218 protein-coding genes and 4 pseudogenes (1 of these 222 running past the window's edge) are annotated in these 228,917 nt (G+C 69.1%); 119 read left to right on the forward strand and 103 right to left on the reverse strand.

Features of this window, described 5'->3' with window-relative positions:
• Position 1: 1 nt before the first annotated feature.
• Both RR1_RS05460 and RR1_RS05465 read right to left on the reverse strand, forming a co-directional pair.
• Positions 2-394 carry a carboxymuconolactone decarboxylase family protein gene (locus tag RR1_RS05460; protein WP_010836860.1) on the reverse strand — a complete coding sequence of 131 codons (393 nt, stop codon included), beginning with the start codon at positions 392-394 and terminating at the stop codon, positions 2-4.
• A 25-nt stretch (positions 395-419) separates the two neighbouring features.
• Positions 420-1,757 carry a TIGR01777 family oxidoreductase gene (locus RR1_RS05465; protein ID WP_010836859.1) on the reverse strand — a complete coding sequence of 446 codons (1,338 nt, stop codon included), beginning with the start codon at positions 1,755-1,757 and terminating at the stop codon, positions 420-422.
• A gap of 114 nt (positions 1,758-1,871) precedes the next feature.
• Between RR1_RS05465 and RR1_RS05470 the strand changes: the two genes are divergently transcribed.
• Positions 1,872-3,353, forward strand: coding sequence for an SDR family oxidoreductase (locus tag RR1_RS05470; RefSeq protein ID WP_010836858.1), 1,482 nt, complete (start codon positions 1,872-1,874; stop codon positions 3,351-3,353).
• A gap of 27 nt (positions 3,354-3,380) precedes the next feature.
• Here RR1_RS05470 and RR1_RS05475 read toward each other — a convergent pair whose 3' ends face one another.
• Complete coding sequence (locus RR1_RS05475; RefSeq protein WP_010836857.1) at positions 3,381-4,247, reverse strand: hypothetical protein; 867 nt, start codon at positions 4,245-4,247, stop codon at positions 3,381-3,383.
• Between the two features lie 204 nt (positions 4,248-4,451).
• Between RR1_RS05475 and RR1_RS05480 the strand changes: the two genes are divergently transcribed.
• A complete protein-coding gene (locus tag RR1_RS05480; protein WP_072713606.1) occupies positions 4,452-5,807 on the forward strand; it encodes an HNH endonuclease signature motif containing protein in 1,356 nt (451 codons plus the stop codon).
• Here RR1_RS05480 and RR1_RS05485 read toward each other — a convergent pair.
• Positions 5,757-6,392, reverse strand: a complete 636-nt coding sequence (locus RR1_RS05485; protein WP_051111128.1) for a lipocalin family protein — start codon at positions 6,390-6,392, stop codon at positions 5,757-5,759. The two genes, RR1_RS05480 and RR1_RS05485, sit on opposite strands and share 51 nt — an antisense overlap.
• Positions 6,393-6,598: 206 nt before the next feature.
• On the opposite strand from RR1_RS05485, the gene RR1_RS05490 reads away from it, so the two are divergent.
• From RR1_RS05490 to RR1_RS05530, 9 genes are all read left to right on the forward strand, one after another.
• Positions 6,599-7,297 carry a fasciclin domain-containing protein gene (locus RR1_RS05490; protein ID WP_040772802.1) on the forward strand — a complete coding sequence of 233 codons (699 nt, stop codon included), beginning with the start codon at positions 6,599-6,601 and terminating at the stop codon, positions 7,295-7,297.
• A 162-nt stretch (positions 7,298-7,459) separates the two neighbouring features.
• Positions 7,460-9,613 carry an MMPL family transporter gene (locus RR1_RS05495; protein WP_010837894.1) on the forward strand — a complete coding sequence of 718 codons (2,154 nt, stop codon included), beginning with the start codon at positions 7,460-7,462 and terminating at the stop codon, positions 9,611-9,613.
• Between the two features lie 5 nt (positions 9,614-9,618).
• A complete protein-coding gene (locus tag RR1_RS05500; RefSeq protein ID WP_010837893.1) occupies positions 9,619-10,965 on the forward strand; it encodes an NAD(P)/FAD-dependent oxidoreductase in 1,347 nt (448 codons plus the stop codon).
• Entirely contained in the window at positions 10,962-11,747 is a 786-nt protein-coding gene (locus RR1_RS05505) for a DUF1365 domain-containing protein (RefSeq protein WP_010837892.1), read from the forward strand. The genes RR1_RS05500 and RR1_RS05505 overlap by 4 nt, the downstream gene beginning before the upstream one ends.
• Before the next feature lie 2 nt (positions 11,748-11,749).
• Positions 11,750-13,042 (forward strand): class I SAM-dependent methyltransferase, encoded by a 1,293-nt coding sequence (locus RR1_RS05510; RefSeq protein WP_010837891.1) that lies wholly within the window; start codon positions 11,750-11,752, stop codon positions 13,040-13,042.
• Positions 13,039-14,292 carry an SAM-dependent methyltransferase gene (locus tag RR1_RS05515; protein WP_010837890.1) on the forward strand — a complete coding sequence of 418 codons (1,254 nt, stop codon included), beginning with the start codon at positions 13,039-13,041 and terminating at the stop codon, positions 14,290-14,292. Before RR1_RS05510 ends, RR1_RS05515 begins: the two co-directional genes overlap by 4 nt.
• On the forward strand, positions 14,289-15,095 hold the full coding sequence (locus RR1_RS05520) for a DUF1295 domain-containing protein (protein WP_010837889.1): 807 nt from the start codon (positions 14,289-14,291) through the stop codon (positions 15,093-15,095). Before RR1_RS05515 ends, RR1_RS05520 begins: the two co-directional genes overlap by 4 nt.
• Before the next feature lie 56 nt (positions 15,096-15,151).
• Positions 15,152-15,733, forward strand: a complete 582-nt coding sequence (locus tag RR1_RS05525) for a sigma-70 family RNA polymerase sigma factor (protein WP_010837888.1) — start codon at positions 15,152-15,154, stop codon at positions 15,731-15,733.
• Positions 15,730-16,527: an anti-sigma factor gene (locus tag RR1_RS05530; RefSeq protein ID WP_010837887.1), complete on the forward strand. Its 798-nt coding sequence runs from the start codon at positions 15,730-15,732 to the stop codon at positions 16,525-16,527. Before RR1_RS05525 ends, RR1_RS05530 begins: the two co-directional genes overlap by 4 nt.
• Here the strand turns inward: RR1_RS05530 and RR1_RS05535 are convergent.
• A complete protein-coding gene (locus RR1_RS05535) occupies positions 16,513-17,778 on the reverse strand; it encodes a cation:proton antiporter (RefSeq protein WP_010837886.1) in 1,266 nt (421 codons plus the stop codon). The genes RR1_RS05530 and RR1_RS05535 overlap by 15 nt on opposite strands.
• A gap of 33 nt (positions 17,779-17,811) precedes the next feature.
• The gene (locus RR1_RS05540; RefSeq protein WP_143153723.1) at positions 17,812-19,362 is read right to left on the reverse strand and encodes a tryptophan 7-halogenase; all 1,551 of its coding nucleotides are present in this window, start codon (positions 19,360-19,362) and stop codon (positions 17,812-17,814) included.
• A gap of 255 nt (positions 19,363-19,617) precedes the next feature.
• Between RR1_RS05540 and RR1_RS05545 the strand changes: the two genes are divergently transcribed.
• On the forward strand, positions 19,618-19,878 hold the full coding sequence (locus RR1_RS05545; RefSeq protein ID WP_010837884.1) for a MerR family transcriptional regulator: 261 nt from the start codon (positions 19,618-19,620) through the stop codon (positions 19,876-19,878).
• Between the two features lie 3 nt (positions 19,879-19,881).
• Here the strand turns inward: RR1_RS05545 and RR1_RS21855 are convergent, their stop codons facing one another.
• Positions 19,882-20,145 (reverse strand): hypothetical protein, encoded by a 264-nt coding sequence (locus RR1_RS21855; RefSeq protein WP_143153724.1) that lies wholly within the window; start codon positions 20,143-20,145, stop codon positions 19,882-19,884.
• A gap of 303 nt (positions 20,146-20,448) precedes the next feature.
• On the opposite strand from RR1_RS21855, the gene RR1_RS05555 reads away from it, so the two are divergent.
• Complete coding sequence (locus tag RR1_RS05555; protein ID WP_238558974.1) at positions 20,449-21,690, forward strand: DICT sensory domain-containing protein; 1,242 nt, start codon at positions 20,449-20,451, stop codon at positions 21,688-21,690.
• A 10-nt stretch (positions 21,691-21,700) separates the two neighbouring features.
• Here the strand turns inward: RR1_RS05555 and RR1_RS05560 are convergent, their stop codons facing one another.
• The 3 genes from RR1_RS05560 to RR1_RS05570 all read right to left on the reverse strand — a co-directional run bounded on the left by RR1_RS05560 (position 21,701) and on the right by RR1_RS05570 (position 23,555).
• A complete protein-coding gene (locus RR1_RS05560) occupies positions 21,701-22,003 on the reverse strand; it encodes a DUF4193 domain-containing protein (RefSeq protein ID WP_010837881.1) in 303 nt (100 codons plus the stop codon).
• A gap of 164 nt (positions 22,004-22,167) precedes the next feature.
• Entirely contained in the window at positions 22,168-22,902 is a 735-nt protein-coding gene (locus RR1_RS05565) for an SDR family oxidoreductase (protein ID WP_010837880.1), read from the reverse strand.
• Positions 22,899-23,555, reverse strand: a complete 657-nt coding sequence (locus RR1_RS05570; RefSeq protein ID WP_010837879.1) for a LysE/ArgO family amino acid transporter — start codon at positions 23,553-23,555, stop codon at positions 22,899-22,901. The genes RR1_RS05565 and RR1_RS05570 overlap by 4 nt, the downstream gene beginning before the upstream one ends.
• A 92-nt stretch (positions 23,556-23,647) precedes the next feature.
• On the opposite strand from RR1_RS05570, the gene RR1_RS05575 reads away from it, so the two are divergent.
• The 4 genes from RR1_RS05575 to RR1_RS05590 are packed head-to-tail and all read left to right on the forward strand — an operon-like array spanning position 23,648 to position 26,468.
• Entirely contained in the window at positions 23,648-24,547 is a 900-nt protein-coding gene (locus RR1_RS05575) for a LysR family transcriptional regulator ArgP (RefSeq protein ID WP_010837878.1), read from the forward strand.
• A gap of 51 nt (positions 24,548-24,598) precedes the next feature.
• Entirely contained in the window at positions 24,599-24,973 is a 375-nt protein-coding gene (locus tag RR1_RS05580) for an ArsR/SmtB family transcription factor (RefSeq protein ID WP_010837877.1), read from the forward strand.
• On the forward strand, positions 24,970-26,061 hold the full coding sequence (gene arsB / locus RR1_RS05585; protein ID WP_051111120.1) for an ACR3 family arsenite efflux transporter: 1,092 nt from the start codon (positions 24,970-24,972) through the stop codon (positions 26,059-26,061). The genes RR1_RS05580 and arsB overlap by 4 nt, the downstream gene beginning before the upstream one ends.
• Before the next feature lie 59 nt (positions 26,062-26,120).
• Positions 26,121-26,468 (forward strand): arsenate reductase ArsC, encoded by a 348-nt coding sequence (locus RR1_RS05590; protein WP_051111126.1) that lies wholly within the window; start codon positions 26,121-26,123, stop codon positions 26,466-26,468.
• Between the two features lie 25 nt (positions 26,469-26,493).
• On the opposite strand, the gene RR1_RS05595 is transcribed toward RR1_RS05590, so the two are convergent.
• Positions 26,494-26,901, reverse strand: coding sequence for an ArsI/CadI family heavy metal resistance metalloenzyme (locus RR1_RS05595; protein WP_051111125.1), 408 nt, complete (start codon positions 26,899-26,901; stop codon positions 26,494-26,496).
• Positions 26,902-26,993: 92 nt separating this feature from the next.
• On the opposite strand from RR1_RS05595, the gene RR1_RS05600 reads away from it, so the two are divergent.
• Both RR1_RS05600 and RR1_RS22810 read left to right on the forward strand, forming a co-directional pair.
• Entirely contained in the window at positions 26,994-27,353 is a 360-nt protein-coding gene (locus RR1_RS05600) for an Rv2640c family ArsR-like transcriptional regulator (RefSeq protein WP_010837873.1), read from the forward strand.
• A 505-nt stretch (positions 27,354-27,858) separates the two neighbouring features.
• The gene (locus tag RR1_RS22810; protein ID WP_010837871.1) at positions 27,859-27,990 is read left to right on the forward strand and encodes a hypothetical protein; all 132 of its coding nucleotides are present in this window, start codon (positions 27,859-27,861) and stop codon (positions 27,988-27,990) included.
• Positions 27,991-27,993: 3 nt separating this feature from the next.
• On the opposite strand, the gene RR1_RS05610 is transcribed toward RR1_RS22810, so the two are convergent.
• On the reverse strand, positions 27,994-28,437 hold the full coding sequence (locus RR1_RS05610) for a TIGR03668 family PPOX class F420-dependent oxidoreductase (protein WP_010837870.1): 444 nt from the start codon (positions 28,435-28,437) through the stop codon (positions 27,994-27,996).
• A gap of 48 nt (positions 28,438-28,485) precedes the next feature.
• On the opposite strand from RR1_RS05610, the gene RR1_RS05615 reads away from it, so the two are divergent.
• Together RR1_RS05615 and RR1_RS05620 are read left to right on the forward strand one after the other, a co-directional pair.
• Positions 28,486-29,490 (forward strand): PHP domain-containing protein, encoded by a 1,005-nt coding sequence (locus tag RR1_RS05615; RefSeq protein WP_010837869.1) that lies wholly within the window; start codon positions 28,486-28,488, stop codon positions 29,488-29,490.
• 162 nt (positions 29,491-29,652) lie between these two features.
• Positions 29,653-30,351, forward strand: a complete 699-nt coding sequence (locus RR1_RS05620; protein ID WP_010837868.1) for a YdcF family protein — start codon at positions 29,653-29,655, stop codon at positions 30,349-30,351.
• Positions 30,352-30,360: 9 nt separating this feature from the next.
• Here the strand turns inward: RR1_RS05620 and RR1_RS05625 are convergent, their stop codons facing one another.
• Positions 30,361-31,008 (reverse strand): DUF305 domain-containing protein, encoded by a 648-nt coding sequence (locus RR1_RS05625; protein WP_238558973.1) that lies wholly within the window; start codon positions 31,006-31,008, stop codon positions 30,361-30,363.
• A gap of 109 nt (positions 31,009-31,117) precedes the next feature.
• Here RR1_RS05625 and RR1_RS05630 point away from each other — a divergent pair, with 109 nt between their 5' ends.
• The 3 genes from RR1_RS05630 to RR1_RS05640 all read left to right on the forward strand — a co-directional run bounded on the left by RR1_RS05630 (position 31,118) and on the right by RR1_RS05640 (position 34,081).
• Positions 31,118-31,492, forward strand: a complete 375-nt coding sequence (locus tag RR1_RS05630; protein ID WP_010837866.1) for an ArsR/SmtB family transcription factor — start codon at positions 31,118-31,120, stop codon at positions 31,490-31,492.
• A gap of 206 nt (positions 31,493-31,698) precedes the next feature.
• The gene (locus RR1_RS05635) at positions 31,699-33,081 is read left to right on the forward strand and encodes a hemolysin family protein (protein WP_010837865.1); all 1,383 of its coding nucleotides are present in this window, start codon (positions 31,699-31,701) and stop codon (positions 33,079-33,081) included.
• On the forward strand, positions 33,074-34,081 hold the full coding sequence (locus RR1_RS05640) for a hemolysin family protein (RefSeq protein ID WP_010837864.1): 1,008 nt from the start codon (positions 33,074-33,076) through the stop codon (positions 34,079-34,081). The genes RR1_RS05635 and RR1_RS05640 overlap by 8 nt, the downstream gene beginning before the upstream one ends.
• A 77-nt stretch (positions 34,082-34,158) precedes the next feature.
• Here the strand turns inward: RR1_RS05640 and RR1_RS05645 are convergent, their stop codons facing one another.
• The 5 genes from RR1_RS05645 to RR1_RS05665 form a co-directional block, all read right to left on the reverse strand.
• Positions 34,159-34,524, reverse strand: a complete 366-nt coding sequence (locus RR1_RS05645) for a metal-sensitive transcriptional regulator (RefSeq protein ID WP_010837863.1) — start codon at positions 34,522-34,524, stop codon at positions 34,159-34,161.
• On the reverse strand, positions 34,521-36,782 hold the full coding sequence (locus tag RR1_RS05650) for a heavy metal translocating P-type ATPase (RefSeq protein WP_010837862.1): 2,262 nt from the start codon (positions 36,780-36,782) through the stop codon (positions 34,521-34,523). The genes RR1_RS05645 and RR1_RS05650 overlap by 4 nt, the downstream gene beginning before the upstream one ends.
• Entirely contained in the window at positions 36,779-36,967 is a 189-nt protein-coding gene (locus RR1_RS05655) for a hypothetical protein (protein WP_040772792.1), read from the reverse strand. The genes RR1_RS05650 and RR1_RS05655 overlap by 4 nt, the downstream gene beginning before the upstream one ends.
• A gap of 2 nt (positions 36,968-36,969) precedes the next feature.
• Positions 36,970-37,182, reverse strand: a complete 213-nt coding sequence (locus RR1_RS05660) for a heavy-metal-associated domain-containing protein (protein ID WP_040772847.1) — start codon at positions 37,180-37,182, stop codon at positions 36,970-36,972.
• 88 nt (positions 37,183-37,270) lie between these two features.
• Positions 37,271-37,966, reverse strand: coding sequence for a hypothetical protein (locus tag RR1_RS05665; protein ID WP_010837859.1), 696 nt, complete (start codon positions 37,964-37,966; stop codon positions 37,271-37,273).
• Positions 37,967-38,052: 86 nt separating this feature from the next.
• On the opposite strand from RR1_RS05665, the gene ggh reads away from it, so the two are divergent.
• Positions 38,053-39,390, forward strand: a complete 1,338-nt coding sequence (gene ggh, locus RR1_RS05670; protein WP_010837858.1) for a glucosylglycerate hydrolase — start codon at positions 38,053-38,055, stop codon at positions 39,388-39,390.
• Between the two features lie 42 nt (positions 39,391-39,432).
• Here ggh and RR1_RS05675 read toward each other — a convergent pair whose 3' ends face one another.
• Both RR1_RS05675 and RR1_RS05680 read right to left on the reverse strand, forming a co-directional pair.
• Positions 39,433-41,070 carry a hypothetical protein gene (locus RR1_RS05675; RefSeq protein ID WP_010837857.1) on the reverse strand — a complete coding sequence of 546 codons (1,638 nt, stop codon included), beginning with the start codon at positions 41,068-41,070 and terminating at the stop codon, positions 39,433-39,435.
• 52 nt (positions 41,071-41,122) lie between these two features.
• The gene (locus tag RR1_RS05680; protein ID WP_010837856.1) at positions 41,123-41,617 is read right to left on the reverse strand and encodes an FBP domain-containing protein; all 495 of its coding nucleotides are present in this window, start codon (positions 41,615-41,617) and stop codon (positions 41,123-41,125) included.
• 253 nt (positions 41,618-41,870) lie between these two features.
• Here RR1_RS05680 and RR1_RS05685 point away from each other — a divergent pair, with 253 nt between their 5' ends.
• From RR1_RS05685 to RR1_RS05695, 3 genes are all read left to right on the forward strand, one after another.
• Complete coding sequence (locus RR1_RS05685; protein ID WP_143153726.1) at positions 41,871-42,665, forward strand: Rv1352/Rv1906c domain-containing protein; 795 nt, start codon at positions 41,871-41,873, stop codon at positions 42,663-42,665.
• Positions 42,666-42,736: 71 nt separating this feature from the next.
• Positions 42,737-43,468 (forward strand): glycoside hydrolase family 25 protein, encoded by a 732-nt coding sequence (locus RR1_RS05690; protein ID WP_040772788.1) that lies wholly within the window; start codon positions 42,737-42,739, stop codon positions 43,466-43,468.
• 43 nt (positions 43,469-43,511) lie between these two features.
• A complete protein-coding gene (locus RR1_RS05695) occupies positions 43,512-43,766 on the forward strand; it encodes a hypothetical protein (protein WP_040772786.1) in 255 nt (84 codons plus the stop codon).
• Here RR1_RS05695 and RR1_RS05700 read toward each other — a convergent pair.
• The 3 genes from RR1_RS05700 to RR1_RS05710 form a co-directional block, all read right to left on the reverse strand.
• Entirely contained in the window at positions 43,709-45,775 is a 2,067-nt protein-coding gene (locus RR1_RS05700) for a PhoX family protein (protein WP_040772785.1), read from the reverse strand. The two genes, RR1_RS05695 and RR1_RS05700, sit on opposite strands and share 58 nt — an antisense overlap.
• 129 nt (positions 45,776-45,904) lie before the next feature.
• Positions 45,905-48,244, reverse strand: coding sequence for a transketolase-like TK C-terminal-containing protein (locus RR1_RS05705; RefSeq protein ID WP_010837852.1), 2,340 nt, complete (start codon positions 48,242-48,244; stop codon positions 45,905-45,907).
• Between the two features lie 10 nt (positions 48,245-48,254).
• A complete protein-coding gene (locus tag RR1_RS05710) occupies positions 48,255-48,944 on the reverse strand; it encodes a GntR family transcriptional regulator (protein WP_169847027.1) in 690 nt (229 codons plus the stop codon).
• Between the two features lie 201 nt (positions 48,945-49,145).
• Here RR1_RS05710 and RR1_RS05715 point away from each other — a divergent pair, with 201 nt between their 5' ends.
• Genes RR1_RS05715 through RR1_RS05740 form a run of 6 tightly spaced genes read left to right on the forward strand, consistent with a single transcriptional unit; the run spans position 49,146 to position 55,571 of the window.
• Positions 49,146-49,733 carry a VOC family protein gene (locus tag RR1_RS05715; RefSeq protein WP_010837850.1) on the forward strand — a complete coding sequence of 196 codons (588 nt, stop codon included), beginning with the start codon at positions 49,146-49,148 and terminating at the stop codon, positions 49,731-49,733.
• 22 nt (positions 49,734-49,755) lie between these two features.
• Entirely contained in the window at positions 49,756-51,420 is a 1,665-nt protein-coding gene (locus RR1_RS05720) for an FAD-dependent monooxygenase (protein WP_010837849.1), read from the forward strand.
• The gene (locus RR1_RS05725) at positions 51,417-52,259 is read left to right on the forward strand and encodes an alpha/beta fold hydrolase (RefSeq protein ID WP_010837848.1); all 843 of its coding nucleotides are present in this window, start codon (positions 51,417-51,419) and stop codon (positions 52,257-52,259) included. The genes RR1_RS05720 and RR1_RS05725 overlap by 4 nt, the downstream gene beginning before the upstream one ends.
• Positions 52,256-54,265 carry an acetoacetate--CoA ligase gene (locus RR1_RS05730; protein ID WP_010837847.1) on the forward strand — a complete coding sequence of 670 codons (2,010 nt, stop codon included), beginning with the start codon at positions 52,256-52,258 and terminating at the stop codon, positions 54,263-54,265. The genes RR1_RS05725 and RR1_RS05730 overlap by 4 nt, the downstream gene beginning before the upstream one ends.
• A complete protein-coding gene (locus RR1_RS05735; RefSeq protein ID WP_010837846.1) occupies positions 54,262-55,131 on the forward strand; it encodes a fumarylacetoacetate hydrolase family protein in 870 nt (289 codons plus the stop codon). Before RR1_RS05730 ends, RR1_RS05735 begins: the two co-directional genes overlap by 4 nt.
• Entirely contained in the window at positions 55,128-55,571 is a 444-nt protein-coding gene (locus RR1_RS05740) for a nuclear transport factor 2 family protein (protein WP_010837845.1), read from the forward strand. The genes RR1_RS05735 and RR1_RS05740 overlap by 4 nt, the downstream gene beginning before the upstream one ends.
• Before the next feature lie 7 nt (positions 55,572-55,578).
• Here RR1_RS05740 and RR1_RS05745 read toward each other — a convergent pair whose 3' ends face one another.
• Positions 55,579-56,400 carry a family 1 encapsulin nanocompartment shell protein gene (locus tag RR1_RS05745; RefSeq protein WP_010837844.1) on the reverse strand — a complete coding sequence of 274 codons (822 nt, stop codon included), beginning with the start codon at positions 56,398-56,400 and terminating at the stop codon, positions 55,579-55,581.
• Positions 56,397-57,032, reverse strand: coding sequence for a hemerythrin domain-containing protein (locus tag RR1_RS05750; RefSeq protein WP_010837843.1), 636 nt, complete (start codon positions 57,030-57,032; stop codon positions 56,397-56,399). The genes RR1_RS05745 and RR1_RS05750 overlap by 4 nt, the downstream gene beginning before the upstream one ends.
• Before the next feature lie 81 nt (positions 57,033-57,113).
• Here RR1_RS05750 and RR1_RS05755 point away from each other — a divergent pair, with 81 nt between their 5' ends.
• Positions 57,114-57,827 carry an HAD family hydrolase gene (locus RR1_RS05755; RefSeq protein WP_010837842.1) on the forward strand — a complete coding sequence of 238 codons (714 nt, stop codon included), beginning with the start codon at positions 57,114-57,116 and terminating at the stop codon, positions 57,825-57,827.
• A 2-nt stretch (positions 57,828-57,829) separates the two neighbouring features.
• On the opposite strand, the gene RR1_RS05760 is transcribed toward RR1_RS05755, so the two are convergent.
• Entirely contained in the window at positions 57,830-58,516 is a 687-nt protein-coding gene (locus tag RR1_RS05760) for a helix-turn-helix transcriptional regulator (RefSeq protein ID WP_010837841.1), read from the reverse strand.
• Between the two features lie 70 nt (positions 58,517-58,586).
• Here RR1_RS05760 and RR1_RS05765 point away from each other — a divergent pair, with 70 nt between their 5' ends.
• On the forward strand, positions 58,587-59,315 hold the full coding sequence (locus tag RR1_RS05765) for an alpha/beta fold hydrolase (protein WP_010837840.1): 729 nt from the start codon (positions 58,587-58,589) through the stop codon (positions 59,313-59,315).
• Positions 59,316-59,339: 24 nt separating this feature from the next.
• Here the strand turns inward: RR1_RS05765 and RR1_RS05770 are convergent, their stop codons facing one another.
• From RR1_RS05770 to RR1_RS05790, 5 genes are read right to left on the reverse strand one after another with little or no spacing between them, the layout of a single operon-like run.
• The gene (locus tag RR1_RS05770; RefSeq protein WP_010837839.1) at positions 59,340-60,362 is read right to left on the reverse strand and encodes an acyl-CoA dehydrogenase family protein; all 1,023 of its coding nucleotides are present in this window, start codon (positions 60,360-60,362) and stop codon (positions 59,340-59,342) included.
• On the reverse strand, positions 60,359-61,501 hold the full coding sequence (locus tag RR1_RS05775; RefSeq protein ID WP_010837838.1) for an acyl-CoA dehydrogenase family protein: 1,143 nt from the start codon (positions 61,499-61,501) through the stop codon (positions 60,359-60,361). Before RR1_RS05775 ends, RR1_RS05770 begins: the two co-directional genes overlap by 4 nt.
• Positions 61,498-63,057, reverse strand: coding sequence for an acyl-CoA synthetase (locus RR1_RS05780; RefSeq protein WP_010837837.1), 1,560 nt, complete (start codon positions 63,055-63,057; stop codon positions 61,498-61,500). Before RR1_RS05780 ends, RR1_RS05775 begins: the two co-directional genes overlap by 4 nt.
• Positions 63,058-63,060: 3 nt before the next feature.
• Entirely contained in the window at positions 63,061-64,218 is a 1,158-nt protein-coding gene (locus RR1_RS05785; protein ID WP_010837836.1) for an acyl-CoA dehydrogenase family protein, read from the reverse strand.
• 22 nt (positions 64,219-64,240) lie between these two features.
• A complete protein-coding gene (locus tag RR1_RS05790; RefSeq protein WP_040772831.1) occupies positions 64,241-65,053 on the reverse strand; it encodes a crotonase/enoyl-CoA hydratase family protein in 813 nt (270 codons plus the stop codon).
• A 204-nt stretch (positions 65,054-65,257) separates the two neighbouring features.
• Between RR1_RS05790 and RR1_RS05795 the strand changes: the two genes are divergently transcribed.
• The gene (locus RR1_RS05795) at positions 65,258-65,545 is read left to right on the forward strand and encodes a hypothetical protein (RefSeq protein ID WP_040772784.1); all 288 of its coding nucleotides are present in this window, start codon (positions 65,258-65,260) and stop codon (positions 65,543-65,545) included.
• A 7-nt stretch (positions 65,546-65,552) separates the two neighbouring features.
• Here the strand turns inward: RR1_RS05795 and RR1_RS05800 are convergent, their stop codons facing one another.
• The 4 genes from RR1_RS05800 to RR1_RS05815 form a co-directional block, all read right to left on the reverse strand.
• Entirely contained in the window at positions 65,553-66,434 is an 882-nt protein-coding gene (locus RR1_RS05800; RefSeq protein ID WP_010837834.1) for a polysaccharide deacetylase family protein, read from the reverse strand.
• Positions 66,431-67,417, reverse strand: coding sequence for an asparaginase (locus RR1_RS05805; protein ID WP_010837833.1), 987 nt, complete (start codon positions 67,415-67,417; stop codon positions 66,431-66,433). The genes RR1_RS05800 and RR1_RS05805 overlap by 4 nt, the downstream gene beginning before the upstream one ends.
• A 120-nt stretch (positions 67,418-67,537) precedes the next feature.
• Entirely contained in the window at positions 67,538-68,302 is a 765-nt protein-coding gene (locus RR1_RS05810; protein ID WP_010837832.1) for an amino acid ABC transporter ATP-binding protein, read from the reverse strand.
• A 3-nt stretch (positions 68,303-68,305) separates the two neighbouring features.
• Complete coding sequence (locus tag RR1_RS05815) at positions 68,306-70,138, reverse strand: ABC transporter substrate-binding protein/permease (RefSeq protein WP_010837831.1); 1,833 nt, start codon at positions 70,136-70,138, stop codon at positions 68,306-68,308.
• A gap of 132 nt (positions 70,139-70,270) precedes the next feature.
• Here RR1_RS05815 and RR1_RS05820 point away from each other — a divergent pair, with 132 nt between their 5' ends.
• Positions 70,271-70,909, forward strand: a complete 639-nt coding sequence (locus RR1_RS05820) for a TetR/AcrR family transcriptional regulator C-terminal domain-containing protein (RefSeq protein ID WP_010837830.1) — start codon at positions 70,271-70,273, stop codon at positions 70,907-70,909.
• A complete protein-coding gene (locus tag RR1_RS05825) occupies positions 70,906-72,612 on the forward strand; it encodes an acyl-CoA dehydrogenase family protein (protein ID WP_010837829.1) in 1,707 nt (568 codons plus the stop codon). The genes RR1_RS05820 and RR1_RS05825 overlap by 4 nt, the downstream gene beginning before the upstream one ends.
• On the opposite strand, the gene RR1_RS05830 is transcribed toward RR1_RS05825, so the two are convergent.
• The 4 genes from RR1_RS05830 to RR1_RS05845 all read right to left on the reverse strand — a co-directional run bounded on the left by RR1_RS05830 (position 72,613) and on the right by RR1_RS05845 (position 76,739).
• Positions 72,613-73,383 carry an LLM class F420-dependent oxidoreductase gene (locus RR1_RS05830; RefSeq protein ID WP_010837828.1) on the reverse strand — a complete coding sequence of 257 codons (771 nt, stop codon included), beginning with the start codon at positions 73,381-73,383 and terminating at the stop codon, positions 72,613-72,615.
• 62 nt (positions 73,384-73,445) lie between these two features.
• Entirely contained in the window at positions 73,446-74,837 is a 1,392-nt protein-coding gene (locus RR1_RS05835) for an amino acid permease (protein WP_010837827.1), read from the reverse strand.
• Positions 74,834-76,069, reverse strand: a complete 1,236-nt coding sequence (locus RR1_RS05840) for a Glu/Leu/Phe/Val dehydrogenase dimerization domain-containing protein (RefSeq protein ID WP_010837826.1) — start codon at positions 76,067-76,069, stop codon at positions 74,834-74,836. The genes RR1_RS05835 and RR1_RS05840 overlap by 4 nt, the downstream gene beginning before the upstream one ends.
• A gap of 112 nt (positions 76,070-76,181) precedes the next feature.
• Positions 76,182-76,739 carry an Lrp/AsnC family transcriptional regulator gene (locus tag RR1_RS05845; protein ID WP_010837825.1) on the reverse strand — a complete coding sequence of 186 codons (558 nt, stop codon included), beginning with the start codon at positions 76,737-76,739 and terminating at the stop codon, positions 76,182-76,184.
• Positions 76,740-76,922: 183 nt separating this feature from the next.
• Between RR1_RS05845 and hppD the strand changes: the two genes are divergently transcribed.
• On the forward strand, positions 76,923-78,128 hold the full coding sequence (hppD, locus tag RR1_RS05850) for a 4-hydroxyphenylpyruvate dioxygenase (protein WP_010837824.1): 1,206 nt from the start codon (positions 76,923-76,925) through the stop codon (positions 78,126-78,128).
• A 235-nt stretch (positions 78,129-78,363) separates the two neighbouring features.
• A complete protein-coding gene (locus tag RR1_RS22255; RefSeq protein ID WP_010837822.1) occupies positions 78,364-78,519 on the forward strand; it encodes a DUF6131 family protein in 156 nt (51 codons plus the stop codon).
• An 82-nt stretch (positions 78,520-78,601) separates the two neighbouring features.
• Here the strand turns inward: RR1_RS22255 and RR1_RS05855 are convergent, their stop codons facing one another.
• Together RR1_RS05855 and RR1_RS05860 are read right to left on the reverse strand one after the other, a co-directional pair.
• Positions 78,602-79,117, reverse strand: coding sequence for a TIGR04338 family metallohydrolase (locus tag RR1_RS05855; protein WP_010837821.1), 516 nt, complete (start codon positions 79,115-79,117; stop codon positions 78,602-78,604).
• A complete protein-coding gene (locus tag RR1_RS05860; protein WP_040772820.1) occupies positions 79,114-79,941 on the reverse strand; it encodes a DUF2786 domain-containing protein in 828 nt (275 codons plus the stop codon). Before RR1_RS05860 ends, RR1_RS05855 begins: the two co-directional genes overlap by 4 nt.
• A gap of 148 nt (positions 79,942-80,089) precedes the next feature.
• On the opposite strand from RR1_RS05860, the gene RR1_RS05865 reads away from it, so the two are divergent.
• The 11 genes from RR1_RS05865 (at position 80,090) to RR1_RS05915 (ending at position 91,229) form a co-directional block, all read left to right on the forward strand.
• Positions 80,090-80,869 (forward strand): GntR family transcriptional regulator, encoded by a 780-nt coding sequence (locus tag RR1_RS05865; protein ID WP_040772818.1) that lies wholly within the window; start codon positions 80,090-80,092, stop codon positions 80,867-80,869.
• Positions 80,866-81,300 carry a phosphonate C-P lyase system protein PhnG gene (locus RR1_RS05870; protein WP_010837818.1) on the forward strand — a complete coding sequence of 145 codons (435 nt, stop codon included), beginning with the start codon at positions 80,866-80,868 and terminating at the stop codon, positions 81,298-81,300. Before RR1_RS05865 ends, RR1_RS05870 begins: the two co-directional genes overlap by 4 nt.
• Positions 81,297-81,869, forward strand: a complete 573-nt coding sequence (gene phnH / locus RR1_RS05875) for a phosphonate C-P lyase system protein PhnH (RefSeq protein ID WP_010837817.1) — start codon at positions 81,297-81,299, stop codon at positions 81,867-81,869. Before RR1_RS05870 ends, phnH begins: the two co-directional genes overlap by 4 nt.
• 1 nt (position 81,870) lies before the next feature.
• Positions 81,871-82,974, forward strand: a complete 1,104-nt coding sequence (locus RR1_RS05880; RefSeq protein WP_010837816.1) for a carbon-phosphorus lyase complex subunit PhnI — start codon at positions 81,871-81,873, stop codon at positions 82,972-82,974.
• Positions 82,974-84,803 carry an alpha-D-ribose 1-methylphosphonate 5-phosphate C-P-lyase PhnJ gene (locus RR1_RS05885; protein WP_010837815.1) on the forward strand — a complete coding sequence of 610 codons (1,830 nt, stop codon included), beginning with the start codon at positions 82,974-82,976 and terminating at the stop codon, positions 84,801-84,803. Before RR1_RS05880 ends, RR1_RS05885 begins: the two co-directional genes overlap by 1 nt.
• A 14-nt stretch (positions 84,804-84,817) precedes the next feature.
• Positions 84,818-85,552, forward strand: coding sequence for an ATP-binding cassette domain-containing protein (locus RR1_RS05890; RefSeq protein WP_040772782.1), 735 nt, complete (start codon positions 84,818-84,820; stop codon positions 85,550-85,552).
• Entirely contained in the window at positions 85,549-86,793 is a 1,245-nt protein-coding gene (locus RR1_RS05895) for an alpha-D-ribose 1-methylphosphonate 5-triphosphate diphosphatase (RefSeq protein WP_010837813.1), read from the forward strand. The genes RR1_RS05890 and RR1_RS05895 overlap by 4 nt, the downstream gene beginning before the upstream one ends.
• 188 nt (positions 86,794-86,981) lie before the next feature.
• Entirely contained in the window at positions 86,982-87,941 is a 960-nt protein-coding gene (locus RR1_RS05900) for a phosphate/phosphite/phosphonate ABC transporter substrate-binding protein (protein ID WP_010837812.1), read from the forward strand.
• Positions 87,938-88,744: a phosphonate ABC transporter ATP-binding protein gene (phnC, locus tag RR1_RS05905; RefSeq protein WP_010837811.1), complete on the forward strand. Its 807-nt coding sequence runs from the start codon at positions 87,938-87,940 to the stop codon at positions 88,742-88,744. The genes RR1_RS05900 and phnC overlap by 4 nt, the downstream gene beginning before the upstream one ends.
• A 3-nt stretch (positions 88,745-88,747) precedes the next feature.
• Positions 88,748-90,421, forward strand: a complete 1,674-nt coding sequence (gene phnE, locus RR1_RS05910; RefSeq protein WP_051111118.1) for a phosphonate ABC transporter, permease protein PhnE — start codon at positions 88,748-88,750, stop codon at positions 90,419-90,421.
• Positions 90,422-90,431: 10 nt separating this feature from the next.
• The gene (locus RR1_RS05915; RefSeq protein WP_040772780.1) at positions 90,432-91,229 is read left to right on the forward strand and encodes an inositol monophosphatase family protein; all 798 of its coding nucleotides are present in this window, start codon (positions 90,432-90,434) and stop codon (positions 91,227-91,229) included.
• Between the two features lie 501 nt (positions 91,230-91,730).
• Here RR1_RS05915 and RR1_RS05920 read toward each other — a convergent pair.
• Positions 91,731-93,233, reverse strand: a complete 1,503-nt coding sequence (locus RR1_RS05920; RefSeq protein ID WP_010837806.1) for an exonuclease domain-containing protein — start codon at positions 93,231-93,233, stop codon at positions 91,731-91,733.
• Positions 93,234-93,541: 308 nt separating this feature from the next.
• Positions 93,542-95,656, reverse strand: a complete 2,115-nt coding sequence (locus RR1_RS05925) for an ABC transporter permease (RefSeq protein ID WP_010837804.1) — start codon at positions 95,654-95,656, stop codon at positions 93,542-93,544.
• 202 nt (positions 95,657-95,858) lie between these two features.
• Here RR1_RS05925 and RR1_RS05930 point away from each other — a divergent pair, with 202 nt between their 5' ends.
• Positions 95,859-96,524, forward strand: a complete 666-nt coding sequence (locus RR1_RS05930; protein WP_010837803.1) for a TetR/AcrR family transcriptional regulator — start codon at positions 95,859-95,861, stop codon at positions 96,522-96,524.
• 17 nt (positions 96,525-96,541) lie between these two features.
• Positions 96,542-97,624 (forward strand): ABC transporter ATP-binding protein, encoded by a 1,083-nt coding sequence (locus tag RR1_RS05935; protein WP_010837802.1) that lies wholly within the window; start codon positions 96,542-96,544, stop codon positions 97,622-97,624.
• Positions 97,625-97,636: 12 nt separating this feature from the next.
• Here the strand turns inward: RR1_RS05935 and RR1_RS22815 are convergent.
• Positions 97,637-97,825, reverse strand: a pseudogene (locus tag RR1_RS22815) (GAP family protein); the annotation flags it as partial.
• Between the two features lie 165 nt (positions 97,826-97,990).
• Between RR1_RS22815 and RR1_RS23020 the strand changes: the two are divergent.
• Together RR1_RS23020 and RR1_RS05950 are read left to right on the forward strand one after the other, a co-directional pair.
• Complete coding sequence (locus RR1_RS23020; RefSeq protein ID WP_274518689.1) at positions 97,991-100,426, forward strand: winged helix-turn-helix domain-containing protein; 2,436 nt, start codon at positions 97,991-97,993, stop codon at positions 100,424-100,426.
• Between the two features lie 117 nt (positions 100,427-100,543).
• Positions 100,544-100,768: a DUF8691 family protein gene (locus RR1_RS05950; protein ID WP_040772771.1), complete on the forward strand. Its 225-nt coding sequence runs from the start codon at positions 100,544-100,546 to the stop codon at positions 100,766-100,768.
• A 28-nt stretch (positions 100,769-100,796) separates the two neighbouring features.
• Here RR1_RS05950 and RR1_RS05955 read toward each other — a convergent pair.
• Positions 100,797-102,614 (reverse strand): annotated as a pseudogene (locus RR1_RS05955) (alkyl/aryl-sulfatase).
• Positions 102,615-102,820: 206 nt separating this feature from the next.
• Here RR1_RS05955 and RR1_RS05960 point away from each other — a divergent pair.
• The 4 genes from RR1_RS05960 to RR1_RS05975 all read left to right on the forward strand — a co-directional run bounded on the left by RR1_RS05960 (position 102,821) and on the right by RR1_RS05975 (position 106,233).
• Positions 102,821-104,092, forward strand: a complete 1,272-nt coding sequence (locus RR1_RS05960; protein WP_010837795.1) for an ABC transporter substrate-binding protein — start codon at positions 102,821-102,823, stop codon at positions 104,090-104,092.
• 55 nt (positions 104,093-104,147) lie between these two features.
• Complete coding sequence (locus tag RR1_RS05965; protein ID WP_010837794.1) at positions 104,148-105,125, forward strand: carbohydrate ABC transporter permease; 978 nt, start codon at positions 104,148-104,150, stop codon at positions 105,123-105,125.
• Positions 105,126-105,190: 65 nt separating this feature from the next.
• Positions 105,191-106,036, forward strand: coding sequence for a carbohydrate ABC transporter permease (locus RR1_RS05970; protein ID WP_040772806.1), 846 nt, complete (start codon positions 105,191-105,193; stop codon positions 106,034-106,036).
• Positions 106,036-106,233 (forward strand): hypothetical protein, encoded by a 198-nt coding sequence (locus RR1_RS05975; protein ID WP_010837792.1) that lies wholly within the window; start codon positions 106,036-106,038, stop codon positions 106,231-106,233. The genes RR1_RS05970 and RR1_RS05975 overlap by 1 nt, the downstream gene beginning before the upstream one ends.
• Positions 106,234-106,236: 3 nt before the next feature.
• Here RR1_RS05975 and RR1_RS05980 read toward each other — a convergent pair whose 3' ends face one another.
• Positions 106,237-106,770: a hypothetical protein gene (locus tag RR1_RS05980; protein ID WP_040772768.1), complete on the reverse strand. Its 534-nt coding sequence runs from the start codon at positions 106,768-106,770 to the stop codon at positions 106,237-106,239.
• Positions 106,771-106,981: 211 nt separating this feature from the next.
• Between RR1_RS05980 and RR1_RS05985 the strand changes: the two genes are divergently transcribed.
• On the forward strand, positions 106,982-109,282 hold the full coding sequence (locus RR1_RS05985) for a transglycosylase domain-containing protein (protein ID WP_071990723.1): 2,301 nt from the start codon (positions 106,982-106,984) through the stop codon (positions 109,280-109,282).
• Here RR1_RS05985 and RR1_RS05990 read toward each other — a convergent pair.
• The 5 genes from RR1_RS05990 to RR1_RS22820 all read right to left on the reverse strand — a co-directional run bounded on the left by RR1_RS05990 (position 109,263) and on the right by RR1_RS22820 (position 113,765).
• Positions 109,263-110,966 (reverse strand): ABC-F family ATP-binding cassette domain-containing protein, encoded by a 1,704-nt coding sequence (locus tag RR1_RS05990; RefSeq protein ID WP_143153727.1) that lies wholly within the window; start codon positions 110,964-110,966, stop codon positions 109,263-109,265. The two genes, RR1_RS05985 and RR1_RS05990, sit on opposite strands and share 20 nt — an antisense overlap.
• A 267-nt stretch (positions 110,967-111,233) precedes the next feature.
• A complete protein-coding gene (locus tag RR1_RS05995; protein WP_010837788.1) occupies positions 111,234-112,328 on the reverse strand; it encodes an inositol-3-phosphate synthase in 1,095 nt (364 codons plus the stop codon).
• Positions 112,321-112,878 carry a PadR family transcriptional regulator gene (locus RR1_RS06000; protein WP_040772766.1) on the reverse strand — a complete coding sequence of 186 codons (558 nt, stop codon included), beginning with the start codon at positions 112,876-112,878 and terminating at the stop codon, positions 112,321-112,323. The genes RR1_RS05995 and RR1_RS06000 overlap by 8 nt, the downstream gene beginning before the upstream one ends.
• Before the next feature lie 130 nt (positions 112,879-113,008).
• The gene (locus RR1_RS06005; protein ID WP_010837785.1) at positions 113,009-113,491 is read right to left on the reverse strand and encodes an acyl-CoA thioesterase; all 483 of its coding nucleotides are present in this window, start codon (positions 113,489-113,491) and stop codon (positions 113,009-113,011) included.
• 43 nt (positions 113,492-113,534) lie between these two features.
• Positions 113,535-113,765 carry a hypothetical protein gene (locus RR1_RS22820; RefSeq protein ID WP_143153728.1) on the reverse strand — a complete coding sequence of 77 codons (231 nt, stop codon included), beginning with the start codon at positions 113,763-113,765 and terminating at the stop codon, positions 113,535-113,537.
• A gap of 65 nt (positions 113,766-113,830) precedes the next feature.
• Here RR1_RS22820 and RR1_RS06015 point away from each other — a divergent pair, with 65 nt between their 5' ends.
• From RR1_RS06015 to RR1_RS06025, 3 genes are all read left to right on the forward strand, one after another.
• Positions 113,831-114,250, forward strand: coding sequence for a DUF5318 family protein (locus tag RR1_RS06015; protein WP_010837783.1), 420 nt, complete (start codon positions 113,831-113,833; stop codon positions 114,248-114,250).
• A gap of 574 nt (positions 114,251-114,824) precedes the next feature.
• Positions 114,825-117,050 carry a transglycosylase domain-containing protein gene (locus tag RR1_RS06020; protein WP_010837754.1) on the forward strand — a complete coding sequence of 742 codons (2,226 nt, stop codon included), beginning with the start codon at positions 114,825-114,827 and terminating at the stop codon, positions 117,048-117,050.
• Positions 117,051-117,222: 172 nt separating this feature from the next.
• A complete protein-coding gene (locus tag RR1_RS06025) occupies positions 117,223-118,713 on the forward strand; it encodes a glycosyltransferase family 87 protein (RefSeq protein WP_083581010.1) in 1,491 nt (496 codons plus the stop codon).
• Here the strand turns inward: RR1_RS06025 and RR1_RS21860 are convergent.
• The gene (locus tag RR1_RS21860) at positions 118,700-119,296 is read right to left on the reverse strand and encodes a GNAT family N-acetyltransferase (RefSeq protein ID WP_010837756.1); all 597 of its coding nucleotides are present in this window, start codon (positions 119,294-119,296) and stop codon (positions 118,700-118,702) included. The genes RR1_RS06025 and RR1_RS21860 overlap by 14 nt on opposite strands.
• Positions 119,293-120,651 (reverse strand): glycosyltransferase family protein, encoded by a 1,359-nt coding sequence (locus RR1_RS21865; RefSeq protein ID WP_040772735.1) that lies wholly within the window; start codon positions 120,649-120,651, stop codon positions 119,293-119,295. Before RR1_RS21865 ends, RR1_RS21860 begins: the two co-directional genes overlap by 4 nt.
• Before the next feature lie 171 nt (positions 120,652-120,822).
• Between RR1_RS21865 and rpsF the strand changes: the two genes are divergently transcribed.
• The 5 genes from rpsF (at position 120,823) to dnaB (ending at position 125,678) form a co-directional block, all read left to right on the forward strand.
• Positions 120,823-121,110 carry a 30S ribosomal protein S6 gene (gene rpsF, locus RR1_RS06040; protein ID WP_010837758.1) on the forward strand — a complete coding sequence of 96 codons (288 nt, stop codon included), beginning with the start codon at positions 120,823-120,825 and terminating at the stop codon, positions 121,108-121,110.
• Positions 121,111-121,226: 116 nt separating this feature from the next.
• On the forward strand, positions 121,227-121,754 hold the full coding sequence (locus RR1_RS06045) for a single-stranded DNA-binding protein (RefSeq protein ID WP_010837759.1): 528 nt from the start codon (positions 121,227-121,229) through the stop codon (positions 121,752-121,754).
• A 41-nt stretch (positions 121,755-121,795) separates the two neighbouring features.
• On the forward strand, positions 121,796-122,038 hold the full coding sequence (gene rpsR, locus RR1_RS06050) for a 30S ribosomal protein S18 (protein ID WP_010837760.1): 243 nt from the start codon (positions 121,796-121,798) through the stop codon (positions 122,036-122,038).
• Positions 122,039-122,055: 17 nt separating this feature from the next.
• Positions 122,056-122,508: a 50S ribosomal protein L9 gene (gene rplI, locus RR1_RS06055; RefSeq protein WP_010837761.1), complete on the forward strand. Its 453-nt coding sequence runs from the start codon at positions 122,056-122,058 to the stop codon at positions 122,506-122,508.
• A 536-nt stretch (positions 122,509-123,044) separates the two neighbouring features.
• Complete coding sequence (gene dnaB / locus RR1_RS06060; RefSeq protein WP_040772750.1) at positions 123,045-125,678, forward strand: replicative DNA helicase; 2,634 nt, start codon at positions 123,045-123,047, stop codon at positions 125,676-125,678.
• Between the two features lie 85 nt (positions 125,679-125,763).
• Here the strand turns inward: dnaB and RR1_RS06065 are convergent, their stop codons facing one another.
• The 4 genes from RR1_RS06065 to RR1_RS06080 all read right to left on the reverse strand — a co-directional run bounded on the left by RR1_RS06065 (position 125,764) and on the right by RR1_RS06080 (position 129,529).
• Positions 125,764-126,081: a YciI family protein gene (locus RR1_RS06065; protein ID WP_010837763.1), complete on the reverse strand. Its 318-nt coding sequence runs from the start codon at positions 126,079-126,081 to the stop codon at positions 125,764-125,766.
• Position 126,082: 1 nt separating this feature from the next.
• On the reverse strand, positions 126,083-127,819 hold the full coding sequence (chcC2, locus tag RR1_RS06070) for a 4-oxocyclohex-2-ene-1-carboxylate 5-dehydrogenase (protein ID WP_010837764.1): 1,737 nt from the start codon (positions 127,817-127,819) through the stop codon (positions 126,083-126,085).
• A 79-nt stretch (positions 127,820-127,898) separates the two neighbouring features.
• On the reverse strand, positions 127,899-128,348 hold the full coding sequence (locus RR1_RS06075; protein WP_010837765.1) for a Zn-ribbon domain-containing OB-fold protein: 450 nt from the start codon (positions 128,346-128,348) through the stop codon (positions 127,899-127,901).
• Positions 128,348-129,529, reverse strand: coding sequence for a thiolase family protein (locus tag RR1_RS06080; RefSeq protein ID WP_010837766.1), 1,182 nt, complete (start codon positions 129,527-129,529; stop codon positions 128,348-128,350). Before RR1_RS06080 ends, RR1_RS06075 begins: the two co-directional genes overlap by 1 nt.
• 138 nt (positions 129,530-129,667) lie before the next feature.
• Here RR1_RS06080 and RR1_RS21595 point away from each other — a divergent pair, with 138 nt between their 5' ends.
• The 8 genes from RR1_RS21595 (at position 129,668) to RR1_RS06115 (ending at position 137,839) form a co-directional block, all read left to right on the forward strand.
• Positions 129,668-130,771, forward strand: coding sequence for a CoA-binding protein (locus RR1_RS21595; protein ID WP_169847029.1), 1,104 nt, complete (start codon positions 129,668-129,670; stop codon positions 130,769-130,771).
• Between the two features lie 92 nt (positions 130,772-130,863).
• On the forward strand, positions 130,864-131,847 hold the full coding sequence (locus RR1_RS21600; protein WP_143153729.1) for an acetate--CoA ligase family protein: 984 nt from the start codon (positions 130,864-130,866) through the stop codon (positions 131,845-131,847).
• Positions 131,848-131,856: 9 nt separating this feature from the next.
• Positions 131,857-132,366, forward strand: coding sequence for a MaoC/PaaZ C-terminal domain-containing protein (locus RR1_RS06090; RefSeq protein ID WP_010837769.1), 510 nt, complete (start codon positions 131,857-131,859; stop codon positions 132,364-132,366).
• 4 nt (positions 132,367-132,370) lie between these two features.
• Positions 132,371-133,552 (forward strand): acyl-CoA dehydrogenase family protein, encoded by a 1,182-nt coding sequence (locus tag RR1_RS06095; RefSeq protein ID WP_040772742.1) that lies wholly within the window; start codon positions 132,371-132,373, stop codon positions 133,550-133,552.
• A gap of 180 nt (positions 133,553-133,732) precedes the next feature.
• Entirely contained in the window at positions 133,733-134,833 is a 1,101-nt protein-coding gene (locus RR1_RS06100; RefSeq protein ID WP_010837771.1) for a C4-dicarboxylate TRAP transporter substrate-binding protein, read from the forward strand.
• 124 nt (positions 134,834-134,957) lie between these two features.
• Positions 134,958-135,413, forward strand: a complete 456-nt coding sequence (locus RR1_RS06105; RefSeq protein ID WP_010837772.1) for a TRAP transporter small permease subunit — start codon at positions 134,958-134,960, stop codon at positions 135,411-135,413.
• Entirely contained in the window at positions 135,406-136,920 is a 1,515-nt protein-coding gene (locus tag RR1_RS06110; protein WP_238558972.1) for a TRAP transporter large permease, read from the forward strand. The genes RR1_RS06105 and RR1_RS06110 overlap by 8 nt, the downstream gene beginning before the upstream one ends.
• Positions 136,921-137,125: 205 nt before the next feature.
• Positions 137,126-137,839, forward strand: coding sequence for a FadR/GntR family transcriptional regulator (locus RR1_RS06115; RefSeq protein WP_010837774.1), 714 nt, complete (start codon positions 137,126-137,128; stop codon positions 137,837-137,839).
• A gap of 141 nt (positions 137,840-137,980) precedes the next feature.
• Here RR1_RS06115 and RR1_RS06120 read toward each other — a convergent pair whose 3' ends face one another.
• Genes RR1_RS06120 through pcaH form a run of 5 tightly spaced genes read right to left on the reverse strand, consistent with a single transcriptional unit; the run spans position 137,981 to position 142,679 of the window.
• Positions 137,981-138,799, reverse strand: coding sequence for an IclR family transcriptional regulator domain-containing protein (locus tag RR1_RS06120; RefSeq protein ID WP_010837775.1), 819 nt, complete (start codon positions 138,797-138,799; stop codon positions 137,981-137,983).
• Positions 138,800-138,805: 6 nt separating this feature from the next.
• Positions 138,806-139,993, reverse strand: a complete 1,188-nt coding sequence (gene pcaDC, locus RR1_RS06125; protein ID WP_010837776.1) for a bifunctional 3-oxoadipate enol-lactonase/4-carboxymuconolactone decarboxylase PcaDC — start codon at positions 139,991-139,993, stop codon at positions 138,806-138,808.
• The gene (pcaB, locus tag RR1_RS06130) at positions 139,990-141,321 is read right to left on the reverse strand and encodes a 3-carboxy-cis,cis-muconate cycloisomerase (RefSeq protein ID WP_010837777.1); all 1,332 of its coding nucleotides are present in this window, start codon (positions 141,319-141,321) and stop codon (positions 139,990-139,992) included. The genes pcaDC and pcaB overlap by 4 nt, the downstream gene beginning before the upstream one ends.
• Before the next feature lie 13 nt (positions 141,322-141,334).
• A complete protein-coding gene (pcaG, locus tag RR1_RS06135; protein WP_010837778.1) occupies positions 141,335-141,967 on the reverse strand; it encodes a protocatechuate 3,4-dioxygenase subunit alpha in 633 nt (210 codons plus the stop codon).
• Positions 141,960-142,679: a protocatechuate 3,4-dioxygenase subunit beta gene (gene pcaH / locus RR1_RS06140; protein ID WP_040772746.1), complete on the reverse strand. Its 720-nt coding sequence runs from the start codon at positions 142,677-142,679 to the stop codon at positions 141,960-141,962. The genes pcaG and pcaH overlap by 8 nt, the downstream gene beginning before the upstream one ends.
• A gap of 237 nt (positions 142,680-142,916) precedes the next feature.
• Between pcaH and RR1_RS06145 the strand changes: the two genes are divergently transcribed.
• Both RR1_RS06145 and RR1_RS06150 read left to right on the forward strand, forming a co-directional pair.
• Complete coding sequence (locus RR1_RS06145; protein ID WP_040772757.1) at positions 142,917-143,663, forward strand: CoA transferase subunit A; 747 nt, start codon at positions 142,917-142,919, stop codon at positions 143,661-143,663.
• Positions 143,660-144,307, forward strand: a complete 648-nt coding sequence (locus RR1_RS06150) for a CoA transferase subunit B (RefSeq protein ID WP_040772748.1) — start codon at positions 143,660-143,662, stop codon at positions 144,305-144,307. Before RR1_RS06145 ends, RR1_RS06150 begins: the two co-directional genes overlap by 4 nt.
• Before the next feature lie 80 nt (positions 144,308-144,387).
• Here RR1_RS06150 and RR1_RS06155 read toward each other — a convergent pair whose 3' ends face one another.
• The 3 genes from RR1_RS06155 to RR1_RS06165 form a co-directional block, all read right to left on the reverse strand.
• Positions 144,388-145,584 carry a 4-hydroxybenzoate 3-monooxygenase gene (locus RR1_RS06155; protein WP_072713607.1) on the reverse strand — a complete coding sequence of 399 codons (1,197 nt, stop codon included), beginning with the start codon at positions 145,582-145,584 and terminating at the stop codon, positions 144,388-144,390.
• Positions 145,585-145,652: 68 nt separating this feature from the next.
• Entirely contained in the window at positions 145,653-146,414 is a 762-nt protein-coding gene (locus RR1_RS06160; protein WP_040775047.1) for an IclR family transcriptional regulator, read from the reverse strand.
• A 120-nt stretch (positions 146,415-146,534) separates the two neighbouring features.
• Positions 146,535-147,536 carry an NYN domain-containing protein gene (locus tag RR1_RS06165; RefSeq protein WP_010839918.1) on the reverse strand — a complete coding sequence of 334 codons (1,002 nt, stop codon included), beginning with the start codon at positions 147,534-147,536 and terminating at the stop codon, positions 146,535-146,537.
• A 121-nt stretch (positions 147,537-147,657) separates the two neighbouring features.
• Between RR1_RS06165 and RR1_RS06170 the strand changes: the two are divergent.
• Together RR1_RS06170 and RR1_RS06175 are read left to right on the forward strand one after the other, a co-directional pair.
• Positions 147,658-149,012 (forward strand): annotated as a pseudogene (locus RR1_RS06170) (HNH endonuclease signature motif containing protein).
• Positions 149,013-149,133: 121 nt separating this feature from the next.
• Entirely contained in the window at positions 149,134-149,880 is a 747-nt protein-coding gene (locus RR1_RS06175; RefSeq protein ID WP_040775074.1) for an 8-oxoguanine DNA glycosylase OGG fold protein, read from the forward strand.
• Positions 149,881-149,914: 34 nt separating this feature from the next.
• Here the strand turns inward: RR1_RS06175 and RR1_RS06180 are convergent, their stop codons facing one another.
• A complete protein-coding gene (locus RR1_RS06180; protein ID WP_010839922.1) occupies positions 149,915-151,201 on the reverse strand; it encodes a dicarboxylate/amino acid:cation symporter in 1,287 nt (428 codons plus the stop codon).
• Positions 151,202-151,438: 237 nt separating this feature from the next.
• Here RR1_RS06180 and RR1_RS06185 point away from each other — a divergent pair, with 237 nt between their 5' ends.
• Positions 151,439-151,690, forward strand: a complete 252-nt coding sequence (locus RR1_RS06185; RefSeq protein WP_010839923.1) for a hypothetical protein — start codon at positions 151,439-151,441, stop codon at positions 151,688-151,690.
• Here RR1_RS06185 and RR1_RS06190 read toward each other — a convergent pair.
• The gene (locus RR1_RS06190; protein ID WP_010839924.1) at positions 151,659-152,600 is read right to left on the reverse strand and encodes an NAD-dependent epimerase/dehydratase family protein; all 942 of its coding nucleotides are present in this window, start codon (positions 152,598-152,600) and stop codon (positions 151,659-151,661) included. The genes RR1_RS06185 and RR1_RS06190 overlap by 32 nt on opposite strands.
• Positions 152,601-152,629: 29 nt before the next feature.
• Here RR1_RS06190 and RR1_RS06195 point away from each other — a divergent pair, with 29 nt between their 5' ends.
• Positions 152,630-153,313: a ScbR family autoregulator-binding transcription factor gene (locus RR1_RS06195; protein ID WP_010839925.1), complete on the forward strand. Its 684-nt coding sequence runs from the start codon at positions 152,630-152,632 to the stop codon at positions 153,311-153,313.
• Here the strand turns inward: RR1_RS06195 and RR1_RS06200 are convergent.
• Positions 153,301-154,221, reverse strand: coding sequence for a ScbA/BarX family gamma-butyrolactone biosynthesis protein (locus tag RR1_RS06200; RefSeq protein ID WP_010839926.1), 921 nt, complete (start codon positions 154,219-154,221; stop codon positions 153,301-153,303). The two genes, RR1_RS06195 and RR1_RS06200, sit on opposite strands and share 13 nt — an antisense overlap.
• Before the next feature lie 110 nt (positions 154,222-154,331).
• The gene (locus RR1_RS06205; protein WP_010839927.1) at positions 154,332-154,730 is read right to left on the reverse strand and encodes a nuclear transport factor 2 family protein; all 399 of its coding nucleotides are present in this window, start codon (positions 154,728-154,730) and stop codon (positions 154,332-154,334) included.
• 79 nt (positions 154,731-154,809) lie between these two features.
• Between RR1_RS06205 and RR1_RS06210 the strand changes: the two genes are divergently transcribed.
• The 3 genes from RR1_RS06210 (at position 154,810) to RR1_RS06220 (ending at position 160,828) form a co-directional block, all read left to right on the forward strand.
• On the forward strand, positions 154,810-156,594 hold the full coding sequence (locus RR1_RS06210; protein ID WP_010839928.1) for a pyruvate kinase: 1,785 nt from the start codon (positions 154,810-154,812) through the stop codon (positions 156,592-156,594).
• A 540-nt stretch (positions 156,595-157,134) separates the two neighbouring features.
• On the forward strand, positions 157,135-158,772 hold the full coding sequence (locus tag RR1_RS06215) for a cutinase family protein (RefSeq protein WP_081634254.1): 1,638 nt from the start codon (positions 157,135-157,137) through the stop codon (positions 158,770-158,772).
• Between the two features lie 97 nt (positions 158,773-158,869).
• Complete coding sequence (locus RR1_RS06220; RefSeq protein ID WP_010839931.1) at positions 158,870-160,828, forward strand: amidohydrolase family protein; 1,959 nt, start codon at positions 158,870-158,872, stop codon at positions 160,826-160,828.
• Positions 160,829-160,835: 7 nt separating this feature from the next.
• Here the strand turns inward: RR1_RS06220 and RR1_RS06225 are convergent, their stop codons facing one another.
• From RR1_RS06225 to RR1_RS06240, 4 genes are all read right to left on the reverse strand, one after another.
• Positions 160,836-161,588, reverse strand: a complete 753-nt coding sequence (locus tag RR1_RS06225) for an ANTAR domain-containing protein (RefSeq protein ID WP_169847030.1) — start codon at positions 161,586-161,588, stop codon at positions 160,836-160,838.
• Between the two features lie 133 nt (positions 161,589-161,721).
• Positions 161,722-162,969: an enhanced intracellular survival protein Eis gene (locus tag RR1_RS06230; protein WP_051111308.1), complete on the reverse strand. Its 1,248-nt coding sequence runs from the start codon at positions 162,967-162,969 to the stop codon at positions 161,722-161,724.
• A gap of 31 nt (positions 162,970-163,000) precedes the next feature.
• Complete coding sequence (locus RR1_RS06235) at positions 163,001-163,429, reverse strand: hypothetical protein (protein WP_143153732.1); 429 nt, start codon at positions 163,427-163,429, stop codon at positions 163,001-163,003.
• 118 nt (positions 163,430-163,547) lie between these two features.
• Positions 163,548-164,342, reverse strand: coding sequence for an SDR family oxidoreductase (locus RR1_RS06240; RefSeq protein WP_010839935.1), 795 nt, complete (start codon positions 164,340-164,342; stop codon positions 163,548-163,550).
• A gap of 102 nt (positions 164,343-164,444) precedes the next feature.
• Here RR1_RS06240 and RR1_RS06245 point away from each other — a divergent pair, with 102 nt between their 5' ends.
• The 3 genes from RR1_RS06245 to RR1_RS06255 all read left to right on the forward strand — a co-directional run bounded on the left by RR1_RS06245 (position 164,445) and on the right by RR1_RS06255 (position 167,883).
• Positions 164,445-165,602, forward strand: a complete 1,158-nt coding sequence (locus tag RR1_RS06245) for an alpha/beta hydrolase (protein ID WP_051111310.1) — start codon at positions 164,445-164,447, stop codon at positions 165,600-165,602.
• Positions 165,603-165,648: 46 nt separating this feature from the next.
• On the forward strand, positions 165,649-166,998 hold the full coding sequence (mgtE, locus tag RR1_RS06250) for a magnesium transporter (protein ID WP_010839937.1): 1,350 nt from the start codon (positions 165,649-165,651) through the stop codon (positions 166,996-166,998).
• A 63-nt stretch (positions 166,999-167,061) separates the two neighbouring features.
• Complete coding sequence (locus tag RR1_RS06255) at positions 167,062-167,883, forward strand: siderophore-interacting protein (protein ID WP_051111311.1); 822 nt, start codon at positions 167,062-167,064, stop codon at positions 167,881-167,883.
• 6 nt (positions 167,884-167,889) lie between these two features.
• Here the strand turns inward: RR1_RS06255 and RR1_RS06260 are convergent, their stop codons facing one another.
• Together RR1_RS06260 and RR1_RS06265 are read right to left on the reverse strand one after the other, a co-directional pair.
• Positions 167,890-168,852 (reverse strand): isopenicillin N synthase family dioxygenase, encoded by a 963-nt coding sequence (locus RR1_RS06260; protein WP_010839939.1) that lies wholly within the window; start codon positions 168,850-168,852, stop codon positions 167,890-167,892.
• Complete coding sequence (locus tag RR1_RS06265; protein ID WP_040775091.1) at positions 168,849-170,036, reverse strand: hypothetical protein; 1,188 nt, start codon at positions 170,034-170,036, stop codon at positions 168,849-168,851. Before RR1_RS06265 ends, RR1_RS06260 begins: the two co-directional genes overlap by 4 nt.
• Before the next feature lie 254 nt (positions 170,037-170,290).
• On the opposite strand from RR1_RS06265, the gene RR1_RS06270 reads away from it, so the two are divergent.
• The 4 genes and pseudogenes from RR1_RS06270 (at position 170,291) to RR1_RS06285 (ending at position 173,393) form a co-directional block, all read left to right on the forward strand.
• Positions 170,291-171,097 (forward strand): ABC transporter ATP-binding protein, encoded by an 807-nt coding sequence (locus RR1_RS06270; RefSeq protein ID WP_040775062.1) that lies wholly within the window; start codon positions 170,291-170,293, stop codon positions 171,095-171,097.
• Between the two features lie 83 nt (positions 171,098-171,180).
• On the forward strand, positions 171,181-171,963 hold the full coding sequence (locus RR1_RS06275) for an ABC transporter permease (protein ID WP_040775093.1): 783 nt from the start codon (positions 171,181-171,183) through the stop codon (positions 171,961-171,963).
• Positions 171,964-172,014: 51 nt separating this feature from the next.
• Positions 172,015-172,752: pseudogene (locus RR1_RS06280) on the forward strand (isopenicillin N synthase family dioxygenase); the annotation flags it as partial.
• Positions 172,749-173,393 carry a GntR family transcriptional regulator gene (locus RR1_RS06285; RefSeq protein ID WP_010839944.1) on the forward strand — a complete coding sequence of 215 codons (645 nt, stop codon included), beginning with the start codon at positions 172,749-172,751 and terminating at the stop codon, positions 173,391-173,393. The pseudogene RR1_RS06280 and the gene RR1_RS06285, both read left to right, overlap by 4 nt.
• Before the next feature lie 9 nt (positions 173,394-173,402).
• On the opposite strand, the gene RR1_RS06290 is transcribed toward RR1_RS06285, so the two are convergent.
• On the reverse strand, positions 173,403-174,773 hold the full coding sequence (locus RR1_RS06290) for a DUF2252 domain-containing protein (protein WP_010839945.1): 1,371 nt from the start codon (positions 174,771-174,773) through the stop codon (positions 173,403-173,405).
• A 125-nt stretch (positions 174,774-174,898) separates the two neighbouring features.
• Here RR1_RS06290 and RR1_RS06295 point away from each other — a divergent pair, with 125 nt between their 5' ends.
• Entirely contained in the window at positions 174,899-175,294 is a 396-nt protein-coding gene (locus RR1_RS06295) for a DUF1622 domain-containing protein (RefSeq protein WP_040775065.1), read from the forward strand.
• Here RR1_RS06295 and RR1_RS06300 read toward each other — a convergent pair.
• On the reverse strand, positions 175,203-176,723 hold the full coding sequence (locus tag RR1_RS06300) for a flavin-containing monooxygenase (protein WP_010839947.1): 1,521 nt from the start codon (positions 176,721-176,723) through the stop codon (positions 175,203-175,205). The genes RR1_RS06295 and RR1_RS06300 overlap by 92 nt on opposite strands.
• An 83-nt stretch (positions 176,724-176,806) precedes the next feature.
• Here RR1_RS06300 and RR1_RS06305 point away from each other — a divergent pair, with 83 nt between their 5' ends.
• The 3 genes from RR1_RS06305 (at position 176,807) to RR1_RS06315 (ending at position 178,223) form a co-directional block, all read left to right on the forward strand.
• The gene (locus tag RR1_RS06305) at positions 176,807-177,076 is read left to right on the forward strand and encodes a metal-sensitive transcriptional regulator (RefSeq protein WP_040775103.1); all 270 of its coding nucleotides are present in this window, start codon (positions 176,807-176,809) and stop codon (positions 177,074-177,076) included.
• Positions 177,077-177,120: 44 nt separating this feature from the next.
• Positions 177,121-177,522 (forward strand): DUF302 domain-containing protein, encoded by a 402-nt coding sequence (locus RR1_RS06310; RefSeq protein ID WP_010839949.1) that lies wholly within the window; start codon positions 177,121-177,123, stop codon positions 177,520-177,522.
• Between the two features lie 101 nt (positions 177,523-177,623).
• Entirely contained in the window at positions 177,624-178,223 is a 600-nt protein-coding gene (locus tag RR1_RS06315) for a helix-turn-helix domain-containing protein (protein ID WP_010839950.1), read from the forward strand.
• 13 nt (positions 178,224-178,236) lie between these two features.
• On the opposite strand, the gene RR1_RS06320 is transcribed toward RR1_RS06315, so the two are convergent.
• Positions 178,237-179,232 (reverse strand): PDR/VanB family oxidoreductase, encoded by a 996-nt coding sequence (locus tag RR1_RS06320; protein ID WP_040775105.1) that lies wholly within the window; start codon positions 179,230-179,232, stop codon positions 178,237-178,239.
• Between the two features lie 408 nt (positions 179,233-179,640).
• On the opposite strand from RR1_RS06320, the gene RR1_RS06325 reads away from it, so the two are divergent.
• From RR1_RS06325 to RR1_RS06350, 6 genes are all read left to right on the forward strand, one after another.
• Positions 179,641-180,399: an ABC transporter ATP-binding protein gene (locus RR1_RS06325; protein WP_010839952.1), complete on the forward strand. Its 759-nt coding sequence runs from the start codon at positions 179,641-179,643 to the stop codon at positions 180,397-180,399.
• Positions 180,396-181,271 (forward strand): ABC transporter permease, encoded by an 876-nt coding sequence (locus RR1_RS06330; protein ID WP_010839953.1) that lies wholly within the window; start codon positions 180,396-180,398, stop codon positions 181,269-181,271. The genes RR1_RS06325 and RR1_RS06330 overlap by 4 nt, the downstream gene beginning before the upstream one ends.
• A 62-nt stretch (positions 181,272-181,333) precedes the next feature.
• Entirely contained in the window at positions 181,334-182,533 is a 1,200-nt protein-coding gene (locus RR1_RS06335) for a substrate-binding domain-containing protein (protein ID WP_238559083.1), read from the forward strand.
• A gap of 17 nt (positions 182,534-182,550) precedes the next feature.
• Positions 182,551-183,873, forward strand: coding sequence for an FAD-binding oxidoreductase (locus tag RR1_RS06340; protein WP_040775107.1), 1,323 nt, complete (start codon positions 182,551-182,553; stop codon positions 183,871-183,873).
• Positions 183,874-183,886: 13 nt separating this feature from the next.
• Positions 183,887-184,681 (forward strand): creatininase family protein, encoded by a 795-nt coding sequence (locus tag RR1_RS06345; RefSeq protein WP_010839956.1) that lies wholly within the window; start codon positions 183,887-183,889, stop codon positions 184,679-184,681.
• 25 nt (positions 184,682-184,706) lie between these two features.
• The gene (locus tag RR1_RS06350; protein ID WP_010839957.1) at positions 184,707-185,738 is read left to right on the forward strand and encodes a bile acid:sodium symporter family protein; all 1,032 of its coding nucleotides are present in this window, start codon (positions 184,707-184,709) and stop codon (positions 185,736-185,738) included.
• Here the strand turns inward: RR1_RS06350 and RR1_RS06355 are convergent.
• Positions 185,680-186,930, reverse strand: coding sequence for an amidohydrolase family protein (locus RR1_RS06355; protein ID WP_040775067.1), 1,251 nt, complete (start codon positions 186,928-186,930; stop codon positions 185,680-185,682). The two genes, RR1_RS06350 and RR1_RS06355, sit on opposite strands and share 59 nt — an antisense overlap.
• Positions 186,931-187,002: 72 nt before the next feature.
• Positions 187,003-187,644 carry an NAD(P)-dependent oxidoreductase gene (locus RR1_RS06360; RefSeq protein ID WP_010839958.1) on the reverse strand — a complete coding sequence of 214 codons (642 nt, stop codon included), beginning with the start codon at positions 187,642-187,644 and terminating at the stop codon, positions 187,003-187,005.
• Between the two features lie 54 nt (positions 187,645-187,698).
• Here RR1_RS06360 and RR1_RS06365 point away from each other — a divergent pair, with 54 nt between their 5' ends.
• The 4 genes from RR1_RS06365 to RR1_RS06380 all read left to right on the forward strand — a co-directional run bounded on the left by RR1_RS06365 (position 187,699) and on the right by RR1_RS06380 (position 190,865).
• Positions 187,699-188,577, forward strand: coding sequence for a helix-turn-helix domain-containing protein (locus RR1_RS06365; protein ID WP_010839959.1), 879 nt, complete (start codon positions 187,699-187,701; stop codon positions 188,575-188,577).
• 10 nt (positions 188,578-188,587) lie between these two features.
• A complete protein-coding gene (locus RR1_RS06370) occupies positions 188,588-189,175 on the forward strand; it encodes a flavin reductase family protein (RefSeq protein WP_010839960.1) in 588 nt (195 codons plus the stop codon).
• 75 nt (positions 189,176-189,250) lie between these two features.
• Positions 189,251-190,102: an NmrA/HSCARG family protein gene (locus RR1_RS06375; RefSeq protein WP_010839961.1), complete on the forward strand. Its 852-nt coding sequence runs from the start codon at positions 189,251-189,253 to the stop codon at positions 190,100-190,102.
• Positions 190,103-190,115: 13 nt separating this feature from the next.
• Positions 190,116-190,865 (forward strand): pirin family protein, encoded by a 750-nt coding sequence (locus RR1_RS06380; protein WP_010839962.1) that lies wholly within the window; start codon positions 190,116-190,118, stop codon positions 190,863-190,865.
• Between the two features lie 26 nt (positions 190,866-190,891).
• On the opposite strand, the gene RR1_RS06385 is transcribed toward RR1_RS06380, so the two are convergent.
• From RR1_RS06385 to RR1_RS06410, 6 genes are all read right to left on the reverse strand, one after another.
• The gene (locus RR1_RS06385) at positions 190,892-192,085 is read right to left on the reverse strand and encodes a PucR family transcriptional regulator (RefSeq protein WP_010839963.1); all 1,194 of its coding nucleotides are present in this window, start codon (positions 192,083-192,085) and stop codon (positions 190,892-190,894) included.
• Positions 192,086-192,263: 178 nt separating this feature from the next.
• On the reverse strand, positions 192,264-194,741 hold the full coding sequence (locus tag RR1_RS06390; protein ID WP_040775115.1) for an ATP-dependent Clp protease ATP-binding subunit: 2,478 nt from the start codon (positions 194,739-194,741) through the stop codon (positions 192,264-192,266).
• A gap of 153 nt (positions 194,742-194,894) precedes the next feature.
• A complete protein-coding gene (locus RR1_RS06395; protein WP_040775117.1) occupies positions 194,895-195,881 on the reverse strand; it encodes a pirin family protein in 987 nt (328 codons plus the stop codon).
• Complete coding sequence (wrbA, locus tag RR1_RS06400) at positions 195,878-196,477, reverse strand: NAD(P)H:quinone oxidoreductase (RefSeq protein ID WP_040775119.1); 600 nt, start codon at positions 196,475-196,477, stop codon at positions 195,878-195,880. Before wrbA ends, RR1_RS06395 begins: the two co-directional genes overlap by 4 nt.
• A gap of 92 nt (positions 196,478-196,569) precedes the next feature.
• Positions 196,570-197,568, reverse strand: a complete 999-nt coding sequence (locus tag RR1_RS06405; RefSeq protein ID WP_010839967.1) for a carbohydrate kinase family protein — start codon at positions 197,566-197,568, stop codon at positions 196,570-196,572.
• Positions 197,569-197,631: 63 nt separating this feature from the next.
• The gene (locus tag RR1_RS06410) at positions 197,632-198,381 is read right to left on the reverse strand and encodes an ANTAR domain-containing response regulator (RefSeq protein ID WP_010839968.1); all 750 of its coding nucleotides are present in this window, start codon (positions 198,379-198,381) and stop codon (positions 197,632-197,634) included.
• A gap of 199 nt (positions 198,382-198,580) precedes the next feature.
• On the opposite strand from RR1_RS06410, the gene RR1_RS06415 reads away from it, so the two are divergent.
• Positions 198,581-200,806 carry an acyltransferase family protein gene (locus RR1_RS06415; protein ID WP_081634251.1) on the forward strand — a complete coding sequence of 742 codons (2,226 nt, stop codon included), beginning with the start codon at positions 198,581-198,583 and terminating at the stop codon, positions 200,804-200,806.
• On the opposite strand, the gene RR1_RS06420 is transcribed toward RR1_RS06415, so the two are convergent.
• The 3 genes from RR1_RS06420 to RR1_RS06430 all read right to left on the reverse strand — a co-directional run bounded on the left by RR1_RS06420 (position 200,787) and on the right by RR1_RS06430 (position 202,902).
• Positions 200,787-201,410 (reverse strand): TetR family transcriptional regulator, encoded by a 624-nt coding sequence (locus RR1_RS06420; protein WP_081634252.1) that lies wholly within the window; start codon positions 201,408-201,410, stop codon positions 200,787-200,789. The two genes, RR1_RS06415 and RR1_RS06420, sit on opposite strands and share 20 nt — an antisense overlap.
• Before the next feature lie 74 nt (positions 201,411-201,484).
• Positions 201,485-201,814: a TraR/DksA family transcriptional regulator gene (locus RR1_RS06425; protein ID WP_040775126.1), complete on the reverse strand. Its 330-nt coding sequence runs from the start codon at positions 201,812-201,814 to the stop codon at positions 201,485-201,487.
• A 35-nt stretch (positions 201,815-201,849) separates the two neighbouring features.
• Positions 201,850-202,902, reverse strand: coding sequence for an LLM class flavin-dependent oxidoreductase (locus RR1_RS06430; RefSeq protein ID WP_010839973.1), 1,053 nt, complete (start codon positions 202,900-202,902; stop codon positions 201,850-201,852).
• A gap of 181 nt (positions 202,903-203,083) precedes the next feature.
• On the opposite strand from RR1_RS06430, the gene RR1_RS06435 reads away from it, so the two are divergent.
• Positions 203,084-204,640: an FAD-binding protein gene (locus tag RR1_RS06435; RefSeq protein ID WP_040775132.1), complete on the forward strand. Its 1,557-nt coding sequence runs from the start codon at positions 203,084-203,086 to the stop codon at positions 204,638-204,640.
• 44 nt (positions 204,641-204,684) lie between these two features.
• Positions 204,685-205,164: a phosphoribosyltransferase gene (locus tag RR1_RS06440; RefSeq protein WP_010839975.1), complete on the forward strand. Its 480-nt coding sequence runs from the start codon at positions 204,685-204,687 to the stop codon at positions 205,162-205,164.
• On the opposite strand, the gene RR1_RS06445 is transcribed toward RR1_RS06440, so the two are convergent.
• The 3 genes from RR1_RS06445 to RR1_RS06455 all read right to left on the reverse strand — a co-directional run bounded on the left by RR1_RS06445 (position 205,109) and on the right by RR1_RS06455 (position 207,817).
• Entirely contained in the window at positions 205,109-206,428 is a 1,320-nt protein-coding gene (locus RR1_RS06445; RefSeq protein WP_072713608.1) for an HNH endonuclease signature motif containing protein, read from the reverse strand. The two genes, RR1_RS06440 and RR1_RS06445, sit on opposite strands and share 56 nt — an antisense overlap.
• A 225-nt stretch (positions 206,429-206,653) precedes the next feature.
• The gene (locus RR1_RS06450; RefSeq protein ID WP_238558967.1) at positions 206,654-207,469 is read right to left on the reverse strand and encodes an arylamine N-acetyltransferase family protein; all 816 of its coding nucleotides are present in this window, start codon (positions 207,467-207,469) and stop codon (positions 206,654-206,656) included.
• 21 nt (positions 207,470-207,490) lie between these two features.
• A complete protein-coding gene (locus tag RR1_RS06455) occupies positions 207,491-207,817 on the reverse strand; it encodes a hypothetical protein (RefSeq protein WP_081634124.1) in 327 nt (108 codons plus the stop codon).
• Between the two features lie 20 nt (positions 207,818-207,837).
• Between RR1_RS06455 and RR1_RS06460 the strand changes: the two genes are divergently transcribed.
• Positions 207,838-208,707, forward strand: a complete 870-nt coding sequence (locus RR1_RS06460; RefSeq protein WP_040772664.1) for a spermidine synthase — start codon at positions 207,838-207,840, stop codon at positions 208,705-208,707.
• On the opposite strand, the gene RR1_RS06465 is transcribed toward RR1_RS06460, so the two are convergent.
• The gene (locus RR1_RS06465; protein WP_040772662.1) at positions 208,696-210,096 is read right to left on the reverse strand and encodes an ABC1 kinase family protein; all 1,401 of its coding nucleotides are present in this window, start codon (positions 210,094-210,096) and stop codon (positions 208,696-208,698) included. The two genes, RR1_RS06460 and RR1_RS06465, sit on opposite strands and share 12 nt — an antisense overlap.
• 69 nt (positions 210,097-210,165) lie before the next feature.
• Here RR1_RS06465 and RR1_RS06470 point away from each other — a divergent pair, with 69 nt between their 5' ends.
• The 4 genes from RR1_RS06470 to RR1_RS06485 all read left to right on the forward strand — a co-directional run bounded on the left by RR1_RS06470 (position 210,166) and on the right by RR1_RS06485 (position 215,374).
• A complete protein-coding gene (locus tag RR1_RS06470; protein ID WP_010837736.1) occupies positions 210,166-211,098 on the forward strand; it encodes a LysR family transcriptional regulator in 933 nt (310 codons plus the stop codon).
• A gap of 178 nt (positions 211,099-211,276) precedes the next feature.
• Positions 211,277-212,635: an MFS transporter gene (locus tag RR1_RS06475; protein WP_081634121.1), complete on the forward strand. Its 1,359-nt coding sequence runs from the start codon at positions 211,277-211,279 to the stop codon at positions 212,633-212,635.
• A 28-nt stretch (positions 212,636-212,663) separates the two neighbouring features.
• Positions 212,664-213,926, forward strand: a complete 1,263-nt coding sequence (locus RR1_RS06480) for a M20 family metallo-hydrolase (RefSeq protein ID WP_010837734.1) — start codon at positions 212,664-212,666, stop codon at positions 213,924-213,926.
• Positions 213,923-215,374, forward strand: a complete 1,452-nt coding sequence (locus RR1_RS06485; RefSeq protein ID WP_010837733.1) for an amidase — start codon at positions 213,923-213,925, stop codon at positions 215,372-215,374. The genes RR1_RS06480 and RR1_RS06485 overlap by 4 nt, the downstream gene beginning before the upstream one ends.
• Here the strand turns inward: RR1_RS06485 and mmsB are convergent.
• The 3 genes from mmsB to RR1_RS06500 all read right to left on the reverse strand — a co-directional run bounded on the left by mmsB (position 215,357) and on the right by RR1_RS06500 (position 218,743).
• Positions 215,357-216,241, reverse strand: a complete 885-nt coding sequence (gene mmsB, locus RR1_RS06490) for a 3-hydroxyisobutyrate dehydrogenase (protein ID WP_010837732.1) — start codon at positions 216,239-216,241, stop codon at positions 215,357-215,359. The two genes, RR1_RS06485 and mmsB, sit on opposite strands and share 18 nt — an antisense overlap.
• A 19-nt stretch (positions 216,242-216,260) precedes the next feature.
• Entirely contained in the window at positions 216,261-217,784 is a 1,524-nt protein-coding gene (locus RR1_RS06495) for a CoA-acylating methylmalonate-semialdehyde dehydrogenase (RefSeq protein WP_010837731.1), read from the reverse strand.
• 89 nt (positions 217,785-217,873) lie between these two features.
• On the reverse strand, positions 217,874-218,743 hold the full coding sequence (locus RR1_RS06500) for an LLM class F420-dependent oxidoreductase (RefSeq protein WP_040772659.1): 870 nt from the start codon (positions 218,741-218,743) through the stop codon (positions 217,874-217,876).
• Between the two features lie 103 nt (positions 218,744-218,846).
• Between RR1_RS06500 and RR1_RS06505 the strand changes: the two genes are divergently transcribed.
• Together RR1_RS06505 and RR1_RS06510 are read left to right on the forward strand one after the other, a co-directional pair.
• On the forward strand, positions 218,847-219,665 hold the full coding sequence (locus tag RR1_RS06505) for a DUF72 domain-containing protein (RefSeq protein ID WP_010837729.1): 819 nt from the start codon (positions 218,847-218,849) through the stop codon (positions 219,663-219,665).
• A 30-nt stretch (positions 219,666-219,695) separates the two neighbouring features.
• The gene (locus RR1_RS06510; RefSeq protein WP_040772695.1) at positions 219,696-220,184 is read left to right on the forward strand and encodes a hypothetical protein; all 489 of its coding nucleotides are present in this window, start codon (positions 219,696-219,698) and stop codon (positions 220,182-220,184) included.
• A gap of 18 nt (positions 220,185-220,202) precedes the next feature.
• Here RR1_RS06510 and RR1_RS06515 read toward each other — a convergent pair whose 3' ends face one another.
• From RR1_RS06515 to RR1_RS06525, 3 genes are read right to left on the reverse strand one after another with little or no spacing between them, the layout of a single operon-like run.
• Positions 220,203-220,757, reverse strand: a complete 555-nt coding sequence (locus tag RR1_RS06515) for a MarR family winged helix-turn-helix transcriptional regulator (protein WP_010837727.1) — start codon at positions 220,755-220,757, stop codon at positions 220,203-220,205.
• 34 nt (positions 220,758-220,791) lie between these two features.
• The gene (locus tag RR1_RS06520; protein WP_010837726.1) at positions 220,792-221,235 is read right to left on the reverse strand and encodes a VOC family protein; all 444 of its coding nucleotides are present in this window, start codon (positions 221,233-221,235) and stop codon (positions 220,792-220,794) included.
• A 30-nt stretch (positions 221,236-221,265) separates the two neighbouring features.
• Entirely contained in the window at positions 221,266-221,679 is a 414-nt protein-coding gene (locus tag RR1_RS06525; RefSeq protein WP_010837725.1) for a VOC family protein, read from the reverse strand.
• A gap of 103 nt (positions 221,680-221,782) precedes the next feature.
• Here RR1_RS06525 and RR1_RS06530 point away from each other — a divergent pair, with 103 nt between their 5' ends.
• The gene (locus tag RR1_RS06530; RefSeq protein WP_051111113.1) at positions 221,783-223,213 is read left to right on the forward strand and encodes an FUSC family protein; all 1,431 of its coding nucleotides are present in this window, start codon (positions 221,783-221,785) and stop codon (positions 223,211-223,213) included.
• 74 nt (positions 223,214-223,287) lie between these two features.
• A complete protein-coding gene (locus RR1_RS06535) occupies positions 223,288-224,775 on the forward strand; it encodes a glycoside hydrolase family 183 protein (protein ID WP_040772693.1) in 1,488 nt (495 codons plus the stop codon).
• On the opposite strand, the gene RR1_RS06540 is transcribed toward RR1_RS06535, so the two are convergent.
• From RR1_RS06540 to RR1_RS06555, 4 genes are all read right to left on the reverse strand, one after another.
• Positions 224,736-225,659 carry a bile acid:sodium symporter family protein gene (locus RR1_RS06540; RefSeq protein ID WP_010837721.1) on the reverse strand — a complete coding sequence of 308 codons (924 nt, stop codon included), beginning with the start codon at positions 225,657-225,659 and terminating at the stop codon, positions 224,736-224,738. The two genes, RR1_RS06535 and RR1_RS06540, sit on opposite strands and share 40 nt — an antisense overlap.
• Positions 225,660-225,762: 103 nt before the next feature.
• Positions 225,763-227,415 (reverse strand): FAD-binding dehydrogenase, encoded by a 1,653-nt coding sequence (locus RR1_RS06545; RefSeq protein WP_010837720.1) that lies wholly within the window; start codon positions 227,413-227,415, stop codon positions 225,763-225,765.
• Positions 227,416-227,428: 13 nt separating this feature from the next.
• The gene (locus RR1_RS06550) at positions 227,429-228,058 is read right to left on the reverse strand and encodes a TetR/AcrR family transcriptional regulator (RefSeq protein WP_010837719.1); all 630 of its coding nucleotides are present in this window, start codon (positions 228,056-228,058) and stop codon (positions 227,429-227,431) included.
• A gap of 52 nt (positions 228,059-228,110) precedes the next feature.
• Positions 228,111-228,917, reverse strand: the 3' portion of a protein-coding gene (locus tag RR1_RS06555) for an MFS transporter (protein ID WP_010837718.1). Its footprint extends 528 nt past the window's final position; only the last 807 of its 1,335 coding nucleotides appear in the window; its start codon lies beyond the right edge, outside the window; its stop codon occupies positions 228,111-228,113.

Raw genomic sequence — 228,917 nt, forward strand, 5'->3', positions numbered from 1 at the left:
GTCAGTCGGTCTCGTCGAACACTTCCTGGACGACGGTCATCGCCGAGAGGCCGGCCGGTGCGCCGCAGTAGGCCGTTGCCTGCACGACGACCTCGACGATCTCCTCGCGAGTGAGGCCGTTGCGCAGTGCGCCACGGACGTGACCACGCAGTTCGCCGTGCGCACGCAGCGCGATGAGCATGCCGAGGTTCACGAGGCTGCGGCTACGGCGGTCCAGGCCGGGACGGTTCCACACGGCGTCCCACGCGTGTTCCGTCACGAACTCCTGCATCACCTGGCTCGCGGTCCCCTCGGTGCGGGCGAGTGCCCGATCGACGAACTCGTCGCCCATCACCTCCCGGCGCACCCGGAGTCCTGCCTGCACGGCGTCGCCGAATCTGCTGTCGTCGCTCATGGCTCCAGGGTACGAACCGCGCAGCTCACTCCTCCAGTCGGCCGCACTGGTGCCGCAGACACTCCTCGAGTTCGGGGAAGCGGAAGCGGTGGTCCACCTCGGTCAGTCGCGCGGGCACCACACGCTGGCTCGCGAGGGCGAGTTCGTCGGCACCGCGACGTCCCAGCAGGATTCGCGGCCCGAGCGCGGGTACCGGGACGAGCGACGGACGTCGCAGCACGCGCGCGAGGACCCGCGCGTACTCGTTGCCGCGCACCGGCTCCGGCGCGACCGCGTTGACGGGACCGATGAGCGAATCGTCGACGAGGGCACGGTGATAGACGTCGACGAGATCGTCGAGATCGATCCACGACAACCACTGCTCGCCGTTGCCGAGTCTGCCGCCGACACCCGCCTCGAAGATCGGGCGCTGCAGCCGCAACACGCCGCCGCGCGTCGACTGGACGATGCCCGTCCGCACGTTCACGACGCGCACGCCGGCGGTCTCGGCGACAGCGGTATCCGCTTCCCAGTCGGTGACGACGTCGGCGAGGAAGCCGTCGCCGGGATCAGCGTCCTCGTCGAGGATCGCGTCGCCGCGGTCGGCGCCGTAGAATCCGACGGCCGACGCCGACACGAACGTCCCCACACCCGAACGGGCCGCGAGTTCGGCGAGGCGTCGCGTCGGCCCGATCCTGCTCTCACGGACCTTCTTTCGATGCTCGTCGCCGAATCGGCCGAGGATCGACGACCCCGCGAGATGCACGACGGCGTCGACACCGGTGAGCAGGCCCTCGTCGGGATCGTCGGGCCGCCAACGACGTTCGTCCGGTGACGAGGGTTCGCCACGGACGAGCCGGACGACGCGATGCCCACCCGAGGTGAGGAAGGCCGTGAGCGCCGTCCCCACGAGTCCCGAGGAGCCCGACACCGCGACGGTCAGCGGCCGTTCGAGATAGCCGCGCGCCCACCGGTGTGCCGCGAGATCCTCGCTCAGCTGGAGGTGCCGATACCGGAACACCGGGCGCAGCACGAACGCCGGAATGCGGGTCTCGACGCGGTCGTGCACCTCGGTGCGCTCCGTATCGACCTCGGTGAACGTGTGCGTGTGACGCCACGGCACGAGCGTCGACAGCGGTGCCGCGGCGGAGTAGTCGGCGAAGCGTTCGGGCGGATCGTAGGCGTCGGGGTCGTGCTGGGCGACCCACGTGAGGCCGGGAGCGACAGAGAGTTCGGCGCGGCCGTCCGCCAACGACGCGGCCTCCGCGACGGGCCGCATCGGCAGCCACGGTGGTGAGAGCCGCGTCAATGCTCCTGGACGAGCGTGCCACTCGAACACGTCCTGCCGCGGGTGCTGCACCGTCCGCACGAAATCCAGGCCCATTCCTCGACGGTAACGGTTCGGCGAGGCCGCAGGGGGTGGTCCGCGAGGCGCATTCTGTCGCAACGTCTGCAGCGTTCGCCCCGGCAGCCCGCGACCGGCGGTTAGCGTCGAGAGATGAACGGGCAGCGAGTCCTCGTGACCGGTGCGACCGGCTACATCGGCGGCCGGCTCGTCCCGCGGTTGCTCGCCGCCGGGCACACCGTGCGCGTCCTCGCGCGCACCCCAACCAAGCTGCAGGATGTGCCGTGGGCAGGCGAGGTCGAGATCGTGCAGGGCGATCTCGGTGACGTCGCGTCGCTGCACCCCGCGCTGCGCGGCATCGATGTCGCGTACTACCTCGTGCACTCCATGTCGGGTGGCGACGATTTCGAGCGACAGGAAGCCGAGGACGCAGAGAACGTCGCCGCCGTCGCGTCGGCCGAGCACGTCGGCCGCATCGTCTACCTGGGCGGACTCCATGCCGACGGCGAAGCGCTCTCACCACATCTGCGCTCGCGGACGCGTGTCGGCGAGATCCTCACGGCATCGGGAGTCCCGACGATCGTGCTGCAGGCGGGCGTCGTGATCGGTTCGGGCTCGGCGTCGTTCGAGATGATGCGGCACCTCTCCAACCGATTACCGGTGATGACGACGCCGAAATGGGTGAACAAACACATCCAGCCGATCGCGGTGCGCGACGTCCTCCATTACCTCGTCGCGGCGGCGGATGCGCCGTTCACCGAGAGCCGCGCATACGACATCGGTGGCCCCGACGTGCTGCGCTACGGCGAGATGATGCAGATCTACGCCGACACGGCGGGGCTCATGACCCGGCGGATCGTGGTGCTGCCCGTCCTCACGCCCCGCCTGGCGGGGCTGTGGATCGGTCTGGTCACGCCGATTCCCCGGTCGATCGGCCGCGCACTCATCGAGTCCCTGCGGAGCGACGCCGTGATGCACGAGCACGACATCGACGATGTCGTCCCGCCGCCCGACGGCGGACTCACGCCGTACCGCAGCGCCGTGTCGCTCGCGTTGCGCAGGATCGATGCGGGCGAGGTCGAGACGACGTGGGCGGGCGCCTCGCCGGACGGAGCGCCGTCCGATCCGCTGCCCTCCGACCCGCAGTGGGCGGGCGAATCCGTCTACACCGACGAGCGGTCGGCGGAGTGCGACGCCGACGCCGCCGTGCTGTGGGATGTCGTCGAGAGCATCGGCGGCGAGAACGGCTGGTACTCCTTTCCGCTCGCGTGGTCGGTGCGCGGCTGGCTCGACCGGATCGTCGGCGGTGTGGGGCTCACGCGCGGACGCCGCAACCCGCATCGGCTGAACGTCGGTGACCCGCTGGACTTCTGGCGAGTCGAAGCGATCGAGCGTGGCTCGCTGCTCCGGTTGCGGGCCGAGATGCGCGCACCCGGCGGTGCGTGGCTCGAATGGCGAGTCGGCGAACTCGGCGACGGACGCTCGCGGCTGGACCAACGTGCGATCTTCTTCCCCCGGGGCATTGCAGGCCGTGCCTACTGGTACGGCATTCTCCCGTTCCACGGCGTCATCTTTCGCGGCATGATCACCAATATCACCGGTGCGGCCGAACGGATTGCGAACGAGGAGCCGTGAGCGGGTTGTCCGCCGGACTCGAGCCGGTCACTTGCATTCGGTGCCCAACAGCGACTCCGAAAACGACGAGCGTTCGGCCAGCATCGAGACTAGACCGGCCGCGAACTGCGAGGGGTCCCGAATCTGCACGATGCCTCCGGGAAGGAGGAACCGTCCGGCCATCATGTCGTCGTCGGTGGGGAACTCGAAATCCAGTCGATAGCAGCAACCGTTGCGGATCAATTGGAAGGTGAGCGTGACAGTCTTGCCGCCCACCCATTCGAGGGTGAGCGGCCGGATGTTGTTTCTGATCGCCGCCTTCCTCGATACGCCACCCAAGACGGCGTCGAACGAGTCTCTGAGCCCGGAGCCGACCGGTGGTGGCGTAGCTCGTACCGGCCAATAGGCGCCCCGACGGTCCATGAAGGGCAGGTAGAACGGCCGGTTCAGTGAGCGATACACCACGATGGGGCGGGGGTCGTCGGGGCCGGTCCGTACGACCGAGTAGAACTCGTGCCGCGGCGAGTAGGCGTGCCAATCGAAATCGCCAGGTGCCTCGATCTGGTCCCGTGATTGTGAGAAGAACACTGCGGCAGCGACGACCGTGCTCGGTGTCGCTGGGTGGGCATAGGAGTAGATCGGGCCTTCCCCGATCGGCGCAGCATGACGGAGCGCCTCGATCGCGACACTCGCCTCCTGCGAGCCCGATCGAACCCAGAACCTGAGTACTGCATTCCCCTGGGCGGGAACGAACGTGCCGTCGTCGTCGACGGACTGCTTGTTCAACTTGATGATGGTGGACGCGCCGCCGAACTCGATCGAGTATCCGCTGATGTGGGTCGGCGCATCCCCCAGGATGGCGTCGATGTCGAGTCCATGCGTGCTGATTGGGACTGGATGCCGGCGGTCAGACATGCTGTGGCCGGGGATCCGGGGTCGGCCTTGTTAGGGATTCACGGTGCGTCGTCATGTGGTCAGCGCTTCCTTGGACTCCGCACGTGGCGAAGACGCCGACTTTACGCCCATGTCGCAGGTGCCAGCCTGTCCACAGGTCTGTGGTTATCCCCAACTGCAGAAATAGGTCTTGTGTCGAACGGGCATTCGAACTAGGTTTGTCGCATGGAGTCGGGGGATTCACACACAGCACACGGCGTAGACGCGGTCTGCGTCGAGCCGTGGCAGCTCGGTGACGCCGAACTGTCCGCCGCGGTGCTCGATGTGTCGCGGCAGATCGAAGTGTTGCAGGCGCGGCGCATCACGCTGATGGGTGAGGTCGCCGATCGTGGTCTCGCGACCGGGGCGGGCTACCGGGATGCCGGGTCGTGGCTCGCGGCCCACTCGATGCTCGAGATCGGTGAGGCACGCGACGTCACAGCGCTGGGAACGAGCCTACGGACGCAGCCCGAGATCGCTGCCGCCGTCGCCGAACAGCGCATCTCGCCGCGACACGCAAGCATGCTGTGCGGATTCTTCGACACGCCGCCGTCGCTGCTCGCAGCACTGGCCGACACCGACCCGGACGAGCACGCGGCAGTGATCGCCGCATGCCGCGACGCGCTGCTGGCGGCCGCAGTGCCGGGCCCGGAGACCGCGACGAAGTCGGTGCGCACCGCGATCGAGACGCTGCGGGTGCGCCTCGACATCGACACCGACGGCCCGACCACTCGCGAACGCGACGACCTCAACACGCTCACCGTCTCGAACACCCTGAACGGCAGGGTCGTGCTGCACGGCGACCTCGACGCCCTGTCCGGTGAGATTCTGTCGACTGCGCTGTCGAAGTTGTCGGCACCTCGGCCCGCAGCGGACGGGACCCGTGATCCCCGCTCCGCCGGGCAACGCCGCGCGGACGGACTCATCGAGATCTGCCGACGCCACCTCGACACCGGCGACAACGGACACGAAGCCGCCGAGAAACCCCACGTCACCGTCCTCATCCACCAGCGCGACCTGAAAGCACAGCCGCAAGGCCGTGACGAACGGGCCACCGTGTCCGTCACCGCACTACTCGACGGCATCGGTCTGCCGTGGATGCCGTGGGGAGGCACACTTACGCCCGAGACGGCGCGTGCGGTGGCGTGCGATGCGCAGGTGACGCCGATCGTGATCGACGACCACGGCGTCCCACTGAACATGGGCCGCACCACGCGGCTCGTCACCTCCGCACAACGCCGCGCGTTGACTGTCCGGGATCGTGGCTGTGCCTTCCCGAACTGCACCGCACCCGTGAGCTGGTGCGAAGCACACCACATCACGCACTGGGCCGACGGCGGAGCAACCGACCTCGACAACATGGTGCTGCTCTGCGGTCGGCACCATCGCCACATCCACCACAGCAACTGGCGGATCTTCCCGACACCGCGAGGGCGGCCACGCTTCGAACCTCCCGGCTTCGCGCCGCCTCCCGCGGTCGGGCTGCCGGAATCAGACCGTGCAGAGCGGCCGAATGTCGTCGCGCCCGCCGGTCACGGGTGAGGTGAGGACGAGACACGCGTTGTAGCCGCGTGATTCGACGACCTGGCGAATCTCCCGCCAGCCGGCGTCGTCGACGGCGGGGGTGCGCGACAGCACGAATCCGGAGGTGCGCAGCGGGTCGCCGACGAGCGCCCACGAGTAGTCGTCCGTGATGTACGTGACGATGTAGTTGGGTGGCCCGTCGAGCGAATCCTGGAACGGGACGCCCGGGAAGCTCACGTGCAGCTGCGCGCTCGTCACCGGATCCACGACGCGCGCGTTGCCCTCGATCCCGCGCTCGCTGCCGTCCCACGACGTGCACCGGTTGGACACCCCGATGTTCGTGGCGTCGATCTCGGTGTACGTGGCGACGGTGTCGCGCGCGCACTGGAGATTGAACGGCTGCGGTACCGCCGCGAGCTGGTACCACGATCCGAGGTACCGCGCGGCGTCGAGCGACCGCACCGGTTCGAGCGGACCGGGGAGAACCGACGATCCCTGTGCGGCCGCCGGGGCGGCGGTCGCGAGCGCCGCGACGGCAGCCACGGCCGCGCCGATCCCGGCGATCCGCGTCCGGAAAGTTCCGCGTGCTGTTCTCCTGCGCATGACGTACCCCATCTCGTTGTGGTCGTGCCCATCCAGTGGTGGTGCTGCAGTCGTCGCGGCGTGGTTCCACACGTCACTTGTTCGTCATTCGGGGCCGGATGGTGCGTGGATTGGCCGCAATTGCCGAGTTCTCCGAATCACGCCCATCCGGGTGGCGACTCGGCCGCGAAGCCCACACGACCGTGACAGTTCGATCCATAGAGGTGATGGCAGTGACCACGATCCACATCCGCAGGACCACACGAGTTCTCGCCGCAGCGGCGGGCGCATCGGTGCTGATGCTCGGCGCCGCCTGTACGTCCGACGACGGCGGCGACACGGCGACCACGACCGGTGCCATGACGGGCACCGAGACGGCGGAGACGTCCGCACCGATGGAGACGTCCGACGCGGAGGGCACGGGCGCGATGGGCGCGGCGAACCTCGTCGGCCCCGGCTGTGCCCAGTACGCCGGGATGGTTCCCGACGGCCCGGGTTCGGTCGATGGCATGGCCGAGGACCCCGTCGCCACGGCGGCGTCGAACAACCCGATGCTCACGCAGCTCACCGCAGCGGTGTCGGGCCAGCTCAACCCGAACGTGAATCTCGTCGACACGCTCAACGGCGGCGAGTTCACCGTGTTCGCACCGGTCGACTCTGCGTTCGGGGAACTCGACCCCGCCACGGTCGAGACACTGAAGACCGACTCCGACCTGCTCACCCAGATCCTGACGTACCACGTGGTCCCGGGCGAGCTCGCTCCCGACCAGATCGACGGAACCCACACCACCGTCGAGGGCGGCGACGTCACGGTGACGGGCTCGGGCGACGACATCATGGTCGACGACGCGTCGGTCGTGTGTGGCGGCGTGCAGACCGCGAACGCCACCGTCTACCTCATCGATTCGGTCCTCATGCCGCAGTGATCGTGGCGTGACACGCCGACGGAGCGGGGCGTTCGCACTTTGTGAGTAAGCCCGCGATCGTCCCACGGAACCCGGCGGGAGCAGTAGCGTCTGCTTCGCCGGGTTCCGTCGTGTCCGGTGCGCGGCAGTGGCCGTCGTACCACGCGCAGTCGAGAGGTCTCCATGAATTCGCGTGTTGCAGAAGGTGATCGCTCGTCACGTGTCGCGACGTCGAAGTGGCGCTGGATCGTTCCGGCGGTGCTGCTCGTGGTGTGGCTTGCGATCGCGGGTATCGGCGGGCCCTTCGCGGGCCAGCTCACGTCGGTGCAGTCCAACGACAACACGTCGTTCCTTCCCGAGAGCGCCGAGGCGACGCAGGTCGCCGAGCTCTCCCGCGAGTTCGACGATTCGGAGGAGATTCCCGCACTGATCGTCGCCGAACGCGACGGGCCCGTCACCGGTGAGGATCTCGCCTATCTCGCCGAGCTGGCCGAACGGGTGGCCGGTTCCGGTGGCGTGACGGAGACGGCGTCGCCGCCGATCGAGTCGGACGACGGGCAGGCCGCTCAGATCGTCGTCACCGTCGACGGCACCGAGCCCGGCGACGCCGTCGAGGCGATCCGCGACATGATCGGTGAGGGAACTCCCGACGGGCTCTCGGTGTATGTGGCGGGGCCCGCGGGGCAGGCCGCGGACCTGTCGGCGGCGTTCGCGGGAATCGACGGCATGCTGCTGCTCGTCACCGGCATCGTCGTCATGATCATCCTGGTCATCGTCTACCGCAGCCCGATCCTGCCGCTCATCGTCGTGCTGTCGTCGCTGTTCGCGCTCGCACTGGCCAGCGCCCTCGTCTACGCGCTGGCGAACGCCGGTGCGATCGTCCTCAACGGGCAGAGCCAGGGAATCCTCTTCATCCTCGTGTTCGGCGCCTCGACCGACTACGCGCTGCTGCTCGTCGCGCGATTCCGGGAGGAGCTGCGGGACACCGAGAACAAGTTCGTCGCGATGGCGCGGGCGTGGAAGGGCGTGCTCGAGCCCGTCTCGGCGTCGGCCGGCACCGTGATTCTCGGTGTGCTGTGCTTGCTGTTCTCCGAGCTCAACTCGAATCGCGGCCTCGGACCCGTCGCGGCGCTCGGCATCGCCGCCGCATACCTCGTGTCGCTGAGCTTCCTGCCCGCGGCGCTCGTGCTCGTGGGGCGTGTCGCGTTCTGGCCGCGCAGCCCGAAGGCCGAACCGCATTCCCAGGACGGGCTGTGGTGGCGGCTGTCCGGAAAGGTCGCGGGCAACTATCGCCGCGTGTGGATCGTGACGGGCATCGCGCTCGTCGTCATGGCGGCGTTCCTGCCGACGCTGAAGTCGAGCGGTGTGCCGCAGACGTCGCTGTTTCTCGGTGAGACCGAGTCCGTCACCGGCCAGGAGGTCCTGGCAGAGCACTTCCCCGGTGGTACCGGGTCGCCCACGATCGTCATCGCGAACGCCGACGCGGCGGAGGACGTCGCGCATGCGGTCGAGTCGGTGGAGGGAACGGCCTCGGAGGTCACGCCTGTGACGGAGACGGGTGCGCCGGACGCGCCGCCCGTCGTCGTCGACGGCCGCGTCCAGCTGCAGGTGACGCTCGCGGACTCCCCCGACTCGGACGCCGCCGAGCAGACGGTCGTCCGTATCCGCGACGCGGTGGGCGACGTCTCGGGTGCCGACGCCCTGGTCGGTGGCCCGACGGCGACGCAGCTCGACACCAACACGACCGCTGCGCGCGACCGCGCCGTCATCATCCCGATCGTCCTGGTCGTGGTGTTCGTGATCCTCGCGTTCCTGATGCGCGCGCTCGTGGCCCCGCTCGTGCTCCTCGCGACGACGGTGCTGTCGTTCGCATCGGCGCTGGGAGTGTCCGCGATCGTGTTCAACCACGTGATCGGATTCGACGGCTCCGATCCCGTCGTGCCGCTGTTCGCGTTCGTGTTCCTCGTCGCGCTCGGGATCGACTACAACATCTTCCTCATGACGCGCGTCCGGGAGGAGACGATCCGGCACGGCACCGCCGAGGGGGTCCGGCGTGGTCTCGCGATCACGGGCGGGGTCATCACGTCCGCGGGTGTCGTGCTCGCCGCGACGTTCGGCGCGCTCGCGGTGATCCCGTTGCAGTTCATGGCGCAGATCGCGTTCATCGTCGCGTTCGGTGTGCTGCTCGACACGATCGTGGTGCGCTCGCTGCTCGTGCCGGCGATGACGCTCGACATCGGATCCCGGATCTGGTGGCCGTCGCGGCTCGCTCGCAGCGACCCACCCGCCCCCGAGACCCGTCAGCGGGCCATCCCCGAGGGCCGCGGCTCCGAATAGGGGGCATGGGGAGACACGAGAAAGACGACAGCGACGGCGATCCCGGCCTGCGGCGGATCGCCGTGGTCGGGAGCGGCGCCGCCGGGCTGGTCGCGGCCCACGAGCTCGCGCGGGCCGATCACGTCACGCTCTACGAGGCCGACGACCGGCTCGGCGGCCACGCCCACACCCACCGGTTCGAGTTCGACGGCCGTGCGGTGCACGTGGATTCGGGCTTCATCGTCCACAACGACCGCACCTATCCCACGCTGCTGCGGCTGTTCGACGAACTCGGCGTCGCGACGCAGGAATCCGACATGTCGATGTCGATCCGCGACGAGGAGACCGGGCTCGAGTACGCGGGGGCGCGGGGCTGGCGCGGGCTGTTCCCGACGTCGGCGAATCTGCGGCGGCCGCGATTCTGGAAGATGCTGGTCGACGTCACGCGGTTCCACCGCGCCGCCCGCGCAGCGCTGGCCTCCGGTGACGGCGACGAGACGCTCGGCGACTTCCTCGATCGGCACGGTTTCGACGGATACTTCCGCTCCTGCTTCGTGACGCCGCTGGTCGCGGCGGTGTGGTCGTGCGACGCGCAGCTCGCGATCCGCTATCCCGCGCGCTACCTGTTCGCGTTCCTGAGCCATCACGGGATGCTCACCGTGTTCGGTTCGCCGACGTGGCGCACCGTCACGGGTGGCTCCGCGCGCTACGTCGAGGCGATCGAGGCCCGGCTCCAGACCGTCCTCACGGGCACTCCCGTCACCGAGATCCATCGGCTTCCCGACGGCGTGCGCATCGTCGACGGCGCGGGCGGCGACCGGATCTTCGACGGCGTCGTCGTGGCGGCGCATCCGCGGCAGGCGCTCGCAATGCTTGCCGCCCCCACCGATGCGGAGCGCGAGATTCTCGGCGCGATGCCGTACTCGCGCAATCACGCGCAGGTGCACACCGACGAGTCGCTGCTTCCCCGTGCCGAGCGTGCGCGTGCGTCGTGGAACCACGTCACCCCGCGCGGCGGCGATGCGGGTTCGGTCGTCGTCACGTACGACCTCACGAGGCTCATGCGGCTCGATCACCCCCGTGACCGGCGGATCCTCGTCACGCTCGGCGGCGGCGACTACGTCGATCCCGCGACGGTGCTCGCGGAGACGACCTACGAGCATCCGCAGTACACGCCCGACTCGGTCGCGGCGCAGGCGCGGCTCCCGGAACTCGCGTCCGATCGGCTCGTGTTCGCGGGGGCGTATCACGGGTGGGGATTCCACGAGGACGCCGCGCTCTCGGGGCTCCGCGCGGCCGAGCGGCTCTGTGCGAATCGGGCCCCGGCATCGCACCGAGAACCCGAACCCGAACCCGCACAGGAGCCGGCATGACTTTCGGTGGCGCGGCGCTGTACTCGACCCGCATCCGGCATGCGCGAACCGGCCCGGTGCGCAACGTCTTCGCGTACCGGAGCCTGTCGTGGCTCGTCGACGTCGACGAACTGCCGCGCGCGCCCTGGTATCTGCGGCCCGTCGTCGGGTTCCGGGCGGCCGATCACCTCGAACCGCCCGCGCCCGGGGAGCCGGACACCCTGCGCAGCCGCGCCGAGTCGGTGCTCCGCGGCGAGGGCATCGAGATCGGCGGCGGCAGCATCCGGGCGTTGCTGAACTCCCGGACGCTCGGGTACGTCTTCGATCCGCTCTCGCTGTTCTGGTGCCACGACCGCGGCGGCGCCCTCGTCGCCGTGATCGCCGAGGTGCACAACACCTACGGCGGACGGCACGCCTACGTCGTCCGGGCCGGGAGCGACGTCGGGTCCGGGAGCGACACCGCCGCGGCGCACACCGTGCGCAAGAGTTTTCCCGTCTCGCCGTTCAACGACGTCTCGGGCCACTACACGCTGCGCGTGCCCGAGCCGGGCGAGCGGCTGGCGGTCGACGTCGTGCTGCGCCGGGACGGGCAGCCGCCGTTCACCGCGACGATGCGCGGCACGCGACGAGCGGCGTCGCGACGCGCGGTGATCGCGGCGGCGGTGAGCACACCGCTGGCCCCGATCGTCGTCGCGGCCCGCATCAGGATCCAGGGAATCGGTCTGTGGGCGCGCGGACTTCCGATCACGCGCGGCGCCACCACCGACGGAAACCTCCGTGTCGAGAAGGAGACGGTCTCGTGACAGTGAACGAAACCCGTACGGAGAGCGGGCACGACACCCGCCCGGCGCCGGACGAGAACGTCTGGCCGGGGCTCTCGGCGCCGCCGGCGGGATTGCGAGCCACGGTCTCGGCGCGCGTCGTCGACCGGCTGCTTCGCCGGGCGGCCGGGACGCTCGCCGTCCGGATCGAGTATCCCGACGGAACGCTCGTGGGCGGCGCCGTGGACGATCCCGCCGCGCCGCGCATGATCCTGCGCGACCCGCAGGCGTTCGCGCGCCGTGTCGGCCGCTCGGGGCTCATCGGCTTCGGCGAGTCGTACATGGCGGGCGACTGGACGTCGCCGGACCTGTCGGCGGTGCTCACGGTGTTCGCGCAGCAGATGGCGAGCCTCGTTCCGAAACCGTTGCAGTGGCTGCGCGCCCTGGTGCTGGCGAGCCGGCCGTCGTCCGAGAACGGCACGGCGGAGAACGCGCGTACGAACGTCTCCCGCCACTACGACCTCTCCAACGAGCTGTTCGCGGCTTTCCTCGACGACACGATGACGTACTCGTCGGCGGTGTTCGGCGAACTCGATCCGCCGCCGCGCTTCGACGACCTCGCCGCAGCGCAGCGCGCCAAGATCGACCGGCTGCTCGACGCCGCGCGCGTCGGACCGGGCAGCAGGGTCCTCGAGATCGGGACCGGATGGGGCGAGCTGTGCATCCGCGCGGCGGAACGGGGAGCGACCGTCCGCTCGATCACGCTGTCGAGCGAACAGCGCGAGCTGGCCCGCGAGCGCGTCGCCGCGGCCGGCTACGCCGACAGCGTGCAGATCGACCTGCTCGACTACCGCAGTCTCGACGGCAGCTACGACGCCGTCGTGTCGGTCGAGATGATCGAGGCCGTCGGCGAGCGCTACTGGCGCGACTACTTCCGTGTGATCGACGACGTGCTCGCGCCGGGCGGTGCCGTCGCGATCCAGGCGATCACGATGCCGCACGACCGGATGCTCGCGACGCGCCGCACGTACACGTGGGTGCACAAATACATCTTTCCCGGCGGGATGCTGCCGTCCCATCGCGCGCTGGACGACGTCACGCGGCAGCACACGTCGTTGCGCATCGTCGACACCGCCTCGCTCGGTCCGCACTACGCCGAGACGCTGCGACTGTGGAAGACGCGGTTCGCGGCGGCGGCCGACCGGGTCGCGGCCCTCGGCTTCGACGACACGTTCCGGCGGATGTGGCACTTCTATCTCTCGTACTCGGAGGCGGGATTCCGCTCGGGGTACATCGACGTCGAGCAGATCACCTTCGCGAGGACGGAGTCGGAATGAGTGTCGCGACGGAACTGGAACGAGCGCTGGCACCGTTCGCGGGAGGCGCACTGCCGGTGCGGCTGACGGCCTGGGACGGCAGCGTCGCGGGCCCGCGGGACGCTCCCCGTGTCACGGTCTCGAGCCCGAACGCGCTCGCGCGGCTGTTGTGGAACCCGGGGGAACTCGGTGCGGCACAGGCGTACGTGAGCGAGGAGATCGACGTCGACGGCGATCTCGGCGAGGCGCTGGAGCACGTGTGGGAGGTCGCTGCGCAGCGTGGGCTGCGGGGTGTGCGGCCCGGACCGAAGGCGATTCTCGCGGCGGCGCGGGTTGCGATCGCGGCGGGAGTTCTCGGCCGCCGGCCATCGAATCCGGCGAGCCAGGCGAAGGTTCGCGGCAGGCTGCACAGCCTTCGGCGTGATCGCGCCGTGATCGGGCATCACTACGACCTCTCCAACGATTTCTACTCGCTGATACTCGATTCCCGGATGGCCTACTCCAGTGCGTATTTCGGGATCGATCCCCAGGTTTGTGCACAGGTTGGGGATGAAACCGCGCTCGAAGCGGCACAACTCGCGAAACTCGACCTCGTCTGCGACAAGGTCGGGCTGCGCCCGGGCGCGCGCTTCCTCGACGTCGGGTGCGGGTGGGGCGCGCTCGCGATCCACGCGGCGCACACCCGTGGCGCGCGGGTTCTCGGAATCACGCTCTCGCGGGAACAGAAATCGTTCGCGGACAAGCGGATCGCAGACCTCGGTCTCGAGGAGCGCGTCGAGATCCGGTTGCAGGACTACCGCGAGACTCCGGAACGCGGCTTCGATGCCGCGGCGTCGCTCGAGATGGGAGAGCACGTCGGGGACGCGAACTATCCGTCCTACGCGCGGATGCTGCACGACGCCGTCCGGCCCGGCGGGAAGGTTCTCGTGCAGCAGATGTCCCGAGACGGCCGCCATCCGGGCGGGGGTCCGTTCATCGAATCGTTCATCGCGCCGGACATGTCGATGCGGCCCGTCGCGCGGACCGTCGCCGCCCTCACGGCCACCGGGCTCGACTTCGTCGAGTCGCAGTCGTTGCGCCGTGACTACGTGTGGACGGTCGACGGCTGGCTCGCGAACTTCCGCCGCAATCGGCGCGAGATCGAAGCGATGGTGGGGCTCGAGGTGGCGCGCGTGTGGGAGCTGTACCTCGTGGGCGGCCGGATGAGTTTCGACAGCGGCCGCATGGGGGTCGACCAGATTCTGCTGCGACGACCGGGAGGTGACGCATGAACGGGTTCTCGCTCGGCGGCTTCGCGATCGTCTCGATCGCGTCGCTCGCCGCGCTCGCCGTCGTACAGGCGGTGACGTTCGTGATCGGGCGCCGCGTCGGCCGCTGGGCCGTCGTCGACGTCGCGTGGGGTCCGGGATTCGCGGTGGTCGCCGCCGTCGGACTGCTCGTCGGCAACGGCGACACCGCGCGGGCGCTGCTGCTGTTCGTCCTGACCTCGGTGTGGGGGCTGCGGCTCGGCCTGCACATCGCGCGCGAGTCGCGGGGCAAGGGAGAAGACCCTCGCTACGAGGACATGCTGGAGCGTGCGGGCGGCGGCACGACGGCGACGGTGATCCGGAAGATCTTCCTGACGCAGGGCGCGGCGCAGTGGTTCGTCTCACTGCCGCTCCAGGTGTCGGCCGCTGCGGGCCCGACGACGGGCCTCGGGACGGTCGTGGCGGCCCTCGGTGTCGCGGCGTGGCTCGTCGGCTTCGTGTTCGAGGCAGTCGGCGATCTGCAGCTGTCCCGGTTCAAGGCGGATCCCGGCAATCGCGGAAAGATCATGGACCGCGGGCTGTGGGCGTGGACGCGGCACCCGAACTACTTCGGCGACGCCGCCGTCTGGTGGGGACTGTGGGCGATCGCGGCGAGTGCGTGGCCCGGTGTGCTCACCGTCGTCTCGCCCCTCGTCATGACGTACTTCCTCGTGTTCGCGACGGGCGCACGGCTGCTCGAGCGTTCGATGGAGAAGCGTCCCGGCTATCGCGACTACCAGCAGCGCACGAGCTTCTTCGTGCCGCTGCCACCACGCCGAGGGGAGTAGTCCGGATGACGGGGCTCGCTACGGCTACGCTCGGCGTCGATGAGCGGATACAGCCGATGAAGAGCGCCGGGCCGGCCGACCACGCCCGCGAGAGCGAGCGTCTCGCCGAGCTTCTCGGCCGGGTCGCCGGTGGCGACAGCGCGGCGTTCGGGGATTTCTACTCCCACACGAGCGCCCGGGTGTACGGCATGGTGCTGCGCGTACTGCGCGATCCCGGCTACAGCGAGGAGACGACCCAGGAGGTCTACCTCCAGGTCTGGCAGAACGCCGGATCGTTCGACGCGAAGCAGGGTTCGGCGATGTCGTGGGTCGTCATGCTCGCGCATCGGCGCGCCGTCGACCGCGTCCGTTCCGAACAGGCGGGCACCGAACGCGACGCGGTGTACGGCGCCGCGACCTGGGCGGGTGCGTTCGACACCGTCGCCGAGGAGGTCATGGTGCGCGCCGAGAGCAACGAGGTCGGCGACTGTCTCGGTTCGCTGACCGAGGTGCAGAAGAGGTCCGTCGTGCTCGCCTACTACGGCGGTCTCACCTACCGCGAGGTCGCCGAGCGGCTCGCCGTCGCGCTGCCCACCGTCAAGACACGAATCCGCGACGGCCTGATCCGGCTGCGTCGCTGCCTGGGGGTGGCGGCGTGACCGAACTCCACGACACCGCACCGGGCGAGCCCACCGACCTGCAGGAGCTTGCTCCGCTCTACGCACTCGACGCCGTCGACGACGCCGAACGCCGCGAGATCGACACGCTCGTTGCACGGGCGCCCCGTGAGGAGCGCGAACGGTTCGAGGCGATCGTCCGGGACACCCGCGAGACGATGGCGGCGCAGTCCGCCGCGACCGCGCAGACCCCGCCCCGGCACGTGTTCGAGCGGGTTCTCGCGGGAATCGCAGCCGCGGGCTCCCCCACCCCTCCCATCGAGTCCGGCCACTCCGACACCGAGTCGCCGCCGCCGACCGACCTCGCGGCCCGCCGCCGGACGAGGTTCGCGCTCGCGATCGCAGCTGCGGCGGCGGTCGTCGTCGTCGCGATCGGGGCGGTGTCCGTCGTCCTCGGCAGCGACCCCGATCCCGGGCCCGCACCGGCGCCCAGCGTCACCGAACAGGTGCTCGCGGCGCCCGACATGCGCATGGTGTCGGTCCCCGTCGAGGGTGGTACGGCGGTCGTCGTGTCGTCGGCGCAGCACGACGCGGGCGTGCTCATGATGAACGACGTCCCGCCGCCGCCCGACGGCTCGGCCTATCAGCTGTGGCTGCTCGGCGAGGGCCACTCGCCGCGGTCCGCGGGCGTCATGGAGCCGGGCGACGTCGGGCCGGCGACGACGGCCGTCGTCGAGGGCATCGAGGGATCGAACGCGCTCGCGTTCACCGTGGAACCGCCCGGTGGTTCGCCGCAGCCCACGAGCGATCCGTTCGCCTACCTACGCTTCGGCTGATCTCGCGCGCTGCGTCTCGGCGTCGGTGACCGGCGAGCGGCGCATCGTCCACATGAGCAGCGGGCCGGCCATGATCGACGTCGAGATGGCGACGAGCACGACGATCGCGTACGACTCCGCGGTGAGGATGCCGAGGCCGACGCCGATCATGGCGATCACGATCTCGACGGCGCCGCGCGCGTTGAGTCCGGCGCCGAGCGCGAGCGAGTCCCAGTGCCCGATCCTGGCCGCCCGCGCACCCGCGTAGGCGCCGGCGAACTTCGCGGCGACGGCCACCGCGAGCACGGCGAGCCCCGCGACGAGGACGTCCGGCTGCGCGAAGACGCCGAGATCCACGCGCAGCCCGGCTGTCGCGAGGAACAGCGGTGCGAAGACGGCCGCCGTCACCGTGCGCAGCGGCGCGAGCAGCGCCGGGGAGATACGGCGGAGCGCGAATCCGGCCGCGAACGCGCCCAATACCGCCTCGAGATGCATCGCCTGCGTGACGGCGCCGCCCGCGAGGATCAGCACGACGGCACAGGGCAGCACGAGCGAGGGCGAGCGCGACGCGACCGTCGCGACGGGCCGCCGCGCGAGAAGAGCCACGACGACGACGGCGAGCACGGCACCCAGCGAACCCGCGACGACACCGACCTCGACCCCCGACGTGACCATCGCCGCGGTCACCGCGAGCAGGATCCAGCCGAGCGCGTCGTCGATCGTGCCGGAGACGAGCGTGAGCTGTCCGACGTCGCGGTGCAGCAGACCGAGGTCGGCGAGTGTCTTCGCGATGACGGGCACGGCGCTCACGGCGAGGACGATCCCGAAGAACAGCGCGAACGACAGGTCGTCGGCGTCGTCTCCCGCGAGCGACGACGGCAGCAGGTAGCCGAGGGCGATTCCCGCCGCGAGCGGAATCGCGAACGCGCCGAGGCTCACCGACGCGACCGCGCCGCGTCGTGCGCGCAGGAACCCGACGTCGAGGCTCGCGGCCGCGAGCCCGACGAGCAGCAGCAGCCCGAGGTGGGCCGCGGCGTCGAGCAGATGCCACTGCACCGGATCGGCCGGGAACAGCCGCGCGTGCATGCCCGGGGCGACGGTCCCGAGCAGCGACGGGCCGACGACGATGCCCGCGAGCAGTTCACCCGTCACGGGCGGCAGCCCGATCCGGGCCGCGAGTCTGCCCAGCGCCAGGGCCGCGGCCACGAGCACGGCGACCTGCGTGATGAACGGCAGCAGGACGTGCGGGTCGAGCGGCGGCGCGAACGTCACGACGCCGTGCCGGTCACGAGGCCGCCGCGTCGGTCACGAGACGGCCCGGACTGCGGGTTCGGCCCACGACAGACCGTCGGCGGACGGGACGAGGCCGCCGTCGAGCAGTGGGGCCTCGACGGTGCGCGATCCCATCGCGCCGCGAGCCTGGAGTGCGTTCATCTCCTCCATCACATCACGCACGACGGGTGCCTTGAACAGGTGGTTCATCCGCTGGCCCGAATCGGTGTCCATGCCACCGGTCCTCGCGGCCGCCTCGGTGAGTTCGGCCGTGGATTCCCGGAACCGGATGACGACGGCGTCGGCGTCGGTCAGTGCGTCCTCGCCCGAGTACGCACCGGCGACGAGCGAGACGAACGCCGTCATGTCGGTGCGGTCGAAGCCCGTCACCTTGCGGGCACGCCAGAAGTACGAGTCCTCGCTCTGCTCCATGTCGTAGAACGCCGACAGGAACTCGTAGAAGACCGCGTACTCGCGGCGGTAGCGGCCCTCGAATTCGCCGAACGCGCGCTCCTCGGTGAGCTCGCCCGCGAGGACACTGTTGATCGACCGTGCCGCGAGCACACCCGAATACGTCGACAGGTGCACGCCCGTCGAGAACACCGGGTCGATGAAGCACGCGGCGTCGCCGACGAGGACCATCCCGTTGCCCCAGAAGCGGGTGTTGGCGTACGAGTAGTCCTTTCGCGTCCGGAGCTCGCCGTAGACCCCGTCGGTCACGCGTTCGGCGTCGGACAGCATGTCGCGCACGATGTCGCAGCGGTCGACGAAGCGCATCAGTGCCGCCTCGCGGTCGCCCTGCACCTTCGCGGCGTGCTCCTTCGCGATGACGGCGCCGACGCTCGTCAGCTCGTCGGAGAGCGGGATGTACCAGATCCAGCCCTCGTCGAACGCCGCGCACAGGATGTTGCCGGAGTCGGGTGCGGGGAAACGCTCACCGCCGGTGAAATATCCGAAGAGCGCGACGTTCTGGAAGAACTCGGAGTAGACGCGCTGTGCGCCCGCGTGCCGAGTGAGCCGGGTCTTGTTGCCCGAGGCGTCGACGACGTACCGTGCCTCGATCTCGTGGACGGCGCCGTCGCGGCCGGAGTACCGGACGCCCACGACGCGTCCGGTGTCGTCGGTGAGCACGTCGGTGACGTCGCACTCCTCGCGCACGTCGGTGCCCGAGCGCGCCGAGTTGCGCAGCAGGATGTCGTCGAACTTCATCCGCTCGACCTGATACGCGAACGACTGCGGGCCCGCGAATTCCGGTGTGACGGCGAACAGGAAGTTCCAGGGCACGGGGTTGGTGCCCCACCGGAAGCTGCCGCCGCGCTTGTGCATGAACCCGGCGTTCGCGATCTCCTCCTCGACGCCGAGCAGCCGGCAGACGCCGTGCACCGTCGACGGCAGCAGCGATTCGCCGATCTGGTAGCGCGGGAACCGTTCCTTCTCGAGCTGGACGACGGTGTGCCCGCTCTTCGCCAGCAGTGTCGCGACGGTCGAGCCGCCGGGGCCGCCTCCCACGACGACGACGTCGGCACGCTCTCGGACGGGGGCGCTCACACGCCGTTCGGGGGTGGGGTCGACGGGAAGGCTCATCCGGGCTCCTGGGGACAGCAGACAGTCAGGTGTGGCTATCCTTACCCGTCGGAGCCGGATCGACAAGATCGTCGATCCCGCCACCGGACCGCAGTCCACCCCAGCGGTAGCTCGCGCGCTGCTAGCTTTCGAGAACAGCGGTCGCCCGATCGGAGAGCGAGGGGACCAGTCGAGCGGAAGGGCCGAGGAGCCCCACAGGCACCGGCAGAGGACACGAGGCCGACGAGTCGCAGGACCAGAGAAAGGGTTGAGGTCGTGGGAGACGAACACGAACCGATCGATATCGGGGCGGTCACGGCGACGGGACGCACCGTCTCTCCCGTGGGACCGCAGACGATGCGCGTGTTCGAGCGGTACGGCGTCGTGGTGCCGTACCTCGACAGCAGGGGACGCGCCGTCCACACCGAGGAGTCGTACGAGCGTGCCGCGCTCGCACTCGCGTACGTCGAAGCGGGCTATCCGCTGAGCAGTGTGCGCGAGTTCCTGGACGACGACGTCCAGCAACGCCCGGTGTGACGTTCAGACGCTGCGCAGCGACCGCGGTTCGTCCGGCGGGCTGAGCCAGCTGCCCTGGACCTGAGCGACGGCCGCCGAGTAGGCGTCCGCGATCCAGCGGTGCGAGGCGCTCGCGAGGACCGTGGTCCCGGTACGCGAGCGCGCCGCGAGTTGGACCCGCCAGTGCGGGCCACGTGATTCGGTGCTCGTCGTCGCGTCGAATGCGGTGGGAGCGGGAGGTTCGCGGTCGACTTCGGCGAGAAGATAGCGGTCGTGATCGAATTCCACGCGCCACCAGCGGCGGGCATTGCCGTGCACCTCGAATGCGGGTCGATCACACATCAACGAGAGTGCGAGCCCGACGTCGTGGAACTGTACGTCGGAAAGATGTGCCTGAGCGGATGCCGATTCCTCGAAGGTCGGCGTTGGGCAGGCGGGGTTCGGGTCGGGCACGAGGGGCCCGACGGCCCCGGTGGGTTCCTTCATCCGGTCCTCATTGTGAGCCACCCTAGCAGCACCCGCCGACCACGCCACTACCTGCGACAATGCGCGAGCGCGGCCCGTTCGGGGCGGTGCTGACACACTGGGGACGTGTTCACTCTGACCGGACCGCTGTCCCAGACCGTACGAGCCGAGACGACGGGCGGGCTCGCGGTTCGGCCGTGGTACGCGCCGATGCGCCGCCTGGACGACGACCGGCTCGCCGCCGTCGACGTCCAGCTGCGCGCCGACGACGGCGCCACCACCGCCGCTCTCCGCGCCGCGGCGGGAGCGATGAGTCAGCGTCGCGAATTCGATCGGCTGTCGTGGTCGGTCGCGGCGGCGAGTCCCGTCGCCGACGTGCCCGCGCTCGTGTCGGTCGATCTGGAATCGCTTCGCGCACTGGGCGAGTGCGGCGACGCACCCGCCGACGCGACCGGCCGGCGCGCGATCGTCGTCATCACCGAGGAGTCGTTGTCCGCCGATCCCGCGCGGACGCTGCGCGAGGTGTCACTCGCCCGCGCCGCGGGGCATGCGATTGCGGTCGACGGCGTGGGCGAACGCCCGCGCGCCGTCGCATTGCTGCCCGTCGTGCGGCCGGATCTCGTCCTGCTCGCGCCCCGCATGGTCGCCGAGCGTGCCGACTCCCGTACCGCCTCGGCGGCGCACGCCGTCGCGGCGCACGTCGAACGCACCGGCGCGCTCGTCGTCGCAACGGGCGTCGACACGCCGTTGCATCGGCGCCGCGCGCTGGGGCTCGGTGCGACGTACGGCACAGGTGAGCTGTATCCCGCCGCCGCCGATCCGGCACTGCTCGGTGCCTCGGCGACCGATCCGTTCCCGGTGGCTGCCGCCCCGGGGGCGACGGAGTCCGGGACGTCGCCGTGGCGGATCGCATCCGTCGGCAAGCAGCCGGTGCGGAGCCTCAAGCGGCTGCTCGTCACGATGAGCACCACGCTCGAGGTCCAGGCGGCGGCGTCCGGACCCGAGACGCTCGTGCTCGGCACCTTTCAGCGTGCCGAGCACTTCACCCCCGCGGCGTGCACGCGCTGGCAGGTGATGGCCGATCGCGTCGCCTACTGCGGGATCTACGGAGTGGGGATGGAGCCGAACGTCCTCGACGGCATCCATCGGGCACCGATCGACGAGAGCGACGATCTCGTGGAGGAATGGAACGTGGTCGTGCTGGGCCCGCACTTCGCGTGCGTGCTGTCGGCCCGTGACCTGCACAGCGGATCCGGCGATGCCGACCGCGAATTCGATTACGTCGTCTCGTACGACCGTGACGTCGTCGAACGATGTGCGCGTTCGGTGCTCGATCGCTTCGGCAGCGCGGAGGCTGCCGAAGCGTGACGGCGGGAGGTCAGCCCGCGCAGTCCTCGCAGACCATCTCGCCGCCTGCGTTGCTCGCGAGGTTCGAGCGGTGGTGGACGAGGAAACACCTCGAGCACGTGAATTCGTCACGCTGCTTGGGAACGACCTTCACGCTGAGCTCTTCGCCCGAGAGGTCCGCGCCGGGCAGCTCGAAGGACTCGACGGTTTCGCCCTCGTCGACGTCTGCGGCAGACGTCTGCGACTCGTTCCGCTTGACCTTGAGTGCCTCCAGCGAATCGGCGCCGATCTCGTCGTCGACGGTGGTGCGCGGGGCGTCGTAGTCGGTGGGCATGGCTTCCTCCTGGCAGGTCTTCGTGGGCCTTCCGGCACTTTCTACCAACGAGCGAGACGTCGATGGGCCGAACCGGGTGACTCGACAACGCTCGGGGTTCCCATTTTGTGCCCGAGAAGAACCATGTTCGACGAGTTTTTCTCGGACGGAGCCTGGGATCGAGGTCAGCGTACGCGCAGGGCGACCTCGACGGGGTGTGCATCGGCGGGCGTCTCGACGGCGTTACGCACCGCTGCCGCTACGGTTTTCGGGTCGAGGAAGGCGTCGGGGCGGTAGTCGCCACCCTCGTGGGCGACGATGGCTCGTTGCATTTCGGTATCGATCCGTCCCGGGTGTATCGATGTGACACGAATCTCCGGCTCCTCGCCCCGAAGTGCGTCGGCGAACGCCTTCAGCGCGAACTTGCTCGCGGCGTACGCGCCCCATCCGGGATTCGCGCGCAGTCCCGCGCCGGAGTTCACGAACACGACGTGACCTCCGGTGCGCCGCAACGCAGGAAGTGCGAGCCGCGTCAGTTCGACGACGGCGAAGAGGTTGATGTCGAAGGTGCGCTCCCACTGCTCCGGGGTGCTCTCCTCGGTGGTGCCGAGTTCGGCGATCCCGGCGTTGTGTACGAGGACGTTCAACGGTTCGCCGTCCGAGAGTCCCGCCGCCGCGCACGCGTCGGCGAGTCGCTGCGAATCGGTCAGATCGGCCACGAAAGCCTCGGCCCGGCCGGGCAACTCGGCGGCGAGCGACTGCGCGTCGTCGGCAGTGCGGGCACCGAGCAGCAGGTCGTGAGTGGGTGCGAGCTCGCGCGCGATCGCGGCGCCGAGGCCACGGGTGCTTCCGGTGACGAGTGCGCGGGGCCTGGCGGGGGTACGGGATTCGGGGGCGGCGTGCGGTGCTGCGGACGTCATGGCGCCAGGCTAGCGACGGCCGCGCCGCCGCCGGGCGTGCTCGCGACGAGTCCGACCGCGAGCACGATCATGAGGGTGGCGACGGCGGCGTCGAGCACCCGCCATGCGCGCGGCGTCGCGAGGACGGCGCCGAGGCGTCGCGCACCGAAGCCGAGCACCGTGAACCACACGATGCTCGCGACGATCGCACCCGCCGCGAACAGCCACCGGCCGTCGCCGTGCCGTGTGCCGATCGAGCCGAGCATGACGATGTCGAGATAGGTGTGCGGGTTGAGCCACGTCAGGGCGAGGCACGTCGCGAGCACCGCCCACCCGGAACGCGCGGACGAATCCGAGGGTGTGAGGGCGTCGCCGGACGGCCACAGCGCGCGCCGGGCGGCGAACAGGCCGTACGCGAGCAGGAACGCCGCCCCCGCGAACCGGACGACGTCGATCGCCCCCGGGGCGCGGGAGAGCAGGGCCGAGATGCCGGCGACGCCCGCGACGATGAGGACGAGGTCGGACACGACGCACACCGCGACGACCGTCCCGACGTTGCGACGCAGTACCCCTTGCCGCAGGACGAACGCGTTCTGTGCGCCGATGGCGGCGATGAGCGAGATTCCGGTGCCGAAACCGGCGGCGAGCAGCGATGCGGACGAGAGCAGGGGCATTGGCTCGACGCTAGAAGCTGCGAAGCCTGCAGTACAGCTAGAGTTTCTGTGGATACTGAAGGAACGCTTCATATGCCCGAGTGGAGGTGCCCGTGGACATCGAGTTCTCTCAACTTCGGACGTTCGCCGCGGTCGTCGACGAGGGGACCTTCGACGCCGCGGCGCGGATCCTGCACGTCACGCCGTCGGCGGTGAGCCAGCGGATCAAGGCGCTCGAGCAGCAGGTCGGCCGGGTGCTCGTGCAGCGGGGAAAGCCGGTACGGCCGACCGAGTCGGGCGAGATCGTGTTGCGGATGGCGCGGCAGGTCGCGCGCGTCGAGGCCGACGCGATGGACGCACTCGTGCCCGACGGCGGCGGGGCGGCCACCGTGAGTGTCGTCGTCAACGCGGATTCGCTGACGACGTGGATGATCCCGGCGCTCGCGCGGGTGTCGAGCGAGGCGAACGCGACCTTCGAGCTGCACCGCGCCGACGAATACCATTCGACCGAACTGCTCCGGGACGGCACCGCGATGGCCGCCGTCACCTCGGAACCCGAACCGGTACAGGGCTGTTCGGTGTCACCGCTCGGCAGCATGCGGTATCGCGCGATCTGCAGTGCCGAGTTCGCGCGGCGGTGGTTCGAGCGCGGTGCCGACGCCGGGCTCGCAGCCGCGCCGATGCTCGTCTTCGATCGCAAGGACGACCTGCAGGCGCGCTTTCTGCGCAGCAGGCCGGGTGCGCGCGACGCCGATCCCCCGCGCCACTACATCCCCGGCTCGACGGCGTTCGTGACGGCGCTGCGGCTCGGCCTCGGGTGGGGCATGGTCCCGGACCTGCAGGCGGAGGCGGATCTGCGCACCGCGGCCCTCGTCGAGGTCGTGCGCGACGCCGTGATCGACGTCCCGCTCTACTGGCAGCGGTGGAAGCTGGATTCGCCGATCCTCGCCGCCGTCACCGCTGCGGTGGAGGCCGGAGCGCGCGAGGCGCTCGAGCCGTTGCAGCCCGCCTGACGTAGCCGGGGCGGGGGCAAGTCCTGATTCGACAAGTGTCAGTATAGACACATGTCGAATCACGAGGCAGTGCGCGAACGGCCCGTCGGCGATCGGGCGGGCGATCCCGCGCAGACGGCCGCTCTCGCCCGGAGGTTCAAGGCGCTCGGGGACCCGGTGCGTGTGCGCTTGCTGTCGCTGATCGCGTCGCACGCAGGCGGTGAGGCGTGCGTGTGCGACATCTCCGGCTCCTTCGACCTCTCCCAGCCGACGATCTCCCATCACCTGAAGGTGCTGCGGGAGGCGGGGCTGCTCGAGTCCGAACGTCGGGGAACCTGGGTGCACTACCGCATCGTTCCGAGTGCGCTGCACGGGCTCTCGGCGTTCCTGGCGTTCGAGCCCGGCCCCGATCAGCCGACCTCGAGCTGCGACGAGGACGCGCCGTGAGCGCCGCGAGCCCGGTGAAGCAGGGCGTCGTCGGCGGCCTGCCTGCACTCGATCGGTTCCTGCCGGTGTGGATCGGTGGGGCGATGGTCGCGGGTCTGGTGATCGGGCGGGTCGTACCCGGGATCGGCGACGTTCTGGCGGCGGTCGAGATCGACGGCATCTCGCTGCCGATCGCGCTGGGCCTGCTGATCATGATGTATCCGGTGCTGGCGAAGGTTCGGTACGACCGCGTCGGTGCCGTCGCCGGAGACCGCAGGCTCCTCGTCGGGTCGCTGGTACTGAACTGGATCGTCGGTCCCGCCCTGATGTTCGCGTTGGCGTGGCTGTTTCTCGCGGACCTCCCGGAGTACCGGACCGGACTGATCATCGTCGGGCTCGCACGCTGTATCGCGATGGTGATCATCTGGAACGACCTCGCGTGCGGCGACCGCGAGGCGGCCGCGGTGCTCGTGGCCGTCAACTCGGTGTTCCAGGTGCTGATGTTCGCGGTGCTGGGGTGGTTCTATCTCGCCGTCCTCCCCGGATGGCTGGGCCTCGAACAGGCGACGATCGACACCTCGCCGTGGCGGATCGCGGGATCGGTGCTGGTCTTCCTCGGGATTCCGTTGCTCGCGGGGTTCCTCACCCGTCGCTACGGCGAGAAGGTGCGCGGTCGCGAGTGGTACGAGTCGAGGTTCCTCCCGCGGATCGGGCCGTGGGCGCTGTACGGACTGCTCTTCACGATCGTGCTCCTGTTCGCCCTCCAGGGAGACCGGATCGTCTCGAATCCGGTGGACGTCGTCCGAATCGCGGTGCCGTTGCTGGTCTACTTCGTCCTCATGTGGGGCGGCGGCTTCCTGCTCGGTGCGATGATCGGCCTCGGCTACGCGCGCACCACGACGCTCGCGTTCACCGCCGCCGGCAACAACTTCGAGCTCGCGATCGCCGTCGCGATCGCCACGTACGGCGCGGGTTCCGGCCAGGCGCTGGCGGGTGTGGTCGGGCCGTTGATCGAGGTTCCGGTTCTCGTCGGGCTGGTGTACGTCTCGCTCGCGCTGCGCACGAGATTCGATCGCGCGGCACCCGCCGTCGCCGCGAGGGAGTCGTGAACCACGTGTCCGTTCCCAGTGTTCTGTTCGTGTGCGTCCACAATGCGGGGCGCTCCCAGATGGCGGCAGGATTCCTGGCCGCGATGGCGGGCGATCGCATCGAGGTGCGCTCGGCGGGAAGCGCTCCCGCCGAGGAGGTGAATCCGGTTGCCGTTCGCGCGATGGCGGAGGTCGGGATCGACATCTCCGGTCGTTCGCCGAAGGTCCTCACCGCCGGTGCCGTCGAAGCGTCGACCGTCGTGATCACCATGGGGTGTGGTGACGCCTGTCCGGTCTTTCCCGGAAAGTCCTACCGGGACTGGGTTCTGGACGATCCCGCCGGCGGCGGTATCGAGACCGTCCGACCGATCCGGGACGAGATCCGAGCCAGGGTCGAGGCGCTCGTCGCCGAGTTGACCGGCGGCTGACGCCTCGCCCGCAGGGCACACCGACTCACGATGCGTCGCAGCACGGTGCGTCCTCACCACCGAACGTCTCGGAATCGGCGAGGACGGTGTAGACCTCCCAGCGCTCTCCGGCGGGTCCCGTCACCCACACCTTGTCCTGCTGGGCGAAGCAGCAGGTCGTGCCGATCTCCTCGTCGGTGAACAGGCCGGCGTCCGTCAGCCTTTCGATCTCCGAGCGGACCTTCTCCGGTGAGTCCACCTCGACCCCGAGGTGGTCGATCGTGCCGCCCCGGCCGGGGTTCTCGAGCAGCACCAGCTTCAGCGGTGGTTCGGCGATCGCGAAGTTCGCGTAGCCGGGTTTCACCTTCGCGGGCTCGGTACCGAACAGCCTCGAGTAGAACGCGATGGACTCCTGTAGGTCGTCGACGTTGAGGGCGAGCTGAGCGCGTGACATGGCGGCCTCCACCTGTGAGATATATGTCGAATTGTTCGAGGTCGAGAATCTCACCTTTTCGACATAAGTCAAGTACTCGGTACGATCGGCACATGCCCAAGGCACTTCCGGTCGTCGACGTCTCCGCACCGATCTGCTGCGATCCCGTGTCCGCGGCACCGATGGCCGACGCCGATGCCCTCGAACTGGCGCTGCGACTCAAGGCACTCGCCGACCCGGTGCGCATCAAACTGATGTCGCTGCTGCTCACCAGTGAGGACGGTGCGGTCTGTACGTGCGATCTCGCTGCGGCGGTCGGCCTCGCCGAATCCACGGTGAGTCACCACCTCACGCAGCTGCGTAAGGCGGGAATGGCCGAATCGCAGCGCCGCGGCATGAACGTCTATCACCGCGCCCGCACCGATGCCCTCGACGCGCTACGCGTCGTACTCGACCCGAACTGCTGCCGGTGAGGTCTCCACCTCGACGAGAACCCCGATCTGGCGGATCCACGGTCCCGTCCTCGGCGGACCCACCGCGACCCACCCGCTCCGAAAGTCAGGCGGAGGTGGCTCTTCGGGCACCAGGCCGTTGGTGAAACCGGTCTGTCCCGGCCTCACCGGTGCGAGTTCGTCCGAGTAACCCTGATCGTGCCGACCGTCGTCGCCGGGACGACTCGTGCGAGTGATCAGGCGACACTCGGTCACCGTTCCGGCGATCATCGAGTTCTCGGGGACCAGGCCGGGCCAGTCCGCCTCGAAATGCCCGACGAGTTCTGTCGTGCCTCGGCGGAGCCGGGGCGAACGGAACAGCGCCGACCACGTGTCCCCGTGCAGCGTCATCGCGTACGTGGCCGGATACCAGTTGCCGTCCGGCTGCGTTACGGCGCTGCGGCCCAGCAGAATGTAACTACATGCCCTCTGCGAACGACTTCTCCCATGTGGGCCGTGCGGCCCCGCTTTCCGAGAGGGGTACGACATGGGTTCTGCAGACGTGCTGCAGTGGATCACCGACGGCTATCTCGCGGGAGATCCCATCGCGACGGGCGCGTTCATCGCGGTCTTCTTCGTGAGCGGGGTCTGGCAGCTGATCACCGGCGGGCCGTTCTGACGCTCACCCCAGCGAGTCGTCGGCCGACCACCACCGCCACGTCAGTGCGGTGACGGCGACGGCGGGTCCTTCGGGGCGCGCGTCGTCGTACTGGGAGTACTTGTCGCAGAGCAGATCCCGCGCCGTTTCGGCCGCCTCGCCGTCGACGATGCGCGCGTGGCCGTCGACGCGGATCCACCACAACCGGTCCCAGTCCTCGTCGTAGTGGTCGACGAGGACGCTCACGCGCGGCTCGTGCGCGATCGCGCGGAGCCGCGCGAGATCGTGGGTGCGTTTGGGTTTGTGGTCGACGGCCGTCACGATCGCGGGGTCCGCGCTCTCGTCGACACCCGCCGCCGCGTACGCGAACACGACGGGAACGATGTGCGGCGCACCGGTGTCGCGGACCGTCGCGAGACGCGCGATCGGCGCGTCGGCGACACGGCGGAGCACCTCGGCTGACGTCATCGTCCGATTGTGGCGTGTCGGCGCCCCGAACGCGGCAGCATGCGAGATGTGGACCCGGTCGCGGCGTTGCGGGAGACCGCCTTCTGGCTCGAGCGCGGACGCGCGGAGACGCACCGCGTGCGTGCGTATCGCCGTGCCGCGGACGTCGTCGCGGAGCTCGGTGACGACGAGCGAGCCGCGCGGCGCGATGCCGATTCGTGGACGCAACTCGCGGGGATCGGCCCGAAGACCGCGGCGGTGATCCGCGAGTCGTACGGCGGCGTGCCGTCGTATCTCGCAGGACTGCGGCGCGACGCGAAGCCGATCGGTGGCGGCACGCTGCGCGGCGCACTGCGCGGCGATCTGCACGTGCACTCCGACTGGTCCGACGGCGGCAGCAGCATCGAGGAGATGATGACGGTCGCGGCGGCGCTCGGCCACGAGTACTGCGCGCTCACCGATCACTCGCCGCGCCTCACCGTCGCGAACGGCCTGTCCGCGGAGCGGCTTCGGCAGCAGCTGGCGGTGATCGAGGAGCTGCGCCCGCGGGTCGCTCCGATGCGCATCCTCACCGGCATCGAGGTGGACATCCTCGAGGACGGCACGCTCGATCAGGATCGCGGCCTGCTCGCGGAGCTCGACGTCGTCGTCGCGAGCGTCCACTCGAAGCTTCGCGCCGAGCGGGGCGCGATGACCCGGCGCATGCTCGCTGCCGTCGAGGATCCGCTCGTGGACGTGCTGGGGCATCCGACGGGCCGGCTGGTCGAGGGGGCGCGCGGGACGCGGCCCGAATCGCAGTTCGACGCCGAGGCGGTGTTCACGGCGTGCCGGGACGCAGGGACGGCCGTCGAGATCAACTCGCGGCCGGAACGACGCGACCCTCCGATGCGTCTTCTGGAGCTCGCGCGCGACATCGGCTGTCTGTTCGCTGTGGACACGGATGCTCACGCGCCTGGGCAGCTCGCGTGGCAGGGCTACGGCTGTGAACGCGCGATGACCTGCGGTATAGACGAGGATCGCGTGATCGATACCTGGCCGCTGGAGCGGCTTCTCGGGTGGCTCGGCGATAGCTGAAACGAACGGCCGGTGACATGCAGGGAACCGGCAGGAAACGATTTCCTGGAATATCCGTACGTATGTACCGCCCATCGTTACAGTGCGAAGCGCATCATCCGCCACACCGGCACCAGGCGTGAAATCCGCGATATCCGGGGTGGGGGGACATCACGGAAGGGGATGCGGATGACTCGCTCATGGACGCTCGACGACGGGCGGACGGCCGGCGGCACGACCGGAGGGAAGGCCCGCGCCCGGGTGGGCCGCGGACTCGCCGCGACGGCGGCCGCGGCGGCGGTGGCCCTCGGCCTCGGTGCGGCACCCGCGGCCGCGACACCCAATCCCGTCACGATCGTCAACGGGATCCTCTCGGTCACGCCGCTCTGTCAAGGGCTCTCACGCGATCTCATCGTCGAGTGCACGGGCTTCGAGACGCTGACCCCCGATTTCCCGGTCATGCTCGACCTCAATCCGTTCGGTACCCACATCGTCGTGCTGGGGGCGGGCCTGCACGCCGACGGGACGCTGCCGCCCGTCCTCCACAACCGCCTGCAGGCGGCGCTGCGGGTCGCGCAGCGCTACCCGACGGCGCCGATCGTCGTGACGGGCGGCGTCCCGCGCAACGGGGTCACCGAGGCGCTCGCGATGCGGAATTGGCTGGTCGCCAACGGAATACCCGACTTCCGGATCACCCAGGAGGACCGCTCGCGCAGCACGATCGAGAACGCGCAGAACACCAACGGCATCCTGCTCGGACGTGGCGCGACGGGCGCCGTCGTCGTCACGAGCCCGGATCACCTGCAGCGGGCGATGATCGACTTCCGCTCGGCGGTCGACGCCCGGATCCCGATCGCGGGCGTCGTCGCACCGTATCTGTGAGCGAGGCCGTCAGAGTTCGCCCTCGAGGCTCCGCATCTCGTCGATCTCCTGCTGCTGGGTAGCGACGATCTCGCGCGCCATCGCGACGGCACCCTCGTGCTCGCCGTTCTCGATCTCGGTCTGCGCCATCTCGACGGCACCCTCGTGGTGCTCGATCATCTGGGTGAGGAAGAGCCTCGACGCCGTGGCGCCGTCCGCGGCGTCGAGGTCGCGCAGGTCGTCGTCGGAGAGCATGCCGGCCATGTCGTGCCCGCCGTGCTGGTCTCCCCCGTGCGCGCCGTGCTCGTCACCGCCGGCGACGCCCCACTCGGTGAGCCAGGCGTCGAGCTGCTCGATCTCGGGTGCCTGTGCTGCCCGGATCTGCTCGGCGAGCGCGCGCACGCGCGGGTCGAGGTCGGGCTTCGCGAGCACGATGTCGCTCATCTCGATCGCCTGCCGGTGGTGCGGCAGCATTCCCTGCGCGAACGTCACGTCGGCGTCGTTGTGGGCCGCGGCATCCTGCTGCTCGTGGTCCTGGCCGTGGCCCTCGTGCTGCGCGGTGGTCTCGGTCGTGGTCGCGGCGTCGTCGTCCGAGCAGGCCGTGAGCCCCGCTGCGAGTGCTGCGGCCGCAGCCGCGGCCACGGCGGCGCGCCGAATGTGGGAGGTGCGAGTCGTCACGGTGTGCCCTTCGTCGTCCGTCGATTCGATGCCGACGATACCCGTACGTGTTTACGGGTATTGCCGGTTCGTGATGACGTGAGATCGGGATCTGCGGGATCATCGAGGAATGACCACCACCCAGCCGCGACCGCTCGACCCCGACGCGGTGGCACACGCCCGGGGCCGGCTCATCAGCAAGGACGAGGCGGAGCGTCTCGGCGCGGTCCTGAGCCTGCTCGCCGACCCGACGCGCACGCGTGTGCTCTACGCACTCGACGTCGCCGAGGAACTGTGTGTCGGTGACATCGCCCTCACCCTCGATCTCGGCGAGGACGCCGTCGGCTACGCGCTGCGGATCCTCCGCACCGCGGGCATGGTCACGCGCCGCAAACAGGGCCGCGTCGTGTACTACCGGCTGGCCGAGGGCTTCCCCGAACCGCTTCGGATGCACTGCATGCGGCGGCTCGTCGCCCTCTCGGACACCCCCGACGACGACGAGTGACCGGCCGCAGGATGTGACACTCCGCACGCCGTTGGAACCACCCTCGTGCCCGGAACGTTCCGGTTATGGCAATCTGCATGCCACGGCGGATACCTCCCGCGACGCAGCATGCTGCACCTACCCACAGAGAGAGCGATGAAGAGCGCACAGCGCACATCACCCGAACCCGTGCCCAGATCTGAGCCGAGGGTGGAGGTGAGGCCGTCGTGACGGTCCTCAGCATCGCCCTCGGCGTATTCGTGGTCGCCGTCATCACCGCGTTCACCGGCTACTTCGTGGCCCAGGAGTTCGCGTACATGTCGGTGGACCGTTCCCGTCTGCAGGCCCGCGCGGCCGCAGGCGACAGTGGAGCGAAGCGTGCCCTCGGTATCACCCGGCGCACGTCGTTCATGCTGTCGGGCGCCCAGCTCGGCATCACCGTCACCGGCCTGCTGGTCGGCTACGTCGCCGAACCGCTCATCGGCCAGGCCTTCGGCGAGATACTCGGCGGCGTCGGGGTGCCCGTCGCGGTCGGCATCGCCATCGGCGCGATCCTCGCGGTCGCGCTGTCGACCGTCATCCAGATGGTCTTCGGCGAGCTGTTCCCGAAGAACCTCGCGATCGCACGGCCCGAACCGCTCGCGCGGGCACTGGCGCTGTCCACCTCGATCTACCTCAAGCTGTTCGGCTGGCTCATCAGCCTGTTCGACAAGTCGTCGAACCTGCTGCTGCGCGCCGTCAAGATCGAGCCGGTGCACGACGTCGAGCACTCGGCGACGGCACGCGATCTCGAGCACATCGTCGCCGAGTCGCGTGACGCAGGCGATCTGCCGCGCGACCTGTCGACGCTGCTCGACCGCGTCATCGACTTCCCCGAGCGCACCGCCGAACACGCGATGGTCTCGCGGTCGCGTGCGGACGTCGTGGAGGCGAAGGAGCCGATCGACGCGGTGCTCGCGAGGATGGCGACGGGCCACACCCGGTACCCCGTCATCGGAGAATCGGTCGACGACCTCGTCGGAGTCGTGCATCTGCACGATCTGCTCGGCGAGAACGTCACCGGGACCGCAGGCGATCACGCCAAGCACGCGATCGTGGTCGCGGAGTCGCAGCCGCTCGCTGACGTGCTCGACGAGCTGTCGAGTGCGCGCGAGGAGATGGCGCTCGTCGTCGACGAGTACGGCGGCTTCGCCGGCATCGTCACGATCGAGGACATGGCGGAGGAACTGGTCGGCGAGATCGAGGACGAGCACGACCCCGACGGGGCCCCGGACGTGAGCGGCGACGCCGAGCACGGCTGGACGATGTCGGGCGAACTGCACCTCGACGAGGTCGAGCGGATGATCGAGCACGATCTGCCCGAGACGGACAACGAGACGATCGCGGGTCTCGTGATCGAGACGCACGGCAGCCTGCCCGACGTGGGCGACTCCGTCGAGATCGATCTCGAGCTCGACCCGGGCGATCTCGTCGCCGACGAGGAGCCGCCGCGACGTTTCCTGCGGGCGACGGTCGACGACATCGAGAAGTACGTTCCGTCGCAGCTCACCGTGACGCTGCACGAGGAGGAGCGCACGAGCGAGAACGCCAAGGAGAACGGTCATGAGTAATCCCTGGGTCGTCGTTCTCGTCACCGCGGTCCTCATCGCGTCGAGTGCGTTCTTCGTCGCGATCGAGTTCGCGCTCATCGGCGCGCGCCGTCACCGGCTCGAGGACGCCGCGCCGAACAGCCGTTCGGCACGCGCCGCCCTGCGCAGCGCGTCGGAGCTGTCGGTGCTGCTCGCGGGCTCTCAGCTCGGCATCACGGTCTGTACGCTCGCGCTCGGCGCGACGACCAAGCCGGCGGTGCACTACTGGCTGACCCCGATCTTCCAGGACTGGGGCATGCCCTACTGGGTGTCGGACGTGCTGGGCTTCGTTCTGGCGCTGATCATCGTGACGTTCCTGCATCTGGTCGTCGGCGAGATGGCGCCGAAGTCGTGGGCGATCGCGCATCCGGAGAAGTCGGCGACGCTGCTTGCGCTGCCGATGCGTGGCTTCATGTGGGTCACGCGCCCGCTCATCGTCGTGCTCAACAACATGGCGAACTGGTGCCTGCGGAAGGTGGGTGTCGAGCCGGTCGACCAGAAGTCGTCGCACTCGGACACCGACACGCTGCGTCACCTCGTCGAGCATTCGGCGACGGTGGGCACGCTCGACGAACGGCACGGCGACTACCTGACCGCCGCGCTCGAACTCGAGCAGGTGACGGTCCGGGAGATGATGCGGCCCGGCGCCGATCCGAGCAGTGTCCCGGCGTCGGCGGACTGCGACACGATCCGCCGGACCGCCGATCGCAGTGGTCATCTGCGGCTCGTGGTGCGCGACGACACCGGCATCGTCGGCGTCGTGCACGTGCGTGACGCGCTCGCCGCACCCGAGGGTGCGACGGCGGGCGAGCTGATGCGTCCGTCGCTCACGGTGTCGGCGTCCGACCCCGTGTACGCGGCGCTGGGGCGGATGAAGGACACCCGCACGCATCTCGCGGTGGTCGCGGACGAGGGCAGGGTCGTCGGCGTCGTGACGCTGAGCGACGTCCTCGAGCGACTGCTGCCGATGGCGCGGACGTAGGGCCGTAGGCGCCTGCGCGCTCGTGCGTGACTTTCCGGTCCCTGGGCCGGTAAGTCACGCACGAGCGGCTTCGCCGCCTACTTGAGCAGACGCGCGATCGCGTCGCTCACCTCTTTGATCTTCTCGTCGGCGTCGGGCCCGCCCTTGGCGGCGGCGTCGACGACGCAGTGCGCGATGTGGTCTTCGAGCAGGCCGATCGAGACGGCGTGCAACGCCTTCGTCATCGCGGACACCTGCGTCAGGATGTCGATGCAGTACTTGTCCTCTTCGACCATCCGTTGCAGGCCACGGGCCTGCCCCTCGATGCGGCGCAACCGCTTGAGGTAGGCGTCCTTCGAGCTGATGTACCCGTGGTGATGCGGCGTCTCGGTGGCGCCGGAATCGGTGGCGCCGGAATCGGTTGCCTGGGAATCGGTCGTGGTGTCGAGGTCACCGGCAGTCATCGTGTGGTCCTTTCGTCGGTGAGCGAGCGGAAGCGGCGCAGTCGCAGGCTGTTGCTCACGACGAACACCGAGGAGAACGCCATCGCGGCGCCGGCGATCATCGGATTGAGCAGCCCGGCCGCCGCGAGCGGCAGTGCCACGACGTTGTAGGCGAAGGCCCAGAACAGGTTTCCCTTGATCGTCGCGAGGGTACGTCGCGACAGCCGGATCGCGTCGACCGCGACCAGGAGGTCGCCGCGGACGAGCGTGAGGTCGCTCGCCTCGATCGCGACGTCGGTTCCGGTACCGATCGCGAGCCCGAGATCGCTGCGGGCGAGGGCGGCGGCGTCGTTGACGCCGTCACCGACCATCGCGACGACGTGGCCATCGTCCTGCAGCCGGGCGACGGTGTCGACCTTCTCGTGCGGGAGCACTCCCGCGACGACGTCGTCGATGCCGACCTGCGCCGCGACGGTGCGGGCCGCGCGTTCGTTGTCGCCCGTGAGCATCACGGGGCGGAGCCCGAGTTCGCGGAGTTGCGAGATCGCCTGTGCCGAGGTCGGTTTCAGCGTGTCGGCGACGACGAGCAGGCCGCGGGCGCGGCCGTCCCATCCTGCGGCGACGACGGTGGCGCCGGCGTTCTCGGCCTCGTGTGCGGCGCGGGTGAGGTCGTCGGGGACGGTGAGTCCCGAGTCCGCGAGCAGCCGGGGACGGCCCACGACGACGGTGGTTCCGGCCACGTCGCCGCGCACACCGAGCCCCGGGACGTTCTCGAATCCTGTGACGACGGGCAGGTTCTCGGTCGTCGCGGTGACGATCGCGCGGGCGACCGGGTGTTCGGAGGCGTCCTCGACCGCCGCGGCGCGACGCAGGACGTCGTCGGCGTCCTCGCCGTCGGCGGCGACGACCCGGCTCAGGCTCATGTCGCCGGTCGTGATCGTGCCCGTCTTGTCGAGGACGATCGTGTCGACGGTGCGGGTCGATTCGAGGACCTCGGGTCCCTTGATGAGGATGCCGAGTTGCGCGCCGCGTCCGGTGCCGACCATGAGCGCCATGGGTGTGGCGAGGCCGAGGGCGCACGGGCACGCGATGATGAGCACCGCCACCGCCGCAGTGAAGGCTGCCTGCACGGAACCGCCCGTGCCGAGCCAGAAGCCGAGGGTGCCCGCGGCGAGGACGATGACGATCGGCACGAAGACGCCCGAGATCCGGTCCGCGAGGCGCTGCACGCGGGCCTTGCCGGTCTGCGCCTGCTCGACGAGGAGCGCCATCTGTGCGAGCTGCGTGTCCGAGCCGACGCGGTCGGCCCGCACCCGGATGCGGCCGCCGGAGACGACGGTCGCGCCGATGACGCGGTCGCCCGGGGCCACCTCGACGGGTACCGATTCGCCGGTGACCATCGACGCGTCGACGGCGGAGTGCCCGTCGACGACGACGCCGTCGGTCGCGATCTTCTCCCCCGGCCGGACGACGAACTCGTCGCCGACGGCGAGATCGTCGATCGGGATGCGCATCTCGCGGCCGTCCCGGACGATCGCGACGTCTTTAGCGCCGAGTTCGAGCAGTGCGCGCAGCGCGGCTCCCGCGCGGCGCTTCGACCTCGCCTCGAACCATCTGCCCGCGAGGATGAACGTCGTGACGCCCGCGGCGGCTTCGAGGTAGATGTTGGCCGAGCCGTCCATCCGGGCGATCGTGAACTCGAACGGGTGCGTCATGCCCGGGACGCCGGCGGTGCCCCAGAACAGCGCGTAGATCGACCACGTGAACGCGGCGAGCGTGCCGACGGACACGAGGGTGTCCATCGTCGCGGAGCCCTGCCGCAGGTTGAGCCAGGCTGCGCGGTGGAACGGCAGTCCGCCCCACACGACGACGGGCGCGGCGAGGGTGAGCGAGAGCCACTGCCAGTACGTGAACTGCAGTGCCGGGATCATCGCCATCGCGACGACGGGGACCGACAGCACGGCGGAGACGACGAAGCGCGTCCGGAGTGCCGTGACGGCGTCGGGTTCGGCGGCGACCTCGTTCTCGCCGGTGGGCGGCGCGGGTTCGGTCGCCGAGTAGCCGGCGCCGCGGACGGTGTCGAGGAGGCGGTCGACGGTGACGTCACCGTCGACGTCGACGTGTGCCTTCTCGGTCGCGTAGTTGACGGACGCCGTGACGCCGTCGAGCTTGTTGAGTTTGCGTTCGATGCGATTCGCGCAGGACGCGCACGTCATACCCTGGATGTCGAGTTCGACGACGTGCGTCGTCGACGATCGGGTCGTGCTGGACGTGGTCATGGGTGCTCACCGGTGTGTTGCGGGTGGGTGGTGGTCTCCGTCGTCGCGGGGTGCCCGGTGCCGTGCTCGGGTTCGCCGCCGACGGGGCCGGACGCCGAGCCGATCGCGTACGTCACGGCGAACACGACGGCGAGGACGACCGCGAACAGTGCGATTGTGGTCGCAGGCGACAGGTCGCGGCGCATGGTCACTCCGCCAGTGCGTAACCGGCTTCGTCGACGGCGGCCGCGATCTCGGCGAGGGGCACCTCGCGGTCTGCGGCGACGACGACGGCGCCGGTGTCGAGGTCGACGTCCACGCCGGTGACGCCGGTGAGTTCCTCGATCTCTTCGCGGACGGACGCGACGCAGTGCTGGCACGTCATGCCGACGACGGTGACGCGGGTCTCGTTGCTGGGCATGGTGGATTCCTTTCCCGGCGCGGTGGACGCCGTGCGATCCACTATACCCCCCAGGAGTATGTTGTCGAGGTCGGCGCCCCGGCGGCCGTCACCCGATGAGGTACTGCCCGCCGGTCACGACGTACGCGATGGCATCCGCGAGCAGGACGAGCCCCGCGAGGCCGAGGACCAGCGTCAGCACACGCGAGGCGCCGTCGCCGAAGCGCGTCCGCATCCGGTTGATCCACGCGATCGCCCGCTCGTGCCTGCCGAACGCGACCGCGATCGCGATTCCCACGAGCGGCAGCTGCGAGAGCACCGACCACACGATGTGCGCCGCGACGAGCAGCCACAGCGGCTCGCGACCCGCGACGACGACGACGCCGAGGAACGTCGGATCGACGAGCACACTCGCGCTGAGCAGGGCCGCGGCCGTGGCGAGCGCACCCGCGCTCACGGCGCCGCTGCGCGTGACCTTCGCCGCGCGGTCGCGGCTCCGGCGCGGCGGGCGGGTGTGCCGCACGACCGCCCACCACAGCAGTACGCCGCCGAGCGTCGCCTCGGCGACGGCCCACCACGGCGACGTCCAGTCGATCCCGGAGAGGTCGACGTTCTCGATGCTCGCGCCGACCAGGAGCGACGCCGCGATGCCGATCGCCGCCGGGACGGCCAGCGCGACGACGGTGAACGCGCCGATCGCGCGTCTGCTCGCGCCCGCGGTGAGTGCCGCGATCGCGAGGATCGCGCCGAACGGATCGACTCCGGCGAGCGCGAGCGCGAGGATCGTGAGCGCGAAACCGGCCACGCGAACCACTGTGACACGTGGCGCGAAGCGGGCCGTGTCGAACTCCCGAACGCGCGATCGCGGCCGATCGCGCGGACAATGACGTCATGGCCGATCGTGGATTCACCGACACCCAGCTCGCGGCGCGTGCCGCGTATCTTCTGCGTGGCAACGACCTCGGCACGATGACCAGCGCGGCCCCCAAGCTGTATCCGCACATGTGGAGCTGGGATGCGGCCTTCGTCGCCGTCGGGCTCGCGCCGCTGAGCGTCGAGCGCGCCGTCGTCGAACTCGACACGCTGCTGTCGGCGCAGTGGAAGAACGGGATGATCCCGCACATCGTGTTCGCGAACGGGGTCGACGGCTATTTTCCGGGCCCGGCGCGCTGGGAGACCGCGACGCTTGCAGCGCACGCGCCCGCGCACACCCAGACGTCCGGCATCACGCAGCCGCCCGTCCACGCGATCGCGGTGCAGCGGATCCTCGATCACTCGCGCCGTCACGCCCGGACGACGCGGGCCGTCGCGGAGGAGTTCCTCGATCGCCGCTGGCCGGATCTCGTGCGCTGGCACCGTTGGCTCGCCGCGGCCCGCGACGTCTCCGGCAACGGACGCATCGCCCTGTTCCACGGCTGGGAGTCGGGCATGGACAACTCGCCCCGCTGGGATCACCCGTACGAGAACGTGCTGGCCGGCGAGTTGCCGCCGTACCTGCGTGAGGACGTCACGATCGTCACCGACGCGTCGCAACGGCCGTCGGACGGCGAGTACGACCGCTATCTCTGGCTGCTCGAGGAGATGAAGTCGGTGCACTACGACGACGACGCCCTCGCGACGGCGATGAGCTTCGCCGTCGAGGACGTCTTCGTCACCGCGGTCTTCGCGACGGCGTGCTCGGTGCTCGCGACGATCGGCGAAGAGCATTCGATGCCGAAGTCGGACGTGCGCGAGCTGTTCGGGTGGGCCGAGCACTTCCGCAAGGGTGTCGTCGCGACGACGGATCCGCGCACGGGCGCGGCGAAGGACTTCGACCTGCGCAGCGGCCGGTGGATCGCGACCGAGACGCTCGCGATGTTCGCGCCGCTGCTGTGCGGCGGGCTCGATCGCGACGTCGAGCGCGCGTTGCTGCGGACGTTCGAGGGCCCGAAGTTCTGCGGTCATCCGGATCTGCGGTACTCCGTCCCGCCGTCGACGTCGCCGGTCTCGCGGGACTTCCGGGCACGTGAGTACTGGCGCGGGCCGGTATGGCCCGTCATGACGTGGCTGTTCTCGTGGGCGTTCGCGCGGCGCGGCTGGGCCGAGCGTTCGGCGATGCTGCGCGCCGAGGGCCTGCGGCAGGCCAGCGACGGCAGCTTCGCCGAGTACTACGAGACGTTCACGGGCGAGCCGCTCGGCTCGATGCAGCAGTCGTGGACAGCGGCGTCCGTGCTCGACTGGCTGGGCTGACTCGACCTGCTGGGCTGACTCGACCGGCTACGACGAGCCGGCTCAGCGCACGACGACGCCGTGCGCCGTGGCGTCGAGCGTGATCGCGACGATCGGCTGCCCGAACATCCATTCGTGCCGGAATCGTTCCGCAGCGGGGTCCGCTGCGTCGTCGGTGAGTTCGATCGCGCCGACGAGGTGACGGGGATCGTCGTCGAGCCCGGGTGCGCGCGGTGACAGCCGCATCCCGTCGGCGGTGTGCAGCAGGACGGGGATCCGGGTCCCGTCCCCCGCCACGACGGTGGCCGGGCGCGTCGTCGCGGCGGGATCGAAGTGCTCCACCTCGATGCGGTACTCGGACGGGCGTGCGTCGAGCCCGACGGCGTCGAGCATCCCGGGGTCGACGAGCGAGTACGGGAACGACAGGTCGTTGATCAGTCGCCCGTCGACGGCTCCGTCGCGCAGTGGCAGTGTGCCGGACAGGTTCCACGGTGCGAGCGGGGCGAGTGTGTCGCCCGAGCGGTCGTGCGGCGAGTTGTCCACCGGGGAGCCGAGTTTCGGGGCGTCCGTCGGGGTGAACTGCCATGCCGGGTCGTCGAGCATCTTGTGCCAGTATCCGGTCCGCCCCTCTCGGTGGCCCTCGACCCGCAGCTCGCGCATTCCCGGGCCGACACCGGTCGAGTGAACGCTGAGGGCAGAAGTGATCTCGCCGTGAATCTTCGGCTGATGTACCCAGTCGGGCGCGGGCAGCTCGATCGCGGCGTAGCGGCGGTCGAGGGTCTCGCTCACGATGTCGGGTGCGGTGGGCCTGCCGTCCTGCGACTCCCAGCTGTACCGGAAGAACACCGAGTCGGAGCCGGACGAGTCGTAGTCGAAGTGCCGGGTGTACATGTCGCCGTACTCGTTCATCACGAACGTCGTCGACCCCGCCGCCGAGAGGGACGACGACCGGAACCGGCCGCCGAGCGGTCCGCCGATCTCGGTGCTGTCGTCGTTCGGCAGCCACGGGTCGGCGTACGTGATGCGGCTGCCGTCGCCGGTCAGCGCGGGAAGCATCGTCATCTTGGCCAGGCCGACGTAGTGGATCCGGCCGGCGACGTCGGTGTACGTCCGGTTGTCGAACGGCGAGGACACGCTCAGCGACCACGCGCCGGGCGCGCCGTTCGGGATGGTGCGCCCGGAGTCGAACCAGAACGGCGAACCGAATGCGGACGTCCAGTTCCAGGTGATCGGTGTCTGCGAGGCCTGGTCCATCGTGTAGATCCAGCCGTCACGGTCGATCGCGACGAGTTCGTCGTCGTCGGCCGAGATGCCGGTCAGGGTCCCGCGCAGACACTCGGGCATCGGCACGTAACGCCACGGGAACGTGCTGGGCACGCCGTCCGCCCGGGGGCGGGCCAGCAGGTCCGGGCCGACGAGCGCGAACTCCCAGAATCGGTTGTACGACGTCGTCTGGGTACGCAGGTCGATGCGTGGTGGTGGCCTCTCGGCACCCTGGTACTCGGGAAGCAGATCGAATCCCGCGAGTCCTCCGGCCGACGGAAGCCCGGGCGGGAGCTGCGCGGTCCCGAACGGGATGCACGCGGCCGGCCCCGGCTGGGCGCCGGCCACGGCCGGTGATCCGGCGAGGACGAACGCCGCGACGGCGACACCCGCCAGAAGGCGTTGGGCGAGAATCGAATCACGGCCACCGGCTCCCATGATCGGACCGTAACACCGTCCGCGTCCTGAATCGGGCAGGTCGGACTGTGAGCTACCGATCGTTTCCGAGCACGGCGGCGACGAACCGGCGTACGCGCTCGGTGAGCCCCTCGATGCGCTGGGCGCGCACGGCGTCGGCGTCGGTTCCCGCGTAGCGCTTCGGCGGCCGCCGGTGCGCGTTGGCGGAGCACTCGAAGCCCTCGCACACCAGCGTGCCGAGGGTGTCGCCCCTACGGCCCGCGTCGCCGGCCCGGCGCGCGCTGTAGAAGCGCACGTCGACGGGAAGATCCACGGTCTCGCACCACGTGCACTGCGCGCGGGCGCGGGGCCTCGTGCCGGACTGTTTCAGCATGATGCCGACGGCGCGTCCGTCGAGTTCGGCGACGACGTAGCCGACGCCGGCGAGCGTGCGGTCGCGCCACGCGAGGAAATCGAGGTCGTCCCAGGTGAGGTCCGGGAAGCCGTCGGGAAGGGAGAGTGCCTTGCGTTCGCGCAGCGAGGCGTTGACGAAGGAGGAGCGGAGTTCTTTCTCGGTGAGTGCATGCATGACGAAGCCCTGTCGGTGTCGGGGTCGGTCGGTGCCGGGGCGCGGATTCGGGCGCGCGCGAAGAGAACGCGTTCGGCGGTGAGCCGAGAACGTGAGCGAGGACCGGGACTAGCCGAGGCCGGCGCGGTGAGCGCCGGCGACCCCCTGACGCCCGACGGGCAGAGCACTCCCGCGCGAGCGGCGCAGGAGTCGGGTGGTCACGAAGCCCGACGATACACCTCGGTGACGAGGGCCCGAGAGTTACGCTCGAGGCGTGGCACAGGAGCCTTCCACGGGCATGCGGCCCTGGATGATCGTGGTCACGACGGCAGCCGTCGTGATCGTGATCGGTGTAGCCGCGGTGCTGGTGTTCCGCGCGTTCTCGGGTGGCGACGGCGAGCCGACCGCCGCGCAGGAGTCCACCTCGCCCGCGCCCGCCGCGGCTCCGGCGCCCTCGCAGGCCGCACCGCGAGAACTACCGACCAACGGAATCCTGAAGGTCGGATCGGACATCACGCCGGGCGAGTACGCGACGACGCCGACCGGATCGGCTCCAGGCTATTGGGAGCGGTTGTCGTGTCTCAGTGGTGATTTCGAATGCGTCATCACGAACGATCTCGTCGAGGGGCAGGGCTATCTCACCGTCGCCCCCACCGATCTCGCGGTCCGCGTGAGCGATCTGCGACTGGAGAAAACCTCCGACGCCGTCGTCACCGCGTCCGGCCGCGCGCCGGCGCCGGCGCCAGACGTGCCCGGATCATCGCCCGACACACAGGGATTCGCGACATCGCCGCGCTGCAACTCCGACGATCCCGCCGTCGTGACAGCCGAGACGACGCAGTCGCGCGTCGTCATCTGCGAGACGGGAGCCGGGCGCCTCTACTACAAGGGCGCCCGCATCTCGGACGGTGCCGCGATCGAGATCGACGACCCGACCCCGTCCGGCAGTGGCTACGAGGCGAGCGGCGAGGCCGGCACCGTCTACCGGATCGGCCCCGACGCCCTCGTCATCACGCAGGGCGGGCAGCAGATCGCACAGGAGCCGACACTCTCGTATCGCACGAGGTGACACACGTGAGGTGACGAGCGAGACACGGGAATTCGCCACGGAGCTGCGGCGTGCTCGTTACCCTCACGGCCATGCGCCGCAGCGGAATCGCCTCGTCCGTCACCCGTTTCGCCCCGATCCTCCTCGCGGGGACGGTCCTGCTCGGCTCGGGGGTGGCGGCGGCAGAGCCCGCACGTGGGCCCGACGTCGCATCGTGGCAGCACCCGAACGGGGCGTCGATCGACTGGTTCTCGGTGCGCGGCGCCGGCCAGGACTTCGCGATGGTCAAGGCCACCGAGGGACTGAACTACGTGAACCCGTTCTTCGTGCCCGACTGCATCGCGATGCGTGTCGCGCACCTCGCGCGCGGTGCCTATCACTACGCCGACCCGTCGCAGTCGCCCGAGGCGCAGGCCGCGTTCTACGCGACCGTCGTGCTCGGGATCAACGGACCGGGCGATCTTCCGCCGGTACTCGATCTCGAGCACAGCGGCGGGCTGGCGCCCGCCCAGCTCATCGACTGGACCCATCGCTACCTGAACGCCGTTCAGGCGCTGACAGGGCGGCAGCCGATCATCTACACGTACCCGCACTTCTGGCGGACGGCGATGGCCGACACCCACGAGTTCTCGCACTACCCGCTGTGGATCGCGGACTACAACGGCGGCGCCGCGCCGGGGCCGCTGCCCGGCGGGTGGGACACGTGGACGTTCTGGCAGTACACGGATTCGGGTCGGCTCCCCGGCATCCCCGCCGCCGTCGATCTCAACGTCTACAGCGGCGCGCAGGGCGACTTCACCCGCTACTCGAACGGCCCCGTCTGAGCCGTCGCCGCAGGCCGCACGGGCGTTTCGATACCCTCGACGTGTGCCTGAGAACCGTCCCGGACCGCGGAAGTCGCTTCCGTGGCTGCTCCCGATCGTCGTCGTGGTGGCCGTCGCGCTCGTCGCCGTCGTCGCCGTCCTGCTGATCCGCGCCTTCGTGCCCGAACCCGACGCCGAGTCGGCCGCTGCGCCGGCCACCGGGATCGGGATGGTCGACGCCACCCCGATCCCGCTGCCGCATCACGCGCCGATCGTCGCTCCCGGCTTCCACGAGACGACGACCGCCGGCCTCGGCTGAGAGTCGCCACCGTCGGGCCAGTGCGAGCCCGGTGCGTCGGCGCTCGCGTCGTCGAGCTCGCCCGGATGCTGCACGCACACGATCACGCGGTCCTCGGTGACGATCGGACCGCACGTCTCGGCGCCCTTGGGGACGGTGAGGAACTGCTTCGTCTCGCCGCGGTTCGGTCCGTCGAGCACGACGCTGAACAGCCCGTCGTTCGAGTCGAGGGCGTTGCCGTCGGTCGAGATCCACAGGTTGCCGTGCGGATCGAACGCGAGATTGTCGGGGCACGAGATCGGGCTGACGGCGTCCTTGTCGAATCCGCCGAAGTAGGTGTCGGCCGTCGCCGGATCACCGCACACCAGCAGCAGGTTCCACGTGAACGACGTCCCGGCGTGGTCGTCGACGAGTTCGAGGACCTGGCCGTTCTTGTTGTTCTTGCGCGGGTTGGCCTCGTCCGGAGCGGCCTTGCCGTCCGCGCCGCGGTTGGTGTTGTTGGTGAGGGCGACGTAGAGCTTGCCGGTCCGCGGGTTCGGCTCGAAGTCCTCGGGACGGTCCATCTTGGTCGCGCCCACGGCGTCGCCCGCGAACCGCGTGAACACCGCGACCTCCTCGGCGCTCATGCCGTCGACGAGCGATTCGCCGCGGCCGTCCTCGCCGGTGCGCAGGATCGGGAGCCACTCGCCCGTGCCGTCGAAGGCGCCGTCGGACGGCACGGTGCCCGAGCCGTCGATCTCGCTCTCCGAGTTACCGCTGAGCTTCGCGACGTAGAGCGTGCCCGCGTCGAGCAGCGTGAGGTTGTGCCGCATCGCCGACGCGCCCGCGCCAGTGTCCATCTTCCGGCTCGAGACGAACTTGTACATGTAGTCGAAGCGCTCGTCGTCACCGCTGTACGCGACGACGGTGCCGTCGTCGGTGACGTGGATCGTGGCGGCCTCGTGCTTGAACCGGCCGAGCGCCGTGTGCTTGATCGGCGTCGACGACGGATCCCACGGGTCGACCTCGACGACCCAGCCGAACCGGTGCGGCTCGTTGGGTTCCTGCGCGATGTCGAAGCGCGGGTCGAAGCGCTCCCACTTGCGCTCGGAGGCCGCGCCCTCGATGCCGTAGCGCGAGAGCCGCTTCGCGGCCCGCTCGTCGGTGACGGATTCGGCGTTCGCGAAGTACTGGTTGAAGTTCTCCTCGCCCGACAGGACGGTGCCCCACGGCGTGACGCCGCCCGAGCAGTTGTTGAGCGTGCCCAGCACTCGGGTCCCGGTGGGGTCCGCACCGGTGCGCAGCAGGTCGCTGCCCGCGGCGGGTCCGGTGACGACGAATTCGGTGTCGGCGGTGATGCGGCGGTTGTTCGGGCCGAACTCGGGGACGAGCCGTCCGCCGTCGCCACGCACCTGGACGACGGACAGGCCGTGCGAGGCGATGCCGACCGCGAACTGCTCGGGGGTCGGGTTCTCGGCGTCGTATCCGGTGAACATGAACGGTTCGGTCGAATACTCGTGGTTCACGACCAGCAGGTACGTGTTCGGGGTTCCCTCGACCGGGAGCAGGCCGGCGAAGTCGTTGTTGAAGCCGAACTGCTTGGCCTGCGCGGCGCCGGTCTGATTCGCGAAGTCGAAGGCGGGAGCGTCGGGCAGGACGGCGTCGCCCCAGCGGATCACGACGGCCTGCTCGTACCCCGCCGGGACGACGACGGCGTCCTCGGTGTTCGGGGCGACCGCCTCGAAGTCGGTCCCCCGCGGTGCGCCACCGTCGCCCGTCGTGGTGTTCGCGTCGGCCGTTCCGGCGGCGCCCGAGTCGTCGGAGCACGCCACGAGCGCGGAGCCCGCGCCCACCGCGAGGACGGCCATCGCGCTGCCGCGCAGTAGGGCGCGGCGGTCGATCGCGGCACGCGCGACGTCGCGGAAGTACTCGCCGCCCGAGGTGTTGGGCACGTGCTGCGAGCACGCGTCACCACACTTGTAGCGGCACGTGACGGCCTGGCGAGAGGAGGTGCCGTCGTGTGAAACGGACAGTGGTAGGCGAAGTTTCAACGTAACGCTCCCGACGGTTTTCGCGGATCGTGGCTATCGACCCGCGAACCATAGGGAGCGAAAGCGCCGCCGGAGTGACCGCTGGGTGAACGAGGGGGAAGCGGTCGGTGACCGACGCGCGGCGGCCGGTCACCTCATGTCGAGGGCAGCCTCCACGATCGCGTCGGCGTCGATGCGGTGGTATCGATAGACGGCGTCGAGCGAGCCCGACTGACCGAACGAGGTGACACCGAGGGCAGTGTGCCGAACACGCCGCACGTTCGCGAGGAACGCGAGGGTGTGAGGGTGACCGTCGAGCACCGTCACCATCGGCGCCGCACGGTCGGCCGGCAAAACCCGGTCGAGAATCCACGACGGCCCTTCGGAGCGTCCGGCGCGCGCCTGCACTGCGTCGAACAGCAGGCCGGGGCTCGTCACGCACACGACGTCGGCGCCGATCCCCTGTTCCGCCAGACGATCTGCCGCAGCGAGAGTCTCGGGCATCATCGCGCCCATGCCGACCAGCGTCACGTCTGGCGTACCTTCCGTGGAGCGGAGGAGGTATCCACCCGAGACGGCGTGCTTGCGGCGCCGTTCGCGTGCCGCGGGGTCGGCCGGGACGTCGGCGAGAGTCTGATCCACCGGACGAGTGGAGAGGCGAAGATAGAACGACGAGCCACCGGCCCTACCCATCCGGGCGAGGCAGGACAGCAGGGTCCATTCGACGTCGATGGCGAACGCAGGCTCGTAGGTGATGCACCCCGGCTGCTCCATTCCGAGCGACGGCGTCGTGATCGACTGGTGTGCACCGCCTTCGGGAGCGAGAGTGACCCCGGACGGCGTCCCCACGAGGATCGACTGGCCGCCCGCGTAGATTCCGAACGACCAGGGCTCGAGCGCGCGTTCCACGAACGGGTCGTACATGACCCCGATCGGGAAGAGCGGTTCTCCCCACCTGCTCCAGGTCGCACCGAGTTCGCCCATCAGCCCGACGAGGTTGGTCTCGGCGATGCCGAGTTCCATGTGCTGGCCTGTCGGCTTCTCGCGCCAGTGCATCATCGTCTCTTTGTCGTCGTCGAACCAGTTCTTGCGTTCGGCGGGCGACCAGACCCCGACCTTGTTCAACCATCCGGCGAGATTGGTGGTGGAACTGACGTCGGGGCTGACGGTGACGACGCGACGCGCGGCCTCGGGAGCCTCTCGCGTCAGATCGAGCAGGGCCCGTCCCAGTGCCGCCTGTGTCGTGGAGGTCCCGGAGGGGGTGCGTCCGATGTCCGCCGGAACAGCAGGGGGCTCCGTCGGGTCGCGACGTTCGCGGGCCAGTCGCTCGGCGACGGAGCGGCACAGCCGTCCTTCGGGAGAGTCGTCGCCGAACCGCGTCCAGGGTCGGCCGGCGTCCATCCCCGACGCCTGCGCCAACTCGGCGAACTGCGCGTCGGTGAGGAGCGACGAATGATTCTGCGGGTGGCCCTGAGTGGGAAGGCCGTAGCCCTTCACGGTGTAGGCGAGGACGACGGTCGGGCGCGTGTCGTCGATCGATGCGTAGGCACGTCGCAGCGCCCCGAGGTCGTGACCGCCGAGATTGCGGATGGCGTCCACGAGCGTGGCATCGTCGAGTGTCGCGACCAGTGCCGCGACGGCATCGGACTCCGGGCCGCCGGGCAGTCGAGTGCGGAGTTCCTCGGCGGGGCACCGGAGAAGCCGCTGATACTCGGGATTGGGCATGTCCTCGATCCGGCGACGCAACGCGTCTCCGCCGGGGCGAGTGAACAATTCGGAGAGAAGGGCGCCCCATTTGACGGTGAGCACCTGCCACCCGGCGGCGGCGAACATCGACTCGATACGGTGCGCGGCGATGTTCGGCACGACGCGGTCGAGGGACTGCCGATTGAGGTCGACGATCCAGACGATCTCGCCCAGGTCGGCCACGGACGGATCGAGTACCGCCTCCCAGACGGCGCCCTCGTCCAGTTCGGCGTCGCCGACCAGTGAGTACTGCCGGCCCTTGCCCGCTCCGCCGATGACCGTGTCGACGTACCGCCGCGCGAAGGCTCCCCAGATCGGCGCTGTCGCACCGATCCCCACGGACCCGGTGGAGTAGTCCACCGGATCGGGATCCTTGATCCTGCTCGGGTAGCTCTGGAGCCCGCCGAACTCGCGGAGCGTCGGCAGGTACTTCTCGTCGAGTTCTCCGATGAGGTAGTTGATGGCGTGCAGAACCGGCGATGCATGTGGTTTGACGGAGACCCGGTCGCCCGGCTGGAGCTGTTCGAACCACAGCGACGTCATGATCGTGGCCATGGAGGCGCACGACGCCTGATGGCCACCGACTTTGAGTCCGGTCGGATTCGGACGAACCCGATTGGCGTGGTGGACTATTGCAGTCGAGAGCCAGCGCACCCGCGCCTCGATCGCGGCGAGGCGGTCGTCGGAGCGCGTCGGAGTGCTCGCAGGTGCCGGCTCGGTGGAATGGGTCGTCGCCTCGGTCATGGAGTCGTCCTCACATCGGGGTGGTCGGAGTCGTGTTCGGGTCGAGTGCCACGGCGCGAAGGCGCGTGGCGACGGTCTCGAGATTGCCGGTGAGGTGGGAGTGCATCTCGGCATTCATCCGCTCGGGATCGCGGCTCCGCGCGGCGTCGACGAGGGCGAGGTGCCGGCGGCGTCCCTCTTCGACGTCGTCGGGCTCCTGGCCGACGGTGTCGAAGGTGATCCGTGTGTAGCGCTCGGCGGCGTCCCACAGCACCCGGGCGACACGCAGCCCCCACACTCCCGCGGCGGGCTGGATCAGCCCCGCATGGAATTCGCGGTGGAGGTCCCAGGTGGACTCGGAACCGTGCCCGAGCGTCATGAGTTCGACGATCTCGGCGAGTCGATCGAGCTCCGCGGGCGACCGAAGCGAGACGGACTGCGCAGAAAGCGTCGGCTCGGTGCACAGACGCATCCGATAGATGTTCTGCAGGTCGTCGAGGTCGAGCGGGGTGACCACGGCACTCCGGGAACGCTTGAGCTCGATGAGTCCCTGGGCCTCCAGTTGGCGAAGGGCTTCGCGAACCGGAACGTGACTGACGCCCAGTTGTGCGGTGAGCGTCTGTACGACGAACGGCTCGCCGGGAGCCAGTGCCCCGTTCATGATCGAGCGCCGTATCTCGTGCAGGACGAGGTCGACCGTCGACGATGCCCGGGTCGTCACCGGCCGAACCATATTCTCGCTGCTCATCGTGCCCCCTTCTCGTTCGGACGTCGGGTCATTCTGCCCGTCGCTCCGAGCCCCGCGCACTGAATCGGCTATTAGATAGTTGACAGGTTATAAGATATATTTGTAGCGTACATCACATGGCATCGACAAAGCGATGCCGATCACTCGCCTACATCACCGGCTTCGGGAGTATCGATGGCAACCACATCCCCCCGCCTCGCACACGTCGTCCTTCAGACCGGCCGACCCGACGAGATGACGGACTTCTACACCACCCTTCTCGACGGTCACGTCGTGTTCGCGGGCCACAACCTCACGTTCATCACGTGCGACGAGGAGCATCACCGGATCGCATTCGTCGCACCGCCCGAGGGCCTCGCGAACAAGGACATGGGCGCCGCCGGAATGCACCACGTCGCCTTCACTTTCGAGGAGCTCGACGATCTGCTCGCGCGGTACGAGTTCCTCGCCGAGCGCGGAATCCAGCCGGCGACCCCCGTGCAGCACGGCGTCACGACGTCGCTGTACTACCGCGATCCCGACGGCAACTTCGTCGAGCTCCAGATCGACAATTTCGCCGACCCGGACGAGGCCACCGCCTACATGAACGGTCCCGACTACGAAGAGGACGGCGTCGGTCCCGCGTTCGACGTCGTCCGGATGATAGAGGCCCGCCGGGCAGGTGCGTCCGTCGCAGAACTCACCACCCGGTCCTGGGCGAAGTCCGGTCCCGCGCTGCCCGACCCGATGATCGCCCTCACCGCTCCCGTCGTATCCGCTTGAGCCGCGCCGAAAGGGTCTTCCGATGTCCGACAGCATCGCTCTCCCCAACACCATGCACCCGGTGATCGTCGCCGGTGGCGGCCCCGTCGGGATCTGCACCGCGCTCGAACTCGCACACAACGGCGTTCGCTCCGTCGTCCTCGAGAAGCGCCGTCACGGCGAGTGTTTCGACGCTCGAACCAATCTCACCAACCTTCGCTCCATGGAGCACTTCCGGCGATGGGGAATCTCGGAGGCGCTGCGCGCCAACGATCCCGTCGGTGACGACTTCGTTCGCAGTATCACCTATGTCACCTCCCTCGACGGGCACGTCGTCGCCGACCTCACCGAGATCTTCGTCTTCGACGAGAACCTCCCCTTCGCATCCGATCGAGCCGAGTTCGCTCCGAATGCGGGCATCGAGAAGACGGTGCAGGACGCCGCTGTCGCGAACCCGTTGATCGATATCCGATTCGGCTGTGAGGTACTCGGATTCGAGCACGACGAGTCCGGTGTGAGCGTTCGGTACCGTGACGACTCGGGCGAACACGAGGAGCAGGCTCAGTATCTCGTCGGCGCCGACGGCAGCCGCAGCGAGATCAGGCACGAGCTCGGCGTCCGGATGGAAGGTGTGCCGGATCTCGTGCAGGCGAGTATCTGGTACATCCACGCCCCGGGTCTCAAGGATCGGATGACGGTGGGCCGGTCCTCGTTCTTCTTCTTCATCAACGAGCATCGAGACAACATGATGCTCATCGCACAGGACAGCGACGATCGGTACATGTTCGGCATGCTTCCCGTCGGCGACGGACTGGACCCGGACAGCTGGGAGGACGCCCGGGCGGCGCTGATTCGCAACATCGGCTTCGACATCGACGTCACCCCGATCCAGGGAGGCCGGGTACGAATCCATTCGTTGCTCTCGCCGACGTTCCGGGAGGGCAGGGTCTTCCTGGCCGGCGATGCGGCGCACCTCATCTCGCCGATGGGCGGCTTCGGCATGAATCTCGGAATCGGCGATGCGGCCGATCTCGGATGGAAGCTCGCAGCGGCGATCGACGGCTGGGGTGGCGACGCGCTGCTCGATTCGTACGGACACGAGCGGAGTGCGGTGATTCGCTGGATCCAGGAGGCGTGCGTCGGAAACACCAATCGCAACGCCGCGTCCTTCACGACCGAGGGTCTGTCCGCCGATACGCCGGAGGGGGCAGCACTGCGTCTCGAGGTGGGCACCGTCATCGCCACGTCGAAGGTGGAGGAGTTCAAGAGTTTCGGCGCGCAGTTGGGAACGCACTATCACGGTTCGCCTGTGGTCCGATCCGACGGCTCCGTGCCGCCCGAGCTCGACCAGGGAACCTATGTGCCCTGCGCATCCCCGGGGTGCCGGGCGCCGCACGTCTGGCTGGACGAGACGACGTCGCTCTACGACCGCTTCGGAGTCGGTTTCACGCTCCTCGTCACGGCGGGCAGTGATCCGGAGACCGAGGCGTTCGAGGCCGCCGCGCGCGAACGCGGGATTCCGCTGACGGTCCTCGTGCCGGAGCGACCCGACCTTCTCGACCTGTACGGGGCGACGTTCGTGCTGATCCGGCCCGATCAGCACATCGCGTGGCGTGGCGATGTACTTCCCGACGACGTCGGCGACGTCCTCGACGTAGTTCGCGGCGTGGGGAATCTGGACGGTGTCGCGTCGGAAGCGGTCGTATGACGAGGGCAGAGGACGCGACGATGCACACCGCCGACATCGACGGCGTGACGTGGTCGTATCGCGACGTCGGTGCCGGGCCGCTCGTGGTCCTCACCCACGGAACCCTGTCCTCGCACGTGATGTTCGACAGCCTCGTCGACGAGCTCTCGACTCGCTTCCGGTGCGTGGTTCCGGATTGGCCCGGCCACGGGAGCAGTGGATGGAACTCGGCGGGCTGGGGTGCGCCCGAACTCGTCGAGGGCCTCGCGGCTTTGATCGACGTGATCGATGCGGGACCGGCTGTGCTCGTCGGGCTCTCGCAGGGCGGCGCAGTCTCCATCCGGGTGGCGCTCGAGCATCCCGATCGGGTGGCGGCACTCGTGACCCTCTCGGCAGGGCCGGACGGTCCTGCTGCCGCTGCGCTCGACGCGATGGCGCGCCTCGGTGACGCACTCGCACGGGAGAACGACGCGGAGCGCCGGAGGCTCCTCGCGGCTCAGCAGCCGGTCTTCCACGCGAAGGGCTGGGTGGAGGCGAATCCCGGCGACGCGACGAACGAACTCGACGTCATGCTGTCGCATCCGCGCGCTGCGATGCCGCACGCCACCCGCGTCCCGGCGAGCTACGAGTCGGTCGAGGCGCGGCTACCGGAGATCGCCTGCCGGACGCTGGTCGTGTGGGGTGCCGAGGACGTCCGTGCGGGGTGGGGCGATGCCATGGTGGCGGCGATCCCGGGTGCGCGCCTGCTGACGGTCGACGGGGCCGGCCATCATGTCCTGCACGATCAGGGGCGCGTCGTCGTCGATGCCGTGGCCGCCTTCCTCGACGAGGTCTCTGCGCGGGACGGGAGCCGGGCGTGACCGCCGACGGCGACGATCGGGTCGTGCTGTGGAGTGCTACGGACACCGAGCCCGACGCGAACTCGGCGTTCGCTCGCTTCCGCTCCTTCGCCGAATCGAGATGCGGCACAGAGTTTCCCGACTACCGCGCAGTGCACGCATGGTCGGTTGCGGATCCGGAGCACTTCTGGGAAGCGGTGCGTCGCTTCTTCGAGATCGGAACTCCGTCCGACGGCCGCATCCTCGACGGAGAGATGCCCGCCACTCGGTGGTTCGCGGGTGCAACCGCGAACTTCGCGGCGCAGGCTCTCTCCGTCGGCGCCGACAACGACTGCGCGCTGGTCGTGGTGTCCGACGACCTCTCCAGCGACACCTACTCCCGTGCCCGGCTTCGATCCGAGGTCGCCGCGCTCGCCGGAGCGCTGCGTGCGTGGGGAGTCGAATCGGGCGACGTCATCGCCGGATATCTGCCGAACTCGGCCGAAGCGATCGTCGGACTGCTCGCGGCGGCGAGCATCGGGGCGGTGTGGTCGTCGGTCGGGCAGGACTACGCGGCCTCGGCGGTCGTGACACGCATGGCGCAACTGGAACCAGTCGTCCTGGTGTCGGCGGACGGCTACACCTTCGCCGGAACACGACACGATCGAGTGGCGGCGATACGTGAGATCGAGGCGTCCCTGCCGTCGCTCCGCCGCATCGTCGTGTCGGCCCGCCTCGGAGCGGAACCGGAACGCGGTTCGGATCTCTGGATCGGTTGGAAGGACGCACTGCAGTGCGCCGGCCCGGTTGCACCGGAGCCGGTGCCGTTCGACCACCCACTGTGGGCGCTGTTCTCGTCCGGTACGACAGGGACGCCGAAGGCGCTCGTTCACGGTCACGGCGGGATCTGTCTCGAGATGCATACGATGCTCGAGCTCAACATGGACATCGGCCCGGCGGACCGCTTCTTCTGGTACACCTCGCCCAGCTGGATGATGTGGAACGTACTTGCCGCATCACTCGTCACCGGTTGCAGCGCAGTGTGTTACGAAGGGTCGGCCGATCCGGCCAAGGTCTGGAGCCTCGTGGCACGCGAGGAGGCGACGTTCTTCGGTACGAGCCCGGGCTTCCTGCGCGCCACCGCCGACGCGGGAATCGAGCCGGCGCGCGACCACGATCTCCACGCGCTCTCCTCGATGGGATCGACCGGATCTCCGCTTCCCGCGTCGCTCCATCGCTGGACGCGCGACGCCATCGGCGTGCCGGTGCATTCGTCGAGCGGTGGTACGGACATCGCCGGAGCCTTCCTCGCCGGAGCGCCGGGCGTACCGGTGTGGGCGGGCGAACTGTCGGCACCGGCGTTGGGCGTGGCGGTCTCGGCCTGGGGGCACGACGGCACGCCGGTGACGACCGGCGATGTCGGCGAACTCGTCGTCACCCGGCCGTTGCCGAGTATGCCGCTGCGCCTGTGGGACGACCACGATGGTTCGCGGTACCGCGCCTCGTACTTCGACGCATGGCCCACGGTCTGGCGGCACGGTGACTGGGTGTCGTTCACGCCGGACGGGTCGGCACGACTCCACGGCCGGTCCGACGCCACTCTCAACCGGCGCGGCGTCCGCATGGGCAGCGGCGACATCTACGCCGTGATCGAGGCGCTGCCCGAGGTCGGGGAAGCGCTGGTCGTCGGTGTCGAGGAGACCGACGGCGAGTACTGGATGCCGATGTTCGTCACGATGGCCGAGGGGCACGTGCTCGACGACGCTATGCGAACGAAGCTCTGCGAGCGGATCCGGCGGGACGTCTCCCCTCGTCATGTTCCCGACGACGTGATCGAGGTGGCGGCGTTGCCGCACACTCGGACCGGGAAGAAACTCGAGGTGCCGGTCAAGCGCATCCTCCAAGGCGCCGAGGTCTCCGCGGTGCTGGCGCTCGATGCGGTCGATCGCGCCGACATCCTCGACGTCTTCAGCTCACTGGCTGCGTCCCGACGTTCGCGAACGAGTGGACAGGTGAGCACGTCCCAAGCGAAAGGTGCACTGCTGTGAGAGTTCTCGTGTCGTCCGGAAGGGCGGCCCTCGCCGTCGGTGGCGGTGCCGTCGACATCGCTGCGGCGAGCGGGGGACGCTTCTCCTCCGATGTCCAGGACATCTACGGGGTGTGGGGCGAGTTCTGCGACTGGGCTCGCGGATTCGCCGGGCCCGCCGACCTCGACGTCCGACCGGGGAATGTCGGCTGTCCGGTACCCAGGCCGCCTCAGGTGTTCGCCGTCGGCTTGAACTATCGCGCGCATGCGGTCGAATCGGGGCTCCCGATCCCGGAGATCCCGGTGGTGTTCACCAAGTTTCCCGCCGCTGTCACGGGACCGTACGACCGCGTCGTACTGCCCACGGGGCCGGTCGACTTCGAAGCCGAGGTCGTTGCCGTCCTCGGAACGCGCGCCGAGAACGTTGCGGCTCGGGACGCGTGGTCGCACGTCGCCGGCCTGACGGTCGGCCAGGACCTGTCCCAGCGAGCGGTCCAGTGGGCCGGCGACGCGCCGCAGCAGTTCTCGCTCGGCAAGTCGTTCGCCGGGTTCGCGCCGATCGGCCCCGTCGTCGTCACGCCGGACGAATTCGACAACCCGGACGACGTGGAGATCGCGTGTTCGCTCAACGGCGAGCAGATGCAGAAGTCGCGGACGAGTGATCTCGTGTTCTCGATTCCGGAACTGATCGCGTACATCTCGGCGATCGTCCCCATGATGCCGGGGGATCTCCTGTTCACCGGTACCCCCAGCGGAGTGGGGTTCTCGCGCGATCCGAAGATCGTGCTGCAGCCCGGCGACGAACTCACGACGTCGATCGACGGCGTCGGTTCGATGATCACGACGTTCGCGGCGCGCGCCGCCGGTGCCACGGGGAGCCCGACATGACGGTCGACGCGCTGCCGGACTCGACGGCAGCGGAACGGGGGCCACGGGTCGCCGACGAATGGGACTGCGTGCAGACGACGCTGCGTTTCACCGCGGCCCTCGACGAGGGTGACACCGAGACGATGAAATCGCTCTTCGTCGCCGACGGTCGCTGGCGGCGTCCGTCGGGGGCGGTGGAGGGGCACGACGGGATCGACGGATTCGTGGCGTCGATCCCCGCCGGAACGCTGATGCGACACATCGTGACCAACGCGCGAGCGGAGGTCACCGGTGACTGCGCGCGCGTGCGCTCCTACTTCACGGTGTATCTCTCCGCGCCGGACACTCGGAGCGACGCGGCGATCCCCACGGCGATCGGCCGGTACGACGATCGGCTCGTGCGCGGCGTCGACGGATGGCTCATCGCCGAGCGCGACGTCGTGTTCGACTTCGCAGGGTGAGTCCGGCTCACACCAGTTCGATCGCTGCGTCTTCTTCGTGGACGCGGAAGGTGAACGACTCCTCGATGTAGAGGTGGATCGCGTCGTAGTCGTGGTGGGTGTAGCCGACCGACAGGTCCTGGCCGACGTCGAGGGTGAAGTCGCCGCCGCGTTCGGAGACGACGACGCCGCCGTGCACGCCGGGCACGCGCAGGATCTGCCCGCCGAGGATGTGCTGCAGGTGCTGGAACAGCGGGTAGCCGCCGTGCTCGGTGGTCTCGACGATGCGCGTGTATCCCTCGACGGAGATCGCGAGCGTGTAGGGGCCACCGATGCCGTTGTTGCGCAACACGTTCACGGCGTGGGCGATGATCGGCGGGAACTTGGTGCAGTCGTCGCCGAGTTCGATCGGCTCGTACGGGGACGCCTCGGTGAGCCCGGCGATGCCGGCCGCCGGCCAGCCGTGGAAGACGGCGCCGTTCTCGATCTCGGCGGCCTGGCGCGCGGCGCGGGCGAGGTCGTCGAAGTCGGGATTGGTGGCGCCGCGCTGGACGTCGCCGATCTCGTCGCGGTCGACGGTGAACGGGACGCGCACCTCGACGAGCGGCTGCACCCGGCGCTGCTTGACGCGGACGTCGGTGTTCGTGATGCCGATGGGCAGTGACTCGACGATCGACGTGCGCCCGAGGTCGATGGCGCTGCTCCGCCACCCACCCGTGCTGTTCCATTCGGCGAGCTTGCGGGCCGCGAGGATCGGCGTGAGCCGTTCGCGGGCCTCGTCGTCGATCGCCTCCCACGCGAGTTCGGGGATGGGGGCGTGTTCGCGGAGGAGGTGGTTCGAGGGAGTCACTGCGGTCCCGGTCCTTTCGTGTTTCCTGCCGATTCGAGCGAGTCGGTGTCGCGGAACCCGCCGACGGCTCTGAGGCTACCGATACCGAGCGACGGGTCCTCGGTGGTGCGGTCGAGTGCGTTCTCCACGGTGTCGACGTACGTCTCGGGGTCGAGATCGCGGCGCACCGTCTCGGCGTGAGGGTGCTGTTCGAAGTAGGTGGTGAACCGCCGGCCGAGCGACTCGCGGAGCCCGGCCGCGGCGGTGCGCCGGAAATCGGCGAGCCCTTCGCGCTCCTCCTCCGCCATGTGCTCGTCGTTCGCGAGGCGCGTGCGGGTGACGCCGTCCCACCATGCGTCGCCGCCGATCGGGGCCGCGTCGGCGTCGCGCACCCCGTCGCGGATGTCGTTGTGGTCGCCGATCGCATCGAGCGTCTCGGCCGCGGGGTCCTCCTCGCCGACCCGCAGCAGCTGCGGGTAGAAGATCTCCTCTTCGGCCGCGGCGTGCAGGTCGAGCCGATCGGCGAGCGGACGCCAGACGGTGTGCAGCGCCTCGGCGTCGGACGCGGCGTCGCCCCGGAGCAGATCCAGCCGGGCGAACTGCTCACGGAACCACGCGTGGTCCTCCATGATCAGGTCGGTGATGTCGGCCATGCCCCGACGTTATCGCGGCACGGCCGACGCGGGGGACGAACGCGACTCTCGTCGAGCGCCACCAGCCCCTACTCTCGGGGCATGGGCACCGCACCGCTGCACGCCGTCCTGTTCGACTTCTCGGGGACGCTCTTCCGGCTCGAGGCGAAGCCGTCGTGGAGCCGGTTGTTCGTCGACGCCGACGGCACACCGATGGACGACGCACATCGTGCCGAGATCATGCGGCGCGTCACGGCGCCGGTCGGCCGCAGCGTGCCGATGGAGGGCGACGACGCGTACGCGTGGGAGAACCGCGACCTCGATCCGGCGCTGCACCGCCGCGCCTACCAGCACGTGCTCGCGCATTCGGGGATCGCCGACGCCACCGCGCGCGACGAGTTGTACGGGCTGCTCGTCGACCCCGACGGCTGGACGCCGTACCCCGACACTGGCGACGTGCTGCGGGAGGTGCACGAGAAGGGCATGCGGACGGCGGTGCTGAGCAACATCGCGTTCGATCCGCGGCCGGCGTTCGCCGAACGGGGCTGGGACCGGTGGGTCGACACCTTCGTGCTGTCCTTCCAGGTCGGTGCCGTGAAGCCCGACCTGCGGATCTTCGAGATCGCGCTCGACCGGCTCGGCGCCGATCCGCAGCGCACCCTCATGGTCGGTGACAGCGAGGAGGCGGACGGCGCGGCCGCCGCGCTCGGCGTCACCGTCACCCTCGTGGAGCCGCTGCCGACGGCGGAGCGGCCGCACGCCCTCGTCGACGCCGTTCGGCCGTATCTGCAGAACGCGTCCGCATCGCCGGACTGAACTCAGCCGTTGACGGGTTTCGCTGTGGTTGGGGGCGCGCCGATCTCGTCGATGCCGTGGCCGCTGCAGGCCATCGTCGTCGCCCTGGCGTACTCGATCCGGGACACGACGAACCACCGTACGGCGTCGCGCAGCCTGCACCAGCCGACCAGGTACCACCGGCCGTTCGTGGCGGCGAACATCATCGGCTCGACGTCACGGGTCGTGTCGTCACCGTCACGGGAGACGTAGCGGATACGGACGACACGTTGCTCGGCCATGGCGTCCTCCAGCGCAGACCTGATTCTGCGCGGAGTGGCGGGCGCGTCCACCCAGATACGAGCGGCCAACTCGTCGGCCTTCGCGCGGGTCGGCGGATCGAGGACGTCCATGATCTTCCGGACACCCGCCGAAGCGAGATCGGCGTAGGGGGCGTCGGTCGCGGCGGAGACCGCCGCGAGGAGCGCCACCGCCTGCACCGGGGTCAGGCTCACCGGCGGCAGGGTGCCGCGCGCGACCAGCCCGTAGCCCCCGCCCGGGCCCGGACGCGACCAGAGCGGCGCACCGCTGTTCTCGAGTGCCGTGAGGTCTCGCTTGACCGTCCGAACCGACACGCCGAACTCGTCGGCCAGGCGCTCGGCGGTACATCCGCGCGGCCCGCTGCGGCGCAGCATCTCCGACAGGGCGTGAAGCCGTTCCGCGCGCTTCATGTCGGCCGCCGAGAAAACATGTCAGAAATAGTGACATGCCGCTGTCCGGGGGGATTGCGAGTATCGGAACATGACGACGAACACGAACACCCCCACCATCATCCTGATCCCCGGCCATTGGCTGGGCGCATGGGCATGGGACGAGGTGCGCGACCGGCTGACCACCGACGGATGGCGTGCCGTCCCGATGACGCTTCCCGGCCTCGACGCCGATGATCCCGAGCGGGCGTCCCGGACGCTCGACGACCAGAAGGCCGCGATCGAGCAGACCATGACCGACGCCGGCGCTTCCGAGGCCGAGCCGGTGGTCCTCGTGGCCCACAGCGGCGCCAACGCCCCGGTGAGCATCGTGCTCGACCGGCATCCGAAGCTCGTCCGCCGCGTGGTGTGGGTCGACAGCGGGCCCGCCGCGTCCGGCAGCGTCTTCGCCCAGGACGCGGACGTGGACGAGTTACCCCTGCCGTCCTTCGACGAACTCGGCGAGCAGGTGAGCCTCGAGGGCCTGAGCGCCGACGCACTCGAACGCTTCCGTGCAAGGGCCGTTCCGGAACCCGGTCCCGTGGTGCGCGGGCAGGTGACACTCACCGACGATGCACGCCTGGCGGTCCCGGCCACGCTCGTGTGCTGTTCGATCCCGAGCTCTCGGGTGAAGGAATCGGCAGCTTCGGGCCATCCCATGTTCGCCGAGGTGGCGAACCTCGAGCAGGTCGAGTTCGTCGACCTCCCGACCGGGCACTGGCCCATGTGGAGCCGTCCCCGCGAACTGGCCGCGGCCCTCGCTGCGGCAGCGGCGTCCTGATCCCCTGCCGATCGGGCCGGCGGATCACGTCGCGGTCAGCAGCCCCCACAGCCCGGTGCGTCCCGCCTCGACGGCGCGGGCCGTGACCTCGTCGTCCCAGCTGCGGACCGACCCGAAGTCGCTGCGCCATGCAAGCGCGCGCGTCGTGTAGCGGTGGACGCTGTGCTCCTGGGTGAAGCCGATCGCCCCGAACGCCTGATGCGCCGTGCGCGCCACGAGCGACGCCGCGTGGCCCGTGACGGAGGCCGCGGACGCGATCGCGAACGTCGTGCGGTCGTCGCTCACGCCGTGACGGCTCGCCGCGTCGATCGCGGCCTCGGCGCTCGCGCGGGCGAGCGCGGCCTCGGCGGCGATGTCGGCGGCCATGAACTGCACCGCCTGGAAGCGGGCGATCGGCCTGCCGAACTGCGTTCGCGTCGTGGTGTGTTCGACGACGAGGTGAGTGATCGCATCGAGCGCCCCGGCGATCTGCACCGTCCGCGCGAGGGCGCCGCTGTAGCGCAGGGCCCGCACGGCGGCCGTGTCGACGGCGTGCCAGGCGTCGGACGAGACGGTGGTGGGCACGACGACCCGATCACTCGGCTCACCGGCGTGGTCGCGGCCCGGCGTGACGTCGACGTCGCCACGCTCGAGATCGGCGACGGCGTACCCGCTGCCGGTCTCGCGGACCGCGACGATCCGCTCGGCGTCGCGCGCGAACGCGACGGCCGGCGCCGTACCCGTGGCGTCGAGCAGTGCGACGGTGCGGACGGCCGGGGTCGACGGCATCCCCGCGGCGGCGAGCAGCGGCGACGCGAGCAGATCGTTCTCGACGATCGGCAGCGACACGGCGTGCTCGCCGACCGCCCACAGCAGGACGGCGGCGTCGTGCCACGTTCCGCCGCTGCCGCCTTCCGACTCGGGCGTCGTGAGCCGGGTGAGTCCGAGTTCGTCGAGGGTCTTCCACAGTGCCTCGGGCTCGGCGGCTTCCGCTCGGGCGAACAGTTCGCCGAGCATGGCGCGGAGTTCGCGCTGCTCGTCGTGTCGCGACTCGACCTGGACCGTCACCGCATCCCCAATCCCCGCGCGAGCACCCCGCGCAGAATCTCGCTCGTCCCGCCGCGCAACGTGAATCCGGGACGCTGCATGACGCCGGCACGCACGAGCGCACCGAACTCGTCGGAATCGTCTGCGCCGGGCCGTACGTCGTCGGCCAGCTCGGCGATGTCACCCTCGGTCCCGGTACCGAGGATCTTCACGACGGACGCCGCGAGATCGGCGTTCTCACCGCGAGCGAGCGCGCCCGCGACACCGAACGACATCCGTCGCAGCGCGTGCACGCGTGCCGTCTCCCGGCCGAGCCGGGAGTCGGTGGGCACGGTGCCGAGCCGCATCTCCTCGGCCGTCGCCGCGAGCAGCGCGAACGTCGAGAGCACGCGTTCGGGTCCGCTGCGTTCGTAGCCGAGTTCCGAGGTGACCTGATGCCAGCCGTCGCCGATCGTGCCGAGGACGAGGTCGTCCGGCACGAACACGCCGTCCAGGTGCACTTCGTTGAAGTGATGATCGCCCGACATCGTGAGGATCGGCCGGATCGTCACGCCGGGCGAATCGAGCAGCACGACGAACTGGCTCAGCCCGTCGTGGCGATGCGCCGGGTCGAGCGGCGCGGTGCGGGCGAGCGCGAAGAACGCGTCGGCGTGGTGTGCCCCGGACGTCCAGAGTTTCGTGCCGTCGACCCGCCAGCCGCCGTCGACGCGCGTCGCCTTCGTCCGCACCGACGCGAGGTCGGAGCCGGAGTCGGGCTCGGACATGCCGATGGCCCAGGAGATCTCGCCGCGCGCGATGCCGGGCAGGAACCGCTGTTTCTGCGCCTCGGTGCCGAACTTCAGCAGCGACGGTGCCGCCTGCCGGTCGGCGACCCACTGCGCCGCGACAGGCGCACCGACCGCGAGCAGCTCCTCGGTCACGACGTAGCGTTCGAGGAACGTCCGGCCGTGCCCCCCGTACTCGGTGGGGATCGTCATGCCGATCCAGCCCCGCTCGGCGAGGGCCCGTGTGAACTCCGGATCCCACTGCGTCAGCCAGGTGTCGACGCCGGGTGTGAAGGTGCCGCGCGCGATCTCGGCGGTGAGGAAATCCCTGACCTCGTGACGCAGTGTGGTGAGAGCCTCGCTCTCGGGAAGTGCCGCGGGGACCGTTCTCGTCACGAGACTCCCTCCTTGCGTGCGTAGAGCTCCGCGAGTGCGCCCTTGACGAGCTTGCCGGTGGGCGTGCGCGGGAGCGAATCGACGAACTCGACGGCGCGGGGCGCCTTGAACCGCGCGAGCGACGCGCGGCAGTACTCGATCAGTTCGTGTTCGAGTTCCGGTCCTGCGGAATCGTTCTCGCGCGGCGCAACGAACGCGACGACGCGCTGGCCCATCTCGTCGTCGGGAACGCCGACCACCGCGACGTCGTCGACGCGGGGATGGAAGGTCAGGACGTTCTCGATCTCCTGCGGGTAGATGTTGACGCCGCCCGAGATGATCGTGAACTTCGCGCGATCGGTGAGGAAGAGATAGCCGTCCTCGTCGACGTAACCGATGTCGCCGTTCGTGCGCCACGTCGGACGATCCGGGTGATGCGCCTCCGCCGTCTTCACCGGATCGCCGTGATATTCGAAGGTGTAGTCGTTGCGCTCGAAGTAGATCAGCCCGATCTCGCCGGCGGGCAGCTCGGCCCCGTCCTCGCCGCACACGTGCAGGATTCCGGTGCCGTACGGTGCGCCACGCCCGACGCTGCCGGGTTTGGCGCGCCACTCCTCCGGCGAGATGACGGTGATGCCGATCGATTCCGTCGACGAGTAGTACTCGTGGATCACCTCGCCCCACCAGTCGAGCATCGCGCGTTTGACGTCGACCGGGCACGGCGCGGCGGCGTGGATCGCGACTCGCAGCGTGGCGACGTCGTAGTGTGCGCGTACGTCGTCGGGCAGGCGCAGCATCCGGACGAAATGCGTGGGCATCCACTGACTGTGGGTGACGCCGTACCGCTCGATCACGTCGAGGCACTGCTCAGCGTCGAAGCGCTTCGCCATGACGACGGTGCCGCCGAGCGCGAGCGCGCCCGCGCCGTACCGCAGCGGTGCTGCGTGATAGACGGGCGACGGAGCGAAATAAACGCTGTCGGAATCGAATCCGAAGCGCCGTCGCATCATCTCGGTGACGTGCGGGCCCGGTTCGTCGCCCACCTGTCGTCCGGTCAGTGCGGGCGTGATGCCCTTGGGCCTGCCGGTCGTGCCCGACGAGTAGAGCATGTCGGTGCCGCGCGGCTGGTCGTCCGCTGCGATTGCGGGGAAGCGCCCGATCACGTCCTCGTAGCGCGCGAAGCCGGGGAGCGTGCCGCCGATCGCGACGCGCTCGCGCACTCCGGTAGCACGGTTCGCGACCTCGGTGGCGAGGTCGACGAGTGCGGCAGAGGCGACGAACACCGCTGCGCCGCAGTCGTCGACGATGTACGCGGCCTCGTCGGCGCCGAGGTGTGTGTTGACGAAGGTGATGTACATGCCGCTGCGGATCGCGCCCCAGTACAGCTCGTACGCACGGGCGTCGTTCACGGCCAGCACCGCGATGTGATCGCCGACGCCGAGGCCGCGATCACGCAGCCAGTGGCCGAACCGGATCGAGCCGTCCTCGAGTTCGCGGTAGGTGACGACCCGTCCGGTGTCGGCCTCGACGACGGCGGGCTTGTCGGGTGTGCGGGCGGCGTGGACTCCGGGGTACACGGCTCACAGCCCCGCGTTCTTGGCGACGATCGTCTTCATGACCTCGCTGGTGCCGCCGTAGATGCGGGTCACGCGGGTGTCGGCGTAGAGCCGGGCGATCGGGTATTCGGTGATGTAGCCGTAGCCGCCGTGCAATTGGAGGCACTTGTCGATCACCCGAGCCGCCGTCTCGGTGCAGTGCAGTTTCGCCATCGCGGCCTCGGCGACGGTGAGCTCACCCGCGTCGAGCAGGCCGAGGCAGTGATCGGCGAACACGCGTGCCGCCGTGGTCTCGGTGATGCACTCGGCGATCACGAACTTCGAGTTCTGGAACGACGCGACGGGCTTGCCGAAGACGGTGCGCTCCTTGACGTATGCGGTCGCGTGCTCGATCGCGGCCTCGGCCTGGGCGACGGCGTTGAGCGCGATGCTGAGCCGCTCCTGCGGCAGATTGTGGGTGAGATACGAGAAGCCACTGCCCTCCTCGCCCAGGAGGTTGTCGACGGGAACCCGGACATCGTTGTACGACAGCTCCGCGGTGTCCTGCTGGTGCAGACCGAGCTTGTCGAGCGTGCGGCCGACGCCGAAGCCCGGGCTGTCGGTGGGCACGGCGATGATCGACAGGCCCGCGCGGCGGTTCTCCGGGTCGTACGGCGCAGTCCGGCACACCGTGAGGATCAGGTCGGCGGTGACGCCGCCGGTGATGAACGTCTTGGCGCCGTTGACGATCCATTCGCTGCCGTCCTCGGAGAGCTTCGCGGACGTCGTGATGCCCGCGAGGTCCGAGCCGGCGCCGGGCTCGGTCATCGCGATGGCCGTCATCAGATCGCCCGACGCGAACGTGGGAAGCCAGCGCGTCTTCTGCTCCTCGGTCCCGTACTCGAGCAGGTACGGCAGGATCAGGCAGCAGTGCACCGTGTAGGAGCCGAACGAGACGCCCGCGCGAGCGACCTCCTCGAACACGATCGCCGAGTACGCGAAGCTGGCCTCGCCGCCGCCACCGTACTCCTCCGGCACCTGGATACCGAGGATGCCGAGTTCGCCGAGCCGACGGAAGAAGTCGCGGTCGGGACGGCCGAGGTCGTCCCATTTCTCGCGTTGCGGGACGACCTCACGGGCGATGAAGTCCCGGACCATGCTGCGGAATTCGTCGTGCTCGTCTCGAAAGAGGGTGCGCTTCAAGGCGTTCTCCTGTCGGTGTCGGTCAGCGGCCGATGAACGTCGCTGCGCGCTTGCCCAGCATCGCTGCGAGCGCTTCGCGGTGATCGTCGGTGTGATGCGAGATGGCCTGCAGCGCCGCGGCGAGTTCGAGCGCGCTCGCGAGGTCCTGCTTCTCGGATTCGCGGAGCAGCTTCTTCGTCATCCGCAGCGTGTGGGGCGGGTTGACGGCGACGCGGGCGGCGAGGGCGTACGCGGCATCCATGAGGTCGTCGGGCTCGGTGACCTGCGAGACGAGCCCCCACTCGAGCGCGGTGTGGGCGTCGACGCGATCGCCGGTGAACGCCATCTCGGCGGCCCGCGCGGGCCCGACGGCGCGCGGCAGCAGCCATGCGCCGCCGTCGCCCGGGACGATGCCGAGCTTGACGAAGCTCTCGGCGAAGAACGCCGAGGTGGATGCGATGCGCATGTCGCACATCAGCGTCAGATCGCAGCCCGCGCCGACGGCGGCCCCGTTGACTGCCGCGATCGCGGGCACCTCGAGTTTCGCCATCGCGAGCGGGATGCGCTGGATGCCGCCGCGGTAGCCGTCGCGGAGTTCACGCGGCGTACCGCCGAACATGCCGGCGCGGTCGGCCATGTCCTTGACGTTGCCGCCCGCCGAGAACGCGCTGCCCGCGCCGGTGAGGACGACGACGCGGGTGTTCACGTCGGCGTTCGCCGCGTCGACGAGTTCCACGAGCCGCGAGACGACGGCCTCGCCGGAGATCGGGTTGCGCGTCTCGGGCAGGTCGATCGTCCACGTCGTGACGTGCCCGTCGGTGCTCGCGCGCACGACGTCGTCGGGGCCGGTGTCCATCGGCGGTGTCTCCTCGCGGTCGTGTTGTGCGGTCGTGTGGGGCGACCCCGCGAACACGGCACGTGTTGCGTGGGTCACGTCCTCACGATCGTCAAGGTAGCGACCGGTGGTGGACGGCGTCCAAGACGTGCGGGCAATCGCACCGATAGCCCGAACCGATGGTCCGAGCCGATACGATCGCGGCGAGCCACCGAGGGGAGCGACATGGACGACACCGCCGATCGCGTCGCGGCCGCGGTGCTCGCCGTGGGTTCCGTCGCGGCGCTCCACGGCGGGAAGTTCGGCGAGGTCGCCACCTACCTGCCGGGCCGTCGCGTGGAGGGCGTCCGGCTCTCGTATCCCGGTGCCCAGGTGCACGTCACGGCGTATCCCGACGGCCCGCTCCACGACGTCGCCGAGCAGATCCGTGCCGCGGTCGCCCCGCTCGTCGGCGAGCCGGTCGACGTCACGATCGAGGACGTCGTCGCCCGCGGGCCGTTGCTGTCGCCCTGATCGGCGCTCAGGTGCGCGGGAACCGCTCGGTGAAGTCGCGTGCGACGTCCTTCATGAACGCGAACTCGACGCCGTCGTGCGAGGACATGTGCTCGATGAACCTTTCGAGCATGAGCAGGTTCTGCGGGCGACCCGAGACGTCGGGATGGATCGTGATCGGGAAGACGGCGTAGTCCATCTCGCGGTGCACCCAGTCGAACTGGTCGCGCCACAGTTGCTCGATGACCTGGGGCGAGACGAACCCGTGGCTGTTGGGGCTCGACTTGATGTACAGCATCGGCGGAAGGTCGTCGAGATACCACGATGCGGGAATCTCGACGAGCTCCGTTTCCTCGCCGCGGACGAGTGGTTTCATCCACTCGCGGGCCGACTGCGCGTCGTAGTCGATCTTGGTCCAGCTGTCGCCGACCCTGACGTAGTACGGCGTGTGATCGTCGTGCATGAGCGAATGGTCGTACAGGTAGCCACGTTCGAGCAGGATCTCGTTGGTCACCGGTGAGAACTCCCACCACGGCGCGACGTACCCCACGGGCTCGGTCCCGGTGCGCCGCGTGACGAGATCGGTGCAGTAGTCGAGGATCTCGGTCTCCTGCTCCCGCGTCATCGAGATCGGATTCTCGTGGCTGTAGCCGTGGGTGCCGATCTCGTGGCCCGCGGCGACGGTCGCGTCGAACTCGTCGGGGAACGTCTCGATGGAGTGGCCGGGCCAGAACCATGTGACGGGGATGTCGAAACGCTGTGCGAGCGTGAGCAACCGGGGCACGCCCACCTCGCCCGCGAACATCCCTCGCGAGATGTCGCCCGGCGAGTCCTCGCCGCCGTACGAACCGAGCCAGCCGCCGACGGCATCGACGTCGATACCGATCGAGACGTAGATCTTCTTGCTCATGCTGTTCCTCCTCGGGAGGGTGAGATGCCGAATGCGTCACGCAGCGCGGCGTGACCGGGTGTGGTGGACAGGACCAGGGCGGCGAGGATGCGCGACTGGAACGCGCCGAGGTCGCCGGACGCGATCGCGCCCGCGGCGACGAGGTCGACACCGCCGCCGTTGCCGTAGGTGGGGACGACAGGCCCCGACGAGACGCGGGTCGAGAGGACGACCGGCGTGCCGCGTGCGGTCAGGTCGGCCACGGCCTCGACGAAACCCGGTCCGGCGTTGCCGGTACCCGTGCCGGCGAGCACGACGGCCTCGGCCCCCGCCTCGACCGCCGCGTGCAGCAGATCGGGCCGGGCACCGGGGTAGGCGGTGACGATGTCGACTCGGGTGCCGTCGAAGCGGGGGCCCGGTCCGGGAAGCGGCGGCCGGCGCACCGGCAGTGCGGCGACGCGGACGGCCTCGCCCTCGAGGTGCGCGACGACGGTCCCGCCGTCGAACGGATCGCTCGCGATCGTGTGCGCCTTGCGGACGCCGCGCGCCGAGCGGACGACGCCGTCGAACACGATCGCCGCACCCAGGCCGCGGAGCTGTGGGGTCGCGGCGACGGCGACGGCGTCGCGGACGTTGCGCGGCCCGTCGGAGTCCGCGGCGTCGGCGGGTCGCTGCGCGCCGGTGAGCACGACGGGAATCGGGCTCTCGTGCACGAGATCGAGGAGGAACGCCGTCTCCTCCATCGTGTCGGTACCGTGCGTGACGACGATCCCGACGACGTCCGGATCCGCGGCGGCCTCGGCGACGGCGTCCGCGATCGCGCGCAGGTCCGCGAGGTCGAGCCGGTAGCTCCCGGTCGTCAGGACGTTGCGGGCACGCACGTCGACGCCGTCCGGCGCGGCCGAGACGAAGTCGTCGACCGACACGCTCGCGACGCTGCCCCGCTCGCCGGAGCCGCGCGACGCGATCGTCCCGCCGGTGCCGAGCAACTGGATGTGGGTCATGGCGCCCCTCGGACCTGGTGGCGAAGGTTCCATGTCCGAGTCTAGGTTTCGGGCCGCGGCCCGCGCGGGACTATGCGCAGGCCGCTCGAACTCACCGAGCCCGGCGGCCTGCGCCGCCCGTCACAACACTTCCGACAGGAACTGTTGCAGCCGTGCGGTTTCCGGTGCCTCGAAGAGGGTGGCCGGTTCGCCGGTTTCGACGACGGCGCCGTGGTCCATGAACAGCACGGTGTCGGAGACCTGCTTCGCGAAGCCCATCTCGTGCGTGACGACGACCATCGTCATGCCGCCGCGTGCCAGATCGGCCATGACGGCGAGGATTCCCTTGACGAGCTCAGGATCGAGCGCGGAGGTCGCTTCGTCGAAGAACATGACCTGCGGCTTCATCGCGAGGGCGCGGGCGATCGCGACGCGCTGCTGCTGACCGCCCGAGAGGTTGCCGGGCCGCGAATCGGCCTTCGCGGTGAGCCCGACGAGCTCGAGCTGTTCGAGCGCGAGCGCCCGCGACTGCTCCTTGGACATGTTCTTGAGCTTGCGCGGCGCGAGCGCGACGTTGTCGGCGACCGTCATGTGCGGAAACAGGTTGAAATGCTGGAACACCATGCCGATGCGCTGACGCAGTGCGTCCGGATCGTCCTTCAGCACCGAGCGTCCGTCGAGCGCGATGTCGCCCTGGTCCGGCTCGTGCAGCCGGTTGAGGACGCGCAGCAGCGTCGACTTGCCCGAGCCCGACGGCCCGATGACAGTGACGGCGTGCCCGGCGTCGACGTGGATGTCGACGCCGCGCAGCACCTTGTTGCGTCCGAACGCGAGGTGCAGGTCGGTGCCGGTCAGCGACACCGAGTCGACGTCGGGTGCTGCCGGGGTCTTGTCGGTTGCGTTCATTGGTCAGCCCCTCTCGACCGCGATGTTCTGTTCGACCGGGTCGGCACCCGAGCGATCTTCGCGGCCGGTGCGCAGTCGGTTGTCGATGTAGTTGACGAGGTGGGTGAGCGGCACCGTCATCACGAGGTAGAACAGGCCCGCCGCGACGAGCGGCGACAGGTTGCCGGTCTGGGCGTTGAGGTCGCGGCCGACGGCGAACAGCTCACGCTGGCTCGCGAGCAGACCCAGGAAGTAGATGAGTGACGAGTCCTTGATGAGCGAGATGAACTGATTCATCAGCGCCGGTAGGACGCGCCGCACACCCTGCGGGATGACGACGAGCGCCATCGAGCGGCGATAGCTGAAGCCGAGCGCGCGCGCCGCCTCGAGCTGTCCGGCCTCGACGCTCTGGATGCCGGATCGGAAGATCTCGCCGATGTACGCGGACGCGAGGAGCGAGAGCGCGGCGGCACCGAGCCAGTACGGGTTGTTGCCCGTCAGGCCCTGCACGACCGGGCCGATGCCGAGGCCGACGAGCAGGATGATGACGACGGCGGGCAGGCCGCGGAAGATGTCGGTGTAGATGCGGGCGGGCCAGCGCAGCCAACGGGTTCGGGAGATGCCCGCGACGGCGAGCAGCATGCCGATGATCGTGCCGGCGATGCCCGAGGTGAGCGCGAGGATCAGCGTGTTGGGCAGACCGGTTTTGATCAGATCCGGGAACGCCTGCTTGTAGAGCTCCCAGTCGAAGAACGTGTCGCGCAGCTGCTCGAGTGTCGACTTCGGTGCCACGGCCGTGGGGGTGCCCTCGGCGCTCGCGTTCTCCTCGGCGATCGCGCCGAAGTCCGGGAGCTCGGGTTCGGGGGCTGCCTTGCTGCCGGGCTTCCAGCCCTCGGGCAGCTCGCGCGGCACCCAGTCGGTGTAGAGCTGCGACCACGTGCCGTCCTCGACGACGGCGTCGAGGCCGGAGTTGAGGGCGTCGGCGAGCGGCTGGTTCTCGCGCGCGACGGCCCACCCGACGTAGTTGTTGACGCTGAACGTGTTCTCGACGATCGACGCGGGGTCGCCGGGTGCGATGGCGCCCTCGGCCTGCTGCGACGGGGCGACCCACGCGGCGATCTGGCCGGTCTTGAGGTTCGCGTAGGCCGTCGCGTAGTCGGGGAACTTCACGGCGTCCAGGCCCAGCGTGTTGCTGACGTACTCGTCCTGGACCGTGCCCTGCACGACGCCGATGCGGCTGCCTTCGGACAGATCGGCGAAGCCCTGGATGGGGCTGCCGTTCGGGACGACGAGCGAGAAGTAGCCGAAGTCGTAGCCGTTGGTGAAGCCGACCGTGTTGCGGCGCTCGTCGGTCGTGGTGATGGACGACGAGCCGGCGTCGAAGCGGCCGCCGGCGACCTGCGCGAGCAGGCCGGCGAACTCGGTGCCGACGAAGTTCACCTGCAGGCCGAGCTTCTCACCGACGGCGCGCAGCAGTTCGTTGTCGAAGCCGGTGAACGTGCCGGAGGAGTCGACGCAGATGCTCGGCGGTGCGTCGGAGAGGGTGCCGACGGTGAGGACGCCCGGCGTCGCGAGTCCGAGGTTCGCCGTGTCGATCTGGTCGAGCGGCGTGACGTCGGGCGTCGTGTAGCGGTCTTCCTGCTGTTGGGCTGCGCCCTCGTCCAGGTTCGGCGGTAGGCCCTGCGCCGAGGCGAGTCCGGGTGGCGCACAGAGGTCGGTCGGTGCCGGGGCGGCCGTGGACGTGTCGTCGTCCGACGAGCCACCACACGCCGCGAGCGTCAGCGCGAGCAGCGCGGTGATTGCGAGCGCGACGAGAATCCTGAGGCGTGATCGTGGCGCCCCGGTGGTTGGAGACATGACGAGAAGCGTAACGCCGCGACCTGGAGGCGCTTCGCGCTTGTGAGTGAGTTTCCGGCCGCTGGACCGGAAACTCGCGCGCGAGCGGCTTGCCGCCTATTGTTGTTTGTCATACAACAAACTGGAGGCGTGATGGCGACCCGCGGCAGCCGTGACGGCGGCAAGCAGACTCGCAGGACGCTGCTCGACGCCGCGACGACGCTGTTTCTCGCGCAGGGGTCGACAGTGTCGGTCGCACAGATCTGCGCCGCCGCCGACGCGTACCCGAACCAGGTGACGTACTACTTCGGGTCCAAGGAGTCGCTGTTCGTCGAGGCCGCGTGCGGCGCCGTGCTCCGGGCGGGCAGCGCCGCCGAGAAGGCCGCGGCCGACGCCGAGACCGTGCGCGAGTACACAGAGCGGCTCGTCGGGACGCTGCTCGGGACGTCGGCGCCCAGCGTCGAACTGTTCACCACCGCGATGCTCATGGCAGGCCGCCGCCCAGAGTTGCGCGAACGGATCACCGGCACCCTCCACACCCTGCACGAGCGCGGCGAGCAGGCGCTGTTGCGCACCCTCGTCCGCACGGGGTGGCGGCTGCGCACCGAGATCGACGTCGAAGCCAAGGCGTTCTGGTCCGCGGTCTTCGGCGTCGTGATCCAGAAATCCGCGACGGGCGAATCCTTCGGCTACTCGCTGGGCGACGCCGTCGCCGTCATCTTCGCGGGACTGCAGATCCCCGACGCCGTACTCGACACCGCACTCGACCCCGCCGGTCTCACCACCGGATGACCGAAAGGCACACCGTGACCGACACATTCGACACCGTGACCCGCCCCGCGCCGCATCGCACGCACGACGTCCTCAACCAGTCGGCGCCCCGCGTCGACGTCGACGAGTACGCGCTCAACCCCGTGCTGCGCGAGGCCGTCGAACGTCACGACGGCGCGTGGGGCCACGGCGAACTGAGCGAGATCGGTGCGCTCGTGGGCACCGCGCAGTTCCAGCACGACGCCGACCTCGCGAACGTCGTCACGCCCGAACTCCATGCGTTCGACCGGTGGGGGAATCGGATCGACGAGGTCGAGTACCACCCGGCGTATCACCGGATCATGGCCGCGGCGATCGGGCACGGGGCGCACACGCGGTCGTGGGCCGACCCACGTCCGGGGTCGAATGTCGTTCGCGCAGCGGCGTTCATGATGTTCGGTCAGGTCGAGGCCGGGCACGCGTGCCCGGTGTCCATGACGCACGCCGTGATTCCGTCGCTCGAACTGCAGCCGGACGTCGCCGCCCGGTGGGTGCCGCGCGCGCTCTCGCGCACGTACGAGCCCGACCTCGGCACACCGGACAAGCCGTCCGCGATCTTCGGCATGTCGATGACCGAGAAGCAGGGCGGCTCGGACGTCCGCGCGAACACGACGGTCGCGGTGCCGGCGGGACGTGGCGGGCCGGGGCAGGACTACCTGCTCACCGGCCACAAGTGGTTCTGCTCGGCGCCCATGTCCGACGCGTTCCTCGTCCTCGCGCAGGCGACAGGTGCTGCCGGTGAAGGACTTTCGTGCTTCCTGGTGCCGCGCGTGCTGCCCGACGGCACGCGCAACGTCTTCCGCATCCAGCGGCTCAAGGACAAGCTCGGCAACAAGTCGAACGCGTCGAGCGAGATCGAACTCGACGGCACCGTCGCGACGATGGTCGGCGAGCCCGGTCGCGGCGTGCGCACGATCATCGAGATGGTCGCGCGCACTCGCCTCGACTGCATCCTCGGCAGCGCGGCCGGGATGCGGCAGTCGATCGCCGAGGCCGTGTGGCACGCGCGTCATCGCAGCGCATTCGGCGGTGTCCTCGTCGACCAGCCCGCCATGACGGGTGTGCTCGCCGACCTCGCGCTCGAGTCCGAGGCCGCCACCGTCACAGCGATCCGGCTCGCCCGCGCCCACGACGAGGATGCGTCCGATCAGGACAAGGCGTTCCGGCGGCTCGCGACGGCCGTCGCGAAGTACTGGATCTGCAAGCGCGGCCCGCATCACGCGTACGAGGCGCTCGAATGCCTCGGCGGCAACGGCTACACCGAGGCGTTCCCGCTCGCGCGCCGCTACCGCGAGCAGCCCGTCATGGCCGTCTGGGAGGGCTCGGGCAACGTCATCGCGCTCGACGTCCTGCGCGCGATGGTCCGCGAGCCCGAGTCGGTCGCGGCGTTCGACGCCGAGGTGGACCTCGCGCGGGGCAGCAATGCGACGCTCGATGCCCACCTCGACGCCGTCCGCCGGTTGCTCGGCGAGGTCGCGACGCTGGACGCGGCGGGAGCCCAGGCACGGGCGCGGGTCGTCGTCGAGGCGATGGCGCTCGCGCTCGAGGCGTCCCTGCTCGTGCGCTACTCCCCCGCAGCCGTGTCCGACGCCTTCGTCGCGGCCCGTCTCGGCCCGGACCGCGGCGTCGAATACGGCGCCCTGCCCACCGGCCTGGACCTGGGCGCCGTCCTCGCCCGCGCCTGATCAGGCGCGTGCGTCGCGCCACGCGATGGCGTCGCGCAGTTCGGTGAGGTCGTACTCGGGCCCACCGGTGCCGACGGTGAACAGGGTGACGCCCTGATCGACGAGCGCCTGTGCGCCGTCGGCGCCGGGCCACGACGTCGAGTGCGCGATGGCGCTCGGGTCGCGGCCGGCATCGCGGCAGCGGTCGGCGAGAATCCCCTTCTTGCGTTCGTGCGTCTCGAGATCGCTGAAGCTGTGCCAGATGTCGCCGTACTGGGCGACGAGCGGCAGCGTCTTCTTCTCGCATCCACCTCCGATGAGGATCGGAATATGGCGGGTGGGGGCGGGATTCAGCTTCTCCAGCCGGGCGGTGATGCGCGGCAGGTACTCGCCGAGCAGATCCAGCCGCGAGCCTTTCGTCCCGAAGTCGTAGCCGTACTCGTCGTAGTCCTTCTCGAACCAGCCCGAACCGATGCCGAGGATCAGCCGCCCGCCGCTCATGTGATCGACGGTGCGTGCCATGTCGGCCAGCAGATCCGGGTTGCGGTAGCCGCCGCCCGTGACGAGCGCGCCGATCTCGACGTTCGACGTCTGCTCGGCCCATGCGCCGAGCATCGTCCAGCACTCGAAGTGGGCGCCGTCCGGATCGCCGTAGAGCGGATAGAAGTGATCCCAGTTGAAGACGACGTCCACGCCGAGATCCTCGGCGCGCAGGACGGCGTCGCGGATCAGGCCGTAGTCGGGGGCGTGCTGGGGCTGGAGCTGAACGCCGATGCGGATCGGGTCGGTCATGCCGTTCTCCTCGTACGCGGGTGCGGGTCCGCTCCATCGTGCGCCCGGCGCCGCCCCCGCCGCTACCGGGCCGGCGTGTCGGCAGTCTTGCGGTCGTGTAGCCAGCACGCGAACGCGATGGCCGCGGTGAAGGTGGTCGTTGCGATCAGCTGTCCCCGCGCGGCGGTGTCGAACAGCGCGAGGACGACGACGAGCCCGAGCAGCCCGAGCGCGACGTACGAGAGGTACGGGAACGCCCACATCCGCAGCGGCAGTTCGCGGCCCTCGCGCTCGTAGCGGCGGCGCAGGATCAGATGCGAGACCGTCACGAACGTCCAGAGCACGAGAATCGTCGATCCGACGGCGTTGAGCAGCAGCGGCAGAACGCGATCGGGAGCCAGGTAGTTCAGCGCGACCGTCACGAAGCCGAAGGTCACCGAGGCGAGGACGGCCGAGCCGGGTACGCCGTTTCGGGCGAGCTTCGCGAATCGGGCGGGCGCAGCGCCACGTTCGGCGAGCGAGAAGATCATGCGCGAACCGCTGAAGAGCATCGCGTTGAGCGACGACAGCAGCGCGATCACGATGACGATCGTCATCGCGGCGGCGGCACCCGGCACGTGCGCGGCGTCGAGCACCGCGACGAACGGTCCCGACGCGAGTCCCTCCGCCGTCCACGGCAGCACGGTGACCATGACGAACACCGAGCCGATGTAGAAGAACAGGATGCGCCACACGATCGACCGGACCGCCTTGCCGACGCTGCGGCTCGGGTCGCGCGACTCCGCGGCGGCGATCGCGACGACCTCGGTGCCGCCGAACGCGAACACGACGACGAGCAGGCCCGCCGCGATGCCGGTGAGACCGGTCGGCGCGAAGCCGCCGTGGGCCGTGAGATTCGACAGGCCGGGCGAGGTGAACGACGGGAACCAGCCCGCGATCATCGCGACACCGATCGCGAGGAACACGACGATCGCGACGATCTTCAGTGCGGCGAACCAGAATTCGAACTCGCCGAAGCGCGCGACGGCGGTGAGATTGACGAGCGTCAGCGCGCTCATGAACACCAGTGCCGCCGTCCACTGCGGGATCTCGGGGAAGGCGGCACTCGTGATCGCCGCTGCCGCAGTCGCTTCGGCGGCGATCACGATGACGACCTGGACCCAGTAGAGCCAGCCGATGGTCCGGCCCGCCGTGCGGCCGAGTGCCTTCTCGGCGTGCATCGAGAACGCGCCGCTGTCGGGATCGGCGGCGACCATCTCGCCCATCATCCGCATCACGAGGACGACGAGGAAGCCGGCGACGAGGAAGGACACGAGCACCGCGGGCCCCGCGACGCCGATTCCGGCGCCGGATCCGACGAACAGTCCCGCGCCGATCGCACCGCCGAGGCTCATCATGACGAGCTGGCGGGGTTTCATCGCCCGGCGCAGCTCCGGCGCGGTCGTCGTCTGCTCGGTGCTCGCCGTCGTGCTCATCGGTCGCCCGCCAGCGGCGCGAGAGCGATACCGAACGCGGTCTCCGCGACACCCGTGGCGAGCGGTGCCACGGCGTGGGTCCGCTCGAGCGCTTCGCGAATGGTGCGCGAAACATCCGCGAACACAGCATGATCGCTCGCGGCGGCGTCACCGCCCATGAGTGCGGCGAAGGCGCGCGCCATGCCGCAGTTCGCGATGAAGTCCGGGACGACGGTGACGCACTTGTCGGCGTACTCGTAGGTCGGACCGTAGAAGATCTCGTCGTCGGCGAACGGCACGTTCGCGCCGCACGCGATCACCTCGAGACCGCCGTCCACGAGCAGATCGAGGTGCTCGCGGGTCACGAGGCGCGACGCCGCGCACGGCAGGAAGACGTCGGCGCCGATGCTCAGGGCCGCGGCCGTCGCAGTGGGGCCGGACGCGATCGCGTCGTCGGCGCGAAGTGCGTTGCCGTCCTTGGTGAGCAGCAGCTCGCGGACGCGCTCGAAGGGAAGCCCCTTCGGTGCGAGCAGCGTCCGGTCGCGGTCGAGGATCGCGACGATCTCGGCACCCGCGCGGGCGAGGTAGTACGCCGCGGATGCGCCGACGTTGCCCCAGCCCTGGATCACGACGCGCTTGCCCGTGAGATCGCCCGCGCCGTACACGTCGTAGGCGTGGCGCACCGACTCGGCTACTCCCCAGCCGGTGACGAGATCCGAAACAGTGTGGGGTGACGCAGGATTCGGAGCAAGGTCCGGATGGGTCACGGGGCGGGCGATGCCGCTGCGCAACCGGTCGATGCGGTCGCCGTGGCCGTCCGCGCCGAAGTGCCCGTTCACGACGCCGTGCTGCGGGTGGCCGATGCCGAGCGCCTCGAGCGCCGGGACGACGTCGGCGCGCTCGTCGATGTTCAGGTCGCCGCCCGTGCCGTAGTAGGTCCGCAGCAGCGGTGCGACGGCGGCGAACCAGCGGCGCAGCACGCCGTCGCGGCGCGGATCGCGGGGATCGAAGTCGATGCCGGACTTCGCACCGCCGATGGGCGGGCCCGACACCGTGAACTTGATCTCCATCGTCTTCGCGAGCGACTCGACCTCGCGACGATCGAGACCGGCGCGCATCCGGGTGCCGCCGCCCGCGGCACCGCCACGCAGCGAGTTGACGACGGTCCAGCCGCGCGCCTCGGTCTCGCTGTCGTGCCACTCGAAGACGATCTCGGGCGCGGATTCCTCGAACTTCTGCAGCAGGTGTCTCATGGCTTCTTCCGGGGAGCAGGTTCCCGGCCGGACCGCCGGGCTGTTACCTGGCTCACTGTGAGCTGCACCACGAATGCGTCGCAAGCGGCGGCATCGGACCTGGTCGCCGCGCTCAGCGTCGCGACGGCGGGGGAGACACCTGCTGTACTCCCTGCACAGCTTCCGGTCGGTACGCCGGTGCCTTGGACGTCTGTGGGCGTTCGAGGGTGTGCAGAAGCGGCAGTGTCCGGAACGGAACGATCACCGACAGCACCATGACGCTGGTCGACCGCGCGACGTGCGCGCACGTGCTGACGCGGATGAGCGTCTCCTGCAGATCGAGGTGAGAACGCGCCGCGACCCGGCACAGCACGTCGCCGGAACCGGTCGTGGTGAACGCCTCGAGGATGCCCGGGATCGCGGTGAGCTCGCGGGTGACGGCGTCGAGCGCGCCCTGTGACGTCTCGAGCGTCACGAACGCCTGGACGCCGAAACCCGCGGCATCGAGCCCGATGTGCGGCGCGTGGCTCGCGATCACGCCGCCTTCCTCGAGCTTGCGCAGGTGCGCCTGGACCGTTCCCCGGGCGACGCGCAACCGGCGCGACAGTTCGAGTGCTCCGGCACGCGGGTCCGAGTGGAGGGCGTCGAGCAGCGCGAAATCGAGGTCGTCGAGCGTCACCGCGTCGGGCATCTGGTCACCGTCTCCTCACGGGTCGTACGCGAATCTGCTGTGCAGTCTGTCCAGCGTCCGAGCGGTTACGCAGTGCCAGGTGGGCAGTGGGGTCATCGCTTCGGACGTCGATTGCACAGCGTCGCGCGGTCGGGTTTCGTGAGTGACGTACGTTACACCCCGAGTGGAGAACAGGACCGCGCGATGACGATTCACGAGACCCTCACCGACGAAGAGCGGCTCGCCGACCTCGACCTCGACCAGCTGCATCGTCTCGTCGGGCTCGTCGAGTACGACGCCGCGCGCGACCCCTTCCCCGTCTCCGGCTGGGACGCGATCGTGTGGGCCGTCGGCAACGCGACGCAGTCGGCCCACTACTTCCAGTCGGTGTGGGGGATGAACCTCGTCGCCTACTCGGGGCCGACGACCGGCAACCGCGATCACCACTCGTACGTCCTCTCGAGCGGCGGCGTGCGGTTCGTGCTCCAGGGCGCGGTCGATCCCGACAGCGCGATCGCGGAGCACCACCGCCGGCACGGCGACGGCGTCACCGACATAGCGCTCGCAGTCCCCGACGTCGATCGGGCGATCGCTCACGCCCGCGCCCAGGGCGCGCGAGTGATCAGCGAACCGCACGACGTCACCGACGAGCACGGCACGGTGCGGCTCGCGGCGATCGCGACCTACGGCGACACGCGGCACACCCTCGTCGACCGCTCCCGCTACACCGGCCCGTATCTGCCCGGCTACGTGGCGAAGGCATCGACCTTCGTGCCGCGCGAGGGCGCACCGAAGCGGATCTTCCAGGCCCTCGACCACGTCGTCGGCAACGTCGAACTCGGCCACATGGACGAGTGGGTCGACTTCTACCGGCGCGTCATGGGATTCACGAACATGGCGGAGTTCGTGGGCGACGACATCGCGACCGACTACTCGGCCCTCATGAGCAAGGTCGTCTCGAACGGAAACCACCGCGTGAAGTTCCCGCTCAACGAGCCGGCCCTCGCGAAGAAGCGCTCGCAGATCGACGAGTACCTCGACTTCTACCGTGGCCCGGGCGCACAGCATCTCGCGCTCGCGACGGGTGACATCCTGCGTGCCGTCGACGTGCTGCGCGCCGAGGGCGTCGAGTTCCTCGCGACTCCCGCCGCGTACTACGAGGATCCGGAGCTGCGGGCGCGCATCGGCGAGGTGCGTGTCCCGATCGAGGAGCTGCAGAGCCGCGGCATCCTCGTCGACCGCGACGAGGACGGCTACCTCCTGCAGATCTTCACCAAGCCGATCGTCGACCGGCCGACGGTCTTCTTCGAACTGATCGAGCGGCACGGGTCGCTCGGCTTCGGGAAGGGGAACTTCAAGGCCCTCTTCGAGGCGATCGAGCGCGAGCAGGAAGCGCGCGGCAACTTCTGAATCGTCCCTGTACGGGGGATCGTGTTGCCGCACAGCAACTCCTCGGCGATCGATCGTTCGGGTCCGCAGAATTATCTGTTGTGCGCGCGGCAGATTTTCTTGTTACGGTCTGCGTGTCAAAACTTCACGGACCACGTGAACATTATTGGACCCACCGCTTCATGTCGGTATGCGTCGCGCCGTCGTCGCCACTCGACGTCGTCGTGGTGCCGCTACAACTTCGAGGAGTACTTCGATGATCGTTCTCGGAATCATCCTGCTCGTGCTCGGCTTCCTGCTGAACGTCCCGATCCTCTGGACGCTCGGCATCATCGCGCTGGTCGCGGGGCTCGTCCTCACGCTGCTGGGTATGGCCGGGCGCGCCGTGGGCGGCCGCAAGACCTGGTATTGATCGACCCGCTCGTCACGCTCGGCCGCACGTCGGCCGAAACGCGAGGCCCCGGAGCACCTGTGCTCCGGAGCCTCGCGCCGCGTCACCCGACCCGGACGCCGTTCTCCGCGTACATCGCCCGTAGTACGAAACCCGCTTCGTGTCCGATGATCTCGGCGACGAGCTCGAGCACGATCGCCGTGAATCCCGGCCCGTGCGCCTCGCCGGCATCCGGTGCGGGATCGAGATGGTGCGCGAGCTCGTGCAGCACGACGAGTTCGCGCATCGCCCATGCGGTGCCCCCGCTGTAGCCGGGCACCGCGATCACCCCGCCGTCGCGCTCGTAGTGCGCGGCGGCAGCGCCCTTCCTCGCGCGTACCCGCACCGGATCGGACGCGCGCGGCCACCGGGCTCGGATCCACCGCAGCCCGAGCACGGCGTCGGCGTACGCCTGGACCGAGTCGATCGACCCGAAGCGCCGCTCGATCGGCAGCGTCAGCGTCGAGCCCAGCATCTCGACCGTGCGCATCCCTCGCTGATCCGCGCGATCGAACATCGTGCGGACGAGTTCTTCGGCGTCGTAGACGAGCGAACGCTGCCGGTCACGGACGCGCGTCATGGCGCCTGCGTGCCGCCGCGCAACTGTGGGCGGGCGCCGGGAAGCTCCTCGGCTGTGCCGAGCCGGGCGTTGCGTCCGGCCCGGTCGCCTGCCCGCCGTGCGTGCGACGAATGACCGGCGCTCGCGCGGGTGGCGCGCCAGGAACCGCGGGCGTCGGAGTTCTCGCGATAGTAGTCGCGCAGCTCGAGGTCCTTGTCGCGCAGCGCCAGAGCGGTCTCCTGTGACGTCTCCGGAGCGGACGTCGCCTCCTCGCGCGCCTGCGTGCGCGCTTCGTCGAGCCGCTGCCCGATGCGCGCGGCGAAGGCCGTCTGGAAGTTCAGCCGTGCCGTGACGGCCGCGACGGGACGATGCTCGATCCGCAGCGTCCGCCCCGCGCGATCGACGATGCGGCGCGCCGTCGTCTCCTCCCGGTAGCGGCCGGACTTCACGTACACGTCGGACGCGCGCACCATCTGCACGAGCAGGCTCGTGTACAGCTGCTCGCACACGTCGAGGTCGGCGGCGAAGCCGTACGCGAAGATCGTCGTCGACGTGTGCGTGATGTCGCACTGCACGTCGTTCGCCGCGGCGATCGCGACGAACAGATGCGCGTACGTGCGCAGGCCCTTCTTGCCGGCCTCCCCGATTCGGATGACGCGCTGCGTGGGCGTCGGCCGCGCCTCGCGCCCACGAGTGTGCGACCGGGCCACCGCGAGATCGATGGACGAGGCCGTCGCGAGCCGCTGCGCGGCGGCCATGAAGGCCTCCGCCTCGTGCGCGTTGTCGGTGGACTCCGCCTGCCTGAGCAGGCCACCGATGCGGGTGAGCAGCTTGTCCGAATCCACGCCCGCGAGGGTACGCGCCACGTCCGACACGTCCCCGGCCACGGACTTCTCGCATCCGCACAACACACCCACCTGTTCGGATATCGTTCGCCGGAGCGTCACCCGCGTGCCGGTTGTCCGTACAACTGGGAGCGCCACAGTGATGGCCATGACGCAGCAGCGCTACCGGCAGATCGCCGACCAGCTCGAACAGGAGATCGCGCTGATGTCGCCGGGCGACCGGCTTCCCGGCGAACACGAGATCGCGACCCGATTCGGTGTCGGCCGGGCGGCCGCGAGAGCGGCGGTCCAGGAACTCGAACGTAAACAACTCGTGCGCCGCATCCGCGGGGCCGGGACGTTCGTCGGGCGCCGGATCGACTACCTCATCTCCCGCGACCGCCGCCCGTCGTGGCACCGCACCGTGACCGAGGCGGGTGCGACGGCGCGGTCGGTCGTGCTCGGTCACGCCGCCGTGCCCGTCGACGGCGAGATCGCGTCGTTCCTCGCGTTGCCGGAGGGGACCCTCGTCCACCGCATGGAGCGGCAGAGCTACATCGACGAGCTCGTGTCGGGCTACTCGGTGGAGTGGGTGGTCCTCGACGCCGTCCCGCATCTCGCGGACGGTATGCGCGTCGAGGAGTCGCTCGACGAGGTGCTGCGTCAGATGGGTTCGGTGCGCTCGGAGCGGTCGTGGTGCCGCACGGCGTCCGACGTTCCCCCCGCCGACATCGCCGAGCGGCTGCAGCTCGTCACCGCCGCGGCCGTCTGGGTGGTCGAGAGCCTCAACTGCGACAGCGAGAGCCGCCGTCCGCTCACCTACAGCAAGGCCTGGATGCGTGGCGACGCCGTGCGCGTCGTCATGGAGATCGGCGATCGCCCCGCGTCCACCCCCGACCCCGCTCGCGACAGAGCTACCACGAACGTGAAAGAGGTTGCCCACTCATGACATCCGAAGTCCTCTCGCGTGAGCGGATCACCGAACTGCTCGCCGCGGCGACCGAGGACGAACTCGTCGCGCTCGCGGACGAGTGTCTGTCCGACGGAGCCGAGTTCACCGTCCTGACCGCCCCCGAGGTCGGCTCGATCGCCGCACGGGTGCGCGAACCGATCTGCCACGACCACTTCTTCCTCGGCGACGTGCTCGCGTGCCGCGCCGAGGTGACGCTGGCCGGAGTCCGCGGCTGGGCGATGCGGCTCGGCGACGAGAAGGCCGCGACCCTCGCCGCCGCGATCTGCGATGCCGAGGTCCAGGGCGGCCGCGGCGCCGAGCCGAGCATCCGTGAGCTGTGCGAGCGCGTCGCACAGCGGCTCGCCGCGTCCGAGCGGGCCGAATGGGCCCAGCTCGAACCCACCGTCGTTCGATTCGAGGAGCTATGACGACAACTCTCGCCGCACTGGGATCGGGACTCGAACCCACTGTCGCGCAACAGGTGTACCGCGCCGTCCTCGACGCGTTCTCGCGTCCGGGCCTGGAGGTCGCACTTCCGGCCGCGGAGCATCCCGCGGCGTTGCTGCCGGTCCTCGCGCTCGCCGACCTCGAGACGCCGATCCATCTCGTCGACGACTCCGGTACGTGGCGCGACATCGTCGCCGTCGCGACGGGTGCACCCGAGATCGATCCCGGCGGAGCACGTTTCGTCACGACGCTCGTACCGCTGATCCCCGAACTCGTCGCCGAGTCGGCTCCCGGCAGTGCCGGCGCACCGGAGAAGGGCGCGACGCTGATCGCGCTCGTCCCGTCGCTCACCGGCGGCACTCCGCTGACGCTCACCGGTCCGGGGGTGAACGGAACGGTCGACATCGCACCAGACGTCGACCCCGACGTCTGGCAGGCCCGCGAGCAGGCGGCGACCTTCCCCGCCGGCATCGACCTGCTGCTCGTCACCGACAGCGGAACCGCGATCGGGATTCCGCGCACCACGCGCGTCGCCCGAAAGGAGCAGTGACATGGGATATTCCGGAGCACGTTGCGGACTGGACGCGATCCTCGCCGCCGAGGCGCTCGTCCGTGGCGCCCGCGACAGCGACCCCGCCCCCGCCGTCACGACGCAGCAGATCACGGGCCGGATGCGCCTCGCGGTCGACCGCGTCATGGGCGAGGGGAGCCTCTACCACGAGCCGACCGCAGCCGATGCGCTGCGCCAGGCCGAGGGCGACGTCATCGAGGCGACGCACCTCGTGCGCGCCCACCAGTCGACGTTGCCGCGACTCGCGGTGAGCGACCCGATCGACCCCGACGAGCTCGTCGTCCTGCGCCGCGTCGTGCCCGCGCACCGCACGCCCGACGGCCCGCAGCTGCTCGGCCGCACGTCCGACTACACGGGCCGCATGCTGGACCGCGCCGGCGCGGCGGTCACGCCGCCCCCGCTCGGCGAAGCGCGCGAACGTGAAGTGTCGGAACGGCATCCGCGCCGCTTCTCCGACATGCTGCGCGAGATGGACCTGCTCGTCGAGAATCGGCCCGCGCCCTCCGAGCCGCAGCGCGAGCCGTTCGACCTCGCCCGCCATCCCGCCCGCCCGCCGGCCCCGCGGTCGGCCGTGCTCGCGAGCATGGCGCGCGCCGAGACCGGCGCCCTCATCGGGACGTGGTACCGCTCGATCCGCGGTACCGACGGCAACATCCACGAGGTCACCCTCGGTGAGGTCCGTCACGGCCGAGTCCCGTTGCGGGTCGGTCATCCTCACACCGGAGTGGCCGTGCAGCTCGGCACCGTCAGGGTCACCGAGTGCGAGGCGATCGAGGACCTCGACGGGCCCGACGAAGAGCGCGACCGCTTCGACGTCGGCTACGGGCTGTGCTTCGGCCACAACGAGCGCAAGGCGATCGCGATGGCGAACCTCGACATCGCGTGCCGCCGATTCGGCGACCGCGACGGGCTCGAGCAGGTGCTGCTGCTCACGACCGACGGCCTCGACTCGTGTGGCTTCCTCGAACACCTCAAGCTTCCGCACTACGTCACCTTCCGCTCGATGATCGACCGCAAGCGCGCGGTCCGCAGCGAGGGCCCGGACGCCGTGCGTGTCGCCGAATCCCTCGGAAGGACCTGCTGATGACCGCCGTGCTCGAAAGCCGTACCGTCGCCGGACTCGTCGACGCGCTCGAGGGCCCCGAGCGGGGAATCCTCGACGAGGGTTCCAAGCGGGAGATCCGTCGCGCGAGCCTCACGGCCGTGTGCGTTCCGGGCTACCAGGTGCCGTTCGGTTCCCGCGAGATGCCGGTCGCCCGTGGCTGGGGTTCGGGTGGCCTGCAGGTCACTCTGGGTCTGCTCGGCGACGAGGACGTCGTCAAGGTCATCGATCAGGGTGACGACGACGGCGTCAACGCCACCAACCTGCGCCGGCTCATCGTCGAGAGCGAGCGGTGCGAGGAGACGCAGGACACTCGCGAGTGCTCCGTCGTGCAGAGCCGCCACCGCATCCCGGAGCAGCCGCTGCGCGAGGGGCAGACCCTCGTGCTCCAGGTTCCCGTCGCGGAACCGCTTCGGGGCGTGGAGAAGTCGGTGAGCGAGTGTGCGCGCATGCACGCCGAGGCCGACTACTCGATGATGTGGGTGAGCCTCTACGAGGATCTCGTGCGCAACGGCGTCATCACCAAGACGACGGGGTACCCCGTGCTGGTCGACGACCGCTACGTCATGGTCACGACGCCCATTCCGCGCTGGGACGTTCCGCGACTGAACGATTCGCCGCACCTGACACTCTTCGGCGCCGGTCGCGAGAAGCGAATCTTCGCGGTCCCGCCCTACACCGACGTCGAGCCGCTCACGTTCGACGACGTGCGGTACGAGGTCGAGGGGTCGGAGCAGCAGCGCTGTGTGCGGTGCGGGTCGAGCGACACCTTCCTCGTCGAGTCCACGGGCGGCGAGTTCGCGTGCAGCGACATCGAATGGTGCACCCGCGTGCGTGACGAGGACGTCGACGCGCGACTGCACACCGACAACGCTCCGCTGCGTTTCCTGCCCGATCCGTCGGCGCGCGTGCGCGGCGGGGTGTTCACCGGTGCGCGCCGTGAGCCCGAGGTACGGCCCGTGCCGCAGACTGCGGACGGCTGGACGCTCGCGGCGCGCGGCGTCGGCAAGGTCCACGGACCGGGCGGCGCGGAGGCCGTACCGGGGACGGGGCCCGACGCGGGTACCGCGATCAGCCCGCTGACCGGCGCCGTCGTCGCTGCATGGGACGTCGACTTCGACGTCGCGCTCGGTGAGGCGCTCGGCGTCATCGGCGAATCCGGCTCGGGCAAGTCGACGGTGCTGCGCTGCCTCGTCGGCGACGAGCGGGCGACAGCGGGCTCGATGTACCTCGCGGGTGTCGACGGCGGAACGCGGAACATCTTCGAGTTCGACGACGCCGAGCGCCGCGCGCTGCGCATCGACACCCTCGGCCTCGTCCACCAGAACCCCGTCGACGGACTCACCATGACGGTCTCCGCGGGCGGCAACATCGCCGAGCGGCTGACCGCGGCCGGGTGGCGCAACTATCACGAGATCCGTGACCGCGCAGCATGGTTGCTCGAACAGGTCGAGGTCCCGCTCGACCGCATGGACGATCCCGTGCAGACCTTCTCGGGCGGGATGCGGCAGCGCGTGCAGATCGCGAAGGCCCTCGCGACGGACCCGGGCGTGCTGCTGCTCGACGAGCCGACGACGGGCCTCGACGCGTCCGTCGCCGCCGGCGTGCTCGATCTGCTGCGCACGCTGCTCGCCGAACGCGACACGGCCGCAGTCGTCGTCAGCCACGACTTCTCGGTCATCGAGGCGCTCACCGATCGCACGATCGTCATGAACGTCGGCCGCGTCGTCGAGGCCGGTCTCACCGATCAGCTGTTCCAGGATCCGCATCACCCCTACACGCAGCGGCTCGTGGCCGCTGCCCGCCGATGACGGCAGGAGCGAACATGACCACCGTTCTGTCCGTGCGTGAGCTCCGCAAGAGCTTCACGCTCCACACGATCGACGGACGCACGACGACGTCGCTGCGGGGCATCGATCTCGATGTCACCGCGGGCGAGCACGTCGCGCTCGCCGGACCCTCGGGCGCCGGCAAGTCGAGCCTGCTGCGCTGCATCCACCGCAGCTACCTGCCGGATTCGGGGACCGTCACGCTCACGACGGAGCACGGCCCGGTCGAGCTGACGAGCCTGCCGGACCGCGAGATGGCGCGAGTGCGCGGCCGCGAACTCGGGTACGTCTCGCAGTTCCTCACCGCGCCCCCGCGGACGGGGCCGTGGGAGGTCGTCGCGGCCGCGGGACGCCGCCGGGGGATGTCGCGTGCCGACGCCCGGGACGCCGCGGCCGAGTCGCTGCGGCGCCTCTCGCTCGACGAGGCGCTGTGGGACGTCGACTGCGGCGTCCTGTCCGGTGGCGAGCGGCAGCGCGTGAACATCGCTGCGGGAACGGTCAATCCGCCCCGCCTGCTGCTGCTCGACGAGCCCGTCTCGGCGCTCGATCCGGTCAACCGCGAGCGGGCACTCGAACTCATCGCGTCGTTGTCGGCGTCCGGCGTCGCCGTCCTCGCGGTCTTCCACGACCTCGAGGCCATGCACCGGCTCGCGTCGCGGGTACTGCGGTTCTCCGACGGCGTCATCGCCCACGAGGGCACTCCCGCCGAGGTGCTGGGGGTGGCGGCATGACCGCACCCACCACGGCGCAGGCCGGTTCGGTGCGCAGCGGCTGGGCGCTCGACTGCCCGCCCGACGACTACGTGCTCGGCGGGGTCCGGGCGATCACCCCCGACGGCATCCTCGACGGTGCCCGAGTCGTGGTGCGCGGCGGCAGGATCGCCGCCGTCGACACCGGCAGGGGAGCAGTGGACGTCGACGGTGGCGGTGCGTACTGCCTGCCCGGGCTCGTCGACGTGCACTCCGACGGCCTCGAGAAGGAGCGCATGCCTCGTCCCGGCGCGGAGCTGCCGTGGGAGTTCGCGGTCATGTCCTTCGAGGGCAAGCTGCGGGCGGCGGGCATCACGACGGTCTTCCACGGCGCGTCGTTCTCCGACCGCGAGACGGCGACGACGGGGCGCAGCGTGCATGCGGCGCTCGAACTGTGCGAGGCCGTCGAGAACTGGAGTGAGCGCCCGGAGACGGTGCGCCTCGTCGATCACCGGATTCTGCACCGGCTCGACGTGCGTTCGCGGTCGGGGCTCGACGCACTCGAGGGGCACATGACCGCCCGGATCGACGCCGGCGTCTTCACTTCCCGGACGCCCGCCGTGATCTCGCACGAGGATCACACGCCCGGCATCGGGCAGTACGCCGACCGCGCGTTCTACGAGCGCTACGTGGCCGGGCTGCGGGGCATCAGCGCCGAGCAGGCGCGCGAGGTCGTCGACGAGGTCGCCCGCACGCGTGAGGGGAACATCGGCATCCGCGACGAGGCGATGGACTGGCTCGCTCAGCACTCGGGCACCGGCATCGCGCGGGTCTTCGGCCACGATCCCGAATCCGCCGTCGAGATCGCCGATCTCGCACGTCGCGGCGGCGGTGTCGCCGAGTTCCCGACGACGCTCGAGGCCGCGCGCGAGGCGCGGGCGCGCGGAATGTCCGTCGTCATGGGCGGGCCCAACGTGCTGCGTGGCGGTTCGCACTCGGGCAATGTGTCGGCCGGTGAGCTGGCCGCAGAGGGGCTCGTGACGGCGCTCGCGTCCGACTATCTGCCGTCGTCGCTGCTCGGTGCCGTGTTCACGCTGGCGAGATCCGAGGTGCTGCCGCTGCACCGTGCCGTCTCGCTCGTGACGGCGGGCGCGGCCGAGGCCGTCGGGCTGCACGATCGCGGTGCGCTCGCGGAAGGGCAGCGAGCCGATCTCGTGCTCGTCTCGCCGCGCCACGACAGCCCCGTCGTCCGCGCCGTCCTGCGCGCAGCCGACACCCGATAGTCCCGGGCGGTCCCGAACGTGCACCGGGCACGTTCGGGACCGCCTGCTGCCGCCGCACAACACCGTCCTGTCGCCGTAAGCCGTTCGCCCGGAGTTCACGTCGGGTTGACCGACGATTCGTCCGGACTCGGCAGTCTCATCCGCGACACGACAGTCGAGAACCGCCTTCTCCGAGAACGAGGACGACCATGTTCAGCTCTTCGAATTCGATCCGCGCGCGCCGCGTCGCGGGTACCGCAGCACTCGGCTTCGCGGCTGTGCTCGGCCTCGCCGCGTGCGGGTCGAGCGCCGCCGACGACGCAGCCGGCTCGGGCAACCCCGACACGCTCGTCTTCGCCTCCATCCCGTCGGAGGAGTCGCAGAGCCTCCAGCAGGAGTACAAGCTGGTCACGGACGTGATCGAGAAGGAGACCGGGAAGACGGTCGAGTTCCTCAACGCCTCCGACTACGCGGCCGTCATCGAGGCGCAGCGTGCCGGCAAGGTGCAGATCGCCGCATACGGGCCGTTCTCGTACGTCACCGCGAAGGACTCCGGCGTGGGCACGATCGCCGCCGCGGCGGCCGTCGACGAAGAGGGCACCGACCCCGGCTACCAGTCCTACGCGATCGTCAACCCCGACTCGGGCATCACGAGCCTCGCCGACATGCGCGGCAAGACGATCTGTTTCGTCGATCCCACGTCGACGTCCGGCTACCTCTACCCGTCGGCCGGTCTCCTCGAGGCCGGTATCGATCCCGCGAAGGACATCACTCCGGTCTTCGCGGGCGGCCACGACGCGTCGGCTCTCGCAGTGGCGAGCGGCCAGTGCGACGGCGGCTTCGCGTACGACACGATGGTCGACGTCGCGCTGCCCTCGAAGGGCGAGCTCGCCCCCGGTGCCGTGAACGTCATCTGGAAGTCGGAGGAGATCGCCGGCAGCCCGATCACCGTCAGCGACGACCTCGATCCCGCGCTGCGCGACCAGATCGTCGAGATCCTGCAGACGAAGATCACCGTCCCCCAGCTCATCGCGGGTGGCTACTGCACGAGCGCCGACGACTGCACGCTGCCCGAGGACAAGAAGTTCGGTTACGTGCCCGTCGACGACGCATCCTTCGACGGCGTCCGCAAGGTCTGCGAGACCACGAAGGCCGAGGCGTGCCAGTGACGGCGCCGCGCAGCGACCGCACGGGCGCCCCGCCGACCCCGAGCATCCGGCTCGCGGGAGTCGACAAGATCTTCGACCGCACCCATGCGCTCGCCGACGTGAGCATGGACGTCTTCCCGGGCGAGGTCGTCGCGCTGCTGGGATTGTCGGGCTCGGGCAAGTCGACGCTCTTGCGGCTGCTCGACGGGCTGCATCTGCCGACGTCCGGTGTCGTCGAGGTGCTCGGCGTCGACGTCACGTCGGCGCGCGGGCGCGAACTGCGCGCGCTGCGTCGCGACGTCGGATTCGTCTTCCAGCAGTTCCATCTGGTGCCCTCGATGTCGGCGCTCGAGAACGTCTGCACGGGTGCGCTCGGGTCGCTGCGCGGACCGCGATTCGGGCTCGCGACGTATCCGCGTGCCGTCCGGCTGCGGGCGATGGAGCAGCTCGATCGAGTGGGTCTGGCGGACAAGGCGTTCGAGCGTGCCGACACCCTCTCGGGTGGACAGCAGCAACGCGTCGCCGTGGCACGTGCCCTCGTGCAGCAGCCGCGCATCCTGCTCGCCGACGAGCCCGTCGCATCGCTCGATCCCGAATCGTCCGCTCAGGTCATGGATCTCATCACGCGGATCGCGCGCGAGGACGACCTGACGGTGGTGTGCAGCCTGCATCAGGTGGAGCTCGCGCTGTCGTTCGGGCACCGCCTCGTCGGGCTGCGGTCGGGCCGGGTCGTCCTCGACAAGCCGGTTCCGAGCATCGATCGCGCCGACGCCATGCAGATCTACTCCTCGGTGGCGGCGCCCGCGGCCCCCGAACTGGTCTGACACATGGCAGTTCTCACCCCGCAGCGGCGGCCGGAGCCCCCCGTGCGCACCGTGCCGCCGCCGCGTCCCGCCGCGATCCGTGTCGCGCTCGTCCTCGTGGCGTTCCTCGTCGCCGGGATCTGGTCGATCGTCGACCTGCGCATCAACCTCGCGTCGATGGCCGACAGCGCGCGCAACGCGTCGGACTTCCTGTCGCGGGTGTTCCCGCTCGACTTCCCGCCCGTCGGCGAGATCGTGGCGATGACGGCGCTGACGCTCGCGATCGTGCTGCTCGCCACCGTCCTCTCGGTGGTGCTCAGCACGCCCATCGCGCTGCTCGCCGCGCGCAACACGACACCGGGCAGCCCCGCCCGCTGGGGTGCACGGGCGCTCATCGTCATCGCCCGAGCCATCCCCGAACTCGTTCTCGCCGTGGTGTTCCTGCGCATGTTCGGGCTGGGCGCCCTCGCCGGCATCCTCGCGCTCGGCATCCACTCCGTCGGCATGATCGGCAAGATGTACGCCGATGCGATCGAGGACACCGACGAGGGGCCGCGCGACGCGCTGCGCGCCGCGGGCGGAACGTGGTGGCAGCAGATCAGCGGAGCCGTGCTGCCGCAGGCGATGCCGGCCTTCGTCGCGACGGCGCTGCACCGGTTCGACATCAATCTCCGTGCGTCGGTCATTCTCGGGTACGTCGGTGTCGCCGGTATCGGTATGGAACTGGCCGGTTCGCTGCGGACGCTGAACTATCAGCGCGGCATGGCACTCGCGCTGTTCGTCGTCGTGCTGTGCATTCTCGTCGAACTCGTGTCGGGCGCGATCCGGTCGAGTCTGCTCGGACGCCGCCGCACCCTGTTCGCGTGGGTCCGCGCGGCGCGGCCCGCACCGTCGCCGCGGCTGCGCAGCGGCTGCTACCGGGTGAGCCCGCCCTGGACGCCGGCGCGCATCCGTACGACCACCTTCGTCGCAGGTTTCCTGGTGGTGCTCGCCGCCGCGTTCGTCTACGCCCGCATCGACTTCACGCGGGTGGCGGACGGCATCGTGTCGTCCCCGGACACGCTCGCGCTGTTCTTCCCGCCCGGAACGGGCGGGATCTGGGGCGAGCTCGTCCGGGAACTGATCGTGACGGTCCAGATCGCGCTCGCCGCAACAGTGCTCGGCGCGATCCTCGCACTTCCCGTCGGAGCGCTCGCGGCGCGCAACGTCTCGCCGTCGCCCGCGATCGCCACGGCGTGCCGGGTGTTCATCGTCTGTGTGCGCGGTCTCCCCGAACTCATCGTCGCGATCCTCTTCATCGTCATCACCGGGCTCGGTGCCACGGCGGGTGCGTTTGCTCTCGCGATCGGCGTCATCGGCCTGCTGGGCAAGCTCGTCGCCGATTCGCTCGAGGAGACCGACGTCCGGGTGCAGGACGCCGTCCGTGCGTCGGGGGCGTCGCGGCTCCAGGTGTTCGTGGCCGCGACGATGCGCCAGGCCGCGCCCGCCGTCGTCGCGCACCTCTTCTATCAGCTCGACGTCAACATTCGTGCCGCGACGCTGCTCGGCGTCGTGGGAGCGGGCGGCATCGGCTTCTACCTCATGAACGCCGCGCGGGTACTGCAGTTCGACGTCGTGACGACGATCGTGCTCATGGTCTTCGCGGTCGTGATGATGCTCGAGGCGATCGCCCTCTGGATCCGCAAGTCGTTCGTCTGAAAGGAATCTCGTGACTCCCCCGGTTGCCTCCGCGCTCGTGTCCGCGCATCCTGCCCTCACCGCGGCGTCCGACGCGGCGCTCGCCGCCTATCGTGACGCCGTCTCCCGCTACACGCGCGAGCAACTCCGGGCGGTCGAGATGGTGGGTGCGGACGGCACCGACACGATGTTCGTCGACGTCGTCGTGGAGGACGCCGTCATCTCCGCGGCGACGAAGGCCGGCGTCAACGTCCTCACGGAGGAGAGGGGATTCGTCGACATCGGTTCGGCGGTCACGCTCGTCGTCGATCCCGTCGACGGATCGGCGAACGCTGCTGCAGGCGTGCCACTCTCGTGCTTCAGCGCGACCGTCGCGGTCGACGGCGAGTTCACCGAGTCGATCACCACCTGGCTGCACACCGGCCTGGTCTGGTGGGCGTCGCGGACGGAGTCGACGTTCCGGACGAGCGGATGCACCGACCTCGCATCCGCCGCGGTGTCGGTCTTGCGGCCCCACGAACGCAACTGGGATGCGTGGAGCCGCGTCGCGCGCGAGGCGAAGCGCATCAGGATTCTGAGCTGCAGCACGCTCGACGCCGCATTCGTGGCGACGGGCGCGGTCGATGCGTTCCTCGACGCCGGCAGCGACACGCATCGCCTCATGGACATCGCGGCTGCCGTCGTGCTCGTCGGTGCGTCCGGGGGTGTCGTCGTCGATGCGTACGACAGGCCCATCGAGTTCGACACGGACCTCACCAGGCGGTGGAGCGGAATCGTCGCCGCTACACCGGAACTCGCTGCCTCGTTGCAGGAGAAGGTAGCAGGCTGATCTGCTCGGTCGCGTACCGCCCGGATGCGTTCCGGGCGGCACGCGCGCGTGTGCCTGGCGCCGTTGCCAGGCTGCGGCCCGAGACGGCCGCCGGCTCAGGCGCTGAGATGGATGACGGGTGACCAGTAGATGATCACGTCCTCCAGCACGATCGGGAACTGGATCCCGAGCCACTGCGAGAGTGCGTCCCACAGCATGTGTCGCTCCTCAGTAGATGTAGATCGGGGCGTACTGGAAGACGAAGTCACCGAAGGTGACGAGGCTTCCGAACGAGAACAGGTGATTGAACAGCTCGAGGCTGATGACCTCCATGGCGATCCTCCTGTGTGGGTTGTGGATGCGCGGGCCCGAACACTGCAGCGCCCGCACTTCGGAAGCTATCCAAACCCGGAAGTGCCGTGCTGAATGATTCAGCGACTGTGTTGTAGGTCAAAATCATACAAAGCATGTCAGTGATCGCCGTGCCCCGGCTGGGTTGGCTCTCATCCGGCAGCCGCCAACTCATCCCCGCGACTGCATCGCCTCCAGCAGGGCCCCGAACGTCTCTTCGTGGACGACGGGAATGCTGTACTCGCGAGCCTTCCGTGCTTTCGTGCCGAGTGAATCGGGATCGGCGGCAACGAGCAGCACGGTCCGCCTCGTCACGGCCGACCCCACGACGAGGCCCGCTTCGGCGGCCCGCGCCATCCACTCGGAGCGGGACAGCCTCATCTCCCCTGTCAGGGAGATTCGGTCGTCCACTCTGAGCTCGAAGCCCCGGCGCGGGGGCGTGCGGTCGGTGGGCGGCCGTGAGACGAGCCGGTCGACCGTCCGCGCAGACACCCCGAGATGTTCTGCGACGTCCTGAATGTCGATCCGTTCGGCCTCGGTGACGATGCCGTCCTCCCATGCCGCGGCGGCGAGGGACACGAGGTAGGCGACGTGGAGTGCATCGCCGTCGGCGCGCTCGATCCCGAACGTCTCCGCGAGCTCGAAGAGCTGATCGTGTTCGGCGAGTGAAAGATCGCGGTCGATCAGGGCACGATCGAGCATCGCCAGGTACTCGTCGCCGTGCGGATGCCGTTGCTGCGGTGCCGGAGCCCGGTCGGCGATCCGCGACAGCCACGTCCCCGGCGTGGCGGTGGCCGTCTCACGCCGGTGCGTCGGTGCCGCGACGGCACGGCCCGGAACGCCTGCGAGCGGTCGCGCGGTGGACATGTCGGGATGGTCGTGACGATGCAGCTCCCGAAACAGCGCTGCGGAGGCCTGGGCGTCGCCCAGCGCCGAGTGTGCGTGGTCGTTGTGGATGCCGAGTGTCGCGCAGCACTCCGCGAGGCTGCGTGATGCCGTACCGAGCACGCTGCGTGCCAGCCGCATCGTGCACAGACCGTGTTCGTCCTGCAGTCCGATGTCTTGCCCGATCCGGGCGAATGCCGCTGCGAGAAAACGGATATCGAAGCGGGCGTTGTGCGCGACGACGATCCGGCCCGCGACGAGCGAGTGCACCGCATCCGCGATCTCGTCGAACGTCGGCGCCGACGCGACGTCGCGTGCGGTGATGCCGTGGATGCTCGTCGGCCCGACATCCCGCCGCGGGTTCACGAGCGTCGTCCACCGATCCTCGACCTCGGCCGCCGCATCGAGTTGCACGACGGCGATTTCGAGGATCCTGTCGTGTCGCGCGCAGGCGAACCCGGTCGTCTCGAGGTCGATCACCGCGAACGAGCGATCCGGCACGGCCGTGGCACGATGTACGGCGGCGTTGATCTCCACGACCGCGAGCAGCCACCGGTGCAGTGCGTAGAAGCGCGAGCTCAGTCGCTGATCGAAATGCACTGCGGCAGGGGCGGCGTGATCGCTGACGTCGATCTCGACCACTCCCGGGCCGTCGGCGCGCACCGGCGTCAGGCGAACTCCCGTCACGAATTCGAGGCGAGTCGCCACCACCGGGCCGCCCGCCGAATGCATCCGCAGTGCCGTGCCGTCGACCTCGACCCCACCGAACAGTCCCTCGTAGTACTGCATTCGAGTCTCCTCCTCGCCCGTCCGCTCAGTTCACCGGCGTCCGTGCGCCGGAGCGCGCACGGGTCGTGGCGGGATCGCCGGTTGCTGCGGCGGCGAAAGCCGAGGTGGGGTCGAACTGCGTCATGGCCCGTAACTCCTGGGGGGAGGCGTGCGCCGCGAGCGGCGCGTCTCGCACTCGCGAGAGCCGCACAGACTGACAGACGCCACCGACAACGCACCGCGCCGTGACGGTGGAGGCCGGATCGAGGCACGACGAAAACCGGCGGCGAGCAGGTGATCGCTCGCCGCCGGTGGCGCAGTGGGTCCGGTCAGGGAACGGGATCGAACTCCTGTTGTGGGGTGTCGATCTCGAGTTCCGGCTCCTTCTCGCCGCGATCACGGCGTGACCGGTACAGCTCGATCGCGGCTGCGCCCACGATGCCGACGACGCCCCAGATCAGGAACGTCACGAGATGACCGCCGACGCCCGTTCCGTCGAAATACAGGACGGCTCGCGCCGATTCGACGGCTGCGGGCATCGGCAGCACGGCGTGGAGCGCGCGGAAGAGCTCGGGGATCATGTAGACGGACACGCCGCCGCCCGATGCGGGAACGCCCAGGAACATCAGCACGGTGATGATCGGGATCACCGCGATGATGCCGAGCAGCCGCACGAACACCGAGCTGAACAGCGCGACCGCGGCGATCGCGAGTGCACCGATACCCCACAGCGCGAGGAAGTGCCCGGAGACGGCTCCGACGATCGGCCCCGCGATGAGCCAGACGACGGCCGACATCACGATTCCCCACGCCACGGCGATCGGGGCGAAACGACGCAACCGGATCAGGTCGGGCGCCGCGTTGCCGAGCACCATCGCGAGCAGGAATCCGGCCATGATCCAGCCCATCCCGAGGTACATCGCGACGGTGCCCATCGAGTCCTCGCCCGACAGCGGCGCGACGTCGCTGGTGACGAGCGGAACCCCCTGACTCTGCGCGACCTGGTCGAACGTGCGAGCCACGAGTTGCTGCTGGCTCATGCCGGCGGCACCCGCGGTGACGAGTTCCGCGCTCGGCGATTCGGCACTCGGGAGGACGTACGCGGCGACGACGTCGCGCCCCGCGACCGCCGCTCGCGCCTGATCCACCGACGTCGTCGCACTGAACTCGAACATGCCCGACATCGACTCGTCGAGGCCCGACGCCGCCGCCTCGGCCTGCGCCTGGTCGGTGGCGACGACGGCGACCGGAACTTCGCGCGGCATCGGCTTGTACATGCCCGCCGTCATGAGCGCGACCATGAGCGCGACCATCGTGAGCGGGAACATGCCGAGCACCGCGTAGCGCACGGCGGGGCGCGGCGCCGTCGCGGAGCCGGTGAGCGAGGGCATCGTGACCTGCGGTGGCGCGGCGTCGGGCTTGCGACGCTTGCGCAGTGCGTCGACGGCCGCCGTGCCCGCGAGGCCGACGAGCGCGCCGACGGCGAGAACGACGAGGTGCCCGCCCACGCCGACACTGCCGAAGTACAGCACCGACCGCAGCGCCTCACCTGTGGCGGGCGTCGGCAGAATCCCGTGCAGGAAGCCGAAGAACGACGGCATCGTGTGGATCGACATCGCGAGGTTCGACGCCGGGACGCCGAGCACCATGAGCAGCAGCATGCCGAGCAGGACGGCGAGCGGGCCGAGGAAGCGTGTGAAGAGCAGCTGCACCATGCCGACCGCGAACACGGCGAGCCAGCCGATGCCGAACACCGCTGCGCCGTGGCCTTCGATGCCACCGAGGACGGGGCCCGCGATGAGCCACACGACGCCGCTGCACACGGCAGCCCATCCGGCGAGGACGGGCACGAATCGGCGCAGTCGCAACAGGTCCGGGCTGTTGGAGAGGGCGAGGCTCAGCGGCATGTAGCCGGCGAGGATCAGCCCCGTCGTCATGAACATCGCGGCGAGGCCGGCGGGATCGTGCTGCGGCAGCGGCGCGAGATCCTCGGCCGCGATGTCGACACCCTCGGCGACCAGGGGCGGTACGACGAGCGAGGTGACGGTCGACGCCTGCGACGCACCCGCCGCGGACGCGGTGTAGACGGTCGCGGATGCGCCGTCCGGTGCGAGTGCCACCGCACCCGCGACGTCGCGGGCGTCGACGGCGGCACGGGCCTCGTCGACGTCACCGACGATCCGCACGTCGACGGCGTCCGGGTCGGCGGCGTCGATGGCGCCGGCGACCTGCTGCGCGGTGGCGGCAGGCCCGGTGACGGCGATCGGCATGTCCTTCGGGCTCGGGGCGTGCATCGCGCCGAGATATCCGCCGACCATCATCACCGTCATCACGAACGGGAACAGGAACGCGAAGACGTAGCGGCCGATCTTCTCCTTGCGAGCACGCGCCGCCGCGGCGTCCGTATCCTCCGCGCCGTCGGCGTCTGTCGTGGGCTCGGCCACGGGTACCTCCTGAAGTGCTGAGAGCGACCCAGCCAAATTACGCCACATGTCTTAAAAATGCTCGTGCGGCCTCGGTGAGATGACTCTCAGCACCGTCGGGGCAGCGGCGACGGGCCCGCCGCCTACCCTTGACGTCGAGGCGAGTGACGCAAACGCCTCGAAACGGACCGTCGCGACTGCAGCGGGGATCGAGGGACTACCGGTGGCCAAGCACGGCGAGCGCGCCAGGACCGCGCTGCTCGACTCCGCGGAGGAACTGTTCGCGCTCAACGGCATCGGCTCGGTGTCCAACCGCCGCATCGCCGAACATGCGGGCAACTCCAACCATTCGGCGGTCTCGTATCACTTCGGCGGCCGCGACGAACTGCTCGACGCGCTCGTCGCACGGCACACCAGCGAGACCCGGCGGCTGCGCGCAGACCGCGTCGCGGCGATGCCCGCCGAGCCGGAACTGGTGGACGTGCTGCGCGCGCTGGTGCTCCCGACGACCGACACCTTCGGGGGGCTGCCCGTACCGAGCTGGCGGGCGGGTCTGCTCCAGCAGCTCCGCAACACGCCGTCGACGGCGGCGATCGTCGCCGCCGCGAGTTCGGCGGATCCCCGCATCGCCGCCCTCGCCGACCGCATGCGCGTGTTCACTGCCCACGTCCCCGAAGGGATTCTGTCGGGGCGCGGGCGAATTCTCGGCACCATGATCAGCGACGTCTGCGCCGAATACGAGGCGGGAATCCGTGAGGGTTCCTACGAGCCGAACTGGATCGGCGTCGGCCACTTCCTCACCGACTCGGCCGCAGGGCTGCTGGCGGCGCCGGTCACCCATCCCGCCGATTTCCACACCGGCACCGCAGCGTACGCGGCGATTCTCTGACCTGTACTCTGCGCGCCATGGCGACAGTCACGTACGACGGCACATCGTGTGTGTTTCCGGGGACGACCACACCTGCGGTCGACGAACTCGATCTCCACATCGAGGACGGTGAGTTCCTCGTCCTCGTCGGTCCGTCGGGGTGCGGGAAGTCGACGTCGTTGCGCATGCTCGCCGGCCTCGAACCCGTCGCCGGTGGCCGCATCCTCATCGGCGACAAGGACGTCACCGCCGCGGACCCCAAGGACCGCGACATCGCGATGGTCTTCCAGAACTACGCGCTGTACCCGCACATGTCGGTCGCCGAGAACATGGGCTTCGCACTGAAACTCGCCAAGAAGAGCAAGGCGGAGATACGGCAGCGCGTCGAGGAGGCGGCCCGGCTGCTCGACCTCGAGCCCTTCCTCGACCGCAAACCCAAGGCCCTGTCGGGTGGGCAGCGGCAGCGAGTCGCGATGGGGCGGGCCATCGTTCGGCAGCCGCAGGTCTTCCTCATGGACGAACCGCTGTCGAATCTCGATGCCAAGCTGCGCGTCCAGACTCGCACCCAGATCGCGCAATTGCAGCGGCGGCTCGGCACCACCACCGTCTACGTCACGCACGATCAGGTCGAGGCGATGACGATGGGCGACCGCGTCGCCGTCCTCGAGAGCGGCGTACTGCAGCAGTGTGCGTCGCCGCGCGAACTCTACGACCGCCCCGCGAACGTGTTCGTCGCCGGCTTCATGGGATCGCCGTCGATGAACCTCTACACCGTCCCGATCACCGACGACGGCATCGAGATCGGTGGCGCGCAGATCGCGGTTCCGCGGCAGTTGCGCGGCGAGAACGCCGACCGCGAGGTGACCGTCGGGATCCGTCCCGAGCACCTCGAACCGGTGGCGACGGAGGCTCCCGGACTGCGCGTCGAGGTCGACGTCGTCGAGGAACTCGGCTCGGACGCCTTCGTCTACGGCGACACCGAGGTGAACGGCGAGCGCAGGCCCGTCGTCGCGCGCGTCGACTGGCGGCGTCCGCCCAGCAAGGGCGATGTCGTCACGTTCGGCGTCGATCCCGCTCGACTGCACGTCTTCTCCACCGGCGACGGCACCCGCCTGTCCTGACGGCGAGCAGCCTCACGCGGTGCCGATGCCCTTCCCGAGGACGACGACGCCCATGACCAGCAGAACGACCGCGAGGACGGTGTGGTTGTTCGCCTGCAGCCAGCGCTCGGCGCTGTCGAGGACACCGCGAAGCCTGTCGGCCGCGACCGCGTAGCCGATCACGGGGTGATGCACGACCGCAACTCCCGAACCCGCCCGGACGTCTCGGCGCTCGCGGTACGTTCCGAACGGAAGGAGATGGCGGAGTCCGGCCACCGAACGCGGGAGCGGGTGGTGGGAACTGTCGAATTTCGGGGTGTGGGGGGTGGCGACGCGCGCGCTGCGTCGGTCCCGCGTCTGCCCGCGGCACCCATCCACCGTCACGCGGTGTGCGAGCGGCTGAACCGGGCGCGCGACATCGGGGGCGGTACCGCGCTTCTGTCGAGTGTCGCGGGCAGCGGCAAGACGGTGGCCGTGGTGAGCTGGCTGGAATGCATCGGCACGCGCGGCCGGACGGTGGCGTGGACGACGCTCGGCGAACAGCACAACGATCCGGTCCTGTTCTGGGACACCGTCGCGGCGTCGGTGGGTGCGCCGACGGCGACACCCGATCCGTCGCCGCGTGCTGCCGCGGCGGCGCTGCTGCGGTGGCTCGACGCTACGCCGGGCGAGGTCGTGATCGTGCTCGACGACGCGCACGTCCTCCACGACCCGATCACGTTGTCCGCCTTGTCGTTCTTCCTGTCCCGCCTGCCCAAGCCCGTCACGATCGTGGTCGCGGCGCGATTCGACCCGCCGGTGGCGTGGCCGCAGCTCGACGCGAGCGGCGTGCTGGTCCGAGTGGGCGGCGACAGCCTGCGTTTCACGCGCGACGAGACGCGAGAGTTGTTCGAGGGTGAGCGAGTTCGCGTGTCGGAGTCCGACGTCGACGAGATCGTCGGTACCACACGCGGCTGGGCCGCGATGGTGCGTTTCGTCCTGTTGCTCTTCGCCGAGACCGGAACGCGTCCGGCGGCACTCGATTCGCTCACCGCGTCACGCCGGCCCGTCGCCGCCGACCGCATCGTGGACGAGTTGCTCGCGTCGATGAGTCCGCGTACGCGCCGATTCCTCGCTGCGACAGCGGTTCCCGACGACTTCACCACCGACTTGGCGGCCGCGCTCGCGGGCCCTCGCGCCGAGCACACCCTCGCCAGGCTGCTGGCGACGAACTTCCCCATCAGCCGGACCGGAAGCGGGCGGTCCGAGGTGTACCGCTACCACCCGATGATGCGGGCATATCTCCTCGCCGAGTTGACCCGCACGATGGGACACGAACGCAGGGCCGCGCTCGACGCGCAGGTCGGCCGGTGGTTCGAGCGCGAGCGGCAGCCCGATCGCGCGCTCGGACACCTCGTGGCGAGCGGTGATCACGGCGAGATCGCCCGCTGTGTCGCCGAATCGGGCCCGCGTGCCGTGTGGAGCGGGTCGGGCACCGCGTGGCTCCGGGCGCTCGACGACGCTCCCGCCGACATCGGCGGAGATCCCTTCGTCCATCTGCTGCGGGCGATGCACGCCGTGCGGCACCGGGAGTTCGGCGGTGCTCGCGCCTTCGTCGACATCGCGAACGCCGCGGTCGGATCCGACCTCTGCCCGCCGCACGTCTTCGCGCGGCTGCGGGTGGCGGTGACGCGCGATGTCGAAGGGGCTCTCGGCATCCTCGACGCCGGTGACGTGCCGCCCACCGATCGTCCCGACGTCGAGTGCTACGTCGCGCTCGTCGAGGCGAGGACGGATCCGGCCGCCGCGGCGCCGCTGCTTCACCGTGCTCTCGCGCTGGCGGAACACGTGCGGATCCCGGAGCTCGAACTCGCCGCGCGAGCGCTGCTCGCTGCCGATGCCGGCGCGCACGGCTCGCTCACCGTCATGGCCGGACGCGCCGAGGCAGCACTGGCCTTCGCAGCGGGAGCCGGGCTCCGGCAGTCCGTCGACGCCGCGCGATCCGGGGCGCTGCTCGCGCTGCAGCGGTACCTGACGGCAGAGGTGCCCGTACGAGGTGCGGATCCGGCGGCGGACCCCGTCGCGTACGCGCTGGCCGAGCTGGACGGTCTCGCCGACAGCGACGACAGAGCCGTTGCGGCGCAGACCATCGCGCGTGCTGCGCGCCGGTCGGCGGAGGGGCCACCCGTGCCCGTGGCGGGGCCGATGCTCGCGCTCGCGACCACCTGGATGCTGCTGGAGTTGCACGAGCCGGAGCATGCTCGCAGCGTCGTCCGCGCGGCCCACGACCTGTACGGGGACGTCGCCGAGTGCGAGATCGGCCGTGCGGCGATCGATGTCGCGTGCGGTCACGCCGGAGACGCCCGCGTGCGTCTCGACTCGGTGCTGACCCGCACCGACCCGTCGCCCTCCCGCGTGGACGCCCTGGTGCTGCGCGCCGTCGTGCGCGCGGAGGCGGGCGACCGGGTCGGCAGCGACGCGGACATCGAGGCGGCGCTGCTGGCGGCGGAGCCGGAGCGGCTCGTGCGCCCCTTTCTCGCGGTGAGGGGGGCGATGGCGTTGCTCGACGCCGGCGCGGGTCGCTTCGGGTGTCTCGACGAGTTCGCCGAGACCATCCGGCATCGTCCCGACGCCGTGCACGCGCGCTCGGCGGTCATCCTCACCGCCGCGGAGACGCGGGTGCTGCGGCAGTTGCCGTCGCCGTGCACCGCGGGCGAGATCGCCGCCGTTCTGGGCGTGTCGGTCAACACCGTCAAGACGCATCTGCGCGGAATCTACGGCAAGCTCGGCGCGTCGACGCGGACCGAGGCGGTCGGGGCTGCACGCGCGATCGGGCTCCTCTGATCGTGCACGGGCACCGCAGGTGTGCCGCAGTCGTCGCGAAGCGCCGGTTCACCACGAACGGGTGAAGTGTGGGAGCGCAGGCCGATGCGACGATCGATGAGACGGAAGGAGGACGCGATGCCCGAAACGTGGCCGCAGCGCGTCCGGTACGCGTTCTCGATCTCGGGAGACCTCTCCGAGCGCGCGCTCTCGGTGTTCCCCGAACTGAGCGTCTCGGACGTCCCCGGGCCCTACACGATGCTGTACGGGCCGGTGGCAGGGCCCTCCGAACTCCGTGGGCTGCTCGCTCGATTCGACAGTCTCGGGCTCGTCGTCGTCGAGATGCGGCGGCTCCCCGACTGACCCGTCTCGCCGGGCCCCGGCAGGAGCATCACGGTGTGACGATGGCGAACCGGGGATCGGGAGTGACGAGCAGCGCGAGCAGCCTGCCGAAGACGTCCTCGTCGCCCGCGACGGTGATGTCGCCGAGTCCCTGGCCCGAGAGGGCGCCGAGCAGTTGCCGTTTCGACAGCGTGAGCGTCGCGTCGGAGGTTCCCGTGATCGGGGCCTCGGGCCGGTCGGTGCGGTGCGTGAGTGCCCCGTTCGACAGCGTCAGCCGGACCCGCGAGTCGTCGTCGGTGACGTTCCAGTCCATCGTGAAGTCCGACTCGGCGGCCTTCGGGCCGTCCACCTGCACGGCCAGCGAGTCGATGATCATGTCGACGGTGAGGGCCGTGACGATTCCGGAGCCCGCCGTGTCGATGTCGGTCGGTGTGGGCCCGCCGCGCAGTTCCTGGGCACCGACGAGGAAGAAGTTGCGTCACGGGCCGTTCTCGGCGCCGTGCCCGAGCCGGGTGTAGACCTCCGCGAGCGCCGACTTCGCCTCGGTGTGGGCAGGATCGGCGAAGACGGCGTGATCGAGCAGTGTCGCAGCGAAGCGCAGATCCCCCGCCGCCGCGTACTCGCGTGCCTTCGCGACGAGCGCGTCGACACCGCCGTAGTCGGCGGCGTACCGCTTCGCCCGCTCGACGGGCGGATGCTCCCACAGGTGCGCGGGATTGCCGTCGAACCAGCCCATGTACCGCTGGTAGACCGCCTTGACGTTGTGGCTCAGCGAGCCGTAGTAGCCGCGATTCGCCCAGACGTCGTCGAGGCTCGGGTGCAGTGTCAGCCGCTCCGCGATCTCCGGTCCCGTCCACCCTTCGTTGATCATCCGCAGCGTCTGATCGTGAAGGTACGCGTACATGTCTCGCTGACTCGTGAGCCAGCCCGTCCACTCGTCGCGGCCCCACGTCGGCCAGTGATGCGACGCGAACGCGACGTCGGCGTCACCCGCGAACATCGCGACCGCCTCGTCGAGATAGCGTGCCCACACCCGGGTGTCGCGTACGAGCGCGCCCCGCAGCGTGAGGACGTTGTGCATGTTGTGAGTCGCGTTCTCCGCCATGCAGAGTGCGCGCCGATCCGGGAACAGGAAGTTCATCTCGGCGGGTGCCTCGGTGCCCGGCGTGAGCTGGAAGACGATGCGGACGCCGTCGATCACCTCCTCCTGCCCCGTGTGCGTGACGTCGAGCGTCGGCGGCACGAGCGAGACGGTGCCGACCGACGTCGTCATGCCGAGCCCGCAGCCGATCTGCCCCGCCGGACCCTTCTCGAGCCCCGCGCCGTACATGAAGATCGAGCGTCGCGTCATCGCGTTGCCCGCGTAGACGTTCTCGCTCACGGCATGTTCGAGGAAGCCCACCGGCGCCACGATGGGGACGCCGTCCCCCTCGGGCAGGACGCCGCGCGCACCACCGAAATGGTCGACGTGCGAGTGCGTGTAGATCAGCCCGGTGACCGGCCGCTCGCCGCGGTGGCGCCGGTAGAGCGCGAGAGCCGCCGCGGCGGTCTCGGTCGAGATGAGCGGATCGATCACGATCACGCCCTCGGTGCCCTCGACGAGGGGCATGTTGGACAGGTCGAGGCCCCGCACCTGAAAGATTCCGTCGGTGACCTCGAACAACCCCTGCTCCGAGCACAGCTGCCCCTGCCGCCACAGGCTCGGATTCGCGGTGGGCGGGCACTGCCCGGCCATGAAGCCGTAGGCGTCGGCATCCCACACGGTGCGTCCGCCGGCACCCGTCACGACGGGCGGATCGAGCGCGGCGACGAAACCGCGTTTCGCGTCGTCGAAGTCGGTCGTGTCGTCGAAATCGAGTTGCGTCATGATGCTCCTCGTCGGTTGTGTCGGCTCCAGGAGCCATCCTCGCCGGGGAGCGATCGGTACGTGCGGCGAATCGCGCGGAACGGCACCGCACGCCGCCACCGGGCGGCCCCAAAATCGCATGTGTCGTGCGCCACAGTATGCTCCTGTCGACACGACGGGGGTGAGTTCTCGAGTTCGGAGAGCCCACCAGTGCATACGGAGGGTTCATGGTGCAGATTTCCACATTCGCGCGGCGTGCCGCGGTCGTCGCGACGGCGGCGTCGATGGTCACGCTCGCTGCGTGCTCGAACGGCGGTGACTCCGGCGACGCGGCCGGCGAGAACGTCGACGGACGCGGCCCCATCACGTTCGCGATGGGCAAGAACGACACCGACAAGCTCCTGCCCGTCATCGAGGCGTGGAACGCGGAGCATCCGGACGAGCAGGTCGAGCTCTCGGAGCTGCCCGGTGAGGCGGACGACCAGCGCGAGCGCCTCGTGCAGTCGCTGCAGGCCGGCAACACCGACTACGACGTCATGGCGCTCGACGTCACGTGGACGGCGGAGTTCGCGGCGAACGGCTGGCTCCAGCCGCTCGACGGCGACCTCGCGATCGACACCTCCGGGCTGCTCCCGGCGACCGTCGAGAGCGCGACCTACCGCGACGTCCTCTACGCGGGCCCGCAGAACACCAACGCCCAGTTGCTGTACTACCGCACGGATCTGCTGCCCGAGGCGCCCGCCGACTGGGCCGCACTCACCGGCGCGTGCCAGACGGCGACCGAACGGAACGTCGACTGCCTCGCGACGCAGCTCAAGCAGTACGAGGGCCTGACGGTCGCGACGACGCAGTTCGTCAACTCGTGGGGCGGCGAGGTCGTCGGCTCCGACGGCTCGACCCCGGAGATCGACTCCGACCAGGCGAAGGCCGGACTGCAGGCGCTCGTCGACGCGTACGAGGGCGGCCAGATCCCGGCCCGCGCGACCGGATTCACCGAAGAGGAGACGAACTTCGCGTTCGTCGGCGGTGAGACGCTGTTCGCCTACAACTGGCCCTACATGTACTCGAACGCAGAGGACGAGGGCTCGGAGGTCGCGGGCAATGTCGCCGTCGCACCGATCGTCGGACCGAACGGACCGGGCGCGTCGACGCTCGGCGGCTACAACAACGGCATCAACGTGAACTCCGAGTTCAAGGCGACCGCACGCGACTTCATCGAGTTCGTCCAGAACCCGGAGAACCAGGCGTCGTTCGCGGAGGCGTCGTTCCCGCCCGTCCTCGCCTCGGTCTACGACGATCCCGCACTCGTCGAGGCCCAGCCCTACCTGCCGGCACTGAAGACGGCGCTCGAGAACGCCGTTCCGCGGCCGGTGACGCCGTACTACGCTGCCGTGAGCAAGGCGATCCAGGACAACGCCTATGCTGCGATCACCGGTGGCAAGTCCGTCGATCAGGCGGTCGCCGACATGTCGGCTGCGATCACGTCGGCCGCCGGCTGAATTTCGCAGTCCGCATGACGGTCTCGTGACCACGAGGCGCAGTAGGGGGTAGTCGATGGAGGATCGGGCCGGCTCCGGCCGTTCCCGGGTGCTCGCGGTGAAAAGCAACCGCAGGGCCTTCTGGCTCGTGGCACCCACGATGGCGATTCTCGCCGTCGTCATCGGCTACCCCGTCCTGCGGGCCGTCTATCTGTCGTTCCAGGCGGAACGCGGGATCAACGAGGACACGGGGCGTTTCGAGGCCGGGGGCTTCGCGGGCTTCGATCACTACCTCATGTGGCTCACGCAGCGATGCGGCGACGTCACGTGCCCGCCCGGCACGCTGGGCGCCGACTTCTGGCCCGCGGTCGGCACGACGTTCTTCTTCGCGGTCGTCACCGTCTCCATCGAGGCGTGCCTCGGGCTGTGGATGGCGATCGTCATGAGCCGCAGCTTCTTCGGCCGCTCGATGCTCCGGGCGAGTGTGCTCATCCCGTGGGCGATCCCCACCGCGGTGACGGCGAAACTGTGGTTCTTCATCTTCTCCGAGAACGGCATCGCCAACAAGATGCTCGGCACCGACATCGCGTGGACGACGGACCCGTGGGCGTCGCGATTCGCAGTGATCATCGCGGACGTGTGGAAGACGGCGCCGTTCATGGCGCTGCTCATCCTCGCGGGCCTGCAGATGATCCCGAAGGACACCTACGAGGCCGCGCGCGTCGACGGCGCGTCCGCGTGGCAGCGATTCACCCAGATCACGCTGCCGCTCGTGAAACCCGCACTCATGGTGGCGATTCTGTTCCGGACGCTCGACGTCCTCCGGATGTACGACCTCCCCGCGATCCTCAGCGGCACCAGCGGCTCGACGCCCACGACGACCGTCTCGATCCTCGTCGTCGCCGACATGCGGGCCGGCAACTTCAACAGCGCGTCCGCCCTCTCGACGCTCGTGTTCCTCATGATCTTCGCCGTCGCGTTCGTGATGGTGAAGTTCCTGGGCGCCAACGCCGTCCGGACCCAGGAGAACCAGCGGAAGGGAGCGAGCCTGTGACCGTCACCGGCCGTCACCGCGCGCCCGAGGCGCCCGGCGCCGACGAGCAGAGCCCGCGCCGTCCGTTGCGCGCACCGCGTCCGCGACTCGGCCCCACCGTTCGCACGTACATCGGTGTCGTCGTGATCCTCGTGTGGGGGCTCGCGCCGTTCTACTGGATGGTCGTCACGGCGTTCCGCGACATCGCCCACACCTTCGACACGACTCCGTGGCCGACGCACGTCACGCTCGACAACTTCCGTGAGGCGCTCGCGACCGACAAGGGCAACGACTTCCTCGGCGCCATCGTCAACAGCCTCGTGATCGGCGCCGTCACGACGTTCGTGGCGCTGCTGCTGGGCATCTTCACGTCGTATGCGCTCGCGCGCATCGACTTCCGCGGCAAGTACGTCGTGACGGGTGTCGTCCTCGCCGCGTCGATGTTCCCGGGCGTCGCGCTCGTGACGCCGCTGTTCCAGCTGTTCGGCGACCTGAACTGGATCGGGCAGTACCAGGCCCTGATCATCCCGAACATCTCGTTCGTGCTGCCGCTGACGATCTACACGCTGACGGCGTTCATGGCCGATCTGCCGTGGGAACTCGAGGAGGCGGCACGTGTCGACGGCGCGACCCGCGCGCAGGCGTTCCGGCTCGTGATCCTGCCGCTCGCGGCGCCCGCCCTGTTCACGACGGCGATCCTCGCGTTCATCGCGACGTGGAACGAGTTCATGCTGGCGAGTCAGCTGTCGAACCGCGCGACCGAGCCCGTCACCGTCGCGATCGCGCGGTTCACGGGCGTCGACGCGTACTCGCAGCCCTACACCGCGATCATGGCGGCGGGCACGATCGTCACGATCCCGCTCGTCATCATGGTGCTCGTGTTCCAGCGCCGGATCGTCTCGGGTCTCACGGCCGGCGGAGTCAAGAGCTGATGCCCGAGCCGGGACAGCAGCGCGTCCGCCACCACCTCGAACTGCTCATCGGGCTGTTCGGCTTCTTCTCGGTGATCGCGTTCGTCGCCGCCGTCGCGGAACTGCTGCGCGACGATCCGGGCGTCGGGCCCGCGCTCGTCCTCGCGGCGTTCCTGCTGGCGACGGCACTCGCGGTGCGGGCCCGCGCCCGACGCTGATCGTCAGCCGCGTCCCGGCACGATCTCGACGGTGCCGGTGCACACGGCGTTCTGCGGATTGAACCACCACCATCCCGCACCGGTCTGCACCGTGACGGTGACGTCTACGCTGCCTGTCCCGGTCCACGCGCGGTTCACGGGAATGCCCGGCTTCTGCTTCCACGCCTCCTCGTCGCTGAAACTCTGGCCCGACGCGCCCGTCGTGGTGTTGTGCCAGTCGACGATCACGCGCGTGCCGTACCAGTCCGGCCCGAGGTGCGGGAACAGCCCGGCGGGCGGGTTGGGCAGCGTGTTGTCGCCGCTGAGCAGCAGCGACGGTTCGAGCCCGTCGCCGCCCGGAGGCAGCGACTCGCCGGACGAGGCCGTCACGGTCCAGGTGAACTGCGGCGCCCAGAACAGTGGGTTCGCGCTGCCGCACGTCATGGTGGTGGACGTCGGCTGGGCGTGGGCGGTGCCGGCGCCGACGAGGGCGGCGGTACCCATCGCGGCTGCGGCGAGGGTGGCGACGAGGCCACGCCGGATCGCTGCGGTGCTCATGGTGGCTCCTGTCGATTGCGGTGTCACGTTCTGTATCGGCCGGTGTGCCACGAGTGTCACACGTCACCGTTGCGTGTCACCGCACGCGAAAGTTGTACTGCCGTACCGCTCTTCCGGTCCTGTGACCTTTGGGTCACGGGGCGGGCAATTCCCCCTGCCGGGGGTGGGGTCGGTGTCATGATCGTCGGCGAGCCGACCGGACGGGCATCCGATGCCCGAGTGGGGAGCGACCTTCTTGACAGAGCCCGACCGACGCCGTGCCCGCGGGAGCGCATCCTCCGCACCGCGTACGGCACGCCGAGGATGGCGGCGCACCCGACGCATCGTCGCGGTGGCCGTCGTCGTCTTCCTGGTGGCACCGATCATGCTGTTCCTCCTCGCATACGTCCGCACGAGTGTTCCGGGGCCGACCGAGCTGAAGACGAATCAGGTCGCCTCGGTGCTGGCGAACGACGGCAGCGAGATCACGCGGATCGTGCCACCCGAGGGGAACCGCATCGAGGTACCGCTCAGCGACATTCCGGACTACGTGCGCGACGCCGTGCTCTCCGCCGAGGACCGCGACTTCTACGACAATCCCGGCTTCTCGGTGTCGGGATTCGCCCGCGCGGCCCGTGACAACGCCCTGGGACGCGACAGCGCGGGCGGCGGCTCCACGATCACGCAGCAGTACGTCAAGAACGTGCTGGTCGGGACCGAACGCAATGTCTGGCGCAAGACGCGCGAGCTGGTGGCGTCGGCCAAGATGGCGCGGCAGTGGAGCAAGAGCGAGATCCTCGACGCGTATCTCAACACGATCTACTTCGGCCGCGGCGCGTACGGGATCGAGGCGGCGTCGCGAACCTTCTTCGGCAAGCACGTCGGCGAGCTCAGCGTCAGCGAGGCGGCAATGCTCGCCGGGATGATCCAGAGCCCCACGACGCTCGACCCGGCCACCGCGGGCGACCGCCTGCAGGAGCGCTGGAACTACGTGCTCGACGGCATGGCGACGATGGGCGTTCTCTCGCCGGCGGAGCGCACCCAGGTGGAGTTCCCGGCGCCGCTGCCCGACGACCCGCCCGACACCGCACCGCCGGGGCCGGAAGGGCTCGTTCAGCGTCAGGTCGTCGGCGAGATGCGTGCCGCCGGGATCGATCAGCAGCAGATCGACACGGGTGGTCTGCAGATCACGACGACGATCGATCCCCGCGCGCAGCAGGCGGCCGTCGACGCCGCACGCAGCACCCTCGAGGGCCGGCCCGACGACCTGCGCACGGCGTCGGTCAGCATCGATCCGCGGACGGGTGCGGTCCGCGCCTACTACGGCGGCGACGACGGTTCGGGCTTCGATTTCGCGCAGGCGCCGTTGCAGAACGGGTCGTCGTTCAAGCCGTTCGCACTGGCCGCGGGCCTCGAACAGGGAATCGGGCTCGGTGCGACGTTCTCGAGCGATCCGATCACCGTCGCCGGCCTCACCGTCACCAACGTCGAAGGCGAATCGTGCGGGGTGTGCTCGATCGCCGAGGCGACGAAGCGCTCGCTCAACACGAGCTACTACCGGCTCATGATGACGATGGCCGACGGGCCGCAGGCGATCGCCGACGAAGCCCATCGCGCGGGCATCCCCGAGGAGATCCCGGGACTCGACGGCCGCTCGCTCAGCCACGAGGGCGGCGAACCCGAAGGAGGAATCGTGCTCGGGCAGTACCAGACCCGGCCGCTCGACATGGCCTCCGCATACGCGACGTTCGCGGCGTCGGGGACCTACCACTCGCCGTACTTCGTCCAGAAGGTCACGACGGCGGACGGCGAGGTACTCCTCGATCGCGGCGACCCCGAGGGCGAGCAGCGGATCGACCCCGCGATCGCCGACAGCGTCACGCAGGCGCTGCGTCCGGTCGCGGGGTATTCGCGCGGCCACGATCTCGCCGCCGGCAGGCCGTCGGCCGCGAAGACGGGGACCGCGCAGCTCGGGGAGACCGGGCAGAACAAGGACGCGTGGATGGTCGGATACACGCCGTCGCTGTCGACGGCGGTATGGGTCGGCACGCCCGAGGGCGGCCCGATCACCGCCGACGGTGGGCCGATCTACGGTTCCGGTCTTCCGTCGGACATCTGGAAGCGGACGATGGACGGCGCGCTCGGTGATTCGCCGAGCGAGAGTTTCCCGACGCCCGGACCGCTTCCGCCGCCGAAGTCGCGGGGCGACGCCCCGGTCCCCTCGCCCGAAACGGTGGTGACGCAGGAACGGACGTCCGCTCGCGCGCCCGCCCCGGCGCCGGAACCCGAGCCCGTGCAACAGGCTCCGGTACAGCAGCAGGCGCCCGTCCAACAGCAGGCGCCGGTGCAGCAGGCGCCCGTCCAGCAGCAGCCGCCGGTGCAGCAGGCACCCGTCCAGCAGGCGCCGCCGCCCGTGCAGCAGGCCCCGCCCCCGGCGCCGGCCCCTGTCGAGATCCCGCCTCCCGCACCGGCACCGCCGCCCGCGCGTCAGGTCGAGATCCTGCCCGGAGTCGTCATCCCACTCCCCGGGTGAGGGCGGAGACGAGCGCGACGTGCTTACCGCGCAGCCGCGCTCGCATCCGGCGATCGTGCGTCACGATCACGACGGCGCCGGGGAACACGTCGAGCGCCGCCTCGAGGTCCTCGATCACGGCGGGCGACAGGTGATTCGTCGGCTCGTCGAACAGGAGCAGATCGGCACCGGACGTCACCACGACAGCGAGGTCGAGGCGGCGGCGCTGACCGTACGACAGGGACGTCTCCGGTCGGTCCAGGCCCCGGTCCTCGAACAGCCCGAGCGCCAGCAGGGTCGGCCGCGCATCGTCGAGATGGAGTTCCGCGCGCGCCGCGAACGCCTCCGCGAGCGTCCGGCCCGAGGCGGACGGCAGGACGTGCTGACGCAGGTAGGCGACTCGTCCCCGTACGTGAACGTCGCCGGCGTCCGGCTCCACCTCGCCCGCGAGCACGTCGAGCAGGGTCGTCTTGCCCGCCCCGTTGCGCCCCGTCACGACGACGCGGCCGTCGCGCGGAACGTCGAACGCATCGAGTGTGAGCCGTCCGCCGACGCGGAGCCCACACACCCGCACCGCACCGTCACCGCTGGTCGAGGGCAGGTCACGGCCGTCGAACGACGGCGTGAACCGTAGCGGATCGGGCGGCGGTGCAACGGGATCCGAGGTCAGCCGCTCGAGGCGTTCCTTGGCGTTCGCGATCCTGCTCCGAGCGCCGTGATCCCGCCCGCGGGCACGGAAGGCGCCGTGCCCGAACCCGGACTTCGGAGCCTTGCGCGGAATCGCGTCGAGCCGTGCGGCGTTCGACTCCACCAGGGTCGCACTCCGTTCGAGTTCTGCTCGCCAGTCCTCGTACTGCTGGAGCCGCCGTCGACGCTCGGTCGCTTTCGCGGCGAGGTAGCCGTCGTATCCGTCGCCGTAGCGGCGGACCGAGCCTTCGGCGACCTCGAGCACGACCGAGGTGAGTCGCGCCAGGAACTCGCGGTCGTGCGTCACGGCGAGGACGGTTCCCGTGTGACCCGCGAGCCGCCGCTCGAGCCAGTGCACCGCATCGTCGTCGAGATCGTTGGTGGGCTCGTCGAGGAGAAGGAGCTCCGCGTGGGAGGCCAGCGCGGCGGCGAGCGCGACTCGCGCTCGCTCACCACCGGAGAGCGTCGCGAACCCGCTCGACAGGTCGAGGCCGGGAAGGCCCAGTGCAGCAAGTCCTTCGGCGACACGACGATCGGCGGTGTATCCGTCGCGAGCGTCGAGTTCGTCCGTCGCGGCGCGATACTCGCACAGCAGCAGGTCGAGATCGGTCGGCGCGCTGGCCGCGATCTGCTCCTCGAGTGACCGCAGTCGCCGTTCGAGGGCGCGAAGATCGGCCAGCACATGATCGATCGCATCCTGCACGGTCGATCCGGGCGGTAGCTCCAGTGATTGAGCGGCGTGGGCGATTCCACCGGGAGCGACGACGCGGACATCGCCGCTGCCGGGACGGATCGCACCGGCGATCAGGCCCAGCAGAGTGGATTTGCCGGCGCCGTTCTCACCGATGACGCCCACCGTCTCGCCGGGGGTGACGGAGAAGGACACGTCCCGCAGGACGACGCGGTCGGGGTAGCGCAGGGTGACGCCGTCGAGAACGAGTTGCGACGGCGACGCAGTGCGTGCAGAGACAGTGGGCGCAGAAACAGTGGTTGCAGAAACAGAGGGTGCAGGATGCATCGCGTACTCCGGAGCACAGGCGGCCGAGATCGATTCGGCCGAGATCGGGAAGGGGTCGCCCACGCACATCCCCGGAGGATGTGCGCGCTCAGGACCCGCCGCAGCCTGCGGCGTCCCGATCTAGCTGTTCAAAGTGCCCATGTGCAGCAACGTAACACCGCTGCTCCCCGGTGTCACCCGATTTTCCCGCCCCGAGACGCGCAATGCGCCCGGCGAGTCGTGAGACTCACCGGGCGCATTGTGGAAAACACTTCACCCGAAGGTGACTCACTCGCCGGAGATGAACACCTCGAGCTCGGCGCGTGCCTTGTCGTCCGCCATCTGGACCGGCGGGGACTTCATGAGGTACGACGACGCGGGCAGGATCGGTCCGCCGATGCCGCGGTCCTTCGCGATCTTCGCGGCGCGGATCGCGTCGATGATGATGCCCGCCGAGTTCGGCGAGTCCCACACCTCGAGCTTGTACTCCAGGTTGAGCGGGGCGTCACCGAAGGCGCGGCCCTCGAGGCGCACGTACGCCCACTTGCGGTCGTCGAGCCACTCGACGTAGTCCGACGGGCCGATGTGGACGTTGCGGTCGTGGATCTTGCCCGCGAGCGAACCGGTGAGGTTCGACGTCACGGCCTGCGTCTTGGAGACCTTCTTCGACTCGAGGCGCTCGCGCTCGAGCATGTTCTTGAAGTCCATGTTGCCGCCGACGTTCAGCTGGTACGTGCGGTCGAGCACGACACCGCGATCCTCGAACAGCTTCGCCATGACGCGGTGCGTGATGGTCGCGCCGACCTGCGACTTGATGTCGTCGCCGACGATCGGGACACCGGCATCCTCGAACTTCTTCGCCCACTCGGGATCCGAGGCGATGAAGACGGGCAGGGCGTTGACGAACGCGACACCCGCGTCGATCGCGCACTGCGCGTAGAACTTGTCGGCCTCTTCGGATCCGACGGGCAGGTACGACACGAGGACGTCGACCTCGGCGTCCTTCAGTGCCTTCACGACGTCGACCGGCTCGGCGTCGGAGACCTCGATGGTCTGCGAGTAGTACTTGCCGATGCCGTCGAGCGTCGGGCCACGCTGGACGACGACGTCGCTCGGCGGGACGTCGGCGATCTTGATGGTGTTGTTCTCGCTCGCGTTGATGGCCTCGGCGAGGTCGAACCCGACCTTCTTCGCGTCGACGTCGAACGCGGCGACGAACTGGACGTCGCGGACGTGGTAGCGACCGAACTTGACGTGCATGAGGCCGGGGACGATGGCGTTCTCGTCCGCATCCTTGTAGTACTGCACGCCCTGGACCAGGGACGAGGCACAGTTCCCCACGCCCACAATGGCTACGCGCACCGCGGTGCTGTTCTCACCCATGGTCGGGTTCTCCTTCTTTCTTGGGTGCTGGTGTCGACTGCTCGGCGGCGATGAGTTCGTTGAGCCAGCGCACTTCGCGCTCGCTCGACTCGAGGCCGAGCTGATGGAGCTGACGCGTGTAGCGATCGAGGGAACCGCTCGCCCGTGAGACCGCGTCGCGGAGCCCCTCACGGCGCTCCTCGACCTGCCGGCGACGGCCTTCGAGGATGCGCATCCGCGCCTCGGCCGGCGTGCGGCTGAAGAACGCGAGGTGCACACCGAATCCGTCGTCGGTGTAGTTCTGCGGTCCCGTGTCGGCGACGAGCTCGGAAAAACGCTTCTCGCCGAGTGCGGTGAGCTGGTAGACGCGGCGTGCTCGGCGCTTCGTCGCGCCGGACGCGTCCGCGTCCTCCTCGATCAGTCCGTCCGCTTGCATGCGTCGCAGCGTCGGGTACAGCGACCCGTAGGAGAACGCACGGAACGCTCCCAACAGGCCGGTCAATCGCTTGCGCAGCTCGTAGCCGTGCATGGGCGACTGGAGGAGGAGCCCGAGAATGGCCAGTTCGAGCATCCGTCACCTCCTGAACACCCAGATCGAACCGATCGTGAATCGTCGATGCGAACGCACAATGTATCGCACCGATATATACGAACATAGACTACACCGATAGGTGTGACAAACAGTCCGGGGTATCGGGGTGTCAGCCTGCGGTGGTGCGCAACGCCGGCGGAGGGCCTGCGTATGCGGCCAGCAGCTGCCGTGTCGCGTCGTCGATCGGCCACGGCTGCCCCGTCGCCCGCGTCGCGAGGACGACCGTCGAGTCGAAGATCGCGGCCGGTTCGTCCGAGCTGCGGCCGTACGCGTGTGCGGCCACCGAGAAGCTCGTCCGGCCGATCCGCGGCACCCACAGGTCGAGCCGCACGGGCTCCTCGTCGGGGAAGATCTCGCGGCGGTACTCGACGACGTTGCGCGCGACGAGCGTCGTCACGACGTCGAGAACGGGACGCAGCACGCCGCCTCGGCCGGGGCGTCCGGCGAGGAACGCCGTGCGCGCCTCGTCGAGATAGCGGAGGAACGACACGTTGTTGACGTGCCCGGACGGGCTGCGATCGGAGAGCCGGATGCGGAACTCCTCCGTGTAGCGGGAGCGCACCGTCTCGGGGTCGGGGGTGGGAGCGTTCACGTCGTCACTCTGTCACTGCCACCCGCGGTCGTTGCTGCCGCGGTCATTGCTGGTCGGCAGGGTCGTCGGCCGCCTCGCCGTGGGTCACGATCCGGGAGAGCTCGCGCAGTGTCGATGCCGCGGCGATACGGTCGCGCCGCTCCGCGTACTCCGCTTCACCCAGTTCGTCGCGGATCTCGTCGAGCCTGGCGTGCGCTGCGGCGCGATCGCCGGGCCGTGCCGTCATCGGCGCGCGAGCGGCCCGCCGGGCGAACGGGCGGAAGCGAGGTGACACGAAAAACGATCGTAGTCGGGTGCGCCCCGGGGCCGGAATGTCGCCGACTTCCGTACTCTGGTCACGTGCGTTCAGAGCGGCAGATCGTGGACTATGCGCTTCAGCGGCGATCGCTGCTGGCCGCAGTCCGTGCGGGCCGCGTCCGGGTCGCGCAGGTGTGCGACGCCGACCCCTATCTGTTGCGCGCCGCGAAGTTCCACGGCCGCGCCACCGACGTCGCGTGCCCGGTGTGTCGTAAAGAACAGCTGACCCACGTCTCCTGGGTTTTCGGAGAGAAGTTGGGTAGCGTCTCTGGCTCGGCTCGCACGCCCGACGAGATCACTCGCATGTCCGGAACCGAAGAAGAGTTCACGGTGCACGTCGTCGAGGTGTGCCGGACGTGCCGCTGGAACCATCTGGTGCAGTCGTACGCCCTCGGCAGGCCGCCGCAACCCAAGCGCACGCGCGGTTCGAGGCCACCGGACCGGCGCACCGCGATCGAATAGCACCCCGGAGCCGACGCAACCGGCGCCGGGACAACTGCGTTCACCCAGGTAACGATTCGGCCACATCAGGCGAAAACGGCACACGAGACGATCAGGCAGGACTGCGCAACAGCCCGACTGGACTGGAGACAGGTACGTGAGTTCCCCGCACAACCCATACGGAGATGCCCCCCGCGGGCGTGACGGTGCGCCGCGGCCGATGCCGCCGCGCCAGGGCGCGCCCGGACCGCAGCGGCCCATGCCGCCTCGGCAGGGCGGGTATCCGGGAGGACCACGCCCCCAGGGGCCGGCAGGGCCGCCGCCGGGACGACAGGGCCCCCCGCCCGGTCGCCCGATCCCGCGCGACGCGCAGGGCCGCCCGCTCCCGCCGCGACCGAACGGGCCCGGCCCGCAAGGTCCGCAGGGCCCGCCGCCGCAGGGCAGGCCCGCGCCTGCCGGACGGCGTCCCGAGGCCGCGGCCGGTGGCGGCGGTCGTCCGCCGGGAGGACGTCCCCCCGGCCCGCCGCCGACCGGCGGCTCCGGCGGTGGTGGCAACGGAACGGGAGGTGGACGGCCTCCCTCGGGGCCGGGCGACATGGCTGGAAAGAAACCTGCGAAGAAGAAATCGCGCTGGCGTACCGTCCGCCGCGCCGGGTACGTCGTCGTCGCACTCGCGCTCGTCGTCCCCATTCTCGGATTCATGGCCGCGTACGTCGTGCAGGACGTCCCGCGTCCCGGCGACCTCGAGACGAACCAGGTCGCGACGATCTACGCCGCCGACGGCACGTCCGAGATCGCGCGCGTCGTCCCGCCCGAGGGCAACCGGCAGGAAGTCGACATCAGCCAGATCCCCGAGCACGTGCGCAACGCCGTGCTCGCCGCCGAGGACCGCGAGTTCTACTCCAATCCCGGCTTCTCCGTGACGGGCTTCGCACGCGCCGCACGCGACAACGTGCTGGGCCGCGAGAGCGCGGGCGGTGGCTCGACGATCACGCAGCAGTACGTGAAGAACACGCTCGTCGGCGACGAGCGGAGCATGACCCGCAAGCTCAAGGAGCTCGTCATCTCGTCGAAGATGGCGCGCGAGTGGAGCAAGGACGACATCCTCGCGGCGTACCTGAACACGATCTACTTCGGTCGCGGTGCGTACGGCATCTCGGCGGCTGCGAACGCGTACTTCGACAAGCCGGTCGAAGAGCTCACAGTCGAGGAGGGTGCGGTTCTCGCCGCGTCCATCCAGCTGCCGTCGGTCCTCGACCCCGAGGTCAACCCCGATCGCGCGCAGCAGCGCTGGAACTACGTGCTCGACGGCATGGTCGCGTCGGGTTGGGTCGACGAAGCGACCCGCGCGACGATGCAGTACCCGCCGTACCGCGCGCTCGCCGATCTCGACGCCGCGTCGCAGCAGAGCACGGGTCCCGAGGGGCACGTGAAGAATCAGGTGCTCGGCGAGCTGTCGGCCGCCGGCATCAGCGAGAACCAGCTCAACACCGAGGGCCTGCAGATCACGACGACGATCGACCCGAAGGCACAGCAGGCCGCGGTCGACGGCGCACGGAACAACCTCGACGGCGAGCCGGACAACCTCCGCACCGCGGTCGTCTCGGTCGATCCACGCACCGGTGGCGTCGTCGCGTACTACGGCGGCGAGGACGGCAACGGCTACGACTTCGCGAACGCGGGTCTGCAGACCGGCTCGTCGTTCAAGGTCTTCGGGCTCGCCGCGGGTCTCGACCAGGGCATCCCGCTGTCGGCGATGTACGACTCGAGCCCGCTCACCGTCAACGGCATCTCGATCGGCAACGTCGAGGGCGAGAGCTGCGGCACGTGCACGATCGCCGAGGCTCTCAAGCGCTCGCTCAACACGAGCTTCTACCGGCTGCAGGCGGATCTCGACGGCGGCCCGCAGGCCGTCGCCGACATGGCGCACCTCGCAGGCATTCCGGAGGAGATCCCCGGCGTCGGACCGTCGCTCACCGAGCCGAACGGTGCGGGCCCGAACAACGGCGTGATCCTCGGCCAGTACCAGTCGCGCCCGCTCGACATGGCGTCCGCGTACGCGACGCTCGCCGCGTCGGGCACCTACCGCGCGCCGCACTTCATCGAGAAGGTCGTGACGGCGGACGGCAACGTCCTGCTCGACCGCTCGCAGGAGCAGGAGCAGATCCAGGGCGAGCAGCGGATCGACGAAGCGGTCGCGGACAACACGACCGCCGCGATGGCGCCGATCGCCGCGTACTCGCGGGGCCACGCCCTCGCGGGCGGGCGTCCGTCGGCCTCGAAGACCGGCACCGCACAGCTCGGCGACACGGGCATGAACAAGGACGCGTGGATGGTCGGCTACACCCCGTCGATGTCGACGGCCGTGTGGGTCGGCACTCCCGACGGTGAACCGCTCGTCAACTCGTACGGCGGCAGCATCTACGGATCGGGGCTGCCGTCCGACATCTGGAAGTCGGCGATGGACGCGTCGCTCCGCGGCACCGACGTCGAGAGCTTCCCGAGGCCGGGGTCGATCGGCGGTCAGGCGGGTGTGCCGCAGTACACCGGCCCTGCGCCGTCGACGACGACCGAGGCGCCGCGCAGCACCCTGCAGCTACCCACCGAGATTCCCGATCTCGAGATCACGCAGCGGCCCGTCGAGATCCTGCCCGGCGTGACCATCCCGATCCCGGGTCTGCAGCAGCGGCCGGAGCCCGAGCAGCCGCCGCAGACGCAGCAACCGCCCGGTGCGGGTGCCGACCCGGGTGGTCAGGGAGGCCAGAACGGGGGCGAGAACGGGGCACCCCAGGACGGCGACCTCGTGATGCCGGGAGGCTGACCCCGACCGGTAGCCTCTGGTGAATGGAGCCGAAGCTGTGACGGCGGATTCCGCCGGTCCCGACGACACGGGCGACGCTTCGGATCCGCACCGGCGGACTCTCGTCTCCCCCGGCCCGGTGGCGCCCGATCGTTCGAGCGTCGACCGAGACCTCCCGAGCCGGACCGACCCGATGGTCCGCGAACTGTCGCGGACCATCGGGGGCCCGATCGGTGCGCACGCCGTCGTCGGACGCGCGCGATTCTTCACTCCGGTGCGCGCCATGCTGCTCATGGCGGTCGTGTTTCTCGCGCTCGGCTGGTTCGCGAAAGCGCCGTGCCTGCAGCAGGGTCCGGTGGGCGAGGACGGCGGCATCGGACTCGACTGGAGCGGGCAGCGGCAGTACGTCGCGATGTGTTATTCGGACACGGTCCCGCTGTACGGCGCCGAACGGCTCGATCGCGGCGAGTTCCCGTACAAGGCGTCCTGGGAAGAGGAGCGCGCCGACGGCTCGACGCAGGTCCGGTACATGGAGTATCCGGTCCTCTCCGGGATTTACCAGTACGTCTCGATGGTGATCGCGAAGGCGTGGCACGGCGTTCCGTGGCTGCCGTCGGCCCTGCAGGTCGTCGTGTACTTCAACGTCGTCGCGCTGGGACTGGCGGTCGCGTGGCTCGTGACGGTGTGGGCGAGTGCGTCGCTCGCCGGCCGCCGCCGGGTGTGGGATGCCGCGCTCGTGGCGTGCTCGCCGCTCGTGGCGGTCCACGCGTTCACCAATTTCGACGCGCTCGCGACGGCGTTCGCCGCGACGGGGCTCCTCGCGTGGGCGCGCCGCCGGCCCGTCCTGGCAGGGGTGCTGCTCGGGCTCGGCGGGGCGGCGAAGCTCTATCCGCTCATGCTGCTGGGGCCGTTGCTCGTGTTGTGTCTGCGCAGTGCGCGGATGCGCGAGTTCGGGCGAACCACTGCCGCTGCCGCCGCGACGTGGGTCGCGGTGAATCTGCCGATCGCCGTGCTGTTTCCGAACGGCTGGGCCGAGTTCTTCCGGCTCAACTCCGAGCGGCCCGCCGATCCGGACTCGATCTACAACGTCGTCATGTCGTTCACGGGATGGACGGGCTTCGACGGCCCGCTGGCCCCCGGGGAGACGCCGAGCACCCTCAACGCCGTCTCGCTCGCGGCGTTCGTCGCGGTGTGCGTCGGTATCGCGTGGCTCGCGCTCCGTGCGCCGGTGCGACCCCGCGTCGCCCAGCTGTGCTTCCTGCTCGTCGCCGGATTCCTGCTCACCAACAAGGTCTGGAGTCCGCAGTACTCGCTGTGGCTCGTCCCGCTCGCCGTGCTCGCGCTGCCCCATCGCCGGATCCTGCTGGCGTGGATGGCGCTCGACGCGTTCGTGTGGGTGCCGCGGATGTTCTACTACCTCGGCGTGTCGAACAAGGGACTGCCCGAGCAGTGGTTCACGGGCACCGTCCTGCTGCGCGATCTCGCGGTGATCGCACTGTGCGTCCTCGTCGTTCGGCAGATCCTGCGGCCGGGTGAGGATCTCGTGCGGGCGCGCGGCGTCGACGACCCGGTCGGCGGGCCGCTCGACGGCGCACCCGACGCACCGCCGCGGTGGCTGCCACGGTTCCTGACGCCCCGCGGGAGGCCGCGCGAACGCGAACCGGAACCGGCTACGAGCGGCTGAGCGTGTTCTCGACGCGGGCGGCGAGCGCGCGGCGCACGGTAGGCCAGTCGTCGTCCGTCATCGAGTAGAGCGCCGTCGTGCGCCACGAGCCGTCGCGGCGCCTGCGGTGCTTCGGCAGCAGGCCGTCGAGCCGGGCACCGAGCTTCTCGACGGCACGCCGCGAATGCGTGTTCCGTTCGTCCACATGCCATTCGACGCGGACGCAGCCGAGGACGTCGAACGCGTGCGTGAGCAGCAACTGCTTCGAGTCGGGATTGATCGCGGTCCCCTGCACCGACCGCGAGAGCCATGTGTAGCCGATCGCGAGCGAGCGGTGTCGGGGATCGATCGCGTACAGCGACGTCGTACCGACGACGGTGCCGCTCGCGCCGTCGATCACCACGAACGGCACGCGCAGCGGATCGCGGAGCGACTCGTCGACGAGGGCCGCGGCGTCGTCGCGGGTCGTGAGCTGCGACGACGACCACGTGAACAGCGAGGCATCGTCGGCGGCGGCGAGCAGCGCGTCGACGTGGGAGCTCGACAGCGGTTCGAGGCGGACGGCGGCGCCGCGCAGTACCGGCCGGCCGAACCAGTCCGTCACGACGGCCGCCGGCCCGCGACCGCGGCATGGCGGGTCGGCGGCCCGGAATCCGCGTCGTCGCGACTGCCCCGCAGCGGTGCGCGCGCGAACACCACGAACAGCACGACGAGCAGCACCGCCCGGCCCCAGACGCCGACGTCGACGACGAACTGCCAGGTCGCGGCGTCGTCGCCCTCGGACAGTGCGCCGAAGTACGAGAAGACGCCGATCCCCATCGCGAGATCCGCGACGAGATAGGCGGCCACCAGGCCCCACGGGACGCGCAGCAGCACGAAGAACGGCAGCAGCCACAGCGTGTACTGCGGTGAATGCACCTTGTGCAGCAACAGGAATCCGCACAGCATCATCGCGCTCACGGCGATCCACGGATAGTGACCGCCCGAGTGCTCCATCCGCCGCCACCCCAGGTGCACGGCGAGCGCGAACGCCGCGAGCACGAGCAACGGCGACAGGATTCCCACGACGGTGTGATAGGCGTCCGGGGCCGTCTCGTCGATCGAGACCCCGAACATGGGCCGCAGTCCCCAGAACCAGATCGAGTTGGTCGTGATGTCGGCGGTGCGGTTCTCCTGGAACGCGAACGACGCCCGCCACCCCTCGTACCCGGCGATCGCGAACGGCAGGTTGATCGCCACGACGGTGACGACTGCGGCGCCGATCGTCGCGAGCGCGCCGCGCACGTCGTACCCGCGACCGCGACTGCGTCCGTAGGTGAGGACGTAGACGGCGAGCGGCAGCACGAACAGGCCCGGATAGATCTTGAGACAGAACCCGATCGCGAGGAGCACCGCCGCGAGGACTGCACGAACGCGGATCGGGATGCGGTCGGTCGCCATCACGAAGACCGCGGCGACGGCCGTCGCGACGACGGGCAGCTCCCAGTTGTGGAAGGCGTACAGCACGAGTGGCGGCGTCAGCGACCACAGCAGCGCCCACTTGCCGGCGAGCCGGCCGAGCATCCATGCGGTGAGCAGCCCGAACGGGGCGAGCAGCAGCGCGGAATGCGCGAGGAACTCGGCGTCGGTGTGCGCACCGAGCGCGCCGAGCCACATGAGCAGGCCGCTGAGGACGGGATACTCGACGGTGCCGCCGAACAGCATGCCGTCGGCGTCGATGCCGCCCGACACGTACGGGAACACGTGCCGATCGATGTCGCGCCCGATCCACAGCAGCTGGATGTCGGAGTAGCAGACGCGCGTGTCCTTGATCGAGTCGAAGATCAGGCTGCGGCCCCACTCGTCGAACGGTGGGCCGGCGCAGCGCGCCTTGTTGAGGTAGCCGAGAACGAGCCACAGCCCGCACGTCCCGACGACGAGCGCCGTCGTCAGGGCGCTCGATCGACGGGTCGCGGGCATGTGCCCCAGCCTAGTTCGCGCGTTGTTCGCTGCGGACCGCTGGCGGTCGTATCCACCGATTTCGCTGGTCACGGGGCACCCGTGTACCCTTGAACGGTTGCCGACGCAGGCGACCCTCCTGCCACGGACCGTCCGTGGCCGTCACTAGTCCACAGGAGGTGAAGAGGTCTCATGCGTCATTACGAACTCATGGTCATCCTGGACCCCAGCCTGGATGAGCGCACTGTTGCTCCTTCCCTGGATACGTTCCTCAACGTCGTTCGCCAGGACGGCGGCAAGGTCTCCAACGTCGATGTCTGGGGCAAGCGCCGTCTCGCCTACGAGATCGCGAAGCACTCCGAGGGCATCTACGCCGTCGTCGACATCGACGCCGAGCCCGCGACCGTCAACGAGCTGGATCGTCAGCTCGGTCTGAACGAGTCGGTGCTTCGCACCAAGGTGCTGCGCCACGACAAGTGATTCGTGAGCACTCGGGCGTGTGAGCCTGTGGACAACTCGGTCGCGTCGCGGCCTCGTGTCCCCCGGACCCTCTACGCTCGGTGCCAATCGAACTCCACTACTGCAGGAGGAATCACATGGCTCAAGGCGATACCGTCATCACCGTCGTGGGCAACCTGACGGCTGATCCGGAACTCCGCTTCACTCCCGCTGGTGCGGCGGTCGCCAACTTCACGGTGGCGTCCACCCCGCGCATCTTCGATCGTCAGACGAACGAGTGGAAGGACGGCGAAGCGCTGTTCCTCCGCTGCAACATCTGGCGCGAAGCGGCGGAGAACGTCGCCGAGAGCTTGAATCGCGGCTCGCGCGTCATCGTGCAGGGACGACTCAAGCAGCGCTCGTTCGAAACCCGTGAGGGTGAGAAGCGCACTGTCGTCGAGCTCGAAGTCGACGAGATCGGCCCCTCGCTGAAGTTCGCCACGGCCAAGGTCACTCGGGCCGGCCGCGGCGGAGGCGGCGGCGGAGGCGGATTCGGTGGTTCCTCCGGCGGGTCAGGCGGAGGCTCACAGCAGTCCGGTGGCTACGGCGGAGACGACCCGTGGGGCAACGCCCCGCAGGCGTCGGGCTCCTTCGGTGGCTCCGGCGGCGACGAGCCCCCGTTCTGATCCGTACCACGATCGGAACATCCAGAAAGAAGCAATACGACATGGCCAAGCCGCAGGCACGCGACAAGGTGATGAAGAAGAAGCCGTGCATCTTCTGCAAGGAGAAGGGCACGAGCATCGATTACAAGGACACGGCGCTGCTGCGCAAGTACGTCAGCGATCGCGGCAAGATCCGCGCGCGTCGTGTCACCGGCAACTGCGTCCAGCATCAGCGGGACGTCGCCGTGGCCGTCAAGAACTCTCGTGAGGTGGCTCTGCTGCCTTACGCCGCATCGGCTCGCTGAGGGAAAGGAACAAGGACATGAAGCTCATCCTCACCGCCGACGTCGAGAACCTCGGCGCCCCCGGCGATGTCGTCGAGGTCAAGGACGGCTACGGCCGCAACTTCCTGCTGCCGCGTGATCTGGCCATCCCGGCCACGCGTGGTGCGCTCAAGCAGGTCGAGGGCATCAAGCGCGCCCAGCAGGCGCGTGCGATCCGTGGTCTCGATCATGCGAACGAGGTCAAGCAGGCGATCGAGGGTCTCGACAACGTGACCGTCGCTCGCAAGACGTCGGACGCCGGAAAGCTGTTCGGCTCGATCACCGCCGCCGATGTCGCCGACGCCGTCAAGGCTGCCGGTGGACCGGTGCTCGACAAGCGCAACATCGTGCTTCCGAAGTCGCACATCAAGGCGCTCGGCAAGTACGAGCTGTCGGTGGAGCTGCACGACGACGTCGTCGCCAAGCTGGCGCTGACCGTCGCTGCCGCCTGACACGCGATCAGCCGCCTCGGCCCCCGCACCACGGTGCGGGGGCCGAGGTGTTTCCGGGGGCTGCGTGACCTTCTCTACTGCATCGGCGAGGTGCCGTGAGGGGCTTTCGCGGAGACGTCATCGATGTCACTGAGAGTTAACGACGGCCACCCTCGAAGGTGACCAGTACCACAGCTTGATTTGCCCACGGTTCGCCGAACACGCCCGAGTGTGGAAAACCGTGCGACACGCCGAGTTCGCGGAATCCCCAGTTCGTGAATCGTGCGCATGGCTCTCGAGCTGGGATTTCTGCGGTGTGATCTCGGTTGTTCCCCAGGTTGTCCACAAGGGGTGCACATGCCGCTCCTGCACTTTCCACAATCGCTCCACAGGGCGGTGCACAGTGCGATTTGAGCGAACCCCAGCTAATCCATACCGTGATCCGAGCGTGGTAGCGGAGCCGAGTGTGTCGGTGTCGGCGCGTACAACGGTGGGGCATCACATCCGTGTAGTTAAAGTGGTGGAGAGCGGGCCGAGTACCCGTGATGGAGGGCGACATGGCGGTAGTGGACGACAGAGGACACTCCGACTACTCCGACTCCGACGTCGGGGAGGAGTTCGGGCGGCAGCCACCCCACGACATGGCCGCGGAGCAGTCCGTGCTCGGCGGCATGCTGCTGTCGAAGGACGCCGTCGCCGACGTCCTCGAGGTGCTACGCCCGGGCGACTTCTACCGCCCCGCGCACCAGAGCATCTACGACGCGATCCTCGATCTCTACAGCAAGGGTGAGCCCGCGGACCCCGTCACGGTGTCCGCCGAACTCGACCGCAAGGGCGAGCTGCGTCGCGTCGGCGGTGCGCCGTACCTCGTGACCCTCACGCAGACCGTCCCCACGGCGGCGAACGCCGGCTACTACGCCGAGATCGTCGCGGAGAAGTCGATCCTGCGGCGCCTCGTGGACGCGGGCACGCGCATCGTCCAGTACGGCTACACGGGCGCCGACGGCCAGGACGTCGCGGAGGTCGTCGATCGCGCGCAGGCCGAGATCTTCGAGGTCACCGAGCGGCGGACCACCGAGGACTTCGTGCCCCTCGAAGAGCTGCTGCAGCCGACGATGGACGAGATCGACTCGATCGCGTCGCGCGGCGGTATCTCGCTCGGCGTCCCCACCGGCTTCGCCGAACTCGACGAGGTCACCAACGGGCTGCATCCCGGGCAGATGATCATCGTCGCGGCCCGGCCTGGCGTCGGCAAGGCTCTGGCGCTGGACACTCCGCTCGCAACTCCCGAGGGCTGGACGACGATGGGCGACGTTCGGGTGGGCGACCTGCTCATCGGGGCGGACGGCGCACCGACGCGGGTCGTCGCGGCCACGGACGTCATGACGGATCGGCCGTGTTACGAGGTCGAATTCTCGGACGGAACCGTGATCGTCGCCGACGAGCAGCATCAGTGGCTCACGGACACGCGGGCATCTCGGAAGTCCGCCCAGGCGGCTGCTGCCGGATACAACCGCTCCAAGAATCAGCGGACGTTCGCCGAGATCCGGACGACCGGCGAGATCGCAGAGACGCTGCGGTGCCCGACTGCCGATGCGCGGCTCAATCACTCGGTTCGCAACGCGAAGGCGCTGGAGCTGCCCGAGCAGGAACTACTGGTGCCGCCGTACACGCTGGGGGCGTGGCTCGGTGACGGCAGCAGCGCGTGTGCGCAGTTCACCACGGCCGATCCCGAGATCATCATGCATATGGAGGCCGAGGGGATCCATGCGGTTCCGTCGGCCGCCGCGGCGCTTCGATACACGTTGAAGCTTCCCGAGGCGCCGGCAAAGCCCACTCGTGACTGTGTCGTGTGTGGGAAGTCGTTCGTGCCGTTCACCAGCGAGGTCCGCACGTGTGGGCGTTCCTGCGGCGGCAAGGCCCGCTTCCTTTCGGATCCGGTGCCTGCTCCCACGTGCGGTCGCTGTGGTGGACCGTCGATCGGTCTGCGGATGTGCCAGAAGTGCCGGAACGAGGTGGGGACGCTGCAGGCGTGCCTCCGCACCATCGGTGTTCTCGGCGACAAGCACATTCCTGCTCGATACCTGCGTGCCTCGGAGTCGCAGCGGCGTTCACTGCTGGCGGGTCTGCTCGACACCGATGGAACGGTGACCGCCGGTGGTTCGGCGCAGTTCAGTGTCACGAGCGAGCGGTTGGCGAACGACGTCGCCGAACTCGTGGTGAGCCTCGGATATCGCTGCCAGATGTCGCGTAAGCGGGTGCGTGGCCGCAGCGAGGAGTCGTCGACGGCGTACACCCTCACCTTCTCGACCGACGACACGGTCTTCCGGTTGAGCCGAAAGGTTCTCACGCACAAGCAACGTCGTGCCGCTGTCAACACGGCGCGTTCGGACTCACGCTTCGTCGTCGACGTACGCAAGGTCGATTCGATTCCGGTTCGGTGCGTCGAGGTCGACAACGCCGACCACATGTACGTGGCGGGGCGTGCGATGGTGCCGACCCACAACTCCACACTCGGCATGGACTTCCTGCGGTCCTGCTCCATCAAGCACGGAATGTCTTCGGTGATGTTCTCGTTGGAGATGAGCAAGTCCGAGATCGTCATGCGTCTGCTGTCGGCGGAAGCGAAGATCAAGCTCGGCGACATGCGCTCGGGCAAGATGAACGACGACGACTGGACGCGGCTCGCGCGGCGCATGAGCGAGATCAGCGAGGCGCCGCTGTACATCGACGATTCGCCGAACCTCACGATGATGGAGATCCGTGCGAAGGCACGGCGGCTCAAGCAGAAGCACGACATCAAACTCGTCGTCGTCGACTACCTGCAGCTGATGACGTCCGGCAAGAAGGTCGAGTCACGCCAGCAGGAGGTCTCGGAGTTCTCGCGAAGCCTCAAGCTGCTCGCGAAGGAACTCGAGGTTCCCGTCGTCGCGATCTGTCAGCTCAACCGTGGGCCCGAGCAGCGCACCGACAAGAAGCCGATGGTCTCGGACCTTCGTGAGTCCGGTTCGCTCGAGCAGGACGCCGACATGGTCATCCTGCTGCACCGCCCCGACGCGTTCGAGCGTGACGACCCGCGCGCCGGCGAAGCCGACCTCATCCTCGGCAAGCACCGCAACGGCCCGACCGCCACGATCACCGTCGCGCACCAGCTTCACCTGTCCAAGTTCGTCGACATGGCCAGGGGCTGACGGGCCTTCAACTGCCGCCCGGTCTGCACGCCCTACTGTGTCGGCCGTGCAGACCGGTCCGGGTCTCCTCATCGGAGGTGGTCGTTCACGCGGGAGTTGCGGCCCGCCTCTGAGCATCGGCCGCCCAGGGGCCGATCATCGGAATCCATTCGGTGACTTCGTAGGAAGCGACGTAGCCACGGCAGCGGAAGGGGTCGCCCTCGACGACTTCGACGACATCTGCCTTGCATGACGCTCGATAGATCATTGCCGCGCCGGCTTCCTCGTCGGCGGCGAACGGGCCGGATCCGAGAATCATGCCTCGTTCTGCCGCTTCGGAGAGGTAGTCCTTGTGTCGTGCCCTGTGAGCATCGCGGCCTGCGGTGTCGTCGGTGTAGCAGTAGCGGACGAGGAAAAAGGCCATCTCACACTCCTTTGAGAGCGGCTTCCCGGGCCGGTGCGTTCCGACGCAGGTCGGCCAGTCGGGCGGCGTCGCGACCGATCGTGTAGCCGAAGACGAGCGCGGGACCGATGTTCGCACCGTAGCCCGGATATCCGCCGCCGAAGATGCTCACTGCTGCGGAACCAGCGGCGAACAGGCCGGGGATGGGCTGCTTGTCCTCGTCGAGGACCTGGCTGTGCCTATCGACTGCCAGCCCGGAATACGCGCCGAGATCACCCATCTCGATCCTGGCCGCGTAGTACGGGCCCTTGTCGAGCGGTGCAAGGTTGGGGTTCGGCTTGTGTTCCATATCGCCCTTGAAGTGATGGAACCAGTTGGAACCGCGGCGGAACTTCGGGTCTTCCCCCTTCGCCGCACCCGAATTGAACTCGGACAAAGTATTTTTCAGCCCGGTATGGTCGACGCCGATTTTTCGTGCCAGTTCTTCGACCGTCGCTGCCTTGTGGAGGAACCCGGTCCGCTTGAAGTAGGTCTGCGGTATCGGCCACGGCTTGGCGTACCCGATGCCGTACTTCCGCATCGCTTTCGAATCGGCGACGATGTACCCGATCGTTCTGTCCTCACCGACGTTGTCATCGATCATCGCCATTCCGAAGTCGTGGTACGAACTCGACTCGTTGGCGAAACGTTCGCCCCTGCGGTTGACGGCGATCAACCCCGGGAGGCCGAACGCCCTCAGGTGGGGAAAGACCCGCGTCTTTCCGCGAAGACCGGTGAACACGGTGACAGGTGCCCATGCGGCGGGTTCGTGCACCCTCGTATCGACATGTCCGCCGAATGGCGCTGCGAGTCGCACGTTGTCGCCATCGTGTCCGACCGTCGGTGTGAAGTGATTGTCTCCGCCCGGATCGTGGCGCCAGTACTGGGCACGCAGGGAGGGATCTGACGAATACCCTCCCGCTGCGATGACGACGCCGAGTCGCGCTTCGACTGTGCACGCGTGGTCTCCGCCGAGCACGGCACCGCTGACGACTCCGTCGTCATCCTGCAGGATCTTCGTCACGGGGGTCCCTGTCCACAGACGGATACCGAGCTTCGCGGCGGAGGAGACCATCCGGACCATAAGCGAATTACCGTTTGTGCGGTCGAACGAACGCCGGAACGCCACCGTTTCGACCCACGTCTTGAGTAGCTTCTTCGACACGTAGACGAAGGACCTCAACGACTGCTTCGCATGAAGGAACTGCGCGATGTCGGGTCCGACCTCCGGCATGTAGCCGAAGACTGTGTACGTATCGAGATAGGGGCGCAACCGTAGCCGGTTCGCGCCGAGCGTGCGAGCATCGACGGCTTTGCCGGAGATCGCGCGCCCGGACGCCTTCGCGCCAGGGGCGTCCATCTGATAGTCGGGAGCCATTTCGGGATAGACGAACTCGACGTCGGTCTCCCGTTCGAGCCAGCTGATGGCTTCGGGTACTTCGTCGAGGAAGGTCTCCACCATCTCGGCCTTGAAGCAGTCCTTGGACAGTGCCTTGATGTACGTTTCGACCTCTTGGCGGGTATCGCCCTCCGCAACGCCCTGCTTGTTCCCCGGGACCCACGCCCACCCCCCGGAGATCGCGGTGGTTCCGCCGAGCCATTCGGACTTCTCCGCGACGATCACACTGTGACCCTCGCTTGCTGCTTTCACTGCCGCGGCCATACCGGCGGCGCCGGATCCGATGACGAGCAGATCACATTTTGCAGTCTTCGAGTTCATCTTTGGTTCCTTTGCAGTGGAGTGCAATTCAGCTTGCTCGCTTTCTGGCTGTGCACATGCTCGGTGGGGCGGACGAAGATCAGGCGTGGTCGAGTGATCGACACGGATCGATTCCGTCGAGCGGACGGGCGGCGTAGGAGATGTGATCGGTGTACCTCACCACGATGAGTTCGATCCTGTCCTCGGTCCGGACCTCACGGTCGCCCCACAGGCGAGTGGCGAGGCGCAGCCCCTCGTCGAGATCGACGACGCACACTCGATAGGGCACGTCCCGAACGAAGGCGCTCGGGGCGGCGTGGATAGTGGTGAACGAGTAGAGCGTGCCCCTGCCGCTCAATTCGACCCAGACGACCTCGTGATCCCAGGTGTGTGGATCGATAGGCTTCGGGGGAAAGGTGGGCCGACCGGTCGTGGCGCTCGCGGTGGTGATCAGTCGTCCTGCTCCGAGCGCGTCCCAGAACGGCTTGGTCGCCTCGGTTACTCGCTGAGGATACGGATGCCGAGCGTCGACATCGATGATCGGAATCATCAGTGCACTCCTTCCAGGATATGTACCAGAGCGGCGTTGTAGTTTCCGAGTTCGGCGCTGGTCAATGCCAGTTCGGCACCGTGGACCTGGCGCTGGCCAGCGGTTCCGCGCAACTGGTCGAATACTTCGACGAAGCTGTAAAGCGGAGTGACGTATGCGGGATGTCCCCGAGATGTGAGGCCACCAGAAGTGCAGATCGGGATATCGCCGCCGAGGCTCGTACGGCCCTCGGCTGCGAAACGAGCCCCCTCGCCCCGCGGAGTCAATCCCAGGGCCTCCGCCGCCAAGACCTCGACGATGGTGCACGGTGCGTAGATCTCTGCGAGATCGAGGTCGCCCGGTGCGATCCCGGCCCGAGCGAACGCCTGCCGACCTGCGGCCTGCGCAGCTTCGAGCGCGATCATGTCGTTGGGCACTTCGCTGATCTGATGGGCCCCCTCGTGATGAAAACCGCGGGAGCGGACTTTCACGTACGGCCGACGAAGAGACTTTGCGACATCTTCCTCGGCCAGTACCAAGCACACGGCGCCGTCGCTACGGGGCGGCACCTCGTAGAGCCCGAGCGGCTCGACGATCATCGGCTGAGCCAGCACATCGTCGAGGGTGATCGATGTGCGAAATTGGGCAAGCGGATTCAGTGCCGCGTGACGGCGGTTCTTCACGGCCACGGCAGCGAGCTCATCCCGTGAGGAACCGTACTCGTGCATGTAGCGAGTGGCGTCCATTGCGTACCACGCGATGGGGGTGATACCGAACGGAGCCTGGAAGTCCACATCGCCCACCGCGCGCATCGAGCTCATCATGTGTTCGCGCGCCGGGATCGCTGTTTCGAAGTTGATGCCAAGTGCCAGAGACACCTTCGACCGACCGAGCAGTATGTCGTTTGCGGCCTGCTCGAAGGCGAATCCGCCTGTCATGCCGTTGCCCAGGACCTCCGAGACGTTCCCCGAGCAGGGAAGACGTAGATAGTCGGCCATGAAGGTGGCGAAGTACTTCTGGGCGGTGTAAGGCCGGGGCTGCGCGAAAGTCATGCCTTGAATATCGGATTTATCGACCCCCGCTTCCGTGACGGCTCGAACGACGAGGCGAGCCAGCACCTCATGCTCGAGTACCTGGACAGCTGCGTCGGCGGCGCTCTGCCACTTGCCGACAGGCAGTGCGGCGGCACCGATGATGGTCACGGTTTTTCCCACGTGCGAACCCTTCTCCCGGCTCGGTCGACGACGGACGCGAAGTGATCCAACCCCTTGACAGACCGCATTGTGAGCTAGACCATATCAATGGATGGGCCAATGCGCCGGATGGCCGAAGGAGGATTTGTGACCCATACGATCGAGAGAGACGTGTTCTCTCATCAGGACCTCGACGGTCTGATCAACCCGCAGGTGATCGCCGTGGTCGGCGCTTCTGCCACGCCGGGTGGATTCGGGCAGCGGACGATGGAGAACCTCAGGCACTTCACCGGCCGGGTGTACGGGGTCAATCCACGTTATGACGCGGTGGAAGGCCGGCCGTGCTTTCCGTCTCTGGACGAACTCCCCGAGGTCCCCGACTGCGTAATTGTCTGTGTAGCAAAGCCGCTCGTGCTTCGGACGCTCGAGGACGCCGCCCGAGTCGGGGCCCGAGGGGCTGTTGTCTACGCGTCGGGATTCAGCGAGACGGGATCGGACGGTGGTGTCGTCGACCAGGAAGCGATCGCGGAACTGTCGCAGCGGACCGGACTGCGGGTTGCGGGGCCGAACTGTGTCGGTCTGACCAACGTCGCCTCCGGCGGCGCCATGAACTTCATGACAGACGCGGGCGCCGTCATCGAGGGCGCTGCCGGGGACATCGCCATCGTGTCGCAGAGCGGTGCATTGGGTTACACGGTCCTGCAGGGCGTTCAGCGTGGGATCGGGTTCAGCCACTATCTGGCCTCGGGGAACTCTGCTGACGTCGATGTGTGCGATTTCATCGCCTACCTGGCCGAGGAGCCCACCGCCAAGGTGATCATCTGTCTGATGGAGGGGGTCAAGAGCGGCGCACGATTCCTGCAGGCGGCCCAACGAGCCGAGGCGGCAGGCAAGCCACTGATCGTCTACAAGGCCGGAAACGGGGAAAAGAGCGGACTTGCCGCGATGTCGCACACCGGTACCCTCGCCGGCACTACGGCTGCGTACGCTGCTGCGTGCGAACGCGCTGGCGCAGTCTGGGTCGACAACCTCGAATCCTTGACCGAAGTTGCATCGTTCTTCGCCAAGAATCCCGGCGGCCCCATCGCGCCCGGCGTCGGGATCATGTCGACATCCGGTGGTGCCGGGGTGATCAACGCGGACAAGGCCGAATACCACGATCTCGACCTCTCGCCGCTCGATCCTTCCACCAGTCGGGCACTGAGCGAGGTCGTGCCGGCGTTCGGGCGATCGGCAACCCAGCGGACCTGACAGCCGAGGTGCTCAAGGACGTCGCGACATTCTCGCACTGTCTGGACGCCTTCACGTCGGATCCCGGTCTCGGGGCGGTCGTGGTCCCACTGGTGTTCGCGCACGAGACGACGACAGGCGTACGAGCATCACTGCTCAGTGAGGTGAGCGCCCGCACTGGAACGGCAGTCGCCGCCGTCTGGATGAACGAATGGCTCGAAGGGCCGGGTAGCCGAGCCCTCGACAGCGATCCCTGCGTGACTCTGTTCCGGTCTGCCGCACGGTGCATGCAGACTATTTCGCTCTGGCAGAACTGGCACCACCGACGACGAATCCTCGACGGCCTCGCTCTCCCGGAACGAATCTCGGATTCCGGTGCCGAGGCGGTCGCCCGAGCTGTCCTCGCGGCCACCGATGCCGAGTCGCCACCTCCAACCGAGCAGCAGGCCAAGGCCCTCCTTTCCGCCTACGGCATCACCGTGCCCCGCGAGTCGGTCGCGACCACACCGAGCCAGGCTGTGAGCCTGGCCGAACGCTTCGGTTATCCCGTCGTCCTCAAGGTCTCCTCACCGGACATTCAGCACAAGACCGAGGTGGGTGGTGTCAGGCTGAATCTAGCTACTGCGGAGGAGGTTCGGCTAGCAGCGGCCGAAATACTGGACAACGCAAGAATTCTCGAGCCGACGGCGCGCATAGATGGTGTCAGTGTGCAGACCATGATCGGCGCCGGCGTCGAAGTACTGCTCGGAGCTCGGATCGATCCACAGTTCGGCCCGATGATCACCGTGGGCGCCGGAGGCATCTTCGTCGAGCTGCTCCGTGACGTCTCGACGCAGTTGGCGCCGGTGACACCCGAGATCGCACGCCGCGCCATCGAATCGCTCCGCCTGCACAAGATCCTCACCGGACTGCGCGGGGATACCGGCTACGACATCGAGGCCCTCGTCGATACGGTCGTCCGATTCTCGGAAATGGTGAGTGACCTCGCGGACGAACTCAGCGAGGTCGATGTCAATCCGCTCATCGTCGGACGCGCAGGGGCGATCGCCGCCGACGCACTCATCGTGCCCAGCCATTCGGCAGCGCTCACCGTCTAGGAGAAGATCATGGGCAAATGCGTCGAAGAATTCGTCGTCGGGGAGGTGTCATCCAGTCCCGGGCGCACAGTTACCGAAACCGATATCGTGCAGTACTCCTGGGTGTCCGGCGACACCAATCCCATGCATACCGATGCCGAATACAGCGCCCGCTCACCCCTGGGAAGGCGTATCGCGCACGGAACACTGGGGATGTCGATCTGTACCGGTCTCAGCGCCCGAATGGGTCAATTCGACGGTACTGCCATAGCCGCACTCGGTGTCGACGAGTGGCGGTTCCTCGCGCCCATCTTCATCGGCGACACCGTATACCTGCGAACCACGGTTCTTTCGGCTCGAATCAGCGCCTCCAAGCCGGACCGCGGAGTGGTGACCCGGCAGATGGAGCTACTCAACCAGCACGGCGACGTCACTCAGCGAGGCCTGATGAGAACGATGGTCTACAGCAAAGAGGGTTTGGCGGCCGTCACGTCTGATGAACAGCACAACTCCGCAACAGCATTCGCCACAGAAGGATGACACGATGACCACCGCAACCATCCCGCAGCGTGCGGGCCTGATCAACACCGCCGGACTCTCCGACGAGCAACTCATGATCCGTTCCAGCGTGCTGGACATCCTTCGGGCGACTCTGCCGCTGGACAGCATCGGCCAACTCGACGATCAGCGCCGGTTTCCGGAAGAGGCATATCAAGCTCTCGCCTCGTCTGGCTACCTCGCCATCCCGTTCGAGGAAGAATTCGGTGGTGCCGGGGGAAACTACAAGGACCTGACCGTTCTCATGGAAACCCTCGGCTATCACTATTCCGGCATCGGCCAGGGTGTGATGACCACCTTGATCTACGCAGGTGGCCACGTTGCCAAGTTCGGTTCGGAGGAGCTCAAGCGGCGGATTCTTCCGCAGATCATCGAGGGCAAAGTCAAGCTCGCACTGGCGATGTCAGAGCCGGGTACCGGTTCGGATGTCGCCGGCCTCGAGACCAAGGCGGTGCGGCAGGGTTCCGGGTACGTCCTTTCCGGCACCAAAGTGTGGATCACGTGCGCTCACGTGGCCGACTACATCGTCGTCATCGCCAAGACGGATCCCACCGCACCCCGGCACCAAGGATTGAGCACTTTTCTCGTCGACGCGAAGGCTGCCGGGGTGACGATCAGTCCGCTGTCGATGCTCGGCCGCCGCACGACTCATGCCAACGAAGTCGTTCTGGACAACGTCTTCGTTCCTGAGGAGAACCTCATCGGCGAGGAGAATCAGACATGGAAGAACATGATGAAGTGCTTGGCCGTGGAGCGTCTGGCACTGGCGGCGATCTCGGCCGGTCACTGCTTCCGGATCACCGAGTACGCCCAGGACTACGCCAAGAGCCGTGCCCAGTTCGGCCGCCCGATCTCGGACTTTCAGGTCACTCAGCACAAGCTGGTGGACATGCGCATCATGGCGGAGACTGCGCGTCAGTCGGTGTACCGAGTCGCGGAACTCCTCGACGCGGGCCACGACGCCATCGAAGAAACCTCGATCGCCAAGATCGTGTGTACCGAGAACAACTTCAAGTGCGCCGATATGGGCCTGCAGATTCTCGGCGGTGCCGGTTACTCCATGGAGTACGACATGCAGATGTTCTTCCGCGATTCCCGCGTCGGCCCTATCGGCGGCGGCACCAACGAGATTCAGCGAAACGTGATCGCCAAGCGGATGGGGCTTTGAGTCTTCGGATCGACAGTTCGCCACAAGCAATGGGTCGGAGCGACCCGAATCCGGTCGACTCGAGAGAAAGGCGAGAAAGCGATGAGGCGAACGACACGCGCCACCCGAGTACGGGGGCGCTTTCGAGTCGGCGCAGTCGCCTTGGCGGCACTGGCACTCCTACCTGCGTGCGGCACCGCGATGGGAAGAGACACCGATGCAGGAGCGCCACTGGTTCTTCGCTACGCGGACTACACCAATGCCCATTCGGGTGACGGCTTTCGGGCCTTCGCAGCGGAGGTCGCCGATCGTTCGGATGGACGGATTGCGTTCGACGAGTACTGGGGTGGCAGCCTGCTCAAAGGCAACGACATGGCTTCGGGCGTGCGCGGTGGCGTGGCAGACATTGGAATGTTCACCGCTACTTACTATCCCAGTGAATTCCCTCTCACCGAGTGGCTGACACGGCTCGGAAACTTGGCGGACACCAGCTTCCCGAACGGTGTGATGCAAGCCAACGCCGCCCAGGCGGACTTCGCGCTGTCCAGTGAGGCCGTCAACAACCAGTTCGACGGTCGCGGAATGAAGCTCTTGTTCTCGGCTCATCCGATCACCAAGTACGACATCCTCTGCACCACACCGGTGACCACGCTGGCGGACGCGGCCGGCAAACGTATCCGATCCGGTGGTGGGTTGTGGGACGACGAGGCTCGTGCGCTGGGGATGACCCCCGTGAACATGTCGATCGGCGAGACGTACGAGGGGCTGGAGCGCGGTGTCATCGACTGCACACTCGCCTCCCCGAAGACCGTGACTTCCTACGGTTTCTGGGAGGTGGCCAAGCATCACACCAGCCTTCCCTTGACCGGCATCAATGCCCAGTACGCCGTCATGAACAAGCAAGTGTGGGAGGCGCTCCCGGTCGAGGATCAGCGTCTGATCTGGGATGCCACCTACCAATGGTTCGAGGGGTACCTCGAGTACGAAGGGCTCGGGTTGGAGAAGGTGCTCGTCGAGACCGGAACCGATAAGCACGGGTTGGCGTTCCATGACCCGGATGACGATCTGCTTCGCGCTGTACAGACGCAGCAGTCCGAGGTGCGTGAGTCGATGCCGTCGACCGCACCGGATTCCGCCGGGCCCCCGGACGACATCATTCGGAACTACAAGGACACCATGGCCCTGTGGCATGAGCGCCTGTCGGCGATGGATCTGACCCGCACCACCCAGGACGGCCGAATGGATCTCACTCGGTACGCCGCCGAGGTCCGCAGCGAGGTCTTCGATCGACATCGGCCCTAGCCTGCCCGGCAGTCACCACCTGTCCCCCGCAACAACGCGGATGGAGTCCGTCATGGAATCTTCCCCCACAACACCTCGAGCGCCGATCTCCGTAATACACAGGCTGTCCACATTTTCGGGCGCTGTGGCCGGAGTCATCGTCCTGGTTCTGACAATCCAGATCGCAGCAGACGTTCTGTCTCGCAACGTTTTCAACCAGCCGATCCCCGGTACCCTCGAACTCACCGCAAATCTGTTCATGCCGCTGATCGTCTTCCTGTCTCTCGCCTATGCCGAGTATGCGGGCGAGCATATCCGCGCGACGATCATCGTCGGCAGTCTGACCGGGCGCACAGCGCTCGCGACGGAGTTGATCGGACGGATCGTCACGCTACTGGTCGTTCTCGCGCTGACCTACTACGCGGTGATCGGGGCGATCTACGCCACCGAACTTCGGTTGGAGGTGCTCGGTGCGATCACCTTGCCCGTGTGGCCGGTGCGCATCCTCGCTGCAGTCGGCTTGATGCTCTTCGCAATTCAGCTGACTGCCTCGATCGTCATCGTCGGTGCCCAATCGACCCAGAGGAAAGTCCATGACTGAGAGCCTTGCCGCAGAACACACTTCAGCTCTGAAACGGGATGAGAAGGTGGTCCGGGGTCGACCTCCTCGCCGCGCCGGTGGGCGCGCGAACCGGCTCATGTTCGTCGTCGCCGCTATCTCGTGCCTCTCGATGGCTGCTCTCTTCCTGGTAGAGATGTCCGATCCCGTGGTCGGAATAGTCGTGATCGCGGCGACCATCCTGCTGATGCTCACCGGCGTCCCAGTGGGCATCGCAATCCTGGCGGCGGGCGGGCTGGGTATGTGGCGACTCGCCGGATTCGACGCGATGGCCGTCACTTTCGAGGATGTGCCGTTCGCTACGGCGGCTAGCTGGAGTTTGAGCGTCATACCACTGTTCATCTTCATGGGCATCGCGATGGGCAAATTCAATCTGACGACTCCCCTGTTCGATGCGGCGCGGCAGTGGTTGGGAAAACTGCCAGGTGGGCTGGCGATCGCGACGAACTTCGCAGGTGCGGGGTTGGCCGCAGCCAGTGGCAGCTCCATCGCAATCTCGTACGCACTCGGCCGCGTCGCCATCCCGGAAATGCTGCGGGCGAACTACCGGCCGTCCCTGGCTGTCGGCGTCGTCGCCATGGCGGGCACCCTCGGCATGCTCATACCACCGAGCGTCGTCCTCGTTGTCTATGCGGGCGCGGCGGGCACGCCGATCGGGCCCCAACTACTGGCTGCGTTGATTCCAGGATTGGTGCTGGCGACGGCATTCGCCGTTCTGATTCTGATTCGCTCGATCCTCGACCCCACGCTCGCCCCACGAGAAGACACGGGCGACATCACGTTGCGGTCGCGCGTCACATCACTGGCGGGCGTCGCGCCGGTGACGACAATCGTCGTCGTCATGGTCGGCGGAATGTACATGGGGTTCTTCACGCCGACAGAGGCCGGCGCGTTCGGTGCACTGCTCGCTGTGATCCTGGGCTGGTTGTTCGGTGGTGATCGGAACGTACACAGGCTCGGAAAGACGCTCGTGGCCTGCCTGCGTGAAACTGTTGCCGGCGTAGCGGCGATCTTCCTGCTGCTGATGGGCGTGCATGTCCTGACCCGCGTCGTAGCGTTGTCGGGCCTGGCCGACATCATGGCAGATGCGGTGACCAGTATCGGTTTGTCGCGCATTGCTTTTCTCTTCGTTCTGGTTGTCGTCTTCTTGATCTTGGGGATGTTCATGGACAGCCTGGCGATGATCTTGTTGACGGTCCCGGTTCTGCTACCAGTGCTGACCGCACTGGACATCGATATGATCTGGTACGGCGTCTTCATGGTGATCCTGGTCGAGATCGGAATGGTGACACCGCCTATCGGAATGCTGAGTTACATCGTGCATCGACTCGCCCAGAATCCCGAGGTCAGTCTCGGCCGCACCGTCCGGTTGACAGAAGTGTTCAAGGGAACCGCATGGTTCGTCATCGCCGGACTAGTAGTCCTGACGGCGCTCATATTCTGGCCCGAGATCGCGTTGTGGCTGCCGGGCCAGTCCAACGCCGGGTAGTCACGCTGTAATCGTGTCGCACGGATCGGGGTCGTGGAGATCGGCAGAGGGCCACTGAAGTGCCGCTCCGAAGTCGGACCGACTGTTGGGATCGCCCTGCGATCGTGGCGAACCGCTAGGGTGGCACAGCAATGGTTGAACCGCCCGTCCGACTTCCCGCGAGCCTCGGCGTCGAGCGGGAGGCCATTCTGGCAGGAGGACTTCAGTGGCTGCAGAGCTGACATTCGAGCCCGCGAAGACGCGGCGCGCCTTCGACGACATCATCGACCAAGTTCGTGATCGGCTCCCGTCGGGTCAGCTTCGGCCCGGCGACAAGCTGCCCAGCGAACGCGAGTTCGCCGAGCAGCTCGGTGTGAGTCGGAACACTGTTCGAGAAGCTCTTCGAATGCTCGAGATCTCCGGGTTGATCGTCCTGAAGAAGGGACATACCGGCGGGGCTTTCGTGGTGGATACCACGTCGCATGTGGTGGCCCAAGGAATTCTGGACGGGATGACTCTGACGCGATACTCGCTCTCGGATCTCACCGAGGCGAGGATCGGGCTCGAGAGCTTGATCCTCGCGAGGGTGTGCGAGCGCGCAACTCGGTCAGAATTCGACTCTCTTGAAGAGATTGTCGAACGCACCGTGGCTATCGATGCGGACACTCGATGGCGTGACAAGATGAAGGTCCATCTCGAATTCCATCAGAAACTGACCGAAGCCGCCCACAATCCGATCCTGACAATCCTCATCCAGCCGCTTCTGGAAATCACTCACGAGTTGACACTCCGGGTCGGTCCATCAGCGGAGGATTACATAATCGAGTCGCGATATCGACTTCTCGATGCTCTTCGCAGACGAGATTCGGATGCCGCAATATCGGAACTAGAGTGGTATCTCGCGAAGCTGCAGCAACGGTGGATGGGAGGAACGGACTAACGGGTTGACAGATCCCTGCGCCGTGCTGTTCGAGGCGCCCATGCATCGAGGCGTCGGGGCGTTCTGACTGATTGTCGGGGAATGTCACCATGGCCGGGTAATCGTTGCGATGGCGCGTATCCGGTCAGGTATGACTACCGGTTACCCGTCATGTCGAGGCGTGCGAGGCTGAATGCGGGCGAGATCGGCCGAAATGTCCGCTGCAGCCGCGACGACGGCCGGTACGAGTGAGTCGTGTACCGCGTCGAGCGTGTACCGCGCTGCTTGAGTGGAGATGTTGACGGCTGCGACGACGGCTCCGTCGCGGTCGCGAATCGGCGCGGCGAGCGACCGCAGGCCTTCTTCGAGTTCTTCGTCGACGATCGAGAAGCCGTCCGATCTCACGTTCGCGAGTTCGTTTCGGAGTGCGGTCGGGGACGCGAGCGTGCGCCCGGTGAGCGGAGTGAGTTCCACCGCGCCGAGGTAGGCGTCCAGTTCGACGTCGCCGAGTCCGGCGAGCAGCACCCTGCCCATGGACGTGGCGAACGCGGGAAACCGCGTACCGATCGTGATCGAGACCGTCATGATGCGTCGGACCGGGACACGTGCGACGTAGACGACGTCGCCATCGTCGAGGATCGAGACCGAGGTCGATTCGTGGACACTTTCGGAGAGCGCCTCGAGGTGAGGTCCGGCGATATCGGGCAACGACAGACTCGACAGATAGCTGTAGCCCAGGTCGAGCACCCGTGGAGTGAGCCAGAACGCGGAACCGTCGCAGCGCACGTACCCCAACTCGGTGAGCGTGAGCAGGAAGCGCCGAGCCGTCGCTCGGGTCAGACCGGTGGCGCGTGCTACCTCGCTCAGTGTTCGACGCGGGTGCTCGGCGTCGAACGCCTTGACGACCGACAACCCGCGCGCCAGAGACTGCACGTAGTCGGTAGAGGAGCTTGTCGGTTCGGGCGGGCTGGTCTCCGTCACTGGCTTCTATCCGTCACGTTCGGACGCTCCTCTGGTCTCGCTCGCCAGGTCGGCGAGCGCCTCCTTGCCGAGCGCGAAGGCTCGGTTGCTGTTCGGTACACCCGCGTACACCGCGGTGTGAAGGAATACTTCCATGAGCAGTTCTGGTGCAGTCCCTGCGCGTAGTGCTGCCCGTATGTGCATGTCGAGTTCGTGCTCGTTGCCGACCGCGGTGAGGATCGCCATCGTGAGCAATCGCCTGGTGGTGTGATCCAGTCCGTCCCGAGCCCAGATGTCACCCCACGCAGTGCGCGTGATGAAGTCCTGGAACGGCTCCGTGAACGGTGTGCTGCCTGCGGTTGTCCGCTCGACGTGCGGGGCACCGAGTACGGAGCGGCGTACCGTGGAACCGACGTCGCGAAGGACGCGTCGGGACATCTCGACCGAACCCACGGCGGCGATGTGACGCTCGATCAGCTGGGTGACGGCCCCGGCCTGCTCGACGCTGGCCAGATGTGCGCCGGGGGAGAGGATGTGCAGTTCGGCGCCCGCGATTCCGTCGGCGATCGCGCGCAGTTCCGGCACCGGTGTCGCCCCGTCCTGCTCGGCTGCGATCACCAGGGTCGGAGCGACGATGCGGGAGAGGTCGGCGCGGCCGTCCCATCGAGCCAGGGCCTCGCAGCATGCGGCGTAGCCCTCGTCGTTCGTCCCGCGCACCATGTCGACGTGGTGTGCAACGAGCTGGGAATCGCGTTGTGCGAGTTCGGGAGTGAACCAACGTTCGACGACGGAGTTCGCGACCGTTGCGATGCCGCCGCCGCGAACGGTCGCAGCGCGGTCGAGCCATGGTTGCGCGGGCGTGAACCGTGCCGACGTGCAGAGCAGGGTGAGCGCCCGCACACGTAACGGATGGTGCGCGGCGAGCCATTGTCCGACCGCGCCGCCGAGCGAGAGCCCGACGACGTGCACCTCGTCCAGCCCGAGTGTGTCGAGTGTTGCGAGCATGTCGCCACCGAGATCGGAGACCGTGTAAGGCCCGGCGGGGGCGGGGGAACCCCCGTGACCGCGGTGATCGACGGCTATCACGTGGGCGCGGGAAGAAAGTGCGCTGATCTGCGGATCCCACATGTGCGCATTCGACCCCAACGACCCGAGCAGGACGATCGGCGGAGCCGCGGGGTCTCCGTGTGTTTCGTGATGTAGTCGGACCGTCATCGATGTCCTCCGGTCGTGCGGGCGTCGAGGGCGCGGTCGACGAGCTCGGTGGCGTGTCCGAGATACTGGGTTGGATCGAGCAGATTCCGCAGTTCGTCGGCCGTCAGATGCTCGGTGATCGCGGGATGGCGGTCGAGTGGCACACCGGATGTTGCTGCGGCGGTGACGATGTCCCGAGCCGCGTCGGTGTGTTCGGCGAGTGCGGTGGCGACGCGTTCGGCGAGAATCAGGCCGCCGGTGATGTCGAGATTCCGCGACATCACCTCGGGATGGACGCGAAGACCCCCGAGGCTCGTCGCGAGCCGGTCTGCGGCGCCGGCGCTCAGCCGCATCAGGTCGGTCGTCGTCTCCCATTCCGCGTGCCATGCACCGGCTGCTCTGGAGAACTCGTGGTCCATCGTGGAGAGGATGGTCGCTACCAGACTCGGTACTCGGCGGGCCGCCGCGCGTGCTGCGATCGCGGCGACGGGATTCTGTTTGTGGGGCATCGCCGACGAACCACCGGGCGTATCCTCCGCCACCTCGCCGAATTCGGTCGATGCCATCAGTACCACGTCGGTGGCGGGCTTCGAGACGGATCCTGCGACGACACCGAGCGCGGCCGCGAAAGTCGCGAGGGGCGTGCGAGTTGTGTGCCACGGGACGCTCTGCCGAGCCAGGGCGAGTTCGTCGGCGAGCGCGTCGGCGAGCGCCATCCCATGCGGGTACACGGCAGCGAGAGTTCCTGCCGCACCACCGAACTGGACGGGCAACATCGACACCGCCCGCTCGAGTTGCGAACGGGCGCCGTCGAGTCCCGTGAACCACGACACCGCCAGTACCCCGAACGTCGTCGGTAGCGCCTGCTGGCCGAGCGTGCGCGCAGCCATCGGGGTGTTTCGGTGGAGTCGAGCGAGATCGGCTGCAGCGTCGGCTGCTGCCTGCAGATCTGCCAGAACGCGGTGCCCGGCCCTGGCGGACAACAACATCAGAGCCGAATCCATCACGTCCTGGCTCGTGGCACCGACATGAACGGCGGACGACGGGACGCCGTGCCCGGCAACCGCGGTGCGCAGGGTCTTCACGAGGGGAATCACGGGGTTGCCCCCGGCTTTCGACTGTTGGCCGAGGTCGGCCACGTCGAGGCCTCCGGGAAGGGAGAGACGGCCGGCGACCTGTGTCACGGTCGCCGCGTGAACGGCGTCGGTGAGCCCGACCGTCGAGGCTGCGCGACTGAGCGCGGCCTCGACCTCCAGGAGTGCAGACACCCAGGCTTGATCGGAGAGGTGCTCGGTGACGTTCGACTCGCCGAACAGGGGATCGAACAGTTCGCCGCGCGTGTTCGTCACGAGAGGCTCCTGGTCACAATTCGAAGAACGGCGTCTCGACGCCGTCGGGATCGTTGTCTTGAACGTAGACGGTGAGGCTGTAGCCGTCGTCCGTCTTCGTTGCTACCAGTTTGGTGCGCTGCGAATCGGGCAGCGAGGCCAGTACCGGATCGGTAGCGTGTGCGGCGGTGTCCTCTGGGAAATACATGCGCGTGAACAGGCGGTCGAGCATTCCACGAGCGAAGATCCCGAGGTTGACGTGAGGTGCCTCGACGGTGTCGTCCTCGGCGGGGAGCTCGCCCGGCTTCACGGTGTGGATCGCAGCAGTGCCGGTCGCATCGGTGCCGGCGCGAGCGAATCCGCGGAATCCGGCCGGGGTCGGTGTCGCCGAGCCCCTCGGGTCGTCCGGGTGCGCGAACCGGCCCGCGGCATCCGCTTGCCACGTCTCGACCATCGCATCGGCGATGGGTACTTTTTCGCCGTCGATCATTGTGATGAGCAACGTGATCCGACCCGGCACTCCCTCGGGGACCGCGTCCGGCCCGTCCTTCCAGGGGAGTCCGATGTGCCAGTACGGGCCGACCGTCTGTGATGGCGTGACGCCGTACTCGGCGGTGGTGAAGTCGCCCGGTGTGACCGGGTATCGGGGGGCGGCCTTGTCACTCATCGTGGTCCTCGTCCTCGAACGGTGTGGAATCACGTCCACGTAGGACGATGTCGAAACGAAATCCCAGAGCCCAGTCGGCAACTGTGGCGTCGTAGTCGAAGACGCTCACCATCCGGTGCCGGGCTTGCGCGGGAACTGCGTTGTAGATCGGATCCTGGAAGAACAGTGGATCGTCGGGGAAGTACATCTGAGTTACGAGGCGTTGTGTGAACGCGGTGCCGAACAGGGAGAAGTGGATGTGCGCCGGGCGCCACGCGTTGTCGTGATTTCGCCACGGATAGGCGCCGGGTTTGACTGTCGTGAACGTGTAGTTGCCGTCGCGGTCGGTCACGCAGCGCCCGACGCCGTCGAAGTGCGGATCGAGTGGCGCGGGCCAGTTGTCTCCGGTGTGGCGGTACCGGCCACCGGCATTCGCCTGCCACACCTCGAGAAGTGCGCCCGGAACAGGCGTCCCGCCGGCATCGAGTACTCGGCCGTGCACGATGATTCGCTGGCCCTGTGCCTCACCGCCGTTCGCCTTCGTGAGATCGGCATCGCCAGGGAGCACTCGCTCCTCTCCGAACACGGGTCCGGTGAGTTCGCCGAGTCGCTGCGGCATCAGCACCAGGGGCCGACGCGGGCTGCGGAGTCCCGTGGTCCTGTAGTCCGCGAAGTTCGGCGGCGCGTTCACCTGAGTGCCGAGTGGCGGGTACTGCGGGGGTAGTCGAAACATGTATGCACCTCGGGCGGTTGGTGGGCATGGTCGGCGAAGGCGCCCGAACGGAGGAGCCCGACGGCGGGTTGCCGTATCCGCGGTCTTCCCCGGAACACGCTGTTCGCAATGTGGACGATGTGCCGTTATGTGAACAAGGTAGAGCCTCTCAGGCCCCGAATCAACGCCGGAGGCGTCGTGTTCACTATGCGGACGAGGGTTCACAATACGCACAGTGGGTCGTATGCTGACCGCATGATGGACAAAGTCAGCGCCACACCGGCCGAAGCAGTCGCCGACATCTCCGATGGCTCGACCGTCGCGGTCGGGGGATTCGGCCTGGTCGGAGTGCCCGAGATTCTCATCGGCGCCCTGTTGCAGCAGGGCGCGAAGGAGCTCGAGACGGTGAGCAACAACTGCGGCACTGATGGTTTCGGGCTCGGCGTCCTGCTGGCGAAGGGCCGCATCCGTCGAACGATCAGCTCGTACGTCGGCGACAACAAGGAGTTCGCGCGTCAGTATCTCGCTGGTGAACTGGAGGTGGAGTTGACGCCGCAGGGCACACTCGCAGAACGACTTCGCGCCGGTGGGGCTGGCATACCCGCGTTCTTCACCCCAGCAGGGGTCGGTACCCAGGTCGCCGAGGGTGGCCTCCCCCGTCGCTACGACTCGCGCGGCGGCGTCGCTATCGCGAGTCCACCGAAAGAGACCCGTGTGTTCGACGGCGTCGCCTACGTCATGGAGCGTGGGATAGCGGCGGACTTCGCGCTGGTCCACGCCTGGAAGGGGGATCGTCATGGCAACCTCGTGTATCGGCGAAGCGCGCGCAACTTCAACCCCGTGGCGGCGGCCTCGGGGCGCATCACCATCGCGCAGGTCGAGCATCTCGTCGACCCGGGTGAGTTGGATCCGGATGCTGTCCACACTCCTGGGATCCAGGTTCAACGCGTCGTCCCGGTCGGAAGAGTCACGGTAGGAATCGAGAAGAGAACGGTGCGAGCATGACTCGGGTAGCGCCCCACAAACTGACCCGCGAGCAGATGGCCGCGCGCGTCGCACAGGAACTGACCGACGGCCAGTACGTCAACCTCGGTATCGGCATGCCTACTCTGGTGCCCAATTACATTCCCCGTGACGTCACCGTCGTTCTGCACTCGGAGAACGGCGTGCTCGGGGTCGGGCCGTATCCGACCGAGGACGAACTGGATCCCGAGTTGATCAATGCCGGCAAGGAAACTGTCACGACGTTGCCGGGCGCTTCGTTCTTCGACTCTTCGCAGTCGTTCGGGATGATCCGTGGCGGCCAGGTCGACGTCGCAGTTCTGGGAGCGATGCAGGTGAGTGCCACCGGTGACCTGGCCAACTGGATGATTCCCGGCCACATGGTCAAAGGAATGGGCGGCGCGATGGACCTCGTGCACGGAGCCGAGCGCGTCATCGTGATGATGGAGCACGTCTCGAAGCGGGGTGAGCCCAAGATCCTCGACGAGTGCACACTGCCGCTCACCGGTCGGTCCTGCGTGCAGCGAATCGTCACCGACATGGCTGTTCTCGACGTCGTCGACGGCGGTCTTCGACTGGTGGAGACGGCCCCCGGAATCAGCGTCGACGAGGTCCTCGCCGCGACCGGGGCACCGATTCTCCGCTGACAGGTCGTCCGAGCGGCAGCATCCCCGAATGCGTTGCCGTACGCGCGGTGTCGGCCACCTGGCACCGCGCGTACGACGGGCTAGGCGTGCGGCCATCCGGTGTAGCTCTCGGCAAGATGCTGCTGCGCGTAGCGGGAGTTCGCGACAGTTGCCAACTCACCGAGGGCGCGTTTGCGCTCGAACGGGGAGGCGTCCTGGCGGCTGTGGAGGATGTTGGTCATCCAGTACGAGAAGCTCTGGGCGCGCCACACTCGTCGAAGCGCGGTGTCGCTGTAGGAGTCGAGGAGGGCGCGCGAGCCGGTGCGGTGGAACGAATCGATGGCCTCGAACAGTATCCGCACGTCGGCGAGTGCGAGGTTGAGTCCCTTCGCCCCCGTCGGGGGTACGGTGTGTCCTGCATCGCCGGCCAGGAACATGTTGCCGTATCGCATCGGCTCGCACACGTACGAACGGAACGGGAGCACCATCTGCTCGAAGATCGGGCCGCGCTGGAGCCGGAGTCCATCGGGACCGTCGACGCGACGCTGGAGCTCGGCCCAGATCTCATCCGCTGTCCACGCCGACGCGTCGGCGGCCGGATCGCACTGGAAGTACATGCGCTGCACCGTTTCACTGCGCTGGCTGATGAGTGCGAAACCGTGCTCGGAGTTGGTGTAGATCAACTCCGGAGCGCTGGGTGGCGCTTGTGCGAGGATCCCGAACCATGCGAACGGGTACTCGATGAAGTCGTCGCTTCGTTCGCCCGCGGGGATGGATCTGCGGCAGATGCTCTGTGACCCATCGGCTCCCACCAGAATCTCGCAACGGATCTCGGCGGGGCTTCCGTCGGACTCGGTGAAGCGGATCTTCGGCGTACGTGTCGTATGGTCGTGCACCACGGTGTCGGTGGCACCGAAACGGACGTCGCCACCGTCCCGTTCGCGCGCGTCTGCGAGGTCGATGAAGACCTCGTTCTGTGGGTAGAGCCAGACCGATTCGCCGACGAGATCGAGGAAATCGATACGGTGGCTCTCGCCTCCGAATCTGAGGTCGATACCGTCGTGCCGATGCCCCTCAGAGAGGACGCGCCCGTTCACGCCGCTGTCGGACAGTAGCTTGACGGATCCGTGTTCGAGGATGCCGGCGCGATGCGTGCGCGCAATCGCGTCGCGATCGCGGTTGTCGACGACGATGTTGTCGATACCGGACTTGGAGAGCAAATGCGAGAGCATCAGGCCCGCGGGGCCGGCGCCGACGATGCCGACTCGGGTGGTATCGATCCGATGGGCTGAACTCATGCGTCCTCCGCGTTCGTACTGTGGCGTGTGACACATCAGTCTGGAAGATGAGGCGGCTCGGTCCATCATCAATTCTCATTGAATGAGGAAGCGGAGTCCTCGTCGGTAGCGCGTGCAATTCCGCGGGCGGCGGCCCTGAGCACCGCGATGATCGCGTGCGGAGTCGTGCCCGTCGGCACGACCACTCCGATCGCCGCGACCGCGTGCTTCGTTCGGCCGAGTACAGGAACTGCGATGCCGGTGGTTCCCGCGTCTTGGAAGCCGTCGAGGCTTGCATAGCCGCGGGCGCGGACCTCCGCGAGCGCACGGCGCAGACCACCTGGGAAGAGTGCATCGGCATCCTTGTGTTCGCTCAGGTAGCGCTCCTGCGCTTCTTGGGATGACAGTGCGAGCATCGCCATCCCCATCGATGTCTCGTGAACGCCCATCCGGAACGCGACCGACGCCTGATTGACCACCGAATGCGGCGACGAGAGGCGTTCCAGAACCAGAACCTCGCCGTCACGAAGGACGGCGAGCTGGGTGTGCTGTTCGACTACGGACTGCACATCCTGCAAGAAGGGCAATGCCGCGTCGTGGAGGTCCCGCGCCGGGTAGCAGCGGGTGACGAGCTCCCACAGTCGAAGGCCGGGTCGTATCCGACCGTCGAAACTCCTGTCGAGAAAGCCGTGCCGCACCATCGTGTCGACCAAGCGGTACGCGGTCGCCTGCGGCAGATCCGCCCGCCTGGCCAGCGCACCTACCGTCAGCGACGGAGCGGAAGTGTCGAATGCCTCGAGGATTCGCAGCACGCGTTCGAGCACCGAGTCACCGGAGCGAGAGTTGGCCATTCGACGATTGTGCGTGACCACTGAGTCGCTCGTAGCCGGGCAGGACAGGGAGATCCGTGGGAGCGGTGGCCGAACGTCCTGTCCGGCTGCACGCCGACGACGGTCTGGCGGTCGCCTCGCTCACCGGGCGACGTGAATCTCCCAAAAGCGTGAACGGAGTCGGTAGCGGATGCCTTCGTCGAGGTCGTACTTCTCGGTCGCCTCCGACGCGTCGAGCAGGAGGGCGCGGTCGATGGCCGGGGGAATGTACGGGCGGGCGCGGCGGAGATCCAGCAGTTCGTCCGCGGTAGCGCTCTCCCGGAACGACGCGAGCACCCGAGCCACGACGTCGTCGATCACCCGATCCTGCTCGCTCGGAACATCGGTATCCGTGTCGATGTACTCGGGCGGCGCCTGGGCCGGCGCGCCCGACGAGACGCTGTACACAGGAACGCTTTGTGGGCGGGGTGGTTCTTGAATACGCTGTCGCCCAGCGAGATCCAGTGGAGTACGGACCGCGGGGCGCGGACTCTCCACTGTGGGAACGGGTGCCGCCGGCGGAGCTGTGAGTGCCGGCGGGGCAGGCGGTGCCGGTCGGTCGACCTTCACGACCGCCACATCGACGCACGCGCCGTCGATCGTGTCGAGATCGTCGGCCGCACGAATCAGATGCCGGCTCACACCGTGCGGCCTCCCGGCGCTGTTCGGCACCCCGAGAACGACGACCTGTACACCGTGCATCTGCGCTTCCTCGACGGCCTCGGTCAGGTCGTCGTCGCCCGAGACGAGGAAGAAAACGTCGGACGCTCCGTTGCGGGCGTGCGCGACGAGATCGAGCCCGATACGGAGATCGACGCCCTTCTGTTCTCCGTTGACCCCGAACCGGCCGAGCCGAAGCTTGACCTTGGGGAGCTCGCCGATGCGCTCCTGCTGCCGATCCGCGACGCCGTCCCTGGCGGAGTCGTACCAATGGACGCGAAGAATCGGTAGCCCGCATCGTGCCTCGGCCGCTGCCACCAACGATCGGATCAGTGCCGCGTAGTCGACGTTGATTCCGCTGCGAAGGGAGGTGCCGGTGACGCGCGTGGCGACGGACGCGAGCAGGTAGCCGGTGTCGATGTAGAGCGCGCACGTCGATCGCATGGGCAACTATCGCACGTCACACCGACAGCCCGTGCTCGCACGGCCGCCTCTCCCGAACCACTGTGATGCCCGTGCGATTCGACGACGAAGTGTGTCGGTGGGTGGTTGTAGTGTCGTACTCATGTTCGATTCGGGTGGGGGCGGCTCGGGAAACGGGCTGGTAGACGTGGCGGGACTGGTCGAGTCCAAACGTGCGCTCGCGTGTGCGGAGTATCGGCAGGTTCGGGCGATCGGGGCGTTTCATGCAGCGCGCGTGGCGGCGGAAGCGTCCGGATCGGTGGGGATTCCAGGCGAGTCGGCAGCGAACGAGGTCGCGCTCGCACTCGGGATGAGCGAGGCCGGGTGTGGTTCGCGATCACGCTGTGCGAGGACCTCGAAAACCGGCTGCCGTTGACCGATGCGGCGTTCTCGGTGGGTGAGTTGGATCTGGCGCAGGTCCGCACGATCCACAACCTGCTGCAGAACCTCTCCGACCAGAAAGCTCGCATCGTGGAAGCGACCTTGTTCGCTCGCGGGCCGATCGACCGGCTACCACCAGCCCGGCTGAGCGGGCGGCTCCGTCGTTTGGTGGCGCGCTACGACCGGGACGGGTTCGCGGAACGCTCGGCGCGGGCGAAGGAGCAGCGGTACATCTCGGTCAAGCAGTGCGACGACGGGATGGGGTTCCTCTCGGGCGAACTCCCCTCGCTCGATGCGGCGACGATCTGGAACCGGCTGAAGGAGATGGCCATCGGCGACGGGTGCGCCGGTGACGAGCGGTCGATGCCGCAGCGTCATGCCGATGCACTTGTCGCTCTGGCCGATGGGAGTGGGCGGCTCACGTGCGGGTGCGGGCGTGACGACTGCGCGACCGCTGTCCCGGCTGCGGGCAAGCGTGGCCCGTTGGCGCAGATCGTCGTGAGCGACGGCTCGATCGGTTTCGGGTCGTTCCGCGGTGGCTCGGTCGGTGGTGGGTCGTTCGGTGGTGGAGCGACGGGCACCGACGCCGAGGGCGTTCCCGGCGGCGGTTCGGCAGCGATCCCGAGCATCGGTTTCCTGCCTGGTGTGGGTCCGCTCGATCCCGAGACGGTGCGCGCAGCGATTGCGCACTCGGCGACGCAGCGGATCCACGTCAGTGCAGTCGATCCGGTCGAGTCGGCACCGGACATCGCGGCGTTGCGATACCGCATCCCGCGTGCCCTCGCGGACCGGATCCGCGCCCGTGACGGGGTGTGCCGGTTCCCGCACTGCCCGGTCCCGGCCTCGAGCTGCGACATCGACCACACGGTCCCGTTCGACCACGAGAACCCCGAGCAGGGCGGCAGGACCGAGGAAGCGAACCTCGCCTGCCTCTGCCGACGGCACCACCGCTGAAAAACCCAGGGCCGCATGACCGTACAGCAACTCGGCGACGGGCTGCTGCGCTGGACCATGTCCGACGGGCAGGTCTACGACACCGAACCCGACTCGCCCGTGTTCTGGGCAGCGGGAGCGTGACACCACAGACCGCCCTGAAACTGCGCGCCCCGAACTGCGCGACCGCGAGCACTGCGCGTCGCGGGACCTCGTGCTCGTCGAACGGGGTGCCGGTGTCGGTGGAGGCTGCCATGATTCGTTCATGGATCTCCGCGACGAGGTGCTGACGGTGCCGGACGAGTGCGTGCAGTGGTGTGCCACCGAACCGCACGACGTCGCGGTGCTCGACGACACCGTTGCGATCGACCTCGACTGGTGGAACCGCCGACTGGAACGCGACGAGATCCCGGTGCAGTTGCGTGGCCGCGACGAGGACGGCCGCGTCGTCGAGTCCGGTCAGGCGTTCGTCCGTCGAGACGAGCTCGCGCCAGGCCCGCTCGCCCCGACCGACCTCGAGTCGCTGTATCTGTGTGCGGCCTGGCTGTACTCGCATCGCGACCGCAGCCGAGCGCGCCGCTTCGTCGACGTCCGCAGCTGGCGGACGCCCGACAAGCCGTTCGACGTCATCACGGCGGCCTTCGAGACCTGCCGCACGCGCCCGTCGCTCCTCGACGGCGGACCCTTCCGCGAGTGGTCCGGCTGGCCGAAGGCGCCCGGCGTCGGCCGTCCGCTGCTGTCGCTCTTCTGCTGGGCGACGTACGACGCCGGCGGCGAACGTCCGCAGCTCCTCGACCAGCAGGCGGTGGCGAGCCTGATCCGGCACGGCTGGATCGGCAACCCCGTCGCGGGCAACTTCACCGTCAAGCAGTACGTCCGCTACACCGACCTGCTCCACGACTGGGCGCGGCGAGCGCGCACGACTCCCGAACTCGTCGAGATGTGGCTGACCCGCGACTGGCGCCGGCGCGTCGCCGAGGCCGACGATCGCCGACGCCACCACCGGCATTGAACGCTCCCGGCACCTCCCACCGGCCAGCCGCTGCTCACTCCACCTTGGTGAGTGCATCCCGCTCGTCGTCGGGGTCCGGGTTCGGCGACGGCGCCTTCTCGTCGTTGTAGATCTCGCGGTCGATCTCGTCGTCGGCATCGGCCACGAGCATCGCGACGAAGGTGTCGCCGTTGACGTTGAGGAAGGTGCGGAAGATGCCGGTGAACCAGTCGACGGCGATGAGCAGCCCGACGGCCTCGATGGGCAGGTCGAGTGTCGTTGCGAGAAACAGTGCGACGACGGGGAATCCGCCGGGGACGGTGATGGTGCCGAGGTTGAGCAGGATCGCGAGCGCCATGCCGAGTGCGACCTGGCCGATGCTCAGCTCGATGTTCCCGGCCTGGGCCAGGAACATCACGACGATCATGTAGTTGAGGACGGCGCCGTACGATCCCATCGTGAGTCCCACGGACAGCGTGAAATTGGCGATGCGCGGGCTGACGCCGATGCGATCGATCGCGGTCTCGAGCACGGTCGGGAACGTGACTGCCGAACTGGTCGTCGTGACGGCGATGGCGGTCTGCCGCGCCAGCTTGGCGGGAAGCTTCGCCGGAGAGAGCCGAGTGCGCACGGCGACCACGACGACGAACAGTGCGAACAGGATGAGGACGCCGAGGAGCGTGGTCCCGAGGTACTGCAGGCCGGTCGTGACGACGGAGATTCCCGCGTCTCCCGCGAGCGCGGCGAGCAGCGCGAACACGCCGATCGGCGCGATGTACATGACGAGCCGGATCATGGTGAGCACGATCTGCTGCACCTGCTCGACGAACGAGAGCACGCGATCGTCTCCGGTCTTGCCGACCTGGATGCGCAGCGCGATCCCGAAGAGCAGCGAGAACACGATGATCGGAACCATGGTCGCCGTCGACATGGCGTCGAAGATGTTGGTGGACACGAAGTTTCGCAGTGTGTCCTGCCAGCCGAGCGATTCCTGGGCGCTCTCTTCGAGCGTCGGGTCGAGTTCGCCGGTGAAGGTCATGCCGTCGCCGGGGCGGATCACCGTCGCCAGCACCCACGCGAGCGCGGCCGCGATCGCGGAGAAGCCCAGCATCCACGCGAAGGTGCGAGCGGCGATGCGCCCCGTGCCGGCGCCGGTCATCGAGCCGGTCGCGACGATGACGGAAGACATCACGAGCGGAACGATCGCCATCTGGATCAGGCGGATGAAGATGTCGCCGACGAACTGGAGGTTTGTCGCCCACTCGCCGACCGCGAGCCCGAAACAGATGCCCGCGATCGCCGCGATGCCGATCTGCACCGCGGTGTTCTTCAGAGCTCGCATGTGTCCGTGTCCCCTTCGTGGTGGTGTCGTCTGCGCGGGATGCTAGGGCCGTCGTGTTGTGTCCGTGTTGCACGGTGATTGCCGTCGGTGTGCCCATACCCTGCGGGCGAAGGTTCGGGGTCTTGCGAGGTACCCGCGATGTCGTTTATGGTCGCTTCGAAACCAAGCCGGTCGACCGGTTATGTTTGGAGGCAGTGGTGAGAACCGACCGAGACGACGGCAACGGGCGGTAGCACCGTGTACGCGTCGAGGGCGCAGCCGAACGACACCACTTCCGGCAACTGGAAGGTGGAGTCGAGGCCCTACGGCTGCGACATCGTGGTCCTACCCGGAGAAGAGGTGTGGGTCCTCGGTGATGTCGGCATGGTGGTGGTTCTCGGCGGCCGCGCCGTCGTCGAGGGCGACGTCGGAGAGGTCGTGTGGCTGGCCGACGGTGACGTCGTCGTCACCGGCACCGTCACGAAGGGCGCCGGATGCCGGTCGGATTGATCGAGGGGTTCGATCCGGCCGCGCGCACACCGACCGCGCGCACGCCGACCGCGCGCATGATGGCCGTGGCGTCGTACGTGTGCTCCCGCCCCAGCAGATCGATGCTCCGCTCGGGCACCGCCCGCTCGGCGGCGATCGCGAGTGCGCGATCGAGCGTCACACTCCGCTCCGGAATCGTGAACGACGGATCCTCCGCCGCGGCGCGTTCGAGCAACGTCCTGATGCGCAGCGGCTCGGGGTCGGCCGCATGAAACACAGCGGCGGCGGGCCAGTCGGGCGTGAGGGCGAGTCGGACGACGAGTTCTGCGAGACGGGTCGCCGAGATCGTCGACACCGGGACGTCGCCGTCGTCGATCACAGCGCCGAGCGCACCGACGAGGCGCTTGAGTCCCGGCAGCAGCCACCGATCCTGCTCACCCGTGACGAAGGCCGCACGCACGACGGTCCCGCCCGCCGCGAGCACGGTGTCCTCGGCTTCGGCCCGGCTGGCGCTCACGGGGCTCACGGGGTCGCGCACCGCGTCCGATTCGTGGAGCATGGAGTGAGGACCGAGGCCGTACACGCCGATGGTGCTGAGATAGAGGAGCCGCGGCGGGTGTGCGAGAGTGCTCAGGGCCTCGACGAGGTTGCGGGTTCCCTCGGCGTTCACTCGTTGTGCGAGAGTGGGGTCAGGCCCCGTGTAGGAGACGGCGTGCACCACGACGTGTGCTCCGTCTCCGACACCGCGCAGTGTCGCGGGGTCGGTGACGTCGAGACGCGGAGTCGTGGACCGTGCGCGGCCGTCGACGCGAATCCCGGCACCACGGAACTGCTCGGTAATGTGCGTGCCGAGAAAACCGGTCGCGCCCGCGACTGTGGCATGAAGCTCATCGACGGTGGTGAGGCTGTCGTTCAACGGAATCGGTGACACGATCTTCCTTCGGTACGAGGGGGCTGGCAGTGGCGGTACAGGCTCGAGGCAAGTTCACCCGCGCGCAGATCGTTCGCGCTGCCGCGGCGATGTTCGACAACCGCGGGTACGACGGCGCGAGCCTCTCGGACGTCGTCGACGAGGCGGGCATCACGAAGGGCGCGCTCTACTTCCATTTCAAGTCGAAGTCCGAGCTCGCGAGCGTCGTCATCGACGCGCAGCGCCGGATCTCGATGGCGGCGCTCGATCAGATCGTCGAGGAGCACGAGATCAGCCCGATCGGGCAGATCGTGATGATGTCGCAGGAGCTCGGCCGGCAGATCCGCTGGGAGCCGATCGTCCGGGCAGGCATCCGGCTGACCCTCGAACTCAGCGCGACGTCCGGGCCGCAGGAGCCCTACGACGACTGGCTCGAGCGGTGCACCGAACTGCTCGGCGCCGCCGAACGCATCGGTCAGCTCGTTCCCGGGATCGATCACGCGCGCACCGCGCGTTTCGTGATCGGTGCCTACACGGGCGTGCAACTCGTGTCGAACGTCTACACCGGCCGCACCGACCTCGAGGGGCGCATCGACGACATGTGGGCGATCGTCCTGCCGTCCTTCCTCCCCGAGGATCAGCACGACACCATCCCCTCCCTCATCTCGTGCCGGTGGCGGCCGTCCACCGGCGAATCCCTGCTCAGCGACGACTTCCTGGATCAGTCGAGCTGAACCCTGCCCGACGCGCACACGGCGCCGTCCTGCTCGACCCTCGCGCGCAGGACGCCGGGCTCGCCGGTCGGCCGAACGCTCACGAACGCGGCGGCGTCGAGTTCGACGAAGCGGTGGAACGAGATGTCGAACGACTGGATCAGCGCGTGGGGCCGGCCCTCGTGCATGCGGCAGGCCTGACGGATCGCTTCGAGCGTGACCATTCCGGGCAGGTGATCGCTCGGGTGGTCGAACAGCACCGGGTGCGTGATGTCGACGCGGATCGGCCACTCGTCGCCGCGCCGCGGACCCACCACGACGTCGGCGGGGCGCGCGACGCCGACGTCGGCTGCCGGTGCGGGGTCGATCCGGATCGCGATGCGCGGCGTGCTCGTCCGGCCGCCGCGCATCCGTGAATACGCCTCGGGGTTCATCACCGCGCAGTAGCCGCCCGCGGAGCCGGCGGGGCGGTCGTCGAGAAACAGGTCCGCGGCGAGGGCGAACCCCGCGACGGTGCCGCCGCGCTGGGCGACGTCGGAGAAGGTGGCGCGCATCGCGAGTCGCGCCGGGACATCACGCATTCGGAGCGCTGCGGCCTCGCACGTGAAGCGCAGCGCGGAGATGACGAACGCGTGGCCGGACGGCACGTCGTGGACGCGGTGGCCGAGCATCGACGCGGACTGCCGGAACGCCTCGACGAGAAGCATCGGATCGTGCACGCCGGCGACGGGACGATAGAAGCCGTGCAGGCGCGGTAATTGTGCTGCGACCCAATGGGTGTCGGTGTCGTCGGTGGGGCCGGAATCGGTCAGCAGCACCTCGGCCACCGCGGCACGGTGCACGAGCGAACGCTCCACCGTGCGCTCCCACGACAACCATTCGGGCGCGCGCCCCACCGGTGTCGAACTGTCGACGGTCTCCACCACCATGTGTCCCCCTCGTCGCCAATTGCGCATCACAGTTGCACATAAGAACCGACGCCGCATCTGCACACCGGGCCCTCGTCGCGAGGTGGGTGGCGGGCACGAGAGTCCGCCCGTCAGGCCTCGGCGACGGGGGTCGTGTGCGACGCGACGCATCGCCACCCGGTGCCGGTACGGATGTAGACGTCGGTGGTCCATTCGTCCGCGTCGAAGCGCCGGCCACCGAATTCGGCGGTGTTGGTGACCCGCGCGGTACGCACGGCGGTGTCGCCGTGGATGCGGATACGTTCGGTTCCCTCGACGGTCGCCATGGCGTTGTGGACGAGATCGCCGGACGCGACCAGATCGAGGAACGTTCCTCTGCCTCCCACGCCGTCGCCGTCGACGAGTACCCAGTCCGGGGTCACGAGCGCCGAGATCGCGTCGGCGTCGTTCGCGACTACCGCCCGTTCGAACTCCTCGGCGGCGGCGTGGACGTCCGCGACGTCGTCGCCGGGGACCGGGGGCTCGGACATGCAGACATGCTCGCACCCGGCATCATCCGGCGTCCGCGAAATCGTGCAATCTGTGCGGTGTGTGGTGGACCATGGCGGAATGACGTCGGGACGAGTACTGCCACAGCAGCTCGAGGCGCTGCGGGGCGAGATCGCGGACTTGCGGGAGGTCGCGCTCGCGGCGGAGTCGGAGGCCGCCGAGGCGATCGCGGCCGTTCACCCGGATCACCGCGCCGCGGCGGCGAATCTGGTGCGCTACCGGGCACTGCGCAACCGCGATCTACGTGATCTGCAGGTGCGGCTCTCGCGGGCGGGGCTCTCGTCGCTGGGCCGCATGGAGTCGGACGTGATGCGCAATCTCGACGCCGTGCTCACGATGCTCGACCTCGTGGCCGGCAGGCCGGGCCCAGGCGACGACGAGACGCCCGAGCCGGGCGTCGAGCTGTTCCACAATGCCGCCGCACTGCTCGGTGGGACGCCCGACGATCGCAGTACGCGGATCATGGTGACGATGCCGAGCGACGCCGCGTCCGACGCTGCGCTCGTGAAGTCGTTCGTGACGGCCGGGATGGACCTCGCGCGCATCAACTGTGCGCACGACGGCCCCGACGAGTGGGCGGCGATGGCCGTCCACGTGCGGTCGGCGGGCGAGAACGTGCGGATCGCGATGGACCTCGGCGGTCCGAAGCTTCGCACCGGTCCGATCGAGCCGGGGCCCGAGGTCGTGAAGATCAAGCCGGGCCGCGACGCCGCGGGGCGCGTGCTGACGCCGTCGAGCGTGTGGCTGGGGCGTGCCCCGCTGCACGCGCACGACCGGGCCGTGCCCGTCGTCGACGAGGGCTGGGTGGCACGTCGCGTCGTGGGCGAATCGGTCGAGTTCCGCGAGGCGCGGGGCCGGCGCCGCGCGATGTCGGTCGTCGAGGCGACGGGCACGGGCGTGCGGATCGTCGGCGATCGCACGAGCTACCTGATCCCCGGCACGGCACTGGCGGTCGGTGACGACACGACCGTCGTCGGGGCGTTGCCCGCGACGGAGCAGGCGCTGCGGATCAACAGGGGCGATTCGATGGTGCTCACGGCGTCGCAGGTCCCGACGAAGCCCACGACGGACGGTCGTCACCGGATCGGCTGCACGCTCCCCGAGGCCTTCGGCGCCGTGCACGAAGGTCACCGCGTGCTGTTCGACGACGGCAAGATCGGTGGCGTCGTGACGTCCGCGTCGGCCGAGGAGATCCACGTCGGGATCACCGCCGCGCCGATGGGCGGCACGAAACTCAAGGCCGAGAAGGGCATCAACTTCCCCGACTCGTCGCTGCCGATCGCGGCGCTCACCGACGAGGACAAGGAGGATCTGCGCTCCGTCGTCGCTCTCGCCGACATCGTGGAGATCTCGTTCGTGCGGTCGGCCGACGACGTGCGCGAGTTGTTCGACCTGCTGGAACAACACGGGGGTACCGAGTTGGGCGTCGTCGTGAAACTCGAGACGGTCGCGGGTTTCGACGCACTGCCCGACGTCCTGCTCGAGCTCATGCGGTGGGAACGCATCGGCGTGATGATCGCCCGCGGCGACCTCGCGGTCGAGGCCGGTTTCGAGCGGCTGGCCGAGGTGCAGGAGGAGACGCTGTGGCTGTGTCAGGCGGCGCGCGTCCCGGTGATCTGGGCGACGCAGGTCCTCGATTCGCTCGCGGACGCGGGCGTGCCGACGCGCGCGGAGGTCACCGACGCGGCCCAGGGCGAGCGTGCGGAATGCGTGATGCTCAACAAGGGGCCGTACATCGAGCAGGCGATCGGTGCGCTCGACGACATCCTGCGGCGGATGCAGAGCCACGTCTACAAGAAGAATCCGTTGCTGCGCCGGCTCGGCGCGTGGCAGATCGGGAGCTGAACGCCGCACGCGCCCGAAGACCGAGGTCTTCGGGCGCGTGCGCGGCGAAAGCTGTGGTCAGAGACCCCCGAGCAGCAGGTGCAGCAGATCCCCGACGATTCCGATCAGTCCTGCGACGAGTCCCATGTGACGTTCCTTTCGAGTGAATTGCCTTGCCACCCCGCGGTTTCGGGGACGAGGAGAACGTTATGCGGCGACGGTTGCGTGGCGGTTTCGCGTTGTTACCCGCGTGTGCGGTCCCCGCCCCCGCAGATCACGTATCTGTGACGCCACGACACACTTGTCGCAGCCGATTCGGGCGATTCGTGCAGAACCGATACAGAACCATCCGACCGGTATCTCCGATTCCGGACGGTGGGTATGCACGCCTTCGTCGTGACCGGATCGTGACATTCGGGCGCGTGACGTCCTGCTCGATCTGTAACGCGACGTGCGGCGCGGGCGACTATCGATCGACAGCGCGTGCCGCTCCACGCGGCGCCGTCGTACGGCCCCACCAGGAGCCGATACTCAGGAGCCGACAGCTATGAGGCCGAGATCATGAGTTCGCATCGACCAGCCCATGCCCGCACAGCACCCGACGGCGGGACCGGCTCCAGACGGTTGCTGCGCACCGCCGCACTTCCCGCCGCGCTGGGCCTGGCCGTGATGCTCCTCGCCTACTGGGCGATCGCCCCGCAGGAACCGACCCGCCGGGACACCCAGCTCACGTCGTCGGTCACCGAGTGCCGCGAGATGGTCACCATCTCGATCGCGGGACGCGGCGACGCGCCGACCGATCACACCAAGATGCTGGTGGACGCCGCGGGCAACCCGCTCCCTGCAACGCTGTCCGACGACTATTCGAGCGAGTGGCTCGATCCCGTCGTCAACGCTCCCCGCGACGCCGGTGCCGACGCCGCCGCCGTCTACATCGCGTACCCCGCGAACATGAACTCCTACGACACCGCCGTGCAGCAGGGCGTCGAGAACGCGTCCGCCGTCATCCGCTCGATCAGCCAGGCGTGCCCGGGCACCCGATTCGCCATCACCGGCTACAGCGAGGGCGCCGACGTCGCGCGCCGCGTCGCGATGGACATCGGCAACGCGCAGCCCGCCGCCGACGGCCGGTACGCGATCGTCGATCCTGCCTCCGTCGTGGGTGTCGTCATTCTCTCCGACACGGGACGCGCGGTCGGCGACGGCCCGTTCCCCGGCGCCGAGAATCCGTTCGGGAATCCCGACGGCTTCGATCGCGAGTACCAGCGCCACACCAATCCCGCGGGCGGGCAGGGCGCGATGCCGGACTCGGCCGGTGGCTTCGGAGCGCTCGACGGCAGGGTCGCGTCGTTCTGCTCGGACGGCGACCTGTTCTGTGCTGCGCCGCAGAACATCTCGCTGCTGCAGCTCGCCGTCAACGTCGGCCGGCAGCTCGACGTCGACGGACTCGAGCAGCAGGGCCTGACCGAGGCGACCGGCGGCGGCGTCGCGCTCGTCGTCGGGCGAATCGCGCTCGACGCACTCGCCCGGATCGGATCCGATCCGAACTGGATGGCGAGCGACGAGACGTTCCTCGACGTCCTGCTCGAGGTCTCGACGCCCGGGTACGACGGCAGCGCCGTCACCCCCGTCGCGCGCGACACGATCGAGGCGGGCGAGATGGCCGGGCTGTCCAATCTGCCGCGCAAGCTGATGAACGAGATCGTGAATCTCGTCGTCACCAACCAGAACACGATTCCCGTCGTCATGAGCGACCCGTACCAGCTGACCCTCGGCTGGAAGGACGGACACCACTTCGACTACTGGCGTGACGCGAACGACGACCGCCCGCTGTCGTCCGCCGACTACGCGGCGCAGTGGCTGACCTACCTCGCGCAGCAGCCGCCCGCCGAGCGCGCGACGCTCGTCGCCGCGACGAGTGCCGCCGACGCGACGTCGACCACGACCGCACCCACCACGACGACCACGACCACGACCACGACGACCACCACGGTGCCGCCGTCCTCGACGCCGCTTCCCGGCGACGTCGTGCCGCCCACCGAGACGGTGCCCCCGGTCGACGGCGTGCCGACCGAGATCATCCTGCCGACGATCACGGACGTCCCCACGAGCCCGACGACGCCGGTGCCGCCGAGCGGCACGCCGTCCCCGACGACTCCCCCGACGACCACGACCACGACTCCGGTTCCGTCGCGCTGACGGAACCGGTTGACATCAGCCTGCGCGGAAACGCTGTGCCCACGCCCGCCGAGTGTCACACTCTCGCGATCACCGGATAGAGGGAGCGGGGAGGCTCATGCGGCGTCGTGGGATCGGTGGCGTACGAGCGGGACTCGTGCTCGCGCTGGCGTGGGCGAGTGCCGGGGTGTGGTCGCCGGCGGCGGTCGCGCAGCCCGTCGGCGACCCGGCGCATCACCTCGCGGGTAGTTGCGTCACGGTCACGGGTGCCGACGGGACTCAGGGGATCGACGGGATCCGGGGGACCGACGGCCTCGAGGGGGTAGGCCCCTTCGCCGCCAAGGCATCCGGGCTCGGCCGCTTCCTGTTCGCCGCCGCCACGGGCGAGCTGATCGTCGCTACCGCCGAAGGCGCCGCGCTCGGCGGCCTCGCGCCCGCCGCGGAGTGGACGGTGACGACGCAGCCCGGAGGTGCGTACACCCTCGCGTCGACGCTCCCGGACGGCCCAGTGCTGGCCGGCGTCCGGCTCGAGCCCACCGTGGGATGCACGCCCTTCCCCGAGGCCGAGATCGGTGTCGAGGGTGAGCCGTTCACGGGGACGAGCGCCGACGGCAGCGTGCGCGGATTCGCGGATTCGCACGCCCACCTCACGGCGCACCTGTTCCTCGGGGGCGCACTGCACTGCGGCACACCGTATTCGCCGCTGGGGGTGACGGTGGCCCTGCAGGACTGCCCGGACCACGGCGACGACGGGTGGCCCGCCGTCGCCGAGCACGCCCTGTCGCGTCCCGGGCCCCACGACACCACCGGGTGGCCGGATTTCCCGGACTGGCCGGCCGCGCACTCGCTCACCCACGAGCAGAGCTACCACCGCTGGATCGAGCGGGCGTGGCGCGCGGGATTGCGCACCGTCACCACCTACTACGTCCAGAATCGTGTTCTGTGCGAGCTGTATCCGCTGGGCGACGGCACGTGCGACGAGATGGAGTCGGTGCGGATCCAGCACCGTGAGCTGCTCGCGATGCGCGACTACATCGACGCCCAGGCAGGCGGTCCCGGCCGCGGCTTCCTGCAGATCGTGGACTCGGCGGCGCAGGCCCGCGAGGTCGTCGCCGCCGGAAAGCTCGCCGTCTTCCTCGGGATCGAGGTCTCCGAGCCGTTCGGGTGCGCGCAGCGCGGCGATGTTCCCGCGTGCACCGAGGCGGACATCGATGCGGGCCTGGACGAGTTGCAGGACATGGGAATTCGTCAGGTCGTCCTCACGCACAAGTTCGACAACGCCCTCGGCGGAACACGTTTCGACCAGGGGGCGACGGGCGGCGCGGTCGAACTGGGCCAGGTGATCGCGACCGGGCACGGCTGGCAGACGGAGCCGTGCGACGGCGAGCAGCAGGACAATCCGACGCTCTCGGCGGGCGGCGACGCGGCATGCAACGTGCGCGGCCTGACCGCGCTCGGGGAGCACGCCGTCACCGCGATGATGGACCGCCGGATGGTCGTCGATCTCGATCATCTCGGGGTGAAGACGGCGCGCCGCGTCGTCGAACTCGTGAACGAGCGGGGGTATCCCGGCATCGTGTCGTCACACACGTGGACCGATCACGCGAACTACCGGAGCATCCTCGACCTCGGTGGTGCGGTCGGGCTGTTCGCGACGACGGCGGAGGCGGAACCGGGCGAGCGTGGCCGTCACGGCGACATGCCGCCCGACTTCGTCTCGGCGTGGCGGATCCTGCGCGAGCACGCCGACCCGGATCGGTTCTTCGGACTCGGTTTCGGGCCCGACATGGGCGGTCTCGGAGCGCAGGCACCCGCGCGGCCGTCCGCCGCGTCGAATCCCGTGGTCTATCCGTTCACCGCGGCCGACGGCGTGACCGTCGTGGATAGGCAGATCACGGGAAACCGCGTCTTCGACGTGAACGTCGACGGCACAGCGCATTACGGCCTGCTGCCGGACTGGATCGAGAGCGTGCGCGTGCAGGCGGGCCCCGACGGCGACGCGATCGTTGCCGATCTGTTCCGCGGCGCGGAGGCCTACCTTCGGATGTGGGACGCGGTCGACGCGCCGGTGCGGTGACGCGCCGTCACGGCCGGGGATGCTGCGGCGCGACCTCGGCGACGAGATCGTGCGCGACGTCGGCGAGTTTGCGGTTCGTGTGCTGCGACAGGTCGACGAGCCGTGCGAACGCCTCGTCCGGGCCGCACGTGTGGCGAGTCATGAGGATGCCCTTGGCCTGCTCGATCGAGGCGCGGGTCTCGAGCGCCCGGCGCAGGTGCGCGTTCTCGTGGAGGGCGTCGCGCCGCGACAGCGCGATCCCGGGCATCACCGACACGACGCGCGCGAGCGTGTCGGAGTCGATCGCGAGCGAGTCGGCGTCCTCCGCGGACTCGACGGCGGCCGCGAGATCACCGACGAGTTCCTCGTGTGCGGTGATGTCCTGCGCCTGCTTCCGCACACCGACGACGGTGCCGCCGCCGTCCACGACCGGCGTGTTCACGATGTTCCACACCTTGCGGACGAAGGCGTCGCCGTCCGGGGTGGGCACGTCGTAGCGCAGCGCCCACAACCGATCGGCCCGGCCGCGCTGGAAGACACGCTCGAACGATTCGCGCTGGCGCGCGGGCCCGACCCACCCGCCGCCGGGCGCGGCCGGGAACGCGACGAACGCGTCGACACCCACGAGCGAGTGCGACGTGCGGTGCGTCGCCGCCTCGAACTCGGGATTGACCCCTGCAATCCGGAACTCCGGGTCGACCACCATGTGGGCCGAATACACCGGGGCGGTGAACGCTGCCGCTCGACGTGCGGCGGCAGCCGCGGTTGGAGCAGAGGCCATACCCATCACTCCTCGGGTCGGGGGAGCGGCGCGTACGTGCCGACGTTACGCGCCCGCCCCGGCCCGTGCACCGCGATGGGCGAACGGACACCGAGGTATTCGTGGACACCGAGGGATTCGTGGGCGTGCTCGCTCAGAACCCCCAGCCGAGGACGGCCGGGCGGTCGGAGCAGAAGGCGTTGTCGAGCGCGGTCAGCTCGGCGGGATCCGCCGCCCACAGCCGGTTCGCCGCTGCGTATCCCCGTGCGCGGTGCGCGCCGAGATACATGCCCGCGAGGACATCGATCCGCATCCGGAAGCGGGCGGGCGCGTCGGTGCGTTCGCACGACGCGCGCCCGCCGCTGATCTCGAGCGCGAAACGGCCACCCGCGTCCAGAAACGGATCCTCGACCTCGACGACCGTCGACAGATCGACCGCGTAGCGCCGCAGCCGCAGCGCCGCCGGAACGTTCATGATGCGCAGCCACAGGTCGTCGGTACGCGAGACGGTGCGCGGCAGGCGGTAGTCGGTGAGCAGCAGCCGCAGCGGGTCGTCGGGATGTCCGTGAGCCTCGATGCGGTCGGTGAGATCGAGCCCGCACAGCGTCCGCCACAGTGCGGCGTGCGCGTCGTTCGTGACCGTCACGAAGTCGGTGACGAGCGCGACGAGCGCGTCGTCCTCGCCCGGCCTGCGCGTGTTCTTGTAGCGGTAGGCGGCGTAGCCGTCGGGATGGACGAAGAAGAACAGCGCCGTCGCGCCGCCGCGCGTCTCCTGGGAGTCGGCGAACATCCGCTCCCAGTACTGCTCGGGCCGCGCCTGCGCACCCGGGGTCACGAGCCGCCAGCGCTCGTAGATCTCGGGCAGCAGCGTGCGGGCCGTCTCGGCGTCGACGATGCGGACGCCGCCGGGATCGGGCGTCGTGTCGAGGAAGCGCGCGAACCGCCGATCGAGCGAGACGCCCGCCGAGACCGTCGCGGGGCCGTAGCCGAAGCGGCTGTAGATGCCGCCCTCGCTCGCGGTCAGCGCCGAGATCGGGGCGCCCGTCGCCGAGATCCCCTCGTGCAGGGCGGTGAACATCGTGCGGAGGATGCCGCGGCGGCGGTGGGTCGGGGCCACCGACACCCACGTGATGCCCCGGGCCGCCACCTGCTCGCCGCCGGGCACCGTGAACTCGAGCGGAAGATGCATCGCGACACCGACCGGGGTGTCGCCCTCGCGCGCGAGGAGAAGGTCGGCGGGATCGACGAGCGATCGCCAGAACGCGCTGTGCTCGGCGGCCGGGTAGTGGCCGAAGGCGACGGCGTCGAGTTGCTCGACCGTCGGCCAGTCCGCCTCGGTCGAGGTGTGGACCGTGATCTCGGTCTTTCCGGCGGTGTCGCTCGAGCTCGACGGATCTGTCATGTGACGATGGTTCCACACCGCCCGGTCTCGGTCACACGGTCCGTGGGTCCGTGCCGCCCGGGGTGTCGAGCGCGGTGTAGGCGGCGTCGAACGCGTCGACGAGCCAGGGCGCCGTCGCACTCGCGAGTTCGATGTCGGACGTCCGTCCCGAGACTGCGCGGAAGACCCGCACGAGCCACGGCCGGCCGGCGTCGGCCGCGGACGACTCCTCGTGATCGACCTCGCGGGCGAGGACGTACCGCGAGAACTCGAAGTCGACGCGCACCTCACCGGACGGTGTGATGCGGGCGGGCCGCTCCGACGCGACGGTGAGGGCACGCACGGCGTCGCTCAGTGCGTCCTGCGCAGGGGTTTCGCGCGGTGCGGGGGTTTCGTGCGGGGTCGGCTCGTGCAGAGCCGGGTCGTGAAGGGCGAGGTCTCGAAAGGCCAGGTCTTGAAGGGCGAGGTCTCGAAGGGCCACGGTGCGGTCCTTTCTCGGCGGCGACGGCACCTACTTTCTCGCCCGGACATGTCACGTTCGGCGCATGAAGATCACGAAAACATAACGTCGCATCACGAATGTATAACGGCGTTCCTGGTCAGGTGCCGGACAACTGCTTGTTGACGAGGCGCACGGCCCACGCCGGCCCGAACCGCGAGCTCGCGAGCATGAGCCTGGCCTGCCGCCCCACCGCGAAATGCACCTGATGCGTCAGCCGCGCGAGCAGCGACGGCGCGACGGTGGCACGCACGAGCGTGTCGGCGACGTCGTCCACCGTGAGCCGGACGCCGAGCGATCGCGTCGTACCGGTGTCGAGCGACGTCGTCATCGCGGTGTCGACGAACAGCGGCCACAGTGCGATGACCCGGATGTCGTGCCGGCGCCACTCGAGGTCGAGGGCCTCCGTCAGCCCCCGGACCGCGAACTTGGTGGCGCTGTACGTCGCGAGTTCGGGCTGGCCGTAGATCGCCGACGCCGAACACAGGTTGACGACGGTCGCCCCCGGCGTGCGGCGGAGCGCGTCGAACGCGGCGTGCGTCCCGACCACGACGCCGCCGACGTTGACGTCGACCTCGCGGAGCGACGCCGCGAGCGGCACGTCCTCGAAGGCGCCACCCTCGAGGATCCCCGCGTTGTTGACGAGGACGTCGAGCCGGCCGAACCGGTCGGTGAAGGCGGCGATCGCCGCGGCGAACCCGTCGGGGTCGCGGACGTCGAGCACGCCGGTCAGTGTCTGCGCGCCCAGTGCCGTGATCTCGGCGCCCAGCCGTTCCAGTGCGTCCGCGTCGACGTCGTAGCCGCCGACACCCCATCCGCGCCGCGCGAACGCGAGTGCCGTCGCGCGCCCGATTCCCGAGCCCGCCCCCGTCACGAACACCGCACGATCGGCCATGGCGGTCAGGCTAGTCGCGGATGCGGATATCGTGTGATCCCCGGCACCCGGCGCGGCGCGACCAGGGGCGGGCCGCCGGGGCGTCGGTACCCTCGACGGGGCATGATTCCGCCACGCCTCCCCTCCACGCGCGCCGACTGGGACGATTCCCGTCGGCACGCCAGGCTCCGCGAAACCGGTTTCGTGTCGTCCCAGCGCGGTGCCACGCGCCGTGCTCTGGCCGTGCTCGCCGCCGTTCTCGTACCGCTCACGGCCGTCGCCGCCCTCTACTGGACGTTCGACGTCGCACCCGAACGCGATCGGCTGGCGCACACTCATCCGCAGATCGTCGAGGTGCATCGGGCCGCCGACGTCCGCCGCGACACGACCGCCGTCGTCGACCTCGTCGGCCTGGGCAATCTCGACGCCGCACCGACGGCGTACACGCTCGATTCCCTCGCCGGACTCGGCCGGGTCTGGGCGGTCCAGTACGACAACTCGGGCCTCGACACCCGCGTGGTGAGCGATCTGGTGCGGGACCGCGCGGAACGTGAAGGCATCCGCGACGTCGTCCTCGTCGGGCACAGCATGGGCGGTGTGATCGCGCTCGAGGTCGCGCGCCACCTCTACACGGAGTCGTCGCTCGGGGTTCCCGGCGTCGTGCTCGACTCGACGCCGATCGATCTCCACGCGGTGCGCAGCAGCAGCCGCGACGCCGGGGAGGAGATGCTGCGGTGGATCGGCTGGCTGCCGGGCGCACGCGAGAGCCGGCTCGTGCGGATGAGCGTCGAGATCACGGCGCGCCACGACCGCTTCGTGACGGCGGACGTCGAGCGCACCGTCGGGTTCCGGCCGGGCGCCTTCGTCGACGTCGTGGAAGAGGTGCTCGGCGAGAAGATCTACACGCCCGCCGCCGCGAGCAACGCGCTCATCGAGAGCCAGTTCACGGCGATCGTCGCGTCGGGTGCCGCGAGCGATGTGGAGGCGCTGCGCGAGGACGTCGACGGCAAGGTCGCCCCGGGGATCGTGTTCCTGCGGCCGCAGCAGGGCGCGGCCGACACCGTCGTCGACGTCGACTACACCCAGCGGGTGCTGTTCGATCTCGCCGGCGGGCCCGACGGGGCGCTGCGGGTCGTTCGGATGGCGGGCACCGGACACGCGAATCCGAACCAGCAACCGGTCGCGTACAACGCGGCGATCGCCGGTCACGCCGTCCCGTTCCTCGAACAGCGCGTGGTGGTCGGCCCGCCCGTGACGCTGCTCGCCGGTCCGGAGCGTTGACCTCGCCCGTCCCGAACCGCGAGCTCCGGGCGCTAACCTCACCTCTGTGATCGAGAAGGAGCAGGTCGAGCGGGAAGCGGGCGACGGGCACGGTGACGACGCCCGCGAGCTCGCACGCCTCCAGCAGCGGATGGCGTCGCTCGACACTCCCGGAGTCGTGGACCTGCTCGGGCGGATGAGCCGCGACGACCGCGCGGTGGCGTTCCGGTTGCTGCCCAAGGACCGCGCCGTCGAGGTCTTCGAGGACCTCGATCCGGCGCTGCAGGGCGAGCTCATCTCCGGGCTGCGGGCCGACACCACGTCGGAGCTGTTCCGCGAGCTCGACCCCGACGATCGCGCGCCGCTGCTCGACGAGTTGCCCGCGGGCGTCGCGTCGCGGCTGCTGTCGGGGCTCTCGCGCACCGAACGCGACTACACCACGGCGCTGCTGGGCTACCCCGCCGACAGTGCGGGACGGCGCATGTCGCCCGAGGTCGCATACGTACGTACGGGGACGACGGCGGCCGATGCGCTGCACCGGCTGCGGATGATCGGCGATCATGTCGAGACGATCTACACCGTGCCCGTCCTGGGTCCGGGGCGATGCGTCGAGGGTGTCGTCTCGTTGCGGCGTCTGATGGTCTCCGATCCCGACACCCCCGTCGAGGACCTGATGTCGGAGGCGACGACGGTCCGCGCGACCGACGACCGCGAGCGCGCGGCCCAGACGGTCCGCGACGGCGGCTACGTGGCCGTTCCCGTCGTCGACGCCGAGAATCGGCTGCTCGGGATCTTCACCGTCGACGACGCGATGCGCGTGCTCGAGGCCGAGGACGACGAGGACTCGGCCCGCGTCGGCGGCGCCGAACCGTTGCGCCGGCCGTATCTGTCCGTGCCGATCGTGCGGCTCGTCCGCGCCCGGATCGTGTGGCTGCTCGTGCTCATCGTCGCCGCGACGCTCACCGTCGGAGTGCAGTCGTACTTCGAGGCCGAGCTCGATCAGGTCGTCGCGCTCGCCCTGTTCATCCCGCTGCTCATCGGCACGGGCGGCAACGCGGGATCGCAGGCCGCGACGACCGTCGTGCGTGCGATGGCGGTCGGCGACGTGCGGCCCAAGGACCTCGCCCGCGTCGTCGGGCGCGAGATCACGACGGGCTTCCTGCTCGGCGGTGCGCTCGGCATCGTCGGTGTGCTGCCGGCGATGGCGGTGGCCGGGCGCGACGTCGGCCTCGTTCTGGCACTGACCGTGGTCTGCGTGTGCACGCTCGCGACGACGGTGGGCGCCGCGATCCCGATGATCGCCAAACGGATCGGGATCGACCCCGCGATCGTGTCGGCACCGTTCATCTCGACCTTCGTCGACACGACGGGCCTGATCCTCTACTTCTCGATCGCGAAGGTCGTGCTGGGCATCTGACCTGCCGCCGCCGCTACCCTGGCGGCGTGATGGAGAAGGCGGCGTGATGGAGAAGGCGGCGTGATGGAGAACTTCGGGTGCACCGTGACGGGGCGCGAGCGGATCGCGTCGAACCTGCTGCGCGTGCGCTTCGAGGTGGGGCCGGGCGACGGCGTGGGGTACGTGCCGATCGTGCCCGGTGACGAGGCCGTCGTGTTCGCCTTCCCCGGCGGCGAACCGGGTGCGGACGCCGCGCCCCGCAACTACACCGTCCGGTCGTACGATCCGCGCGCGAACGAGATGGTCGTGGACATCGCCGAGCACCCGCACGGGCCCGCCGTCGACTGGTTCCGTACCGCCGAGCCCGGCACGCGGGTCCCGGCGTCGGGGCCGCGCTCGTGGTACTCGCCGCCGGCGGCCGGCCATCACGTCCTCGCGGGGGATCTCGCGGCACTTCCGGCGCTCGCCCGCATCCTCGAGCAGACACCGTCCGGAGTCGAGGTGACGGTGCTCGCCGAGGTGCTCGCGGCGGACGAGTTGGACTACCTTCCGGCGCGCGCGAACACCGTCGTCGTTCCGCTCGTCGGTTCGGGCAACGGCGTCTCGCCCACCCGCCTCGCCGACGCACTCGCCGACCTCGAGTTCGGCGACGACGCGTACTGCTGGTTCTCCGGCGAAGCAGCCGCGACGCGCGCCGCCAAGAAGCAGCTGCGCGGCCGGGGCTGGTCGCGCGACCGCTACGACGTAGTCGGCTACTGGCGCGAGGACGCCGAGCGGTGGAGCGCGCGATTCGAGCAGCGGAGCGACGAGTTGCTCGCGGTGTACACCGGAGCCCTCGCGGACGGACGCAGTGCCGAGGAAGCGACCGATCTCTACGAGGAAGCGCTCGAACGAGCGGGGCTGTGACGGGCGTCAGAAGTTCGCCGAGATGCGTTGCTGCAGATAGTCCTCCGCGGTGATCGGCGGGTACGTGCCGGCGGCGCTCTCGATGAGGATCTCCTTGTTCGCCTGCGCGAAGAACGCGATGCTGTAGCGCGCTCCCCGGTGTTCGCCCGGGCCGGGGCTGGTGACGCGGTGGAAGTTCGACGGCAACCGGTCGTCGCTCCATCGCATCAGCATGTCCCCGATGTTGCACGTGATCGCCTCGTCGGCGGGCTCGATGGGAGTCCACGCCTCCGACCGTGCCTCCTTGCCCGGCAGCACCTGGAGTCCGCCCTGCCCCGCCCGCTGGAACAGCAAGGTGAGGCAGTCGAAGTCGGTGTGCGCTCCTGCCCGCCACATGCCCGACAGGTCGGCGTCCTCCGGAACCGCGAAGTAGTGCAGCAGCCGCAGCGTGCTCTGGTAGGTGGGCGACTCGGGATCGTGTGCTCGCGTGAAGAACTCGCGATCGAATCCGAGTCGGTCCGCGAACAGCGACAGAATCTCCATCGCGAGCAGCCGGCACTTGCGCTCGAAATCCTCGATCACGGTGCGGAACCCGGCGACCTCGTCGTCGGTGGGCCACAGCCCCGACATGTTCGAGAGCGTGACCTGATACGACTCCTTCTGGTCCGGGGTGCCGATCGACGGGCGGACCTGCGTCATGGACTCCCATCCGGAGTTGAATCGCTTGGGATACCGTGCCTTCACGTCCTCGGGAAGCGCGAAGAATCGTTCGGCGGCGTCGAAGGCCCGTCGCACGTCGGCGAGGTCGATGCCGTGATCGACGACCTGGAAGAATCCCGTGTCGGTTGCGGCGGACCAGAGTTCGCCGGCGATGCGGTCGCGTTCCGTCCCGAGCGCGGCGAGCGAGATGCGCCGGACCTCACGGTCGCTGACGGTGCCGGTACCGCCCATCGCACGTTCGCGGTCGAGTTCGGTGAGGTTCTGATTCATGGCTCCGGTCTCCTGGGGCACTCGGTGATCGTGGTGTCGGTGAAGCGGTTCGTGAACAGGTCCGGGCCGGTGAGCTCCGGAGCGACGCGGTTTCCGCCGTCGGTGAGGATGGGGCGCAGCTCGTCGAGGTTGCGCTGCGTGCGCGCGTCGTCGTACGTGCCGAACGTCCCGTCGTCCTCGTGCCCGAGCAGTCCGAGGTCGACGAGCACGTCGGTGCCGGCTTCTGCCTGCTCCATCGTGTACGGGTTGTAGGAGACGTCCTGCGCGACGATGTCCACGATCTTCTCGTTGGTCGCGTGGGGGTCGTCCGCGAAGCCGGCGCCGGCGCGCTGCACGATCGGGACGAGCTTGTCGAGGCATGCCGAGTGCGACTCGAGGCGGTCGGCACGGACCGCGACGTTCGACGCGTAGATGTCGTACCCGGAGTTCGCGACGAGGTCGAAGGCGACCGGTTCGCCCCACGTAGGGACGGCGTGCTCGTACCGGTAGGGCTCGGAGTTCGCGAATCCCTGCTGTGCGATGGACGGGTCGCCCACGGACCGGGCCGGGGCGCTGTCGTAGCTCGTGTCGATCTGGCCGGGCTGCAGGATCCCCTTGCCGACGAGCCACTGCGGGAAGATCTGGTCCTTCGACACGACGACGGTCGCGGCGGACTCGCCGATGTCGGCGATCGAGTCCCAGTCCGGGTGGGTCTGCGGATCCCACATGAGGATCGCGGGACTCCGGGTGAGCAACGGCGTGACGCCGACGACCGGCTGATCGGTGGACGCGGCGATCAGCTGGTCGCCGTGGACGACGCCGAGCATCACCGAATCGTCCACGTACATCTGGGATGTCACCGACTGGAAGCCGATCGCGGGACCACCCGCCTTCAGTGTGATGTCGACGCCGGTGTCCTTGCCGCTCGCGACGAGCGGCCCGGTGATCGACTTCTGCTCGGTGTCGACGGTGTATCCCGGGCCGAGCAACTCGAACAGGCCGCCCATGTCGGATTGCGGCTGCCATTGCAGCTGGACGCCGACGGTCTCGGGGCACACGCCGGCGAGGTTCTCCTCGTCGGGTGCGGACTCGATGTCGGTGGGGGCGGCATCGGTGGACTCGGCGTAGGCGCAGGACGAGAGCCCGAGCGTGGTGGCCACGAGGGCGCCGACGACACCGACGAGGCGGGTGCGGGACTGGGTCATGACGACCACAGTGCCGCAGCGTTATTACATGCAATCGAGTCGGTGTAAAGGGAGTGTTAAACGCGCCGACGCGGCGAGTCGATGCAGACAGATCATTATTCGTGCCGTTCGATGGCGTGACGTCACGCGGAGTTTACTTCGAGAAACCCGTACGAGATACATGTAATGAATCGTGTCTACCTGACAGGAAAGCCGACGGATGCATGCATAACGCAGATCTGGACGGTCACGGGTTCGATCAGTGGAGGGACACGATGGAACTTGCCGATCTCACCCACGGCACCGATGCACGCAGACTCACCCGCGGACTCGAGGTGGTGTTCGACGGAGTGAGCCGACGGTTCGACACCGGGACGCTCGCCCTCGACACCGTCGATCTCGAGGTTCGCCGCGGCGACTTCGTGGCGGTGGTCGGGCCGTCCGGCTGCGGGAAGTCGACGTTGCTCCGCATGGCCGCAGGCCTCGATCGCCCGACGAGCGGCAGCGTCTCCACAGCCGCGGGATCGACGGGATTCATCTTCCAGGAGCCGACGTTGCTGCCGTGGCGGTCGGTCCGCGCCAACGTCGAACTGTCCGCGAGGCTGCGGCGCCGAGACCGCGGAGACCGTGCGGCGGTGCGCGCCCGCGCAGCGGAGGCGATTGCGGCCGTCGGGCTGGAGGACTTCGCCGATCAACTCCCGCGCGCGCTGTCGGGCGGAATGAAGATGCGCGTATCGCTCGCCCGCGCACTCACGCTGGCACCTGATCTGCTGTTGCTCGACGAGCCGTTCGGGGCGCTCGACGAGATGACCCGGCTCGACATGCAGAACGAGTTGCAGCGGCTGTACGCGGAGCGGCGGTTCTCGGCGCTGTTCATCACCCACTCGGTTTCCGAGGCGGTGTATCTCGCCGATCGCGTCGTGGTGATGACGGCCCGGCCGGGCAGGATCGCGAAGATCGTCGACATCGGCGGTGGGGCAGAGGAATTCGCGCATCCCCGAGACCCGGACATTCGTTACGACCGCCGTTTCACCGACCACGTCGCCGAGATCTCGGCGCTGCTCCACGGAGGCGCGTCGTGACCGAGGTGATCTCGCCCGCGATCGGACACCGCGATCGGACCGCGACAGCGCGGCGACGGAGTCGAGCGAGGCCGAGCTGGTCGCTGCGAAGACTCGGCGAACTCGTTCTGTGGCCGACGATCTCGCTGATCGGTGGGCTCGCAGCATGGTCGGCCGTCAGCTACGGGGTGCTCGATCCCGATCGCAGATTCCTGCTGCCGCCGCCGATCGAGGTGCTCCGTTACTCGCTGCTCGACTGGAGCCGGCTCGCCCCGATGCTCGAGGCGCTTGCCGTGACGGCGCAGGTGGCGTTCGTCGGTTTCGGCGTCGCCGTCGTGGTCGGTGTCGGCACCGGGGTGCTGATGAGCCGGGCCAAGTGGATCGAGCGCATCGTGTACCCGTATGCGGTGGTGATCCAGGTGATTCCGATCCTCGCGATCGTCCCGCTGATCGGTTTGTGGTTCGGGTACGGGATGACGGCGCGCACCCTCGTGTGCGTGCTCATCGCGGTCTTTCCCATCGTCACCACCACGCATTTCGGTATCCGCTCGGTCGATCGCGGGCTGCACGAGTTGTTCACGCTGTCCGAGGCGTCCCGCTGGGATCGGCTCGTCGCCCTCGAACTTCGTGCGGCGATGCCGGCGATCATGACCGGTGTCCGGACCGCGTCGGGCCTCGTCGTGGTCGGCGCGATCATCGGCGACATGTTCTTCGTCAGGGGGCAGGCCGGCATCGGAACACTGCTCGACGTGTACCGAAGCCAGTTGCAGTCCCACGATCTCATCGCCGCGATCGTGCTGGCGTCCGTGTTCGGCGTGGCGGTGTTCGCGTTGTTCGGAGCCGTCCAGAAGCTGCTCGTGGGTTCGTGGCACGAGTCGGGCGCATGACCCGAGAAACAGTGCGGGCGCTCGATGCAGCCTGCAGCGAGGTGGGTTTGCGGTTCCGAAGCGTCGTGGTTTCCCGACGTCGCCGTCCCCGAGGCGAGCTACCCGCACAACACCTGGCCGCCGGACGTCCCGGAGTTCCGTGGTGCGATCGAACGGTATTTCGCGTCGTCGCAGATGCTCGCGCGGGCCCTGCTCCGCGCGTTCACCGATGCGCTGGGACTCCCGCCGGATCATTTCGACGGGATGATCGACCATTCCATCGACGTGCTGAAGATGAACAACTACGCGCTCCCCGAGGGTGAGATCGCCTTCGCTCCCGGGATGCAGGGAATGGGTGCGCACACCGACTTCGGGATCCTCACGATCCTGTGGGCCGATCGGGTGCCCGGACTCCAGGTGCTCGCCACCGACGGCACCTGGCACGACGTCGAGCCCGCCCCGGGTGCGCTGCTCGTGAATCTCGGCGACGCGATGGCGCGCTGGACGAACGACCGGTGGCTCTCGACGGTGCACCGCGTCGATCCGCCGATCGTGGACGGCCGGATCCGGCGCCGCAGGTCGGCGGCGTTCTTCTTCGACGGGAACCACGACGCCGTCATCGAAGCACTGCCCGGGACGGTGAGCGACGAGGCGCCGGGCTACCCGCCGATTACGATCGCGGAGAACATCGCGATGAAGGTCGCAGGAATGCGCACGGGAACCGCGCCTGCACTCACGCTGCGCGAGACGGCTCGCGTGGCGGCGGCACGCAGCCACGAGAGCGAGGAAAGGACGGCCGATCTGCCATGACCGCGGCGGAACGCGCACTGCTCACGGATTCGGTGCACGAGCAGTTGCGTGAGCTCGTCTTCTCGGGCGAACTCGGGCCGGGAGCGCCGCTGAGCGTTCCCGCCCTCGCGGCCCGGCTCGGTGTCAGCCGGACGCCGGTCCGCGAGGCGGTGCAGCAGCTCATCTACGAGGGCCTCGCCGTCCACACGCGTAACGCGGGGGCCCGGGTCGCGTCGCTCGACGCCGAGTCGGTGCGCTCGGTGTTCCGGGTGCGGGAGGTGCTCGACGGACTCGCCGCGTACGAGGCGACGTCCTCCGCGTCGCACGAGGTGGTAGCCCGGCTGCGCACGATGGTCGAGGACCAGCGGGCGCTGCTGGCCACCGAGGCGGATCAGCGCCGCGATGCCGGGCTCGACCTGGAGTTCCACACTCTCGTCCGCGAGACGGCACGGAACCGTCCGCTGAGCGAGGCACTCGAGCGGCTCGACGGCCAGTCGCATCTGTATCGCTCCGACATGTGGACGTCGCAGCTCAATCGCCGGCTCGCGGTGGACGAACACGAGCGCATCGTCGCGGCGATCGAGGCCGGCGACGCGGACGGCGCGCGCGTCGCTGCGTCCGCGCACGTCGCGGGTCTGCTCGTGCGGACGACCCGGACCTGAACGTCGGCGTCAGCGTGCCGTGAACCGCGCGTGGTCGCGTTCGGTGAGGTCGGCGTAGCCCATCGCGAAGCGCGTGATCGCGTCCACGAACGCCGACCCCTTGCCGACGTACCCCGCGATCGCGAACCGGTCGCCGGCGCGGGCGTGGGCGATCGCGAGGGTCCGCCCGCACAGGCCCGCGTACAGCTCGAGGCCGTCGGGCTCGAGCGCTTCGACGACGACCGATCCCTTGCCGTCGCGGAGCTGCCGGACGTAGAAGTCGCGGGATCCGCCGTCGAGGTCGGGGCCCGACTGCCAGCCGAGGAAGATGTCGCTGCTCGCCTGGAGCAACCGCTGGCCGGTGACGACGCGCTTGCCCTGGTTCCGGTGGATGGGGCCCTTCACGTACCGGGAGAGCACTGAGCGATCGGCCTCCTTGATCTGCAGGACGAGGGGATCGCCGAGCTGCGTCCCGGTGAACAGAGCGACGAAGCAGCGCGTGCCGACACTGCCGACGCCGACCACCTTGCGGGCGACCTCGACGAGCTCGAACGAGTCGAACAGGGCGCGCTTGTCGTTGTCGAGGGTGCGGCGGTAGTCGGCGAATCGCCGCTGGATGTCGCGGTGGATCTCGGCTGCGCGGTCGGGAGCGACGAGGTCGTCGATCGGCTCGAGCAGCGGCGGGTCGCTGCGGAAGCGTGCACGCGTCCCGTCGGAGACCGTGAGCTTGCGCAGCGCCTGGGCGCTGTTGCGATCGCGCGCCTTGCGCAGCGCCGCGACCGTCGACTTCGCGCGCGAGGTGTCGAGCTTCTCGCCGATCTCGCTCAGCACCTCGCCGATCGGAATCCGCATGTACCAGGTGTCGAGATTGCTGCGGGTCGCCGCGGTACGCATCTCGGTCCGATAGCTCCGTGCCGCCGCGGCAGCGGCGGCAGCGCACCGCTCGTCGTCGATTCCGTTGCACCGCCCCGCCACGACGACGGACGCCGCGAGCCGCTTGACGTCCCACTCGAACGAGGCGAGATGCACCTCGTCGAAGTCGTTCAGGTCGAATGCGGTGTTGCGCTCCGGTGTGCTGTAGACGCCGAAGTTGCTCAGATGCGCGTCCCCGCACGCGTGGACGAGGATTCCGCTGTCGGGAGTGCGGGAGAGGTCGTCCGCCATGACGAGTGCGGCGCCCCGATAGAACGAGAACGGGGAGGCCGCCATCCGTTCGCGGCGGAGCGGGACGAGCTCGGGAAGCCGCTGCTCGTCCTGCGACGCGAGGAGGGCGAGGGGATCGGACCTGTCGGTGGGCAGCCGCGCGAGCTGTGATCGCTCGACCCGCTTGCGCGTACTCCTGCCGCGCGCTGCGCTGCGGCGGGCACCGTCCGCGGGGCCGTCGGCGGGGCGTCGTGACATGGCCGATCACCTCGATTCCGATTCGGCGCTCCGGAGGTTCGCTGTGCTCCTAGTCTGAATCGAGCGCGCATGGCGCGTGCCCGAATCGCGCGCCGTGGCTGCCCGAGTCGGCGAGAGGTGGATCCGTGGAGTTCGTCCGAGCTGTCGAGACGGTCGCCGACGCGATCGATGCGGCCGGTGTCGTCGTCATCGCGGTGGGCGCCGTCGTGGCGCTCGCGCGCGCCGGGTTGCGCGCCGGCCGCCGTGATCCACGGACCTATCCGCGGTTGCGGGTCGAGCTGGGGCGCTCGATCCTGCTGGGGCTCGAACTGCTCGTCGCGGGCGACATCATCCGCACCGTCGCGGTCACGCCCACGGTGCAGAGCGTGGGCGTGCTCGCGATGATCGTCGCGGTCCGGACCTTCCTGAGCTGGTCGCTCGAACTCGAGATCAGCGGCCGCTGGCCGTGGCAACGGACGCCGGGCGACGACGCCGGGAGAACTGCAGTGCCGGATCGTCCACCCGAGCGAAACGGAACGTGAGCAGATCCCGGAAGTAGTTCGTCCGAAGCCGCCACGGCGCGCGTGAGCCCTGCTTGGGCAGCGAATCCAGTGCGCGCAGAACGTAACCGGCGTCGAAATCGAGGAACGGCTCCTCGCCGACCGACGGATCGCGCACCGGGACGACGGTGTCGAGTCCGCGAGCGGCCATGTGCGCGAGCAGCCGGCAGAAATGCTCGGAGACGAGATCCGCCTTGAGCGTCCACGACGCATTGGTGTACCCGATGACGTACGCGAAATTCGGTACGCCGCTGAGCATCATGCCGCGGTAGGCCATCGTGGTGGTGACGTCGACGGGCTCGCCGTTCACCGTGAGTTCGATTCCGCCGAACGCGAGCAGTTCGAGCCCCGTCGCCGTGACGACGAGGTCGGCCGGCAGTTCCCGGCCGGACTCGAGCTCGATCCCGTCGGGCGTGAACGTCGCGATCCGGTCGGTGACGATGTCGAGTTCGCCGCGGCGGATGCTGCGGAACAGTTCCGCGTCGGGGGTGACGCACAACCGCTGGTCCCACGGGTCGTATCGGGGCGTGAAATGCGTGTCGAGGTCGTAACCCTCGGGGAGTCGCGCCCGTTGCGTCGTGCGGATCAGCCGCCGGGCGGCATTCGGGAATCGTTGGCACAGTTGATACGTCGCGACGTGGACGACCGCGTTCTTGAGCCGGGTCGCACGGTACGCGAGGCGTTCGGGCAGGAACCGCCGCAGCCTGTCGGCGACGGCGTCGCGCGCAGCGAGCGGGACGATGTACGTGGGTGAGCGCTGCAGCATCGTGACGGACGCCGCCGCGCCGCCCATCGCCGGCGCGAGGGTCACTGCGGTCGCGCCGCTGCCGACGACGACGACACGCCGTCCGGTGTGATCGAGGTCGGCCGGCCAGTGCTGCGGGTGCACGACGGTGCCGCCGAACCGCTCGATGCCCGGCAGATCCGGGGTGTGCCCGCGGTCGTAGCGGTAGTAGCCGCTCGCGCACAGGACGGCCGACGCGGTGACGACGACGTTGCGCCCGGCCACCGAGCACGTCGCGGTCCATCGCGCGTCGTCGTCGGACCACGAGAGCCCGGTGACGCGGTGGCCGTAGCGGATGTGCCGTTCGACGTCGTACTCGGCCGCGGTCTCGCGGATGTAGTCGAGGATCGAGCCGCCGTCGGTGATGGACTTCTCGCCCCGCCACGGCCGGAACCGGTAGCCGAGCGTGTACATGTCCGAATCCGACCTGATGCCCGGATACCGGAAGAGATCCCACGTCCCGCCCATCGTGTCGCGCGCCTCGAGGATCGCGTACGAGCGACCGGGGAGGGTTCGCTGCAGGTGGCACGCTGCGCCGATGCCCGAGAGTCCCGCGCCGACGACGAGCACGTCGACGTGCTCGGGTGCCGGGCCGGGTGTGCCGTGTTCGGTCGTCGCTGCCGCCATACCGGTCGATTGTGCCCTCCCTGCACCGGACGGGGGCGCGTACACTCGACAGGGATACCCCCGCCCGTATATATGGAGGCATGATGGTCGGCGACGAACAGAGTGTCGCGCTGGTGCTCAACCGGCTGCGCCGCGCACACGGGCAGCTCGCGGGCGTGATCGGCATGATCGAGGACGGCCGCGACTGCAAGGACGTCGTCACGCAACTCGCCGCGGTCTCCCGCGCGCTGGACCGCGCAGGCTTCAAGATCGTGGCGTCGGGCCTGCGCGAGTGCATGACCGGTGAGGGCGACGGCGACGGCGAACCGATGACCGAGGAGCAGCTCGAGAAGCTGTTTCTCGCGCTCGCGTGAACCGGACCCCGGTGTGATGTGACCCGTGTGAAAGGAGTGCAACCGTGACCACACCCGCGATCGCGACCGAACTCGAGACGGACTTCGAGGACGCGGTCGAACGTACCCGGGCGGCGTTGCAGGAGCAGGGTTTCGGTGTCCTCACCGAAATCGACATGCAGTCGACACTGCGCGCGAAGATCGGTGAGGAGATCGAGCGCTACGTCGTCCTCGGGGCGTGCAATCCGCCGATCGCGCACCGTGCCGTTCAGCTCGAGCCCACCGTCGGATTGCTGTTGCCGTGCAACGTCGTCGTTCGCGAGGATCGCGAGCGGCCGGGCATCGTGCGGGTCGAGGCGATGGATCCCGATCTCATGGTGCAGGTGACGGGCCGTCCCGAGCTGGAGCCGGTGGCGGCCGAGGCGTCGGCACGACTCGGAGAGGCGATCGCGAACCTGTCGCGGTGAAGTCGCTCGCTCTCGGTCCCGTCTGCCGCCCGCATCGGCGAATCGCCGCTACCATCGGTCGAAAGCCCGTACACGAGAACGGCTGACGACAGGAACGGCAGATGGCAGGAGCGCTCACCGATGCTCCACCCGACGTCTCGCTCGGGTCGGCGATTCGTGCGCGGCGACGCGAGCTCGGTCGTACGCTCGTCCAGATCGCCACGGACACAGGGCTTTCGCATTCGTTTCTCAGTCAGATCGAGCGCGGGCTCGCACGTCCGTCGATGCGGTCGCTGTATCTGATCGCGAGTGCCCTCGCGACGACGCAGCAGAGTCTGCTCGCGCGCAGCGCGGGCGCTGCGGACACCGCCGCGCGCCCGACCGCTGCACGCACGACGGGGCCCGCCGCGGATCAGGGCGTGCACGCCGCGCGGCTCGTCGACCACGAACCCGGATACGCCGATGTCACCGAGATGACCGTCACGACAGACACGTTCGCCGAGTTCTTCCGACATTCGCGTCGTGAGCTCGTCTACGTCGTGGCGGGCACGATCGAGGTCGAACTGCGCATGCCCGGATGCGCGGAGTCCGAATACCACGTGCTCACCGCACGCGAGAGCATCGTGTGCCCGGGTGGGATCGACCATCGTCATCGCCGCCACGGCGTCGGCCCCGCGGTCGTCGTCCTCGACCACTCCGGCGGCGCCGGCGACGAGGACTGACGCGCGGCCTCGGTCAGAGTTCGAGCACGAGCCTCGCCCCGCACGCGCGGGACACGCAGATCATCATCGTCTCACCCTCGGCGCGCTCCTCGGGTGTGAGCACGGAGTCGCGGTGGTCGATCTCGCCGACGACGACGTCGGTCTCGCACGTGCCGCACGTGCCCTCCCGGCACGACGACACGACGACGACTCCGGCCTCCTCCGCGACGTCGAGGATCGAACGCTCCGGCGACACCGTGAGCGTCCTGCCGCTGAGCGTGAGCTGCACGTCGAACGGGGTGGTCCGCGCGGGCGCGTCCTGTTCGCGGGGGACGAAGCGTTCGGCGAAGACGTCGACGGCGGGAATCGGCTCGCACCACGCGGCGGTCGCTTCGAGCAGGCCCGCGGGGCCGCAGCAGTAGACGGCGGTGCCGGGCTCGGGGGTACCGATCGCGTCGGCGAGGTCGATCCGGCCCGAAACGGTGGAGTCGTGGATCACGACGTGGTCGCCGTATCGTGCGACGAGGTCGTCGGCGTAGGCCATCCGGTCGCGGCCGTGCCCGGTGTAGACGAGCCGCCACGGCCGCCCCGTCGCGGCGGCCGCCTCCGCGAGGGCGAGGGTCGCGGTGATCCCGATGCCGCCGGCCACGAACACGTATCCGGCGGCGCGCACGAGCGGAAAGTGGTTGCGGGGACCGCGCAAGGTCACCTCCGCGCCGGGAACGAGCAGCGTGTGCGCGAGTACCGACCCACCGCGCCCACCCGGCTCCCGCAGGATCGCGACCGTCGGCAGCCCGGAGTCGTCCGTGCACAGCGAGTACTGCCGCACGATCTGCGCGCCGGACTCCGGATCACGCAGCACGACGTCGACGTGCGCACCGGCCTCCCAGTGGAACGGGACAGCGCCGCCTCGATGTGGAGACGAGTCGTGCGGACGGAACGAGATCTCGGCGATGTCGGGGGTGAGATCGCGACGCGCGTGGACGACGGCGTCGACGTCGGTGACGGTGGTGGCTGCGGCGGTGGTCACGAGAGCGGACTCCTGGGATGTGCGGATCACGCGATCCGCGTGTGGGTACGACGACGTGCGGGCACGACGAACAGGGCACGAAAGTGTCGGGCGCACCGGGGGTCCCAGCCGAGGACGTCGCCGATTCTAGGCGGACACCGCCCGCAGGGGCGGCTCGGACGGAGTGTTTACGCAATCGGCGATCCGGTTAACGAGAGTGAAACACGCCGCACCCCATACTGGGGATGTTGATGGGGTCAACATTTCCCGTCGCGATCGTGCCGCACACCGTCGTCCGGCACGGGTGCTCGCCCGTGGTCCCAGCCGGTCCCGCAGCGAATCCCCTTCTCGTACGAAGCCATGTCTGTCAGGAGGCGCCAGATGGCCGTGCCACCCACCCGAGCGGCGACCGTGCCACCCGCCCGCCCGATGGCCGAGGCGTCGCCCGCGCCCGGACGGCAGGTGCTCGGTTTTCAGGGCACCGATCTCGTGTATCCCGGTGGAACGCACGCACTCGACAGCATCGATCTCACGGTCGCTGCGGGCGAGTTCGTCAGCGTCGTCGGTCCTTCCGGCTGCGGCAAGTCGACGCTCCTGCGCATCGCATCGGGGCTCGAGACCGCGACGGCCGGATACGCGCAGGTCGGTGCGAACCGCATCGGATACGTCTTCCAGGACGCGACGCTGCTGCCGTGGCGGTCGGTGCGCGACAACGTCGCACTGCTGGCCGAACTCGACGGCGTGGGCAAGGCCGAGCGCTACCGCCGCGCCGACGAGGCGATCGAACTCGTCGGGCTCGCCGGCTTCGAGAAGCACCTGCCGCACATGCTGTCCGGCGGTATGCGGATGCGCACGTCGGTCGCACGATCGCTCACGCTCGATCCCGAGCTCTTCCTGTTCGACGAGCCGTTCGGCGCGCTCGACGAGATCACCCGGCAGCGGCTGGGCGACGAGACGTCGAAGCTGTTCGCCGACAGGCGCTTCGCCGGACTGTTCGTCACCCACTCGGTCTCCGAGGCGGTCTACATGTCGACGCGCGTCGTCGTGATGTCGGGCCGGCCCGGCCGCATCGTGGAGGACATCGCCGTCCCGTTCGATCATCCCCGCGAACCGTCGCTGCGGTTCACCCCCGAGTTCACCGCCATCGCCGAGCAGATCTCGGACGCACTGCGGGAGGCACACGCATGAGCAGGACCGATCTCGTGACGAAAGCGGAGGAAGCGCAGGCAGGAGCGGTGGCGACCGACTCCTTCACGCCGCCGCCGGCCGGGGCGGCGACGCCCCGGCGCTCGTGGCTGCCGATCGTCGGGCCGCTCGCGGTCCTCGCCCTCATCATCGCGCTCTGGTACGCGATCACCTATCTCGTGCTCGATCCGTCTCGGCGCTTCCTCATGCCGCCGCCGCACGAGGTGATCACGCAGGGACTGTTCGGCTCCAACGCGCCGGAGATGCTCGAGGCGCTCGGCCGCACGACGAGCGTCGCGCTCACGGGCCTCGCCATCGCCTTCGTCGTCGGCGTCGCGTGGGCCGTCCTGATGTCGCAGGCGCAGTGGGCCGAGACGTCGCTGTTCCCGTACGCAGTTATCCTGCAGTGCATTCCGATCCTTGCGCTCGTCCCGCTCATCGGCTTCTGGTTCGGCTTCGGGTTCTCCGCGCGCGTCCTCGTGTGTGTGCTGATCGCACTGTTCCCGATCGTGTCGAACACGCTGTTCGGACTCAAGTCGGTCGATCGCGGGCATCGAGAGCTGTTCGCGCTGCACAAGACCCGGCGCATCACGCGCCTGATCAAGCTCGAGTTCCCCGCGGCCCTTCCCGCGATGTTCGCGGGTCTACGGATCTCGGCGGGGCTCGCCGTCGTCGGTGCCATCGTCGGCGACTTCTTCTTCAAGCAGGGCGCGCCGGGTATCGGCATCCTGATCGACAACTACCGCTCGCGTCTCCAGTCGGACGAGCTGTTCGCGGCGATCCTGCTCGCGTCGGCGCTCGGCGTCCTCGTCTTCGCGTTCTTCGGTTGGCTGTCGAACCGCGTGGTCGGCAAGTGGCACAACGTGAAGCGCTGAGTCCCCGAGTTTCTCGACCCGTTCGTCCCCACCAGCAAGACATCCACACACCAGGAGTGTTCATGTCACGTGCATCGTCCGCCTCTCCCCTGCGCCGGCGCGCGCACGCCCGTCGCGGTGCGTTCGTGGCACTCGCGGCCACCACGGGCCTCGTCCTCACCGCGTGCTCGGGTGAGGACGCCGCCACCGCGAGTTCGGGATACGACGGCCCGATCGGCGCGATCGACCTGTCGCAGGACTGCCCTGCGACCGTGGTGATCCAGACCGACTGGAACCCCGAGGTCGAGCACGGCGGTTCGTACCAGATGCTCGGCCCCGACCCGCAGATCGACGCGAACTCCAAGCGCACGAGCGGCCCGCTCTTCGCGAGCGGCGAGTACACCGGCGTCGACCTCGAGATCCGTTCGGGCGGACCGGCGATCGGCTTCCAGTCGGTCACCTCGCAGATGTACCAGGACCCCGACATCATGCTCGGCTACGTCGACACCGACCAGGCGATCTCCAACTCGGGGAACAACCCGACGATCGGCGTGTACGCGGCACTCGAGAAGAGCCCGATGATGCTCATGTGGGATCCCGAGACGTACCCCGACGTCGAGCGGATCGAGGACCTGAAGGACACCCCCGCCAAGGTGCTCTACTTCGAGGGCGAGGCGTACATGGACTACCTCACCGGCTCGGGTGTGCTGAACCCCGATCAGGTCGACGGCAGCTACGACGGCACGCCGGCGAACTTCGTCGCGGCCGGTGGCGCCAACGGGCAGCAGGGATTCGCGTCGTCGGAGCCGTACGTCTACGAGAACGAGGTCGAGGGCTGGAAGAAGCCCGTGAACTTCGAGCTCATCCACGACACCGGCTACCCGACCTACAAGTCCCCGCTCGCGGTGCGTGCCGACGCGCTCGAGGAGAACTCCGCGTGCCTGGAGAAGCTCGTGCCGGTCATGCAGCAGGCGTCGGTCGACTACTTCGCCGATCCCGCGGCCGCCAACGCCGTGATTCTCGATGCCGTCGAGCAGTACAACACCGGCTGGGTGTACGGGCAGGGCAACGCCGACTACGGCCTCGAGACCATGACGGAGCTCGAACTCGTCGGCAACGGAACGACTCCCACGCACGGTGACTTCGACGAGGCGCGCGTGCAGCAGCTCATCGACATCACCCGCCCCGTGTTCAACGAGCAGGGCAAGGACGTGCCCGCGGACCTGGCCCCGGACGCCGTCGTGACCAACCGGTTCATCGACGAGTCGATCAGCTTCCCGTGAACACGACGCCCGTGACGATGGCCCCGGCATCGGAGGTCGGCCGCCCGGAGTTCGGGCGCGACGACGTCGATGCGCTGGCCGACGACCTGGTGCGCATCCTCGGACCGCGCGGCGTGAGTGCACTACCCCGTGCGCTCACCCGCGCGTCCAAGGACGGCTCGGGCATGAGCCCGATCCTCACCGCGCAGCAGCCGCTCGGCCGCGTCGACCTCGTGTGCTATCCGAAGTCGATCTCGCAGGTGCCCGCCGTCGTCCGGGCGGCCGTGCGTCGTGGCGTCCCCGTCACGACGCGCGGCAAGGGAACCGGCAACTACGGTCAGGTGGTGCCGCGCTTCGGCGGGCTCGTGATGGACACGACGTCGCTCGCCGCGATCGTCGAGGTCGGCGACGGCAGCATCACGGCCGAGGCCGGTGCCCGCATGATCACGCTCGAACAGGCGGCGTGGGACACCGGACAGCAGCTCTGGATGTATCCGTCGACGGCGCAGTCCACGCTCGGCGGATTCCTCGCGGGCGGTTCGGCGGGGACCGGCACGATCGTCCACGGCCGCAATCACATGGGCTTCGTGGCGGCGCTCGACGTCGTCTACGCACACGAGGACGCCGAGATCGTCTGCCTCACGGGCGACGACGCACAGCCGCTCGTGCACACGTACGGCGTCGCCGGCGTCATCGCCCGCGCGACGGTCCGGCTCGAACCGCTGCAGCCGTGGCGGTGCGTGTACACGAGCTTCCCCGATCATCACGCGGCGTTCGGCGCAGCAATGGAGGTGCGCGACGTCTCGCCCGCGCCGCGGCTGTGTTCGGCGGACGGCGCGGAGATCTCGTCGCATCTGCCGTCGGACGAGGGCATTCCCGCGGGCCGTGCGAGCCTGCGGGCGATCGTCGACGCCGCCGTCGTCGACGAGGTCGAGGCGATCGTGCAGCGGCACGGTGGTCGGGTCGAGATCGTGCGCGACGGACTGCAGAACACGATGCGGCTCTCCACGATCTCGTACAACCATCCGACGTGGTGGCTCCAGAAGGCGCAGCCGGACCGGTGGTTCCACATGGAGGTGCAGGGCGACGCGCTCGTCGAGCGACTCGACGAGGTCGAGGCCGTGTACGAGGGCGGGATGCTTCACCTCGAGGTCGGTCACGGGCGAATGTTCGGGATGCTCAACGGGATCTACCGCGATCCCGACACCGTGTACGCCGGGGTTCCCGAACTCGAGAAGCTGGGGGTGGGCGTCCACTCTCCGCATCAGTCGTACGTCGACCTCGACGCCGACCGCATCAAGGCGATCGCGGCGCGGACCGACCCCCAGGGGTTGCTCAATCCCGGAAGGTGGCTGTCGTGAAGGGCAGCGGCACATGACGACCCGCAACAGACGCTACGTCGACCTGTCCACGACCGAGGTCGCCGACGTGCTGTCCGAGGATTCGATCCTCGTGCTGCCGACGGGGGCCGTCGAACCGCACGGGCCGCACCTGCCGCTCGCGACGGATCTCGTCATGGCGGAGGCGCTCGGCGCCGAACTCGTCGCGCGCGGCGCCGCGGCCGGGCACGACGTCTGGCTCATGCCCGCGCTCGCGTACACGAAATCGGACGAGCACGCGCGACTTCCGGGAACGATGTGGCTGACGGCCGAGACGCTGCTGCACACGCTCGTCGACCTCGGCCGGTCGATCGCCGCCACGCCTGCCAGGCGGTTGCTGTTCGTCAACTGCCACGGCGGCAACTCGGCCCTGCTCGAGGTCGCGCTGCGGGAGTTGCGGCAACGGTTCGATCTGCAGACCTTCCTGTACTCCGGACCGCCGCGTGCGGGCGAGACCGAACGCGGCTTCGGCATCCACGCCGGGCACGTCGAGACCTCGATGATGCTGCACGTGCGGCCGGACCTCGTCGACATGACGAAAGCCGTTCGGGCGGTGCCCGTGTCGATCGCGGATGCTCGCTACGTCGGCTTCGGCAAGCCCGTCCGGTTCGGGTGGCTCGCCGACGACTTCCACGAGAGCGGCGTCGTCGGCGACGCGCTCCACGCGAACGCCGGCCAGGGAGCGGAGTACTTCGGCGAGACCGTGGACACCGTCGTCGCGGCACTGGACGAGATCGCCGCCTTCGACCCCGGTCGCGTCCGTGCGCTGCGAGACACCACGCAACCGTGACGACCTCCCCGCGTACCGTCCTCGTGTGAGCATTCTCGGCAGATTCTCGATCGACGGCTTCGTCCTCGCACTGCTCGGCGCCGTCGCGGTCGCGAGCATCTTCCCGGCGACGGGAACCGCCGCCGACGTCGTCGGCTGGGCGACGACGCTCGCCATCGGGTTGCTGTTCCTGCTGGGCGCGCGGCTCTCCCCCGCCGAGGCGTGGCATGGAGTCCGGCACTGGCGGCTGCACTCGGTGATCCTCGCGATGACGTTCGTCGTGTTCCCGCTGCTCGGGCTCGCCCTGCGGGTGCTCACTCCGGGCATCGTGACCGACGAGCTCTACACCGGAATCCTGTTCCTGTGTCTCGTCCCGTCCACGGTGCAGTCCTCGATCGCGTTCACGTCCATCGCGCGTGGCAACGTCGGCGGCGCGATCGTGAGCGCGTCGTTCTCCAACATCGTCGGGGTGTTCGTCACGCCGCTGCTGGTCGTGCTCCTCATGACGACGACGGGCGACGCTCACGTCGACGCCTCCTCGGCCGTCGCGATCCTGCTGCAGCTGCTCGTGCCGTTCGTCGTCGGTCAGCTGCTGCGCCCGCTGGTCGGCGGATGGGTGCAGCGGCACGCGAAGCCGACGAAGATCGTCGACCGCGGGTCGATCCTGCTCGTCGTCTACGCGGCGTTCGGCGAAGGCATGAACCAGGGGATCTGGAGCACGATCTCGGTCGGGCAGATCCTCGTCCTCGCAGCGGTGTGCGTTGTCCTGCTCGCGGTGGTGCTGGGAATCTCGGCGGGGCTCGGGCGGCTGTTGCGCTTCGACGCCGCGGATCGCATCGTCATCCTGTTCTGCGGGTCGAAGAAGAGCCTCGCATCGGGTCTGCCGATGGCCGCCGTGCTGTTCTCGGGCAGCCAGGTGAGCCTGATCGTGCTGCCGCTCATGCTGTTCCATCAGATCCAGCTGATCGTGTGCGCCGTCCTGGCGCAGCGGCTCGCGCGGCGGCGCGAGGCCGAGGAGATCAGCCCCGGTACACCGACCGCTCCAGGCGAGCCGCAGCGACGAGCCGCCCACCCTTGAGGACATAGCGTTCGGGCGACGCCGTCGCGATCGCGTCCTCGAGATCGGTCGCCCGGATCGCCAGCAGATCGGCCACGCCACCCGGCCGGACGCTCGCGTCGGGCAGGCCCATGACCTCACGGGCGCCCGTGCTCACGGCGCGATACGCCTCGGCCGTCGTGAGATGCCCGGCCGTCACCAGCAGCATCGCGGTCTCGAGTGCATCGCTGCGGCCCAGCGGATTGAACGGATCGCGGACGTTGTCGGCGCCCGCGCCGAGCGGTACACCGGCGTCGAGCAGCGCCCGGATCGCGGTGAGACCGCGCGGCGTTGACACGGGGTGATCCCAGCCCTGCAGATACAGATTGGTGATCGGCAGCGTCACGATTCCGATCCGGGCGCCCTGGACGGCCGCGACGACCCGAGCGAGAACCTCCGCGTCGAGCGTACCGAGGCTCACGCAGTGGCCTGCCGTCACGCGCCGGTGACGGGGCCAGTCGCGAACGACGCCGGCCATCTCCTCGAGCGTGAGCGAGCCGGGATTCAGTTGCTCGTCGGTGTGCATGTCGACGCCGACGTCACGGCGCTGGGCGACGGCGAGCAGACGGCGCAGATCCCCCGACGGATCGGGGGTGTGGTGCGGTGATCCGCCGACGAGATCGACCCCGAGATCGAGGGCGTCCTCGAGGACGTCGTCGCCGATGTCGTACGGGCACAACGCCACGAGCTGGATGTCCATCATCTCGCGGAGCCGCTCCCGCACCGCGACGAGGGCGTGGACGCCGCGGAGCGGATCGGGGCCCGCGAGCAGATCGACGTGGGTGCGAATCGCGGTGGTGCCGTTCGCGAGGAGCGCGGTCGCCGCGCGTTCGGCACGCGCGGCGATGCTCTCCACGGTGAGGTGCGCGCTGTACTCCCGCCACGACGCGATAGCCGTTCCGAGATCTCCCATCGGTGGCCGAATCTCATTCCACGACAGCGCCTTGTCGAGATGCGCGTGCGGTTCGGCGCCCGCCGTGAGCAGCAGGTATCCGGTGAGATCGAGTTCGCCGGCGCCGACGGGATCGAGTGAGGGCTCTCGGATCTCGCGGATCGCCCCGCCCTCCAGAACGACGTCGGCGACCTCGCCCCCGCCCAGAGTCGCGTTGCGCAGGAGCGCGACGTGGCGCCCGTCCGCGAGAGGGCCGGCGACGTCGTCGGTGGGTGTGAGCATGCGCAAAAGCCTAGTCGCAGCGGGTGCTTCGCGCCGTGTGGGTTGCGCCGTGCGGGTGACTCTCGCGTGCGGTCAGTACCCGACCGTGAAACGCCGATTCACGTGCCGGTGGGAAGCGAGCTCGTCGACGAAGGCGAGGGCGTAGTCCGCGCCCGAGATCTGCGAACTGCCGTCCTCGGCGAACACGGGCGTGTCGTCGCCGGTGCGATACGTGCCGGTGCGCTCACCTGGTGCGAACGATCCGAAGCCCACGGCAGGGCTCAGGTAGACCCAGTCGATGCCGTCGCCGTTCTTCTGCAGCCACGTGAGGACGTCGGCGTGCGCGAGCGCCTCGGGACGGAACGCGGCCGGGAAGTCCGGGGAGTCGACGAGGCGGCCGCCGCCGGGCGCCACCAGGCTTCCGGCGCCACCCACCACGGCGAGACGGGCGCTGCCCGCGTCGACGGCCTCGGCGATCACGGGCATCGCCCCGAGGAGGTCGGTGCTCGCCGCCGACACCGCGATCGCGACGACGTCGTGGTCCTTCGCGAGCCGGCGGAGGAGGTCCTCGTCCGAGATCTCGCCGCGGACGTACGTGACGCCGGGAGCGGCGTCGGCCGGATCGTGCCGCGAGACGACGGTGACGCCGTACCCGCGGGCCACCGCCTCTCGCGTGATGTGTCCGCCTGCGTAGCCTGTGCCGCCGATCACGGCGAGGGTCGGGTTTTCGCTCATGAGGTAATTTTGGGACGAACGAGCGCTGCAGTCACGGTCGGAACGGGTCAAATCATGGTGGACACGAGACAACGGGACGAGACCTCGATCACGGTGCGCAGTGTGGGCTATCACCCGCCTGCCGGCCGCGAGGGATCCGTCGAGGCATGGCCGCTCGCCGCCACCGCCGAGCGGGTCGGCGACGCCGCCGCCGACCCGCAGCGGCTGGACTTCCACCTCCTGATCGCGGTCGCGGAGGGGCGCACCGAGCACGTGATCGACTTCGAGCGGCACACGCTGCGCCGCGGCTCGATCGTGTGGGTACGTCCGGGAGTGACGCACCGGTGGGGCGAACTCGGTGCGGTGGACGGATACGTGGTGGTGTTCCCCGACGCCGCGCTCGACCTGCGGGTCCGCGGGCTCACCGCGTCGTCGTGCCAGTACGCCCCGCGCACGTGGCAGTTCGACGACGACGCCGCGACCCGGCTGCTCGCGCAGTTCGAGGCCCTGCACGCCCTTGCCGACGCCGCCGAGCCGTCGACCTTCGACCGCGCCGCGAGCGAACATCTGCTTGCGGCGGTGCTCGTGCAACTGGTCGGCGCGAGCCCGCTCCCGGCGGTGCGGCCGTCGGCCGGTTTCACGCGGTTGCGTGACGCCGTCGAACAGCATCACGCGCGGCTGCACTCCGTCGCGGATTACGCTGCACTGCTGGGATATTCGCCGAGGACGCTCGCACGAATCAGCCGCGACGCCGTGGACATGTCGCCGAAACAACTCATCGACGATCGAATCCTGCTCGAGGCCAAGCGAATTCTCGTGCACAGCGATCTCAGTGCGGCGCGGGTGGGAGCCACGCTCGGGTTCGACGACTCCTCGAACTTCGGTGCGTGGTTCACGGCCCGTGCCGGGGAGACGCCCGACAGATTTCGTCGGGCAGCGCGGGGACACCACTAGACTCGGTGCCATGCGCACAACGTTCGTTCCCGCCGACATGCGTCCCTCGCGCGTCTACCGCCTCGTGACGGCCTCCGTTGTGCCCCGGCCCATCGCGTGGGTCTCGACCCGCTCGGTCGACGGCGTTCTCAACGTCGCGCCCTACAGCTTCTTCACCGTCGCGTCGAGCGAGCCGCCGATCCTGCAGTTCACGTCGGTCGGGCGCAAGGACAGCCACCGCAACATCGCGGAGACCGGTGAGTTCGTGATCAACATCGGCACCGAGTCGCTCGTCGACGAGATGAACGCGACGTCGGCATCGCTGCCGCCCGACGTCGACGAGTTCGCCCACGTCGGGCTCACGCCCGAGCCGAGCGACCGCATCGCGGTGCCGCGCGTCGCGGAGGCGCCGATAGCCTTCGAGTGCACGCTCGAGCGGCTGCTCGACGTCGGCAACTGCTCGCTCGTCTTCGGCGAGGTCGTCTCCGTGTCGGTGGCCTCGGACGTGCTCGCCGACGACGGCCTCCCCGACTTCGCGGCGCTCGCGCCCCCGTCACGGCTGGGCCGATCGGAGTGGGGGCTCACACCGCCCACCGTGATCCGCGATCGCCCCGCGTGAGCGGAGCCGCCCACGCGGGGGTGCACGGCCGGTAGCGTCGAGAGCGACGGTGCGGGCGATCGAGGAGGCGTTGACGTGGCAGGCGAGCCGATTCTCGTGATGGGTGCGACCGGAGGTCAGGGCGGTGCCGTCGTCACCGCGCTGCTGGAGAAGGGGGCAGCGGTCCGCGCCTTGTCGCGGCACGCGAGCTCGGGGCGTGCCGACGCGCTCGTCGAGGCGGGCGCGGAGGTCGTCCAGGGTTCGCTGGACGATCCCGCGTCGCTGACGCGGGCGATGGACGGTGCCGCGGCGGCGTTCGCGGTGACGACACCCTTCGAGCAGGGCATCGACGAAGAGGTCCGGCAGGGCCGTGCGATCCTGCAGGCAGCACGCGACGCGCGGCTGCCGCATCTCGTGTTCAGTTCGGTTGCGGGTGCCGACACCGACAGCGGCGTACCGCATTTCGAGAGCAAGGCCGGCGTCGAACGCGAACTCGCGAACGGCGACATCCCCTACACGATCCTCGGCCCGACCTACTTCTACGACAACATGCTCGGCGGACTCGGCGAGCTCGAGCGCGGCATCCTCGAACTCCCACTCCCCGTCGATCGCCCGCTGCAGCAGCTCGCGCGCATCGACCTCGGCAGGTTCGCCGCGAAGGTCCTGCTCGATCCGGAGCCGTATCGCGGCCGTCGCATCGAGCTCGCGAGCGACGCGCCCACCCCGCAGCAGATGGCCGGGACGCTCTCGGACGTGCTGGGGTCGGCCGTGCGCCCCGTCGTGACCCCGCTCGATCTCGTCCGCAACGCCGACATGCATGCGATGTGGACCTTCCTCAACGGTCCCGGGTACCGCGTGGACGTCGAGGGGTTGCGGTCCGCGAATCCCGACATCGCGTGGACGTCGTTCGCCGAGTGGGCCGCACAGACGTTCCGTGCAGCCGAATGACGCGAGCACAGCGATGACCACGGCGACAGCGGCGGTGATCCGATCCGGCCATCGGACGATCCTGCGGCTCGAGGACATGACGAGCCGGCACTCGTTTCCGTTCGCGGGCAACTTCCGGCTCGAGGACAACGCACACGGACTGCTCCTCGTCAACAACGAGGACACCGTCGACGCGGGTGCCGGTTTCGACCGGCACACCCACGTCGAGACGGAGATCGTCACGTGGGTCGTGAGCGGCAGCCTCGTGCACCGGGATTCGCTCGGCAACACCGCCCTCCTCACCCCTGGTGCCGCGCAACGAATGTCGGCCGGAACCGGGGTGAGTCACTCCGAGTACAACGATTCGTGGGCGATCACCGGGGAGCGCCACCGTGAGCCGCTGCACGTCGTCCAGATGTGGATTCCACCGGACGAGCCCGGACTCACGCCCGAATATCAGGACCTGCCGCTGGGGGATCGGCTCGCGGGCGGTGGCCTCGTGCCCGTCGCGACGGGAATGCCGCGCTACGTCGAGGAGACCGAGGGGCGGCTCCGCAACCGGAACGCGACGCTGCACGCGGCACGGCCGGGGCCGGGCACGCACGTGGCGATCCCGGACGCGCCGTACGTCCACGTCTTCGTCACGCGCGGCGCGCTGCAGGCATCCGACGGCACGCGCGTGGGGCCGGGCGACGCGGTGCGGCTCACCGGGGCAACGGGTTTCACGCTCGACGCGGTGGAGGACTCCGAGATCCTGGTGTGGGAGATGCACGCCCACGCGTGATCTCCCGGTCGTCCCGGGGCCCGGCGTCAGCCGACGGCGTCGAGCGTGCGTGCGATGAGGGCGGCCTGCAGCGGCCGCAGGCCGGACGCGCGGGTGGGATCGAATCCGGTCAGCTCGGCGATCCGCTTGAGTCGGTAGTCCACGGTGTTCGCGTGCACGTGCAGTTGCCGGGCGGTGCGCTGCCGGTTGAGGTCGTGCGAGATGTGCACCTCGAGAGTGCGGATCAGATCGGGCGACTTGTCGAGCGGGGAGAGCAGTTGCGCGAGCTGGCGCCGTCCGTCGCCCGGCCGCATCAGCTGGTACTCGTACACGAGATCCGACATGCGATAGACACCCGGACCGCGGCCGAGATGCTCTGCGAGATCGAGGAGTTCGTGGACGCGGTCGGCCATGTCGCGGACGTCGTCGCGCGCCGCGTGACCCACCGCCGCCGTGACGGGAACCTCGGCTGCACCGGACAGCCTGCCGACGAGCCGATCGACCGTCTCGTCGTCGGGCCTGCCGGGGACGAGGATCGTGCCGCCCGTCGAGTCGAGCAGCGACAGTGCCTCGGGTCCGCAGCACGCCGCGAGTTCGGCCCGCACCCGGCGTGCGGTACGCCGTGCCGCGGTCTCGGGCTGGAGGTCGTGACGGCTCTCGTCGGGATGCGGCGACAGCCGCAGCGCCGCGACGAGGTAGTCGCTCGCGATCTCGATACCGTGGTGACGCGCCGGAGCTGCAGTGGCCCGTCCGCTGAGCAGGGCAGCGGCGGCAGTGTAGGACGACGTGTGGTGCTCGCTCGCGGCGAGCTCGAGCTCGCGCACGTACGCGGCGGATGCCGCACGCGTGATCGACGACAGCAACCCGATGACGAGGTGACCGCCCTCGTCGATGTCGACGGGCACATCGGCGGCGATCCGGCTCCAGCCCATCCGGAACCCGTCGTGAATGGTCTCGAGGACGGTGTCGAGCGGGATGCCGTCGCGTGCCCACTGCGCCGCGGCGGCGCCGAACTCGCCCAGGTCGTCGTCGGTGGGGGCGTGGCCGCCGCCGAGCGCGCTCGACGTGAGCCGGAGACATCCGCGCGCGATCTCGTCGGTCCGGATACCACCGCCCACGCGCAGCCCTCTGCTGCCCGGCGCGGCACCGTTCTCGCTCGCCCTGATCCCGGCGCCGGCCCGGGCGTCGCCGCTCGTCCGGACGTCGTCGCCCAGCCGGATGCCGCTGCCCAGAATCGCCATGTGCGCATCTCCCGGTCGTCGCACGTGCGCCACCGCTTGCGATGCGGTGGCAAGCCTGCCGACAGCGTAGTGATCTCGTCGTGACCGGAGGTGAGAATCGGCCGACCGGGGACATTCGATCGCGCGAGTGAGGTCCGGGCCGCCCGAAGTGTCCGAACAGTCCGGAAACCGCGCGACGTCAGGCCGACGCGGTCCCGGTGGGCGAGACAACGCCGACGGTGATCTCGCCGTCGGACGCGTCGACCCGCACCGTGTCGCCGCCGGTGATCGCGCCGTCCAGCAGCATGCTCGACAGCCTGTTGTCGAGTTCCTTCTGGACGGTGCGCCGCAGCGGCCGGGCCCCGAACTCGGGCGCGTAGTCGTGCTCGGCGAGCAGATCCTCGGCGGCGTCGGTCACGTCGAGCTCGACGTCCTGTGCGCGCAGCAGCCGCCGCGTCCCGTCGAGGATCAGGCCCACGATGTTCCGCAACTGGCTCCTGTCGAGCCGATGGAAGACGACGGTCTCGTCGATGCGGTTGAGGAACTCGGGACGGAAGTGCGAGTGGAGCCGCTCCATCAGCTGCGGCGTGATCGCCTCGACGTCGCCGCCGGGCGCCGTGAGGATCAGATCCGAGCCGATGTTGCTCGTGAGGATGACGATCGTGTTCTTGAAATCGACGGTCCGGCCCTGCGCGTCGGTGACGCGGCCGTCGTCGAGCAATTGCAGCAGCACGTTGAACACGTCCGCGTGCGCCTTCTCCACCTCGTCGAACAGAATCACCGAATACGGTTGCCGCCGAACCTTGTCCGTGAGCTGACCCGCTTCGTCGTAGCCGACGTATCCGGGTGGCGCGCCGACGAGCCGCGACACGGTGTGCTTCTCCTGGAACTCGCTCATGTCGAAGCGGATCATGCGCTCGTCGTCGCCGAACACCGCCTCCGCGAGGGCCTTCGCGAGCTCGGTCTTGCCCACGCCCGTCGGGCCGAGGAACAGGAACGATCCGATCGGCCGATTCGGATCGGCGAGACCCGCCCGCGCGCGCCGCACCGCCTCGGCGACGGCCGTGACCGCCTGCTCCTGCCCGATCACTCGATCGTGCAGGACGTCCTCGAGGGCGAGTAGCTTCTCGCGTTCCTCCGCCGTGAGGTCGGCGACGGGGATACCGGTCTGCCGCGAGACGACCTCCGCGATGTCGACGACCGCGACCTCGGGTGTCGCGCTCGCATCCGCGCTCCCGAGCGCCTCGCGCTTCTCGGTCAGTTCGGCCTTGAGCCGGTTCGCACGCTCGTAGTCCTCCTTCTCCACGGCCGAATCCTTCTCGCGTTCGAGCCGCGCGATCTCCTCCTCCGCGCTGCGCGTGTCGGCGTCCGGCATCTTGGTGCGTAGCCGCACCCGCGCGCCGGCCTGATCGACGAGATCGATCGCCTTGTCCGGCATGAAGCGGTCGGTGACGTAGCGATCGGAGAGTTCCGCTGCGGCGACGAGAGATTCGTCGCTGTAGTGCACCTGATGATGCTCCTCGTACACGTCGACGAGCCCCCGCAGAATCTCGATGGTGTCGTCCACCGACGGTTCGGCGATCATGACCGGCTGGAAGCGCCGTTCGAGCGCGGCGTCCTTCTCGATGTGCTTGCGGTACTCGTCGATCGTCGTCGCACCGATCGCGTGCAGATCGCCGCGTGCGAGCGCGGGCTTGAGCATGTTGCCGGCGTCCATCGAGCCCTCGCCGCCCGCGCCGGCACCGATGATGGTGTGCAGTTCGTCGATGAAGATCACCAGCTCGTCCGAGTGCGCGCGCACCTCGTCGAGCACCTTGGTGAGCCGTTCCTCGAACTCGCCGCGGTACTTGCTGCCCGCAACCATCGCACTCACGTCGAGCGCGACGACGCGGCGATCCGCGAGCGTCGACGGGACGTCGCCGTTGACGATGCGCTGCGCGAGTCCCTCGACGATCGCGGTCTTGCCGACACCGGGATCGCCGATGAGGACCGGATTGTTCTTGCGGCGCCGCGAAAGGATCTCGACGGTCTGCGCGATCTCGTCCGTCCGCCCGACGACGGGATCGATGTTCCCCGCCCTGGCCTCTGCCGTGAGATCGCGACCGTACTCGTCGAGCGTCGGCGTCGTGCTGTTCGCCGCGCCGCCCCCCTGCGGCGACTCCAGCTTGGCTCCCGAGAGCGCCTTCGCCGCCGGGCTCTCGGGGTTCGACGCGATCCCGAGGAGGATGTGCTGCGGGCCGATGTAGCTGGCGCCGGACTCGCCGGCCCGGCGCTGCGCGTTCTTGAGCGCGAGCCTCGCCGCGGGAGCGAGCGTGACCGAACCCTCCTCGTCCTCGTCACCGGGCTCGTGCGGGGTGGCGCCCGCAGCGGCGATGTCGCGCATCTGCGTCGCGACGGCGTCCGGATCCAGCCCGAGACCGCTGATGACGCCGCGCGTGGGATCCGCGAGCGTCGCGGCGTAGAGCAGGTGCTCCGGGGTGATCTCGGTGCCGCCCCAGTCGAGCACCGCCTGCCGTGCGAACGACACCAACTGCTTCGCGTCGTCGTCGAGCAGCCGGCCGAGATCGACGCGCTGCACCTGCTGTCTCGGTCTGCCGCCCGACCCGAAGAAACGGCCGAAGATGTCGTCGAACGGATCGTTCGAGAACGGGCTTCCGGAGATCCAACCGTCGGTCATGAGCACTGCACCTCACGGGTCTACGCAGGGCGTCTGCGAGCGGGACGTGGCCGACTCGACGTTACGCGCGGCGAAGACCGCTGCGGAGCGTTATCGCGCCGCCGCCCCCGGGGCCGTGACCGGCATCGGGAGCGGCGACCGGGTATGACGCAGTCAGCGATTCGGGTTGCGCCGAGGCTTCAGCCGCACGCCCGGAAGCGCGGGCGCGGGCAGCCGATCGCCCGGATATCCCTCGACCGCACCGAACCGGTCGTCGGCGCGTTCCCACGCGTCGCGGAAGGCGACGATCTCCTCGTGGGTGCGGCCGATGAAGTTCCACCACATCACGATCTCCTCGTCGAACGGCGTGCCGCCGAGCAGCACGACGCGGGCGCCCGAGCCGGTCGCGTCCGTGATCGCGAGAGTGTCGCCGCCCGGCCCGCGGAAGCCCAGCTCACCGCGGTCGACTCGAGAGCCCGACACCGTGACGGCCCCGGTGTCGACGAGGACGGCGTGCTCGAACGCCGGGTCGACGTCGAGCGTGAGCGTGGCCCCGGCGTCCACGACGATCTCCGCGCCGAGCAGCGGCGTGAACGTGTCGATCGGCGACGCGACGACCTCGCCCGCGAACCGCAGCGACCCGATGAAGACGCGGACGCTCCCGCCCGCGACCGTCACGACGTCGGGGACGTGATGATCGAACGCCCGTGGTGCGTCACGGGACTCCGCCGGAAGCGCGACCCACAACTGCACGCCGTGCAGCGTCGTCGTGTCCGGCGTCGACACCTCGGTGTGGGCGATGCCGTGGCCGCCCGTCATGAGATTGACCTCCCCCGGCCGCACCATCGCGTGGCTGCCCATGCTGTCGCGATGCTCGATCTCGCCGGTGAACAGCCAGCTCACCGTCTGCAGCCCGGTGTGCGGATGCGGCGCGACATCCATGCCGCCCGTCACCGAGACGTCGTCGGGGCCGTAGTGATCGGCGAAGCACCACGCCCCGACGAAGGACCGCTCCCGCGACGGGAGCGTCCGCCGCACCGTCATCGCGCGGGGGCCGCCCAGCGGGACGTCGCGCGAACCGATGATCTCCACGGCGTCGGGTGCGGGCTCGGCCTCGCGTTCGCAGACGCGCTCGGGTGGATCGAGTTCGAGGTTGCTCACCACTCCAGTTTGCCCGCGACCCACACGACTCGCTGGGCGAGGTGATCGAGCGCGACGAGCGTCGTCTCCTCGAGTTCGTTGGTGTTGTCCGGGCCGGTGACATGGCTGACGCCGTACGGGTTTCCGTCCGCGAACTTGAGTGCGTCGGTGTAGCCCGGCGGAACGATGACCCCGCCGAAGTGCATGAGCGACGTGTAGAGCGCCGTGAGCGTCGTCTCCTGGCCGCCGTGCAGCGTCTGGCTCGACGTGTACGCCGCGTACACCTTGTTCGCGAGCTTGCCTTCCGCCCACAGTCCGCCGAGTCCGTCCATGAACGCCTGGAAGGGCCCCGCCGTCGCGCCGAACCGGGTCGGCGAGCCGAGGATCACCGCGTCCGCCCACACGAGATCGTCGCCCGTCGCGGCCGGTTCGTCCTTCGTCGCTTCGTAGTTCGCCGACCAGGCCGGGTTGTTCGCGAAGGTCGACGGATCGCGGGTCTCGGCGATGTGCCGCAGCCGGACCTCCGCGCCCGCGTTCTCGCCCGCCATCGAAAGACGTTGGGCCATCTTGGTTCCGTGCCCGGTGGAGGAGTAGTACACGATCGCGAGCTTGGTCATCGGCTGCCTTTCGTCGGAGCGCGCGTGCCGTCCGGTCACGTCGATGCCCACGCTAGAACCGCCACCTCGCTCGCCGCGGGCGTTCCAGCAGATCAGGCGGGTGACGCCTGCCCCATGTCCCGGGTGCTCGGCGGGTCGGCGCCCGGCCGTGCGACGGTGAGCGCGGACGAGCGCGCCGCCCACTCGAGTGCCGTGCGCACGTCGTCGAGAGATGCGGCGGCGAGCCGGTCGCGCGCCCCGCGTCCCAGCAACCCCGCGCGCAGCAGCGCGTCGATCAGTCCCGACATGAAGGCGTCGCCCGCGCCGACGGTGTCGACCACCTCGGCGGGCACTGCGGGAACCTCCACGATTCCCGCGCCGCACGCCGCGACGGCGCCCTGCGCGCCGCGCGTGACGACGACGAGAGCAGGACCGCCCGGCGCGAGCAGCGCCACGGCGGTGTCGACCGGATCGCCGCCGCCGGTGAGCCACGCGAGGTCCTCGTCGCTCGCCTTCACGACGTCCGCGAGCGCGCACCACTGCATGATCCGGTCGCGGGCCGCGGCGGGATCGTCGACGAGGGTCGCCCGGACGTTGGGGTCGTAGCTGACCGTCGCTCCCGGCCGCCGCGCCGCAACGAGTGCGCGGACGGCCTCGGCGCCGGGATCGAGCAGCGTCGCGATGGAACCGGTGTGGACGTGACCGGCGGGAGGCGGTGTGACGTCGGCGGGCAGCGCCCACCGCAGATCGAAGGTGTACGTCGCGCCGGCGCGCTCGTCGAGTTCCGCGAGGGCCGTCGACGTCCGCGCGGAATCGGGATCGCCGTCGCTCCCGGACACGACGCTCCCGGGCGCGAGGGCGACGTCGGACGCCGCGAGGTGAGCGGCGATGCGGTCGCCCCGCGCGTCGTCGGCGAAGCGCGTCAGGAACGCCACGGAACGGCCGAGCCGCCCGAGCCCGACGGCGACGTTGAGTGGGCTGCCACCGACGTGTTCGTGCGCGTCGCCGCCGCGGGGCGCGACGATGTCGACGAGGGACTCGCCGACGACGAGCACGCTCTCGTCGGCGGGTGCGGACCCTGCGGTGAGCGCTGTCTCTTCACGGCCGTCCATGCTCGACGAACCTACCGGGCCGGACCCGCCGGGACGAACGACCGGGAGCGAGTCGCGCCCGCCTCACTCGGTGACGGGTTCGGCCATCGTCTCGACGATTCGCTGTGCGAGCGTGGCGAGTTTGACGTTCTCGCGCTGCGACGCCTCGACGAGGAACTCGAAGGCCGCGTCCGCGGAGATCGACCGCAGCGCCATGAGGATCCCCTTCGCCTGCTCGATCGTCGCCCGCGTCTGCATGGCACGTCGCAGGCCGTCGATCTCGGCGTGCGCGTCCGCGGCGTTGTGCGCGACGGTGAGCACGTTCTCGGCGGACGAGGTGTAGACGCGCAGCAGTGCCGCGTCCAGATCGCTGAAGCCGTGATCGCCGAGGCTGTAGAGATTGAGCGACCCGACCATCCCCGCGGCGGCGATCCGCAGCGGAGCCGACAGGAAGCTGTGGACGGGCGGGCTCGTCGCGCGGGCCGTGAACGCGGGCCACATCCGCACGGCGCCGGACCACGACGCGCGGACGACGCGGCCGAGGCCGGGGGCATCGAGTGTCGGACCCTCGCCGGTCGCGTACTGATGCCGATCGATCTCGACGACGGCCGCATCGGTGTAGGCCGTCGTCTCCGCGCGGTCCGGCCGCTCGAGCAATGTGATGCCCGCGAGTTCGGCATCGGGGAACGTGTCGACGACCTGCCCGCACAGGTCGTTCATGAGTTTGTAGACCTGCGGTCTGTTCTGCAGGCTCCGAGAGATTCCTTCGAGTGCCGCGCCGACCGCGTCGACGCGAGCGAGCGCGTCGGGTCCGGTCGAATCCCGGTCGAACATCCGTCTCGATACCTCGCATCTGCCGAGGCAGGTGTGGACACCTGCCGATCTCGATCGGCAGGTGTCTCTACCGAAGCTCGACCAAATATAACGGGACGGTCGTGCACAAATCTCACCACCACACCGCAGTGGGAGAAACTGCAGCTCGGGGCACGTGCCACATCCGGTCGCCGAGTCCGCGAACAAGATACCGCGCGGTATGAGATTGTGCGGCACGATACCGCCGATTCCCGGTGCGCCGCGGGCAGTGTGGATAATCGGACTGGATCCCCCGCGTGATTCCTCGTGGTTCACGCGTGCCCGAAGACAGGATGGACTTCGTTTCGTGACCGCTTCCGACCACGCAGTGACCGGCGCGTCCGCAGCGCACGGCACCGCAGCGCCGGAGCGGACCGCGGCCAACCCGTACCGCTACGACCTCGACGGATTGCGCGGAATCGCGATCGGACTCGTCGTCGTCTATCACGTGTGGTTCGGCCGCGTCTCGGGCGGCGTCGACATCTTCCTCGTCCTGTCCGGCTTCTTCTTCACCGGAATGCTCGTGCGCCGCGCGACGGCGTCGGGCGGTCCGTCCGTCGTCGAGGTGATCAAACGGACCGTACGGCGGCTCGTACCGGCCCTCGCGTTGGTGCTTCTCGTCACAGCGATCGTCGTCGCCGTCACGCGGCCCATCACGCAGTGGCGCGGAATCGGCGACCAGCTCATCGCGTCGATCCTGTACTTCCAGAACTGGCAGCTCGCGTGGACGCAGTCCGACTACGCCGCCGCGGACGCCTCCGTCAGTCCACTGCAGCACCTGTGGTCGATGTCAGTGCAGGGGCAGTTCTATCTGCTCGCCCTGCTCGTCATCGCCGCGATCGCGTGGGGCTGCCGCCGCACCGGCCGGATCGGCGCGCTCGTGCCCGTCCTCACCGTCGTCGTGGCGACGGGCACCGTCGCGTCGTTCGTGTACGCGACGCTCGAGTCGAACGCCGACCAGGCGCGGGCGTACTACGACAGCGGCGCCCGGCTGTGGGAGCTGCTCGCCGGTGCCCTCCTCGCGCTCGTGATCCACCGCGTCTCGCTCCCGCTCCTGCTGCGCCGGCTGCTCGCGCTCGCGGGCTTCGTCGTCGTGCTGGGCTGCGGCATCGTCATCGACGGCGGCGCCGAGTTCCCGGGCCCGCTCGCCCTCGTCCCCGTCGGTGCGGCCCTCGCGCTGATCCTCGCCGGCGCCGGGCCGGGACGGCAGCCGTACATCGTCGGGATGCTCGCCCGCAAGCCGTTCGTCGAGCTCGGCGCGATCGCCTACGCGCTCTACCTGTGGCACTGGCCGCTGTTCGTCTTCTACCTCTACGCGGAGGGCGGCGACGACGTCGACCTCGTGCAGGGGCTCGGCATCGTCTTCGCATCGCTCGTCCTGGCGTGGCTCACGAACCGCTACGTCGAGAAGCCCTTCACCGCACGCGAGAAGCCGCGCGGCCCCGCGCTCTACTGGCGGCGCGCCCTCACACCGATCGTGGCGCTCATGACCGTCGCCGTCCTCGCGGTGCCGGCCGGGTGGACCTGGTACCTGTCCAATCACGTCTCGACGACGACCGAGGCGGTGCCGCTCGATCCGCGCACCCACCCCGGCGCCCTCACCCTCATCGACGGCGTCCCCACACCCAAGGCGCCCGTCGCGCCGAGCGTGCTGCAAGCGCCGTCCGACTACCCGCAGCCCACCGTCGACGGGTGCATCACCGAGTTCAACCACACCGACGTGCTCACGTGCGCGTACGGCGACGTCGAGTCGCCGATCTCCATCGCGGTCATCGGCAGCTCCCATGCCGAGCACTGGATGCCCGCGCTCGACGAGATCGGCAAGGCCCGCGGCATCCGGATGCAGACCTACCTCAAGATGGGCTGCCCCATCACGCTCGGCGAGGCGGGGGCCGCCCCCGACGCCCCGGCCGACTGCCGCGACTGGTCCGAAGGGGTCGTCGCGCAGCTCGCGATCGATCAGCCGGCGTGGGTGTTCACGACGTCCACACGGCCGAACCCGGAGGCGCCGGGGGACTTCACCCCGCCCGAGTACATCGAGCTGTGGGCGCGCCTCGCGGACCTCGGCATCCCGCTGCTGGCGATGCGGGACACGCCGTGGCTGCACGACGACGGCGTCGCCTACTCCGCGGTGGACTGCATCGCCGACGGCGGCACCCCCACCACGTGCGGCATGCCGCGCGACGCCGCGCTCTCGCCGGTCGATCCCGCTCTCGTTCCGGCGGCGGCGTTCCCGCTGGTGTTCCCGATGGACATGAACGACGCGGTGTGCGACGACCGCGTGTGCCGGGCGGTGCAGGGCAACGTGTTCGTCTACCACGACGCCCACCACCTGTCGGCGTCCTACGTGCGCACGATGATCCCCGAGCTCGACCGGCGGCTGGGATTCACCACCGGGTGGTGGTAGCCGCTCCGCCCAGGCCGCAGCCGATCAGCGACCAGAACTCGTCGAGGCGCGCGCGCAGCGCGGCGTCCTCGTTCGACGTGATGTGCACCCGATGGGCGCCGAACATCATCGCCGTGAGCACACGGGCGAGCGCGTCGACGTCGACGGTCGGCGCGATCGCCCCGGAGTCGGACGCGGTCACCGCGAACCGGGCGAAGGTGTCGCCGAGGGTGTTCAGCAGGACGACGCGCCGTTCGAACGGCACGTCGTCGGACGTCGCGATCGAGCACGCGGCACGCAGCACCGGGCCGCGCTCGATGAGGTCGGCGACGATGTGGGTGAAGAAGACCATGCGCTCGAGCGGGTCCGACGTGTGCGAACCGTCGGTCGCGACCTTCTCGGCATGGACGATCGCCTGCGTGCCCGCGTCGACGATCGCGTCGACGAGATAGTCCTTGCTGGGGAAGTGATAGTAGAGGGCGCCCTTCGTGACGCCGACCGCCGAGACGATGTCGGTCAGTGCAGTGGCGGCGACTCCCCGTTCGGCGACGTGGAGCGCGGCGCTCGTGAGGATCGAGGCTCGCGTGGCCAGTGCACGGTCCTGCATCTGAACTCGGCTGCGCATGGGGCTCCTCACTGTCGAGACCGTCGATCGAGCGGGCCCCGTAATACTTCCAGAGGCGGCCGAGCGCTGCGCGGTCAGCTGCAGTCGATGCAGGTCGTGGCTGCAGGGAGGGCCTCGAGCCGGGCCGGAGCGATGGCGCGGCCGCACGCGCGGCACCGTCCGTACTCGCCCGAAGCGAGCCGGGCACGTGCCGACTCGAGTTCGTCGCGCTCGCGGCGCGCCTGCGTGAGCAGCGCCGCGACCTGAGCCCGCTCGAACGCGATCGTCGACCCCTCGGGGTCGTGCTCGTCGTCGTCGGTGCTCAGCCGCGAACTCTCGACGATGTCGTCGAAACGCCGGGTCAGCGACGCGATACGTGCGTCGACCGCCCGGCGTTCGGCGTCGACCAGCGAAGCGGCGTCGATCGGCGAAGCGGGGTCGATCGGCGAGGCGGGGTCGTTCACGTCGCCGCCGGGGCGGTCAGGCCCACGGCATCGGCGAGAAGGTCGACGGAATGCAGCATCGCGTCCGCGTTCGGTGCAGACGGCACGACGATCAGTTCGTCGGCATCGGCGTGCTGCGCGAACTCGGCCAGGTACGCCGCGACCTCGGGCCCGGTGCCGACGCCCGAGTAGCGCTGCATCTGCAGGATCTGCTGCGCGGCCGGGGACTGCATCACCATGTCGATCTCGTCGGGCGAGAAGTGCCGGCCGCGCCCGACCATCTGCAGAACGCGGCTGCGCGCCGCCGACTCCTGCATCGCGAGCGCCTCCTCGGTCGTGTCCGCCGCGATCGCGTTGACACCGGCGATGACGTACGGCTCGGACAGCACTGCGGACGGCGTGAACCGCTCCCGATACAGACGTACGGCCTGGACGAGGCTGTCGGGCGCGAAGTGCGACGCGTTCGCGTACGGGAGCCCCAGCTGCGCGGCGAGCGACGCACCGAACAGCGACGAGCCCAGGATGTACAGCGGAACGTCCGTGTTCTTGCCGGGGATCGCGTCGACGCCGGGAACGCGTGACTCGCCCGCGAAGTACGCCTGCAACTCCAGCACGTCCTGCGGGAACCGCTCCGCCGACGACGGCTCACGTCGCAGCGCGTACATCGTCTTCTGGTCGCTGCCGGGCGCACGGCCCAGACCGAGATCGATGCGTCCCGGATGCAGCGTCGCGAGCGTGCCGAACTGCTCGGCGATCACGAGCGGCGAATGATTGGGCAGCATGATCCCGCCCGCGCCGAGCCGGATGTTCTCGGTGTGGGCGGCGACGTGCGCGATGAGGACGCTCGTCGCGGACGACGCGATGCTCGCCATGTTGTGGTGCTCGGCGTACCAGACGCGGCCGAACCCGCGCCGTTCCGCGAGCTGCGCGAGGCGGACGCTGGTGTCGAAGCTGTCCGCGATCGTCCCGCCGTCGCGTACGAACGCCAGATCGAGAATCGACAGCGCCGCGGTGGGTGCCGTCTCCTGAGTCGCGCCACCGAGGTCGCTCACATCGTTCACGCCGTGCACACCTTTCGATCGTTCTCCCCCACCGCGACAGCGGGCAGGGGCACTGGGCGAACAACGCGCGAGGGGTCCGGTGCATTCCCTCCCGGTGGCCGGGAGCTGCGCCACCGAACCCGCCGCGGGGTTCCTACCGTCGCGGGACACGGCGACGATCACCACACACGAGGACGACGAGGCGGAACGAATGGCGAGCAATCAGAGCGGACAGACCGGCGACGACACGTACGACGTCGTCGTCGTCGGGTCGGGCGGCGGCGGCTGCTGCGCGGCGTACACGGCGGCGCGCGAGGGGCTCTCGGTCCTCATGATCGAGGCGACCGACAAGTTCGGCGGCACGACAGCCTATTCGGGCGGCGGCGGAATGTGGTTCCCTTGCAACGCCGTTCTGCGACGTGCAGGTGACGACGACACGCTCGAAGACGCCGCCGAGTACTACCACGCCGTCGTCGGCGACCGCACGCCCCGCGCTCTCCAGGACGCCTACGTGACCGGCGGTGCGCCGCTCGTCGACTACCTCGAGAAGGACGACCGTCTCGCCTTCGAGGTCCTGCCGTGGCCCGACTACTTCGACAAGGCCCCCAAGGCACGTCCCGGCGGCCGCCACATCATCCCGTCGCCGCTGCCCGCGAGCGAGCTCGGCGAACGCCGCGCGGACCTGCGGCCCCCGCTCGGAACCGACCGGCTCGGCCATCCGCTGCCCGACGACCTCGTCGGCGGACAGGCGCTCATCGGGCGGTTCCTTCGTGCGCTCGACGAGTACCCGCATGCGAGCATGTGGACGAACGCGCCGCTCGAGGAGCTCGTCACCGACGAGGACGGACGGGTGCGGGGTGTCGTCGTCGCGACCGAGAACGGCCGCCGTACGGTCACGGCTCGCGCGGGTGTGGTGCTCGCGGCCGGCGGCTTCGAGGCCGACGACGAGATGCGCGCCCAGCACGGCGTGCCCGGCACCGCCCGCGACACGATGGGCCCGTGGGGCAACCTCGGCGCCGCACACCGCGCCGCGATGGCGATCGGCGCGGACACCGACCTCATGAGCGAGGCATGGTGGTCGCCCGGCATGACCCACCCGGACGGCCGCTCGGCGTTCGCGCTGTGGTTCACGGGCGGAATCTTCGTGAACGACAGCGGAAATCGCTTCGTCAACGAGTCGGCACCGTACGACCGCCTCGGCCGCGACGTCATCGACCGGATGGCCGACGGCACCGTCACGCTCCCGTACTGGATGGTCTACGACCACAAGGAGGGCGACGTCCCGCCGGTCCACGCGACGAACGTCCCGTACTCGCCGACCGAGGAGTACGTCGAGGCCGGACTGTGGCGGACCGCCGACACGCTCGAGGGGCTCGCGGAGCAGATCGGCGTTCCCGCAGAGGCCCTCGTCGCCACGGTCGAGCGGTACAACAAGCTCGCCGAGACGGGTGTCGACGAGGACTTCGGCCGTGGCGACGAAGCGTACGACCGCGCGTTCGCGGGCGGGAAGTCGCCGCTCGTGCCGATCGACACCCCGCCGTACCACGCAGCGGCGTTCGGCATCTCCGATCTCGGGACGAAGGGCGGACTGCGCACCGACACGTCCGGCCGAGTTCTGAAGGCCGACGGCAGCGTCGTCGCGGGGCTCTTCGCGGCCGGCAACACGATGGCGGCGCCGAGCGGCACCGTCTACCCGGGCGGTGGCAATCCCATCGGTACGAGCATGCTGTTCGGTCACCTCGCGGTGCGGGCCATGACCGAGCGCTGACCTGCGGCGCAGGGCACGTCCCGCGTGTGGGTACTCTTGCCTGCATGCGGGAAGTGCTCACATGGGAAACCTTCGGAACCGCGTCCCGCGAGGTGGCGCAGAGTGTCGTCGACAGCGGGTACGACCCCGACATCGTGATCGCGATCGCCCGTGGCGGGCTCATCCCCGCCGGTGCGATCTCGTACGCGATGGGGCTCAAGGCCGCGGGCACCCTCAACGTCGAGTTCTACAGTGACGTCGAGGAGACGCTGCCGGATCCGGTCGTCCTCGAGCCGTTGCTCGACACGAACGCCACGATCGACAAGAAGCTGCTCGTCGTCGACGACGTCGCCGATTCGGGCCGCACCCTCGCCCTCGTGGTGGACATGCTCACCGAGCATGCCGCCGAGGTGCGATCGGCCGTGATCTACACCAAGCCACGGACGATCATCACCCCCGACTACGCGTGGCGTGAGACCGACAAGTGGATCAACTTCCCGTGGTCCACGCTTCCTCCCGTCGAGCGCAAGGCCCTCGAAGCGTAGGGCCGGAGCCGCCGGGCGGATCGAAGTGTGGTCTGCCCCTCGGTGTCGAGGTGATCGTCCAGTCGCTGTGGTGAACATGGCGATGGTGGCTGCCGCAGAGCAGCACCATGTTGTCGAGATCCGTCGACCCGCCGTCCGCCCAATGCGTGATGTGGTGAGCTTCGCACCACGAAGACGGGACCGTGCAGTTCGGGAACGCGCATCCACGGTCGCGGACCACCAGTGCTCGACGTTGTGCCGGGGTGACGAGCCGCGTGGTGCGGCCCATGCTCAGCGGAACACCGTTGTCGTCGATCACGATCGGCGTGACCTGCGCATCGCACGCCACCGCACGCGCCGTCTCAGGTGTGAGGGTTGCGCCCCACGGTGTCCACGGCAGACCGACGCCATCGAGCAACGCCGTGATCGACACGCTCCTTCGCTCGGCGGCAGTATCCGCGCGACGTTCGAGGTCACGCTGATTCACCAACACAGTCACGTGCGGCTTCTCACCCGCCTCCATGCCGGCGGCACCGGAATCGAGGAACCTGCGGCACACCTCGACCAACGCATCCGCCCGCCGTTTCCGCGGCGACCTGCGGTCGGGTGTTCCGTCCTCGGCAGGCTGCGGTGCCGACAGCTTTGACAACGCCGTCAACAGCACCTCACCCGAGAGGGCATCGAAGTTCCCGTGCACCACCACCCGGCCATGCAGGGTATGCGACACGGACAGGTGGTTGAGGTTGTCGCGTTCGCGCGTCGGCGGACCATCGGATTCGGCGTCCAACCGGATCTCGAGCCGCTCCTTCGCGCGCCGCACCGACGCCGTCGTCGTCCCCGGCCCGGGAACCGCCGCCGCCAACAGTGCATCACGGCAGAACTCGACCACCTTCGAATGCTCCTCGGGGTCGGCCTCGGCCAGCGCTGCCAGCAGCGACGGCGGCGTCTCGAAGAAGTCGCAGATCATCTGGGCGTGTGTCGGCGAGACCCGTTGTTCGGCAACAGCAGCAGCGATCTCGGGCTGCGACCGCAGGCTCACCGCGAGATTGACGACCCGCCGCGCCTCATGAACCTCGAGCATCGTCCGCGCCGCCAGCCACGACCCCGCATCCCGATACCCGTCCTCACCGGAGATACCGCGCTCGACCACCTCACCCATCACAGAGATCCGCTGCGCCTGCAACGCCTCGATCTGACGCGACAACGAGAGCGCCCGCTCCCGCAACTCGCCGTCACCGAGCTGCCACGGTGCCCCGTGTGCTGTGTGTGAATCCCCCGACCCCATGCGACAAACCTATATCGCACACCCGTTCGATACAAGACCCATTTCCGCAGCTGGGGATAACCGTCGAGCTGTGGACAACCGGATCCGGTTGACGCGAGGGAACGCATATTCGCGAAAGGTGCGTCGCGGAGTGCGCGTGCATCGCGGAACCCGGGCGAATCGAAGGCGGCGGCGCGCGGGATCGCCTGTCTCATGTCGCGTTGCTCGGACACGCACGATCGAGCGTCACGCCCTTGCGAATGCTGCGTCGAGATCCAGTGCGCGCGTGTCGATTCCGAACGACTCCTCGAGGACGTCGCGCAACTCGTGTGCACTCGCGAGTTCCCGGCGTTCCAGCGGACGGCCGGGCCGGTGGATCGTGAAACGACGGCCCGCGAGTGCGTAGCGGTGCGTCGGGGTCGGCCGGGCCGCCGTCAGCGTCGTCACGAACCGCGACTGCGGCCACGTCGACAGGTACCAGTTGATCGGCTCGTAGTCGACGGGCAGATGCGCCTGCTCGTCGAACATGTACACCGGACGCCACGCGTCGCCGGTCAGCGCGTCGAGCACGTACGTCGCACCCTGGCCGGCGGTGAATCGGAACGGTTCGAGCGGCGTCGCGCCGACGGCCCCGATCGTCAGCGGGAGCGACGCCGTCGGCGTCATGCCACCGAAGCCCACGTCGGCGATGCGCCGCTGCCCCGCGACGTCCACGGCGAGCAGCATGTGGGTCCGGGCGCCCGGATCGTCCGGCGACGCTCCACCCCACAGCACGCGCGCGGCGAGGCGCGTCACGGTGAAGCCGATGCGCTCCAGGACCGCGGCGAACAGCAGATTCTGCTCGAAGCAGTACCCGCCGCGGCGGCCGTCGACGAGTTTCGCGACGATCGCGTCGAGGTCGATCCGGTTGGGCACGCCGAGGAAGGGATCGAGATTCTCGAAGGCGATCGCATCCGCGTGCAGCGCGATCAGCCGGTCGAGGGTCGCGACGTCTGCCGCGGGGTCCTCGTTCTCGGGGAACCCGACACGGGTCAGATAGCTACGCAGGTCGATCTCGCTCACCACCCCAGTTGTACAGGTCGCTCACCACGGTGTGATGGGCGGCTTGACCCACATGATCTTCTCGTCACGATGTGCGCGTGCCGCGGCCGGATGGTCGGGATTGCGCAGCGCCCACTGTGCCTTCTCGTCCAGCAGGCCGGCGACGACGCGCCACGTCTCACCGCTGCCGGGCGGATTCACGCCCGCGGCCCGCGCGAACTTGCGTGCGACGGCATCGGTGAACGCGAGGACCTCCGCCGAGTCAATGCCGCGATCCCACGCGAAACCCGCGAGTGCCCGCGCCTTCGCGAGGCGGCTCTGTGCCGCCCGATCGGTGTGCGCGAAGTCCGGTTCGTCCACGGTGGGCAGGGTACCGGCATGATCGAGGTGTGGGACGAGCACGAGAGTCGCGACGAGCACCGGCACGGACGGACACCGGGGTGCAGCCCGGCGTGTATCCGATCGACACCGGCACGTGCGAGCTGATCCGCGACTCGCTCTCGGACGACGGGTGGATCGTGAAGATCAACGGGGTCGAGAGCAGCCACATCGACGTCGACGATCCGGCGCGGCTCGATTTCGAGTACATGCGCTGGACGGCGCGCCTCGTCGAGGAGGCCTTCGAGGGCCGCGCGCGACTGCGGGTACTGCACCTCGGCGGCGGTGTGTGCACCCTCGCGCGCCACGTCGCCGCCGTCCGTCCCGACGCGCGGCAGCTCGTCGTCGAGATCGACGGGCGGCTCGCCGAACTCGCCCGCGAGTGGTTCGACCTGCCGCGCGCACCGGCGCTGCGCATCCGCGTCGGCGACGCGCGCGCCGTCACCGAATCGCTCACCGAATCGAGCCGTGACGTCGTCGTTCGCGACGTCTTCGCGGGAGCCGTGACGCCGCGCGCGCTCACGACGGTCGAGTTCACGCGGCACGTCGGGCGCGTTCTCGGCGACGACGGGCTCTACGTCGTGAACTGCGGTGACACGCGAGACCTGCGGGGTGCGCGCCGAGAGGCGGCGACGATCGGGTCGGTCTTCGCGCACACCGCGATCGTCGCCGATCCGGCGATGCTCAAGGGCAGGCGCTACGGCAACATCGTGATCGCGGGATCCGCCCGCCCGATCGGGGAGTCGCCCGCGCTCGTCCGCGATCTGCTCCAGGGAGCGGTGCCCGCGCACGTGTGGACGGACGCCCGGGTGCGGGAGTTCGTCGGGACGTCGGCACCGCTGACCGACGCGGAACTCGAACCGGGGGAGCTACTCGGGTAGTTCCAGCCCGGTCTGCGCGACGCGCGCCGCGACGTCGTCGGGGAAGACGTTGCGGAAGAGGAACAGGTCCTGGCCCAGCACCCAGCCGGGGGCGAGCTGCGTCGCATAGCGCTCGAAGTAGCCGAGCTGCTTGCCGAAGAGCACCAGTTCCTCGGGGCTCGCGACACCCCACTGCTTGCCGATCGCGATGAGCGCCATTATGAGGTCGCTGAGTCGCAGCTCGCCGAGGTCCTGGGTGAGGACGGGCGTGAGCGCCGCCGCGACGTCGAGGCCGATCTTCTCGTCCGACGCCTCGACGTCCGCGGTGTAGCCGAGCGCGCGGATCCCCGCTGCCATCTTCCGGAAATCGCCGTCGAAGAGGGTCGCGTGGAACATCTCGCGCAGAATCGTCCGCCACTGCGGGGGCAGCTCGCCGACGATCCCGAAGTCGAGCATCGCGAGCCGTCCGTCGCCAAGCACCCACAGGTTGCCGGCGTGGACGTCGCCGTGGAACGGGCCGTGCAGCAGCACCGATTCGATCCACACCTTGACGCCCCGCCGGATGAGCATGCGGGTGTCGTGGTGCGCGATCTCGTCGAACCGGTCGAGCGGGATGCCGGTCATGCGTTCCATGCAGATGACGTGCGGTCCGCAGTAGTCCCACAGCACCTCGGGCGCGGTGACGCCCTTGTTGTCGCCGAACTGCCACAGGTTGTCGCGGATCGTCTCCTGCCGCGCGGCCTCGACGGCGCTGTTGAGCTCCGTCATCGTCGCGGCGTGCAGGTCGCGGATGATGGCCGTCGCGTTGGCGACGCGGAAGAACTCGAAACGTTCGAGCAGCCTCGCGCCCCAGAACGCCGTCCGCAGGTCGACGAGCATGCGGCCGAAGATGCCGGGTCGCTGCACCTTGAGGACGACCTCGCGGCCGTCGTGCAGCGTGCAGGCGTGGACCTGCGCGACGGACGCCGCCGCGAGCGGAACGTCGTCGAACGACGCGAAGAGCGCGTCGATCGGATGCCCGAGATCGGCCTCCACGACGGCGCGTGCCTGCCGGGTGTCGACCGGGGGAACGTCGTCGAGGCAGCGGAGTGCGGCGTTCGCGAGCGGCGCGGGGAACACGCCCGACGACGACGCGATGAGCTGACCGACCTTGACGAACGTGGGGCCGAGGATCTCGAAGGCGTCGACGACGCCGTCGGACGCGGCGTCCGCGATCCGGCGGCCACGCGGCGCGACGATCCACGCGAGGAGTGCCAGGACGACCCGCCACACGATGACGACGGCGATCACGCCGGCGCGGGCGATCTCCCGGCCGCGGAAGCGTTCGAGCTCGTGAGGGGGTACGACGAGCGCAGCAGCCGGTGGACCTCCCGCGTACGGGCCCACGGGACTCGCTGCTCGATCGTGCACGGGGCCACGGTAGCGCAATCTGTGACGAGCACCATCAATGCTCGGTCGCGGCCTGCGACAATCGCGCCCGTGCCGTCCCCGTACACGCTCGTCCAGTTGCGTCACTTCGTCGTCGTCGCCGAGGTCGGGAGCGTCACGCACGCTGCGCGCCGGCTCGGCGTCACACAGTCCGCGCTGTCGGCGTCGATCGCGCGGCTCGAGCGCGAGTTCGACGCGACGCTGTTCACGCGGTCGCCGCGGCGTGGCCTGGAGCCGACGACGGCGGGCCGCCGGCTGCTGCACGAGGCGATCCCGTTCCTCGAGACGGCAGACCGGCTGTACGCCGTGGTGCACGGCGATCCGGACGATCTCACGGGCGAGCTCGTCGTCGGGGTGTTCGCGCCGCTCGCGGCGTTCCGCGCGCCGGTGATCCTCTCGGCGATCGAGAAGCGCCACCCGAATCTGCACGTGACACTGCTCGAGGGTGACCAGGAGTTCGTGCGTCGCGCGCTGCACGAGGGACGGTGCGAGCTCGCGCTGATGTACGACATCGGGCTCGACCCGGGGCTCGAAACGACAGTGGTAGAGCGCATTCCGCCGCACGTCGTCGTGCCCGAAGGGCATCGTCTCGCCGATGCACCGGACGCGGAGGTCTCGCTCGTGGACCTCGCGGACGACCCGCTGATCCTGCTCGACCTGCCGCACACACGCGAGTACTTCTTCTCGCTGTATCGCTCGGTGGGCGCCACCCCGCGCGTGCGTCACCGTGCTTCGAACTACGAGACGGTGCGGGCGTTCGTGGGGCAGGGCCACGGGTACGCCGTCCTCAATCAGCGCCTGCATCACACGCTGACGTACTCGGGAAGCCGGATCGTCCCGCTCCGGCTGACCGACGATCTGCCGCCGATCGAGGTGCTGCTCGCGCGGGTTCCGGGGACGACGCCGACGTTGCGCGCCGCGGCGTTCGCGGCCGTGTGCCGGAGCCTGTACGGATTACCGACGGGTAGCGTTCGATCCGTGTGATGTCCGAAAGCGTATGGATCGATGGAGACGAACTCTGTGATCTCGCAGGTCGGCAGCGTTCGATGTGATCTGTGTTGCATCCACGTGAAATGGCGGGCGCAGTTGTTGCAGGTGGATTGCCGAGTCGCCGCGAAAACGTTCACGACGACGCAATATCGGGCTCCTAGCGTCGATGTGCATGACGAACCCCCCGAGCTCCCACACCGCGACCGCGGCGACGAGCGCTCCCGAGGTGGACGCGTCCGCGTTCGCGTCGGGCACTCGCTCCACCGGGATCCAGAAGCGCGTCCTCGCCGGCGGCAGCGTCGGACAGTTCATCGAGTTCTACGACTTCACCCTCTATGCGCTGTCGGCGGTGACGCTCGCCGCGCTGTTCTTCCCGGGTGAGTCGACGGCCGTCGGCCTGCTCTCGACGTTCGCGACGTTCGGCGTCGCGTTCCTCGTCCGCCCGCTCGGCGGGCTGTTCTTCGGCCAGCTGGGCGACCGGATCGGCCGGCGCAAGGTCCTCTACATCACGCTGCTCACGATCGGCGTCGCGACGTGTGCGATCGGTCTGCTCCCCACGTACGAGACGGTAGGCGCACTCGCGCCGGCGCTGCTCGTCGTGTGCCGGCTGCTGCAGGGCTTCTCGGCGGGCGGCGAGTCCGTCGGCGCTCCGGCGTTCGTCTTCGAGCACGCGCCCGTCGAGCGTCGCGGCTTCTGGCTCAACATCACGATCTCCGCGACGGCGCTGCCCTCCGTCGTCGCGGGAACGCTCCTGCTCGTGCTCAGCCGGTCGATGTCGGACGACGCGTTCTCCGAGTGGGGGTGGCGAATCCCGTTCCTGCTGGCCCTGCCGCTCGCGTTCGTGGGGCTGTGGGTGCGCGCGCGGACCGAGGAGTCTGAGGCGTTCCGTCAGGTGCTCGAGAAGGCGGAGCACAAGGAATCCTCGCCGCTGCGGGAAGCATGGCGCGACAACAAGGTTCGTATGGGACAGGTCATCGTCGTGATGGGCATGACGGCGATGGGCTTCTACTTCCTGTCCGGCTACTTCGTCTCCTACGTCCAGACGTCGGGCGACCTCTCCCGCGAGCAGTCGCTGGCCGTCAACGCCGTTGCGATGCTCTTCTACGCGCTGCTGCTTCCGGTCGGCGGCATGATCGGCGACCGTGTCGGCCGCAAACCGATGCTGGTCGCGGGGGCCGCGGCCATCGCCCTCGCCGCGGTGCCGTGCTTCATGCTCGTCACGAGCGGCTCGCTCCCGCTCGCGATGCTCGGTCAGCTGCTGTTCGTCGTGCCGCTGTGCATCTACGGCGGCGGCTGCTACACGTTCTTCGTCGAGATCTTCACCACGAGGACACGTTTCACGTCCGCCGCCATCAGCTACAACGTCGCGTACGCCGCGTTCGGCGGCACCGCGCCGTTCGTCGGGACGGCGCTCGTCACGGCGACCGGCATTCCGGGATCGCCCGGCTACTACGTCGCCGCAGCCGCACTCGTCGTCCTGGTGCTGCTGCTGACCACGCGGATTCCCGAGACCCGCGGCCGCCTCCACTGAACTCGACCGTCCCGAAAGGACCCCTGCGATGACCGAGACCACCACATCGGCCGGCGACGACTTCCTCGCCGACTTCCACCACGTCGCGACGATCGGCGCGACGCCCGCGGGCGGCGTCGAGCGGCAGGCCGCAACCCCCGAGGACGCGCTCACCCGAGAGTGGTTCGCGCACTTCGCATCACGACGCGGGTGGGCGGTGACGACCGATCGCATCGGGAACATGTTCGCGAGCGTCGAGTTCACGGCGGGCGCGCCCTACGTCCTGCTCGGCTCCCATCTCGACTCGCAACCGCGCGGCGGCAGGTTCGACGGCGCGTACGGCGTGATCGCGGCACTGCACGCCACCGCGCGCATCGCCGACCGGGTGCGAGCCGACGGCAGGACGCCGCAGTTCAACGTCGCAGCGGTGAACTGGTTCAACGAGGAGGGCGGCCGTTTCGCGCCGTCGATCATGGGCAGCTCGGTGTTCGCCGGGACGATGGACGAGGAACGGATGCTCGACGTCACCGACGCCGACGGGGTGAGCGTGCGCGACGCCTTGGCGGCGATCGGGTATCTTGGCACCGACGAGCGGCCCGAGGTCGCCGGCTACGCCGAGATCCACATCGAGCAGGGACGCATCCTCGAACACGAGCAGATCAGGATCGGCGCGGTCGACTCGTCCTGGTACACACAGAAACTCGACGTCGAGGTGCTCGGTGAGCAATCGCACACCGGGGCAACTGCGATGGCGGACCGGCACGACGCGCTCGTCGCCGCCGCCCGCATCGTGCTCATGGTCGAGGAGGTCACCGCGGAGTTCCCGCCGGAGGCGCTCGTGTCGTCGGTGGGGCAGATGACGGTCGAGCCGAACTCGCCCATCGTCGTCCCGCGGCGAGCGCACCTCGTCGCCGACCTTCGCTCGGCGGATCCCGAGATCGTCCTGGCGGCGCGCGACCGGTTGCGTGAGCGCATCGACGCCGTCGCCTGCGAGCGCGACATCAGGATCGACGTGCGCGACTTCGACGTTCGCGACATCCAGCGTTATCCCGAGGACGGGCTCGAACTCACCGAGAAGGTGTGCGCAGACCTCGGCTACTCGGTGCGGCGGATGCAGACGATGGCAGGCCACGATTCGGTGCCCCTCAACCGGATTGCGCCGACCGTGATGCTGTTCGTCCCGTCGGTGGACGGAGTCTCGCACTGCGAACGCGAGTTCACGGAGGACGCCGACATGGTGATCGGCGTCGACGTGCTCGAGCGGATCGGCTGGGAGATGATCCACGGCGCGCTCGCACACGCGACGTCGTGACGCCACCCGACCGCGACCTCGCGTACCTGGATGCCGCGACGGCGATGAGACTGTTCCGGGCCGGCGAGGTATCGCCGCTTGAGGTGCTGGACGCTCAGATCGCTGTCGCACAGCACACCGAACCGGTCGTGAGCTCGCTGTGCGAGACCATGTTCGAGGACGCACGCGTCACGGCGAAGGCCGCGCAGGAGCAGTTCGCGTCGGCCTGCAGGACCGGCGCGGACGTTCCGGCCCTGCTGGGGCTCACCGTCGCGACGAAGGAGAAGCACGCGATCGCGGGCCGCGAGCTCACCAACGGGCTGACGTCGCACGTCGGCCGGCGTGCGCAGGCCGATCATCCCGTCGTCGAGCGGATCGTGGCCGCGGGTGGTGTGCTGCACGCGCGGACCACGTCGCCGGAGTTCAGTTGTGCGACGGTCACACATTCACCGCTGTGGGGTGTGACGCGCAATCCGTGGGTGCCGTCGGCCTCGCCGGGCGGGTCGTCGGGCGGCGCGGGAGCGGCGCTCGCGAGCGGGATCACGACGCTCGCGACCGCCTCCGACATCGCAGGCTCGACGCGGATTCCCGCAGGGTTCACCGGGACGGTGGGCTACAAGGCGCCGTACGGCAGGATCCCGGGCGCGCCGCCGCTCAGCGCCGACTGGTACCGCGGCGACGGTCCCATGGCGCGCACCGTCGCGGACGCCGCGCTACTCGCCCGGGTCCTCTCGGGCGTCCATCCGATCGACCACGCCACCGTTACAGGGAGCGATCCGTCGAGCGATGCCGCGGACGTGCGCGGGATGCGGATCGGGGTGTCGGTGCGGCTCGGCGACTATCCGGTCGACCCCGCCGTGGCCGACGTCGTGCTCGGCGTCGCGAAGGATCTCGAATCGGCCGGGGCCCACGTCGTCCCGGTCGAGTTGCCGTGGACGACGGAACTCGTGCGCGAGACGATCTTCGCGCACTTCGGGTTCGTGCTGGCACCGGCGATGATCGCGGCGATCGGTGACGGGATGGACGAGACCGCCGCGTACACCCGGCGCTTCGTCGCGGATGCGGCGGCGGCCGCCGAGGGGCGCACGCTCGTCGATTCCCTCGCGCTCGACGCGAGGGTGCAGCACGATCTCGCGGTCGCGATGGAGCCGATCGACGTACTGCTGTGCCCGACGTCCGCCGTTCTCGCGCTCGACGCCGACGGCGACTACCTGGACGGGATCGACGTCTGCGGCACACACCTCACGCACTACTGGGAAGCCCACATGACGAGCCCGTTCAACGTCGCGAACCGGTGCCCCGTCCTCGCTGTTCCGGGCGGTATGGCGGGCGGGATGCCGGTCGGGGTGCAGTTCGTCGGCCACCCCTACGCCGAGGCGTCGGTGTTCCGGGCCGGCGCCGCCCTCGAGGCCGTCAGGCCGTGGGCGGACGGCCGTCCCGAGCTGCAGGGCTCAGTTCCCGCTGCGTGAGCGAATCTCCTCCACGATGGCCGAGAAGTCGTTGGTGCCACCGCCGTCGGCGTTGTAGGCGTGATAGATGTCGGCGGCGGCGAGGCCCAGTGCGGCGTGGATGCCGTTCGCCCGCACCGCGTTCGCGGCGAGGGTGAGATCCTTGTCCATGAGCGCTGCCGAGAAGCCGGGGCGGTAGTCGTTGTTCGCCGGACTGGTCGGAACCGGGCCGGGCACGGGACAGTTCGTCGTCAGTGCCCAGCACTGGCCCGACGCGTGCGACGCGACGTCGAACAGGGCCTGATTCGTGAGTCCGAGCGACTCGCCGAGGACGAATGCCTCGCTCACGGCGATCATCGACGCACCGAGGATCATGTTGTTGCAGAGTTTGGCCGCCTGCCCGTTGCCGGGCCCACCACAGTGGACGAGGTTGCGCCCCATCACCGCGAGAATCGGTTCCGCGGCAGCGAAATCGGACTCCGACCCGCCGACCATGAAGGCGAGGGTTCCTGCGACCGCTCCCACGACGCCGCCGGAGACGGGGGCGTCGATGTTCCGGTGCCCGGCGGCCACCGCCTTCTCGTGGGCGGCGCGAGCATCCGCGACGTCGATCGTGGAACTGTCGACGAACAGTGTGCCCGCGGGAGCTGCGGGCAGGATCTCGTCGTACACGTCGAGCACGTGCCGTCCGCTCGGCAGCATCGTGACGACGAGTTCGGCCTCCGCGACGGCCGCGACGGCGGAGTCGGCGGGTGTCGCTCCTGCCTCTGCTGCGGCGGCGCGCGCTGCGGTGTCGGGGTCGTACCCGGTGACGTCGTGCCCCGCCGCTGTGAGATTCACGGCCATCGGCCCGCCCATGTGGCCGAGACCGAGAAATGCGATCTTCATGTGCCAGAGTCCTTTCCGGTCACTTCATGGTGGGGATGACGAAGTGGTCGCCGCGGTCCACGGCGCCATCTGCGGCCTCGCGCAGCCCCGCGGGCCAACGCTGGGTCACGGTCTTGGTCTTGGTGTAGAAGCGGATCGAGTCGGGGCCGTGCTGATTCAGATCGCCGAACACGGACCGCTTCCACCCGCCGAACGTGTGGTACGCGATGGGCACCGGGATCGGGACGTTGACGCCCACCATGCCGACGTTCACCCGTGCCGTGAAATCCCGTGCGGTGTCGCCGTCGCGCGTGAAGATCGCGACGCCGTTGCCGTACTCGTGCTCGCTCGGCAGGCGCAGCGCCTCTTCGTAGTTCGCCGCGCGAGCGACGAGCAGGACGGGACCGAAGATCTCCTCGCGGTGGATCCGCATCTCGGGGGTGACACGATCGAACAGACTCGGCCCGACGAAGTATCCGTTCTCGTGGCCGGGCAGGGTGAAACCGCGCCCGTCGACGACGAGTTCGGCGCCCTCCTCGACGCCGAGGTCGACGTAGCCGTTCACGCGGTCCACGGCGTCGGGCCCGACGAGCGGCCCGTAGTCGCTCGCCGCGTCGTCACCTGGCCCGATCGTGAGCCCGCGGACCCGCTCGGCGATCTTCTCGACCAGGGCGTCCGCCGTCGCCTCTCCGACGGGGACGACGACGGAGATCGCCATGCAGCGCTCGCCCGCCGAGCCGTATCCGGCGCCGACCACGGCGTCGGCGACCTCGTCGAGATCGGCGTCGGGCATGACGACGGCGTGGTTCTTCGCGCCGCCGAAACACTGTGCCCGCGTTCCGTTCCTGGCGGCCGTCTCGTAGATGTACTGCGCGATCGGGGTCGACCCGACGAAGCCGACGGCCCGCACGCGCTCGTCGGCGAGCAGTGCGTCGACCGCGGTCTTGTCGCCGTTGACGACGTCGAAGACACCGGGTGGCAGGCCCGCCTCGACGAAGAGCTCCGCGAGGCGCAGCGGTACCGACGGGTCACGCTCGGAGGGCTTGAGAACGAACGAGTTTCCGCACGCGAGCGCGGGAGCCGCCTGCCACAGCGGGATCATCGCGGGAAAGTTGAACGGTGTGATGCCGGCGACGACGCCGAGCGGCTGGCGCATCGAGTAGACGTCGATGCCCGGCCCGGCGCTCTCGGTGTACTCGCCCTTGAGCAGGTGCGGGATGCCGACGGCGAACTCGACGACCTCGAGTCCCCGCTGGATGTCGCCCTTCGCGTCGGCGACGGTCTTGCCGTGCTCGGACGAGAGCAGCCGTGCGAGCGAGTCCATCTCGTCCTGCACGAGCTGCAGGAACCGCATGAGCACCCGCGCGCGGCGCTGAGGATTGAACGCGGCCCATTCCTGCTGTGCGCGTTCGGCATCGGAGACGATGGCGGACACCTCGCGGGCGTTCGCGAGCGGTACTCGTGCGGCGACGGTGCCCCCCACCGGATCGAGGACGTCGGCGAAGTCGCCGGACTCACCGGGTACTCGCTTGCCGCCCACGAAATGAGACAGTTCGACCGCCATACCCAGCCCCTCTCACCGACATCGTTGTCCCGAACAACATATAGTTGGATGTCCGAGTATGTCGATGGTTCGGGGCGAGCGAATCCGCGTCAGCGAGCCCGATCCTGCTCGAGCCCCAGTTCCTGCGCGATCGCCCGCAACGCGGGAATGGGATCGGCGGCCATCGGCAGCGCCTGCACCGCGACGTGGTCGGCCCCGGCATCCAGGTGCTCACGCAACCGGGGGACGATCGCGGGCGCCTCGCCGTGCGCGACGAGCGCATCGATCAGGGCGTCGCTGCCGCCGTTCTCGATGTCGGCATCGGTCCAGCCCGAACGCTTCAGATTCTGGACGTAGTTGCTCAGTTGGAGATAGGGATTCGCCACGGCCTCTCGGCCGATCTCGCGGGCCTCGTCCGGATCGCGCGAGACGACGATCTTCTGCTCGGGCGCGAGCAGCGGCCCCTCACCGAGGATCGTGCGCGCCTCGTGCGTGTGCTCGGGCGTCGTGAGATACGGGTGTGCGCCGCCGGCGCGTGCCGCCGCGAGCGCCAGCACCCTGGGGCCGAGCGCCGCGAGCACGCGACGGTACGTAGGGACGCCCTCGTCGTCGAGCACGTCGAGGTAGCGCTCGAGCGCCGCGTAGGGCCGGGTGTAGTCGGACTGCGCCTCGGGGTGCCCCGCGCCGATCCCCAGCACGAAACGGCCCGGATGGCGCTCCTCGATGCGGTGATACGACGCCGCGATCTCGTGGGCGTCGGCGGTCCAGATGTTGACGATGCCCGTCGCGATCGTGATCGACTCCGTGGCGTCCAGTAGCCGCTCGACGACGTGCAGTCCCGCGGGAGGGGAACCGCCGACCCAGATCGCCGTGTACCCCAGCTTCTCGATCTCCCGGCCGACCTCCGGTTGCAGGCCGTCGGCCTGACGCCACACGCCGTACTGGCCGAAGGTCGGAAGCGGAATCGTCGGATCGGTCATGTCGGTGGAAACCTCGTCCCGCGTCGAGTGCAGTGCCGTGCTTCGCACGCTACTCCGTCGCGTTCGCCGTCACGGCCGGTCTCGCGAGTCGTACTCTCGCAGTATGACGGCGCGCGCCAGGGTCGGAATCTCCGGCTGGACGTACCCGGGGTGGCGCGGCGACTTCTACCCCGACGGCCTGCCGCAACGTCGTGAGCTCGAGTACGCCGCGCACCGCCTCGACACGATCGAGATCAACGGCTCTTTCTATTCGCTGCAGCGTCCGACGAGCTACCGCAAGTGGGCAGAGCAGACTCCGGACGGGTTCGTGTTCGCGGTCAAGGGCGGCAGGTTCATCACCCACATGCGCCGCCTCGCCGACCCGCACGCCTCGCTCGCGAACTTCTTCGCGTCGGGGATCCTCGCGCTCGGCGAGCGACTCGGCCCGGTGCTGTGGCAACTGCCGCCGACGCTGCGGTTCGACGCCGACCTCGCTGCGAGCTTCCTCGCGGAACTCCCGCGCACCACGGAGGCGGCCGCGCGGCTCGCCGGCGATCACGACGACAAGCTCAGCGGCGACCGCGTCCTCGCCGAGACCGACGAGGACCGGCCGATCCGGCATGCCGTCGAGGTGCGGCACGAGAGCTTCGCGGACGACGCCGCGCGCGAGGTGTTCGCCGAGCACGACGTCGCGCTCGTCGTCGCGGACACGGCAGGCCGGTACCCGAAACTCTTCGACGTCACAGCCGATTTCGTGTACGTCCGCCTCCACGGCGACGAGGAGTTGTACGCGAGCGGCTACACCGACTCCGCGCTGCGCGAGTGGGCAGGCCGCATCGGTGCGTGGACCGAGGCGGGCCTCGACGTCTTCGCGTACTTCGACAACGACATGAAGGGCTACGCGCCGCACGACGCGCAGCGCCTCGCGGAACTGCTGACCTGACTGTCGGCGGTGCGTGACAGAGTGGCCGGCGTGAGCAGTGAGGGCGGCAGGTGGCCGTTGTGGTGGCCCGATCGGGCGCTGGAGATCGCGGACGGAATCGTGGAGGCCGCCGAGCGCGCGGCGGCGGGTGATGCCGAGGGCTTCGAGGACGAGATCACAGGCATGGCCGCGTTGCCGCACGGGCAGCCGGTCACGGCGCTGTCGGGCATCGTCACGGAACTCTTCGAGGCCGCCCACCCGGACGGGATCGGTGCCGACGACGTCCGCGCGATCCTCGAACGGACGGTAGCGGGTGCCCAGTGGTACCGCGGCGATCTCGTCGGGCCGCTCGTCGTCGTGCTCACCGGTGCGCTCGGGAGCGCACCGGAGGACGCGCCCCCGGTGCCGGAGTTCGAGCGGATCGCGGCAGCCGTCCTCGCCGCTGCAACGCTCGCGAGCAGGGCGCGCGTTCCGCTCACCGTCGTCGTGCGCAGCGCGCTGGCCGAGATCGCGCGGGCGGAGACCGTCGAGAGCCCCTGATCGCGAGCGCGGCCGGCCTCAGCGCTCGAGATTGCGTCCCACCTTGCGCAGCAGATCGGCGAGCGCGTCGAGTTCGTCCTGCGTCAGACCGTCGAGCAGTCTGCGGTCGCGTTCGAGCCGCCGCGGGAACTCGCGATCCACGATCGCGCATCCGTCGTCGGTCAGTGCGACGAGCACGACGCGCCCGTCCCGCTCGAAGCGCTGTCGCCCGACGAGACCGCGTCCGGCGAGGCTGTCGATCTGTTTCGTGGTCGCCGCGGCGCTCTGCAGCGTCGCCTCGGTCAGTTCGCTCGCGCGCACGGGCCGGTCGCTCCGCGCGAGGCGAGTGAGGATCTCGAACTCGGATCGGGTCAGCCCGGTGGCGGCGAGTGCGCGATCGAGTTGATGCAGCGCCTGCGCCCCGATCCGCGTGATCCGCCCCATGACGGCGATCGGGGTGGTGTCCACCTCGGGGTACGCGCGCTGCCATTCGGCGCGCACGCGGTCGGTGAAGTCCGGAGAGTCGCTGTGCTCGTCGGCGCCGTGCGCATCGTCGCGGTACGCGTCGTCCGGACGGGTTGCGGATTCGGACACTCTCCCATCGTAGGACGTGCACGTACCGGGAGGGTCAGTCGCCGGGCGTCGAGCCAGCGCCCGCGGCGCCCAACCGCTCGATGTAATGCGGGCTGTGGATCAGGCCGAGCACGTTACCGAAGGGGTCGATCACGGACGCGGTGACGAACCCCTCGCCGCGCTCGATCACCGGCTCGTACGGTGCGGCACCTGCGTCGATCAGCGCTCGCACCGTCGCGACGATGTCGTCGACGTGCCATCGCGCTACTGCGCCGCCGGCCTGTCGGGATGCGCCCTCGGGCTGGTACGCACTGTGGACGATGCCGAGTTCGAACAGGTGGTCGCCGACCCGGAACTCGACGTAGGCGGGGTTCGCGTCGTCGGGGCGCTGGAAATAGGCGGGGATGCCGAGCCGGTCCGCGTACCAGTCGCGCGCAGCCGCGACATCGTTCGCGAAGATGTTGACCTGCGCCAGACCCTGGAACGGTGATGCAGCCATGACGAACTCCTCGGTCGTGTCCGGTCTGTGTCAGAGCAGCGTGCGGCCGTCGTCGGTGAGCGTCCACATCGGATTGTGCGCGACCTCCCACGGATGGCCGTCGGGGTCGACGAAGGCCCCCGAGTAGCCGCCCCACGGGGTCTCGGCGCCCGAACGGGCGATGCGCGCACCGGCCGACTCGGCGCGTTCGAGGACGGTGTCGACCTCGCCGGGGCTGCGGACGTTGTGCGCGAGCGTCACGCCACCCCATCCGCCGGAGTCGACGACGCCCGAGTCCGCGGCGAGTTCCTCGCGGCTCCACAGGCCGAGGACCATGCCGCCGGCCTGGAAGAACACGACGCCGTCCTGGTCGAACCGTGGCTGCCAGCCGAGGCCGACGTAGAAGTCGCGGGCGCGGGTGAGGTCGGCGACGCCGAGGGTCACGAGGCTGATGTGCGGATCCATGACACGGACGCTACGCATGGCCCACGACACATCCGGCCGTGTTGCACGAAGCGATGTATTTCACCATTACTTTACTAGTGAAGTAAATGCTAGGATGGCAGCCATGCCCGCAACTGCGTCTTCCGAACGTCTGCCGCAGCGGTTGCGGCTGTCGTCGCGGGCGCTCGCGCACGCCGTTGCGCCGCGGACGTGGTCCGACGCCGCGAAGGTCGCCCACGCGGATGCGACGCTCGCCGTCGGGGTGCGCGTCGGCATCGCCGTCGCCGTCGTCATGGTCGTCGCCGGCCTCGCCGGGTATCCGAACCTCGCGGGATTCGCCGCGCTCGGAGCCCTCGTGTCGGCGTTCGCGCGCTACGAGCCCTACCCGCGGCTCGGGTGGAAGGTCGGCATCATCGGCGTCGGGGTCGTCGTCTTCGTCGCGGCAGGCGCGGGACTCGGCCTGCTCGGTGTGCCGGCATCGGTCGAGATCGGGCTCATGGGAATCGCGTGCGGCGTCGCGGTGCTGCTCGTCGGCGTCTATCGCGTCACCGGCCCCGGGCCCGTCGTCATGATCTTCGCCGCCACTGCCGCGGTCGGCTCGTCCGGCAGCGTCGCTGCGCTGGCCGGCATCGTTCTCGCGTCGGCGGTCGGCACCGTCGTCGGCTGGCTCGCCGCGATGGCGCCGTGGGTGCTGTATCCGATGGGCCCCGCCCGGCTCGCGACGGCGCGGGCACTCGCCGCGCTCGCCAGGGTCGAGCGCGGCGCGAGCGACGAGGACGTCGCCGCGGCCGTCCGCGCCGTCGACGCCGCACGGGACGTCGTGGCCGCGAGCGGCTCACGTCATCGCGCCTACGGCGAGCGGCTCGAGACCCTTCTCGACGACGTTGCGGTGCTGCTCGACCGGTGGAGCCACGAACCCGACGATCGCCGTCGCGCACATCTCGCGTCCCACGAGGCCGAACTCCGCCGGCTCAAGAGCCGCACCGAACTCTCGGGATTCGTCGGTACGACACACCAACTCTCGCCCCGATTCGGTTTTCTCCGCGATCACGCGCCGCGGTGGCGCTCGCGTGAGCTCCTGCTCGCGGCCGTCCGCTCGACGATCGCGGCGCTCGTCGCGGGATGGCTCGCGCTCGGAGTGGGCCTCGACCACCCGCTGTGGGCGTCGATGGGCGCGATGGCGGCACTGCAGGGAATCGACTTCACCCACACCGTCCACCGTGCGATCCAGCGTCTCGCGGGCAACATCGTCGGTGCCCTGCTCGCCGCCGGGCTGATCGGAGCCCAGCTCGGTTTCTGGCCCACCGTCGCGGTGGTCGTCGTCCTGCAGGCCGTCGCCGAGATCGTGGTCCTGCGCAACTACGCGCTCACCTCCGTCGCCGTGACGGCGATGGCGCTGCTGCTCACCGGGTTCGGCGCGCACATCACTCCCGACGTCGCGATCAGCCGTGTCGCGGACACCCTCGTCGGTGTCGTCGTGGGCGTGGTCGCGGCGGCCCTGACGATCAGTCGTTCCGACCGGATCACGCGCTCGCACAGCAGAATCGGAATGTGATCGCCGAACCGCTCATGTCGCGGCGGCACGTCGGATACTCTGCGGTTCGATCGCACCGACGGAAGGCGGAGCCGATGCCGACTCGCGGGAGGACTCCGCGCTTGCGGAGATGGCGCAGCATCGCGGGGGTCGCCGCCGTCGCGAGCGTCGGGTCAGCGTTTCTCGTTCCGGCCGCGGCCGGGGCGGAGGAGTCCGACGGCGTGCCGGGCGCCGGTCCGTGTGCGTCGGACGTCTCCAACGAGGTGGGCTCGATCATCCCCGAGGAGCTCGACATTCCCATCCCGTATCCGGCGATCACGACGGTGCCGTACCCCGCACCCGAGCCGCCGCAGGAGCGTTACGACCCCGGGCCGCTGCCGCCCGATCCGTGCACCGACCCGTGCCCGGATCTCACCGATGACGATCAGCGCCCGTCGAATCTGTCGAGCGAGATCGGGATTCCGCGGCTCGGCCTCGATTTCAACCCCTTCTATTTCGGTATCCCCGTCCCGGGGCCCGAGCAGGAGTTGCCGCCCCCGCCGCCCGAGGCCGACCCGCCCGTCGAGGCCGCGCCCCGCGCGCCCGCGCCGTCGCGACCCGTCGTCGGCGACGTCACTCGTGTGTCGAAGGTGACCGGCGAGGGCTCGATCAGCCGCACGCACAAGCGGTATCAGGTGTACGGCACCGACCTCGGCATCATGTGGGAGACGCAACCCGGGCAGGTCGCCGTCGCGTTCGGCGACACCGTCGGCAAGGGTTTCCATCCGCCCGGCGGGCAGGGCGGCGACTGGCGCAGCAACGTGCTCGGGTTCTCCACCGACCGCAATCTCGCCAACGGCATGACGCTCGACTCGATGGTGCAGGACAGCCGCTGCCACGCAGCCGAACTGCTCAGCAGCCGCAAACTCGACAACGTCGAGATCACGACCATCCCGACGTCGGGCTTCGCCGTCGGCGACCGGCAGTACATGAGCTACATGTCGATCCGCACGTGGAACTCGATTCCTGCGACGTGGTGGACGAACCACGGCGGCATCGCGTACTCGGACGACGGCGGCTCGACCTGGACCAAGGATCCGTACGCCAAGTGGGAGAACATCTTCGGCGTCACCAAGTTCCAGGTGCAGGCGATGGTGCCGCACGAGGGCTACGTCTACATGTTCGGAACGCCCAACACCCGGCTCGGTTCGGTGGGGCTCGCCCGCGTGCCCGAGGACCAGGTTTTGAACAAGTCCGCGTACCAGTACTGGCAGAACGACGTGTGGACTCCGGTGGCCGACTACACCGAAGCCTCCACGATCGTCTCGGCGCCCGTCGCGGAACTCTCCGTCCGCTTCGACGAGGCCAGCGGCAAGTGGCAGATGTCGTACCTCGACACTTCCAAGGCCGCCATCTCGCTACGCGAGTCGGACACTCCGCAGGGTGCGTGGACCGACAGCGTGCCGATGGTGAGCGCCCTCGAATATCCCGAGCTCTACGGCGGATTCATCCATCCGTGGTCGACCGGGCGCGACCTGTACTTCACGATGTCGACGTGGTCGGACTACAACGTCTTCCTCATGCGCGCCGACGTGACGCGCTGATCCGGGGCGGGCGCGAGGTCACCGCGCCGGTGGGCGACGCGAGAGACGACAGCACCGAAGATCGCGGCGAGCGGGAACATCACGACGCCGTACACGGCTGCGGGGACGGCGATCTCGGTGGAACCGAGGATGCCGATCGCGATCGTGATGGCGAGCGTGCTGTTGTGGATCCCGATCTCCATCGAGCAGGCGATCGACTGCGGATAGGCACTGCCGAGCGCCCGCGGCACGATGTATCCGATCGACAGGCTCAGCAGGCAGAAGAGCGTCGTCACGACGCCGACGGCCGCGAGGTAGCCGCCGATCGAGGCGCGCTCAGCGACGAGCGTTGCGACGACGACGCCCGCGAGGATCACCGCGGACGCGATCCGGACGGGCTTGTCCATCCTGTCGGCGAACCGCTGCGAGAGGTGACGGACCACCATGCCGGCCGCGACGGGGACGAGGACCACCGCGAACACCTGCACGACCTTCGAGAACTGCAGGCCGAGCGACCCTTCGCCGCTGCCGTCGAAGTAGACGAGCGCGAAGTTCGTGACGACGGGAACCGTCACGACGGCGATCACCGAGTTGAGCGCCGTGAGCGAGATGTTGAGCGCGACGTCGCCGCGGAACAGGTGGCTGAAGAGGTTCGCTGTCGTCCCGCCCGGTGACGCGGCGAGCAGCATGAGCCCGACGGCGAGCAGTGGCGGCAGATCGAACACGATCGCGAGACCGAACGCGATCGCGGGCAGAACGAGCAACTGGCAGGTGAGAGCGACGAGTACGACGCGGGGCGCCGTCGCGACGCGGCGGAAGTCGCCGACCGTCAGCGACAGGCCCAGCCCGAACATGATGATCGCGAGGGCGGCGGGCAGGCCCACCGAGGTGAGTGCGGAGTCCATGGGTTCTCCCGGGGGAACGAAGTGCGCATCGTCTTCGGACGATTCGGACGATTGTGACTCAGTTCACTTCGTGTGGCAACGCGGGGGTCCCGGACTCCGAAAGTCAGACGCTCCGCGCCGCCGCCCGCCCGGCCGCGCGGCCCGAGAAGATGCAGCCGCCGAGGAACGTCCCCTCGAGCGCCGCGTACCCGTGGACGCCGCCGCCGCCGAACCCGGCGACCTCGCCCGCGGCGTACAGGCCGGGGAACGCGCTGCCGTCGGGCCGCATCACGCGGGACTCCAGATCCGTCTCGAGGCCGCCGAGGGTCTTGCGGGTCAGCAGGTGCAACCGGACGGCGATGAGCGGCCCGTTCGCGGGGTCGAGGATCGCGTGCGGCGCCGCGACGCGGCTGAGCTTCTCGGTGAAGACGCCGCGCGCGTTGTGGATCGCCATGACCTGGAAGTCCTTGGCGTACTTGTTGTACACCTGACGGTCGCGAGCGACGATCTGCCGTTCGAGGTCGTCGTGGTCGACGAGCGGCGTCTCGGTGAGGGCGTTCATGCCCTCGACGAGGTCGCGGAGATTGTCCCGCACGACGAAGTCGGCGCCGTGCTGCTTGAACGCCTCGACCGGCCCCGGCGCGCCCTTCTTGAGCCGCTGCGAGAGCAGCGCGAGATCGCGCCCGGTGAGATCGGGATTCTGTTCGGATCCCGAGAGCGCGAACTCCTTCTCGATGATCTTCTGCGACAGGACGAACCACGTGTGGCGGTGCCCGGTCGTCATGATGTGCGAGAGCGTGCGCATCGTGTCGAAGCCTGGGAAGATCGGGACGGGCAACCGCTTGCCGGTCGCGTCGAACCACATCGACGACGGCCCGGGGATGATCCTGATGCCGTGTCCGGGCCAGATGGGATCCCAGTTGGTGATGCCCTCGGTGTAGTGCCACATCCGGTCGCGGTTGACGATCGCGCCGCCGGCGTTCTCGGTGATCTCGAGCATTCTGCCGTCGACGTGTGCGGGGACGCCCGTGAGCATCTGCTCGGGCGGCTCACCCAGGCGTGCGGGCCAGTTCTGGCGCACCAGTTCGTGATTGCCGCCGATGCCGCCGGACGTCACGACGACGGCGGGAGCCGAGAACTCGAACTCGCCCACCACCTCGCGGGAGGACGCGACACCACGCGGCTCCGCGGACGGCGCGAGCACGCCGCCGCGCACGCCGGTCGCCACTCCGTCGGTGACGACGATCTCGTCGACGCGGTGACGGTGCGCGAAGCGGACGAGGCCACGCGCCTGCGCCTCGAGCACGGGCCCACGGAACACGTCCACGACGCCTGGCCCGGTGCCCCACGTGATGTGGAAGCGGGGCACGGAATTGCCGTGCCCCTCGGCGGTTCCGTCGCCGCGCTCGGCCCAGCCGACGTTCGGCATGAGCCGCAGGCCGAGTTCGTGGAGGTAGCTGCGCTTCTCGCCCGACGCGAAATCGACGTACGCCTGCGCCCAGCGCCGCGGCCAGTGGTCCTCGCGTTCGCGATCGAAGCCCGCGGTGCCGAGCCAATCCGCCATCGCGAGGTCGAAGGAGTCCTTGATGCCGAGGCGGCGCTGCTCGGGGCTGTCGACGAGGAAGAGGCCGCCGAGCGACCAGAACGCCTGCCCGCCGAGATTCGCCTCGTTCTCCTGATCGACGACGAGGACCTTCTTGCCCGCCTTCGTCAGCTCGTACGTCGCGACGAGCCCCGCAAGGCCGGCACCCACGACGATCGCATCGGCATCTGTCACTGCGTCTCCTGTGTCACTGCGGTTCTCGGATCGGCCGAAGGTAGGACCGGGCGACGCGAACGAACAGATCGCGCCGAAGATCGTGCGGACGATCCGTCGCCGGATGCACGACGCACTGCACGCGGGTTCCGTCGTGGACGGCGACGAGGGCGCGCGCGAACAGCGCGGGGTCGCCGTCGATCGTCGCGTTCATCGCTTCGGCGACGGAGGTGAGGATGCGGGCGATCGTGCGGGCGATGACGTCCTCGCGCAGCGACAGCGCGGCGAGCAGGTCCGGATCGCGCAGTGCGTGGGCCGTGAACTCGGAATCGACACGGAACCAACGACTGTCGAGCGACACGGCACCGAGGACGGCGTCGACGATCGCGGGGATCGGGTCGGACGCCGAGCCGAGACGCGGCACCACCTCGGCGGCGGTGCGTTCGAGGTCGGCCATGAGCGTCGTCGACTGCTGTTCCCACATCGCGAAGAACAGTTCGTCGAGGCTCGAGAAGTTGGAGTAGAACGCGCCGCGCGTGAACCCGGCGCGTTCGCAGACCTGCTCGACGGTCGAGTGCCCGAAACCACGCTCGGCGAACACGTCGAGCGTTGCCTCGAGCAGTTTTGCCCGAGTGTCGTCGCGTCGTCGTGTCGAAACCTTCACAAAGTGCAACGATACATTCGCGTATCGGACCCGGCAAGGAACGCGCGAGCGATCAGCGGCCCGTCGTCAGGTGCAGATCCTCGTTTCGGATCGCCGACGTCGCGACCACCGAGACGACCGCCGTCAGGACGAGATACAGGCACGCGAACCAGGGCGATCCGCCGCCCGCGGCGATCAGCGCGGTGAGGATCATCGGAGTGAGGCCCGAGGCGTAGACCCCCGAGAATTGATAGACGACCGACAGTCCGGTGTAGCGGATCTCCGCCGGATAGAGCGAGGCGTACAACGTGCCCTGTGCCCCGTAGAACACCGAGTGCACCACGCCGAACACCACGACCATCGCCACCGTGAACCACGCGAGGTTCTCCGTCCCGAACAGTGCGAAGACGGGGAACACCAGTACGCCGTACGCCGCGATGCCGACGAGATACATCTGCCGTGCGCCGAACCTGTCGGTGAGCACGCCCGACACCGGGATCAGCGCCGCCATCACGAGCGCCGCGAGCGTCACGACGAGCAGAACCGGGACGCGGTCGAACGCGAGGGTGCCCGTCGCGTACGTGATCGCGAAGACACCCCACGTGTTGAACGCCGCTCCCTCGCCCCAGCGCGACAGCATGCCGAGCACGGTCGTGCGGGTGTTCGGTTTCCGGAAGGTGTCGCGGATGGGCATCGAGCTCTGCTTGGAGAGCTCGGTCACCTCCTGGAACGCGGGCGTCTCGTCGACCTTGAGCCGCACCACGAATCCGACGACGACGAGAACGAGGCTGAGCAGGAACGCGATTCGCCATCCGTACGCGAGGAACTGCTCGTCGTCGAAGACGACCTGGAGGATCGCGAACACGAGCGTCCCCAGCGC

Source organism: Rhodococcus rhodnii NBRC 100604, from assembly GCF_001894925.1.
Lineage (GTDB): Bacteria > Actinomycetota > Actinomycetes > Mycobacteriales > Mycobacteriaceae > Rhodococcus_F > Rhodococcus_F rhodnii.

Coding starts and splice junctions, on each gene's coding strand:
- hppD (WP_010837824.1), top strand. CDS start 76,923: ATGACGATTCACGAGACCCTCACCGACGAAGAGCGGCTCGCCGACCTC.
- RR1_RS05675 (WP_010837857.1), bottom strand. CDS start 41,070: ATGGGAGCCGGTGGCCGTGATTCGATTCTCGCCCAACGCCTTCTGGCG.
- RR1_RS05800 (WP_010837834.1), bottom strand. CDS start 66,434: ATGAGCAAGAAGATCTACGTCTCGATCGGTATCGACGTCGATGCCGTC.
- RR1_RS06200 (WP_010839926.1), bottom strand. CDS start 154,221: ATGGTGGTGGAGACCGTCGACAGTTCGACACCGGTGGGGCGCGCGCCC.
- RR1_RS05790 (WP_040772831.1), bottom strand. CDS start 65,053: ATGGACACCGGCCCCGACGACGTCGTGCGCGCGAGCACCGACGGGCAC.
- RR1_RS05880 (WP_010837816.1), top strand. CDS start 81,871: ATGGGATATTCCGGAGCACGTTGCGGACTGGACGCGATCCTCGCCGCC.
- RR1_RS05840 (WP_010837826.1), bottom strand. CDS start 76,069: ATGAGACACCTGCTGCAGAAGTTCGAGGAATCCGCGCCCGAGATCGTC.
- RR1_RS05870 (WP_010837818.1), top strand. CDS start 80,866: ATGACATCCGAAGTCCTCTCGCGTGAGCGGATCACCGAACTGCTCGCC.
- RR1_RS06535 (WP_040772693.1), top strand. CDS start 223,288: ATGCCGACTCGCGGGAGGACTCCGCGCTTGCGGAGATGGCGCAGCATC.
- RR1_RS05990 (WP_143153727.1), bottom strand. CDS start 110,966: ATGCATCCTGCACCCTCTGTTTCTGCAACCACTGTTTCTGCGCCCACT.
- chcC2 (WP_010837764.1), bottom strand. CDS start 127,819: ATGAACTCGAAGACTGCAAAATGTGATCTGCTCGTCATCGGATCCGGC.
- RR1_RS06230 (WP_051111308.1), bottom strand. CDS start 162,969: ATGACAGATCCGTCGAGCTCGAGCGACACCGCCGGAAAGACCGAGATC.
- RR1_RS05805 (WP_010837833.1), bottom strand. CDS start 67,417: ATGACCCACATCCAGTTGCTCGGCACCGGCGGGACGATCGCGTCGCGC.
- RR1_RS06240 (WP_010839935.1), bottom strand. CDS start 164,342: ATGGCCGATCGTGCGGTGTTCGTGACGGGGGCGGGCTCGGGAATCGGG.
- RR1_RS06065 (WP_010837763.1), bottom strand. CDS start 126,081: ATGGCCTTTTTCCTCGTCCGCTACTGCTACACCGACGACACCGCAGGC.
- RR1_RS05600 (WP_010837873.1), top strand. CDS start 26,994: ATGCCCAAGGCACTTCCGGTCGTCGACGTCTCCGCACCGATCTGCTGC.
- RR1_RS06405 (WP_010839967.1), bottom strand. CDS start 197,568: ATGGACGGCCGTGAAGAGACAGCGCTCACCGCAGGGTCCGCACCCGCC.
- RR1_RS06530 (WP_051111113.1), top strand. CDS start 221,783: ATGCCCGCAACTGCGTCTTCCGAACGTCTGCCGCAGCGGTTGCGGCTG.
- RR1_RS05630 (WP_010837866.1), top strand. CDS start 31,118: ATGACCACCACCCAGCCGCGACCGCTCGACCCCGACGCGGTGGCACAC.
- RR1_RS05810 (WP_010837832.1), bottom strand. CDS start 68,302: ATGAACGCAACCGACAAGACCCCGGCAGCACCCGACGTCGACTCGGTG.
- RR1_RS06340 (WP_040775107.1), top strand. CDS start 182,551: ATGGCCCCGGCATCGGAGGTCGGCCGCCCGGAGTTCGGGCGCGACGAC.
- RR1_RS06360 (WP_010839958.1), bottom strand. CDS start 187,644: ATGAGCGAAAACCCGACCCTCGCCGTGATCGGCGGCACAGGCTACGCA.
- RR1_RS06505 (WP_010837729.1), top strand. CDS start 218,847: ATGACGGCGCGCGCCAGGGTCGGAATCTCCGGCTGGACGTACCCGGGG.
- RR1_RS06475 (WP_081634121.1), top strand. CDS start 211,277: ATGACGAACCCCCCGAGCTCCCACACCGCGACCGCGGCGACGAGCGCT.
- RR1_RS05895 (WP_010837813.1), top strand. CDS start 85,549: ATGACCGCACCCACCACGGCGCAGGCCGGTTCGGTGCGCAGCGGCTGG.
- RR1_RS06210 (WP_010839928.1), top strand. CDS start 154,810: ATGACGTCGGGACGAGTACTGCCACAGCAGCTCGAGGCGCTGCGGGGC.
- RR1_RS06220 (WP_010839931.1), top strand. CDS start 158,870: ATGCGGCGTCGTGGGATCGGTGGCGTACGAGCGGGACTCGTGCTCGCG.
- RR1_RS05570 (WP_010837879.1), bottom strand. CDS start 23,555: ATGCCCCTGCTCTCGTCCGCATCGCTGCTCGCCGCCGGTTTCGGCACC.
- RR1_RS05725 (WP_010837848.1), top strand. CDS start 51,417: ATGACGAGGGCAGAGGACGCGACGATGCACACCGCCGACATCGACGGC.
- RR1_RS05855 (WP_010837821.1), bottom strand. CDS start 79,117: ATGACGCGCGTCCGTGACCGGCAGCGTTCGCTCGTCTACGACGCCGAA.
- RR1_RS05890 (WP_040772782.1), top strand. CDS start 84,818: ATGACCACCGTTCTGTCCGTGCGTGAGCTCCGCAAGAGCTTCACGCTC.
- RR1_RS06075 (WP_010837765.1), bottom strand. CDS start 128,348: ATGATTCCGATCATCGATGTCGACGCTCGGCATCCGTATCCTCAGCGA.
- RR1_RS06260 (WP_010839939.1), bottom strand. CDS start 168,852: ATGAATCAGAACCTCACCGAACTCGACCGCGAACGTGCGATGGGCGGT.
- RR1_RS05525 (WP_010837888.1), top strand. CDS start 15,152: ATGAAGAGCGCCGGGCCGGCCGACCACGCCCGCGAGAGCGAGCGTCTC.
- RR1_RS06000 (WP_040772766.1), bottom strand. CDS start 112,878: ATGCTCGAACTGGCCATTCTCGGGCTCCTCCTCCAGTCGCCCATGCAC.
- pcaDC (WP_010837776.1), bottom strand. CDS start 139,993: ATGACGGTCCGACTACATCACGAAACACACGGAGACCCCGCGGCTCCG.
- mmsB (WP_010837732.1), bottom strand. CDS start 216,241: ATGAAGATCGCATTTCTCGGTCTCGGCCACATGGGCGGGCCGATGGCC.
- RR1_RS06245 (WP_051111310.1), top strand. CDS start 164,445: ATGATTCCGCCACGCCTCCCCTCCACGCGCGCCGACTGGGACGATTCC.
- RR1_RS06365 (WP_010839959.1), top strand. CDS start 187,699: ATGGTGGACACGAGACAACGGGACGAGACCTCGATCACGGTGCGCAGT.
- RR1_RS06100 (WP_010837771.1), top strand. CDS start 133,733: ATGGGAAGAGACACCGATGCAGGAGCGCCACTGGTTCTTCGCTACGCG.
- RR1_RS06385 (WP_010839963.1), bottom strand. CDS start 192,085: ATGGCGATTCTGGGCAGCGGCATCCGGCTGGGCGACGACGTCCGGACG.
- RR1_RS06205 (WP_010839927.1), bottom strand. CDS start 154,730: ATGTCCGAGCCCCCGGTCCCCGGCGACGACGTCGCGGACGTCCACGCC.
- RR1_RS05610 (WP_010837870.1), bottom strand. CDS start 28,437: ATGACGTCAGCCGAGGTGCTCCGCCGTGTCGCCGACGCGCCGATCGCG.
- RR1_RS05460 (WP_010836860.1), bottom strand. CDS start 394: ATGAGCGACGACAGCAGATTCGGCGACGCCGTGCAGGCAGGACTCCGG.
- RR1_RS06370 (WP_010839960.1), top strand. CDS start 188,588: ATGCGCACAACGTTCGTTCCCGCCGACATGCGTCCCTCGCGCGTCTAC.
- RR1_RS05820 (WP_010837830.1), top strand. CDS start 70,271: ATGGCGACCCGCGGCAGCCGTGACGGCGGCAAGCAGACTCGCAGGACG.
- RR1_RS06145 (WP_040772757.1), top strand. CDS start 142,917: ATGGACAAAGTCAGCGCCACACCGGCCGAAGCAGTCGCCGACATCTCC.
- RR1_RS06180 (WP_010839922.1), bottom strand. CDS start 151,201: ATGCGAGCTCTGAAGAACACCGCGGTGCAGATCGGCATCGCGGCGATC.
- RR1_RS05835 (WP_010837827.1), bottom strand. CDS start 74,837: ATGAGCACGACGGCGAGCACCGAGCAGACGACGACCGCGCCGGAGCTG.
- RR1_RS05620 (WP_010837868.1), top strand. CDS start 29,653: ATGCGGATGACTCGCTCATGGACGCTCGACGACGGGCGGACGGCCGGC.
- RR1_RS06410 (WP_010839968.1), bottom strand. CDS start 198,381: ATGTTCGACCGGGATTCGACCGGACCCGACGCGCTCGCTCGCGTCGAC.
- rpsR (WP_010837760.1), top strand. CDS start 121,796: ATGGCCAAGCCGCAGGCACGCGACAAGGTGATGAAGAAGAAGCCGTGC.
- RR1_RS05750 (WP_010837843.1), bottom strand. CDS start 57,032: ATGGCCGACATCACCGACCTGATCATGGAGGACCACGCGTGGTTCCGT.
- RR1_RS05680 (WP_010837856.1), bottom strand. CDS start 41,617: ATGCATGCACTCACCGAGAAAGAACTCCGCTCCTCCTTCGTCAACGCC.
- RR1_RS06495 (WP_010837731.1), bottom strand. CDS start 217,784: ATGGCGGTCGAACTGTCTCATTTCGTGGGCGGCAAGCGAGTACCCGGT.
- RR1_RS05495 (WP_010837894.1), top strand. CDS start 7,460: ATGAATTCGCGTGTTGCAGAAGGTGATCGCTCGTCACGTGTCGCGACG.
- RR1_RS05765 (WP_010837840.1), top strand. CDS start 58,587: ATGACGACGAACACGAACACCCCCACCATCATCCTGATCCCCGGCCAT.
- RR1_RS05515 (WP_010837890.1), top strand. CDS start 13,039: ATGAGTGTCGCGACGGAACTGGAACGAGCGCTGGCACCGTTCGCGGGA.
- RR1_RS06270 (WP_040775062.1), top strand. CDS start 170,291: ATGGAACTTGCCGATCTCACCCACGGCACCGATGCACGCAGACTCACC.
- RR1_RS06255 (WP_051111311.1), top strand. CDS start 167,062: ATGGAGAACTTCGGGTGCACCGTGACGGGGCGCGAGCGGATCGCGTCG.
- RR1_RS06420 (WP_081634252.1), bottom strand. CDS start 201,410: ATGCGCAGCCGAGTTCAGATGCAGGACCGTGCACTGGCCACGCGAGCC.
- RR1_RS05485 (WP_051111128.1), bottom strand. CDS start 6,392: ATGCGCAGGAGAACAGCACGCGGAACTTTCCGGACGCGGATCGCCGGG.
- RR1_RS05975 (WP_010837792.1), top strand. CDS start 106,036: ATGCCCGAGCCGGGACAGCAGCGCGTCCGCCACCACCTCGAACTGCTC.
- wrbA (WP_040775119.1), bottom strand. CDS start 196,477: ATGACCAAGCTCGCGATCGTGTACTACTCCTCCACCGGGCACGGAACC.
- RR1_RS05520 (WP_010837889.1), top strand. CDS start 14,289: ATGAACGGGTTCTCGCTCGGCGGCTTCGCGATCGTCTCGATCGCGTCG.
- phnE (WP_051111118.1), top strand. CDS start 88,748: ATGGCAGTTCTCACCCCGCAGCGGCGGCCGGAGCCCCCCGTGCGCACC.
- RR1_RS06345 (WP_010839956.1), top strand. CDS start 183,887: ATGACGACCCGCAACAGACGCTACGTCGACCTGTCCACGACCGAGGTC.
- RR1_RS05995 (WP_010837788.1), bottom strand. CDS start 112,328: ATGGGTGAGAACAGCACCGCGGTGCGCGTAGCCATTGTGGGCGTGGGG.
- RR1_RS05980 (WP_040772768.1), bottom strand. CDS start 106,770: ATGAGCACCGCAGCGATCCGGCGTGGCCTCGTCGCCACCCTCGCCGCA.
- RR1_RS05715 (WP_010837850.1), top strand. CDS start 49,146: ATGGCAACCACATCCCCCCGCCTCGCACACGTCGTCCTTCAGACCGGC.
- RR1_RS05480 (WP_072713606.1), top strand. CDS start 4,452: ATGGAGTCGGGGGATTCACACACAGCACACGGCGTAGACGCGGTCTGC.
- RR1_RS05985 (WP_071990723.1), top strand. CDS start 106,982: ATGCCCGAGTGGGGAGCGACCTTCTTGACAGAGCCCGACCGACGCCGT.
- RR1_RS05580 (WP_010837877.1), top strand. CDS start 24,599: ATGTCGAATCACGAGGCAGTGCGCGAACGGCCCGTCGGCGATCGGGCG.
- RR1_RS06265 (WP_040775091.1), bottom strand. CDS start 170,036: ATGACCCAGTCCCGCACCCGCCTCGTCGGTGTCGTCGGCGCCCTCGTG.
- RR1_RS05645 (WP_010837863.1), bottom strand. CDS start 34,524: ATGACTGCCGGTGACCTCGACACCACGACCGATTCCCAGGCAACCGAT.
- pcaG (WP_010837778.1), bottom strand. CDS start 141,967: ATGAGTGACAAGGCCGCCCCCCGATACCCGGTCACACCGGGCGACTTC.
- rpsF (WP_010837758.1), top strand. CDS start 120,823: ATGCGTCATTACGAACTCATGGTCATCCTGGACCCCAGCCTGGATGAG.
- ggh (WP_010837858.1), top strand. CDS start 38,053: ATGGCCGATCGTGGATTCACCGACACCCAGCTCGCGGCGCGTGCCGCG.
- RR1_RS06090 (WP_010837769.1), top strand. CDS start 131,857: ATGGGCAAATGCGTCGAAGAATTCGTCGTCGGGGAGGTGTCATCCAGT.
- RR1_RS22255 (WP_010837822.1), top strand. CDS start 78,364: ATGATCGTTCTCGGAATCATCCTGCTCGTGCTCGGCTTCCTGCTGAAC.
- RR1_RS06325 (WP_010839952.1), top strand. CDS start 179,641: ATGGCCGAGGCGTCGCCCGCGCCCGGACGGCAGGTGCTCGGTTTTCAG.
- RR1_RS06300 (WP_010839947.1), bottom strand. CDS start 176,723: ATGGCGGCAGCGACGACCGAACACGGCACACCCGGCCCGGCACCCGAG.
- RR1_RS05705 (WP_010837852.1), bottom strand. CDS start 48,244: ATGACCGAGGCGACGACCCATTCCACCGAGCCGGCACCTGCGAGCACT.
- RR1_RS05755 (WP_010837842.1), top strand. CDS start 57,114: ATGGGCACCGCACCGCTGCACGCCGTCCTGTTCGACTTCTCGGGGACG.
- RR1_RS05500 (WP_010837893.1), top strand. CDS start 9,619: ATGGGGAGACACGAGAAAGACGACAGCGACGGCGATCCCGGCCTGCGG.
- RR1_RS05690 (WP_040772788.1), top strand. CDS start 42,737: ATGCGCCGCAGCGGAATCGCCTCGTCCGTCACCCGTTTCGCCCCGATC.
- RR1_RS05650 (WP_010837862.1), bottom strand. CDS start 36,782: ATGACCACGTCCAGCACGACCCGATCGTCGACGACGCACGTCGTCGAA.
- RR1_RS06540 (WP_010837721.1), bottom strand. CDS start 225,659: ATGGACTCCGCACTCACCTCGGTGGGCCTGCCCGCCGCCCTCGCGATC.
- RR1_RS05935 (WP_010837802.1), top strand. CDS start 96,542: ATGGCGACAGTCACGTACGACGGCACATCGTGTGTGTTTCCGGGGACG.
- RR1_RS05920 (WP_010837806.1), bottom strand. CDS start 93,233: ATGCAGTACTACGAGGGACTGTTCGGTGGGGTCGAGGTCGACGGCACG.
- phnH (WP_010837817.1), top strand. CDS start 81,297: ATGACGACAACTCTCGCCGCACTGGGATCGGGACTCGAACCCACTGTC.
- RR1_RS06520 (WP_010837726.1), bottom strand. CDS start 221,235: ATGGCTGCATCACCGTTCCAGGGTCTGGCGCAGGTCAACATCTTCGCG.
- RR1_RS06305 (WP_040775103.1), top strand. CDS start 176,807: ATGGTCGGCGACGAACAGAGTGTCGCGCTGGTGCTCAACCGGCTGCGC.
- RR1_RS05465 (WP_010836859.1), bottom strand. CDS start 1,757: ATGGGCCTGGATTTCGTGCGGACGGTGCAGCACCCGCGGCAGGACGTG.
- RR1_RS05950 (WP_040772771.1), top strand. CDS start 100,544: ATGCCCGAAACGTGGCCGCAGCGCGTCCGGTACGCGTTCTCGATCTCG.
- RR1_RS22810 (WP_010837871.1), top strand. CDS start 27,859: ATGGGTTCTGCAGACGTGCTGCAGTGGATCACCGACGGCTATCTCGCG.
- RR1_RS05960 (WP_010837795.1), top strand. CDS start 102,821: ATGGTGCAGATTTCCACATTCGCGCGGCGTGCCGCGGTCGTCGCGACG.
- RR1_RS05660 (WP_040772847.1), bottom strand. CDS start 37,182: ATGCCCAGCAACGAGACCCGCGTCACCGTCGTCGGCATGACGTGCCAG.
- RR1_RS06095 (WP_040772742.1), top strand. CDS start 132,371: ATGACCACCGCAACCATCCCGCAGCGTGCGGGCCTGATCAACACCGCC.
- RR1_RS05795 (WP_040772784.1), top strand. CDS start 65,258: ATGGACGACACCGCCGATCGCGTCGCGGCCGCGGTGCTCGCCGTGGGT.
- RR1_RS06225 (WP_169847030.1), bottom strand. CDS start 161,588: ATGGCCTCTGCTCCAACCGCGGCTGCCGCCGCACGTCGAGCGGCAGCG.
- RR1_RS05655 (WP_040772792.1), bottom strand. CDS start 36,967: ATGCGCCGCGACCTGTCGCCTGCGACCACAATCGCACTGTTCGCGGTC.
- RR1_RS06045 (WP_010837759.1), top strand. CDS start 121,227: ATGGCTCAAGGCGATACCGTCATCACCGTCGTGGGCAACCTGACGGCT.
- RR1_RS05540 (WP_143153723.1), bottom strand. CDS start 19,362: ATGAGCCTTCCCGTCGACCCCACCCCCGAACGGCGTGTGAGCGCCCCC.
- RR1_RS05720 (WP_010837849.1), top strand. CDS start 49,756: ATGTCCGACAGCATCGCTCTCCCCAACACCATGCACCCGGTGATCGTC.
- dnaB (WP_040772750.1), top strand. CDS start 123,045: ATGGCGGTAGTGGACGACAGAGGACACTCCGACTACTCCGACTCCGAC.
- RR1_RS06290 (WP_010839945.1), bottom strand. CDS start 174,773: ATGTCACGACGCCCCGCCGACGGCCCCGCGGACGGTGCCCGCCGCAGC.
- RR1_RS05640 (WP_010837864.1), top strand. CDS start 33,074: ATGAGTAATCCCTGGGTCGTCGTTCTCGTCACCGCGGTCCTCATCGCG.
- RR1_RS06155 (WP_072713607.1), bottom strand. CDS start 145,584: ATGAGTTCAGCCCATCGGATCGATACCACCCGAGTCGGCATCGTCGGC.
- RR1_RS06525 (WP_010837725.1), bottom strand. CDS start 221,679: ATGGATCCGCACATCAGCCTCGTGACCCTCGGCGTCGCCGACCTCACC.
- RR1_RS06285 (WP_010839944.1), top strand. CDS start 172,749: ATGACCGCGGCGGAACGCGCACTGCTCACGGATTCGGTGCACGAGCAG.
- RR1_RS06335 (WP_238559083.1), top strand. CDS start 181,334: ATGTCACGTGCATCGTCCGCCTCTCCCCTGCGCCGGCGCGCGCACGCC.
- pcaH (WP_040772746.1), bottom strand. CDS start 142,679: ATGTTTCGACTACCCCCGCAGTACCCGCCACTCGGCACTCAGGTGAAC.
- RR1_RS06215 (WP_081634254.1), top strand. CDS start 157,135: ATGAGTTCGCATCGACCAGCCCATGCCCGCACAGCACCCGACGGCGGG.
- RR1_RS05490 (WP_040772802.1), top strand. CDS start 6,599: ATGGCAGTGACCACGATCCACATCCGCAGGACCACACGAGTTCTCGCC.
- RR1_RS05865 (WP_040772818.1), top strand. CDS start 80,090: ATGACGCAGCAGCGCTACCGGCAGATCGCCGACCAGCTCGAACAGGAG.
- RR1_RS06415 (WP_081634251.1), top strand. CDS start 198,581: ATGAGATTGTGCGGCACGATACCGCCGATTCCCGGTGCGCCGCGGGCA.
- RR1_RS06445 (WP_072713608.1), bottom strand. CDS start 206,428: ATGGGGTCGGGGGATTCACACACAGCACACGGGGCACCGTGGCAGCTC.
- RR1_RS05845 (WP_010837825.1), bottom strand. CDS start 76,739: ATGCCCGACGCGGTGACGCTCGACGACCTCGATTTCGCGCTGCTCGAC.
- RR1_RS06330 (WP_010839953.1), top strand. CDS start 180,396: ATGAGCAGGACCGATCTCGTGACGAAAGCGGAGGAAGCGCAGGCAGGA.
- RR1_RS06175 (WP_040775074.1), top strand. CDS start 149,134: ATGGATCTCCGCGACGAGGTGCTGACGGTGCCGGACGAGTGCGTGCAG.
- RR1_RS06025 (WP_083581010.1), top strand. CDS start 117,223: ATGGTCCGCGAACTGTCGCGGACCATCGGGGGCCCGATCGGTGCGCAC.
- RR1_RS06110 (WP_238558972.1), top strand. CDS start 135,406: ATGACTGAGAGCCTTGCCGCAGAACACACTTCAGCTCTGAAACGGGAT.
- RR1_RS06390 (WP_040775115.1), bottom strand. CDS start 194,741: ATGACCGACGGTTGGATCTCCGGAAGCCCGTTCTCGAACGATCCGTTC.
- RR1_RS05740 (WP_010837845.1), top strand. CDS start 55,128: ATGACGGTCGACGCGCTGCCGGACTCGACGGCAGCGGAACGGGGGCCA.
- RR1_RS06355 (WP_040775067.1), bottom strand. CDS start 186,930: ATGCTCACACCCACCGACGACGTCGCCGGCCCTCTCGCGGACGGGCGC.
- RR1_RS05900 (WP_010837812.1), top strand. CDS start 86,982: ATGTTCAGCTCTTCGAATTCGATCCGCGCGCGCCGCGTCGCGGGTACC.
- RR1_RS06165 (WP_010839918.1), bottom strand. CDS start 147,536: ATGCGATCGACGTGCGCGCTCTACATCGACACCGGCTACCTGCTCGCG.
- RR1_RS05825 (WP_010837829.1), top strand. CDS start 70,906: ATGACCGAAAGGCACACCGTGACCGACACATTCGACACCGTGACCCGC.
- RR1_RS06020 (WP_010837754.1), top strand. CDS start 114,825: ATGGCTGGAAAGAAACCTGCGAAGAAGAAATCGCGCTGGCGTACCGTC.
- RR1_RS06500 (WP_040772659.1), bottom strand. CDS start 218,743: ATGACCGATCCGACGATTCCGCTTCCGACCTTCGGCCAGTACGGCGTG.
- RR1_RS21865 (WP_040772735.1), bottom strand. CDS start 120,651: ATGCCCGCGACCCGTCGATCGAGCGCCCTGACGACGGCGCTCGTCGTC.
- RR1_RS05965 (WP_010837794.1), top strand. CDS start 104,148: ATGGAGGATCGGGCCGGCTCCGGCCGTTCCCGGGTGCTCGCGGTGAAA.
- RR1_RS06315 (WP_010839950.1), top strand. CDS start 177,624: ATGGCAGGAGCGCTCACCGATGCTCCACCCGACGTCTCGCTCGGGTCG.
- RR1_RS05505 (WP_010837892.1), top strand. CDS start 10,962: ATGACTTTCGGTGGCGCGGCGCTGTACTCGACCCGCATCCGGCATGCG.
- RR1_RS06160 (WP_040775047.1), bottom strand. CDS start 146,414: ATGGCCAACTCTCGCTCCGGTGACTCGGTGCTCGAACGCGTGCTGCGA.
- RR1_RS06435 (WP_040775132.1), top strand. CDS start 203,084: ATGGCGAGCAATCAGAGCGGACAGACCGGCGACGACACGTACGACGTC.
- RR1_RS06380 (WP_010839962.1), top strand. CDS start 190,116: ATGACCACGGCGACAGCGGCGGTGATCCGATCCGGCCATCGGACGATC.
- RR1_RS05760 (WP_010837841.1), bottom strand. CDS start 58,516: ATGAAGCGCGCGGAACGGCTTCACGCCCTGTCGGAGATGCTGCGCCGC.
- RR1_RS05560 (WP_010837881.1), bottom strand. CDS start 22,003: ATGCCCACCGACTACGACGCCCCGCGCACCACCGTCGACGACGAGATC.
- RR1_RS05590 (WP_051111126.1), top strand. CDS start 26,121: ATGGCGGCAGGATTCCTGGCCGCGATGGCGGGCGATCGCATCGAGGTG.
- RR1_RS06150 (WP_040772748.1), top strand. CDS start 143,660: ATGACTCGGGTAGCGCCCCACAAACTGACCCGCGAGCAGATGGCCGCG.
- RR1_RS06440 (WP_010839975.1), top strand. CDS start 204,685: ATGCGGGAAGTGCTCACATGGGAAACCTTCGGAACCGCGTCCCGCGAG.
- RR1_RS05470 (WP_010836858.1), top strand. CDS start 1,872: ATGAACGGGCAGCGAGTCCTCGTGACCGGTGCGACCGGCTACATCGGC.
- RR1_RS05815 (WP_010837831.1), bottom strand. CDS start 70,138: ATGTCTCCAACCACCGGGGCGCCACGATCACGCCTCAGGATTCTCGTC.
- RR1_RS05475 (WP_010836857.1), bottom strand. CDS start 4,247: ATGTCTGACCGCCGGCATCCAGTCCCAATCAGCACGCATGGACTCGAC.
- rplI (WP_010837761.1), top strand. CDS start 122,056: ATGAAGCTCATCCTCACCGCCGACGTCGAGAACCTCGGCGCCCCCGGC.
- RR1_RS05595 (WP_051111125.1), bottom strand. CDS start 26,901: ATGTCACGCGCTCAGCTCGCCCTCAACGTCGACGACCTACAGGAGTCC.
- RR1_RS05565 (WP_010837880.1), bottom strand. CDS start 22,902: ATGACGTCCGCAGCACCGCACGCCGCCCCCGAATCCCGTACCCCCGCC.
- RR1_RS06480 (WP_010837734.1), top strand. CDS start 212,664: ATGACCGAGACCACCACATCGGCCGGCGACGACTTCCTCGCCGACTTC.
- RR1_RS05830 (WP_010837828.1), bottom strand. CDS start 73,383: ATGACCGACCCGATCCGCATCGGCGTTCAGCTCCAGCCCCAGCACGCC.
- RR1_RS05885 (WP_010837815.1), top strand. CDS start 82,974: ATGACCGCCGTGCTCGAAAGCCGTACCGTCGCCGGACTCGTCGACGCG.